The organism is Frondihabitans australicus, assembly GCF_003634555.1.
GTDB classification, from domain to species: domain Bacteria; phylum Actinomycetota; class Actinomycetes; order Actinomycetales; family Microbacteriaceae; genus Frondihabitans; species Frondihabitans australicus.
On record NZ_RBKS01000001.1, the window covers coordinates 2,547,163 to 2,773,033 of the forward strand.

214 protein-coding genes, 4 tRNA genes, 3 rRNA genes, 1 pseudogene and 1 riboswitch (2 of these 223 running past the window's edge) are annotated in these 225,871 nt (G+C 69.8%); of the genes and pseudogenes, 89 read left to right on the forward strand and 133 right to left on the reverse strand.

Annotated elements, in window-relative coordinates; all coding sequences use genetic code 11:
• The 3 genes in view from C8E83_RS11950 to C8E83_RS11960 are tightly spaced (at most 7 nt apart) and all read right to left on the reverse strand, a layout consistent with a single transcriptional unit that may run on beyond the window.
• Window positions 1-381: the start of a carbohydrate ABC transporter permease gene (locus C8E83_RS11950; protein ID WP_121370102.1), read on the reverse strand. It extends 528 nt beyond the left edge of the window; 381 of the gene's 909 nt are visible here — the first part of the coding sequence; its start codon is at window positions 379-381; the stop codon falls past the left edge of the window.
• The gene (locus C8E83_RS11955) at window positions 378-1,313 is read right to left on the reverse strand and encodes a carbohydrate ABC transporter permease (RefSeq protein ID WP_245981645.1); all 936 of its coding nucleotides are present in this window, start codon (window positions 1,311-1,313) and stop codon (window positions 378-380) included. Before C8E83_RS11955 ends, C8E83_RS11950 begins: the two co-directional genes overlap by 4 nt.
• Before the next feature lie 7 nt (window positions 1,314-1,320).
• Window positions 1,321-2,604: an ABC transporter substrate-binding protein gene (locus C8E83_RS11960; RefSeq protein ID WP_121370104.1), complete on the reverse strand. Its 1,284-nt coding sequence runs from the start codon at window positions 2,602-2,604 to the stop codon at window positions 1,321-1,323.
• A gap of 209 nt (window positions 2,605-2,813) precedes the next feature.
• On the opposite strand from C8E83_RS11960, the gene C8E83_RS11965 reads away from it, so the two are divergent.
• Window positions 2,814-3,851 (forward strand): LacI family DNA-binding transcriptional regulator, encoded by a 1,038-nt coding sequence (locus tag C8E83_RS11965; protein ID WP_147430167.1) that lies wholly within the window; start codon window positions 2,814-2,816, stop codon window positions 3,849-3,851.
• Here the strand turns inward: C8E83_RS11965 and C8E83_RS11970 are convergent.
• Window positions 3,848-5,194, reverse strand: a complete 1,347-nt coding sequence (locus C8E83_RS11970; protein WP_121370106.1) for a Gfo/Idh/MocA family protein — start codon at window positions 5,192-5,194, stop codon at window positions 3,848-3,850. The genes C8E83_RS11965 and C8E83_RS11970 overlap by 4 nt on opposite strands.
• 53 nt (window positions 5,195-5,247) lie before the next feature.
• On the opposite strand from C8E83_RS11970, the gene C8E83_RS11975 reads away from it, so the two are divergent.
• The 7 genes from C8E83_RS11975 to C8E83_RS12005 all read left to right on the forward strand — a co-directional run bounded on the left by C8E83_RS11975 (window position 5,248) and on the right by C8E83_RS12005 (window position 12,143).
• Window positions 5,248-5,598: a YdeI/OmpD-associated family protein gene (locus C8E83_RS11975; RefSeq protein WP_121370107.1), complete on the forward strand. Its 351-nt coding sequence runs from the start codon at window positions 5,248-5,250 to the stop codon at window positions 5,596-5,598.
• Window positions 5,599-5,655: 57 nt separating this feature from the next.
• Entirely contained in the window at window positions 5,656-6,669 is a 1,014-nt protein-coding gene (locus tag C8E83_RS11980) for a LacI family DNA-binding transcriptional regulator (RefSeq protein ID WP_121370108.1), read from the forward strand.
• Window positions 6,670-6,782: 113 nt separating this feature from the next.
• Entirely contained in the window at window positions 6,783-8,138 is a 1,356-nt protein-coding gene (locus C8E83_RS11985) for an extracellular solute-binding protein (protein WP_211331693.1), read from the forward strand.
• 25 nt (window positions 8,139-8,163) lie between these two features.
• The gene (locus C8E83_RS11990; RefSeq protein ID WP_245981647.1) at window positions 8,164-9,132 is read left to right on the forward strand and encodes a carbohydrate ABC transporter permease; all 969 of its coding nucleotides are present in this window, start codon (window positions 8,164-8,166) and stop codon (window positions 9,130-9,132) included.
• Window positions 9,129-10,037: a carbohydrate ABC transporter permease gene (locus C8E83_RS11995; protein ID WP_121370110.1), complete on the forward strand. Its 909-nt coding sequence runs from the start codon at window positions 9,129-9,131 to the stop codon at window positions 10,035-10,037. Before C8E83_RS11990 ends, C8E83_RS11995 begins: the two co-directional genes overlap by 4 nt.
• Window positions 10,038-10,128: 91 nt before the next feature.
• Window positions 10,129-11,157 carry an alcohol dehydrogenase catalytic domain-containing protein gene (locus C8E83_RS12000; RefSeq protein WP_121370111.1) on the forward strand — a complete coding sequence of 343 codons (1,029 nt, stop codon included), beginning with the start codon at window positions 10,129-10,131 and terminating at the stop codon, window positions 11,155-11,157.
• Window positions 11,154-12,143, forward strand: a complete 990-nt coding sequence (locus C8E83_RS12005) for a Gfo/Idh/MocA family protein (protein WP_121370112.1) — start codon at window positions 11,154-11,156, stop codon at window positions 12,141-12,143. Before C8E83_RS12000 ends, C8E83_RS12005 begins: the two co-directional genes overlap by 4 nt.
• Window positions 12,144-12,149: 6 nt before the next feature.
• Here the strand turns inward: C8E83_RS12005 and C8E83_RS12010 are convergent, their stop codons facing one another.
• Window positions 12,150-13,127: an amidohydrolase family protein gene (locus tag C8E83_RS12010; protein ID WP_121370113.1), complete on the reverse strand. Its 978-nt coding sequence runs from the start codon at window positions 13,125-13,127 to the stop codon at window positions 12,150-12,152.
• A gap of 76 nt (window positions 13,128-13,203) precedes the next feature.
• Here C8E83_RS12010 and C8E83_RS12015 point away from each other — a divergent pair, with 76 nt between their 5' ends.
• Complete coding sequence (locus C8E83_RS12015) at window positions 13,204-13,743, forward strand: TetR/AcrR family transcriptional regulator (RefSeq protein ID WP_121370114.1); 540 nt, start codon at window positions 13,204-13,206, stop codon at window positions 13,741-13,743.
• A 24-nt stretch (window positions 13,744-13,767) separates the two neighbouring features.
• Here the strand turns inward: C8E83_RS12015 and C8E83_RS12020 are convergent.
• Window positions 13,768-13,839 (reverse strand) — tRNA-Arg (locus tag C8E83_RS12020).
• 163 nt (window positions 13,840-14,002) lie between these two features.
• Between C8E83_RS12020 and C8E83_RS12025 the strand changes: the two genes are divergently transcribed.
• Entirely contained in the window at window positions 14,003-14,986 is a 984-nt protein-coding gene (locus C8E83_RS12025) for a sugar phosphate isomerase/epimerase family protein (protein ID WP_121370115.1), read from the forward strand.
• Complete coding sequence (locus C8E83_RS12030; protein WP_121370116.1) at window positions 14,983-15,966, forward strand: 3-hydroxyacyl-CoA dehydrogenase family protein; 984 nt, start codon at window positions 14,983-14,985, stop codon at window positions 15,964-15,966. The genes C8E83_RS12025 and C8E83_RS12030 overlap by 4 nt, the downstream gene beginning before the upstream one ends.
• 12 nt (window positions 15,967-15,978) lie before the next feature.
• On the opposite strand, the gene C8E83_RS12035 is transcribed toward C8E83_RS12030, so the two are convergent.
• The 3 genes from C8E83_RS12035 to C8E83_RS12045 all read right to left on the reverse strand — a co-directional run bounded on the left by C8E83_RS12035 (window position 15,979) and on the right by C8E83_RS12045 (window position 18,624).
• Entirely contained in the window at window positions 15,979-16,476 is a 498-nt protein-coding gene (locus tag C8E83_RS12035) for an HNH endonuclease (protein WP_121370117.1), read from the reverse strand.
• A 333-nt stretch (window positions 16,477-16,809) separates the two neighbouring features.
• On the reverse strand, window positions 16,810-17,712 hold the full coding sequence (locus C8E83_RS12040) for a C40 family peptidase (RefSeq protein ID WP_121370118.1): 903 nt from the start codon (window positions 17,710-17,712) through the stop codon (window positions 16,810-16,812).
• Between the two features lie 219 nt (window positions 17,713-17,931).
• Window positions 17,932-18,624, reverse strand: a complete 693-nt coding sequence (locus tag C8E83_RS12045; RefSeq protein ID WP_121370119.1) for an iron-dependent transcriptional repressor DtxR — start codon at window positions 18,622-18,624, stop codon at window positions 17,932-17,934.
• 159 nt (window positions 18,625-18,783) lie between these two features.
• On the opposite strand from C8E83_RS12045, the gene serC reads away from it, so the two are divergent.
• Complete coding sequence (gene serC / locus C8E83_RS12050) at window positions 18,784-19,896, forward strand: phosphoserine transaminase (RefSeq protein ID WP_121370120.1); 1,113 nt, start codon at window positions 18,784-18,786, stop codon at window positions 19,894-19,896.
• A gap of 16 nt (window positions 19,897-19,912) precedes the next feature.
• Here serC and C8E83_RS12055 read toward each other — a convergent pair whose 3' ends face one another.
• Together C8E83_RS12055 and C8E83_RS12060 are read right to left on the reverse strand one after the other, a co-directional pair.
• On the reverse strand, window positions 19,913-20,536 hold the full coding sequence (locus C8E83_RS12055; protein WP_121370121.1) for a DUF3027 domain-containing protein: 624 nt from the start codon (window positions 20,534-20,536) through the stop codon (window positions 19,913-19,915).
• On the reverse strand, window positions 20,529-20,906 hold the full coding sequence (locus tag C8E83_RS12060) for a cold-shock protein (protein ID WP_121370122.1): 378 nt from the start codon (window positions 20,904-20,906) through the stop codon (window positions 20,529-20,531). The genes C8E83_RS12055 and C8E83_RS12060 overlap by 8 nt, the downstream gene beginning before the upstream one ends.
• Before the next feature lie 77 nt (window positions 20,907-20,983).
• Here C8E83_RS12060 and C8E83_RS12065 point away from each other — a divergent pair, with 77 nt between their 5' ends.
• The 5 genes from C8E83_RS12065 to C8E83_RS12085 all read left to right on the forward strand — a co-directional run bounded on the left by C8E83_RS12065 (window position 20,984) and on the right by C8E83_RS12085 (window position 27,431).
• Window positions 20,984-21,283 carry a hypothetical protein gene (locus tag C8E83_RS12065; protein WP_147430168.1) on the forward strand — a complete coding sequence of 100 codons (300 nt, stop codon included), beginning with the start codon at window positions 20,984-20,986 and terminating at the stop codon, window positions 21,281-21,283.
• A gap of 33 nt (window positions 21,284-21,316) precedes the next feature.
• Complete coding sequence (locus C8E83_RS12070) at window positions 21,317-23,206, forward strand: helicase-associated domain-containing protein (protein WP_121370124.1); 1,890 nt, start codon at window positions 21,317-21,319, stop codon at window positions 23,204-23,206.
• Between the two features lie 35 nt (window positions 23,207-23,241).
• Window positions 23,242-24,876 carry a DNA repair helicase XPB gene (locus tag C8E83_RS12075; protein ID WP_121370125.1) on the forward strand — a complete coding sequence of 545 codons (1,635 nt, stop codon included), beginning with the start codon at window positions 23,242-23,244 and terminating at the stop codon, window positions 24,874-24,876.
• 81 nt (window positions 24,877-24,957) lie between these two features.
• Entirely contained in the window at window positions 24,958-25,650 is a 693-nt protein-coding gene (locus C8E83_RS12080; protein ID WP_066277534.1) for a response regulator transcription factor, read from the forward strand.
• Between the two features lie 83 nt (window positions 25,651-25,733).
• Window positions 25,734-27,431 (forward strand): sensor histidine kinase, encoded by a 1,698-nt coding sequence (locus C8E83_RS12085; RefSeq protein WP_121370126.1) that lies wholly within the window; start codon window positions 25,734-25,736, stop codon window positions 27,429-27,431.
• Window positions 27,432-27,616: 185 nt separating this feature from the next.
• Here the strand turns inward: C8E83_RS12085 and groL are convergent, their stop codons facing one another.
• The 5 genes from groL to C8E83_RS12110 all read right to left on the reverse strand — a co-directional run bounded on the left by groL (window position 27,617) and on the right by C8E83_RS12110 (window position 31,813).
• Window positions 27,617-29,233, reverse strand: a complete 1,617-nt coding sequence (groL, locus tag C8E83_RS12090) for a chaperonin GroEL (protein WP_121370127.1) — start codon at window positions 29,231-29,233, stop codon at window positions 27,617-27,619.
• Between the two features lie 202 nt (window positions 29,234-29,435).
• Window positions 29,436-29,639, reverse strand: a complete 204-nt coding sequence (locus C8E83_RS12095) for a cold-shock protein (protein WP_121370128.1) — start codon at window positions 29,637-29,639, stop codon at window positions 29,436-29,438.
• Window positions 29,640-29,836: 197 nt separating this feature from the next.
• Window positions 29,837-30,448, reverse strand: a complete 612-nt coding sequence (locus tag C8E83_RS12100) for a LytR C-terminal domain-containing protein (RefSeq protein ID WP_121370129.1) — start codon at window positions 30,446-30,448, stop codon at window positions 29,837-29,839.
• A 30-nt stretch (window positions 30,449-30,478) separates the two neighbouring features.
• Complete coding sequence (locus C8E83_RS12105) at window positions 30,479-30,742, reverse strand: DUF3263 domain-containing protein (RefSeq protein ID WP_121370130.1); 264 nt, start codon at window positions 30,740-30,742, stop codon at window positions 30,479-30,481.
• A 45-nt stretch (window positions 30,743-30,787) separates the two neighbouring features.
• Window positions 30,788-31,813 carry a DUF2332 domain-containing protein gene (locus C8E83_RS12110; RefSeq protein WP_121370131.1) on the reverse strand — a complete coding sequence of 342 codons (1,026 nt, stop codon included), beginning with the start codon at window positions 31,811-31,813 and terminating at the stop codon, window positions 30,788-30,790.
• Between the two features lie 126 nt (window positions 31,814-31,939).
• On the opposite strand from C8E83_RS12110, the gene msrB reads away from it, so the two are divergent.
• Together msrB and C8E83_RS12120 are read left to right on the forward strand one after the other, a co-directional pair.
• Entirely contained in the window at window positions 31,940-32,344 is a 405-nt protein-coding gene (gene msrB, locus C8E83_RS12115) for a peptide-methionine (R)-S-oxide reductase MsrB (protein ID WP_121370132.1), read from the forward strand.
• A 41-nt stretch (window positions 32,345-32,385) separates the two neighbouring features.
• A complete protein-coding gene (locus C8E83_RS12120; protein WP_121370133.1) occupies window positions 32,386-32,937 on the forward strand; it encodes a nitroreductase family protein in 552 nt (183 codons plus the stop codon).
• A 12-nt stretch (window positions 32,938-32,949) separates the two neighbouring features.
• On the opposite strand, the gene C8E83_RS12125 is transcribed toward C8E83_RS12120, so the two are convergent.
• Both C8E83_RS12125 and C8E83_RS12130 read right to left on the reverse strand, forming a co-directional pair.
• Window positions 32,950-33,135 carry a hypothetical protein gene (locus C8E83_RS12125; protein ID WP_121370134.1) on the reverse strand — a complete coding sequence of 62 codons (186 nt, stop codon included), beginning with the start codon at window positions 33,133-33,135 and terminating at the stop codon, window positions 32,950-32,952.
• Window positions 33,136-33,242: 107 nt separating this feature from the next.
• Window positions 33,243-33,315: transfer RNA gene (locus tag C8E83_RS12130), tRNA-Thr, on the reverse strand.
• 114 nt (window positions 33,316-33,429) lie between these two features.
• On the opposite strand from C8E83_RS12130, the gene C8E83_RS12135 reads away from it, so the two are divergent.
• The 12 genes from C8E83_RS12135 to C8E83_RS12190 all read left to right on the forward strand — a co-directional run bounded on the left by C8E83_RS12135 (window position 33,430) and on the right by C8E83_RS12190 (window position 48,742).
• A complete protein-coding gene (locus C8E83_RS12135; RefSeq protein WP_121370135.1) occupies window positions 33,430-34,062 on the forward strand; it encodes a M15 family metallopeptidase in 633 nt (210 codons plus the stop codon).
• A 123-nt stretch (window positions 34,063-34,185) separates the two neighbouring features.
• On the forward strand, window positions 34,186-35,208 hold the full coding sequence (locus tag C8E83_RS12140) for a 3-oxoacyl-ACP synthase III (RefSeq protein ID WP_121370136.1): 1,023 nt from the start codon (window positions 34,186-34,188) through the stop codon (window positions 35,206-35,208).
• Complete coding sequence (locus C8E83_RS12145; protein ID WP_245981648.1) at window positions 35,205-37,910, forward strand: alpha/beta fold hydrolase; 2,706 nt, start codon at window positions 35,205-35,207, stop codon at window positions 37,908-37,910. The genes C8E83_RS12140 and C8E83_RS12145 overlap by 4 nt, the downstream gene beginning before the upstream one ends.
• Window positions 37,907-38,911, forward strand: coding sequence for an NAD-dependent epimerase/dehydratase family protein (locus C8E83_RS12150; protein ID WP_121370137.1), 1,005 nt, complete (start codon window positions 37,907-37,909; stop codon window positions 38,909-38,911). Before C8E83_RS12145 ends, C8E83_RS12150 begins: the two co-directional genes overlap by 4 nt.
• Window positions 38,912-38,955: 44 nt before the next feature.
• Window positions 38,956-39,984: a LacI family DNA-binding transcriptional regulator gene (locus C8E83_RS12155; RefSeq protein ID WP_121370138.1), complete on the forward strand. Its 1,029-nt coding sequence runs from the start codon at window positions 38,956-38,958 to the stop codon at window positions 39,982-39,984.
• A 101-nt stretch (window positions 39,985-40,085) separates the two neighbouring features.
• Entirely contained in the window at window positions 40,086-41,411 is a 1,326-nt protein-coding gene (locus tag C8E83_RS12160; protein ID WP_170159931.1) for an ABC transporter substrate-binding protein, read from the forward strand.
• A 91-nt stretch (window positions 41,412-41,502) separates the two neighbouring features.
• Window positions 41,503-42,492 carry a carbohydrate ABC transporter permease gene (locus tag C8E83_RS12165; protein ID WP_121370139.1) on the forward strand — a complete coding sequence of 330 codons (990 nt, stop codon included), beginning with the start codon at window positions 41,503-41,505 and terminating at the stop codon, window positions 42,490-42,492.
• Window positions 42,489-43,436, forward strand: coding sequence for a carbohydrate ABC transporter permease (locus C8E83_RS12170; protein WP_121370140.1), 948 nt, complete (start codon window positions 42,489-42,491; stop codon window positions 43,434-43,436). Before C8E83_RS12165 ends, C8E83_RS12170 begins: the two co-directional genes overlap by 4 nt.
• A complete protein-coding gene (locus C8E83_RS12175; protein WP_121370141.1) occupies window positions 43,437-45,590 on the forward strand; it encodes an alpha-galactosidase in 2,154 nt (717 codons plus the stop codon).
• Window positions 45,587-47,431 carry an alpha-amylase family protein gene (locus C8E83_RS12180; protein WP_245981650.1) on the forward strand — a complete coding sequence of 615 codons (1,845 nt, stop codon included), beginning with the start codon at window positions 45,587-45,589 and terminating at the stop codon, window positions 47,429-47,431. Before C8E83_RS12175 ends, C8E83_RS12180 begins: the two co-directional genes overlap by 4 nt.
• A gap of 11 nt (window positions 47,432-47,442) precedes the next feature.
• A complete protein-coding gene (locus C8E83_RS12185; protein WP_121370142.1) occupies window positions 47,443-48,039 on the forward strand; it encodes a hypothetical protein in 597 nt (198 codons plus the stop codon).
• A 13-nt stretch (window positions 48,040-48,052) separates the two neighbouring features.
• Window positions 48,053-48,742 (forward strand): SDR family NAD(P)-dependent oxidoreductase, encoded by a 690-nt coding sequence (locus C8E83_RS12190; RefSeq protein ID WP_121370143.1) that lies wholly within the window; start codon window positions 48,053-48,055, stop codon window positions 48,740-48,742.
• Between the two features lie 4 nt (window positions 48,743-48,746).
• On the opposite strand, the gene C8E83_RS12195 is transcribed toward C8E83_RS12190, so the two are convergent.
• From C8E83_RS12195 to C8E83_RS12255, 13 genes are all read right to left on the reverse strand, one after another.
• Entirely contained in the window at window positions 48,747-49,790 is a 1,044-nt protein-coding gene (locus C8E83_RS12195) for a phosphotransferase family protein (protein ID WP_121370144.1), read from the reverse strand.
• Complete coding sequence (locus C8E83_RS12200) at window positions 49,787-50,377, reverse strand: GDSL-type esterase/lipase family protein (RefSeq protein WP_121370145.1); 591 nt, start codon at window positions 50,375-50,377, stop codon at window positions 49,787-49,789. The genes C8E83_RS12195 and C8E83_RS12200 overlap by 4 nt, the downstream gene beginning before the upstream one ends.
• Window positions 50,378-50,611: 234 nt before the next feature.
• Window positions 50,612-50,686 (reverse strand) — tRNA-Gln (locus tag C8E83_RS12205).
• A gap of 68 nt (window positions 50,687-50,754) precedes the next feature.
• Window positions 50,755-51,699 (reverse strand): NAD(P)/FAD-dependent oxidoreductase, encoded by a 945-nt coding sequence (locus C8E83_RS12210; RefSeq protein ID WP_121370146.1) that lies wholly within the window; start codon window positions 51,697-51,699, stop codon window positions 50,755-50,757.
• Window positions 51,696-53,186: a glutamate--tRNA ligase gene (gene gltX, locus C8E83_RS12215; RefSeq protein WP_121370147.1), complete on the reverse strand. Its 1,491-nt coding sequence runs from the start codon at window positions 53,184-53,186 to the stop codon at window positions 51,696-51,698. Before gltX ends, C8E83_RS12210 begins: the two co-directional genes overlap by 4 nt.
• Before the next feature lie 98 nt (window positions 53,187-53,284).
• Window positions 53,285-53,401 (reverse strand): 5S ribosomal RNA (rrf, locus tag C8E83_RS12220).
• Window positions 53,402-53,603: 202 nt separating this feature from the next.
• Window positions 53,604-56,732: ribosomal RNA gene (locus C8E83_RS12225) — 23S ribosomal RNA — on the reverse strand.
• Window positions 56,733-57,214: 482 nt separating this feature from the next.
• A 16S ribosomal RNA gene (locus C8E83_RS12230) occupies window positions 57,215-58,735 on the reverse strand.
• Together the 16S, 23S and 5S rRNA genes form the textbook arrangement of a ribosomal RNA operon.
• Window positions 58,736-59,311: 576 nt before the next feature.
• Window positions 59,312-60,082: a fumarylacetoacetate hydrolase family protein gene (locus C8E83_RS12235; RefSeq protein ID WP_121370148.1), complete on the reverse strand. Its 771-nt coding sequence runs from the start codon at window positions 60,080-60,082 to the stop codon at window positions 59,312-59,314.
• Between the two features lie 49 nt (window positions 60,083-60,131).
• Window positions 60,132-63,593 carry a proline dehydrogenase family protein gene (locus tag C8E83_RS12240; RefSeq protein WP_121370149.1) on the reverse strand — a complete coding sequence of 1,154 codons (3,462 nt, stop codon included), beginning with the start codon at window positions 63,591-63,593 and terminating at the stop codon, window positions 60,132-60,134.
• 81 nt (window positions 63,594-63,674) lie between these two features.
• Complete coding sequence (locus tag C8E83_RS12245; RefSeq protein WP_170159932.1) at window positions 63,675-64,343, reverse strand: TetR/AcrR family transcriptional regulator; 669 nt, start codon at window positions 64,341-64,343, stop codon at window positions 63,675-63,677.
• Window positions 64,344-64,392: 49 nt separating this feature from the next.
• Window positions 64,393-64,833 (reverse strand): YdeI/OmpD-associated family protein, encoded by a 441-nt coding sequence (locus C8E83_RS12250; protein WP_121370151.1) that lies wholly within the window; start codon window positions 64,831-64,833, stop codon window positions 64,393-64,395.
• Between the two features lie 33 nt (window positions 64,834-64,866).
• On the reverse strand, window positions 64,867-65,568 hold the full coding sequence (locus C8E83_RS12255) for a LysR family transcriptional regulator substrate-binding protein (protein WP_211331694.1): 702 nt from the start codon (window positions 65,566-65,568) through the stop codon (window positions 64,867-64,869).
• Window positions 65,569-65,740: 172 nt separating this feature from the next.
• Between C8E83_RS12255 and C8E83_RS12260 the strand changes: the two genes are divergently transcribed.
• Both C8E83_RS12260 and C8E83_RS12265 read left to right on the forward strand, forming a co-directional pair.
• On the forward strand, window positions 65,741-66,118 hold the full coding sequence (locus C8E83_RS12260) for a DUF5997 family protein (protein WP_121371890.1): 378 nt from the start codon (window positions 65,741-65,743) through the stop codon (window positions 66,116-66,118).
• Between the two features lie 115 nt (window positions 66,119-66,233).
• Window positions 66,234-67,319 carry an NADP-dependent oxidoreductase gene (locus tag C8E83_RS12265; RefSeq protein ID WP_121370153.1) on the forward strand — a complete coding sequence of 362 codons (1,086 nt, stop codon included), beginning with the start codon at window positions 66,234-66,236 and terminating at the stop codon, window positions 67,317-67,319.
• 49 nt (window positions 67,320-67,368) lie between these two features.
• Here C8E83_RS12265 and C8E83_RS12270 read toward each other — a convergent pair whose 3' ends face one another.
• The 3 genes from C8E83_RS12270 to C8E83_RS12280 form a co-directional block, all read right to left on the reverse strand.
• The gene (locus C8E83_RS12270) at window positions 67,369-68,310 is read right to left on the reverse strand and encodes an ROK family protein (protein ID WP_121370154.1); all 942 of its coding nucleotides are present in this window, start codon (window positions 68,308-68,310) and stop codon (window positions 67,369-67,371) included.
• Between the two features lie 66 nt (window positions 68,311-68,376).
• Window positions 68,377-69,543 (reverse strand): AI-2E family transporter, encoded by a 1,167-nt coding sequence (locus C8E83_RS12275; protein ID WP_121370155.1) that lies wholly within the window; start codon window positions 69,541-69,543, stop codon window positions 68,377-68,379.
• Window positions 69,544-69,573: 30 nt separating this feature from the next.
• Window positions 69,574-70,521 carry a DsbA family protein gene (locus tag C8E83_RS12280; RefSeq protein WP_121370156.1) on the reverse strand — a complete coding sequence of 316 codons (948 nt, stop codon included), beginning with the start codon at window positions 70,519-70,521 and terminating at the stop codon, window positions 69,574-69,576.
• A 201-nt stretch (window positions 70,522-70,722) separates the two neighbouring features.
• Between C8E83_RS12280 and C8E83_RS12285 the strand changes: the two genes are divergently transcribed.
• Together C8E83_RS12285 and C8E83_RS12290 are read left to right on the forward strand one after the other, a co-directional pair.
• Window positions 70,723-71,823, forward strand: coding sequence for an ABC transporter ATP-binding protein (locus tag C8E83_RS12285; RefSeq protein WP_121370157.1), 1,101 nt, complete (start codon window positions 70,723-70,725; stop codon window positions 71,821-71,823).
• A gap of 122 nt (window positions 71,824-71,945) precedes the next feature.
• Window positions 71,946-73,235 carry a DUF4032 domain-containing protein gene (locus tag C8E83_RS12290; protein WP_121370158.1) on the forward strand — a complete coding sequence of 430 codons (1,290 nt, stop codon included), beginning with the start codon at window positions 71,946-71,948 and terminating at the stop codon, window positions 73,233-73,235.
• Between the two features lie 27 nt (window positions 73,236-73,262).
• On the opposite strand, the gene rlmB is transcribed toward C8E83_RS12290, so the two are convergent.
• Genes rlmB through C8E83_RS12310 form a run of 4 tightly spaced genes read right to left on the reverse strand, consistent with a single transcriptional unit; the run spans window position 73,263 to window position 77,502 of the window.
• On the reverse strand, window positions 73,263-74,303 hold the full coding sequence (gene rlmB, locus C8E83_RS12295) for a 23S rRNA (guanosine(2251)-2'-O)-methyltransferase RlmB (protein WP_121370159.1): 1,041 nt from the start codon (window positions 74,301-74,303) through the stop codon (window positions 73,263-73,265).
• Window positions 74,300-75,718 carry a cysteine--tRNA ligase gene (gene cysS, locus C8E83_RS12300; RefSeq protein WP_121370160.1) on the reverse strand — a complete coding sequence of 473 codons (1,419 nt, stop codon included), beginning with the start codon at window positions 75,716-75,718 and terminating at the stop codon, window positions 74,300-74,302. Before cysS ends, rlmB begins: the two co-directional genes overlap by 4 nt.
• A gap of 54 nt (window positions 75,719-75,772) precedes the next feature.
• The gene (ispD, locus tag C8E83_RS12305) at window positions 75,773-77,017 is read right to left on the reverse strand and encodes a 2-C-methyl-D-erythritol 4-phosphate cytidylyltransferase (RefSeq protein ID WP_425454778.1); all 1,245 of its coding nucleotides are present in this window, start codon (window positions 77,015-77,017) and stop codon (window positions 75,773-75,775) included.
• 2 nt (window positions 77,018-77,019) lie between these two features.
• On the reverse strand, window positions 77,020-77,502 hold the full coding sequence (locus C8E83_RS12310) for a CarD family transcriptional regulator (RefSeq protein WP_121370162.1): 483 nt from the start codon (window positions 77,500-77,502) through the stop codon (window positions 77,020-77,022).
• Window positions 77,503-77,627: 125 nt separating this feature from the next.
• Between C8E83_RS12310 and C8E83_RS12315 the strand changes: the two genes are divergently transcribed.
• A complete protein-coding gene (locus C8E83_RS12315) occupies window positions 77,628-78,179 on the forward strand; it encodes a hypothetical protein (protein ID WP_147430169.1) in 552 nt (183 codons plus the stop codon).
• Window positions 78,180-78,269: 90 nt separating this feature from the next.
• Here the strand turns inward: C8E83_RS12315 and C8E83_RS12320 are convergent, their stop codons facing one another.
• Entirely contained in the window at window positions 78,270-78,950 is a 681-nt protein-coding gene (locus tag C8E83_RS12320) for a response regulator transcription factor (protein WP_121370164.1), read from the reverse strand.
• Window positions 78,947-80,107, reverse strand: coding sequence for a sensor histidine kinase (locus tag C8E83_RS12325; RefSeq protein ID WP_121370165.1), 1,161 nt, complete (start codon window positions 80,105-80,107; stop codon window positions 78,947-78,949). Before C8E83_RS12325 ends, C8E83_RS12320 begins: the two co-directional genes overlap by 4 nt.
• A gap of 189 nt (window positions 80,108-80,296) precedes the next feature.
• On the opposite strand from C8E83_RS12325, the gene phoU reads away from it, so the two are divergent.
• From phoU to C8E83_RS12350, 5 genes are all read left to right on the forward strand, one after another.
• On the forward strand, window positions 80,297-80,950 hold the full coding sequence (gene phoU / locus C8E83_RS12330) for a phosphate signaling complex protein PhoU (RefSeq protein ID WP_121370166.1): 654 nt from the start codon (window positions 80,297-80,299) through the stop codon (window positions 80,948-80,950).
• A 130-nt stretch (window positions 80,951-81,080) separates the two neighbouring features.
• Window positions 81,081-82,310, forward strand: coding sequence for an ROK family transcriptional regulator (locus C8E83_RS12335; RefSeq protein ID WP_342768924.1), 1,230 nt, complete (start codon window positions 81,081-81,083; stop codon window positions 82,308-82,310).
• A 220-nt stretch (window positions 82,311-82,530) separates the two neighbouring features.
• Entirely contained in the window at window positions 82,531-84,048 is a 1,518-nt protein-coding gene (gene mmsA, locus C8E83_RS12340) for a multiple monosaccharide ABC transporter ATP-binding protein (protein ID WP_281270813.1), read from the forward strand.
• The gene (gene mmsB / locus C8E83_RS12345; protein ID WP_121370169.1) at window positions 84,045-85,358 is read left to right on the forward strand and encodes a multiple monosaccharide ABC transporter permease; all 1,314 of its coding nucleotides are present in this window, start codon (window positions 84,045-84,047) and stop codon (window positions 85,356-85,358) included. Before mmsA ends, mmsB begins: the two co-directional genes overlap by 4 nt.
• A 126-nt stretch (window positions 85,359-85,484) precedes the next feature.
• Window positions 85,485-86,591, forward strand: coding sequence for a substrate-binding domain-containing protein (locus C8E83_RS12350; RefSeq protein WP_121370170.1), 1,107 nt, complete (start codon window positions 85,485-85,487; stop codon window positions 86,589-86,591).
• 86 nt (window positions 86,592-86,677) lie between these two features.
• Here C8E83_RS12350 and C8E83_RS12355 read toward each other — a convergent pair whose 3' ends face one another.
• Entirely contained in the window at window positions 86,678-87,394 is a 717-nt protein-coding gene (locus tag C8E83_RS12355; protein ID WP_245981652.1) for a TetR/AcrR family transcriptional regulator, read from the reverse strand.
• Window positions 87,395-87,480: 86 nt separating this feature from the next.
• Here C8E83_RS12355 and C8E83_RS12360 point away from each other — a divergent pair, with 86 nt between their 5' ends.
• A complete protein-coding gene (locus C8E83_RS12360) occupies window positions 87,481-88,350 on the forward strand; it encodes an NmrA family NAD(P)-binding protein (protein ID WP_121370172.1) in 870 nt (289 codons plus the stop codon).
• 26 nt (window positions 88,351-88,376) lie between these two features.
• Here the strand turns inward: C8E83_RS12360 and C8E83_RS12365 are convergent, their stop codons facing one another.
• Together C8E83_RS12365 and C8E83_RS12370 are read right to left on the reverse strand one after the other, a co-directional pair.
• Entirely contained in the window at window positions 88,377-89,696 is a 1,320-nt protein-coding gene (locus tag C8E83_RS12365; RefSeq protein ID WP_121370173.1) for an LLM class flavin-dependent oxidoreductase, read from the reverse strand.
• A gap of 276 nt (window positions 89,697-89,972) precedes the next feature.
• Window positions 89,973-91,526 (reverse strand): glycosyltransferase family 39 protein, encoded by a 1,554-nt coding sequence (locus tag C8E83_RS12370; RefSeq protein WP_121370174.1) that lies wholly within the window; start codon window positions 91,524-91,526, stop codon window positions 89,973-89,975.
• A 180-nt stretch (window positions 91,527-91,706) separates the two neighbouring features.
• Between C8E83_RS12370 and C8E83_RS12375 the strand changes: the two genes are divergently transcribed.
• The 6 genes from C8E83_RS12375 (at window position 91,707) to C8E83_RS12400 (ending at window position 97,428) form a co-directional block, all read left to right on the forward strand.
• The gene (locus C8E83_RS12375) at window positions 91,707-92,438 is read left to right on the forward strand and encodes a VIT1/CCC1 transporter family protein (RefSeq protein WP_121370175.1); all 732 of its coding nucleotides are present in this window, start codon (window positions 91,707-91,709) and stop codon (window positions 92,436-92,438) included.
• Between the two features lie 13 nt (window positions 92,439-92,451).
• On the forward strand, window positions 92,452-93,135 hold the full coding sequence (locus tag C8E83_RS12380; RefSeq protein ID WP_121370176.1) for a response regulator transcription factor: 684 nt from the start codon (window positions 92,452-92,454) through the stop codon (window positions 93,133-93,135).
• Entirely contained in the window at window positions 93,132-94,586 is a 1,455-nt protein-coding gene (locus C8E83_RS12385; protein WP_121370177.1) for a sensor histidine kinase, read from the forward strand. The genes C8E83_RS12380 and C8E83_RS12385 overlap by 4 nt, the downstream gene beginning before the upstream one ends.
• A 99-nt stretch (window positions 94,587-94,685) precedes the next feature.
• On the forward strand, window positions 94,686-96,137 hold the full coding sequence (locus C8E83_RS12390; protein WP_121370178.1) for a ferredoxin reductase family protein: 1,452 nt from the start codon (window positions 94,686-94,688) through the stop codon (window positions 96,135-96,137).
• Window positions 96,134-96,667, forward strand: a complete 534-nt coding sequence (locus C8E83_RS12395; RefSeq protein WP_121370179.1) for an FMN-binding protein — start codon at window positions 96,134-96,136, stop codon at window positions 96,665-96,667. Before C8E83_RS12390 ends, C8E83_RS12395 begins: the two co-directional genes overlap by 4 nt.
• Window positions 96,664-97,428: an FAD:protein FMN transferase gene (locus C8E83_RS12400; RefSeq protein ID WP_245981657.1), complete on the forward strand. Its 765-nt coding sequence runs from the start codon at window positions 96,664-96,666 to the stop codon at window positions 97,426-97,428. The genes C8E83_RS12395 and C8E83_RS12400 overlap by 4 nt, the downstream gene beginning before the upstream one ends.
• On the opposite strand, the gene C8E83_RS12405 is transcribed toward C8E83_RS12400, so the two are convergent.
• Together C8E83_RS12405 and C8E83_RS12410 are read right to left on the reverse strand one after the other, a co-directional pair.
• Complete coding sequence (locus C8E83_RS12405) at window positions 97,425-97,898, reverse strand: SRPBCC family protein (RefSeq protein ID WP_121370180.1); 474 nt, start codon at window positions 97,896-97,898, stop codon at window positions 97,425-97,427. The two genes, C8E83_RS12400 and C8E83_RS12405, sit on opposite strands and share 4 nt — an antisense overlap.
• A gap of 90 nt (window positions 97,899-97,988) precedes the next feature.
• The gene (locus C8E83_RS12410; RefSeq protein WP_245981658.1) at window positions 97,989-99,956 is read right to left on the reverse strand and encodes a potassium transporter Kup; all 1,968 of its coding nucleotides are present in this window, start codon (window positions 99,954-99,956) and stop codon (window positions 97,989-97,991) included.
• Window positions 99,957-100,167: 211 nt separating this feature from the next.
• Here C8E83_RS12410 and C8E83_RS12415 point away from each other — a divergent pair, with 211 nt between their 5' ends.
• Both C8E83_RS12415 and C8E83_RS12420 read left to right on the forward strand, forming a co-directional pair.
• Entirely contained in the window at window positions 100,168-100,500 is a 333-nt protein-coding gene (locus C8E83_RS12415) for a hypothetical protein (protein WP_211331695.1), read from the forward strand.
• Window positions 100,501-100,619: 119 nt separating this feature from the next.
• Entirely contained in the window at window positions 100,620-101,522 is a 903-nt protein-coding gene (locus C8E83_RS12420) for an NAD(P)-dependent oxidoreductase (RefSeq protein ID WP_121370183.1), read from the forward strand.
• A gap of 3 nt (window positions 101,523-101,525) precedes the next feature.
• On the opposite strand, the gene C8E83_RS12425 is transcribed toward C8E83_RS12420, so the two are convergent.
• A complete protein-coding gene (locus C8E83_RS12425; protein ID WP_121370184.1) occupies window positions 101,526-102,038 on the reverse strand; it encodes a hypothetical protein in 513 nt (170 codons plus the stop codon).
• Window positions 102,039-102,203: 165 nt separating this feature from the next.
• Between C8E83_RS12425 and C8E83_RS12430 the strand changes: the two genes are divergently transcribed.
• Together C8E83_RS12430 and C8E83_RS12435 are read left to right on the forward strand one after the other, a co-directional pair.
• Window positions 102,204-102,896: a hypothetical protein gene (locus C8E83_RS12430; protein ID WP_121370185.1), complete on the forward strand. Its 693-nt coding sequence runs from the start codon at window positions 102,204-102,206 to the stop codon at window positions 102,894-102,896.
• 134 nt (window positions 102,897-103,030) lie between these two features.
• Window positions 103,031-103,474 (forward strand): hypothetical protein, encoded by a 444-nt coding sequence (locus tag C8E83_RS12435; protein WP_121370186.1) that lies wholly within the window; start codon window positions 103,031-103,033, stop codon window positions 103,472-103,474.
• A gap of 51 nt (window positions 103,475-103,525) precedes the next feature.
• On the opposite strand, the gene C8E83_RS12440 is transcribed toward C8E83_RS12435, so the two are convergent.
• From C8E83_RS12440 to C8E83_RS12450, 3 genes are all read right to left on the reverse strand, one after another.
• On the reverse strand, window positions 103,526-103,879 hold the full coding sequence (locus tag C8E83_RS12440; protein ID WP_121370187.1) for a GntR family transcriptional regulator: 354 nt from the start codon (window positions 103,877-103,879) through the stop codon (window positions 103,526-103,528).
• Window positions 103,876-104,829 (reverse strand): hypothetical protein, encoded by a 954-nt coding sequence (locus tag C8E83_RS12445; RefSeq protein ID WP_121370188.1) that lies wholly within the window; start codon window positions 104,827-104,829, stop codon window positions 103,876-103,878. The genes C8E83_RS12440 and C8E83_RS12445 overlap by 4 nt, the downstream gene beginning before the upstream one ends.
• Before the next feature lie 62 nt (window positions 104,830-104,891).
• A complete protein-coding gene (locus C8E83_RS12450; RefSeq protein WP_121370189.1) occupies window positions 104,892-105,635 on the reverse strand; it encodes a phosphoglyceromutase in 744 nt (247 codons plus the stop codon).
• 40 nt (window positions 105,636-105,675) lie between these two features.
• Between C8E83_RS12450 and C8E83_RS12455 the strand changes: the two genes are divergently transcribed.
• The gene (locus tag C8E83_RS12455) at window positions 105,676-106,464 is read left to right on the forward strand and encodes a class I SAM-dependent methyltransferase (RefSeq protein WP_121370190.1); all 789 of its coding nucleotides are present in this window, start codon (window positions 105,676-105,678) and stop codon (window positions 106,462-106,464) included.
• Window positions 106,465-106,470: 6 nt separating this feature from the next.
• Here C8E83_RS12455 and ygfZ read toward each other — a convergent pair whose 3' ends face one another.
• From ygfZ to C8E83_RS12470, 3 genes are all read right to left on the reverse strand, one after another.
• Window positions 106,471-107,613: a CAF17-like 4Fe-4S cluster assembly/insertion protein YgfZ gene (ygfZ, locus tag C8E83_RS12460; RefSeq protein ID WP_121370191.1), complete on the reverse strand. Its 1,143-nt coding sequence runs from the start codon at window positions 107,611-107,613 to the stop codon at window positions 106,471-106,473.
• Entirely contained in the window at window positions 107,603-108,208 is a 606-nt protein-coding gene (locus C8E83_RS12465) for a heme-binding beta-barrel domain-containing protein (RefSeq protein ID WP_121370192.1), read from the reverse strand. Before C8E83_RS12465 ends, ygfZ begins: the two co-directional genes overlap by 11 nt.
• A gap of 190 nt (window positions 108,209-108,398) precedes the next feature.
• Window positions 108,399-108,680 carry a hypothetical protein gene (locus C8E83_RS12470; RefSeq protein ID WP_121370193.1) on the reverse strand — a complete coding sequence of 94 codons (282 nt, stop codon included), beginning with the start codon at window positions 108,678-108,680 and terminating at the stop codon, window positions 108,399-108,401.
• Between the two features lie 53 nt (window positions 108,681-108,733).
• On the opposite strand from C8E83_RS12470, the gene C8E83_RS12475 reads away from it, so the two are divergent.
• From C8E83_RS12475 to pstB, 8 genes are all read left to right on the forward strand, one after another.
• A complete protein-coding gene (locus C8E83_RS12475) occupies window positions 108,734-109,423 on the forward strand; it encodes a winged helix-turn-helix domain-containing protein (RefSeq protein ID WP_121370194.1) in 690 nt (229 codons plus the stop codon).
• A gap of 1 nt (window position 109,424) precedes the next feature.
• Window positions 109,425-110,255, forward strand: a complete 831-nt coding sequence (mshD, locus tag C8E83_RS12480; protein WP_121370195.1) for a mycothiol synthase — start codon at window positions 109,425-109,427, stop codon at window positions 110,253-110,255.
• A 110-nt stretch (window positions 110,256-110,365) separates the two neighbouring features.
• Window positions 110,366-112,540, forward strand: coding sequence for an RNA degradosome polyphosphate kinase (locus C8E83_RS12485; protein WP_121370196.1), 2,175 nt, complete (start codon window positions 110,366-110,368; stop codon window positions 112,538-112,540).
• Window positions 112,537-113,511 (forward strand): NUDIX hydrolase, encoded by a 975-nt coding sequence (locus C8E83_RS12490; RefSeq protein WP_121370197.1) that lies wholly within the window; start codon window positions 112,537-112,539, stop codon window positions 113,509-113,511. Before C8E83_RS12485 ends, C8E83_RS12490 begins: the two co-directional genes overlap by 4 nt.
• Before the next feature lie 198 nt (window positions 113,512-113,709).
• On the forward strand, window positions 113,710-114,807 hold the full coding sequence (gene pstS / locus C8E83_RS12495; RefSeq protein ID WP_121370198.1) for a phosphate ABC transporter substrate-binding protein PstS: 1,098 nt from the start codon (window positions 113,710-113,712) through the stop codon (window positions 114,805-114,807).
• Between the two features lie 168 nt (window positions 114,808-114,975).
• On the forward strand, window positions 114,976-115,935 hold the full coding sequence (pstC, locus tag C8E83_RS12500) for a phosphate ABC transporter permease subunit PstC (protein ID WP_121370199.1): 960 nt from the start codon (window positions 114,976-114,978) through the stop codon (window positions 115,933-115,935).
• Window positions 115,935-117,011 carry a phosphate ABC transporter permease PstA gene (gene pstA, locus C8E83_RS12505; protein WP_121370200.1) on the forward strand — a complete coding sequence of 359 codons (1,077 nt, stop codon included), beginning with the start codon at window positions 115,935-115,937 and terminating at the stop codon, window positions 117,009-117,011. The genes pstC and pstA overlap by 1 nt, the downstream gene beginning before the upstream one ends.
• Window positions 117,012-117,060: 49 nt before the next feature.
• Entirely contained in the window at window positions 117,061-117,840 is a 780-nt protein-coding gene (gene pstB / locus C8E83_RS12510; protein ID WP_121370201.1) for a phosphate ABC transporter ATP-binding protein PstB, read from the forward strand.
• Window positions 117,841-118,159: 319 nt separating this feature from the next.
• On the opposite strand, the gene C8E83_RS12515 is transcribed toward pstB, so the two are convergent.
• The 3 genes from C8E83_RS12515 to C8E83_RS12525 all read right to left on the reverse strand — a co-directional run bounded on the left by C8E83_RS12515 (window position 118,160) and on the right by C8E83_RS12525 (window position 120,819).
• On the reverse strand, window positions 118,160-119,059 hold the full coding sequence (locus C8E83_RS12515; RefSeq protein ID WP_121370202.1) for an anti-sigma factor: 900 nt from the start codon (window positions 119,057-119,059) through the stop codon (window positions 118,160-118,162).
• Window positions 119,056-119,655 carry a sigma-70 family RNA polymerase sigma factor gene (locus tag C8E83_RS12520; RefSeq protein WP_121370203.1) on the reverse strand — a complete coding sequence of 200 codons (600 nt, stop codon included), beginning with the start codon at window positions 119,653-119,655 and terminating at the stop codon, window positions 119,056-119,058. The genes C8E83_RS12515 and C8E83_RS12520 overlap by 4 nt, the downstream gene beginning before the upstream one ends.
• 531 nt (window positions 119,656-120,186) lie before the next feature.
• Window positions 120,187-120,819 carry a DNA-directed RNA polymerase subunit beta gene (locus tag C8E83_RS12525; protein WP_121370204.1) on the reverse strand — a complete coding sequence of 211 codons (633 nt, stop codon included), beginning with the start codon at window positions 120,817-120,819 and terminating at the stop codon, window positions 120,187-120,189.
• A gap of 46 nt (window positions 120,820-120,865) precedes the next feature.
• On the opposite strand from C8E83_RS12525, the gene C8E83_RS12530 reads away from it, so the two are divergent.
• Window positions 120,866-120,938 (forward strand) — tRNA-Lys (locus C8E83_RS12530).
• A gap of 520 nt (window positions 120,939-121,458) precedes the next feature.
• Here the strand turns inward: C8E83_RS12530 and C8E83_RS12535 are convergent.
• Complete coding sequence (locus tag C8E83_RS12535; protein ID WP_121370205.1) at window positions 121,459-122,355, reverse strand: alpha/beta hydrolase; 897 nt, start codon at window positions 122,353-122,355, stop codon at window positions 121,459-121,461.
• 44 nt (window positions 122,356-122,399) lie between these two features.
• Here C8E83_RS12535 and C8E83_RS12540 point away from each other — a divergent pair, with 44 nt between their 5' ends.
• Window positions 122,400-122,873 carry a MarR family winged helix-turn-helix transcriptional regulator gene (locus C8E83_RS12540; protein WP_121370206.1) on the forward strand — a complete coding sequence of 158 codons (474 nt, stop codon included), beginning with the start codon at window positions 122,400-122,402 and terminating at the stop codon, window positions 122,871-122,873.
• Here C8E83_RS12540 and C8E83_RS12545 read toward each other — a convergent pair whose 3' ends face one another.
• Window positions 122,874-123,815: an aldose 1-epimerase family protein gene (locus C8E83_RS12545; RefSeq protein ID WP_121370207.1), complete on the reverse strand. Its 942-nt coding sequence runs from the start codon at window positions 123,813-123,815 to the stop codon at window positions 122,874-122,876. It lies immediately after the preceding gene.
• Complete coding sequence (locus C8E83_RS12550; RefSeq protein WP_245981661.1) at window positions 123,812-124,630, reverse strand: DeoR/GlpR family DNA-binding transcription regulator; 819 nt, start codon at window positions 124,628-124,630, stop codon at window positions 123,812-123,814. Before C8E83_RS12550 ends, C8E83_RS12545 begins: the two co-directional genes overlap by 4 nt.
• Window positions 124,631-124,700: 70 nt before the next feature.
• On the opposite strand from C8E83_RS12550, the gene galT reads away from it, so the two are divergent.
• Window positions 124,701-125,807 (forward strand): galactose-1-phosphate uridylyltransferase, encoded by a 1,107-nt coding sequence (gene galT / locus C8E83_RS12555; RefSeq protein ID WP_121370209.1) that lies wholly within the window; start codon window positions 124,701-124,703, stop codon window positions 125,805-125,807.
• A complete protein-coding gene (galK, locus tag C8E83_RS12560) occupies window positions 125,804-127,000 on the forward strand; it encodes a galactokinase (RefSeq protein ID WP_121370210.1) in 1,197 nt (398 codons plus the stop codon). The genes galT and galK overlap by 4 nt, the downstream gene beginning before the upstream one ends.
• A gap of 280 nt (window positions 127,001-127,280) precedes the next feature.
• On the opposite strand, the gene C8E83_RS12565 is transcribed toward galK, so the two are convergent.
• Both C8E83_RS12565 and glyA read right to left on the reverse strand, forming a co-directional pair.
• Window positions 127,281-128,201: a bifunctional methylenetetrahydrofolate dehydrogenase/methenyltetrahydrofolate cyclohydrolase gene (locus tag C8E83_RS12565; RefSeq protein WP_121370211.1), complete on the reverse strand. Its 921-nt coding sequence runs from the start codon at window positions 128,199-128,201 to the stop codon at window positions 127,281-127,283.
• Window positions 128,202-128,211: 10 nt separating this feature from the next.
• Window positions 128,212-129,495: a serine hydroxymethyltransferase gene (glyA, locus tag C8E83_RS12570; protein WP_121370212.1), complete on the reverse strand. Its 1,284-nt coding sequence runs from the start codon at window positions 129,493-129,495 to the stop codon at window positions 128,212-128,214.
• A gap of 52 nt (window positions 129,496-129,547) precedes the next feature.
• Window positions 129,548-129,631: riboswitch (ZMP/ZTP riboswitch) on the reverse strand.
• A 51-nt stretch (window positions 129,632-129,682) separates the two neighbouring features.
• Here glyA and clpS point away from each other — a divergent pair.
• Entirely contained in the window at window positions 129,683-129,967 is a 285-nt protein-coding gene (clpS, locus tag C8E83_RS12575; RefSeq protein ID WP_425454764.1) for an ATP-dependent Clp protease adapter ClpS, read from the forward strand.
• On the forward strand, window positions 129,967-130,443 hold the full coding sequence (locus C8E83_RS12580; RefSeq protein WP_121370213.1) for a DUF2017 family protein: 477 nt from the start codon (window positions 129,967-129,969) through the stop codon (window positions 130,441-130,443). Before clpS ends, C8E83_RS12580 begins: the two co-directional genes overlap by 1 nt.
• Before the next feature lie 7 nt (window positions 130,444-130,450).
• Here C8E83_RS12580 and C8E83_RS12585 read toward each other — a convergent pair whose 3' ends face one another.
• Entirely contained in the window at window positions 130,451-131,782 is a 1,332-nt protein-coding gene (locus C8E83_RS12585; protein WP_170159933.1) for an MFS transporter, read from the reverse strand.
• 104 nt (window positions 131,783-131,886) lie between these two features.
• Here C8E83_RS12585 and C8E83_RS12590 point away from each other — a divergent pair, with 104 nt between their 5' ends.
• Both C8E83_RS12590 and C8E83_RS12595 read left to right on the forward strand, forming a co-directional pair.
• Window positions 131,887-132,264, forward strand: coding sequence for a DUF3253 domain-containing protein (locus C8E83_RS12590; protein ID WP_121370215.1), 378 nt, complete (start codon window positions 131,887-131,889; stop codon window positions 132,262-132,264).
• 38 nt (window positions 132,265-132,302) lie between these two features.
• Window positions 132,303-133,517: a hypothetical protein gene (locus C8E83_RS12595; protein ID WP_245981663.1), complete on the forward strand. Its 1,215-nt coding sequence runs from the start codon at window positions 132,303-132,305 to the stop codon at window positions 133,515-133,517.
• A 197-nt stretch (window positions 133,518-133,714) separates the two neighbouring features.
• Here C8E83_RS12595 and C8E83_RS20105 read toward each other — a convergent pair.
• Window positions 133,715-134,086 (reverse strand): annotated as a pseudogene (locus C8E83_RS20105) (hypothetical protein); the annotation flags it as partial.
• 59 nt (window positions 134,087-134,145) lie between these two features.
• Here C8E83_RS20105 and C8E83_RS12605 point away from each other — a divergent pair.
• Window positions 134,146-135,477, forward strand: coding sequence for an MFS transporter (locus tag C8E83_RS12605; protein WP_281270841.1), 1,332 nt, complete (start codon window positions 134,146-134,148; stop codon window positions 135,475-135,477).
• Here C8E83_RS12605 and C8E83_RS12610 read toward each other — a convergent pair.
• Window positions 135,474-136,115, reverse strand: coding sequence for an HAD family hydrolase (locus tag C8E83_RS12610; RefSeq protein ID WP_121370219.1), 642 nt, complete (start codon window positions 136,113-136,115; stop codon window positions 135,474-135,476). The two genes, C8E83_RS12605 and C8E83_RS12610, sit on opposite strands and share 4 nt — an antisense overlap.
• 69 nt (window positions 136,116-136,184) lie before the next feature.
• On the opposite strand from C8E83_RS12610, the gene purU reads away from it, so the two are divergent.
• The 5 genes from purU to C8E83_RS12635 all read left to right on the forward strand — a co-directional run bounded on the left by purU (window position 136,185) and on the right by C8E83_RS12635 (window position 140,079).
• A complete protein-coding gene (gene purU / locus C8E83_RS12615; RefSeq protein ID WP_121370220.1) occupies window positions 136,185-137,078 on the forward strand; it encodes a formyltetrahydrofolate deformylase in 894 nt (297 codons plus the stop codon).
• 31 nt (window positions 137,079-137,109) lie between these two features.
• On the forward strand, window positions 137,110-137,499 hold the full coding sequence (locus C8E83_RS12620) for a YrdB family protein (protein WP_121370221.1): 390 nt from the start codon (window positions 137,110-137,112) through the stop codon (window positions 137,497-137,499).
• Window positions 137,496-138,692: an N-acetylglucosamine-6-phosphate deacetylase gene (gene nagA, locus C8E83_RS12625; protein WP_245981665.1), complete on the forward strand. Its 1,197-nt coding sequence runs from the start codon at window positions 137,496-137,498 to the stop codon at window positions 138,690-138,692. The genes C8E83_RS12620 and nagA overlap by 4 nt, the downstream gene beginning before the upstream one ends.
• Window positions 138,693-138,770: 78 nt before the next feature.
• Entirely contained in the window at window positions 138,771-139,751 is a 981-nt protein-coding gene (locus C8E83_RS12630) for an NAD-dependent epimerase/dehydratase family protein (protein WP_121370223.1), read from the forward strand.
• An 88-nt stretch (window positions 139,752-139,839) separates the two neighbouring features.
• Window positions 139,840-140,079 (forward strand): hypothetical protein, encoded by a 240-nt coding sequence (locus tag C8E83_RS12635; protein WP_147430171.1) that lies wholly within the window; start codon window positions 139,840-139,842, stop codon window positions 140,077-140,079.
• Between the two features lie 85 nt (window positions 140,080-140,164).
• Here C8E83_RS12635 and C8E83_RS12640 read toward each other — a convergent pair whose 3' ends face one another.
• Together C8E83_RS12640 and C8E83_RS12645 are read right to left on the reverse strand one after the other, a co-directional pair.
• Window positions 140,165-141,427: an alanine racemase gene (locus C8E83_RS12640; RefSeq protein ID WP_121370225.1), complete on the reverse strand. Its 1,263-nt coding sequence runs from the start codon at window positions 141,425-141,427 to the stop codon at window positions 140,165-140,167.
• Between the two features lie 167 nt (window positions 141,428-141,594).
• Window positions 141,595-142,470 (reverse strand): HAD hydrolase family protein, encoded by an 876-nt coding sequence (locus tag C8E83_RS12645; protein ID WP_121370226.1) that lies wholly within the window; start codon window positions 142,468-142,470, stop codon window positions 141,595-141,597.
• 177 nt (window positions 142,471-142,647) lie between these two features.
• On the opposite strand from C8E83_RS12645, the gene C8E83_RS12650 reads away from it, so the two are divergent.
• From C8E83_RS12650 to C8E83_RS12665, 4 genes are all read left to right on the forward strand, one after another.
• Window positions 142,648-143,910, forward strand: coding sequence for an MFS transporter (locus C8E83_RS12650; protein ID WP_170159934.1), 1,263 nt, complete (start codon window positions 142,648-142,650; stop codon window positions 143,908-143,910).
• A gap of 41 nt (window positions 143,911-143,951) precedes the next feature.
• Entirely contained in the window at window positions 143,952-144,728 is a 777-nt protein-coding gene (locus tag C8E83_RS12655) for an SDR family NAD(P)-dependent oxidoreductase (protein ID WP_121370228.1), read from the forward strand.
• Between the two features lie 109 nt (window positions 144,729-144,837).
• Window positions 144,838-146,322, forward strand: coding sequence for an FAD-binding oxidoreductase (locus tag C8E83_RS12660; protein ID WP_121370229.1), 1,485 nt, complete (start codon window positions 144,838-144,840; stop codon window positions 146,320-146,322).
• Between the two features lie 13 nt (window positions 146,323-146,335).
• Window positions 146,336-147,772, forward strand: coding sequence for an FGGY-family carbohydrate kinase (locus C8E83_RS12665; RefSeq protein WP_121370230.1), 1,437 nt, complete (start codon window positions 146,336-146,338; stop codon window positions 147,770-147,772).
• Window positions 147,773-147,891: 119 nt separating this feature from the next.
• Here the strand turns inward: C8E83_RS12665 and nagB are convergent, their stop codons facing one another.
• From nagB to C8E83_RS12695, 6 genes are all read right to left on the reverse strand, one after another.
• Window positions 147,892-148,677 (reverse strand): glucosamine-6-phosphate deaminase, encoded by a 786-nt coding sequence (nagB, locus tag C8E83_RS12670; protein ID WP_121370231.1) that lies wholly within the window; start codon window positions 148,675-148,677, stop codon window positions 147,892-147,894.
• Between the two features lie 48 nt (window positions 148,678-148,725).
• On the reverse strand, window positions 148,726-150,375 hold the full coding sequence (locus tag C8E83_RS12675) for a beta-N-acetylhexosaminidase (RefSeq protein ID WP_211331696.1): 1,650 nt from the start codon (window positions 150,373-150,375) through the stop codon (window positions 148,726-148,728).
• Between the two features lie 2 nt (window positions 150,376-150,377).
• Window positions 150,378-151,325: a carbohydrate ABC transporter permease gene (locus C8E83_RS12680; protein ID WP_211331697.1), complete on the reverse strand. Its 948-nt coding sequence runs from the start codon at window positions 151,323-151,325 to the stop codon at window positions 150,378-150,380.
• A complete protein-coding gene (locus C8E83_RS12685) occupies window positions 151,322-152,257 on the reverse strand; it encodes a carbohydrate ABC transporter permease (protein ID WP_121370232.1) in 936 nt (311 codons plus the stop codon). The genes C8E83_RS12680 and C8E83_RS12685 overlap by 4 nt, the downstream gene beginning before the upstream one ends.
• A 29-nt stretch (window positions 152,258-152,286) precedes the next feature.
• Window positions 152,287-153,648, reverse strand: coding sequence for an extracellular solute-binding protein (locus C8E83_RS12690; RefSeq protein WP_211331698.1), 1,362 nt, complete (start codon window positions 153,646-153,648; stop codon window positions 152,287-152,289).
• A gap of 83 nt (window positions 153,649-153,731) precedes the next feature.
• Window positions 153,732-154,895 carry an ROK family transcriptional regulator gene (locus C8E83_RS12695; protein ID WP_121370234.1) on the reverse strand — a complete coding sequence of 388 codons (1,164 nt, stop codon included), beginning with the start codon at window positions 154,893-154,895 and terminating at the stop codon, window positions 153,732-153,734.
• 196 nt (window positions 154,896-155,091) lie between these two features.
• Between C8E83_RS12695 and C8E83_RS12700 the strand changes: the two genes are divergently transcribed.
• Window positions 155,092-156,012 carry an ROK family protein gene (locus tag C8E83_RS12700; protein WP_121370235.1) on the forward strand — a complete coding sequence of 307 codons (921 nt, stop codon included), beginning with the start codon at window positions 155,092-155,094 and terminating at the stop codon, window positions 156,010-156,012.
• 115 nt (window positions 156,013-156,127) lie between these two features.
• On the opposite strand, the gene C8E83_RS12705 is transcribed toward C8E83_RS12700, so the two are convergent.
• The 5 genes from C8E83_RS12705 to C8E83_RS12725 form a co-directional block, all read right to left on the reverse strand.
• Window positions 156,128-158,338 (reverse strand): NADP-dependent isocitrate dehydrogenase, encoded by a 2,211-nt coding sequence (locus C8E83_RS12705; RefSeq protein WP_121370236.1) that lies wholly within the window; start codon window positions 158,336-158,338, stop codon window positions 156,128-156,130.
• A gap of 125 nt (window positions 158,339-158,463) precedes the next feature.
• The gene (locus tag C8E83_RS12710) at window positions 158,464-159,561 is read right to left on the reverse strand and encodes an ABC transporter ATP-binding protein (RefSeq protein WP_121370237.1); all 1,098 of its coding nucleotides are present in this window, start codon (window positions 159,559-159,561) and stop codon (window positions 158,464-158,466) included.
• Window positions 159,558-160,553 (reverse strand): ABC transporter permease, encoded by a 996-nt coding sequence (locus tag C8E83_RS12715; protein WP_121370238.1) that lies wholly within the window; start codon window positions 160,551-160,553, stop codon window positions 159,558-159,560. The genes C8E83_RS12710 and C8E83_RS12715 overlap by 4 nt, the downstream gene beginning before the upstream one ends.
• On the reverse strand, window positions 160,550-161,488 hold the full coding sequence (locus C8E83_RS12720) for an ABC transporter permease (protein ID WP_121370239.1): 939 nt from the start codon (window positions 161,486-161,488) through the stop codon (window positions 160,550-160,552). Before C8E83_RS12720 ends, C8E83_RS12715 begins: the two co-directional genes overlap by 4 nt.
• 36 nt (window positions 161,489-161,524) lie before the next feature.
• Window positions 161,525-162,679 carry an ABC transporter substrate-binding protein gene (locus tag C8E83_RS12725; protein ID WP_121370240.1) on the reverse strand — a complete coding sequence of 385 codons (1,155 nt, stop codon included), beginning with the start codon at window positions 162,677-162,679 and terminating at the stop codon, window positions 161,525-161,527.
• 199 nt (window positions 162,680-162,878) lie between these two features.
• Between C8E83_RS12725 and C8E83_RS12730 the strand changes: the two genes are divergently transcribed.
• Window positions 162,879-163,580, forward strand: coding sequence for a phosphonatase-like hydrolase (locus C8E83_RS12730; protein WP_121370241.1), 702 nt, complete (start codon window positions 162,879-162,881; stop codon window positions 163,578-163,580).
• Window positions 163,581-163,593: 13 nt separating this feature from the next.
• Here C8E83_RS12730 and C8E83_RS12735 read toward each other — a convergent pair whose 3' ends face one another.
• The gene (locus tag C8E83_RS12735) at window positions 163,594-163,947 is read right to left on the reverse strand and encodes an MGMT family protein (protein WP_245981667.1); all 354 of its coding nucleotides are present in this window, start codon (window positions 163,945-163,947) and stop codon (window positions 163,594-163,596) included.
• Window positions 163,940-164,443: a GNAT family N-acetyltransferase gene (locus tag C8E83_RS12740; protein WP_121370242.1), complete on the reverse strand. Its 504-nt coding sequence runs from the start codon at window positions 164,441-164,443 to the stop codon at window positions 163,940-163,942. The genes C8E83_RS12735 and C8E83_RS12740 overlap by 8 nt, the downstream gene beginning before the upstream one ends.
• Window positions 164,444-164,586: 143 nt before the next feature.
• Here C8E83_RS12740 and C8E83_RS12745 point away from each other — a divergent pair, with 143 nt between their 5' ends.
• From C8E83_RS12745 to C8E83_RS12755, 3 genes are all read left to right on the forward strand, one after another.
• Window positions 164,587-165,828: an ROK family transcriptional regulator gene (locus C8E83_RS12745; protein ID WP_121371896.1), complete on the forward strand. Its 1,242-nt coding sequence runs from the start codon at window positions 164,587-164,589 to the stop codon at window positions 165,826-165,828.
• Window positions 165,829-165,893: 65 nt separating this feature from the next.
• Window positions 165,894-168,899, forward strand: coding sequence for an alpha-mannosidase (locus C8E83_RS12750; protein ID WP_121370243.1), 3,006 nt, complete (start codon window positions 165,894-165,896; stop codon window positions 168,897-168,899).
• A gap of 318 nt (window positions 168,900-169,217) precedes the next feature.
• Window positions 169,218-169,706 carry an ArsR/SmtB family transcription factor gene (locus C8E83_RS12755; RefSeq protein WP_121370244.1) on the forward strand — a complete coding sequence of 163 codons (489 nt, stop codon included), beginning with the start codon at window positions 169,218-169,220 and terminating at the stop codon, window positions 169,704-169,706.
• A 56-nt stretch (window positions 169,707-169,762) separates the two neighbouring features.
• Here the strand turns inward: C8E83_RS12755 and C8E83_RS12760 are convergent, their stop codons facing one another.
• The 7 genes from C8E83_RS12760 to sucC all read right to left on the reverse strand — a co-directional run bounded on the left by C8E83_RS12760 (window position 169,763) and on the right by sucC (window position 179,623).
• On the reverse strand, window positions 169,763-171,610 hold the full coding sequence (locus C8E83_RS12760; RefSeq protein ID WP_121371897.1) for an ABC transporter ATP-binding protein: 1,848 nt from the start codon (window positions 171,608-171,610) through the stop codon (window positions 169,763-169,765).
• Window positions 171,611-171,639: 29 nt separating this feature from the next.
• On the reverse strand, window positions 171,640-173,463 hold the full coding sequence (locus tag C8E83_RS12765; protein ID WP_121370245.1) for an ABC transporter ATP-binding protein: 1,824 nt from the start codon (window positions 173,461-173,463) through the stop codon (window positions 171,640-171,642).
• 388 nt (window positions 173,464-173,851) lie between these two features.
• Complete coding sequence (gene purH, locus C8E83_RS12770; RefSeq protein ID WP_121370246.1) at window positions 173,852-175,477, reverse strand: bifunctional phosphoribosylaminoimidazolecarboxamide formyltransferase/IMP cyclohydrolase; 1,626 nt, start codon at window positions 175,475-175,477, stop codon at window positions 173,852-173,854.
• A complete protein-coding gene (gene purN, locus C8E83_RS12775; RefSeq protein ID WP_121370247.1) occupies window positions 175,474-176,067 on the reverse strand; it encodes a phosphoribosylglycinamide formyltransferase in 594 nt (197 codons plus the stop codon). The genes purH and purN overlap by 4 nt, the downstream gene beginning before the upstream one ends.
• Window positions 176,068-176,089: 22 nt before the next feature.
• Complete coding sequence (locus tag C8E83_RS12780) at window positions 176,090-177,442, reverse strand: cell division protein PerM (protein WP_121370248.1); 1,353 nt, start codon at window positions 177,440-177,442, stop codon at window positions 176,090-176,092.
• Window positions 177,443-177,551: 109 nt separating this feature from the next.
• Window positions 177,552-178,445, reverse strand: coding sequence for a succinate--CoA ligase subunit alpha (gene sucD / locus C8E83_RS12785; RefSeq protein WP_121370249.1), 894 nt, complete (start codon window positions 178,443-178,445; stop codon window positions 177,552-177,554).
• 14 nt (window positions 178,446-178,459) lie between these two features.
• On the reverse strand, window positions 178,460-179,623 hold the full coding sequence (gene sucC, locus C8E83_RS12790; protein WP_121370250.1) for an ADP-forming succinate--CoA ligase subunit beta: 1,164 nt from the start codon (window positions 179,621-179,623) through the stop codon (window positions 178,460-178,462).
• A gap of 405 nt (window positions 179,624-180,028) precedes the next feature.
• On the opposite strand from sucC, the gene C8E83_RS12795 reads away from it, so the two are divergent.
• Window positions 180,029-182,080 carry a thioester domain-containing protein gene (locus C8E83_RS12795; RefSeq protein ID WP_147430172.1) on the forward strand — a complete coding sequence of 684 codons (2,052 nt, stop codon included), beginning with the start codon at window positions 180,029-180,031 and terminating at the stop codon, window positions 182,078-182,080.
• Here C8E83_RS12795 and C8E83_RS12800 read toward each other — a convergent pair.
• Window positions 182,052-184,523, reverse strand: a complete 2,472-nt coding sequence (locus C8E83_RS12800) for an ATP-dependent helicase (RefSeq protein WP_121370252.1) — start codon at window positions 184,521-184,523, stop codon at window positions 182,052-182,054. The two genes, C8E83_RS12795 and C8E83_RS12800, sit on opposite strands and share 29 nt — an antisense overlap.
• 100 nt (window positions 184,524-184,623) lie before the next feature.
• Window positions 184,624-185,658 carry a glycerophosphodiester phosphodiesterase family protein gene (locus C8E83_RS12805; protein ID WP_425454765.1) on the reverse strand — a complete coding sequence of 345 codons (1,035 nt, stop codon included), beginning with the start codon at window positions 185,656-185,658 and terminating at the stop codon, window positions 184,624-184,626.
• A 185-nt stretch (window positions 185,659-185,843) separates the two neighbouring features.
• On the opposite strand from C8E83_RS12805, the gene C8E83_RS12810 reads away from it, so the two are divergent.
• The gene (locus tag C8E83_RS12810) at window positions 185,844-186,677 is read left to right on the forward strand and encodes a Bax inhibitor-1/YccA family protein (RefSeq protein WP_121370253.1); all 834 of its coding nucleotides are present in this window, start codon (window positions 185,844-185,846) and stop codon (window positions 186,675-186,677) included.
• 74 nt (window positions 186,678-186,751) lie between these two features.
• Here the strand turns inward: C8E83_RS12810 and guaA are convergent, their stop codons facing one another.
• The 11 genes from guaA to groES form a co-directional block, all read right to left on the reverse strand.
• Entirely contained in the window at window positions 186,752-188,335 is a 1,584-nt protein-coding gene (guaA, locus tag C8E83_RS12815) for a glutamine-hydrolyzing GMP synthase (RefSeq protein ID WP_121370254.1), read from the reverse strand.
• Window positions 188,332-188,790 carry a DUF3817 domain-containing protein gene (locus tag C8E83_RS12820; RefSeq protein ID WP_121370255.1) on the reverse strand — a complete coding sequence of 153 codons (459 nt, stop codon included), beginning with the start codon at window positions 188,788-188,790 and terminating at the stop codon, window positions 188,332-188,334. The genes guaA and C8E83_RS12820 overlap by 4 nt, the downstream gene beginning before the upstream one ends.
• 51 nt (window positions 188,791-188,841) lie before the next feature.
• Window positions 188,842-189,651: an SURF1 family protein gene (locus tag C8E83_RS12825; protein WP_121370256.1), complete on the reverse strand. Its 810-nt coding sequence runs from the start codon at window positions 189,649-189,651 to the stop codon at window positions 188,842-188,844.
• Window positions 189,652-189,654: 3 nt separating this feature from the next.
• Entirely contained in the window at window positions 189,655-191,157 is a 1,503-nt protein-coding gene (locus tag C8E83_RS12830) for a cation:proton antiporter domain-containing protein (protein ID WP_121370257.1), read from the reverse strand.
• Window positions 191,158-191,160: 3 nt separating this feature from the next.
• Complete coding sequence (locus C8E83_RS12835) at window positions 191,161-191,718, reverse strand: cation:proton antiporter regulatory subunit (protein ID WP_121370258.1); 558 nt, start codon at window positions 191,716-191,718, stop codon at window positions 191,161-191,163.
• A 121-nt stretch (window positions 191,719-191,839) separates the two neighbouring features.
• On the reverse strand, window positions 191,840-193,675 hold the full coding sequence (locus tag C8E83_RS12840; RefSeq protein ID WP_121370259.1) for a glycerol-3-phosphate dehydrogenase/oxidase: 1,836 nt from the start codon (window positions 193,673-193,675) through the stop codon (window positions 191,840-191,842).
• A 79-nt stretch (window positions 193,676-193,754) separates the two neighbouring features.
• Window positions 193,755-194,876 carry a GuaB3 family IMP dehydrogenase-related protein gene (locus tag C8E83_RS12845; protein WP_121370260.1) on the reverse strand — a complete coding sequence of 374 codons (1,122 nt, stop codon included), beginning with the start codon at window positions 194,874-194,876 and terminating at the stop codon, window positions 193,755-193,757.
• Between the two features lie 33 nt (window positions 194,877-194,909).
• Entirely contained in the window at window positions 194,910-196,412 is a 1,503-nt protein-coding gene (gene guaB / locus C8E83_RS12850) for an IMP dehydrogenase (protein ID WP_121370261.1), read from the reverse strand.
• Between the two features lie 86 nt (window positions 196,413-196,498).
• Complete coding sequence (locus C8E83_RS12855; protein ID WP_121370262.1) at window positions 196,499-197,050, reverse strand: GNAT family N-acetyltransferase; 552 nt, start codon at window positions 197,048-197,050, stop codon at window positions 196,499-196,501.
• A 95-nt stretch (window positions 197,051-197,145) separates the two neighbouring features.
• Complete coding sequence (locus C8E83_RS12860) at window positions 197,146-197,898, reverse strand: GDSL-type esterase/lipase family protein (RefSeq protein WP_121370263.1); 753 nt, start codon at window positions 197,896-197,898, stop codon at window positions 197,146-197,148.
• Between the two features lie 161 nt (window positions 197,899-198,059).
• Window positions 198,060-198,356, reverse strand: a complete 297-nt coding sequence (groES, locus tag C8E83_RS12865; RefSeq protein ID WP_121370264.1) for a co-chaperone GroES — start codon at window positions 198,354-198,356, stop codon at window positions 198,060-198,062.
• A gap of 144 nt (window positions 198,357-198,500) precedes the next feature.
• On the opposite strand from groES, the gene C8E83_RS12870 reads away from it, so the two are divergent.
• Window positions 198,501-199,688, forward strand: a complete 1,188-nt coding sequence (locus C8E83_RS12870; RefSeq protein ID WP_121370265.1) for a class I SAM-dependent methyltransferase — start codon at window positions 198,501-198,503, stop codon at window positions 199,686-199,688.
• A 51-nt stretch (window positions 199,689-199,739) separates the two neighbouring features.
• Here the strand turns inward: C8E83_RS12870 and C8E83_RS12875 are convergent, their stop codons facing one another.
• Genes C8E83_RS12875 through glmS form a run of 9 tightly spaced genes read right to left on the reverse strand, consistent with a single transcriptional unit; the run spans window position 199,740 to window position 207,945 of the window.
• Entirely contained in the window at window positions 199,740-200,501 is a 762-nt protein-coding gene (locus C8E83_RS12875; protein WP_121370266.1) for a DUF4190 domain-containing protein, read from the reverse strand.
• A 15-nt stretch (window positions 200,502-200,516) separates the two neighbouring features.
• Window positions 200,517-201,572: a tRNA (adenosine(37)-N6)-threonylcarbamoyltransferase complex transferase subunit TsaD gene (gene tsaD / locus C8E83_RS12880; protein WP_121370267.1), complete on the reverse strand. Its 1,056-nt coding sequence runs from the start codon at window positions 201,570-201,572 to the stop codon at window positions 200,517-200,519.
• Window positions 201,569-202,075 carry a ribosomal protein S18-alanine N-acetyltransferase gene (gene rimI, locus C8E83_RS12885; protein ID WP_342768925.1) on the reverse strand — a complete coding sequence of 169 codons (507 nt, stop codon included), beginning with the start codon at window positions 202,073-202,075 and terminating at the stop codon, window positions 201,569-201,571. Before rimI ends, tsaD begins: the two co-directional genes overlap by 4 nt.
• The gene (gene tsaB / locus C8E83_RS12890) at window positions 202,072-202,761 is read right to left on the reverse strand and encodes a tRNA (adenosine(37)-N6)-threonylcarbamoyltransferase complex dimerization subunit type 1 TsaB (RefSeq protein ID WP_121370268.1); all 690 of its coding nucleotides are present in this window, start codon (window positions 202,759-202,761) and stop codon (window positions 202,072-202,074) included. Before tsaB ends, rimI begins: the two co-directional genes overlap by 4 nt.
• A 2-nt stretch (window positions 202,762-202,763) precedes the next feature.
• Window positions 202,764-203,288 carry a tRNA (adenosine(37)-N6)-threonylcarbamoyltransferase complex ATPase subunit type 1 TsaE gene (tsaE, locus tag C8E83_RS12895; protein WP_425454766.1) on the reverse strand — a complete coding sequence of 175 codons (525 nt, stop codon included), beginning with the start codon at window positions 203,286-203,288 and terminating at the stop codon, window positions 202,764-202,766.
• Window positions 203,285-204,571 (reverse strand): alanine racemase, encoded by a 1,287-nt coding sequence (gene alr, locus C8E83_RS12900; protein ID WP_121370269.1) that lies wholly within the window; start codon window positions 204,569-204,571, stop codon window positions 203,285-203,287. Before alr (C8E83_RS12900) ends, tsaE begins: the two co-directional genes overlap by 4 nt.
• Window positions 204,568-205,662 (reverse strand): alanine racemase, encoded by a 1,095-nt coding sequence (gene alr / locus C8E83_RS12905; protein ID WP_121370270.1) that lies wholly within the window; start codon window positions 205,660-205,662, stop codon window positions 204,568-204,570. The genes alr (C8E83_RS12900) and alr (C8E83_RS12905) overlap by 4 nt, the downstream gene beginning before the upstream one ends.
• Entirely contained in the window at window positions 205,659-206,087 is a 429-nt protein-coding gene (locus tag C8E83_RS12910; protein ID WP_121371901.1) for a holo-ACP synthase, read from the reverse strand. Before C8E83_RS12910 ends, alr (C8E83_RS12905) begins: the two co-directional genes overlap by 4 nt.
• Before the next feature lie 10 nt (window positions 206,088-206,097).
• Entirely contained in the window at window positions 206,098-207,945 is a 1,848-nt protein-coding gene (glmS, locus tag C8E83_RS12915) for a glutamine--fructose-6-phosphate transaminase (isomerizing) (protein ID WP_121370271.1), read from the reverse strand.
• 64 nt (window positions 207,946-208,009) lie between these two features.
• On the opposite strand from glmS, the gene coaA reads away from it, so the two are divergent.
• On the forward strand, window positions 208,010-208,972 hold the full coding sequence (coaA, locus tag C8E83_RS12920; protein ID WP_121370272.1) for a type I pantothenate kinase: 963 nt from the start codon (window positions 208,010-208,012) through the stop codon (window positions 208,970-208,972).
• A gap of 74 nt (window positions 208,973-209,046) precedes the next feature.
• On the opposite strand, the gene glmM is transcribed toward coaA, so the two are convergent.
• The 10 genes from glmM to infA form a co-directional block, all read right to left on the reverse strand.
• A complete protein-coding gene (gene glmM, locus C8E83_RS12925; protein ID WP_121370273.1) occupies window positions 209,047-210,417 on the reverse strand; it encodes a phosphoglucosamine mutase in 1,371 nt (456 codons plus the stop codon).
• A gap of 19 nt (window positions 210,418-210,436) precedes the next feature.
• The gene (rpsI, locus tag C8E83_RS12930) at window positions 210,437-210,922 is read right to left on the reverse strand and encodes a 30S ribosomal protein S9 (protein ID WP_121370274.1); all 486 of its coding nucleotides are present in this window, start codon (window positions 210,920-210,922) and stop codon (window positions 210,437-210,439) included.
• Window positions 210,923-210,951: 29 nt separating this feature from the next.
• Complete coding sequence (gene rplM / locus C8E83_RS12935; protein ID WP_121370275.1) at window positions 210,952-211,398, reverse strand: 50S ribosomal protein L13; 447 nt, start codon at window positions 211,396-211,398, stop codon at window positions 210,952-210,954.
• Window positions 211,399-211,538: 140 nt separating this feature from the next.
• A complete protein-coding gene (gene truA, locus C8E83_RS12940) occupies window positions 211,539-212,417 on the reverse strand; it encodes a tRNA pseudouridine(38-40) synthase TruA (protein WP_121370276.1) in 879 nt (292 codons plus the stop codon).
• An 83-nt stretch (window positions 212,418-212,500) separates the two neighbouring features.
• The gene (gene rplQ, locus C8E83_RS12945; protein ID WP_121370277.1) at window positions 212,501-213,133 is read right to left on the reverse strand and encodes a 50S ribosomal protein L17; all 633 of its coding nucleotides are present in this window, start codon (window positions 213,131-213,133) and stop codon (window positions 212,501-212,503) included.
• Between the two features lie 48 nt (window positions 213,134-213,181).
• The gene (locus C8E83_RS12950) at window positions 213,182-214,174 is read right to left on the reverse strand and encodes a DNA-directed RNA polymerase subunit alpha (protein WP_121370278.1); all 993 of its coding nucleotides are present in this window, start codon (window positions 214,172-214,174) and stop codon (window positions 213,182-213,184) included.
• 184 nt (window positions 214,175-214,358) lie between these two features.
• Window positions 214,359-214,757 carry a 30S ribosomal protein S11 gene (gene rpsK, locus C8E83_RS12955; protein WP_043593323.1) on the reverse strand — a complete coding sequence of 133 codons (399 nt, stop codon included), beginning with the start codon at window positions 214,755-214,757 and terminating at the stop codon, window positions 214,359-214,361.
• Between the two features lie 39 nt (window positions 214,758-214,796).
• Window positions 214,797-215,171, reverse strand: a complete 375-nt coding sequence (gene rpsM / locus C8E83_RS12960) for a 30S ribosomal protein S13 (protein ID WP_121370279.1) — start codon at window positions 215,169-215,171, stop codon at window positions 214,797-214,799.
• 157 nt (window positions 215,172-215,328) lie between these two features.
• A complete protein-coding gene (gene rpmJ / locus C8E83_RS12965; protein ID WP_121370280.1) occupies window positions 215,329-215,445 on the reverse strand; it encodes a 50S ribosomal protein L36 in 117 nt (38 codons plus the stop codon).
• Window positions 215,446-215,534: 89 nt separating this feature from the next.
• Window positions 215,535-215,756, reverse strand: a complete 222-nt coding sequence (gene infA, locus C8E83_RS12970) for a translation initiation factor IF-1 (protein ID WP_066056559.1) — start codon at window positions 215,754-215,756, stop codon at window positions 215,535-215,537.
• Window positions 215,757-216,019: 263 nt separating this feature from the next.
• Here infA and C8E83_RS12975 point away from each other — a divergent pair, with 263 nt between their 5' ends.
• Window positions 216,020-217,387 carry an LCP family protein gene (locus tag C8E83_RS12975; RefSeq protein ID WP_245981668.1) on the forward strand — a complete coding sequence of 456 codons (1,368 nt, stop codon included), beginning with the start codon at window positions 216,020-216,022 and terminating at the stop codon, window positions 217,385-217,387.
• A 50-nt stretch (window positions 217,388-217,437) separates the two neighbouring features.
• Here the strand turns inward: C8E83_RS12975 and map are convergent, their stop codons facing one another.
• From map to rpsC, 16 genes are all read right to left on the reverse strand, one after another.
• Complete coding sequence (gene map / locus C8E83_RS12980; protein ID WP_121370282.1) at window positions 217,438-218,271, reverse strand: type I methionyl aminopeptidase; 834 nt, start codon at window positions 218,269-218,271, stop codon at window positions 217,438-217,440.
• A gap of 17 nt (window positions 218,272-218,288) precedes the next feature.
• Entirely contained in the window at window positions 218,289-218,897 is a 609-nt protein-coding gene (locus C8E83_RS12985) for an adenylate kinase (protein WP_211331699.1), read from the reverse strand.
• Window positions 218,894-220,216, reverse strand: a complete 1,323-nt coding sequence (gene secY, locus C8E83_RS12990; RefSeq protein WP_121370283.1) for a preprotein translocase subunit SecY — start codon at window positions 220,214-220,216, stop codon at window positions 218,894-218,896. Before secY ends, C8E83_RS12985 begins: the two co-directional genes overlap by 4 nt.
• Window positions 220,217-220,285: 69 nt before the next feature.
• Window positions 220,286-220,936: a 50S ribosomal protein L15 gene (rplO, locus tag C8E83_RS12995; RefSeq protein WP_121370284.1), complete on the reverse strand. Its 651-nt coding sequence runs from the start codon at window positions 220,934-220,936 to the stop codon at window positions 220,286-220,288.
• Window positions 220,936-221,118, reverse strand: coding sequence for a 50S ribosomal protein L30 (gene rpmD / locus C8E83_RS13000; RefSeq protein WP_173795167.1), 183 nt, complete (start codon window positions 221,116-221,118; stop codon window positions 220,936-220,938). Before rpmD ends, rplO begins: the two co-directional genes overlap by 1 nt.
• Entirely contained in the window at window positions 221,118-221,831 is a 714-nt protein-coding gene (gene rpsE, locus C8E83_RS13005) for a 30S ribosomal protein S5 (RefSeq protein WP_121370285.1), read from the reverse strand. The genes rpmD and rpsE overlap by 1 nt, the downstream gene beginning before the upstream one ends.
• Window positions 221,828-222,199, reverse strand: coding sequence for a 50S ribosomal protein L18 (rplR, locus tag C8E83_RS13010; RefSeq protein ID WP_121370286.1), 372 nt, complete (start codon window positions 222,197-222,199; stop codon window positions 221,828-221,830). Before rplR ends, rpsE begins: the two co-directional genes overlap by 4 nt.
• Before the next feature lie 2 nt (window positions 222,200-222,201).
• Window positions 222,202-222,738 carry a 50S ribosomal protein L6 gene (gene rplF / locus C8E83_RS13015; protein ID WP_121370287.1) on the reverse strand — a complete coding sequence of 179 codons (537 nt, stop codon included), beginning with the start codon at window positions 222,736-222,738 and terminating at the stop codon, window positions 222,202-222,204.
• A 6-nt stretch (window positions 222,739-222,744) separates the two neighbouring features.
• Complete coding sequence (rpsH, locus tag C8E83_RS13020; protein WP_121370288.1) at window positions 222,745-223,143, reverse strand: 30S ribosomal protein S8; 399 nt, start codon at window positions 223,141-223,143, stop codon at window positions 222,745-222,747.
• 141 nt (window positions 223,144-223,284) lie between these two features.
• A complete protein-coding gene (gene rplE, locus C8E83_RS13025) occupies window positions 223,285-223,878 on the reverse strand; it encodes a 50S ribosomal protein L5 (RefSeq protein WP_121370289.1) in 594 nt (197 codons plus the stop codon).
• Window positions 223,878-224,237, reverse strand: a complete 360-nt coding sequence (gene rplX, locus C8E83_RS13030; RefSeq protein WP_121370290.1) for a 50S ribosomal protein L24 — start codon at window positions 224,235-224,237, stop codon at window positions 223,878-223,880. Before rplX ends, rplE begins: the two co-directional genes overlap by 1 nt.
• A gap of 3 nt (window positions 224,238-224,240) precedes the next feature.
• A complete protein-coding gene (rplN, locus tag C8E83_RS13035) occupies window positions 224,241-224,609 on the reverse strand; it encodes a 50S ribosomal protein L14 (protein ID WP_121370291.1) in 369 nt (122 codons plus the stop codon).
• Window positions 224,610-224,637: 28 nt separating this feature from the next.
• The gene (rpsQ, locus tag C8E83_RS13040) at window positions 224,638-224,934 is read right to left on the reverse strand and encodes a 30S ribosomal protein S17 (RefSeq protein WP_121370292.1); all 297 of its coding nucleotides are present in this window, start codon (window positions 224,932-224,934) and stop codon (window positions 224,638-224,640) included.
• On the reverse strand, window positions 224,934-225,272 hold the full coding sequence (gene rpmC, locus C8E83_RS13045; protein ID WP_121370293.1) for a 50S ribosomal protein L29: 339 nt from the start codon (window positions 225,270-225,272) through the stop codon (window positions 224,934-224,936). Before rpmC ends, rpsQ begins: the two co-directional genes overlap by 1 nt.
• Window positions 225,272-225,691 carry a 50S ribosomal protein L16 gene (gene rplP, locus C8E83_RS13050; protein ID WP_121370294.1) on the reverse strand — a complete coding sequence of 140 codons (420 nt, stop codon included), beginning with the start codon at window positions 225,689-225,691 and terminating at the stop codon, window positions 225,272-225,274. Before rplP ends, rpmC begins: the two co-directional genes overlap by 1 nt.
• Window positions 225,692-225,693: 2 nt before the next feature.
• On the reverse strand, window positions 225,694-225,871 hold the 3' portion of the coding sequence (gene rpsC / locus C8E83_RS13055; protein WP_121370295.1) for a 30S ribosomal protein S3. Its footprint extends 599 nt past the window's final position; only the last 178 of its 777 coding nucleotides appear in the window; its start codon lies beyond the right edge, outside the window — the gene reads right to left on this strand; the stop codon is at window positions 225,694-225,696.

Below are 225,871 nucleotides of genomic sequence, written 5' to 3' on the forward strand. Positions count from 1 at the left end.
CCGGAACTTCAACCGGGACATCGAGAACGCGGCAAGCGCGGCGATGAACAGGCCCAGCGGCACCTTGATGACGGAGATGATGAGGCTGTTCAGCCCGGACTGCCAGATGTTGCCGGTCGCGGCGGCCGCGGCGTAGTTACCCCACTCCCAGTGCGACGGCAGCGCCCACGGGGCGAGGTTGGAGACGTCCGCCTGGCTCTTCACACTGGTGAGGAACATGAACAGGAACGGGATGATCCAGATGATCGCCGCGATCACCAGGCCGATCCACAGGCCCACGAGGCCCCACTGCGTCTTCCGCCGGTTCGGCGTGGCGACGGTGGCCGTGGTGTGCGGGCGCTGATCGGTGATGACGGGCACGGACTCGAGAGCGGAGCTCATTGTTTGTCTCCCTTGAAGGTCCAGAGCATGTAGGGCACGACGAGGACCAGGCTGACGGCGAACAGGACGGTCGCGATCGCGTTGCCGAGCCCGAACTCGTGGTTCGAGAACGACTGCTGATACGACCACAGCGCCAGCACCTGGGTGGACTGAGCGGGGCCGCCGCCGGTGGTGCCGACGATGAGGTCGAACACCTTCAGCGACGAGATCATCGTCAACACCACGACGATGATCGTCGTCGGGCGCAGCGCCGGCCAGGTCACGGCGCGGAAGATCTGGAACTTCCCCGCACCGTCGAGTTTCGCGGCCTCGACCAACTCGTCGGGGACGTTCTGCAGGCCCGCCATGTAGAGCACCATGTTGAACCCGGCGGTCTGCCACACGAACGCGACGAAGATCGCATACAGGGCCACGTGCGCGTCGCCGAGCCAGTCGTGGGCGAGGGAACCCAGGCCGACCTGGTGCAGGACCCCGTCGATGAGGCCGGACTGCGGGTTGTACAGCCACACCCACATCGTCGCGACCGCGATCGACGCGAGCACGGCGGGGATGTAGAACGCGCTGCGGAGCAGGTTCCGGCCGAACAGCTTCTGGTTCAAGCCCAGCGCGAGCAGGAGACCGAGGGTCGTCGGGACGAGCAGCGAGAGCACGACCCAGATGACGGTGTTGCGGAACGCGGGCCAGAACACCGGATCCTGCGTGAAGATCCTGACGTAGTTCGAGATGCCGACGAAGACGGGGGAGGTGGTGATGAACCCGTTCCAGGAGAAGAAGCTCATCACCACGGTGTCGACCATCGGATAGACGAGGAACACCAGGAACAGCAGCAGCGCGGGCACCACGAACAGGAACGCGGCCCACCCGGGGGCGAGGCGCCCCCCGCGCCGCGGCGTGGTGCCGCGACGCGGAGAGCTCGACTTCAGAACAGTCACGACAGGCTCAGTTCGACGACGAACGGTTCTTGATGAACGTCTGCATCTGCTTACCCGCATCCGCCGGCGCGATCGACCCCGTCGCCACCCCGTTCATGATCCGCCAGTACTCCGTCGTCACATCCAGAGGCAACGTCTGATCGTTGTTCTGGAACTGACCGGTCGCCTTGCCTGCGAGCGCCACGAAGTCCTTCGTGATGCCGACGCCGTTGTCGCCGACCTTCGCACCGTTCACCACGGGGATCTGCGAGAAGTCGCCGGCGTACTTGTTCTGCACGCTCACGCTCATCCAGTAGTTGAGGAACTTCGCGGCGGCGTCGGGGTTCTTCGACGTCTTCGAGATGTAGTTCGCCTGCTGGAGGCCGTAGATGCGGCCGGTGCCGGTCGGGAACGGGAACACCCCGAGGTCAGAGGTCGGGCTGAAGTTCGCCTGCTTGAGGAAGCCGCCGAACCAGTCGCCCTCGAGCGCCATGGCCGCCTTCTTCTGGTAGAAGACCGTCTGGCCCTGGGCGTCGGTGTCGCTCACCCAGCCGGGGTTGAAGTAGTTCGTCGCCCAGGTCTTGAGCTGCGCGAACGACTCGGTCACGCACGACTCGGTGCCCCAGTTGCCCTTGAGCGCGGTCAGCTTGTCGAACGTCGCCGACCCGCACTTCGTCTCCAGCAGGTTGTCCAGCAGACGCATCACGTACCAGTTCACACTGCCGCCGAACTCGATCGGAGTGATCCCGGCCGACTTCAGCTTCGCCGCATCCGCTACCAACTCGTCATAGGTCGTCGGCGTCGACGTGATGCCCGCCTTGGCGAAGAGCGCCTTGTTGTAGACGATCGCCTCGACGTCGGCCGTGTACGGCACCCCGTGGTAGTCGCCGTACTGCGTGACGCTGGCGAGTGCGGTCTTCGTGAAGCGAGAGGTCCAGCCGTACTGCTTGTAGTACTTGGTGAGGTCGAGGTCGACGCCCTGCTTCACGTAGGTGCCGCCGAGGCCGAGGCCAGACCACTGGAAGTAGATGTCCGGCATCGCAGGCGTGCCGGCCGCCTGGCGCAGGGCGGTCTTGAGGTTGTCGGTGCTCTTCTCGGTGACGTTGACGGTGATGTTCGGGTACTTCTTCTCGAACCCGGCAACCATCGACTTGAGCCCGGTCTCGGCCGGCCCCTGCTGCGTCGTGGTCCAGTAGCTCAGCTCGACCTTGCCGTTGCTGCCGCCGCCGCTCGAACCCGAGCAGCCGCTGAGCACGAGAGCGATGGCCGCCGCGGTGGCGGCGATCGCCACGCCTGCGCGCTTGCGAATCATGTCATCTCCTTTGATGGGGGCGGGGAATGGACCCCGGAAGTGTGTGCTGTGTGTTACGCATAACAGAACTGCGTTATGGATAACATAGAGCGCGGCTAACCGGTTGACAAGTAGTCGCCGAAAAAATTCCGACGGGTATGCGCAGGATCCGAGTGCCTGCGCCTCCTGCGTTATGATCGCGAAAATCGACCCCCGCCGAAGGAGGCCCCGTGGCGACCGAACGCCCCAGACGGCGGCCCAGCATGGCCGATGTCGGCCGCGCCAGCGGCGTCTCCGCGCAGACCGTGTCGCGCTACTACACCGGCGGCTACGTCTCCCCCGCGACCCGCGACCTCATCGAGCGCGCCGTCGGCGAGCTGGGCTACCAGCACAACAAGCTGCCGAGCATCCTCCGCGCCCAGCACACCGACGCGATCGGCTTCCTGTCGATGGGGCCGCTGAACTACGGCAACTCGGGCATCCTCACCGGCATCAGCCGGGCGGCGAGGGCCGAGGGCCAGACCCTTCTCACGACGCAGCTCGACCTCGATCCTGAGTCCCCTTCGTCGCAGCGCGAGTTCACGCGCACCCTCGAGAGCTTCCTCTCCGTGCGGGTCGACGGCATCGTCGTCGGCACCCCCTACGTCGGCCTCGAGAAGCTGCTCGAGGCGGTCGGCCGCACGGTGCCGATCGTGTCGCTCTCGGAGGTGACGTACGAGGGCATCGACACCGTGCACGCCGACTCGTACGGGGCGGCTCGCCTGGCGGTGCGGCACCTGATCGAGCTGGGGCACCGCCGGATCCTGCATCTGGCCGGCCCCGGCAACCGCAACGAGTCGGGCGAGCGCGTGCGCGGCTACCGCGACGAGCTTTCGGCGGCGGGCATCGCCGAGCTGCCGATCGTCCGGTGCGACGAGTGGGACGCCGTCTCGGGCGCGAGCGGGGCCGAGCGGGCCGACCCGTCGACGTTCACGGCCGTCTTCTCGGCGAACGACGAGCTCGCCCTCGGCTTCATGAGCGTCATGCGCTCGCGCGGGCTCGTCGCGCCGCGCGACTACTCCATCGCAGGAGTCGACGACATGCCCGAGGCGCGCTTCTTCGCCCCGTCTCTGACCTCCGCCCGCCTCGACTTCGAGGAGCTCGGCGAGACCGCTCTGCGGATGATCCTCGGCCGGATCCACGACGTCGAGCAGACGCCGCGCGAGGTGATCCCGGCCGTGCTCTCGGTCCGCGAGTCGACTGGCGCTCCCGCGGCCGCGACGACCTAGAGGCGCACGCCGAGGCCGAGCTCGTCGACTGTGACGGCCCGGCCGTCCTGCAGCGAACGGTTACCCGCGATGCCGACGGCGACCGACCGCACGCCGTCCGCCCACGTCGCCGCGCGCCCGAGCGGATCGCCGCCGGGCCCACGGAACACGTCGTTCATGAGCAGCGCGTCTCCCCCGCCGTGGCCGCCGGCACCCGACTCGATCGGCACCTCGCGCGCCGCCTCCCACAGCCGCTGCACGACCAGCCGCTCGCCGACTCGGCGCGCCGCCGCCGCCGCAACTCCCCCGTCGTCGGCGACGGCACTGGGGTCGATGGCGCGCTCCCCGTCGAGCAGCACCGCCGCCCGCTCGACCACGTCGAGCTCGGCCCGGCCCTCCGTGCCCGTGATCGCGACGCGGTAGCCCTCCCAGGGCGCATACGTCGTCAGCGAGTACGACATGCTCGCGCCACCCGTGTAGTCGACCACCGCAGACAGGGTGTCCTCGACGTCGATGCCGGCCGAGAACACGTCGCGATCGCGGAGGTACCCGTCGAGCGGCTCGGCGTCGAGATAGAGGGCTCGGAGGCGCGGATCCTGCCGCAGATCCAGCTGGAACGGGTCGGTCGGGCCGTCGTGGGTGCCCCGGGCCGGCCTCTCGCCGAGCCCCCGGCGCGCGGCGTTCGCGTCGCCGTAGAACCGCAGCCCGCCCGAGAGGAAGACGCGGCGGGGCGAGTCGCCGAGCCACCAGTTCACGAGGTCGAAGTGGTGCGACGCCTTGTGCAGCTGCAGGCCGCCGGAGTGCTCCCGCTCGCGATGCCAGCGCCGGAAGTAGTCGGCGCCGTGCATCGAGTCGAGCACCCACTCGAAGTGCACGGCCGTCGGGGTGCCGATCGCGCCCGACGCGACGACGCTCTTGAGCGCGGCATTGCGCGGCGAGTAGCGGTAGTTGAACGTCACGACGACTTCGCGACCGGTCTCCGCCACGGCTCGCGCGATCGTGCGCACTCCCTCGGCGTCGATGGTGAGGGGCTTCTCGACGACCACGTCGGCTCCGGCCCGCAGGGCCAGGTCGATGTAGTGCGCGTGCCGGAAGTCGGGCGTCGTGGCGATCACACGGTCGATCGCCTCGCGCTCGATCACCCCGGCCAGATCGTCGGGCCTGACGAATCGGGCCGCAGGAGCCGCGTCACCCAGCCTCGCCAGATGCCACCGGGCGCGCGCCTCGTTGCAGTCCGACACCGCCACGAGCTCTGCCACATCGGACTGCGACCCCGTGATCGCGTCGAGCCAGGTCTGCGCCCGACTCCCGGCTCCGACGAGGGCGTAGCGGCGGCGGGGCGGGGTCTGAGCGGCGGCGGTCATGCCTCCGGTCTACTCGCCGGGCGCGGCGACCCGTCAGGGCGCAGGATCGGCGCATGCCCCTCCCGCAAGGCCCCGACGGCCTCGACATCGTCGCCTTCGCCTCCGTCGGCGAGCTGCGATCGTGGCTGACGCAGGCGGGGCCCACTCACGCCGCCGTGTGGGTGAGGGTGTTCACGGGGAGGGCGGACGTGCCCAGCGTCACGTTCGCCGAGCTCCTGGAGGAGGGCATCGCGTTCGGCTGGAGCGAGAGCACGCGCAAGTCGTACGACGAGGTCTCGTACCTGCAGCGCTTCGGTCCGCGCCGGTCGCGCGGCACGGCGTCGCCGCGCAATGTGGCCATCGCAGAACGGCTGGACGTCGAGGGGCGCCTCACCGACCAGGGGCGACGTGCGCTGGGGTGGTGACGCGCCAGAGTCGCCGACGAGTCGGCGGAGCGACCATGATGGTCACGGGAGGTCTTCGTGGCGGTCAGCATGGGCGACGTGGCGGCGCACGCCGGCGTCTCGCAGCGCACCGTGTCGAACGTCGTGAACCGCTCCGCGAACGTCGCGCCCGCAACTCGAGCCCGCGTCGAAGCGAGTCTCGCGGCTCTCGGCTACCGGCCGAACGCCGCCGCTCGCAAGCTCCGCAGCGGCCGGACGGGTGCGATCACGCTCGCCCTCCCCGGCTTCGACGAGCGGTACTTCGCCGACCTCGCCGAGGCGGTGATCCGGCACGCGCGCGACCTCGGGGTGGACGTGCTGGTCGAGACCACGGGCGGTGACCACGAGCGCGAGTTGGCGATCCTGCGAGGCCGTCAGGGGCTTCTCACCGACGGCGTGATCATGTCGGCGGTGACCATCGGCTCGGCCGACGAGAGCGTGCAGCGCGCACCGTATCCGCTCGTGCTCGTCGGCGACCACGAGTTCGAGGGGCCGGTCGACCACGTCGGGATCCCGAACCGCAAGGCCGCGCGTGCCGCCGTCGAGCATCTCTTCGCCACGGGCAGGAGGCGCGTCGCCCTCGTCGGCGAGAACGACGAGTCGCTCGACTCGGCGTCGCTCCGCAAGCAGGGGTACTTCGCGGCGCTCGAGCATCGTGGCGTCCCCGCGAGCGAGGCTATCGTCGTTGCGGCGCCCTGGCAGTACGAGGCCGGGGAGGCCGTCGTGGCCGCACTCCTCGCCCGCGACGAGATGCCCGACGGCATCTTCGCGATGAACGACTCCCTGGCGCTCGGCGTGATATCAGCGCTGCTACGCGCAGGCGTCCGGGTGCCGCAGGACTGCGCCGTCGTCGGCTTCGACGACACCCTCGAGGCCCGCCACGGGTTCCCCACGCTGACGTCCGTCGCCCCGTCGCTCGACGAGATCGCGGCCAATGCGCTGGACATGCTCCGCGCCCAGTTCATCGACGCCGGCGCCGAGCGGGCGAGCGTCGAGCGTCGCCACGTGGCGTTCGAGCTCCGCGTGCGGGAGTCGAGCGCCCCCGCCGAATAACCCCTTGCGCGTGCGCGCGAGCGTCTCTACACTCCCAATTGCTACGTCGCATTGCTACGTGGCAATTTCGCACACCGACGGCTCCGCCGCCGTGATCCACGAAGGAGTGGACGATGCAACGAACCCCCTCACCACCCGCCGGCGGCCTCGGCCGTCGCACGTTCCTGCTCGGCGCACTGGGTGCGCTCGGTGCCGCAGGAGCCACGGTCGGCGTCGTCGCCGATCCTCTCGCCGGCCCCGCCGATGCCGCCACCCGCCGAATGCAGCTCCAGTTCTGGCACCTGCTCGGCGGCGCCGACGGCGAGAACATGAACACGATCCTGGGCCGCGTCAACCGGATCGACCCGAAGGCGACCGTCCGGCAGACGGTGCTCGCCTGGGGCACGCCGTATTACACCAAGCTCGCCATGGCCGCGGCGGGAGGCCGTCCACCGGACCTCGCGATCTCCCACCTGTCGCGCCTCGAGGGCTACGCCCCCGGCGGCCTCTTCGACGAGTGGGACATCTCGCGCTTCGCGAAGTACGGCATCAGCGCCGACGACTTCACGAAGCCGACGTTCAAGCGGATGCACGTGAACGGCAAGCTCTACGCGATCGCCCTCGACTCCCACTCGTTCGTCCGCTTCTTCAACCACGACATCGCGAAGAAGGCCGGAGTCCTCGCCGCCGACGGCACCCTCCAGCCCACGACGACCGTGGCCGAGTTCCTCGACCAGGCGAAGGCGATGAAGTCGGTGACCGGCAAGCTCGGTCTGTCGTACGGGTATCTCGGCGATCCTGCGAACATGTGGCGGCTGTTCTGGACCTTCTACAGCCAGCTCGGCGCGACCATGTCGGCGACGAAGTCGAAGCTCGTGTTCGATCGCTCGGCGTTCAGCGAGGCGCTCGGGACGATGAAGAAGCTGCTCTCCTCGAGCGTCTCCGAGCAGCAGGCGAGCGACGGATTCTCGTTCTCGACCTTCACCGCGAAGCAGTCGGGCGAGATGTTCACCGGCGTCTGGGACCTCTCGGGCCTCAAGGCCTCCGGGATCGCACTCGACGCCTCGCCGATCCCGAACCTGTTCGGCACCGGCATCGACGCCGTCTGGGGCGACTCGCACTCGTTCGTGCTGCCGCATCAGGACGACCTCGACGAGGCTCGTCGCGAGGCCAGCTACCAGGCCGTCGCCCTCGTGCTCAAGAACTCGCTCACCTGGGCCAAGGGCGGCCACACGCCCGCCTACCAGCCGGTCGTCCACTCGTCGGCGTTCTCGAAGCTCGAGCCGAACGGCCACTACGCGAAGACCGCCACGTTCCTGCACTACGACCCGCAGCTCGCCTTCGCCGGCTCGGGCTCGAACTGGCAGAACGACTTCGGCCAGACCGTCCAGTCGGCACTCATGGGCGCCGGATCCGTGAAGGCCGCCCGCGACGAGTTCACCTCGATGAGCAACCAGTACGTCCAGCACGCGGTGCCGACCGATGACTAGTCCGTCCACTTCGAAGGGGTCACCGATGACCACGCGAAAGAGCCGATCGACCTCGGCGAACCTGCTCTACGTCCTCCCGTTCTTCGTCCTGTTCGCCGTGTTCTTCGCGTGGCCGACGGTCTACGGCCTCTACCTGAGCTTCACCGACCGCAACCTGGCCGCGGCGAAGGGCCCGAGCCTCGTCGGCTTCGCGAACTACCTGGAGGCGTTCAGCGACCCGTCGATGTGGAGCTCGCTGGCGAACACGCTCTGGTTCACCGTGATCACGACGATCCCGCTCGTGATCCTGGCGCTGGTCGTCGCGCTCCTCATCAACATGAACCTGCGCGGCACCTGGTTCTGGCGCCTCTCGGTGTTCATGCCCTACCTGTTCGCGTCGACCGTCGTCAGCCTGATCTGGGTGTGGCTGTTCGATCCGAACCTCGGTCTCGTGAACACCCTGCTGAGCCACCTCGGCATCACCGGGCCGGCCTGGCTGCAGGATCCCGGCACGGCCATGTCAGGCGTCGCGGTCGCCACGGTCTGGTGGACGATCGGGTTCAACTTCCTGCTCTACCTCTCGGCGCTGCAGAACATCCCGCAGCAGCTCTACGAGGCGGCTGCGGTCGACGGGGCGACGAAGTGGCGCCAGGTGAGGTCCATCACGCTGCCGCTCCTCGGCCGGACGACGGGGCTCGTGGTGGCGCTCCAGATCCTGGCGTCCCTCAAGGTCTTCGACCAGATCTACCAGATGACCGGCGGCGGCCCGAACGGGGCGACGCGATCGATCCTCGAGTACGTCTACGACACCGGGTTCTCGAACTACCGACTCGGCTACGCCTCCGCCATCTCGTACGTGTTCTTCGCGATCATCCTCATCCTGAGCATCGCGCAGTTCTCGATCTTCAACCGTCGCGGCTCGGCCGGCGCAGACGCGTCGCGGGTCGCGGTCCCCGAACCCGCAGAAGCGCCGACGCCCGCGCTTCGCCCCCTCACCCCGGAGGCAGCACGATGAGCGCCGTTCTCGTCCCCTCGCACACCGAACCCCAGCGGCGATCCGCTCAGGGCGCAGGATCGCCGACACCTCACCGGAGACACGTCACCGCCGGCACCGTGCTGTCGTACGTGGCCGTCGCCGTCCTCGCCGTGATCTGGCTGGTCCCGCTCTTCTGGGCGGTCAACACCGCCTTCAAGTCCGAGACCGACGCCTCCGCGAGCCCCGTCCACGTGTTGCCGGCGCACGGCTACACGGTCGACGCCTTCCGGCTCATCTTCCAGTCGGGCCGGGTGCAGGTGTGGCTCGGCAACAGCGTGATCGTCGCCGTCGCCGTCACGGCGATCACGCTCGTCGTCTCGACGCTCTGCGCCTACGCGTTCGCGCGGCTGGACTTCCCGTTCCGCCGCGTGCTCTACACGATCACGGTGGGGTCGATCCTGGTGCCGACCCAGATCTTCATCGTGCCGCTGTACGACGAGCTGCGGAGCCTTCACATGATCGACACGTACTGGGCGATCATCCTGCCCCAGACCATCGCGCCCGTGATGGTGTTCGTGCTCAAGCGGTTCTTCGACGAGATCCCGCGCGAGCTCGAGGAGGCGGCGCTCGTCGACGGAGCCTCGCGCCTGCGGATCTTCGGTCAGATCGTCCTGCCGCTGAGCCGGCCGATCATCGCGGCGGTGTCGATCTTCGTGTTCATCGGCGCCTGGAACAACTTCCTCCTGCCGTTCATCGTCACGAACAACCCGAACCTGATGACGCTGCCGGTCGGCCTGCAGACGGTGACGCCCGGCTACGGCGTGACCTACGCCCTGCAGATGGCCGAGGCGGTGTTCGCGGCGCTCCCCCTGATCGTCGTGTTCGTGCTGTTCCAGCGGCAGATCATCCGCGGCATCGCGACCACCGGCATCGCCGGTCAATGACCGCTCGGGGCGCGGACCACCTCCTCAGCTCGGCCCGCGCCCCGGGCACTCCCCTTCTCCTCGCTCCATCCCACGCCAGAAAGAGACGCCGATGCACACCCTCACCACCGCTCGAGCACCGTTCTTCCGCCCGGGCGGCCGCATCGAGTTCCGCGACCACGAGTACCCTGAGCCCGGGCCCGGCGAGCTGCTGCTGCGCCCGCGCGCGAACGCGGTGTGCGGCACCGATCGCGCGTTCTGGAACGCGGGCGCCGATCACGTGCCAGGTCACGAGACCTCGGGCGTCGTCATCGAGGCAGGATCCGACACGACCACGGCGATCGGAACCCGCGGCGTCGTGTTCCTCATGGACTACTGCGGCCGCTGCCGCAGCTGCCTCCTCGGGGCGACGAACCAGTGCCTCGACAAGCGCGCCGACCGGGGCATCGCACAGGACGGCGGGTACGGGCCCCTCGAGATCGTCTCGGAGAGCCAGTTCTTCCCGATCCCCGACGACGTCGGCTTCGTCACCGCCACGATGCTGCTCGACGTCATGGGCACGTCCGGCCACGCGATCGGCCGGGCCCGTCTCGTGCGGCCCGACATCGAGTCGGTCTACATCGCCGGAGCCGGCCCGATCGGCCTGGGCCTCTTGGTCATGTCGCGCCTCGTGCTCGGCACGGACATCCCGGTGCACATCAGCGACGTGTCCGCTTGGCGCCGGGACTTCGCGGCGACGCTCGGCGGGATCCCCGTCGACGCCTCGGATCCTGCCGCCATGGGGTCGGTGGGCACGCCCGACGTCGCCTTCGACTCGTCGGGCAAGGAGGTCGCGCGCAGGGCAGCCCTCGACGTGCTCGGGCAGCGCGGCGCTCTCGTCTGCGTGGGGCACGGCGAGACCGTGACGCTCGACGTCTCGCGCGACCTGCTCGCGCCGGAGCACGCCGTGCTCGGCTCGGAGTACTTCCGCTTCGACGAGCTGCCCGGCAACCTCGAGCTGCTCCGGGCGAATCTCGACTACGTGGGCAGCGTCGTCACGGACGTCGTGCCGGTCGAGGAGATCGACCGCGCCTTCGAGCTCTTCCTGGGCGGCGAGACGGGTAAGGTCGTCGTCGTCCAGGGCGACGAGGAGGCAGCGTGAGCGATGGCCCGCCTCCGCTTCGCGTCGTCGTCGTCGGCCCGGGCGGTTGGGGGCAGCAGCACACGCGCGTCTTCGCCGGGCGGCCCGACACGTCGCTCGCCGGCATCGTCGGGCGCGACGCCTCACGGACGACGGCACGGGCGGCGGACCTCGGCACGACCGGCTACACCGACCTCGACCGCATGCTCGACGAGGCGCGGCCCGATCTCATCACGGTGTCGCTGCCGAACGAGGAGCACTTCGAGCCGACCCTGCGCCTGCTCGAGACCGGGATCCCCCTTCTCGTCGAGAAGCCGCTCGTGTTCGACCTCGACGAGGCGGACGCGCTTCTCGCCGCTGCCGCCGCTTCCGCGTCGTTCTTTGCGATCGACTTCAACCACCGGTACGCCGAGCCGGTCCAGCGCACCCGGCGGGCTCTGGACGAGGGCAGGATCGGCGATCCTGTGTTCGCCACCTGGCGATTCGGCGGCGAGCCGAACCTCGGCGCCACGCCCCACAAGAACCTCATCGAGACGCAGTGCCACGCGTTCGACATGCTCGAGCACCTGCTCGGCCCGATCTCGTCGGTGGTGTCGCAGTCGGCGTCGTTCTCCGGCACGGGGTCGACCGTCGCACTGGCCCTCTCGTTCGCGAACGGCGCCGTCGGCACGCTGCTCGGATCGTACGACTCGTCCTATGCCTACCCGGGCACGCATCTTCTCGAGGTGAACGGCACCTCGGGGAGAGCCGTCGTCGTCGACACCGTGCAGCGGTTCGAGCTGTCGCGAGTCGGCGACACCGACACGACCGTCTGGCAGGCGGGGTACTTCGACGACTCGGCTCGGTCGTTCGCAGCGACGTTCGATCGCTACGTCGACGACCTGCTGCGAGCGCTCCGGGCAGGATCGCCGCCGCCCGTCCCCGCGACCGCCGGGCGCCGGGCGCTGTTCCTGGCGCGGTGCGCGATCGAGTCGGCGGAGTCCGGTCGGCGCGTCGCGACGACGTGACCCGCGTCAGGAGATCGCGAAGAGACGCGCCGCGTTGCCCCCGAGGAACGCCGCGCGGCTGTCGTCGTCGGGGAACCCGGTGAGGAACTCGTCGATCTCGCCGGAGGTGGGCCGCTGGAACGGGAAGTCCGTCGAGAACATCAGGCGGTCGACGCTCGTCGCCGCGAGCGCGTGCTGGAGGAGCGCCGGCGACAGCATGCCCGAACTGGTGATGTGCATGTTCGACCGGACGTAGTCGGAGGCCCGGCGTTCGAGGCCTGCGACCCGTGACAGGCCGTCGATCCGGTCGAGCCAGAAGAGCAGGAGCTCGCCCCAGTGCCCGAGAACCACCTGCAGGTCGGGGTGGCGATCGAACGCGCCCGAGACGATGAGCCGAAGCGCTGCGGTCGCCGCCTCGACGTGCCACCCCCAGCCGAAGGTCGACAGCGCCAGCGAGGTGAGGTCGTCGAAGCCCGAGTACGCGGCCTCGCGGAGGGCGCGTGAGGGGATCTGCGGGTGGATGAACACCGGGGTGCCGAGCGCCGCTGCGGCGCCGAGGACGTCGTAGTACGCCGGGTCGTCGAGCGGCCGGTCGCCGGTGCGGCCGTAGACCATGACTCCGACGGCACCGAGGCCCCGCGCCCGTTCGAGCTCGCTCGCGGCCGCTCCCGGCTCGCTGAGGGGAAGGGTGGCGAAGGCACGGAAGCGGTCGGGGTGCCGGGCGACGGCCGCGAAGGCCTGGTCGTTCAGGTCGCGGCTGAAGGCCACGGCGTCGGGCCCCGAGAGCGGCCCGGTGGCGGGAGGGGCCAGCGACAGGATCTGCACGTCGACGCCCTGGGCGTCCATCATCGCCAGGCGGGTCTCGCCGAGGTCGTGCAGCAGGTCGAGGTTGTCTCCCATGTCGTTGAGGGGGAGGCTGTCGTCGCGGCGATCGGCGGGGAGGGCGCGCAGGGCGTCTGCCAGCTCCTGCGTCGTCCAGTGCTCTTCGATGGCGATGGTCGTCATGGTGGTCTCCGGTTTCACTAAACACATGTTCATCGAGCACGCTAGCACCTTCGGTGAACGCTTGTAGAGTGAACTCATGGCCGGGACGATGCGAGACGCGAAGCGCGCCGAGTCGTCGCGTCGCATTCTCGAGGCGGCTCGGGCGGAGTTCGCCGAGGCCGGGTTCGAGGCGGCGACGATCCGCTCGATCGCCGGGCGCGCAGGAGTGACGGCCGGGCTGGTCATGCAGCACTACGGCTCGAAGGAGGCGCTGTTCCGATCGGCGGCGCGCCTGCCGGCCGACGACCGCGACACGGCGTCCGAGCACGTGCGGGACGTCCTCGACGCGCGGCTCGGCGATCTGCCGCCCGAGACTCTCGCGCTCCTGCGGTCGATGCTGACCGTGCCCGAGGCGGCCGACGCCATTCGGGCGCATCTCGACGAGCGCATCGACAACCTCACCGCCTCGCTGGGCGGCGAGGATGCGCGCGCCCGCGCGACGGTCGCCGTGACCGGCATTCTCGGGCTCACGATCGCGCGGCAACTCCTGCGCCTCCGGGCCTTCGACGAGGTGTCGCGCGAGGCGATCGTCGACGCGGCGGAGCGGGGCCTCGGCGCGGTCGGCGGCGGCGAGTAGTCGGGCGGCGGGTCTGCCGCGTCGTGCCCCTGGAGGGACTCGAACCCCCAACCCTTTCCTTAGGACGGAACTGCTCTTCCATTGAGCTACAGAGGCTGACCCGGCAAGCCTACCGAACCCTCGGGCGGCGCACCGCTTCGCGAAATCAGCAAGGCTTCGCGAGATCGCGCGAAGCAACACCGAATCCGCGAAGCGACCCTCGCGGCAAGCCCGCGACAAACCTAGGTGAGCGCTCACAACGAGGGCTATCGTGAGAGTCATGCCTCTCACCGCCGAGACCTGGCCCATCGCCGCGGCACTCCTCCCCTTCCCCGCGACCACCCGCACCGGACAAAGCGTCCAAGACGCCGACCCCGACGTCTGGCGCGCGACGCTGCAGGAGGTGAAAGACGCTGGCTTCCGCGACGTCGACCTCACCGACGGCTACCTGCGCGTCGGCGACCTCGACGACGCCCGCCTGCGCGACCTCCAAGACACAGCGCAGGATGTCGGCATCGGCACCCCGGCGATCTCGCTCATCCGCCGCAGCGTCATCGACGCCCGGCACGGCGACGACAACCTCGCCTACAGCCACCGCGCCCTCGACGCGGCCGCGGCCCTCGGGGCGAACACGGTGAGCGTCGGCCTCCACCAAGCCCTCACGGAGGCCCAGAAAGAGCAGCTCTGGTTCTGGACGGTCGAGGGCTACAAAGACCCTGACGACGCCGACGTGCGAAAGACCGCCACCGCACGGCTGCGCGAGCTGGGCGATCACGCGGCAAGCCTCGGAATCCTGCTCTCCCTCGAGATGTACGAGGACACCTATCTCGGCACCGGCGACTCGGCGGTGCAGCTGGTCACCGACATCGACCGGCCGAACGTCGGTCTGAACCCCGACATCGGCAATCTCGTGCGCCTGCACCGCCCGATCGAGAGCTGGCAGGAGCTTCTCGTGAAGACGCTCCCCTACGCCAACTACTGGCACGTCAAGAACTACCTGCGCGACGAGCACCGCGCGACGAACTCGTACTTCGCCGCGCCCGCACCGCTCGAGACCGGCGTCATCAGCTACCGGGAGGCCGTCGCGGTCGCGATCGAGAACGGCTACCAGGGCGCCTTCTGCTGCGAGCACTACGGCGGCGACGGCCTGAGCGTCTCGGCGACCAACGAGCGCTTCCTCCGCGAGCGCCTCCTGCCGAAGACCGAGACTTACGACCTCGGCACCAGCCGCGTCACCCAACCGAGCAGAGAGGCTCACTCATGACCGCAGGATCCGACACCCCTCGTTCCTATGCTGTGATCGGCAGCGGATACATGGGCGGCGGCATCGCCCAGGTCCTGGCGCTGAGCGGGGCGAGCGTGGCCATTGCCGACGTCTCCGCCGACGTCGCCGCGGCCAGCTACGAGCGCCTGCTGAAGGAGTCCGACGACTTCGTGCGGGACGACCTCTTCCCGGCGGGAGCCACGGCCGTCCTGGAGGCGAACCTTCGGCCCGCGAAGTCCATCGAGGAGGCCGTCGAGGGGGCGACGTTCGTCGAGGAGGCCGTGCCCGAGGTGGTCGACATCAAGGGGCCGACGCTCGCTCGCGTGTCGGCGGCCGCCTCCCCCGAGGCGGTGATCGGCAGCAACACCTCGACGATCTCGATCGGGCTGCTCGCCGGGTACGTGACCGAGCCGTCGCGGTTTCTCGGGGTGCACTTCTCGAATCCTGCGCCCTTCATCCCCGGCGTCGAGCTGATCGCGCACGCGCACGAGAACGGCGCGACGTCGCCCGCGACCATCGACACGGCCGAACGGATCGTTCGCGCGACGGGCAAGCAGACGGCCCGCGTCGGCGACCGGACGGGCTTCGTGCTCAACCGCCTCCAGTACGCGCTGTTCGCCGAGGCGACGCAGCTCGTTGACGAGGGCGTCGCCACCGTCGAGGACATCGACACGGTCGTGCGCACGACCTTCGGGTTCCGCCTGCCGTTCTTCGGGCCGTTCGCGATCGCCGACATGGCCGGCCTCGACGTCTACAAGTTCTGCTATGAGTCGATGCAGGGCACGTTCCCGGAGCGCTTCGCGACGCCCGCCAGCCTCACGGCGCTCGTCGACGCCGGGCACCTCGGCACGAAGTCGGGCGGCGGCTACCTCGACGTGCCCGCCGAGCGCACGCCCGAGCTCGTCGCCTACCGGAACCGCGCCTACGTCGCGATGCAGAAGCTGCTCGACGAACTGGGGCCGGCACCGCTCGACTACTGAGCCCCTACGGCGTCAGGCGGCAGGAGCCAGGTACTCGTCCCACACGGGCTGCGGCTGCTCGACGCCACGCACAACCCACCCGACGCCGTGAGGCGCCTTCGGGGCGAAGCGCAGGGTCCAGTTCATCTCGGCCGGTGTGCGGTCGCTCTTGATGTTGTTGCACTTGAGGCAGCACGCCACGAGGTTCTCCCACGTGTCCATGCCGCCGCGGGAGCGCGGCTGCACGTGGTCGATCGTCGACGCCGCCTTGCCGCAGTACGCGCACCGGTGCGAGTCGCGACGCAGCACGCCCCGGCGCGACACCGGGATCTGACGTTGGTGCGGCAGCCTCACGTAGCGCGTCAGCACGATGACGCTCGGCCGATCGAACGCCGCCGTGGCGGCGAGCACGGGGTGCTCGGCGTCGGCCGCGAGAACCGTCGCCTTCTGCGTCATCACGAGCACCAGGGCTCGCCTGAACGACACCACGGCGAGCGGCTCGTAGCCGGCGTTGAGAACAAGAGTGCGCATTGCTTCCCTTTCGAAACGGCCTAGACGGCTTCCAGGCATTCGAGTCCTCGGGCCTCGCACTCGAGGGAGGTTGCTCCGCGAAACGAAAGAAGCACCGTCACGACGTGACGGTGCTTCAGGCGTTCGAGGGGCCTTGCTGTATGGCACAGCTCAGCAGTGCACCCATGGTGCGGGTGACTCCTGTGCGTGACATGCGGCTCTCCCAGGTGTGGTCGGCTCCGAGAACATCAGATTAACCCACGAACCGCCCTGCACCTAGCAGGGCGGCTCATGGTTTACAGAGCGTTCACGCGCTTCCGGGCCTCGCGAGGGGCGCAGGAGCCGCGGCAGGGCCTACTTGCTGATGCCGAGCCGCACGAAGTGGTGAGCCTGGTTCCAGATCGGGCGGACGCTCACGACGCCGCCGGGCTTCGGCGCATCGAGGATCATCCCGTTGCCGGCGTAGAAGCCGTCGTGCGCCTCGTTGTCGAAGACGACGAGGTCGCCGGGCTCCGCGTCGGCCTGCGAGATGGTCACGCCGGCGGCGTCCTCGAGCGGCACGGAGTGCTGCAGCGAGATGCCGAACTGAGCGTAGACGTACATGACGAAGCCGGAGCAGTCGAAGCCGGCCGGCGTCGCGCCGCCGAAGACGTACGGGGTGCCCTGGTACTTGAGCGCCGTCTGGTAGACCGCGGCGAGGCTGAACGCCGGGTGGGACGGGTTGGCGAGGTAGTCGGCCGCCGTCTCGCCCGAGTAGGCGGTGCTGGCGCTGAAGGCGGCACGCTGGGCGGCGGCCTGGGTGGCCTGCGCCGCGGTGAGGGTCGTCGACACGGTCTTGGTGACGGGGACGCTCGCGGTGTAGTTGTCGCGCGACACGTCGGTCGCCGCGGCGTTGTTCGCGACCTGGACGTTCTGGGCGCCGTTGGCGCGCTCCGAGGCGATCTGCGCCGCGGACTGCGAGCCGGCGGCGGTGGTCTGGCTGTGCGCGAACGCCGGGAGGGCCATGGTGCCGAAGAGGCCCGCGATGATTCCCATCACGGCGACCGAGACGGCGGTCTTCTTCACGCCGCGGCGCTTCGACTTCGCACTGGCGGCGCGCTGCTCGGCGACGACGGCCTCGCGGGCGGCCCGGCGGGTGGCAGGTGCGGCGGCGGTCTTGACCGTGTCGATCGGGCCGGTGCGGATGGGGTCGGTGCGCATCGTGCGACGCGTGATGCCCCGGGGCGCGTTCGACGAGGGAATGATGCCAGTGGTCAAGAGTGGGTCTCTCCTGCGTCTCGACAGTCTGCGGACTGCCCTCGCCCCGTTCGTCGGATCAACGACTCACGGCAGGAGACGAGGGAAGAGACGTCCTGCCACGGGCCCGACGACCGGCCTTCCTGGTCGAACGGACCCTGCGAGCGTACCGGAGGAGGACCGCGATGTCATCCTTCAGGCTGATCTTTGTAACGAAAAGGTAAAGAACCGGCCAGAAAATCAGATCGAGAGGTAGATGTGCGACGCGACGTCGGGAGCGAGCTCGATCGCCTCGTCGTACCCCTCGACGTGGATCGAGATGTACGATCCTGCCGCCGACACGGTGGCGGTCCGCCCCGGCTGTACCCCGGAATCGTGCAGCTGCTGCAGGAATTCGGGCTCGAACTGCACGGGCTCGGCGAGGCGGCGAATCGTTCCTGACTTTCCGCTGGGATTCTTCGACGCGACCTCGACGATCGACACGACACCGTCGAGGAAGCGCCCCGCGGGCGAGTCGCCGAGCTCGTCGAGACCCGGGATCGGGTTGCCGTAGGGCGACTCGGTCGGGTGGTCGAGCATGTCGAGCAGGCGCCGCTCGACCTGCTCGCTCATCACGTGCTCCCACCGGCAGGCCTCGTCGTGCACGTAGGCCCAGTCCAGTCCGATCACGTCGGCCAGCAGGCGCTCGGCGAGACGGTGCTTGCGGATCACGTGCGTCGCCTTGGTCCGGCCGGCCTCGGTCAGCTCGAGGTGACGGTCGCCCGAGACGATCACGAGGCCGTCACGCTCCATACGCGCCACGGTCTGCGACACCGTCGGCCCCGAATGCCCGAGACGCTCGGAGATACGAGCGCGCAGAGGCACGATGTTCTCCTCCTCGAGGTCGAGGATCGTGCGCAGGTACATCTCTGTGGTGTCGACGAGATCGGTCAACTGTTCCTCCCGGTGAGCGCTCGAAAACCGCACGGCGCGTCACGGATCAGCCTACTGGCTGACTCCTTACGGCACCCCTTAGGGCCGCTTCACCTGCGCGTCTTCTGAACGAGCCGTCACACGCCGAATCGGGCCCTCGAGCCTCGATACCATCAACGCATGGCCGACATCACCATTCCCGCAGACCTCCTTCCCGAAGACGGCCGGTTCGGCTGCGGCCCGTCGAAGATCCGGGCCGAGCAGCTGTCGCACCTTGCCGGCGCAGCGTCGTCGATCCTGGGCACGTCCCATCGGCAGGCGCCCGTGAAAGACCTCGTGGGCCGCGTGCGCGCGGGGCTCGGCGAGCTCTTCACGCTTCCCGACGGCTACGAGGTCGTGCTCGGCGACGGCGGCTCGACCGCGTTCTGGGACGCCGCATCGTTCGGACTCATCGAGAAGAAGGCCGAGAACCTCTCGTTCGGCGAGTTCGGCTCGAAGTTCGCCGCCGCGGCCGGTGCTCCGTGGCTCGAGAAGCCGCACGTCATCACGGCGCCGGGCGGCTCGCGCGCCGAGGTCGAGATCCTGGACGACGTCGACGTGTACGCCTGGCCGCACAACGAGACCTCCACGGGCGTCATGGCGCCGGTGAAGCGGGTCGCAGGAGCCGACGGAGCCCTCACCGTGATCGACGCCACGAGCGCCGCCGGCGGTGCCCTGTTCGACGCCCGCGAGACCGACGTCTACTACTTCGCGCCGCAGAAGAACTTCGCATCGGACGGCGGCCTCTGGTTCGCCCTCCTGTCTCCTGCGGCGATCGAGCGGGTCGAGCGGATCGCCGCGTCGGGCCGCTACATCCCCGAGTTCCTGAGCCTCAAGAACGCCGTCGACAACTCGCGTCTCAACCAGACGCTGAACACTCCGGCCCTCGCGACGCTGCTGCTCATGGAGAACCAGATCGACTGGATCAACGGCAACGGCGGCCTGGCCTGGGCCGACGCCCGCACGAAGGAGTCGTCGGGTGCGCTCTACGACTGGGCGAGCGCGTCGGAGTACGCGACGCCGTTCGTCGTCGACCCGGAGCACCGCTCGCAGGTCGTCGCCACCATCGACTTCGCCGACTCGATCGACGCCGCGGCCGTCGCGAAGACTCTGCGCGCCAACGGCATCGTCGACACCGAGCCCTACCGCAAGCTCGGCCGCAACCAGCTGCGCATCGCCACGTTCACGGCCATCGAGCCCGACGACGTGCGCCAGCTGATCCGGTCGGTCGAGTTCGTGGTCGGCGCTCTCTAGTCGTCGCGCCTACGCGCTACTCCTCGTCGTCGGCGTCGCCGTCGAGCGCGGCTTCGGCCTCCTCGACGTCGACGCCGTCGTACTCCTCGTCGTCGTCGAAATCGTCGTCGTCTTCGTCGTCGTCGATGTCGTCATCGTCGTCCGACTCGTCGTCGATGTCGTCATCGTCGTCCGACTCGTCGTCGTCATCGTCGTCGTCCGACTCGTCGTCGTCATCGTCGTCGTCCGACTCGTCATCATCGTCGTCCGACTCGTCATCGTCGTCGTCGTCCGACTCGTCGTCGTCCGACTCGTCGTCACCGTCGTGCTCGCCCTCGGCGGCGTGCAGTGCCTCCTGCGACGCCTCGTACTCGGCCAGGCGCTCCGCCCACGGCACCCAGTCGGGCGCGAGGAGGGATCCGTCGCCGGGCACGAGCTCGGTCTCGAGCACGGTGGGGTCCTCGCCGTCTACCTCGGCGACGCTGACGGTCCACTTCCAGCCGGGGTAGCCCGGCAGCGTGTTGGCGAATCGGACGGTCGCGGTGCCGTCGGCCTCGTCGACGACCTCGAGCGGCTCGCCCAGGGTGTCGTCGCGAGTGATCTCGAGCAGCGCCTCGCGGGCGAGGGCGAAGTAGATCTCGTCGCGCGACGCGTCAGGCATCGAGCTGGTCCGCGATCCGGCGGAGCACTGCCGCGACCTGGGCGCCGTTCTCGGGGTAGCGGCCACGGCGGAGCTTGTTGCCGACGCCGTCGAGCATCTTCACGAGGTCCTCGACGATGACCGCCATGTCCTCCGCGGAGCGGCGGTTGCGCTCGACGAGGCTCGGCGCCTTCTCGAGCACGCGAACGGACAGCGCCTGGGCGCCCTTCTTGCCGTCGGCGATGCCGAACTCGAGCCGCGTACCCGGCTTGATCCCGGTGGTACCCGCGGGCAGGGCCGACGCGTGGAGGAAGACCTGCTGGCCGTCATCGCTCGAGATGAAGCCGAAGCCCTTCTCGTCGTCGTAGAACTTGACCTTGCCGGTGGGCATGACTGAACTCCTTGGTTGTGGGGCGGGTCAAGCATATGGCCCCGCACCGTCACGGGCCCACCCGGTACGCTGTGCTCGTGGCCAACTCTCGCGGTACTTCGCCGACCTCCGACTCGGCGCCGGCGCGCACGCCGATCCGGCGCGTCGAGCGAGCCCTCCTGTTCGCGTTCCCGACCGTCATCGCCCTCGGCGTCGTCTGCATCGTCATCGTCATCGTGGTCGGCGTCTCCGGCGGCCAGATCACGTCGACCGGCATCGGGCCGACCATCGTCCTACTTCCCGAGATCGCGTTCCCCATCGCCATCCTCCTCGTCATCGCCTACGTGGTCGTCAGCGCGATCCGTCGCAGCCGCGAGGCCCGAGGCGGCGCACGCTAGCCCGGGCATGGCGAGTCGGTCAGGGGCGCACCCGTGGCTAGCACCCTCGACCTCGCCGGCCTGCTGCGCTCCCTGAGTCGCGACGACCTGGCGGTCCGCGTCGGCGAGCGGGTCGTGTCCCGTCCGGCGCAGGTCCGCGACGCGTTCGACCTCGCCGAGGCGCTCCTCGAGCCCGCCTCCGTCCGAGAGGCGCTGAGCCGGCTCGACCGCGTCGGCCTGCTCCTCGTGCAGGCGGCTCGCGAGCCCGGAGACGCCGCCGCCCTGCTCGAGCGCGCGGCTCCTGCGTTCTCGGTCGGCGCCGAGCAGGCGACTGCAGCCCTCGAGCGCGCCGCCGAGCGACTCGTCTTGCGTCTCGATCCCGCGACCGGCGAGGCGTCGACCTTCGACGCGGTCGGTGCCGTGCTCGACGACGATCCCGCCCTCTCGCTCGCCACCCTTGCCGGCGTCCTCCCGCCGGCGGTCCTCGAAGCCGTCGCCCCGATCGGCCACGGGTCGCAGGAGCAGCGGGGCACCGAGCGCCTCTACGCTCTCGTCGTCGAGATGGCCGAGATCGTCCGCGCCCTCGAGGCGTCGCCGGCGCGCGAGCTCGCCAAGGGCGGCCTCGCCCTGCCGGAGAGCCGTCGTCTGGCGGAAGCCGCCCGGATCGACGTCGACGACGTGATGGTGCTGCTCGGCGCTGCGCAGAACGCCGGCCTGGCCCGTCAGGGGCGCGACGGCTGGGAGCCCGGGCCCTCGGCGGACGACTGGCTGGCGCTCTCCTGGGCGGATCGCTGGTCGTCGATCGTCGACGCGTGGCTCGCGAGCGTCAGACCCGAGGTCCGGACCGTGCTCGACGAGCGCGCCGAGACGTCCTGGCGCGAGCCGCTCCGCGCGTTCACGGACTGGTTCTTCCCGGCCGGCTCCGCCTGGGTGCCCGAGCGTCTGGCCGTCTTCGCGCACACCGCCGACCTCTTCGGCCTCACGGTCGAGGGGCGGCCGACGGGCGTGGCCGCCGCACTACTGCGGGGCGGTCGCGAAGCCGCGCGCGACCTGGTGGCCGAGCTGATGCCGTCGCCGATCACGACGGTCTACCTGCAGCACGATCTGACGGCTGTCGCGCCGGGGCCGCTGGCTCCTGCGCTCGATGCCCGGCTGCGGTCGATCGCCGACGTCGAGAGCGCCGGTCTCGCCGCCACGTACCGCATCAGCGAGGCGAAGCTGCAGAGCGCCCTGATCGAGGGTGAAACCGCCGAGAGTCTGCGCGACTTCCTCACCGGGCTGTCGTCGACGGGCATCCCCCAGCCCGTCGACTATCTGCTGCGCGAGACCGCTCAGCGTCACGGGCGCTACCGGGTCGCGCCGTTCGCCCCCGGCTCGAGCCCGCGCACGGGCGACGACGAGGCGGTGCGCTTCGGCGCGGTCAGCCGCCTGCGAGCCGACGACCCGGCGTACCTCGACATGGTGGAGGTCGACCAGTCGCTCGGGCCGCTGGGCCTGCGCCGACTCGGCCCGACGACGATGGTGAGCCGCTTCGACCCCGAGACCGTCTACTGGGCGCTCAGCGAGGCCCGGTACCCGATCGTCGTCGAGGGTGCGGACGGCTCGCCGCTGCGGCCGCCGGCCCGCCGGGTTCCGCGTCGTTCCGCCCAGCCCTCCACCGCGCCGGATGCACGTGCCGACATGCTCGACCGGGTCGCCGAGGCCTCGGGCGCAGGATCCGACGACACCGACCGTGCCTGGATCGCGCGTCAGCTCGACGCCGCCGTCAAGGCCCGGCTGACCGTCGTCGTGACGGTCGCGATGCCCGACGGAACGACGACCGAGCTCCAGATGGAGCCGACGGGCGTCGGCGGAGGCCGTGTGCGCGGCCGCGACCGGAAGTCCGACATCGAGCGCACCCTGCCCCTGTCGAGCATCGTCGCCGTCGAGACGCCGCCGCGCTAGCCCGGCGCCCAGCCCCGCCGCCTAGAGTGGGCAGGATGAACGGACCCCTGATCGTGCAGAGCGACCGCACGGTGCTCCTCGAGGTCGCGCACCCCGACGCCGAAGACGCTCGCCACGATCTGTCCGTGTTCGCCGAGCTCGAGCGCGCCCCCGAGCACGTCCACACGTACCGCATCACGCGCCTCGGCCTCTGGAACGCCCGTGCCGCCGGCCACTCGGCCGACGACATGCTGGCCACGCTCGAGAAGTACTCGAAGTTCCCGGTGCCGCAGAGCGTGAGCGTCGACATCGCCGAGACGGTCGGGCGCTACGGGCGCATCTCGATCGAGCGCGACGGCGATCAGCTGCTCCTGCGCGGTGCCGACTCGGCCGTGCTGCGCGAGGTGACGCGCGCGAAGAAGGTGGGCGAGCTCCTCGGCGTGAAGCTCCGCGACGACCTGTGGGAGCTCCAGCCGTGGGCCCGCGGCGAGGTCAAGCAGCAGCTCATCAAGCTGGGCTGGCCCGCCGAGGACCACGCCGGCTACACGCCGGGCACCCCGCACGAGATCGACCTCGACACCGCCGAGTGGCACCTCCGCGACTACCAGCGGAAGGCTGTCGACAACTTCTTCGAGGGCGGGTCCGGTGTCGTCGTGCTCCCCTGCGGGGCGGGGAAGACCCTCGTCGGGGCCGGGGCGATGGCCCAGGCCAAGACGAACACCCTGATCCTGGTCACCAACACGGTGAGCGCCCGCCAGTGGCGCGACGAGCTGCTGCGGCGGACGACGCTGACCGAGGACGAGATCGGCGAGTACTCCGGCCAGGTCAAGGAGATCAAGCCGGTCACCATCGCCACGTACCAGATCCTCACGGCACGCCGGGCCGGCAAGTACACCCACCTGTCGCTCCTCGACGCGCTCGACTGGGGGCTCGTGGTCTACGACGAGGTGCACCTGCTGCCCGCGCCGGTCTTCAAGCTCACCGCCGAACTGCAGGCCCGTCGCCGCCTCGGCCTCACCGCGACCCTCGTCCGCGAGGACGGCCGCGAGGGCGACGTCTTCAGCCTCATCGGCCCGAAGCGCTTCGACGCCCCCTGGAAGGAGATCGAGGCCCAGGGCTTCATCTCCCCCGCGTCGTGCTTCGAGGTGCGCGTCGACCTCCCGCAGGAGGAACGCCTGGAGTACGCCGCCTCGCCCGATGACGAGCGGTACCGGCTGGCGGCGACGGCCCCGATCAAGCTGAACGTGGTGAGAGAGCTCGTCGCGAAGCACGAGGGCGAGCAGATCCTGGTGATCGGCCAGTACCTCGACCAGATCGACGAGCTGGCCGATGCCCTGAAAGCGCCGAAGCTCACCGGCGCCACTCCGGTCGACGAGCGCGAACGCCTCTACCAGGCGTTCCGCGACGGCGAGGTGAAAGTGCTCGTGGTCTCGAAGGTGGCGAACTTTTCGGTCGACCTGCCCGAGGCGACTGTGGCGATCCAGGTCTCAGGATCCTACGGTTCCCGGCAAGAAGAGGCTCAGCGACTGGGCCGCCTCCTGCGCCCGAAGAAGAGCGGGATCCCGGCGTCGTTCTACACGCTCGTGACCCGCGACACCGTCGACCAGGACTTCGCGCAGAACCGCCAGAGGTTCCTCGCCGAGCAGGGGTACAGCTACACGATCCTCGATTCCGACGCTCTCGCCGCGTGATCGTGCCGCGGCCAGGCCGCTGACGGGCCGCGCACCAGATGCTCCCAGGAAACGCTTAGACCGCGCGCAGATACTGGGACCATGAGCGATGGCCCCAAGATCCTGATCGTCGACGACGAGCCCAACATCCGCGATCTCCTCACGACGAGCCTCCGGTTCGCCGGATTCGCCGTCCGCGCGGTCGGCAACGGCGCGCAGGCGATCTCCGCCGTTCTCGAGGAGGAGCCCGACCTCATTATCCTCGACGTCATGCTCCCCGACATGAACGGCTTCGGCGTGACCAAGCGCCTCCGCTCGTCGGGCTACACCTCGCCGATCCTCTTCCTCACGGCGAAGGACGACACCGAAGACAAGATCACCGGCCTGACCGTCGGCGGCGACGACTACGTCACCAAGCCCTTCAGCCTCGACGAGATCGTCGCCCGCATCAAGGCGATCCTCCGTCGCACCATGAACGAGGACGAAGACGCGGTCATCCGCACCGGCGAGCTCACGATGGACCAGGACACCCACGAGGTCACCATCGGCGACACCGCGATCGAGCTGAGCCCGACCGAGTTCAAGCTGCTCCGCTACCTCATGCTCAACCCCAACCGCGTGCTGTCGAAGGCCCAGATCCTCGACCACGTGTGGGAGTACGACTTCAACGGCGACGCCGGCATCGTCGAGAGCTACATCTCGTACCTGCGCCGCAAGCTCGACCAGTTCTCGGCCGAGCCGATCATCCAGACCAAGCGTGGCTTCGGCTACATGCTCAAGGCCGCCAAGGCCTGACACCGGGCACAGCACTGACCCCATCCCGCTCCCCGGCCGGGCCGACGCCGTCGCCCAGCCGGGCCCGGTAGTCTCGGCGACCTATGCACAAGCGTCTCTCGCAGTGGTGGAACGAGATCTCCATCCGCACCAAGATCACCGGCATCACGGTGGCCCTCGTGACGCTCGGGCTGCTGGTCGCCGGCCTCGGCACGATGACCGTGCTGAGCACCTACCTGTACGCGCAGGTGAACTCGAACCTCGAGACGGCGGCGACCAGCACGACGAACATCCAGAAGTCGGGCGACTACTGCATCGCGCAGTTCGGCTACGAGTCGTCGAGCTACCTCGCCATCATCGCTCCCGACGGAACGCTCTACTGCGACAACCGTCGCGACCTCGACGACGGCACCTACCCCTACCTCCCCGGATTCACGAGCACCGTGGCCGCAACGCACAAGGTCGCCTTCACGTCCTACAACAAGGCTCACACGCAGGAGTGGCGGCTCTTCGCCACCGAGCGCAACGTCTTCGACCAGACGACCGGCACGTCGGGCACCTACACCGTGGTCGCGGGCACCAACCTTGCGCAGACCAACAACACGATCGCGCGCTTCACCTACATCTTCCTGGGGTTCGGCCTGTCGGTGGTGGTCCTCGGTGCGGCGATCACGCGGCTCCTGGTCTCCTCCACCTTCGCCCCGCTGCGCGACGTCGAAGACACCGCGGCGCGCTTCGCCGACGGCGACTACAGCCAGCGCCTCGACGCGACGTCGCCCAACACCGAGGTCGGCCGGCTCAACCGATCGCTCAACTCGATGCTCTCGCGCATCGACTCGGCGTTCGACGACCGCGCGAAGACCATCGACCAGATGCGTCGGTTCGTGGGCGACGCCAGCCACGAGCTCCGCACGCCGCTGGTCTCGCTGCGCGGCTACGCCGAGCTCTACCGCATGGGCGCGCTGACGAAGCCCGAAGACGTCGCCCAGGCGATGGACCGCATCGAGAAAGAGGCCATCCGCATGGGCGGCCTCGTCCAAGACCTCCTGGCGCTCGCACGCCTCGACGAGTCGAAGCCGCTCGAGGTCGGGCCCGTCGACCTCGTGCAGATCGCGCGTGACTCGGCCCTCGACACGATGGCGTCGAACACCGACCGCGAGATCCGCGTGATCGTGCGCGAGCCCGTCGACCCGGGCGACGAGCGCATCGAAGAGTACGTCGTGCCGAGTCCTCAGGGCGCAGGAGCAGCGGCGAACGTCACCGGCCCGATCCGCTTCGCCGGCGCGACCCTCGCCCGGCTGCGCCAGCGCCGCGCGCGGGCGAGTGCTGCGGGCATGACCCCGCCCGGCGACCTCCCCCGCCTCGACGCCGCCACCGAGCGCAAGATCAGCCCTGTGGTGCTCGGCGAGGAGAACAAGATTCGCCAGGTCGTGACCAACCTCATGGGCAACGCGATGCGGTTCACCGACTTCGACGCCCCCATCGAGCTCGCCGTGCAGGCCGACCCGGGGCGCGGCATGGCCACGCTCGACGTGATCGACCACGGCGAGGGCATCCCGCCGCAGATCCGCGAGAAGATCTTCCAGCGCTTCTGGCGAGCCGACACGTCCCGCACGCGCGACACCGGCGGCTCCGGCCTGGGGCTCGCGATCGTCTCGGGGATCGTCGCGGCCCACCGCGGTGAGGTCGACGTGTTCGACACCCCGGGCGGCGGCGCGACCTTCCGGGTGTCGCTGCCCCTCATGCCCGAGCCCGCCGCGCCGACGGGCGCCCCCGTGCCCCTCCCCGCCCCCTCCGCCTAGGCGTAGGCCGGGGAGTTCACACGCCGCCAGGCCACCCGGGTCGAGCAGTCCCGCACGGCCGGCGGCGCATCGCCGTCAGATGTTGGCGCCGGAGGCAGCGCCGCAGGGGCGGCGGCGCAGCCCCCGGACACGGCAAGAGCCGACCACCCGAAGGGCGGCCGGCTCTTGGCGCGTCTGGCAGAGACTCAGAAGTCCATGCCACCCGTCGGGTCGCCGGCCGGAGCCGCGACCTTCTCGGGCTTGTCGGCGACGACGGCCTCGGTCGTGAGGAACAGACCGGCGATCGACGCGGCGTTCTGCAGCGCCGAGCGGGTCACCTTGGCCGGGTCGATGATGCCCGCGGCGAGCATGTCGACGTACTCGCCGGTGGCGGCGTTGAGGCCGTGGCCGACGGGCAGCTCGCGCACCTTTGCGGCGACGACGCCGGGCTCCATGCCGGCGTTGAAGGCGATCTGCTTGAGCGGAGCGTCGATGGCGACCTTGACGATGTTCGCACCGGTGGCCTCGTCACCCGTGAGCTCGAGGCCCTCGAGGACGCTGCCAGCCTGGATGAGGGCGACGCCACCACCGGCGACGATGCCCTCCTCGACGGCGGCCTTCGCGTTGCGGACTGCGTCTTCGATGCGGTGCTTGCGCTCCTTCAGCTCGACCTCGGTCGCGGCGCCCGCCTTGATGACGGCGACGCCGCCGGCCAGCTTCGCGAGGCGCTCCTGGAGCTTCTCGCGGTCGTAGTCGGAGTCGGTGTTCTCGATCTCGGCGCGGATCTGCTTGACGCGACCGGCGATCATCTCCTCGTCGCCGGCACCCTCGACGATGGTCGTCTCGTCCTTGGTGATGATGACCTTGCGGGCACGGCCGAGCAGGTCGAGGGTGGCGTTCTCGAGCTTGAGTCCGACCTCCTCCGAGATGACCTGGCCGCCGGTGAGGATGGCGATGTCCTGCAGCTGGGCCTTGCGGCGGTCGCCGAAGCCGGGGGCCTTGACGGCGACCGACTTGAAGATGCCGCGGATCTTGTTGACGACCAGCGTGGCCAGAGCCTCGCCGTCGACGTCCTCGGCGATGATCAGGAGCTGCTTGCCCGACTGGATCACCTTGTCGACGATCGGCAGGAGGTCCTTGATGTTCGAGATCTTCGAGTTGGCGATCAGGATGTAGGCGTCCTCGAAGACGGCCTCCTGGCGCTCCGGGTCGGTGACGAAGTACTGCGACAGGTAGCCCTTGTCGAAGCGCATGCCCTCGGTGAGCTCGAGCTCGGTGCCGAAGGTGTTCGACTCCTCGACGGTGACGACGCCCTCCTTGCCGACCTTGTCGATGGCCTCGGCGATGAGCTCGCCGATCGTGGTGTCGGCGGCCGAGATCGACGCGGTGGCGGCGATCTCGTCCTTCGTCTCGATCTCCTTGGCGTTCTCGAGCAGCTGCGCGGAGACGGCCGCGACGGCCTTCTCGATGCCGCGCTTGAGGCTGATCGGGTCGGCACCGGCGGCGACGTTGCGGAGGCCCTCACGGACCAGGGCCTGGGCGAGGACGGTGGCCGTCGTCGTGCCGTCACCGGCGACGTCGTCGGTCTTCTTCGCGACCTCCTTGACCAGCTCGGCGCCGATCTTCTCGTACGGGTCGTCGAGCTCGATCTCCTTGGCGATCGAGACACCGTCGTTCGTGATCGTGGGGGCGCCCCACTTCTTCTCGAGGACGACGTTGCGGCCGCGCGGGCCGAGGGTCACCTTCACGGCGTCGGCCAGGATGTTCAGGCCGCGCTCCAGGCCACGACGGGCCTCTTCGTCAAAAGCAATGATCTTTGCCATGTGGTTTTTCGTCCCTCCCGGACGCTATGAAGCAGTAGCTTTGGCACTCCCTATTGGGGAGTGCCAGTCGATTCTGGCACTCTGAGGAAGCGAGTGCAAGCGGCGTCGGGGCACTCGCAGGGGACCCTTCGCCTGCTCCTGCGCCCGACGGAAAAAGGCGCCGCCCCCACGAGGGGAGCGGCGCCTTCTCGAGCTTCGAGGCTCAGGCGAGACGGACCGCCTCGGCCTGCGGCCCCTTGTTGCCGGTGCCGACCTCGAACGTCACGGCCTGGCCCTCCTCGAGGACCTTGTAGCCGGACATGTCGATCGCCGAGTAGTGAACGAAGACGTCCTGCCCGCCCCCCTCGACGGTGATGAAACCGTAGCCCTTTTCGGCATTGAACCATTTGACGGTTCCGTTGGCCATTTCGTACTCCTAGCTGTGTTCCGCTCGCCACCAGCCCTAGTGCTCAGACGACGACTGAATCCAGATAGTAATGAAGAAAGAGGACGAAAAGTGTACCCCGACGGCAGAAAACCCGCTGTTATGGCGCCCTGCGCGCGAGTGTTAACACGGCCGTAACGTAAGCCGTCATCGCCCGTTACGTAGCGGGCGCCGTGACGCTATTTCTTGACGTAGTCCGGGCCGAGCACGACGGTGATCGTGGAGTTCGGGAAGGCGCTCGATTGGGCGACGTTCGAGATGCCGAGCTTCTGCGCGATGCCGAGGGCGATCGCGGCGTTGTCGGTCGCCGAGTTCGTGTAATAGACGGTCGACGAGCTCGCCGCGCTGGTCGTGTCGCCCGTTCCTTTGACCACGTAGCCGGCGCTGGTGAGCGCGCTCGAGGCGTTCGCGGCGAGGCCTGCGGTCTGCGTCGAGTTCAGGACGGTGATCGACGTCACCGACGAGTCGATCTGCGACGGGCCGATCGTCGTGGGCGTCTGCGTCGCCGTCGGGGCCTGCGTCGTGGTCTTGGACGGCGAGGCGCTGCTGCTGGCCGTGCCGGTGGCCGTCGCGGGCGCAGTGGCCGCCGACGTCGAGGTGTCGTGGAACTGGTTGCTCTGGTCGACGTACTTCAGCACGCCGATGCCCGCCGCGACGAGAACGCCGCAGGCCAGCGCCGCCCAGGCGAACACGACCCAGCCGGTGTGGCGCTTCGTGCCCGATCGGTGCGCGCCGACGCGCAGGGGCGATTCGGGGACCCCGTCGAAACGGTCGGGCGGGAACTTGGGCATGGAGTGAGGGCTTCCGTCGGGGTCGGCGAGTCAGCGACCGAAGGTCCGGGCGCTGCGCGCGGCTTCACGCGAGTCGCGCAGGCGGAGGAGCCTCGCGACCAGCATCGGCGCGTAGGCCAGTGCACCGGGTTTTTCTATGAGAGAGCCGAGCAGTTGCTGGTACCGGGCGCCGGACAGGCCGAATTCGGCGCGCACGGCGGCCTCCTTGCGAGCGCCCACGGTCGGCGCGTGCTGCTCGAAGTCGAGGATCATCCGATCCCGCTCCGTCAGCCCGCTCACCAGGTCGTCGTGCATGCCCCGTCCTTACAGTCCCTGGCATCCTAGGGCGGCGCGGCGGGCCTACGACGGCGACTCGCCCGGCTCTCGATCGATCACGCGCAGGCGGGTGCCGTGGGCGTCGCCGAGGGCGATCGCGCGGCCGTCGAGAGCGAGCGTCGCGAACCACCCCGAGGCGAGCGCAGGATCGGGGATCGTCGCGTGCACTCCCGTGAGAATGCCCGTCTTCTCGTACGAGATCCACCGCACGCCGAGCTCCCGCACCCGGTCGACGAAGGCCTGGCGACGGGCTCCCGGCAGGTAGACGAGGGTCCCCGAGGTCACCACGACGGGCCGCGTGCCGGGCGGAGCCAGGCCGACGAGAGCATCCAGCCCGTCGACGGCGTCGCCGGTCAGCAGGGTGGGCGGGTCGGCGGCGGCGACGGCGCACGCGGCGCGCAGCAGGGCGACCCGGTCGTCCTGGCCCGGCCAGAGCAGCGTCTCGAGCCAGAGCCGGTCGTCCGCCCGCGTGACGTCGACGGGTGCCAGGTCGAGGCCGCCGCGGTACGCGATCGGCGGCAGGGCGGCCGGGGTGGCCGAGTGGTCGTCCGGCGCATCGACGGCGACCGACACCGCCACCCCGCTCGCGCTGTCGCCGAGCCGGGCGGGCCCGATCGCTAGGTCGTATCGGTCGGGGTAGAGGCCGAGCCCCGCGGAGGCGCCGACCTCGAGCAGGGCGACCGGCCTCGGCTCCTGCGACCCCTGCGAGCCATCGGTCGACGAGCGCAGGAGCCTCGTCAGGGCCACGGCGACCGGCCCCACCCTGCGCACGTCGTTCGTCTGCGTGAACCGGCGGTCGAGCTCGGTCACGAAGCCGTCGGCGTGGCTGGTGAGCCACGCGCGAAGCCCCTCGAACGACCCCGTCTCGGCACCGAGCCACCGTGCGACCGCGAAGACGAGCACGGGCTGCCGCTGGGTCGGCCACGCGCGGTCGACGATCGCGAGGAGGTCGGGCGATGCGGCCATGCCGGCCGCCCACTCGGCGTAGACGGGCGAGCCACCGTCGGCGGCAGCGCGGGCGAAGTCGGCGAAGCGCTGGGCGGTGTCCACACGGCGAGACTACGGCCCGCTCTCGGGCGACGCACCGCCGCCTCACGGAATGGCGACAGGGCGGAGAGTGTTGAATGCAGTGGATCGCGAATCCACGCGAGTCCAGCCCGAACGAAGGAGAACCCCGTGGAGTACAAGGTCGAGAAGTCCGACGCCGAGTGGCGCGAGCAGCTCAGCGCCGAGGAGTTCGCCGTGCTGCGCCAGGCCGCCACCGAGCGCCCGTGGACGGGCGAGCTGCTGGACGAGTCGCGCGCCGGTCTCTACACGTGTGCCGCGTGTAACGCCGAGCTGTTCAAGAGCGGCACCAAGTTCGACTCGGGCTGCGGTTGGCCGTCGTTCTACGAGTCGGTCCGCCCCGAGGCGGTCGAGCTCGACGAGGACAACTCGCTGGGCATGGTCCGCACCGAGGTCCGCTGCGCGAACTGCGGTTCGCACCTGGGTCACGTGTTCCCCGACGGCTTCGGCACGCCGACCGGCGACCGCTACTGCATGAACAGCCTGTCGCTGAACTTCGAGCCCGCAGCGGAGTGAGTTCATCCGCTGAACATCGAGTCGGGGCGCAGACGAGCCGAGTGACCGAAGCACCGGTCCGAGCGGCGGCCTCGCGCCGCCGCTCCGTCTCGAAGGTGACCGACTCCGCCCCGTCGCACGGCGAACTCGTCGAGCTCGTCGGGGCGGCGAGCTCCGTCGCCGACCACTCGGGTCTTCGCCCCTGGCGGATCATCGAGATCCGCGGCGACGCCCGGCTCGACGTCGGCCGTGCCATCGCCCGAGCCGGCGGCGCCGAGGGCGAGGCCTTCGACAAGCTGGCGCAGAAGCCCCTGCGAGCGCCGCTGCTCGTGGCGGTCGTGGTGTCGCGGCGCGAGTCGCGCAAGGTTCCCGCATGGGAGCAGGAGGCGACGGCCGCGGGTGTGGCCCACCTCCTGAGCCTGCTGCTCCACGAGGCCGGCTGGGGCGTGATGTGGCGGACGGGCGTCTGGACGCGGTCGCCGGAGGTCGCGGAGGCGCATCGCCTCGCGCCCGAGGAGGACCTGCTCGGCTGGCTCTACGTCGGCGAGCCCGCGGGCGACGACGACAGGGAGCGGAAGCCGGTCGACGCCGAGGCGCTGATCAGCTCGCTCTGACGCGGCGAGGGGCTACCAGCTGCGGTTGCTGCGCCCGATGAACGTCATCGGGATGAAGAGCGACGCGGTGCAGGCGAGGATGCCGCCGAGGAAGGTGAGGTAGCGCCATGCCTCGGGCACCTGGAAGGCGAAGCCGAAGCAGAGGAGGCCGAAGATGAACAGCGCAATGGCGAGCACGGCGATGACGATGTTGGACAACGGGACTCCTCGAGAACTTCGGTTGCTTCGTCCAGCCTAAGCCCTCGGGAGTGGTTCTCTCGCATCGCGCACGCTGGCGGCGGGGACGCCAGCGTCAACAAGCACAGGGCCGACTGCGGGACTTGAACCCGCAACCTGCTGTTTACAAGACAGCTGCGCTACCAATTGCGCCAAGTCGGCAAGTGGGCTTCATCCTACCGAAGTGCGTGCAACCCGCCACGCCGCGATCCCCCCGGACTGGGGCGACCACCTCTGGGGGCAGATCATCCTCAAGGATGATGCGAGCCTCGAAGCATGGATCAGTTCGGCACTCACTCTCACACTGCGCCCACGCCTCACCAGCCGCTGGCACTCTCTCGTCGCAGCCTCCTCCTCGGTGGCGCTGCCGCCCTGTCGGGGCTCCTGATCGGAGCGGAGGCCCTCGAGGCCGCCGCCCCGGCACATGCTGCCGAAACTCTCGCCTGGGGCGGCTACACCAACGGCCGCATCCCCCTCGGCGCGATGACGCGCATGCCCGACGGCACCTACCTCCGCCGTGACGCCGCCACCGCGGCCACGCGTTTCAACTCCGCCTTCCACGCCGCCTTCGGCACCGGGGCGATCCGCACGCAGGCCTACCGCACGTTCCCCAGCCAGCTCGGCATCTTCGTGAAGCGCTACGTCCCGCACAAGGAGAAGTCGTCGGGCGGCGAGTACTGGCGCGGCAACTACTGGGTGAAGAAGCCCGACGTCGCGGTCGCAGCCATCCCCGGCACCTCCAACCACGGCTGGGGCCTGGCCATCGACTTCTCCTCCGGCATCGAGAAGGCCGGCAGCCCGCAGAAGAAGTGGGCCGACGTCAACGGGCCGAAGTTCGCCTGGTACCCGGTCGGCAACGACTTCGGTGAGCCGTGGCACTTCGAGTTCCACCCGGGCGGTCTCAAGTAGGCGACGGGGAGGGGGCGCTCGCCCCCTCCCGCCCGCTGTCCACCTGGGTCTTCCACAGGTGAACCGGTCGTAAACTCGGGTCGGCACTCAGCCGCAGACCACGACAATTCGACAGGGAGACCCTTGGACGGCAATGCGACAACGAGGCACGAGAACGTCGCCCTCCTCTCGGTGACCTCGACCCTCGCCGACCGGGTCACCACGTCCGACGAACTCGACCGACTCCTGCAGCCCGTCCTCAAGCGTCTCAAGCTCCCGAAGGGTCTCCTGCAGCGCGTCGCGGGCGTCTTCGAGCGCCGCAACTGGAGCGAGACGCAGACGTTCGAGCAGGCCGCGATCGACGCCGGCCGCCGCGCCCTGGCCGAGGCCGGAATCCGCCCCGATCAGGTGGGGCTGCTCATCAACACGTCGATCACGCGGCGCAACCTCGAGCCCAGCGTCGCGGTCCACCTCCACGACGGTCTGGGCCTCGGCTCCGCCGCCCTCAACTTCGACATCGCGAACGCCTGCCTCGGCTTCGTCAACGGCATGAACCTGGCGGCGTCGCTCATCGACGCCGGCCAGGTCGACTACGCCATCATCATCGACGGCGAGGACTTCGACGACGTGCAGGCCAACACGGTCGACCGCCTCCTGCACAGCGACATCGCGCGCAAGGACTTCATGAGCGAGTTCGCGAGCCTCACGCTCGGCTCGGGCGCCGCGGCGGCGGTGCTCGGCCGGGCAGACCTGCACCCCGAGGGCCACCGGATCCTGGGCGGCATCACCCGCTCCGCCAGCCAGTACAACGACCTGTGCGTGGGCACCGTCAACGGCATGTTCACCGACGCCAAGGGCCTGCTCAAGCACGGCATGGAGCTCGTGGTGCAGGCCTGGCGCGACGCGAAGTGCGACTGGGACTGGGCGCACATGGACCGCTACGTGATGCATCAGGTCTCCGACATCCACACGGCCGACTTCGTCAAGGCGGCCGACATCGACCGCGCTCTCGTGCCCGTGACCTACCCGACCCTCGGCAACGTCGGGTCGGCGTCGATCCCGATCACCCTGGCCGGAGAGAAGGCGACGCTGTCGAAGGGCGACCGCGTCCTGCTCATGGGGGTCGGGTCGGGCATCAACACGGCCATGACCGAGCTGGCCTGGTGACCTCCCGCCTGCCCGCCGTCGCCCTGTCGGCCCGGCCGGCCGGTCTTCCCCCCGCGGGCCTGCCCGGGCTCGATCCGCGCTGGTCGCGACTGGTCGAGGCCGCCGGCCGCACGTGGCATGTGTTGGACAACGCCGAGGTGCTCGCCGAGGCGGGCCGCGCGGCCGTGGGCACGGTCCTGTGCGTGCACGGCAACCCGACGTGGTCGTATCTCTGGCGCTCGGTCGTGACGGCGGCGACCGATCAGGCGCTGGCGGGCGGAGAGGCCTGGCGTGTCGTCGCCGTCGACCAGCTCGACATGGGCTTCTCCGAGCGCACCGGCGTCGCACGCGATCTGCCGATGCGGGTGAACGACCTCGCCGACCTCACCGACGAGCTCGCTCTCACGGGGCCCGTCGTCACCTTCGGCCACGACTGGGGCGGCATCGTCTCGCTCGGCTGGGCGGTCGCGCACCGCGAGCAGCTCGCCGGCGTGATGCTGCTGAACACAGCCGTCCATCAGCCGTCGTCGTCGGCGATCCCCGCACCGCTGCGGCTCGCCCTCGGCCGTGGCGTGCTCGGCCGGGCGACGGTGTCGACGCCGGCCTTCCTCGAGACCACTCTCGCCCTGGCGCACCCGTCGCTCGAGCCACGCGTGGCCGACGCCTACCGCGCCCCCTACCGCGGCGCAGCGCGACGGGGAGGGATCGGCGCGTTCGTCGCCGACATCCCCACCGGCCCGGGCCATCCGTCCGAGCCCGAGCGGCGTCGCATCGCCGAGGCCGTGCGCGAGCTCGACGTCCCGGCGCTCCTGCTCTGGGGTCCTCGCGACCCGATCTTCAGCGACCGCTACCTCGACGACCTCCTCGGCCGCCTTCCGCACGCGGACGTGCACCGCTTCGAGGGCTCTGGCCACCTGCTCGCCGACGACGTCGACGTCGCGACCCCTGCCCTCACGTGGCTCGGCGACCGGGTATCCGGAGGCGTCTCGAGCCCCATCGGCGAGGGCATCGGGGCGCAGGATCCCGACGCCGCCCGTCCCAACACCTCCTCGCCGCGCCTGTGGTCGCACCTCGACGACCGCCGCGACTCGACCGAGACGGCGCTGGTCGAGATGGCTCCCCGGGGCGGCGACGGCCCGCGCGTGGTGACGTGGCGGGCGCTCGCTCGTCGCGTCGACCGGCTCGCCGCGGGGCTCTCGGCGGTCGGGGTCCGCCGCGGCGACCGGGTCTCGCTCCTCATCCCGCCCGGCGCCGACCTCACCGCCGTGCTCTACGCCTGCCTCCGCATCGGCGCGATCGTGGTGGTGGCCGACGCGGGGCTCGGAGTGCGCGGGCTCACGAGGGCGGTCCGCGGCTCCTGGCCCCATCACCTGATCGGCGAGGTGCCGGGGCTGAGCGCCGCACGTGCGCTCGGCTGGCCGGGGCGGCGCATCTCCGCGCGCACTCTGGCGCCCGCCCTGCAGCGCGCTCTCGGTGTGTCGCACTCGCTGCCCGAGCTCGCCTCGCTCGGGGCGGCATCGCGGCATCGACTTCCCGAGCCGCCGTCGCGCGACGACCTCGCGGCGATCCTGTTCACCTCGGGTTCGACAGGGCCCGCGAAGGGCGTCGCGTACCGGCACGCGCAGCTCGAGGCCGTGCGTGACGCCCTCGCGTCGCAGTTCCGGGTGGGCCCCGACACCGGTCTCGTCGCGGGCTTCGCGCCGTTCGCGCTGCTCGGCCCGGCTCTGGGCGCCCGCTCGGCGACGCCCGACATGGACATCACGCACCCGTCCACGCTGACCGCGCGCGCCGTGGCCGACGCCCTGCGCGCGGTCGACGCCACCGTCGTGTTCCTCTCTCCCGCGGCCGTCGCCAACGTGGTGAAGACGCAGGGCGCTCTCACGACCGACGATCACGCCGCGCTCGGGCGCGTGCAGGCCTTCCTCTCGGCCGGTGCACCCGTCTCGCCGCACTTGCTGGAGCGCATCTCGGCTCTTATGCCGCAGGCGGAATCCCATACCCCGTACGGCATGACCGAGTGCCTGATCGTCGCGGACATCGCGCTCGACGGCGTCCGCGAGGCCGCGCTCGACTCCGAAGCCCGGGGCGCCGGCGGTGTCTGCGTCGGGCGCCCCGGGCCCGGGGTCCGCATCCGGATCAGCGCGCTCGATGCGGACGGCTCAGCGACCGGCTCCATCGCGCAGGAGCCCGCGCCAGGCGTCGTCGGCGAGATCGTCATCGGCGCCCCGCACCTCTTCGACCACTACGACCGCCTCCGGCTGACCGATCGGGCCGCCCGCACGGTCGACGGAGCCTCCGCCGGCGAGCGCTGGCACCGCACCGGCGACGTCGGCCACGTCGACGCCTCCGGCAGGCTCTGGGTCGAGGGCAGGCTCCCCCACGTGATTGTCACCGCGGAGGGCGTGGTGACACCGGTGGGCGTCGAGCTCGAGGCCGAGGCGGTGCCCCCGATCCTGCGAGCGGCAGCCGTCGGGATCGGCCCGCGCGGCGCCCAGGTCGTCGCCGTCGTCGCCGAGACAGAGCCCGCTGCCACGAAAGTCCGGCTCGCCGATGCGGGCCTCACCGCGACCGTGCGCAGCGCCGTCGGCACGAGCGTCGCCGCGGTGATCGTCGTGCCCGCGCTGCCGACCGACATCCGGCACGACTCCAAGATCGACCGGAGCGCGCTCTCCGACTGGGCCTCGAAGCTGCTCGCCGGCGAGCGGGTCGGGCGGCCGGCGTGACCACGCTCGTCACCGGCGCCAGCGGCCTCCTCGGGCGCGCCGTCGCCGCCGAGCTGGTGCGCCGGGGCCGCGAAGTCCGGACGTTCCAGCGGCGACCGTCGGGCGTGCCCGGTGTGCAGGACGTCACCGGCGACGTCACGCGCGCGTCGGACGTCGCTCGTGCACTCGACGGTGTCGCCGAGATCGTGCACCTGGCGGCCAAGGTGTCGCTGGCCGGCGATCCCCGGGACTTCGACCGGGTCAACGTCGGCGGCACGCGCGCACTGGTGGCTTCCGCTCGAGAAGTCGGCGCCTCGCGCTTCGTCGTCGTGTCGTCTCCGTCGGTGGCCCACGCGGGCGACTCGCTGGCGGGCACGGGTGCGGGTCCCGCCGATCCGGAGAGGGCCCGCGGCGAGTACGCGCGATCGAAGGCGGCGGCGGAGCTCCTGGCTCTGGCGGCCGACGAACCGGGATTCGCCGTGGTCGCCGTGCGCCCGCACCTGGTCTGGGGACCGGGCGACACCCAGCTCGTCGAGCGCATCGTCGACCGTGCTCGCGCCGGTCGGCTCCCGCTGCTCGACCACGGCCGGGCGCTCATCGACACGCTCTTCGTCGACAACGCGGCGACCGGCATCGCGCAGGCTCTCGAGCGCGCAGACGCCCCGGAGGTGCACGGGAACTCCTACGTGCTCACGAACGGCGAGCCGCGCACGGTGGCCGAGATCCTGACCTCGGTCTGCCTCGCCGCCGGCGTCGCACCTCCCTCGCGATCCGTGCCTGCGGGGCTGGCGCGAGCCGCCGGCGCGCTGATCGAGCGGGCCTGGCGCGTGCGGCCCGGCGTCGACGAGCCGCCGATGACGCGCTTCCTGGCCGAGCAGCTCTCCACCGCGCACTGGTTCGACCAGCGGCGGACGCGAGCCGACCTGCAGTGGCGGCCCGACGTCTCGCTCGACGAGGGCTTCCGTCGGCTCGCGGCCTGGTACGCCGCCCGCGGGAGCGTGACGGAGCCCTCTCGGCGCTGAACCGGTTCAGCCGCTCATGGCCCGATGGCGTATCCTCTGCGACCATGGCCCAGGAGCAGATCGGCATCCGCACGGTCGCCGAGGCGGCCGGGGTCTCGGTCACCACCGTGTCGCACGCCCTCTCGGGTCGCGGCAAGGTCAGCCCCGAGACGCGCGTCCGCGTGCAGCAGATCGCGGCCGAGCTGGGCTACGCGCCGAATCGCATCGCGAGGGCGCTCCGCTCGCGCCGCTCGAACCTCCTCGGCTTCGTGAGCGAGGAGATCGCGACGACCCCGTACGCCGGCCAGATCCTCGTCGGGGCGCAGGAGGCCGCGACCGAGCTCGGGCTCATGCTGCTCATCGTCAACGTGAACCGCGACACCTACGACGATCCCCAGATCGACGCTCTGCTCGCGCAGCAGGTCGACGGACTCATCTTCGCGTCGTCGTCGCACCGGGTGATCTCGACCCCGGCCAAGCTCGACCTCGACCGGACGATCCTCGTCGACGCCTACGACCCCCGGTCGACGAACCCGACCGTCGTGCCGGACGAGGTCGGCATCGGACGACTGGCCACGCAGCACCTCGTCGACGCCGGGCACCGCCACATCCTGCACCTGACCGTCGACGAGGACGTCCCGGCGGCGCACGGCCGCGAGCGCGGCTACCGCGACGTCATGCGCGACCACGACCTCGACGCGCGGGTGGTGCGGGTGCCGGGGCCTGCCGATGCGGTCGCAGGAGGCGCCGCGACGCGTGTCGCCGATCCTGCGAACTCGGGCGCCACGGCCGTCTTCACCTTCAACGACCAGATGGCGATGGGCGTGTACCAGGAGCTGACCTACACCGACCACGTGGCGATCCCCGCGGGTATCTCGGTGGTCGGCGTGGACGACCTGCGGCTCGTCGCCGCGGCCCTCCGCCCGGGGCTCACGACGGTCGCGCTGCCCCACGCCGCGATGGGCCGGCGCGCGGTCGAACTCGCCGTCCGCGCCGCGGAGGACCGCGGATCCGGGCCGCTGGTCGAGCGCCTGCCCGGCACCCTGATCTCGCGCGGCTCGGTGGCGCCGCCGAGCATCGTTACCGTTCCGTAACGCATTCGGGGGTGGCGGAAACGATTTTCCCGGCGTACTGTCACGCCCAGCGAAAACGTTTTGGTTTCGCATTCTCTTTCAGCGTCGAAAGGAATAACGCAGTGAAACTCTCACGGAAGATCACGGCGGCGATCGCCGTCGCCGCCGGTGCCGCCATCGCCCTCTCAGGGTGCTCGGGCAGCTCGGGGGGCAACTCCGGCAGCACCACCGTCACCATCTCGGGCGCCTTCACCGGCGCTCAGGCCACGGCCTTCCAGGCCGACGTCTCCGCCTGGGCTAAGACCCAGGGCCTCACGGTCAAGTACAACGGCAGCAACAGCTTCCAGACCGGCATCGTCACGCAGGTGAAGGGCGGTCAGGCACCCGATGTCGCGATCTTCCCGCAGCCGGGCGTGCTGAAGTCGCTGATCTCGAACAACATGGTGCCGCTGGACGACCTCATCAACGTCAAGTCGGTCACCTCCGACGAGGCGCAGGGCATCCCCGACATCGCGAAGGTCAACGGCAAGACGTACGGTCTGCCGTACTCGATCAACGTGAAGTCGCTGGTCTGGTACGACCCGGCGGCGTTCAAGGCGGCCGGCTACACCGTGCCGACCACCGACGCCGAGCTCATGGCTCTGCAGAACAAGATCATCTCGTCGGGCTCCGGCTACCCGTGGTGCGTCGGCATCGCCTCGCAGGGCTCGAACGGCTGGCCGATGACCGACTGGCTCGAGGAGTACGTGCTCCGCTACGGCGGCCTGACCCAGTACAACGACTGGATCACGCATAAGGTGAAGTTCGACTCGCCGCTCGTCAAGAAGGCCGCGGCCAAGGTCGAGTCGATGATCTTCGCCAACGGCGCGGTCGACGGCGGCGGCAAGGCGATGGCCTCCACCGACTTCGGTGCGGCGGGCAACAACCTGTTCATCACCGGCGGCAAGGCCAAGGGCCAGTGCTTCATGATGCGCCAGGGCACGTTCATCACGGGCTTCTTCCCGAAGGACATCCAGGCGCAGATCGCGAAGAACGACACCACGAACGTGAACGCGTTCACGCTGCCGACCCCGTCTGACGCGACCACGTCGGGCACCCTCGGTGGTGGCGACCTGGTGGCGGCCTTCCACAACACGCCCGCCGTCAAGAAGGTCGTCAACTACCTGGTCGGCAAGGAGTTCGGCACGCACGGCTACGCCAAGCAGTGGACGGCGTACCTGTCGGCCCACAACACCTTCCCCGAGGCGCAGTACGCGAGCCCCTTCCAGAAGGTCGCTCAGAACGCCGTGAAGCAGTCGAAGGTGTTCGGCTTCGACGCGTCCGACCAGATGCCGGGTGCCGTCGGCGCCGGTACCGAGTGGACGAACCTCACCCAGTGGACAGCAGGCCAAGAGAGTCTCGACGACGCGCTGAAAGCCATCGACGCGTCCTGGCCCGCTACGAACTGATCCGCACCAGGCTGCCGGCGACCGTGCCCGAACACGGTCGCCGGCAGCCCCTTCCCCTCCCCCTCCTCACAACGTCGTCAGGTGGTTCGAAATGCAGATCCTCAGTGTCTTCATCTCCGTCGTAGGCGGCCTCGCCGTCTCGTTCCTCATCTACCTGGGCCTCAACTTCATCGTCTCCAAGACGAACACGAGGTGGAACGCGCGGCTGCTGCCGTACGTGTTCCTCGGCCCGGTCCTGCTCCTCATCGCCGTCTTCCTCATCGTGCCGACGGTGCTCACCGTGTACCAGAGCCTGCTGAAGACCGACCAGTACGGTCTCCAGTCGTTCGGCGGTCTCACGAACTACGTCTCGCTCTTCACGACCGGTTCGTTCCTCCAGACGCTGCTCAACAACCTGCTCTGGATCATCGTCGTGCCGGCTCTGACGGTCATCGTCGGCCTGGCCGTCGCGACGCTCGCCGACCGCATGGGCCCGAAGCGCGAGAAGACGTTCAAGTCGATCATCTTCCTGCCGATGGCCATCAGCGCCATCGCGGCCTCGTCGATCTGGAAGTTCGTCTACTACTACAGCGCCCCGGGGCAGCCGCAGGTCGGCCTCCTCAACGGCATCTGGACCGGCCTGACGCACGCCCAGCCGGTGTCGTGGCTCCTGAACGACACGGCCCACCTCAACAGCTTCCTGCTCATGGTGGTCGTGATCTGGCTGAACGCCGGATACGCGATGGTGCTGCTGTCGGCCGCGATCAAGGCGGTGCCGGAAGAGACCATCGAGGCCGCCAGGATCGACGGAGCGAACGAGCGGCAGGCGTTCTTCCGCGTCATCGCGCCGCAGATCCGCACCACCATCGTCGCCGTCTTCATCACCGTGCTCATCACGGTCATGAAGCTCTTCGACATCGTCTTCGCGATGACGAACGGGCAGTTCAACACGAACGTGCTCGGCATGGAGTTCTACAACCAGTTCTTCTCGTTCAACAACCCCGGGAAGGCGTCCGCCGTGGTCGTCATCCTGATCCTCGCGGTCGTCCCGGTCATCGTGTACCAGGTCCGCACCTATCGTGAGCAGGAGGCTCTCCGATGACCGAGATCGTTCCCACCATCGCCAAGACGAAGGGCGCTGTCTCGACCAAGGCCGAGACCATCACCAAGACGACCGTCCCGAAGAAGCGGCCGACCCTCACGATCATCCTCGGCCTCGTGGCCGTGCTCTGGATGGTGCCGGCGATCGGCCTGTTCGTCACGAGCTTCCGCTCGACGACGGACGCGCAGACGACGGGCTGGTGGGTCGCGCTGCTCCACCCGTTCCAGGCCGCGTGGACGTTCTCCAACTACACCAACGCGTTCACGGGCGCCGGCGGAGCCGGGACGGGCACGAGCCTGGGCAGCGAGTTCCTGAACAGCATCGCCGTGGCGATCCCCGCCACGGTCCTGCCGATCATGTTCGCCGCGTTCGCCGCCTACGCGTTCACGTTCCTGGAGTTCAAGGGCAAGGAGTTCTTCTTCGCCGTGATCGTCGGCCTCCTCGTGGTCCCCGTGCAGATCGCGCTGATCCCGGTTCTTCAGGTCTACAAGGCGGTCACGGCCGCGACCGGCATCCAGATCACGGGCACGTACCCGGCGGCCTGGATCGTCCACTCGGCCTTCGCCCTGCCGCTGTGCATCTTCATCCTGCGCAACTACATGTCGACCCTGCCGAACGCCCTGATCGAAGCGGCCCGCGTCGACGGCGCGAGCCACTTCCAGATCTTCTGGCGGCTCGTCATGCCGATGTCGGTGCCGGCGCTCGCCTCGTTCGCGATCTTCCAGTTCCTCTGGGTGTGGAACGACTTCCTGGTCGCCTACATCTTCCTGGGCAACGGAGCGCCCGTGCTGCAACAGGGCCTGCTCAGCCTCCTGGGCCAGTACGGCCAGGGCTGGAACCTCGTGGCGGCCGGCGCGTTCATCGTGCTGGTGGTCCCGCTCATCGTGTTCCTGTCGCTCCAGCGCTTCTTCGTGCGCGGCCTCACGGCCGGCTCCGTGAAGTAGGTGGCGCAGCAGAACACCCTGCATCTCCGAGGCGGCGGCACCAGTGTGCTCGTCGACCGCACGACACCGGGCGTCCCGGCGATCGTGCACTGGGGCCCCGACCTCGGAGACCTGGCCGACGACGTCCTCGACGACATCGCCCGCGGCGTCCGCCCTCAGCGGGTCTCGGGCGGACTCGACGAGACGGGGCGACTGACCCTCCTCCCGCAGGAGGCGTTCGGCTGGCAGGGCACTCCCGCGCTCCTGGGCTCCAGGCTGTCGGGCGGCACGGCGGGGTCCGACTTCTCGTCGGCGCTCGTCATGACGGCTCTCGAGGCGACCGCGTCCGCTCTGCGGCTGACGGCTCAGGACCCCGCCACCCGGCTCCGCCTCGACCTGGAGGTCGACGTGACACCCACCGGCCTGGTCGCCGTTCGCGCCACCCTCACCAACGAGGGCGACGCCGACTACGAGGTGCAGGATCTGGGGCTCACCCTGCCCCTCCCCGCCTCGGCCCGCGAGGTCGCCGACACCACCGGGCGACACCTCCGCGAGCGACACCCGCAGCGCCACCCCCTCTCCGTCGGCCGGTACGTCCGCGAGTCCCGTCGCGGACGTCCCGGCTCCGACGCCACGCTCCTCCTGCTGGCCGGCGAACCCGGCTTCGGGTTCGAGCGCGGGCTCGTGCACGGCGTCCACCTCGCCTGGAGCGGCAACCACTCGCTGAGCGTCGAGCGGAGCCAGAACGCGCCGAGCGCCCTGCGTGCCGCCGAGCTGCTCGCGCCGGGTGAGGTCGTGCTGCGGCCCGGGGCGAGCTACTCGACTCCTGTGGCATTCGGATCCTGGGGCCGCGGCCTGAACGAGCTCTCGTCGCGCTTTCACGAGCACCTGCGCCGTCGGCCGCAGCACCCGAGCGCCGACCGGCCGGTGACCCTCAACACGTGGGAAGCCGTCTACTTCGAGCAGGATCTCGCGCACCTCACCCGGCTGGCCGACCTGGCCGCCCGCGTCGGCGTCGAGCGCTTCGTCCTCGACGACGGCTGGTTCTCGTCACGGCGCGACGACACGGCGGGCCTCGGCGACTGGACGGTGTCGCCGGAGGTCTGGCCGGACGGCCTGGCTCCGCTCGTCGACCACGTCACCGGGCTCGGCATGCAGTTCGGCCTCTGGGTGGAGCCCGAGATGGTGAACCCCGACTCCGACCTGGCCCGAGCCCACCCGGACTGGATCCTGCAGGCCCGAGGGGTCTGGCCCGCGAGCGCGCGGCAGCAGCAGGTGCTCGACCTCTCGAACGAGGAGGCGTTCGACCACATCCTGCGAGCGCTGGACGCCCTGCTGGGCGAGTACGCGATCTCGTACCTCAAGTGGGATCACAACCGCGATCTCGTCGAGGGCGGGTCGACCGTCACCGGGCGGAGCGCCGTGCACGAGAACACCCTCGCGGTGTACCGGCTCATGGACGAGCTGAAGCGCCGCCACCCCGGGCTCGAGATCGAGAGCTGCGCCTCGGGCGGCTCGCGCGTCGACCTCGGTGTCATCGAGCACACCGACCGGGTGTGGGCGAGCGACACGAACGACCCGCTGGAACGTCTCACGATCCAGAAGTACACGGGCCTGCTGCTGCCGCCCGAGCTGATCGGAGCCCACATCGGTGCACCGCACGCGCACACGACGGGACGGCACCACACGCTGCCGTTCCGCGCGGGCGTGGCGCTCTTCGGGCACCTCGGCGTCGAGTGGGACCTCGCGTCGGCGAGCGCCGACGAGCTCGGCGACCTGACGGCCTGGATCTCGCTCTACAGGGAGTGGCGCGACGACATCGCGACGGGCGCGCTCGTGCACGCGGACCTCGCCGACGACACGATGGACCTCCGGGGCGTCGTCGCGCGGGACGGCTCCCGTGCCCTCTTCGTCTACGCCCAGACGGCGTCCGCGCAGTCGCACCCCACCGGCCGCCTGACCTTCCCCGGTCTCGACGCGGCCGCGACCTACCGCGTCGAGCCGCTCGCGCACCCGGCGAGCGCCACGGGCGTCGGGCAGTCACCGCTCGGGTGGCGCGACGGCGTGGTCTCGACCGGCGCGGCGCTGCACGAGATCGGGCTGCAGGCTCCCGTGCTCCTGCCCGAGACGCTCGCTGTCATCACCGTGACCCGGGTCGGCGAGGCGACACCGTGACCGCCCTCCACCGCGCCACCGCCACCGACCGTCACCGCTTCGACGAGCGGGTGAGGGTGCAGGAGCCGCGCCTCGTCGACCTCCTCCACCGCCTGTACGGCGACGACCCCCGCCTGGCCGGGGTGCTGGAGTGCCTGCGCCGCGACATCGAGCACGCCTGGGAGACCCGCCCCCACGACCTCCGCATGCTCGACGATCGGCGCGACGTCGACCCGGCGTGGTTCCAGTCGAACCGGATGCTCGCCGGCGTCTGCTACGTCGACCGCTACGCCGGCACCTTCGCGCAGCTCGCCGAGCACATCCCGTACTTCCAGGAGCTCGGGCTCACGGTGCTGCACCTCATGCCGGTCTACGACTGCCCCGAGCCGAATTCCGACGGCGGCTACGCGGTGTCGAGCTACCGGCGCACGAAGGCGGCCCTCGGCACGATGAACGACCTGCAGCACCTCGCGGCGAAGCTACGCGCGGCCGGGATCTCGCTCACCCTCGACTTCGTCTTCAACCACACGTCGAACGAGCACGAGTGGGCGCGCCGAGCCCTCGCCGGCGAGCGCGAGTTCGTCGACTACTACTGGATCTCCGACGACCGCGAGCTGCCCGACGCGTTCGAGGCGACGACGCGAGAGATCTTCCCCGACGACCATCCGGGGTCCTTCACGCGGCTGCCGGACGGGCGCTGGATCTGGACGACGTTCCACACCTTCCAGTGGGACCTCAACTACGCGAACCCCGAGGTGTTCCGCGCGATGGCGGGCGAGATGCTGTTCCTCGCGAACCAGGGCGTCGAGATCCTGCGGATGGACGCCGTCGCCTTCATCTGGAAGCAGCTCGGCACGTCGTCCGAGAACCTGCCGCAGGCGCACCTCCTGCTACAGGCGTTCAACGCGGTGCTCAGGATGGCGGCCCCGGCGGTCCTCTTCCTCTCGGAGGCGATCGTCCACCCGGACGACGTGGTGAGCTACATCTCGCCCGAAGAGTGCGAGCTCAGCTACAACCCGCTGCAGATGGCGCTCGTCTGGTCGACGCTCGCGACCCGCGACGTCGGGCTCCTGTCGCAGGCGCTGGAGACGAGGCACGCGCTGCCGAAAGGGACCGCCTGGGTCGACTACATCCGCAGCCACGACGACATCGGCTGGACCTTCGCCGACGAGGACGCCCGCGCGCTCGGCATCGACCCCGAGGCGCACCGCCGATTCCTCAACCGCTTCTTCGTCGGCGACCACCCCGGCAGCTTCGCGCGCGGCGCGCCGTTCCAGACGAACCCGAAGACGGGCGACAGCCGGGTGGCGGGAGCGACCGCGTCGTTGGCGGGGCTCACGGCGGGCGACGACCGGGCGGTCCGCCGGATCCTGCTCGCGCAGTCCCTCAGCCTGTCGACCGGGGGCATCCCCCTGCTGTACCTGGGCGACGAGGTGGGGCAGCAGAACGACGACGGCTACCTCGACGACGAGGGCAAGCGCGGCGATGCCCGGTGGGCCGGGAGGCCGCCGTACCCGGCGGGGCTCTACGCGTCACGGCACGACCCCGCGACATCGGCGGGCGCGCTCTACGAGGGGCTGCGCGACCTCCTGCGGGTGCGGGCGACCCTGCCCGCGTTCAGCGGGGGCGACCTGATCCCGTTCCACACCCACGACCGGCACGTGCTCGGCTTCCAGCGGCCGGCCGGGAGCGGCGCGACGGTGCTCGTGCTGGCGAACTTCGGCGATCTCCCCGCCACGATCGACCCGCTGACCCTCTCGGGGCTGCCGCCGATCGCCGTCGACGCCGTCACCGAGGGGTTCGTCGATCTGCGCGAACCCCTGACGCTCGAGGCGCTGGGATTCGTCTGGCTGCTGGTCTAGCCTGACTCGCCATGACCTGGTCTCCGACGCCGCCGCCCCGCGCGACGAGACCCGGTGACGTCCCGCCGGCGCACGCCGCACCGTCGGCCACCGCCCCGTCGGTGCCGATCCGGCGGCGCAGGATCCGACTCGCCCTCGTGGCCCTCGCTCTCGTCGCCGCCCTCGCCCTCGCCTTCACCGCCGGCGGCCAATTCGAGCGGCAGACCTCCGCGCGCTCGGGAGCCGCGACGCTCACCGCCCGCGAGCGGGCCTCCGACATCGGCACGGCCCTCGACCGTCCGCGCCGCGCGGCAGACCTCCCGGTCGGATACCAGGCCGGCCCCGACCTGCCCTACCCCGGCGACTCGTACCGGCTGCTCTACGACGAGTCGCCCCACGCCGCCGCCGACGCCCCGCGCTGGCGGGTGTGGGTGGGCGAGGGCGTCGACGCCTCGCAGCTGTGCGTCGTCGCCGCCTACACCGAGGTGCAGGAGCTCGTGGACTGCTACCCGGCGGCCCAGCTCTACACCGGCACGTTCACCGTGGCGAGCCCCGTCGGCAGTGCCCCGCTCGCGATCAACGTCGTGTCCGGCGACGTGATCGTGAACGGTCACGCCGTCCGCCGGTGATAGCGTCGCGACCATGACCTCGACCTTCGTCATCGTCGGGTACGGTCCCGGCATCTCGCACGCGGTCGCCGAGCGCGCTGGCGCCGACGGCCACCGGCTCGCTCTGGTCGGCCGCACCGAGTCCCGTCTCGGGGAGGGCGTCGCGGCCCTCGCGCAGGCGGGCATCGACGCGGCCGCCTACCCCGCCGACGCCTCCGACCCCGCGTCGCTCGGCGAGGCGCTGGCCCGCATCACCGCCGACGCCGAGAGCGTCGCCGGCGTGCTGTGGACGGCGTTCCGGGGTGGGAACGTCACCGACGTGCTGGCTGCCGATCCTGCGACCCTCGGCGACGTGTTCGGCGTGGGGGTGCGCGGGCTGCTCACGACCGTGCAGGCTCTGCGCGAGCCCCTCGTCGCGAGCGGAGGCGTGGTGCTCGTCGCCAACGGCGCGCTCGGCGAGGCGAGCGAGCAGATGGACGCGGTCTCGCAGATGCTGGGCGCCGACGGCACCGCCCTCGAGTGCGCGGCGAAGTCGAAGCTCGTGGGCCTTCTCGCCGAGCGTCTGCGAGGCGACGGCGTCTACGTGGGGCAGATCACGGTCGCAGGATCAGTGAGCGGCACGGCGACGGCGTCTCCGACCGCGATCTCCGCCGCCTCCATCGCGGAGCAGTTCTGGTCGATGGCGTCCGAGCGCTCCGAGACCCGCACCCGCATCGCCGAGTAGCCCGTCACCCGAGCAGCGCGAACGCCTCGTCCGCCCAGCCCACGCGATGGGCGAGCGCCAGGCCCCGCTGCCGGAAGAGATGCTCGGGCTCGGCCGGGCGGTGATAGGCCGAGTGGTTCGCGCCGCCCGCCGCACCGAGCAGGAGCGGAAGCAGCCAGATGTACTTCACGCACGACGCGACGAGGCCGAGCCGGGCGTCGCGCTCGCTGCCCGTCCAGCCCGCCTCGCGGAGGCCTCCGAGGTAGGCGGGCCAGCAGGCGGCCTCGAGCTCGGCGAGCCGTTCGGCCGGCCAGAAGAGGTCGAAGACCGCGTCGGGGAGGTAGTTGCCGAGGTCCTCTCCGACGGCCCCGTCGCCGGCGAACGCCCAGTCGACGAGCACGACCTCGCCCGACGGCCGCCGGATCACGTTGGCCACCCAGGCGTCGAGGTGGCACAGGGTCCGCGGTAGGCGCTCCATCACGGCGAAGAGGTCGTCCTGCCGCTGCAGGAGCCGCTGCCAGCCGTCACGCAGACCGCTCGGCCAGGTGTCGCGGATCAGCGGCTGATCCCAGGCCGCGTCGTCGTCGACAAGTGTGTAGTCGGCAGGCCGGCTCGTCGCGTAGGCGCGGAGGAACCCGCGCGAGGCCCACTCCGGCATCGGCTCGAGGGGTCGGGCCGGCCAACGGCCGAGACCGCTCGCGACGGCGACGTGGTCGTCGAGCGAGAAGTCGGGGCCGGCTGTGCCGTCGACGTCCTCGAGCCGCAGGTCGATCGTGTCGCCGTGCCGGACGACGTCGGCGCCCGGGAGCCCGAGACCCGTTCCGCGCAGCGATGCGCTAAATCGGGTGTCGCCGTAGACGTCCGCCTCGCGGATCCAGGAGTTCCAGTCGCTCGGCTCGGCGGACGACCGCCAGTGGGCGAGCGACTCGGTCACGGTGCCCGCCCGGCGCAGCCGCTTGACGACCCGCGTGGTGCCATCGGTGGCGCGGACGCGCTCGACGGTGGCGGTCGTGGCGTTGTTCGGGTTGAAGCGCAGGGTCTCGACGGTCTCGACAGTCTCGTCGCTCATGACCGGAGCCAGTCGAGGAGGGAGCGCTCGACGAGGGCCGCCAGCCGGGCGTAGCCGGCGGCGTCCGGGTGGAAGCCGTCGCCGTCGCGAGTCTCTCCTCGCCAGACCTCGTCGGCCGCCGTCGCGGCGTAGACGCCGACGAAGGGCACGCCACGCTCGTCGCACCGGCGTGCGAACGCGCGGCTCAGCTCGTCGATCCGCTCGTTCTGCTCATCGTCGTCGACGGCCGGCGGCCCGACGACCAGCAGTCCGGCAGGCGCGATCGCGGCGATGATCCCCTCGAGCGCGATCAGCGATTCGTCGAGACTCGCGCGCCGCAGGCCGTCGACCTCGACGGTGTCGTTCACTCCGACGGAGAGCACGACTCGGGCGTCGGTGGCAGCTGCGAGTCGCGGCTCGATCTCGCGCAGGATCCGATCGCCGACCATGGCGGTCGTGTCCCCGCGCACGCCCAGGTTGTACGTGGTGAACGGAATGCCTGCGGCTGTCGCTGCGTCTCCGATGCGCCCGACCCACCCCAGTCCGCTGGAGTCCCCCACGCCCACCACGAGCGAGTCCCCCACGAAGCAGCAGCGAGTGTCCTTCATCGACTCACCGTACTGTGCCCTCCCCCTCTGGCGAGCGCAGCGATGCCCCCACCTCGGGCGAGCGCAGCGATGCCCGGCGACGAGCGAAGCGATGTCGCACCCCTCCCGAGTAACAGCAGCGGCGGGTGAAAGTGTCACCGGAGAAGATTCGCCGCACGCCCGCGGAGCGGGCTAAACCAGCACGAACAGCCATTGAAGTCGAGTCGCGAAGCGACTCGACAGAGATCACCCAAATGGCTGGGGTACCTGGACTCGAACCAAGAACAACTGAACCAGAATCAGCCGTGTTGCCAATTACACCATACCCCAAAGATATATCGCTGAAGGCGTGAGCCGGGGCGCTACATCAGTGTCGGCCCGGAAACCGAACCGAGAAACTACTGTACAGCATCGGCGAGGTCGCGAATGCCGCCCACCAGGTCGCGGTTGATGGTGGCGGCGGTTCGCGCGCCGGATCCTGCGGCCACGATGAGCTGCTGAGGGCCGGGCGCCGCCGACTCGCCGGCGACGTAGAGCCCCGCTATGGTCGTGCGACCGTGGCCGTCGTCGACGAGCAGGCCGTCTGCGTCGACGTCGGGATCGAGGTCGTCGAGGTAGTGGAGCTCGCTGGACCAGCCGGGGCGCACGAAGCCGCCGACGCGGTCGACGACGTCGCCGTCGGTCATCCTGATGCCGGTCACTCCGTCGCGGTCGCCGACGATGCCGGAGATGGTTCGCCGATCGACGGCGATGCCGCGAGCGTCGAGGGCGTCCTCTTCGACCATGGTGACGACGTCGGCGCCGTTCGTGAACACGACGAGATCGTCGCTCCACTGCGACAGGAGCAGCGCGCGCTCGGCGAGGTCGGGGAACTCGCCGATCACGGCGAGGGCCTGGTCGCGCTTGTCGTAGCCGTCGCACTCGATGCAGCTGTGGAAGGAGGTCCCGTAGAACGCCCGGAGGTTGTCGATCACGGGCAGCGTCTCGGTCAGACCCGTGGCGACCAGGACGGTGCGAGCCGTGGCCTCGCTGGCCTTGCCGCGCATCTCGCAGGCGATGTGGAAGCCGCCGTCGACGCGGGAGATGCGCTGCGCCAGCGTCATTCGGTGCTCGGCGCCCTCGTACGCGAGGAACTCGTCGCGGCCGAGCTTCCGTAGCTCCAGCGGCGAGATGCCGTCGCGAGTGAGGAATCCGTGCGCCACGAGCGTCGCCGAGTTGCGCGGGCGGTTGCTGTCGATCAGCAGGACCCGACGGCGCGCTCGCACGAGGTTCAGCGCAGCGCTGAGGCCGGCGGGCCCGCCGCCGACGACGGCGACGTCGTAGACAGCGGCGGCGTCGCTCACGCCCGCGCTGCCAGCTTCTCGAGCCGAGCCATTGTCGAGTCTCGGCCCAGGATCTCCATCGACTCGAACAGCGGCGGGCTCACTCGGCGGCCCGACACGGCCACTCGCAGCGGTCCGAACGCGAGCCGGGGCTTGAGCCCGAGACCGTCGACGAGTGCTGCGCGGAGGTACTCCTCGAGCGTGGCGTGAGACCACTCCTCCACCTGCGCGAGCGCGTCGATCGACGCACGCAGCACCTCGCCCGACGTGTCGCCGAGCGTGGCGAGGGCGTCGTCGTCGTAGACGAGGTCGTCATCGCCGGTGAACAGGAAGCCCAGCATGCCGGGCGCCTCGCCGAGCAGCTGCATGCGCTCCTGCACCAGTGGCGCCGCGGCATCGAGCACGGACTGCTGGGCGGCCGTCGGCGGGTTCTCGACCAGCCCCCCGAGATACGGCACGAGCCGAGCGCTGAAATCAGCCGGCAGGAGCCGACGGATGTGGTCGCCGTTGATCGACTCAGCCTTCTTCTCATCGAAGCGCGCCGGGTTGGGGTTGACATCGCTCACGTCGAACGCCGCTGTCATCTCGTCCATCGAGAACACGTCGCGGTCGTGGCTCAGCGACCAGCCGAGCAGCGCCAGGTAGTTGCCGAGACCCTCGGGCAGCATTCCGTGCTCGCGGTGGAGGAAGAGGTTCGACTCGGGGTCGCGCTTCGACAGCTTCTTGTTCTTGTCGCCCATGACGTAGGGCAGGTGACCGAAGCGCGGGATGTGCGTCGCGATGCCGATCTCGACCAGCGCCTCGTACAGGGCGATCTGTCGGGGCGTGGAGGACAGGATGTCCTCCCCCCGCAGCACGTGCGTGATGCCCATGATCGCGTCATCGACCGGGTTGACGAACGTGTACAGCGGGATGCCGTTGGGGCGCACGACGACGAAGTCGGTGAAGGAGCCCTCGGGGAACGTGATGGGGCCGCGCACGAGGTCGTCGAAGCTCAGGTCGCGGTCCGGGACGCGGAGGCGAAGAGCCGGGAGACGGCCCTCGGCGCGGAAGGCGTCCCGCTGCTCCTGCGACAGCTCGCGCTCGAAGTTGTCGTAGCCCTGCTTCGCGTCGCGACCGTTCGCGACGTTGCGGGCCTCCATCTCCTCCGGGGTGACGAACGACTCGTATAGGAGCCCGCGCTCCTTCAGCTGCTCGATCACGCCCTGGTAGATGTCGTGTCGCTGCGACTGGCGGTACGGAGCGTGCGGCCCGCCGACCTCGACGCCTTCGTCCCAGTCGAGGTTCATCCAGCGCAGAGCCTCGATGATCTGCTCGTAGCTCTCCTCGCTGTCGCGGGCGGCATCGGTGTCTTCGATGCGGAAGATCAGCTTGCCGCCGGTGTGGCGCGCGTAGGCCCAGTTGAACAGGGCCGTGCGGATCAGGCCGACGTGAGGCGTGCCGGTGGGCGACGGACAGAAGCGAACGCGCACATCGGCGCCGGTCGCTGTGGTGAATGAGGCTGACATCGACGTCGATCCTACCGGTCGAACGTGCCGCTGACCTGGGCCTTAAACGCAGAAAAGCCACCCCGTGAGGGGTGGCTTTCCTGGTGTTGCGAAGTTGAGTCCGGCGGTGTCCTACTCTCCCACAAGGTCCCCCTTGCAGTACCATCGGCGCTGAGAGTCTTAGCTTCCGGGTTCGGAATGTGTCCGGGCGTTTCCCTCTCGCTATGGCCGCCGAAACACTAGGTCAAGCTGTACACACGGTGCCCATCAGTGATGGGGTGTGCCGGCTTGAAGATCATGTTTCAACCAAAGCTGGTTGTTCAATTATGTGTTTCCACGGTCCAGCAGGTGTGCTGGTCGACCGTTTTTTGGGAACCACAGAGTGGACGCGAGCATTCACTGCCACCCTTCATCCACACGATCGTGTGGGGGTGGTGTGTTGTCAAGTTGTCGGCTTATTAGTACCGGTCAGCTCCACGAGTCGTTAGTCCTCGCTTCCACATCCGGCCTATCAACCCAGTAGTCTAGCTGGGAGCCTCTCCCCCCGAAGGGGATGGAAATCTCATCTCGAAGCCGGCTTCCCGCTTAGATGCTTTCAGCGGTTATCCGTTCCGAACGTAGCTAATCAGCGGTGCTCTTGGCAGAACAACTGACACACCAGAGGTTCGTCCATCCCGGTCCTCTCGTACTAGGGATAGATCTTCTCAAATTTCCTACGCGCGCAGCGGATAGGGACCGAACTGTCTCACGACGTTCTAAACCCAGCTCGCGTACCGCTTTAATGGGCGAACAGCCCAACCCTTGGGACCTACTCCAGCCCCAGGATGCGACGAGCCGACATCGAGGTGCCAAACCATGCCGTCGATATGGACTCTTGGGCAAGATCAGCCTGTTATCCCCGAGGTACCTTTTATCCGTTGAGCGACAGCGCTTCCACAAGCCACTGCCGGATCACTAGTCCCGACTTTCGTCCCTGCTCGACTTGTCAGTCTCACAGTCAAGCTCCCTTGTGCACTTACACTCGACACCTGATTGCCAACCAGGTTGAGGGAACCTTTGGGCGCCTCCGTTACTTTTTGGGAGGCAACCGCCCCAGTTAAACTACCCACCAGGCACTGTCCCTGAACCGGATCACGGTTCGAAGTTAGATATCCAGAGTGACCAGAGTGGTATTTCAACAATGACTCCACCCGAACTAGCGTCCGAGCTTCACCGTCTCCCACCTATCCTACACAAGCCACACCGAACACCAATACCAAGCTGTAGTAAAGGTCACGGGGTCTTTCCGTCCTGCTGCGCGTAACGAGCATCTTTACTCGTAGTGCAATTTCGCCGAGTTCGCGGTTGAGACAGCTGGGAAGTCGTTACGCCATTCGTGCAGGTCGGAACTTACCCGACAAGGAATTTCGCTACCTTAGGATGGTTATAGTTACCACCGCCGTTTACTGGGGCTTAAATTCTGAGCTTCGCTTGCGCTAACCCTTCCTCTTAACCTTCCAGCACCGGGCAGGCGTCAGTCCGTATACATCGTCTTGCGACTTGGCACGGACCTGTGTTTTTAGTAAACAGTCGCTTCCCACTGGTCTCTGCGGCCTTTCCCGCTCCCGGAGTAAATCCGTTCACGAGTCCGGCCCCCCTTCTCCCGAAGTTACGGGGGCATTTTGCCGAGTTCCTTAACCACGATTCTCTCGATCTCCTCGGTATTCTCTACCTGACCACCTGAGTCGGTTTGGGGTACGGGCAGCTAGAACCTCGCGTCGATGCTTTTCTCGGCAACATAGGATCACTGAATTCCCCCGATCGGGGTACGCATCGGATCTCAGGCGCGTTGACGACGGATTTGCCTATCGTCAGCCCTACATCCTTACACCAGGTTCACCTTACGGATACCATCGCCTGGCTCAGCTACCTTCCTGCGTCACACCTGTTAATACGCTAGCCGCACCAGCATGGGGTCGAGCGTTAGACCGGCCGGCATCACCCCGAAGGGATCCACTCAGCCGGGTTAGGACTCTTAGCACCACTGGATTGACTGGGGCGGTTCTTCGCCGGTACGGGAATATCAACCCGTTGTCCATCGACTACGCCTGTCGGCCTCGCCTTAGGTCCCGACTTACCCAGGGCGGATTAGCCTGGCCCTGGAACCCTTGGTCTTCCGGAGGACGGGTTTCTCACCCGTCTTTCGCTACTCATGCCTGCATTCTCACTCGTGTGGCATCCACGGCTGGATTCCTCCGCCGCTTCACTCGCCACACGACGCTCTCCTACCAATCCGTACGACTGAACCACGAAGGCTTATCAAAAAGTACGAATTCTACAACTTCGGTGGTGTGCTTGAGCCCCGTTACATTGTCGGCGCGGAATCACTTGACCAGTGAGCTATTACGCACTCTTTCAAGGGTGGCTGCTTCTAAGCCAACCTCCTGGTTGTCTATGCAACTCCACATCCTTTCCCACTTAGCACACGCTTAGGGACCTTAGTTGGTAGTCTGGGTTGTTTCCCTCTCGACGATGAAGCTTATCCCCCACCGTCTCACTGCTGCGCTCTCACTTACCGGCATTCGGAGTTTGGCTGACGTCAGTAAGCTTTTGGGCCCCATCGGCCATCCAGTAGCTCTACCTCCGGCAAGAAACACGCAACGCTGCACCTAAATGCATTTCGGAGAGAACCAGCTATCACGAAGTTTGATTGGCCTTTCACCCCTATCCACAGCTCATCCCCTCCATTTTCAACTGAAGTGGGTTCGGTCCTCCACGACGTCTTACCGTCGCTTCAACCTGGCCATGGATAGATCACTTCGCTTCGGGTCTAGGACATGCGACTTAATCGCCCTATTCAGACTCGCTTTCGCTACGGCTACCCCACACGGGTTAACCTCGCCACATATCGCTAACTCGCAGGCTCATTCTTCAAAAGGCACGCTGTCACCCCTACTAAGGAGGCTCCAACGGTTTGTAAGCAAACGGTTTCAGGTACTATTTCACTCCCCTCCCGGGGTACTTTTCACCTTTCCCTCACGGTACTTGTCCGCTATCGGTCATCTGGGAGTATTTAGGCTTATCAGGTGGTCCTGACAGATTCACACGGGATTTCTCGGGCCCCGTGCTACTTGGGATACCCATCCAGCCAACACACGCATTTCGGCTACGGGGCTCGCACCCACTATGGCCCGGCTTTCAATCCGGTTCGCCTATACGCTGCTGTCACTGTTCCAGTCCGGCAGAACTGAACGATGAGTCCCACAACCCCGACCATGCAACGACCGCCGTCTATCACACATGACCGGTTTAGCCTCATCCGCTTTCGCTCGCCACTACTCACGGAATCACTGTTGTTTTCTCTTCCTGTGGGTACTGAGATGTTTCACTTCCCCACGTTCCCTCTACCCGCCCTATATATTCAGGCGGGAGTCACCAGGTCGGCACGCCGCCTGGCGGGGTTTCCCCATTCGGACACCCTCGGATCACAGCTCGATTATCAGCTCCCCGAGGCTTATCGCAGATTTCTACGTCCTTCTTCGGCTCCAGATGCCAAGGCATCCACCGTTTGCTCTTAGAAACTTGACCACAAAGACACGACCGCAACCCGAAGGCCGCGATCGATAAATCAGTGTTATCTCGTATCAACACCCCAAAGGGTGTCAACTAAGAAATTGCACTAATGCACCTGTTCAGACCTCACGCTAGAGCGCGTGTCGTCAACAAGCACATTAGATGCTCGCGTCCACTATGTAGTTCTCAAAAAACGGGCGAACCCAAGATCCACCAGCACTAAAGCCGGCTTCTCAAGGTCCGTCGAGGAAAAAACCACCACCACTCGCAAACGAGCAGCAACCGGCTTGGTCCCTCAGGACCCAACAACGTGCACACCCCCAACCAGCCACCAGGACCCGTTCCCAACTCCCGAAGAAGCCGTACTGAGACCCCGATCTCGACCAGAGGTACTTGTCAAACGTTCCACCCATGAGCGCCACCCGACCACATTCGGGCCGGCGTGACTTGACCAGTCACTCCCCGTGTAAACAGCGGGGCTGGTGCATGCTCCTTAGAAAGGAGGTGATCCAGCCGCACCTTCCGGTACGGCTACCTTGTTACGACTTAGTCCTAATCACCGATCCCACCTTCGACGGCTCCCTCCACAAGGGTTGGGCCACCGGCTTCGGGTGTTACCGACTTTCATGACTTGACGGGCGGTGTGTACAAGGCCCGGGAACGTATTCACCGCAGCGTTGCTGATCTGCGATTACTAGCGACTCCGACTTCATGAGGTCGAGTTGCAGACCTCAATCCGAACTGAGACCGACTTTTTGGGATTCGCTCCACCTTACGGTATCGCAGCCCTTTGTATCGGCCATTGTAGCATGCGTGAAGCCCAAGACATAAGGGGCATGATGATTTGACGTCATCCCCACCTTCCTCCGAGTTGACCCCGGCAGTCTCCTATGAGTTCCCACCATAACGTGCTGGCAACATAGAACGAGGGTTGCGCTCGTTGCGGGACTTAACCCAACATCTCACGACACGAGCTGACGACAACCATGCACCACCTGTATACCGACCTTGCGGGGCGACCATCTCTGGACGTTTCCGGTATATGTCAAGCCTTGGTAAGGTTCTTCGCGTTGCATCGAATTAATCCGCATGCTCCGCCGCTTGTGCGGGCCCCCGTCAATTCCTTTGAGTTTTAGCCTTGCGGCCGTACTCCCCAGGCGGGGAACTTAATGCGTTAGCTGCGACACAGAAACCGTGGAATGGCCCCTACATCTAGTTCCCAACGTTTACGGCATGGACTACCAGGGTATCTAATCCTGTTCGCTCCCCATGCTTTCGCTCCTCAGCGTCAGTTACGGCCCAGAGATCTGCCTTCGCCATCGGTGTTCCTCCTGATATCTGCGCATTCCACCGCTACACCAGGAATTCCAATCTCCCCTACCGCACTCTAGTCTGCCCGTACCCACTGCAGGCTGGGGGTTGAGCCCCCAGATTTCACAGCAGACGCGACAAACCGCCTACGAGCTCTTTACGCCCAATAATTCCGGACAACGCTTGCACCCTACGTATTACCGCGGCTGCTGGCACGTAGTTAGCCGGTGCTTTTTCTGCAGGTACCGTCACTTTCGCTTCTTCCCTACTAAAAGAGGTTTACAACCCGAAGGCCGTCGTCCCTCACGCGGCGTTGCTGCATCAGGCTTGCGCCCATTGTGCAATATTCCCCACTGCTGCCTCCCGTAGGAGTCTGGGCCGTGTCTCAGTCCCAGTGTGGCCGGTCACCCTCTCAGGCCGGCTACCCGTCGTCGGCTTGGTGAGCCATTACCTCACCAACAACCTGATAGGCCGCGAGTCCATCCTTGACCAAAAAATCTTTCCACCCCCAGACCATGCGGCCAGGAGTCCTATCCGGTATTAGACGTCGTTTCCAACGCTTATCCCAGAGTCAAGGGCAGGTTACTCACGTGTTACTCACCCGTTCGCCACTAATCCCACCAGCAAGCTGGTGTTCATCGTTCGACTTGCATGTGTTAAGCACGCCGCCAGCGTTCGTCCTGAGCCAGGATCAAACTCTCCGTAAAAGAAAAACACAGAACGCATCGGAATAGACACGAACTGCAAGTTTGATGCTGACCAAACGACAACAATCTGACGATTAAGTTGTCCATTCAATCTCAAAGAAACCGTACATCCCAAAGGTCTGACCACCTGCGGTGGCCACCCCTCCGAAACGACGAGTTATTTGGCATTTGACAATGTGCACGCTGTTGAGTTCTCAAGGACCAAACACACCCCGGCTCGGCGCTATCTTGTAGCGTTTCGCCGGAGGCAACTTTGATACCGTAGCCACCTCGGCGGGCCGTGTCAATTTCGGTCAGAGACCGGAACTCACTCGACTTCGGCGACCTTCGAGAGGTGCCGCGTGTGGACGATGTCCACGAGGTGACGGACTTGCAATCCTAACCGCATTCCGCTCGACCTACAAGAGGGAGTCGGAGGGAGGATGTCCCCGCTTGAGGCCGGCCGCTTCAGAAGCTTTCCGAACCTTTGGGGTGACAAGAGAAAACAATACGTGTCGATCGGGCTTCTGCCAAATCAAGGGCGAATCCCGGGCGTGTCGCTCTACACGTGTTGCTTTGCGCCTGCTCCTGCGACCGTCAGTCGCGGTTGCGAACGGGGTTGATGAGCGACCCCAGCCCGTCGATCGAGATCTCGACGGTCTGACCCGCGGTGAACGGGCCGACGCCGGCCGGGGTGCCGGTGAGGATGATGTCGCCGGGCAGGAGGGTGAAGATCTGGCTGACGTACGCGACGAGGTCGGGGATCTTGTGGATCATGTGCTGCGTCGTCTCGCGCTGGAGCAGCTCGCCGTCGACGCGCGACTGGATGGTGACGTCGGTCCAGTCCAGCTCGGTCTCGATGTACGGGCCGATCGGGCAGAACGTGTCGTAGCTCTTGGCGCGGGTCCACTGCCCGTCGCTCTGCTGCACGGTGCGGGCGGTGACGTCGTTCGCGATCGTGTAGCCGAAGACGACGTCGGCGTAGTCCTCGGGCCTCACCTTCTTCGCGATGCTGCCGATGACGATGGCGAGCTCGCCCTCCAGGTCGACCTGGCCCTCGACCGGCGGGAGCTGGATCGCGTCGCCCGGGCCGATGACGGTCGTGTTCGGCTTGAGGAAGACCACCGGGAACTCCGGAGCCTCCTGCCCCATCTCGTCGGCGTGGTCGTAGTAGTTGAGGCCGATGCCGACCACCTTCGACCGCGGGATCACGGGCGCCAGGATCTTCACGCCGCTCATCGGGACGCGCTCGCCCGTGGTCTCGTACCCGGCGTACATGGGATCGCCGGCGAGGACGACGAGGTCGTCTCCGTCGACGACGCCGAAGCGGGGGTCTTCGTCAGGGCTGGCAAAACGCGCGATCTTCACCCGTCGAGCCTATCCGCCGCGCTCGGCCGCCGTCGGTGCCGGGTGCGGGTCAGAGGACGGACTCGCTCCAGGGGTCGGGATTGCCGAAGCGGTGGGCCGTGATCGCGACGGCCTGCTCGCGCAGGAACGGGAGGACCTCCAGCCGAGGCGAGGGGGTGACTCTCGCCGCAAAGACAGCGACGGACGGATCTCCCCTCAGCGCGATCGCCAGCCGCCCCTGGGCACTCGGCGGGCCGACGAGACGGATGCGGGAGGTCGCGAGGTCGCCGCGAGACAGGAGGGCGTCGAACCCCGCGTCATCGACGATCGAGACGGTCTCCGGGCGCAGGGCGGCGACGAGCGCGGGCGGCAGGGCGATCGCCGAGCTGACCGTGAGCCGGGCTCCTGCCCGCGTTCCCGCCACGAGCACCCGGGCGAGATCGGCCGGGTCGCCGCCCTCGGCCAGGCGGACCGTCACCGGCAGTGGCCGATAGCGGAACACGTTGCGCTCGAGCCCCACCTGCGACACGTCGACGGCGGCGCCGTAGGTCGTCGCCCACGCCACGTCGTCGGCGATCGCCGCGGCCCGAAGACCCTCGGCGTGCGTCGGAGTCGATTTCTCGACGGCGCCGACGATCGCCTCGACCGAGGCCGTGAGCGGCCGGCCGGCCGGCGTGGTCAGAGGGGCCGGGGTCCAGGAGCCGAGGTGCACCAGGTAGTTGGGGCCACCCGCCTTGCCGCCCGCCCCGACGGCCGAGCGCTTCCATCCGCCGAACGGCTGACGCCGCACGATCGCGCCCGTGATGCCGCGGTTCACGTAGAGGTTTCCGGCCTCGACCCGGTCGAGCCAGGTGGCCAGCTCTCGGGCGTCGAGGGTGTGGAGCCCCGCGGTGAGGCCGTAGTCGGTGGCGTTCTGGAGCCGGATCGCCTCGTCGAGTGTCGTGGCGGCCATGATGCCGAGGACCGGCCCGAAGAACTCGGTGCGGTGGAAGTCGCTGCCCGGTGCGACTCCGGTGCGGATGCCGGGCGACCAGAGCCGGCCGGTCTCATCAAGGCGGCGAGGTTGGACGAGCCAGGACTCCCCTGCCCCGAGCTCGGTGAGGCCGCGCAGCAGCTTCCCGGCGGCCGGCTCGACGATCGGGCCCATCTGCGTGGTCGGGTCGGAGGGGAGCCCCACCCGCATCGACGCCGCGGCGTCGACGAGCTGTCGACGGAAGCGCTCGGAGCGAGCGACGGAGCCGACGAGGATCACCAGGCTCGACGCCGAGCACTTCTGCCCCGCGTGCCCGAAGGCCGACTTGATGACGTCGGAGGCGGCGAGGTCGAGGTCGGCGCTCGGAGTGACGATGATCGCGTTCTTGCCGCTCGTCTCGGCGAGCAGCGGGAGGTCTGGCCGCCACGACCGGAACAGCTCGGCGGTCTCGTAGGCGCCGGTGAGGATGACGCGGTCGACGGCCGGGTGCGACACGAGCCTGCGGCCGAGGTCGCCCTCGTCGACGTCGACCAGCCGGAGCACGTCGCGCGGCACACCGGCGGCCCAGAGCGCCTCGACCAGGACGGCGCCGCAGCGCTTCGCCTGCCCGGCGGGCTTGAGGACGACGCCCGCTCCCGCGGCGAGCGCGGCCAGAGTGCCACCTGTCGGGATCGCCACGGGGAAGTTCCACGGCGGCGTGACGACGATGAGCCGCGGCGCCTCGTAGACGGCACCGTCGACCCGGTCGAGTTCCTCCGCGAGAGTCGCGTAGTAGTTCGCGAAGTCGATCGCCTCGCTCACCTCGACGTCGCCCTCGGCGATCGTCTTGCCCGTCTCGGCCGCGGCCACCTCGATGAGGTCGGCGCGGCGCCGCCCGAGCTCGACCGCGGCCCGGCGGAGCACGGCCGCGCGGCCGGCGCCGCGGAGCGCCGCCCAGGACGGCGCGGCGGCGAGGGCGCCGTCGACGACCTGGTCGACGGCGATCGCGGTGTCGGCGCGGGCCGCGGCGATGGTGTCGCTGCCGAGGGTGGAGGTGGGGACGGACGAGAGGATCCTGCGCCCCCAGTCGCGATTCGCGGCGAGCGCGGGGTCGGTGTCGGGTGTGTTCGAGAAGCCTCCCGTGCTCGGCTCGAGCTGCTCGGTGAGGCGCGACTGCTGACGGTGCGGCGCGGGCACCGCGTCGTCGAGGTCGGCGATGGCGTCGAGGAACCGCTGCTTCTCGCGCTCGAAGAGCGTCGGGGTCGAGGCGAGCTCGAAGACGGCCGACATGAAGTTGTCGTGCGACGCGTTCTCCTCGAGCCGCCTGATGAGGTAGCTGATCGCGACGTCGAACTCGCGCGGGTGCACGACGGGCGTGTAGAGCAGGAGCCCGCCCACCGCCTGCCGCACGAGGTCCGCCTGGCCCTCCGCCATACCCAGCAGCATCTCGAACTCGACGTCGGCCGAGACGCCCCGCTGCTCGGCGAGGAGGTGCGCGAACGCGATGTCGAAGAGGTTGTGGCCCGCGACGCCGAGCCGGACGGCCCGCGTGCGCGAGGGCGTCATCGCCCAGGAGAGCACGCGCTTGTAGTTCGTGTCGCTCTGCCGCTTCGTGTCGTAGGTCGCCAGGGGCCAGTCGTGCACGGCCGCGTCGACGTGCTCCATCGCGAGGTTCGCTCCCTTGACCACGCGGACCTTCACCGGGGCGCCGCCGGCGTCGACACGGGCGGTCGACCAGGCGCTCAGGCGCTGCATCGCGGAGAGGGCGTCGGGCAGGTAGGTCTGCAGCACGATGCCGGCCTCGAGGTGCTTCAGCTGCGGCTGGTCGAGGAGGGTCGTGAAGACGGTGAGGGTGAGGTCGAGGTCGCGATACTCCTCCATGTCGAGGTTGATGAACTTCGCCTGCCGGGAGGTCGCGGCGATCTCGTAGAGGGGAGTCAGCTTCTCGACGACCCGGGCGACGGTCTCGTCGAAGGCCCACATCGACAGCTGGCTCACGATCGACGAGACCTTGATCGAGACGTAGTCGACGTCGTCGCGCTCGAGAAGCGCGCGCGTGCCGGCCAGGCGGTGGTCGGCCTCGGCGTCGCCGAGCACGGCCTCGCCGAGGAGGTTCAGGTTGAGGCGCGTGCCGTCTTTGCGCAGGGCGGCGATGGCGGCGCCGAGTCGGTCGTCGCGGGAGTCGACGATGAGGTGGCCGACCATGCGGCGGAGCACGCGGCGGGCGAGCGGCACGACGAGGCCCGGCATGACCGGCGCGAGCACGCCGCCGATGCGGACTGCCGCGCGCAGGTGCCACGGCAGGAAGGCCGGGGCCGACGCCGAGAGCGTCCGCAGGTTGCGCGCCGCCACACCGAGGTCTTCGGGCCGGACGACCCGGTCGACGAAGCCGATCGTGAACGCGAGACCCGACTCGTCTTTGAGCACCTGGCTCAGGAGCTCGGCCGACCCCGTGCTCGGCGCCGACCCCGCGCGCCTCGCCCAGTCGCCCGCCAGGGCCACGGCGGCGTCGGCCAGTCCCTCGGGGATCGCTGTCGCCAGGGGTGCGTCGCCGACGACGTCATCGTGCATCTTTGCCATGCGGCAAGGATACGACCGGAGTTTGCCGCGCGGCAAGGTTTGCACGGCACGCGTGCGCGGTCGGGTCGAGAGGTGCCGGCGTCAGGCCTCGGCGGGCGGCTGCTCGGTGGCGACGAGCGCGTCGAGCTCCTCGAGCGGCACCGACACGACGGTCGCGATCACCAGCCGCATCAGCTCGGCGACCCGGACCGCCGCGCGATCGTAGAGCCACTGCAGCTGCAGGCCGTCCTGCACCGCCAGCACGACGCGCGCGGCTGACGCGGCCGTGAAGCCGGGAGCGAGAAGGTGGTGGCGCTCGGCCGTCTCGAGGTAGTCGGTGGTCGACTCGATGATCCGGTCGTAGAAGTCGGCGTAGTAGTCGTGGGCCGGGTGCTCGGGCGACGTCGCCTCGGCGGACGCCGTGTTGAAGAGCTGGATGACTCCCGGCACGTCGACGTTGTACTCGGCCAGGTCGACCAGGCGGCCGAGGCTCATTCCGCCGGCGTCGCCGAAGTGCGTGCGGAGCCGCTCGTCGCGCTTGCGGACGACGGCGAGGAGCAGCTCCTCCTTCGTCGGGAAGTAGTGCATGAGCGACTGGTGCGACACCCCGCACTGGCGCGCGATCTCGCGCAGCGACGCTCCGTGGAAGCCGGACTGCCCGAACACCGGCAGCGCGGCGTCGAGGATCGCCTCGCGCTTCGCGAGCCCCTTGGCGTAGTGCCCGGGGGTCGCCGGGCGCCGAGCGGCGCCGGATCCGGTCGAGGTGCTCACGCCGCCCAACGATACCTGGGCGACGCTCGGGTTACGCGGGGGTGAACGCTCAGCCCCGCAGCGACTCGAGGGCTTTCTCGATGCGGCGCTGACGCGTCTCGGCGGTCTTGGCCTGATCGATCGGCTCGACCAGGGCGCGCTGGCGGCTGTACGAGAGGGCCTCGTAGGCGGCTGTGGCCGCAGGATCCGAGTCGAGCAGCCCCTGGAGATCGCTCGGCACGGCGACCACCCGCGGCGCCTCGTCGAGCGTGAGCGTCACCTCGACCTCGTCGCCCGCGGAGAGACCCGACGCCTTGCGGTGCTCGGACGACAGCGGGATGAGCGACTTGCCGCCCATGACGCCGACGGTGCTGCGATACGTGTAGCCACCGACCTCGACGACGACGGCGGGCTTCTTGCCGGCGCCCAGCTCGTCGATGATCTCGGGCGGCACTTCGATGCCGGCGACCGTGGGCCGGGGCGCGTAGATGGCGGTGCGGAAGGTGGCCATGAGCAGATCGTAGAGGCGCGACGGCCCGTCGGGCTAGCGCCGACCGCGCCTGCGGGAGGAGCCGGATCCGGCAGCCGGACGACGGCCTCTGGCTCCGGCGGCACCCCGGGTCTTCGGCGCGGCCGCCTGCGGCTTCTGCGACGGCCTCGCGGGGGCGGCGCCGCCGCCGGCATCGGCGTCGGCCGACCGCCCGCGGGAGCTGTTCGCCGTGCGTCCGCGGACGATGCCGATGAAGTCCTGGATGTCGTCCGAATCGCGCCCCTCGGGCCAGACGAGAGCGATGGTCGTCGGAGGCACGCCCGAGAGCGGCCTCGACACGACGTCCTTGCGGCTGTGGAGGCGGGCGAGGGATTGCGGGAGGACGGTCACGCCGGCTCCTGCGCCCACCACCTCGATCTGGACGGCGGGGCCGAGGGTCGCGTCGAGGTCGTGGCGGGTCTCGCCCTCGAGGTCTTCGACGTCGAGCGCGTCGAGGTCGGCCAGCACGTGCCCCTTCGGCAGGACCACGAAGGGCTGCTCGTCGTAGAGGCGGATCGCGTGGAAACCCTCCGCGGGGATCGGGAGGCGGGCGAGGAGGACGTCGAGGTCGTCTCGCAGGGCGGCCGTGGGATCCTGAGCCTCCAGAACACTGACCGCGAGGGGGCGGGACGGGTGGCGCTCGGACCAGACGCGAGACCACTTCGTGAGCGTCACGCCGGGCACGATCCCGACGCGGAACGGCGGCTCGTCGGGCACGGCGGCCTCCTCCCCGCGCCGACGCGGGGCTGCCGGGCGATGCCGCCAGGGTACCCTGAAGCCCATGAGCAACGAGAACAGCGACCAGCCGGGCGCCGCCGCGGGCGAGCACCTGACCGAGACGTCGCGTCCCGACACCCGCCAGCAGCCCAAGCCGCCGAAGACCCAGACGATGAAGGCGACGACGGCCGCCAAGAAGCTGGGCGTCTATCTGCCGGCGACGCCGGCCGAGTTCCAGGAGGGCCCCGTCACTCGCGACGAGCTCGACTCCCTCGTCGCGAACCCGCCGGAGTGGCTTGCGACGCTGCGCCGCGAGGGGCCGCATCCCCGCCCGGAGGTCGCGCGCAAGCTCGGCATCACCATCTCGGGCCTCGCCCGGGCCGGCGTCGACGACGTGCTGACCACCGCCGAGATCCAGGACCTCCTGACCGAGATGCCGACGTGGCTGTCGCAGGAGCGCCACAACCTCGCCGTCGTGCGGGAAGAGGAGCAGCGGGTGCGCGAGCGCGACGCCGAGCGCGCCGCCCGCCGGGAGGCCGAGGGCCGCTAACCGGTCGCCGGCCCCTTCTCGGATTCACCGGGCGCTTTGTCGCGCCCGGGCGCAGACTGCGCGCAAGGGCTGGTCGTACGGACGTCGCGGCAGGCCCGGGACGAGGAGGTCCGCCATGGATCGCACGTGCAAGGCCCTGGAATACGACCGCTACGGTGACGTCGACGTGCTCACGCTCGTCGAGGGCCCCATGCCCGAGCCGACGGCGGACGAGGTGCTCGTCGAGGTCGTCGCGGCGGGCCTCAACCACATCGAGAACTCGATCCGGCGGGGCGACTTCACCGAGCGCCTGCCGCAGGACCTCCCGGCGCGGCAGGGCTCCTGCTTCGCCGGGATCGTCATCAAGCGCGGGGCCGACGTGCACGACCTCCACCTCGGCCAGGCCGTCATCGGCCACGCGGTCGGCGGCGGCGCCCACGCCACCCACCTCACCGTCCCGCGCAGCCAGGTCGTGAAGAAGCCCGACACCGTGGACTGGGAGGTCGCGGGCGGCCTCTACCTCGCCGGGTGCACCGCCGTGACCATCGCCGAGTCGGTCGGCATCGAGGTGGGCCGCACCACCTCCGTCGACCCGCGACCCGTGCTCGTCGTGTCGGCGGCCGCCGGCGGCGTCGGCAGCATCGAGTGCCAGCTCGCCCTGGGCGCCGGATGGAAGGTCATCGGCACCTGCAGCCCGCACAACCACGACTATCTGAGGTCGATCGGCGTGATCCCGGTCACCTACGGCGAAGGGCTCGAAGGCAGGATCCGAGACGCCGCCGCACGAGACGTCACCGCGTTCATCGACAACTTCGGCGGAGACAACCCCGCCCTCGCCCGAGCTCTCGGCGTCGCCGACGACCGCTTCTCGTCGAGCGAGGACCGCCTCGACGTCGAGCTGCGCTTCATCACCGCCGACGCCGACGACCGCGCCCCCGCTCACCTGCTCGGCATGCTCGCGCAGATGATCGCCGAGATGAGGCTGCGGGTGCTCGTCTCGGGTTTCTACCCGTTCGAGTACATCGACCAGGCGTTCGCCGACATGGCCGAGATGCACTCGCGCGGCAAGGTCGTCGTCGGCATGAAGCCGGTCGAGTCGGGCTCGCGCTCCGACTGGTACCTGTCGGGCAAGGCCCGCACCCTGCACGAGGTGCTCCAGCCGGCCGGGCCGGGCGAGTGGAAGGGCCGCACGAAGCAGCACGTGCGCCGTCTCGGCGCGTAGGGCCGCACGTCGATGCGCGCCTGGTCGCGCAGGTGACGCGCCAGCGGCGTCAGCCGAGCAGGTGCGCCTGGTGCACGAGTGCGGCCGCACCCACGAGCGGGCCCTCGTCGGACAGCCCCGAGGCCACCACGCGGATGCGCGTCGCGTAGCGGTTGTAGGCGGCCTCGTCGATCGTGGCTCGCACGAGGTCGAGGTAGTCGGCGCTGACGCGCGAGAAGCCGCCGCCGACCGCCACCACGTCGAGGTCGAGCAGCGTGGTCACGGACGTGATGGCCTCGCCGAGCGCCGTCGCGGAGCGGCGCACCGCTGCGACCGCCACCGCGTCGCCGGCGGCGTAGTCGCGAGCGAGGTCTTCGCCGCGCTCGCCGTGCCAGCCCTGCATCTTCGCCCAGGTGACGGTGTGCGGCCCTGAGGCGAGCACCTCGACCGTGACGTTCTGCGAGGTCTCTCCCGGCGTGCGCGTCGCGATCTGCACCTGGCCGATGTGCCCGGCGTTGCCGGTGCCGCCCGCGAGCAGCCGCCCGTTGACGATGAGCCCGCCGCCGATGCCGGTCGACACGGTGACCGCGAGGGCGTTGTCGACGCCCTGCGTCGCGCCGACCCAGTGCTCGGCCATGGCGAGGCTGACGCCGTCGAGGCGCAGGATCACCGGAACGCCCTCGGCGAGGGCCTCCCCCGCCGCCTCGATCACCAGCGCACGCAGCCCGAAGCCGCGCCAGGCCGGCAGGTTGATGGGCGACACCGTGCCCTCGGTGAGGTCGACCGGGCCCGCGCTGCCGATGCCGACGCCCACGAGCGCCGCGCCGTCGGGCAGTGCGCCGAGCGCTGACCGGACGACCTCGCGGACCGAGCCTGCCAGCTGCTCGCTCGACGACTCGGCACCGGTCGGGCGGCGGTCGCGGCTGCCCGGGAGGACCGCGCCGTCGTCGGCGACCAGGGCCGCCTCGACCTTGGTGCCGCCGAGGTCGACGGCGAGGGCGTAGGTAGTCACGACGTCAGAGTACCCGACTCGATGACAACGAGAGACAATCGGTGCTCCTGCGCTCTGGCACGCACCTCACGCCTTCGGCTCGGGACGCTTGCGGCGGGCGAACTCGGCCGGGTGCTCGGGGCCGTTCCAGACCGTGACGACGCCCCAGGCGACGGCCGCGACGGGTACCGAGAGGATCGCCCCGATGATGCCACCGAGCAGGGTCCCGGCGGTCAGCGCGAGCAGCACCACCAGAGGGTGCAGCTTGAGCGACCGCGCCATGACGACGGGCTGCAGGAAGTTGCCCTCGAGCTGGTTCACGGCGACGACGATCGCCACCACGACGATCGCCGCGACCGGGCCGTTCGCGACAAGGGCGACGAGGGCGGCCAGGATCCCGGCGACGGTCGCACCGACGAGAGGCACGAAGGCCGAGATGAACACGATCACGGCGAGCGGGATCGCCAGGGGCACGCCGATGACGAAGAGGCCGATGCCGATGCCGAGAGCGTCGACGAGGGCCACCGTCGCCGTTCCGCGGACGTAGCCGCCGAGGGTCGAGACGGTCTTGGCGCCGATCCGGGTCGCGCGCTGGTAGTGCTCGCCGGTAAACGGGCGCAGCAGGAAGCGCCAGATGACCGGGCCGTCCTTCATGAAGAAGAACAGCACCACGACGAAGAGGGCGAGGCCGGTGACGAAGCTCGTGGCGGCCGAGAGGCCGGCCAGGGCGCCGGAGGAGAACTGGCTCGACTGGAGGAACTTCACCGCCGTATCGATGACGCTCTGGATCTGCTTGTCGCTGACCTGGAAGGGCCCGTCCTTGAGGAAGCTCTGCAGCTGGTCGAGGCCCTTCGTCGCCTGGTGCACGAGCGTGTCGAACTGGCTCTGGACGGCCTCGACGACGAGCCAGACGATCAGCCCCAGGACCACGATGACGGCGACCAGGGCGATCCAGGTCGCCAGCATGGACGGCATGCCGCGGCGCCGCATGAGCTCGAGCAGCGGATACATCGCCGACGCGATGATGAGCGCGAGGACGACCGGGATCACGACGAGGCTCAGCTGCGTCATCGCGAAGACGAGCGCGGCGGCGACCAGGACCACGAGGATCACCTGCAGGCACCTCGTCGCGAGGCGGCCGAAGGGGTCGCTCCACAGGGTCCGCTGCGCCGACCAGGCGGCTCCCTCGCGGCGCTGGACAGGCTCGGTCGTCGGGGTGGGCGGGGTCGGTCTGCTGCGGCTGAAGAGGCCCATCGGCTGCTTTCGTCGGTCGGTCGGCTCGGCCTACTTCGGGGCCGGGGTGCCGATCTTGGTGTTGCCCGGCCGCGGCGTCGAGCTCGGAGTCGGGGTGGGCGTGGGCGTGGCGGTCGCGCTGTCGTTGTAGCTGTTGCCCGCGGCCGTCACGACGAAGTTGCGGAACTCGGAGGTCGTGAACGGCGTCGAGAACTTGTACGGCGCGCCATCGACCAGGATCGTGGGCGTCGACTTCACCTTCGCCAGCGTCGATCCGGGCAGCGGGCCCGTGACGGCCCTGGTCGTGGCGTCGGTCACCCAGGACGAGAACGTGCCCGCGTCGACGCACTTCTCGATCCGCGACGTGTTCGTGACGCCGTTCACGCCCTCGATCAGCGAGACGAGCTGGGCGTTCGTGAGGCCCGGTGTGCCCTCGGCCGGCTGACGGCGGAACATCGCCGCGTTGAAGTCGAAGAACGCGTCGGGCGAGTAGGTGGCCACGCACGCCGCCGCGTTCGCGGCGCGCTGCGAGTACTTCGTCGACTGCGACTGGGCGTTGAGGATCGCGATCGGGTGGAACGTGATCGTCGCCGCGCCGGAGTCGACGAGCTGGCGGATGTACGAGTCGTTCGTCTTCTCGAACGACGCGCAGAACGGGCAGAGGTAGTCGCTGTAGACGGTGATCTGGACGGTGTCGGCCTTGGCGGTCGACGTGGGGGCGGGCGACCGGGTGACCGCGCCGGCTCCTGCCCTCACGGCCTTGAAGCCCTGCCCGATGGTGATGCCGTCGCCCGCCATGTTCTGCGGGGTGCGGTCGCTCGGTTGCGACGAGCCGCGGACGACCACGATCACGACGACCACCACCGCGACGACCACGAGGGCGATGGCGCCCTGGATCGCCCAGCGCGCGCCCCGGGCCCGTCGCTTCTGCCGTCGCCGAGCGAGCTGCGCCTTCTCGCGGGCCGCCTCTCGGCGGCGATTGCGGCCGGTGTCGCTCATGGCTGTCAAGAGTATGAGGGGCCGCTGGGAAAAGTCCACGCGCGTTCGATGCGCTCACATCGAACTCGTCGCCGGAGGGGATGTGCCCCACTCCCGGGGGTGCTATACATGACTCGGCGGTCGCCGTTGACCGCCGTGGCTTGAGAGCCATCCATCACTACGGATCGTCCGGCACGTACCTGCCGGTGAAGGAGAAACATCATGGCGTCAGTGACGTTCGACAAGGCAACCCGTCTCTACCCGGGTTCCACCCGCCCCGCAGTCGACGCGATCGACCTCCAGGTCGCCGACGGCGAGTTCCTGGTTCTCGTCGGCCCCTCGGGCTGCGGCAAGTCGACCACCCTCCGCATGCTCGCCGGCCTCGAAGAGGTCAACTCGGGCGACATCCTCATCGGCGACCGCAACGTCACCGACGTGCCGCCGAAGGACCGCGACATCGCGATGGTGTTCCAGAACTACGCGCTGTACCCGCACATGACCGTCGCCGAGAACATGGGCTTCGCGCTCAAGATCGCCGGCGTCGGCAAGGACGAGCGCGCCACCCGCGTCCTCGAGGCGGCCAAGCTCCTCGACCTCGAGCCCTACCTGAGCCGCAAGCCGAAGGCCCTCTCGGGTGGCCAGCGTCAGCGCGTCGCCATGGGTCGCGCCATCGTGCGTCAGCCCCAGGTGTTCCTCATGGACGAGCCGCTGTCGAACCTCGACGCCAAGCTGCGCGTCCAGACGCGCACCCAGATCGCCTCGCTGCAGCGCCGCCTCGGTGTCACCACGGTCTACGTCACCCACGACCAGACCGAGGCGCTCACCATGGGCGACCGCATCGCGGTCCTCAAGGACGGCGTCCTCCAGCAGGTCGGCACCCCGCGCGACCTGTACGAGAAGCCCGACAACGTGTTCGTCGCCGGATTCATCGGCTCGCCCGCCATGAACCTGCTCCCCGCCGACATCGTCGACGGCGGCATCCAGTTCGGCACCTCGGTCGCCGCGGTCGAGCGCGACATCACGTCGCAGGCCACGCAGAAGTCGGTCACCATCGGTGTCCGCCCCGAGGACGTCGTCGTGTCGACCTCGGGCGAGGGCCTCAAGGTCGCGGTCGACGTCGTCGAAGAGCTCGGCGCCGACGGCTACCTCTACGGTCACGCCGACGTGAACGGCCAGCGCGCCGACATCGTCGCCCGCGTCGACGGCCGATCGCACGCCTCGGCCGGCGACACCGTGTTCATCACGCCGCAGGCGCACCACGTCCACGTCTTCGACACCGAGAGCGGCCAGCGTCTCGGCGACAAGGCTGTGGTCTCGGCTTAGCCTGCACACTGCGAGGACGGCCCGTCTTGGTCACCCGGCGTCACGCCGGGGGCGAAGGCGGGCCGTCGTCGTGAGGCGGCCGCCTCGGCTCCTGCGCCCTGCTCTTTTTCGATCGGATCACCGTGACCTCGCTCAACATCACCTCCGCCACCGCCGACCCGGCCCTGCTCGACCTCCCCTGGAACCTGCCGCTCGACGTCTGGCCCGAGGACTCGATCGCCACCCTGCCGAAGGGCATCTCGCGGCACCTGGTGCGCTTCGCCTACCTCTCGGGCTACGTCATCGCCATCAAGGAGACCTCGGGCGAGATGGCGCGGAGCGAGTACGAGATGCTGCGGACGCTGCAGCGCATGGACATCCCCTGCGTCGACCCGCTCGCCGTCATCACGAACCGCCGCGACTCGGAGGGTCACGAGCTGAACCCCGTGCTCGTGACGCGGCACCTCAAGTTCTCGCTGCCGTACCGCGCCCTCTACTCGCAGACCCTGCGGCCCGACACCGCGACGCGCCTGGTCGACGCCCTCGCGCTCCTGCTGGTGCGACTGCACGTCATCGGCTTCTACTGGGGCGACGTCTCGCTCTCGAACACGCTGTTCAGGCGTGACGCAGGAGCCTTCGCCGCCTACCTGGTCGACGCCGAGACGGGAAAGCTCTACCCCGGCGGGCTGTCGAACGGCCAGCGCGAGAACGACCTCGAGGTCGCCCGCGTGAACATCGCCGGCGAGCTCCTCGACCTCGAGGCCGGGGGCCGCCTCGACGAGGAGATGGACCCGGTCGACATCTCGAACGGCATCGTGGCGAAGTACCGCAGCCTCTGGACGGAGCTCACCGGCACCGAGACGTTCAGCGACAAGGAGCGCTGGCGCATCAACGACCGCGTCGAACGCCTCAACGACCTCGGATTCGACATCGAGGAGCTCGCGATCAAGACGACCGACGGGGGGAGCCAGGTCAGGATCCAGCCGAAGGTCGTCGACGCCGGGCACCATTCACGGCGGCTCCTGCGCCTCACCGGCCTCGACGCCCAGGAGAACCAGGCCAGGCGGCTGCTCAACGACCTCGACGCCTACGCCATGCGGCCCGACAAACAGGGCCTCGACGAGGAGCGCATCGCGCACGAGTGGGCGGCGCGCGTCTTCGAGCCCGTGGTGCGGGCGATCCCCCGCGAGCTGCGGGGGCGGCTGGAGCCGGCCGAGGTGTTCCACCAGATGCTCGAGCACCGGTGGTACCAGTCGCAGCGCGAAGGGCGCGACGTGCCGATCGCCGAGGCGCTCACCTCGTACATCAACGACGTGTTGCGCCACCGCCGCGACGAGCAGATGGTGATCGCGCCGGTGACGGAGTCGATCACGCTGCCCGTGGCGATCCAGGAGGAGGCCGACGCCGACGAGGACTGGCGGTCGAAGGTCTAGCGGCGCTCGCTCCGCAGCCGGCGCCTGTCAGGCGCTGCGTTCCGACCGCAGCTTCGAGATCTCATAGAGGGCGACGCTCGCCGCGATGCCCGCGTTGAGGCTCTCGGCGGCGGCCGTGATCGGCACCGACACGATGGCGTCGCTGGTCTCCGTCACGAGCCGTGACAGGCCCTTGCCCTCGCTGCCGATGACGAGCACGAGCGGCTGGTCGGCCAGCTCGAGGCCCGGCAGCTGCACGTCGCCGCCGCCGTCGAGGCCCAGCACGAACACGCCGCGCTCTTTGAACGCCTTGAGCGTCTGCGTCAGGTTGCTCGCCATGGCGACGGGCACCCGGGCGGCCGCCCCGGCCGAGGTCTTCCACGCCGACGCGGTCATGCCGACCGAGCGACGCTGCGGGATGATGACGCCCTGGCCGCCGAACGCCGCGACCGACCGGATGATCGCCCCGAGGTTGCGCGGGTCGGTGATGCCGTCGAGCGCGACGAACAGGGGGGTCTGACCGCGGCGCTCGGCCTGGTCGAGGAGGTCGGTGGGGTGCGCGTAGTCGTACGGCGGCACCTTGAGCGCGAGGCCCTGGTGCACGGAGTCGGGGCCGGTGAGCCGGTCGAGCTCGGGGCGCATGACCTCGAGCACGGGGATTCCGCGACGGGTGGCGAGCGTGAGGACCTCTTTGACGCGGTCGTCCATCTCGAGACGGGCGGCCATGTACAGGGTCGACGCGGGGATCCTGGCGCGAAGGGCCTCGAGCACCGAGTTGCGGCCGGTGACGAGCTCGGAGTCGTCGGCGGCCTTCTTGGTGCGCGGCGGCACGGTGCGGTCGACGGCCGTGCGCGGGTTGCGGATCGGGCGCTCGGCGTTCTTGCCGGCGCGACCGCGGGCGGCCTCGAGTCGCTCCTGCGCCGCCTTGCGCTTGCCGGCGGGGTGGTACGGCCGGTCTTCGGCCTTCGGCGTGGGCTTCTTGCCCTCGAGGGCCTGGCGACCCTGCCCGCCGGAGCCGACCTGCTTGCCCTTGCTGCCCTGGCGGACGGCGCCGGGCCTGCCCTTGCGGGCGCCTGAGGTGTTCTTCATGAGTCGAGGCTCCAATGGGGTCCGGTCGAGGTGTCTTCGATGGTGATGCCGGCGGTGGCCAGATCGGCCCGGATGCGATCGGCGTTCGCGAAGTCCTTCGCCTCGCGCGCGGACTGCCGCGCGTCGAGAAGCGAAGTGACCAGAGTAGCCAGTGCGGCGTGAGCCGACGAATCGTCGCTGCCGCGCCACTGGGCGTCATGCGGGTCGATGCCGAGCACCTGCACCATCGCGAGCACGTGCTGCCACTCGCGCGCGGCGGTCTCGAGGTCGTCGTCGTCGAGCCCGGCGTTGCCCCGGCGCACCGAGTCGTGCAGCGCGGCGAGCGCCTGCGGCACGTTGAGGTCGTCGTCCATCGCCTCGGCGAACGCCTGCGGCACCTCGCGCAAGCCCACGCCGGCGAAGCGCGTGTCGGCCAGGCGGCGCTGGGCGCGCGCGAGGAAGGTCTCGATCCGGTCGAGAGCGGCCTCGGCCTCCTCCAGCGATCCGTCGTGGTAGTCGATCGTCGAGCGGTAGTGCGCGGCGCCGAGGAAGTAGCGAACCACGATCGGGCGGGCGAGCGCGAGGAACTCGGAGGCGAAGATCGAGTTGCCGAGCGACTTCGACATCTTCTGGCCCTCGACGTTCACGAGGCCGTTGTGCACCCAGTGGTGCGCGAAGGCATCGCCGGCCGCGGTCGACTGCGCGAGCTCGTTCTCGTGGTGGGGGAACCGCAGGTCGAGGCCGCCGCCGTGGATGTCGAAGGCGCCCCCGAGGTACCGCTTCGACATCGCCGAGCACTCGATGTGCCACCCTGGTCGGCCCTCGCCCCAGGGCGACGGCCACGACGCCGACGCCGGCTCGCCCTCCTTGGCGCCCTTCCACAGGGCGAAGTCTCGCGGGTCGCGCTTGCCGCGCGGGTCGGCGTCGGTGGCGCTGGCCATGTCGTCGAGCCGCTGGCGGGTGAGCGCGCCGTAGTCGGGCCAGGTCGCCGTGTCGAAGTAGACGTCGCCCGAGTCGTCGGGCGCAGGATACGCATGCCCTCGTTCGATCAGCTTCTCGATGATGGCCTGCATCTCGGTGATGCTCGCCGTCGCCCGAGGCTCGTACGTCGGCGGGAGGATGCCCAGCGCGTTGTAGCCGCTGGTGAACTCCAGCTCGTAGCGGTAGGCGCGCGCCCACCACTCCTCGCTCGTCTCGCTCGCGAGGTTCAGGATCTTGTCGTCGATGTCGGTCACGTTGCGCACGAGCGTGACGTGCAGCCCGCGGTAGGTGAACCAGCGCCGCCACAGGTCGTAGACGAGCGCCGACCGCAGGTGGCCGATGTGCGGCGACGACTGCACCGTCGGACCGCAGACGTACAGCCCCACCCTGCCGGCTTCCAGAGGGACGAAGTCGACGATCGACTGCTCGCGGGAGTCGTAGAGGCGAATGGTCACCGCCCCAGGCTACTTGGCTGGCGCCGAGTGGTTACGCTGCCGCCTCGGTGGCGCTCACGCCGACGCGACCGGCATGGTCACCACCGCGGTGGCGATGGCTGCGAGGCCTTCCCCGCGACCCGTGAACCCCAGGCCGTCGGTGGTCGTCGCCGAGACCGACACCGGGGCCCGCAGGATCCGCGACAGCGCCGCCTCCATCTCGCCGCGGCGCTTCGCCAGCCTCGGCCGGTTGCCGACGACCTGCACGCCGACCGACCCGATGCTCGCGCCGCGGCCCTCGAGGATCTCGAGCGTGGCCTCCAGGAAGACTCGACCCGCGGCCCCGGCGTACCGGGGGTCGTCCGTGCCGAAGCGCGACCCGATGTCGCCCTCCCCGGCGGCCGAGAGCAGGGCGTCGACGATGGCGTGCGCGACCGCGTCGCCGTCGCTGTGCCCCTTCAGCCCGGGCTCGCCGGGGAAGTCGAGGGTTCCGAGCCGCAGCGGAGAAGCCGGGTCGAAGGCGTGCACGTCGACACCCAGCCCGACGCGGGGCAGTGCGGGCGAAGGCACCGAGGCCGCAGGATCGGCGACGGCCCGACGGGCAAGGGCCTCGGCTCGCTCGAGATCCCACGGCGTCGTGACCTTGAACGCCTCGGCCGACCCATCGACGACGGTGACCCGGTGGCCGGCCGCGGCGAACAGCGCCGCGTCGTCGGTGTGGTCGACGTCAGCCTCGGCGTAGACGGCGTCGAGCTCGGCGCGCGGGAAGCCCTGCGGCGTCTGCATCGCGACGAGCTCGGACCGGTCGACCGTCTCGAGCACGGCGCCCGACGGGTCGACGCGCTTGATGGTGTCGCTGACGGCGAGGCCCGGGACGACGCCGTGGCCCAGCGTCTCGACCGCGGTCGCCACGAGGTCGAACTGCGCGCTCGGCGTGAAGCACCGCGCGGTGTCGTGGACGAGCACCGTCCGCACGCCGGGTGCCACGGCCGCAAGGCCTCGGGCGACGGACCGCTGGCGCGTTTCGGCTCCTGCGACCACCGTGATGTAGCCAGCGGCATGCCCTGCGGTGCCCTCGGACAGCTCGCGGGCGGCGGCGAGCTCGGCCTCGGGCGCGACGACGACGATCTGCCACGGCGTCGCGGAGCGCAGGATCCCGCGAAGCGACCACTCGAGGATCGTCGCCCCGCCGACCTCGACGAACGCCTTCGGCCGCCCCTGCGCGAGGCGCGTGCCGCTGCCCGCGGCGACGACCACGACGGCGCGCGTGACCTCGGCCAGGACGCCGCCCGCGGCCGCTGAGCCGTCGGCGCCCGGCAGACCTACGATGCGAGGACCTCGTCGAGGACGCTCTCGGCCTTCTCTTCGTCGGTGTGCTCGGCCAGGGCCAGCTCGGACACCAGGATCTGGCGCGCCTTCGCGAGCATGCGCTTCTCGCCCGCCGACAGCCCCTTGTCTTGATCGCGCCGCCAGAGGTCGCGCACGACCTCGGAGACCTTGATGACGTCGCCCGACGCGAGCTTCTCGAGGTTGGCCTTGTAGCGGCGCGACCAGTTGGTGGGCTCTTCGGTGAACGGCGCACGGAGCACCTCGAACACCCGCTCGACGCCGTCGTGGCCGATGACGTCGCGGACGCCGACCAGGTCGACGTTGTCGGCCGGGACCTCGATGACGAGGTCGCCCTGCGTGACCTTCAGAGTGAGGTAGAGCCTCTCGTTGCCCTTGATGACCCGCGTCTTCATGGCGGTGATCTCAGCCGCACCGTGATGCGGGTAGACGACGGTCTGACCGACCTCGAAGCTCATGCGCAGACTCCGTTCTGGGGCCACCAGATTACCACGGGGCGTCTCGTCGCCGCCCGGCCGTGGCACGTACCACTGCCTCTCTAGGCTACGCTTGGAGCAGCTACGAACCGCTACTGGAGGACCCTGTGAAGCTACGCACCACGGCATCGATCGCCCTTGCCGGGGCTGTGATCGCTCTCACAGCCGGGTGCAACTTCATCAGCCCCCAGACCACCACCGAGCAGTACGACGCGAGCGACGGCTTCTCCACCAACGTGGGCTCGCTCGACGTCCGCAACGCCATCGTCTTCACCGACGACGCCGGCAAGCTCGCAAGCCTCTCGGTCACCCTCATCAACAACTCGTCCAGCGCCAAGAACGTCGTCTTCCAGTACGACGCCAAGGGCGGGGTCAAGAAGACCGTCGACGTCGTCGTCCCGGCCGACGGCACCATCAGCCGCGGCACCTCCGAGAGCGACCCGCAGCTCCTGCTCACCAACGCCAAGGCCAAGCCCGGCGCGCTCCTCAAGGTCTTCATCCAGTACGGCAACCAGTCCGGCAAGAACCTCGACGTGCCCGTGCTCAACGGCGCGTTCAAGGAGTACGCGACGCTGCAGCCGACCCCCACGACGACCACGGTGCCCACGGCCCCGTCGACGATCTCGCCGACCGACTCGGCGAACGCTCCGCTCGGCTGACCGCCGCTCGGCTGAAAGCCCCCAGACGCCCGTAGGGCCCCGACCACCGGTCGGGGCCCTTCGTCGTCGCGGGGCGACGACCCGCGAGGGTCAGGCCTCGATGCGGTAGCCGAGACCGCGCACCGTGACGAGCGCGACCGGCTCCGACGGCACGGCCTCGATCTTCGAGCGGATGCGCTTGATGTGCACGTCGAGCGTCTTCGTGTCGCCGAAGTAGTCGGAGCCCCAGACGCGGTCGATCAGCTGGCCGCGCGTGAGCACGCGACCGGCATTGCGCATCAGGAGCTCGAGAAGCTCGAACTCCTTGAGCGGCATGGCGATGTCCTTGCCGCGCACGGTGACCACGTGCCGCTCGACGTCCATCGAGATCTCGCCGGCCGTGAGGATCGCGTCGCCCAGGTCGTCGAGGTCGACGCGGCGGCGGAGCACGGCGCGGATGCGGGCCAGGAGCTCGCGGGTCGAGTAGGGCTTCGTGACGTAGTCGTCGGCACCGAGCTCGAGCCCCACGACGATGTCGACCTCGGAGTCCTTCGCCGTGAGCATGACGATCGGCACCTGCGAACGGGTGCGGATCTCCCGGCACACCTCGGTGCCGGGCAGCCCCGGGAGCATGAGGTCGAGCAGGACCAGGTCGGCGCCGTCCCGGTCGAACGCGGCCAGGGCCTTGGGCCCGTCGTCGGCCACGGTGACCTGGTAGCCCTCGCGCTCGAGGATGAAGGCGAGCGGCTCCGAGAGCGACTCTTCGTCTTCGACGATCAGGATGCGGGTCATACGATGTGTTCTCCTCGTGCGGGAACCGTGGCCTGGGAGGCCTCGGGGAGACGGATGGTGAAGGTCGAACCAGAGCCGAGCTGCGACCAGAGCCGGATGTCGCCGCCGTGATTCTGCACGATGTGCTTCACGATGGCGAGCCCCAGCCCGGTGCCGCCCGTGCGCCGTGAGCGTGCGGGGTCGACGCGGTAGAAGCGCTCGAAGATGCGCTCGCGGTCGACTTCGGCGATGCCGTCCCCCTGGTCGGTGACGGCGATCTCGACGACGCCGGCGTCGGTGACGGTCGCGCCGATGCCGATGCGGGAGCCGTCGGGCGAGTAGTGGACGGCGTTGGCGACGAGGTTGTGGACGGCGACGGAGAGCAGGTCGGCGTCGCCGACGACGGTCGCGTGCTTTCCGCCCCGCGTGACGATCTCGATGCCCCGGGCCTCGGCCTCGACGCGGTCGCGCTCCACCGCGCTGCGGATCACCTGCCGCACGTCGACGATCTCGGGATCGTCGAGAGGGTCGGCCGACTGCAGACGCGAGAGCTCGATGATGTCCTGGGTGAGTCGCCCGAGCCGCAGCGACTCGCGCTGGAGACTGGCGGCGAAGTAGCGCACCTGCTCGGGGTCGTCCGCGGCCGACTCGAGCGCCTCGGCCAGCAGTCCGACCGCCCCGATCGGCGTCTTCAGCTCGTGACTGATGTTGGCCACGAAGTCGCGGCGCACCTCCTCGAGGCGGTGCTGCTCGGTGTGGTCCTCGGCGAGCACGAGCACGTACCTCGAGCCGAGTCGCGACGCCCGCACGAGCATCCTGAGGCTGGTCTCCTCCCGCAGCGAGCGGGCCAGCAGGAGCTGACGCTCGACCGGGTGCTCCTCGTCGCGGGCCTTCTCGATCAGCTCGACGAGCTCGTGGTGGGCCACCTGCTGCCCCAGCACCAGGCCGGTCGCGATGGCCATCGCCGACGCCTTCTGCACGTTGTTCGACGGATCGACGACGAAGCCCGCCGAGTCGAGAGTGTCGAGCACGGCCCCCACGCCGTCGGGAAGCGCGACCTCGCTGAGCCGACGCGCGCGGCGCCCGCGGTCTGCGGCGAACACGACGAGAAGGACGAGTCCTGCGCCGATGACGAGGCCGACCGCCAGAGAGATCGGCACCAGCCAGGGGTTGTGCATGCAATCAGGTTAGTGAACGGTTGGTGGCGCGACTGTGCCGATCCTGATTCCCGAGGCCCTGGCGGCAGAGAGTTCTCCTCTCCATCACCGGACGTTAACCTTTGCAGTGGAGGCTCGTCGGGTCTGCGTGATCGCAGATTCAGTAGAGTGCAGACACGTTTTTCCAGGCCGGGAGGGTCGACCACACCAATGCGCGAGGTATTCCAGCAGGAGCTCCAAGAGGTTCAGGAGCGTCTCGTCGAGATCTCGACTCTCGTGGCGACGTCGATCGCGAACGCCACCGAGGCGTTCGGCGACTCGAACATCAGCCTCGCCGAGCAGGTCATCGCCGACGACGACAAGATCGACGCGCTCGCCGCGAGCCTCGACGAGCTCGCCATCGACATCCTGGCCCGCCAGCAGCCGGTCGCACGCGACCTCCGCATCGTCGTCTCCGCCCTGCGGATCTCGGCGTCGCTCGAGCGCATGGGCGACATGTCCGAGCACATCGCGCAGCTGGCCCGCTACCGGTTCCCCGAGAAGGTCGTGCCGAAGTCGCTTCGCCCGACGTTCGTCGAGCTCGGCCAGCTCGACGTCGCGATCGCCAAGAAGCTCACCGAGCTCCTGCAGACCGAGGACGTCAGCCTCGCCGAAGAGATCCGCAACGACGACGACCGCATCGACGAGCTGCACCTCAGCGTCTTCGACAAGGTGCTCGGCGAGACCTGGAAGGGCGCGCCGGCCGACACCGTCGACGCCACGCTCGCCAGCCGCTACCACGAGCGCTTCGCCGACCACGCGGTCTCCATCGCGAAGAAGGTCGCGTACCTGGCGACCGGCGACTGGGTCGGCGCCGACCTCTAGAACCACTAGCGTGAGAAGGGCCCGGAGCACTGCTCCGGGCCCTTTTCGGTTCCATCACGGTTTGCGTTAACCTCTTGACGACAATCATCAAGGCGACAATGATTCCAGCGTGCCAAATCCCCCTGACCCAATGACGGGTCGCACCGATCCGGCGACGGGTCGACGCCCCACCCCCGAGGCTCGGCCCGCGCCGCTGATGAACAACAGCCCGGGTTCGCAGACGTCGCTCCGGAAGCGCAACCAGCAGCGCGTCATCGAGGCGCTCGTCAGCGTCGGCGCCTCCACGCAGGCCGAACTGGCGCGTCGCACGGGGCTCAGCACGGCCACGATCTCGAACATCGTCACCCTCATGGCGAAGAACGGCCTCGTCAGCCTGACGCCGACCACGAGCTCGGGCCGGCGGGCCGTGTCGGTCAAACTGCTCACGTCGAACGGCACCGTCGCCGCGGGGATCGGCTTCGGGCGGCGCCACCTGCGGGTCGTGCTGGTCTACCCCGACTTCACGATCGCCGCCGAGGAGAACGTGATCCTCGAGCAGAAATACGACCCTCGCGACGGCTTCGACCTGGCGAAGGAGGTGCTGACGCGACTCCTGGAGCAGACCGGCATCTCGTGGGAGGCGCTGAGCGGCGTCGGCGTCGGGATCCCCGGCTCGATCGACCGTCGCGACCTCATGCCAGTCATCGGCACCGTCTGGGCGGAGTGGGCCTTCGTCGACGTCGTCGTCGAGCTGGAGGACCGACTCGGCGTCCCGGTCGTCCTCGACAACGACGCGAACCTCGGCAGCGTCGCCGAGACCATCTGGGGGCTCCACGGCGGCGCGACCAACCTCGTCTACCTCAAGGTCGGGTCGGGCGTCGGAGCAGGCCTGATCCTCAACGGGAAGCCGTTCAACGGCGCGACCGGCGTCACGGGCGAGGTCGGGCACGTGCAGGTGGTGCCGGACGGCCAGGCCTGCCGGTGCGGCAACCGCGGCTGCCTCGAGGCGGAGGCGTCGGTGCAGGCGATGCTCGACCGTCTCAGCTCGGTCACGCCGATCCAGTCGACCGAAGACCTCGTCCGGGCCGTGCAGGCCGGCGACGTCGCGGCCCTTCGCGTGATCGAGGACGCCGCGCGGCTGATCGGCCGGGTCGTCGGCGATCTCGCGAGCATCCTGAGCCCCGAGGTGATCGTGCTGGGCGGGCCTCTGGCGGTCCTGGGCGACACGATCCTCGACCCGATCTCCCGCTCGTTCGCCCGCCACGTGCTCCCGCTCGTCCGCGACGCGACCGACATCGTGGCGTCGACGCTCGACGACCGAGGCGAGGCCCTGGGGGCTGCGGCGCTCGTCTTCCACCAGGCCGCCGTCCGTGTGATATGACGGGCGTGGAGACAGAACGGGATGTGAGCGCTCTCGCGCGGTCACGTCCTGAAGCCGTTACAAATTCGTTGCGTTAACCTTTTGACGCCAGCGCCGCGCGGGCCTACTGTAATCGAGGGCCCCGCGGGGCCGACCGGGCGGCAACGAAGACCCAACCCGACAACGATGTCTGATTTACAAATGGCGGTGCACAATGGCTGGTGACCCAACCATCCTCGAGATGCGCTCGATCACCAAGGAATTCCCCGGTGTGAAGGCCCTCTCCGACGTGAACCTGACCGTGAAGGCCGGCGAGATCCATGCGATCTGCGGCGAGAACGGTGCGGGCAAGTCGACTCTCATGAAGGTCCTCTCGGGCGTCTACCCCTTCGGCACCTACTCGGGCGACATCGTCTACGAGAACGAGGTCGTGGAGTTCTCGAACATCCGGCAGTCCGAGGCCGCCGGCATCGTGATCATCCACCAGGAGCTCGCGCTGATCCCCGAGCTCTCGATCACCGAGAACATCTTCCTCGGCAACGAGCCCGGCCGTGGCGGCATCATCAACTGGATCGAAGCCCAGCGTCGCGCCAACGACCTGCTCGCGCGCGTGGGCCTCACCGAGGACCCCGACACGAAGATCAAGTCCATCGGCGTCGGCAAGCAGCAGCTCGTCGAGATCGCCAAGGCGCTCAACAAGAACGTGAAGCTGCTCATCCTCGACGAGCCCACGGCGGCGCTCAACGAGCAGGAGTCGCAGCACCTCCTCGACCTGATCGTGGGCCTCAAGGGTCGCGGCGTCACGAGCATCATGATCAGCCACAAGCTGAACGAGATCGAGCAGATCTCCGACACGATCACGATCCTGCGCGACGGCAAGACCATCGAGAGCCTCGATGTCAAAGCCGACGGCGTGAACGAGGACCGCATCATCCGCGGCATGGTCGGCCGCTCGCTCGAGAGCCGCTTCCCCGACCGCACGCCGAACATCGGCGAGACCTTCTTCGAGGTCCGCAACTGGACCGTGCGCCACCCGCTCGACCCCGAGCGACTCGTGTGCAAGAACGAGAACTTCTTCGTGCGTCGCGGTGAGATCGTCGGCTTCGCCGGCCTCATGGGCGCCGGCCGCACCGAGCTCGCGATGAGCATCTTCGGCCACTCCTACGGCACCTACGTCTCGGGCGAGGTCTTCAAGGACGGCAAGGAGATCCGCACCGACACGGTCGACCGCGCCATCAAGAACGGCATCGGCTACGTGTCGGAGGACCGCAAGGCCCTCGGCCTGAACCTGCTCGACACGATCAAGCGCTCGACCGTGGCCGCCGGCCTGCCGAAGATCACGCACCACGGCGTCGTCTCGAACGTCGAGGAGTACGAGGTCTCCGAGCGCTACCGCCGGAGCCTCCGCACCAAGGCGAACTCGGTCGACGAGGGCGTCTCCAAGCTGTCGGGCGGCAACCAGCAGAAGGTCGTCCTCGCCAAGTGGATGTTCACCGATCCCGACCTGCTGATCCTCGACGAGCCCACCCGCGGCATCGACGTGGGCGCCAAGTTCGAGATCTACGGAATCATCCAGGACCTCGCCGCACAGGGCAAGGGCGTGATCCTCATCTCCTCCGAACTGCCCGAACTCCTGGGCCTCTCGGATCGCATCTACACGATCTTCGAGGGCTCGATCACCAACTCCCTGACCGCAGCCGAAGCGAACCCCGAGTCGCTGATGGTGAGCATGACCTCGAAAAGGACCTCGGTTCGATGAAGAACTTCAGAAAGAATCTGGATGCCATCCTGGGCGGCAAGGGGGGTGGACTCAGCCAGTACAGCATGATCATCGCGCTCATCGTGATCCTGATCGTCTTCCAGATCTGGACCGGCGGCGTCACCCTCGACCCGGGCAACGTGATCAACGTCTTCCAGCAGTACTCCTACATCCTGATCCTCGCGATCGGCATGGTCATGGTGATCGTCGCCGGGCACATCGACCTCTCGGTCGGCTCGGTCGCGGCGTTCGTCGGCATCATCGTGGCGCAGTCGATGGCGGTCTGGCATCTGGCGTGGCCTCTCGCCGTGCTCCTGGGCCTCGTGATCGGCGCCCTCGTCGGCATCTGGCAGGGCTTCTGGGTCGCCTACGTGCGAGTGCCCGCGTTCATCGTGACGCTGGCCGGCCAGCTGATCTTCCGCGGTGCGAACCAGCTCATCGGCTCGTCGACCTCCGTGCCGGTGAACGCCTCCTTCCAGAACATCGGCGGCGGCTTCATCCCCGACTTCGGCGGCGGCGACTTCAGCAACGGCACGCTGATCCTGGGCGCCATCTCGATCGCGGCGATCGTCTACTTCGAGTTCCGCGGCCGCAAGAACCGCGTCCGCATGGGCGCCGAGCCGGCACCGCTGTGGACCAGCTGGGTCAGGATCATCGTGCTCAGCGCGATCACCGCCTACGCCACGTACCTCTTCGCGAGCTACCGCGCCGGCACCAGCGTGCCGCTGGTCGCGATCATCCTCGGCGTGATCATGATCGCCTTCACGTTCGTCTTCAACAACACGACCTTCGGCCGCCACGTCTACGCGGTCGGCGGCAACGCCAACGCGGCCGTGCTGTCGGGTGTGAACTCGCGCCGGGTGAACTTCCTGGTGATCATGAACATGTCGATCCTCGCCGCCGTCGCCGGCATCGTGTACACCTCGTACGCCGGCGCCTCGGGCCCCTCCGACGGAACCGGCTGGGAGCTCGACGCGATCGCCGCCGTCTTCGTCGGTGGCGCCGCGGTCGCCGGTGGTATCGGCACGATCCCCGCCTCCATCGTCGGTGGCCTCGTCCTCTCGTTCCTCGCCAACGGCCTCTCGCTCGTCGGCATCGACACGAACACGACGCAGATCATCCGCGGCCTCGTGCTGCTCCTCGCCGTTGCCTTCGACGTCTACAACAAGACGCAGGGACGCCCGTCGCTCACCGGCCGGCTCTTCAAGAGCCGCAACCAGAAGAGCGAGGGCCCGACCGACGGCGGCATCAAGGGGGACGGCTCGCAGCCCGAGTCGATCTCCGACCAACCGCAGGTTTTGCTGCCCTGACGCGCAGGCCCTCGGGCCGCATGCTCACCGCAGCGAAGTAATGGGCGCGAGCCTCGCTCGTCCCGAAGCACCACGGGTGCGCCCCACGCACCCTTTCTCCCCACCACAGAGGAAAGAAGCATTTCAATGAAGAAAAAGCTGATCATCGGCGTTTCCGTCGCCGCGATCACGGCCATGGCGCTGACCGGCTGCTCGTCCAGCCGCTCCGGCGGGTCGTCGAGCTCCGACTCGATCCCCAAGGGCTCGACCATCGGCGTCTCGCTCCCGGCCAAGACCTCGCAGAACTGGGTTCTCGCGAAGGCCGCCTTCGAGTCGGCTCTCAAGGCCGACGGCTTCAAGGCCGACGTCCAGTACGCCGCCGCCACGAACACCGTGCCCGACCAGCAGAGCCAGATCTCGGCCATGATCCAGAAGGGCGACAAGGCCCTGATCATCGCGGCTCAGGACGGCGCTCAGCTCGGCACGCAGGTCAAGCAGGCCAAGGCCGCCGGCATCCCCGTCATCGCCTGGGACCGCAACATCACCGGCACCAAGAACGTCGACTACTACGTCGCGTTCAACAACTACAAGGTCGGCCAGCTCCAGGGCCAGGCCCTCCTCGACGGCATGAAGGCCCGCAAGTCGAGCGGCCCGTACGACATCGAGCTGTTCGCCGGTGCGTCGACCGACGCCAACGCCCCCGTCTTCTTCGACGGCGCCATGAGCGTCCTCGAGCCGAAGATCAAGGACGGCACGCTGAAGGTCCTCTCGGGCCAGACCACGTTCGCGCAGGTCAACACGGCGGGCTGGCTCGCCCAGAACGCCCAGACCCGCATGAGCAACCTGCTCCAGAAGACCTACTCGGGCAACGAGGAGCTCGACGGCGTCCTGTCGCCGAACGACACCCTCGGTCGCGCGATCATCCAGGCCATCCAGCAGGACCACAAGACGGTCCCGATCGTCACCGGTCAGGACTCCGAGACCGCGTCGATCCCGCTCATCATGAACGGCACGCAGTACTCGACCATCTACAAGAACACCAACGAAGAGGCCAACGCGGCTGTGAAGCTCGTCAAGACCCTGTCGGACGGCAAGAAGCCGGCCACGGTCATCGACAAGAAGAACAACTACAACGGCGTCAAGACGGTCCCCGCGATCGAGCTCACCCCCGTCCTCATCACCAAGGAGAACGCGGTGAAGGAGTACGCGAACAACCCGACCCTCGAGGCTCTCGCCAAGGCGGGCGCCAAGTAGGCAGCACTCCGCATCATCGGAACCCCCGCTCGGCGTCTCGCCGGGCGGGGGTTCCTGCGTTCGGCGCAGGGTTCGTGCTGTGGACGTCAGGCCTGGGCGTGCTCGATGGCGCGGTCGAGCCACTCCCCCATGAGGTCGCGTTCGGCGGCGCTGAGCCCGTCGAGGCGACCGGCCATCGCCCGCAGAGCCACGGCGGTCGCGATGGCCTCGCCCGGCGACTCGAACCCCTCCGAGCGCAGGATCCGCGACAGCACCGCGTCGAGGAGCGCCCCCGCGAGCCCCTCGTCGCGCGCGGCGGGGTCGACGGACAGCAGAGTCGTGATGGCGCCGACGCCGGCCGCGGAGATCATCGCCACGGCGCGCTCCTCGCTCACGCGGAGCCGGCCGGTCTCGGCGACGCGACGCACACGCTCCTCCAGAACCGCGCGGCCGCTCCTCGCGGCCGCCGAGGTGCGCACGCGGTCGGGGTCGCTCAGCAGGCGGAACAGCGTCGGGTTCGCGAGGCCAAATGCGATCTGCGCGTCCCACCCCGCTCGGAGGTCGTCGAGCGGTTCGACGCCCTCGCTCGTGGCGTGCTCGACGACGGCGGCCTTGGCGGCGACGTAGCCCGCCATGACGTGCTCGGCGACGGCCTCGAGCAGGCCGTCCTTGTCGCCGAAGAGCCGGTAGATCGCAGGAGCCTGCACCCCCGCGTCGTGCGCGACCCGTCGCGTCGTGAGCGCGGCCGGCCCCTCGTCGCGGAGGAGCGTCGCCGCGGCGTCGACGATGCGGTCGCGGGTGTCGTGCATGGTCTCCGAAGTCACGGAACAACGATAACAACATCTTGCTATCGCCGTGATTCCGGTGTTATCGTTCTTCTGTTTCCAAAGTTATCGCGAAAGGCGAAACCATGTTCATCGTCACCGGCGCCACGGGCGTACTCAACGGCACCACCGTCGAGCACCTGCTCGAACGCGTGCACCCCTCCGAGATCGTCGTCGTGGCGCGAGACACGGCCGCGCCCGCCGCCGCCCGCTTCGCGGAGCGCGGCGTCGCCGTGCGGTACGGCGACTACGCCGAGCCCTCCTCTCTTCCCGCCGCCTTCGAGGGGGCGGACCAACTGCTGCTCGTGTCATCGAGCGACCCGAAGGCCGACGCCGTGGCCCTCCACGGGGCGGCGATCGACGCGGCGCGAGCCGTCGGTGTGGGCCGCGTCCTGTACACGAGTCATCAGGGGGCGGCCGCCGACACCCCGTTCGGCCCCGGCCGCGACCACTTCGCCACCGAGCGGCTTCTCGCCGACTCAGGGCTCGCCTGGACCTCGCTGCGCAACGGCTTCTACCTGCACAGTCTCGCCTGGCTCCTGGGGCCGTGGCGCGAGACCGGGACCATCGCGGTGCCGGCCGACGGCCCCGTGTCCTGGACCTCGCGGGGCGACGCGGCCGAGGCCGCGGCGGCGATCGTCGCCTCCGACGGCGCGTTCGACGGCCCGGTGACCATCACTGCCGGCGAGGCGCCGACCTTCGCCGAGATCGCGGCGACAGCCACCGAGGTCGCCGGTCGCGAGATCCGCTTCGAGCTGCTCGACACCGACGACTGGATCGCCCGCCAGATCGCGGGCGGGCAGCCGGAGTTCATGGCGCGCTTCATGCTCGGCATGTACGAGGCCGCGGCCGGGGGCTTCTTCGCGGGCACCGATCCGCTCGCCGGGCGGCTGCTCGGGCGGCCGATGGAGTCGGTGGGCGACTTTCTCGCTGCTCCTGCGCCCGCCGGTCACTGACCTCGGCCGGCGGGGCGGAGCAGGCCTCAGTACTTCTCGAGGCCGAGGTGGTCGCGGAGGTGGTCGCCCTCGTACTCGGTGCGGAACAGGCCGCGGCGCTGCAGCTCGGGGACGAGCTTGAGGGTGAAGTCCTCGACGCCGGTCGGGAAGTGCGTCGGCACGGCCAGGAATCCGTCGGTCGCGCCCATCTCGAGCCACTCCTGCATGGTGCCGGCGATCGTCGACGGCGAGCCGACCATCTTCTTGTACGAGCCCTCGGCGAAGTACTTCGCCGTCTCGAGGGCCGAGAGCCCTCGCGACTGCGACACGTCGATGATGGCCTGACGGTGCGACTGGCCGGCGTTCGACGGCGGCAGGTCGGCGATCGGCGCATGGATGTCGGTCTTGGTGAAGTCGACGCCGCCGGCGAGCGCCCGAAGGTCGCTCAGCGCGAGATCGTCGGGGATCAACCCCATCATCTCGGCGGCCTTGCGCTGCGCCTCATCGTCGGTGTCGGCCACGATCGGCGTCATGCCGACGAGGATCTTGACGTGGTCGGGGTTGCGACCGAAGGCCTGGGCACGCGCACGGATGTCGTCGCGGAAGTCCTTCGCCTTCGCCGGGTCGGACTGCAGGGTGAACACGACGTCGGCGGTTCGCGCCGCGAGAGCCCGCCCGGGCTCCGACGCCCCGGCCTGGAAGATCACCGGCCGCACCTGCGGCGAGCGCCCGTGCGTGAGGGGTCCGCGCACCTCGAAGTGCTTGCCCTTGTGGGCGAGGAAGTGCATCTTGTCGACGTCGAAGTAGACGCCGTTCTCCTTGTCGCGGACGACGGCTCCGTCGTCCCACGACTCCCAGAGGCCGGTGACGACTTCGACGAACTCGGCAGCGCGCTCGTAGCGATCGGCATGGGCGAGGTGCGAGTCGTGGCCGAAGTTCTGGGCTTCGTCCTCGTTGAACGAGGTGACGAGGTTCCAGCCGGCTCGGCCCTTCGAGATGAAGTCGAGCGTCGCGAAGCGCCGAGCGATGTTGTAGGGCTCGTTGTAGCTGGTGGTCGCGGTCGCGGCGAGGCCGAGCTTGCTCGTCGCCATCGCCAGCGCGGGCAGGAGCATCGACGGGTCGAGGTGGATCGACCGGGGGCTGGCGACGCCGTAGTGGTCGCCGTTCATGATGTCCTGGCTGCGGCGGACAGCCGCCTGGTCTTCGAAGAACAGGGCGTCGAGCTTGGCGCCCTCGGCGAGCTGCGCGGCGCGGACGTACTGGTCGATGTCGACGTCGAACTCCGGCAGGGCGTCGGGCAGGCGCCAGGCGCCGAGGTGATAGCCGGGGAAGAGGAACATGGCGAGGGCGAGCTGCTTCTGAGGCATGGGGGATCCTTAAATGAGAGGTCGGAGCGAGGGGGACGAGCGGGCGGAGGCCTGCTAGTTCCCGTGCGCGATCTGACCCGGAGCCCAGGCGACGACGCGCGCGCGACGCAGTGCGCGTCGCGGTGCCGGTGTCGTCGCGGTCATGAGGGCGCCTCTCGGGCTCTGAGGATCGTTCGTGACGCCAGAGTACGAGGCGGGTGTTACGCGGGCGTTTCGAGCCCGTCTCGATTTCCACGCGCTGGTTTCGGCGGCTCCTGCGCCCGGAGCCGCCGCGGGTCAGCGGACGTAGTGGACGACGTTCGTCCGCGAGAAGTGCCACTGGCCGTCGATGTGGAAGCCGGCGGCAGCGAGCTCCTTCGTGACGAGGGGGCGCTGGTCGGCACTCGTGCCGGTGACGAGCCATACGTCGCGCGCGGCCACGGTCTTGCCGACGACGGCAGAGAGCGGGTACTGGGTGGACCACATGTGGTCGGTCCGGTCGCCCGGCGTCTTCAGCGTGATGTCGTCGAGACCGACGAACGCGGTCGGATACGTCTGCGCGATGACGCGCGACGAGGTGAGCGGGTGGCGGTCGACGGGCCCGTAGACGACGTCCGAGACGACGCCGGCCGGCTCCAGCGACCGCTGCGTGGCGATGAGGGCGGCGACCTGATTCCACGCTGACGAGTCCTTCGCGGTCACCTGGCGCTGGGCGACGTAGGTGGGCGCCGAGAGCACCACGAGCACGGCCAGGGCGGCAGCCGCCAGGCGCCGACGGGGCAGCGCCGCGAGGGCGTACCCGACGAGGAGTGCTGCGCCGGGCGCGGCGAACGTGAGGTACCGCGGCGAGTACATCGGCGAGTGCACGACCGACTCCGCGACCAGCAGCACCGTCGGCACGAGCATCCAGGGCAGCGCGACCCCGAGAAGCTCGAGACCGGCGGGGCGACGAGAGCGCAGGATCAGCGCGACGGCCACCACGACGGCGGTCCAGGCCGCCACGGCGAACCCCGGCGACCCGATGAACCACTGCGTCTGCAGCACCTCGGCGACCGTGTGGACGCTCGGCCGGGGAATCCAGTGGATCTGCCCGGACTGCCGTGACGCTTCCGCGGCGAGAGGGACGACGGCCACGAGAGCGATGCCGGCAGAGACCGCCGACCGCAGCAGCCGGATCCTGCCGCCCTTCGCCTCACCGGCGAGGCGATCGCGGCGAGCACAGGCGAGCGCGGTCACGGCGTGCGCCACCACGAGCAGCGCGAGGTAGAGGAAGACGGCGGTGCCCAGGATCGCGAGCGCCGCGTAGACGACCCACCCTCGTCGGCTCCGGGTCGGCGCGCGCCACGCGCGAAGGTAGGCGATGGTCATGGCGACGGCGAGCAGGGTCCCGACCGCGAACGACCGCCCCTCGGTTCCCATCCAGGTCACGCGCGGGAACAGGCAGAACGCCACGCCCGCCAGGAAGCCCACGCGGCGACCGGCGAGCATGCGCCCGAGCACGACGATCAGTGCGGCGGCCGCACCGGTGGCGAGAGCACTCGGCAGGCGGAGTGTGGTCGGGGTGTAGCCCACGAGGTCGAACCAGACGTGCATGCCGGCGTAGTAGGTGGCGTGCACGATGTCGACGGTGGTGAGCATGCGGGCGAGGGCGCTCCACGAGCGGGTCGCCGAGACGACGGTCGCGGACTCGTCGTACCAGAGCGACGGAACCCACGAGAAGGCGAACGCGAGGGCAGCGCCGACGACGCCGACGATCAGTGCGTCGAGCGTGCGGCGGGCCGGACGGGCCCCGGGCGCGCGGACGGCCGCGAGCGGGCTGCCGGTCGCGGTCGCGGCTGCGGTCGTCGTCATGACGCGGGTCTCGTGTGGTCGATCATCGTGGGCAACCCTCTCGGGAACACCGCAAGATTCGCGCAAGAATGCGCGGTCGATCGCCCGTGATCGTTCGAGTCCTCACATGTTCGAGGCGGACACCGGCCAGACCGGGGAGCCGTGGTGGCATGCCGGTCGCCGACGCGCGATGCTGACTCCATGACGGATTCGACCGCGTCGTACGTCGCCCACGACGGCGAAGAGCACGACGGCAACCTCGCCGGCCGACTGAACTGGCTGCGCGCCGGGGTCCTCGGAGCGAACGACGGGATCGTGTCGGTGGCCGCGATCGTCGTCGGCGTGGCCGGCGCGACGCCCGCCACGGCGCCGATCGCGACCGCCGGCGTCGCCGCCCTGGTCGGCGGCGCCATCTCGATGGCCCTCGGCGAGTACGTCTCCGTGAGCAGCCAGCGCGACACGCAGCGCGCGCTCATCGAGAAGGAGCGCCGAGAGCTCGCCGACGATCCCGACGTGGAGCTCGAGGAGCTGACCGGCCTCTACGAGGAGCGCGGGCTCAGCCGTTCCACGGCCGAGCTCGTCGCCCGCGAGCTCACGGAGCACGACGCCCTCCGTGCACATCTCTCGATCGAGCTCGGCATCGACGAGGACGACGTGGTGAGCCCCTGGCGTGCGGCCGGTGCCTCGGCGCTGGCGTTCACCATCGGCGCCCTGCTGCCCCTCCTGGCGATCCTGCTGCCACCCGCGGCCGCGCGCGTGCCCGTCACCTTCGCCGCCGTCCTCGTCGCGCTGGCCCTGACCGGCCGGATCTCCGCCCGCCTGGGCGGCGGCTCGGCCCTCCGAGCGGTCGTCCGCGTCGTCGCGGGAGGCGTGCTCGCCCTGGCGGCGACGTTCGCGATCGGCACGCTGCTGCACACGGGCGGTCTCGCGTGACGGGCGGTCCGGCATGAGCAGGATCCTCGTCGTCGACGACGATCCCGAGATGCGCGAGCTCGTCGCCGCGAGCCTCGCCGACGAGGGCCACGACGTCACAGCCGTCGGCGACGGGGTCGCCGCCCTCATCGAGGCGGGCCGACGGACGTTCGACGCCGCGGCCGTCGACGTGATGCTGCCCGAGATGACCGGGTTCGAGATCTGCCGGAGGCTGCGGGAGAGCGGGCGGACGTTCCCGGTGATCCTGGTGACGGCCCGCGACGCGGTCGACGACCGCATCTTCGGGCTCGACTCGGGGGCCGACGACTACCTCACGAAGCCGTTCTCGCTGGCCGAGCTGAACGCGCGGATCCGCGCCCAGCTGCGACGGCAGGCGACCGTCCCGACGGCGCCCGCCATGGTCGAGGCGGGCGACGTGCAGCTCGACACGACCGCAGTTCGGGCGCGCATCGGCGGGCGGACCGTCGCGTTCAGCGTGAAGGAGTTCTCGCTCCTCCGCTTCCTGCTCGTCGAAGCGCCCGAGCCGGTCACCCGAGCCGCGATCCTCACCGAGGTCTGGGGCTCGGCCGAGCACTTCGACCCGACCATCGTCGACCAGTACGTCAGCTACGTCCGCCGGAAGCTCGCCGGCGCGGCATCGACCGTCACCATCGCGACGGTCCGGGGCGTGGGCTACCGGGCCGAGGCTCCGGAGTGACGCCGTCGGCCTGGCCGATCCGCGTGAGGATCACCCTCGGCAGCCTTCTCGTAGCGGGGATCGTCCTCGCGGGCGTCGCCGGTCTCATGGCGTTCCAGATCCGCTCCACGACGAACCAGAGCGAGACGACTCTCGCGAACAGCGACATCGCCCCATACATCGCCGATCTCCGCAACAATCCGGGTGAGAAGCCCGACACGCCGTCGTCCGGAATCCTCGTCGCGATTCGCGCCGAGTCGGGCGCCTTCCTCCTGAACACCCTGCCGACCGGCCTCCAGCGGAATCTCGACGACCGCGACCTGCACGACCGCGACTTCGTGCGGCTTCCCGGTGCGGCGAGCGACGCCCAGGCCCCGACCCGGCGCGTGTCGAGCGGCGGAACGACCTACGTCGTCGTCGAGCGGCACCTGGCGACCTCGCACGGCGACTACACGCTGTGGGGCGCTCGCAGCACCGCGTCGGGCGATCTCACGATCGCGGCCCTCGACCGGTCGCTCGCTCTCGGACTCGTTCTGGCGCTGGCGGGATTCGGCGCGGCCGCGTGGCTGCTGACCACGCTCTCGCTGCGGCCCGTGCGCCGGATGGCGCAGTCGGCCGAACGCCTCAGCCGCGACGACACCGGGCAGTCGCTGCCGGTCCCTCCCGGGCGCGACGAGCTGGCCACCCTGGGGCGGACCCTCAACGCCTTCATCGACCGGCTCCGCAGAAGCGCCGACCACGAACGGCAGATGGTGTCCGACGCCAGCCACGAGCTGCGCACGCCGCTCGCCGCCCTCACGGCGCGACTCGAGCGCGCCCACCGGTCGGCGGGCGACGCCGCCGCACTCGAACGCGAGATCGACGCGGCGCAGACGTCGGTCGCCCGCCTCACCGAGCTGACGACCGTGCTGCTCGAGCTGTCGCGCCTCGACGCACCCGGCGAGGCGTCGACGGTGGGGACGAGGGCGCAGGAGCAGGCGGAGACCGCCCCGCCCGAGAGTCTCGTGGCCGAGCTCCTGGAGTCCGTCGATCGCGCCCGCGTCAGCGACGGCCACGGGTCGGTGACGATCGACTTCGAGGTGCCCGACTCGACCGACGACGGGATGCGGTACGACATCGCCCCGGCGGCGTTCGGACGGATCGCCGACAACCTGCTGTCGAACGCGGTGACCTTCAGCCCGGAGCAGGGGACCGTGACCGTGGTGCTCGATCAGCGGGACGACGGCGCCCTGCACCTGGTCGTCCGCGACGAGGGCCCGGGCGTTCCGGGCGACTTCCTGCCGATCGCCTTCGACCGATTCACTCGGGCGGACGAGTCGCGTCGCCGGATCCGCGGCGGGAGCGGCCTCGGCCTGGCGCTCGTGCGCGGTCTGGCCGTGCGCGCCGGTGGCGAGGCTCGTCTCGCGAACGCCGCCGGCGGTGGCGCGGAGGCGATCGTGATTCTTCCCGCGACGACCTCGAACAACATGTGAGTTCTCGAACGCCGCCGACACCCGCTCCCGGGCATTCGCATAGATATCGAACTCACGATGGTCTCCACCACGACGCACAGAGCGCCCCCAGGAGACCCCATGACGACCACCGCCGCCGCCACGCCGGCCGAGCGAACGGCCACCGGCCGTCGCCGACCTCCCGCGCAGCAGATCGCCGTCGACGCGCTGCGGCACCGGCGTGAGCATCGGCGTCGGAGCACCGCGGTGGATCTGCTCGCGATCCTGGTCTGGGTCTCCGTCGCGGTCGCCGTCGCGCTGTACCTGGCCTCGACCGGGGCCCACGACCTGACGAGCGCCTCGGCCGTCGTCACGGCTCTCGGCATCGTCGCCGGGCTCGCCGCCACCGACCTCGTGCTCGTCATGCTGCTGCTGGCCGCGCGAGTCCCGCTCGTCGACCGGGTCTTCGGGCAGGATCGGGCGATCGCCGTCCACCGGTCGCTCGGCAAGCCCGTGCTGTACCTCATCCTCGTGCACGCCCTGCTGATCACCGTCGGCTACGGACTGGCGGATCGGACCAGCCCGATCGGCGAGACCGTGTCGCTCTTCACGACGATGCACGACATGCCGCTGGCCTATCTGGCGCTCGCGCTGTTCGTCGCCGTGGTCGTCACGTCGCTCGTGGCCGTGCGGCGGAAGCTGCCGTACGAGGCCTGGCACGTGATCCACCTGCTGAGCTACGCGGCGGTCGCGGTGGCGCTCCCCCACCAGCTCAGCGTCGGCAGCGTGTTCGCGAGCGACACCTGGCAGCGCGTCTACTGGATCACGCTCTACGTCGTCGTCCTCACGGCCGTCGCTGTCTATCGCTTCGCACTGCCCCTCTACCTCAGCTTCCATCACCGGCTGCGGGTCGTCTCGGTCGAGGCGATCGCTCCCGGCGTGTGGTCGATCCACCTCTCGGGAGTCGACCTCCACCGCCTCGGAGTCCAGGGAGGCCAGTACGGCATCTGGCGATTCTGGACCGCCCGCACCTGGTGGCACGCGCACCCCGTCTCGTTCTCGGCCGTTCCCGGCACCGACCGCGCACGCATCACCGTCCGCGATCTGGGCGCAGGATCTCGGCGACTCGGCTCCATCCGCCCGGGCGCCCGCGTCTCCCTCGAGGGCCCCTACGGCCTCTTCACCCGACGAGCCCGGACCGCGCCGTACCTCACCCTCATCGCCGCCGGCATCGGCATCACGCCGGTGCGGGCCCTGCTCGAGGACTCGCCGCTGCGACCGGGCGAGGCGACCGTGCTGCTCCGGGGTTCGGATGCCGCCCAGCAGTACCTCTGGCGGGAGGTCGCCGACCTCGCGGCAAGGAACGGCGCCGAGGTGTTCGCCATGGTCGGGCCGCGGCCGAGCGGGTTCGACGTGTGGCAGTCCGCCGACGACCACCGGCGCGGTGTGACGCTCGCGTCGACGTTCCCGCACCTGCTGGAATCCGACGTCTACATCTGCGGCCCGCAGGCCTGGGCAGACCTCGTCGCGCGCGACGCGCGGCTCGCCGGGGTGCCCGAGCACCAGATCCACCAGGAGAGGTTCACGTCATGAGAGCACGAGCGGTTGCAGGTGGAGTCGTGGCGTCGGCCGCGGTCCTGGCCGTCGGCTGGCAGATCGGCGCGGGGCAGGTCGCGGCCACGAGCGGCACCGCCTCGGGGGCGGGGTCGTCCACGGCGACCGGGACGTCGGGCTCGAGCGGATCGACGGGAGCGACGGGCTCGAGCGGCTCGTCCTCGCCGTCGGCGACCGCGGCCCCCTCCCCGTCCTCGTCGGCGTCGTCCGGCACCTCCTCGAAGTCCTCGGTGTCGGGCACCTACGAGGGCACGACCGCCGAGACCCAGTTCGGCCCCGTGCAGGTCGAGATCGTCGTGCAGGCGGGCACCATCACGGACGTCAAGGCGCTGCAGCTCACGGATCAGGGCGGCCGCTCGGTCGAGATCAGCGCCTACGCCGCGCCGATCCTGCGCCAGGAGGCCCTGAAGGCGCAGTCCGCGAACATCCAGTCCGTCAGCGGCGCGACCTACACCAGCGAGGGCTACGTCACCTCGCTCCAGGCGGCGATCGACAAGGCGGGGCTGTGACCGACGCGGCGACCCACGTCTTCGCGACCATGGGCACGACAGTGAGCATCCGCTTCGCCAACGGCGGCCCCGAACGTCAGGCGCTCGAACGGGTCGAGCAGGTCTTCGCCTCGTTCGACCGGGAGTTCAGTCTCTACGACCCGATGTCGCCCCTCAGCGCGGTGGCGCGCGGCGAGCTGACGCTGGCGGAGTCCGGCGACAGAGTCCTCGACGCCTACGCCACCGCGATCGACTGGCGCAACGCGACCGCGGGCGCCTTCACTCCGCACCGCCCCGACGGTGTCGTCGACCTCTCCGGCGTGGTCAAGGCCCTGGCGATCGCGGAGGCCGGCGTCGAGCTCGACCGGCTCTCGGGCTCCTGGCTGCTCAACGTCGGCGGGGACGTGCTCGCTCGCGGCAGCACCGCGAAGGGCCAGCCGTGGCGCGTCGGCATCGTCGACCCCGAGCACCGCGACCGTCTGGCCGGCGTCGCCGAGCTGACCGGCGCCCGTCGCGCCCTCGCGACCTCCGGCGTCGCCGAGCGCGGCGAGCACGTCTGGCGGCACGGCGACGACTCGCTGGTGCAGGTGACGATCGCGGCCGACGACATCGTCACGGCCGACGTGCTCGCCACCGCGATCCTCTCCGGAGGGCTGTCCGAGCTGGATCGTCTCACGGCGGCCCACGCCGTCGACGTGCTCGTGTTCGACCGCGAGGGCGAGGCGCGGGCGACGCCGGGTGCGCGCGAGTGGGTGTCGCCGGATCCTGCGACCCGACCCTAGGTGGGGTCGCCCTCGACGACCGCCTTGAGCCGCCAGAGCTGGCCCACCTCGTCGCGCATCGTGCGCGAGACCAGGGGGCGCAGGAGCCGCGCCATCCCGCGCGGCTCCACCTCGAGGGCGAACGAGAGCACGCACGTCCCTCCCGGCCGGGCCGTGATCGAGTAGCGCCCGCGAGGCCGGACGGGGCCTGCGAGCACACGGAACCGCAGCTCCTGCGGCCTGGTCGCCTCCGTGATCTCGTAGTCGCCGGCGATGTCGCGTCGACCCGGGCCGATCAGGATCTGACGGTAGATCGCCCCGACCTGCCCGTCGCCGCCGCGTTCCAGCGCGATCGAGCGCACGGCGGGACGCCAGAGGGCGTTGTTCATGCCGTCGGCGACGAAGTCGAACACCGCGTCGGCATCGCGGTCGATGATGACGTGGTTCTCGGCGCGCAGGAGCTGCCCGATGGTCTCGACGGTGGCGGTCATGGGGGCAGGCTCTCGCCCGCGCTCCCAGAATCGCCGGAGATTGTGTGGGCGTGCTCCTGCGGCCCGGCTTCGCCTCGCCAGCGTCGGGCGCTAGATGACGACGTCGCTGCCCATCGTGACCGTGCGGTTCGGCGGCAGCATGAAGCGGGCGGCGGGGTCGGCGGCGTTGTGCGCCAGGCCGACGAACAGCCGCTTGCGCCAGCCGACCATCGCCATCTTCTTGCCCTTCTTCTTCGCCCCGACGCGCAGGCCGCCCCGCGAGATGAAGTAGGAGGCGTTCTCCATGTCGTCGGGGTCGATGTCGAGCACGTCGGCGAGGCAGGCGGCGTGGAGGGCCTTCGGCAGGTCTTGGTCGTCCGAGAAGCCGAACTTCACCGTGATGTGGTCGATGCCGTCGTCGGTGTAGCCGAGGTCGTCGCGGAAGAACGCCTTCGAGTGCGGCACGTGAGGCACGTTCGCCGTGAGCACCGACACGAGAAGCACGTGCTCGTGGATGATGTGGTTGTGCTCGAGGTTCGCCCGGAGCGCCAGCGGAGTCGTGTCTTTGCTGGGGTGCGGGAAGATCGCGACGCCCTCGACGCGCGGGATCTTCTCGGTGTTGACCTGCTCGATGAAGTCGGCGAGGGACCCCTCGAGCCATTGGCGCTTCTGCTGCACGAGCTGACGGCCTCGCCGCCACGTCGTCATGACGGTGATCACGGCGAGCGCGATGAGCAGCGGCACCCAGCCGCCGTGGATGATCTTCGACAGGTTGCCGGCGAGGAAGGTCAGCTCGAGGCCGCCGAAGACCACGGCCGCCGCGATGAGCTTCCAGAGCTTCCACTGCCAGAGCTGTCTCGCGACGAGCAGCAGGAGCAGCGTGTCAACCACGAGCGCGCCGGTCACCGAGACGCCGTACGCCGTGGTCAGGGCGGCCGACGAGCGGAACGCCAGCATGATCGCCATCACGCCGATGAACAGCAGCATGTTCACGGCCGGCAGGTAGATCTGGCCGCCCTCGTTCTTCGAGGTCTGGCGGATCGTGATCGGAGGCAGCAGGCCGAGCTGCACCGCCTGCCGCGTGAGCGAGAACGCACCCGAGATGACCGCCTGGCTGGCGATCACGGTCGCCGCGGTCGCGAGGATCACGACGGGCAGCTGCAGCGCGTTCGGGAACAGCATGAAGAACGGGTCCTTGGTGGCCGACGGCGTGTTGAGCACCAGCGCGGCCTGGCCGAGGTAGTTGAGCACGAGGGCCGGGAACACCACGAAGAACCAGGATCGACGAATCGGCACACGACCGAAGTGGCCCATGTCGGCGTAGAGCGCCTCGGCTCCGGTGATGGTCAGCACCACGGCGCCGATGGCGACGAAGGTGACCACGGGGTGCGCGAAGACGAACGCGATGGCCCACGTGGGCGAGATGCCCTGCAGGACGCCGGGGTGGCGGATGATGTGCGGGATGCCCGCCGCGGCGATGACGACGAACCAGAGCAGCATGATCGGGCCGAAGAGGGCGCCCACGCGGCCGGTGCCGAACCGCTGCAGCAGGAACAGGAGCACGAGGATCACCGCGGCGATCGGCACGACGAGGTGCGAGATCGACGGCGCGGCCGTCCCGAGGCCCTCCACCGCCGACAGGACCGAGACCGCGGGGGTGATGACCGAGTCGCCGTAGAAGAGGGAGACGCCGACGATGCCGATCACGAGGAAGATGACCGCGCCGCCACGCCGTTTCGAGTACAGACGTCTCGCCAGGGCCGCGAGCGCCATGACGCCGCCCTCGCCGTTGTTGTCGGCGCGCATGAGCACGAGCACGTACTTGAACGACACGACGATGGTCATCGACCAGAACATCATCGAGATGACGCCGTAGACGTCCTCCGGCTTCGGCTGGACGACGCCGCCGTCGATCGTGAAGACGGTCCGCAGCGCGTAGAGGGGACTGGTGCCGATGTCGCCGAAGACGACGCCGAGTGCGGCGAGCGCCAGTGCGGTGATGCTGGCGCCGTGGCCGTGTCCTCCACCGCCGGTATCGGTCGCCTCAGCGCTGGGGGCGGGAGTGCGAGTCTGGGTCACGCGTGAACTCTCCATGGTTCGGCCGTCATGGCGGCGGCTGGCCTCATCCTGCCACCGCTGGGAGAGAATACCCGGATCATGCGGCGCGTTCGCAGACAGTGCCTCGCGCCGTCTGCCGTTTCGGCACGGTGCGGGTGTGCCCCGGGCGCGGAGCCCCGGGTGCTGGGCCCGGGCGCTGCGCCGCACCGGCTGCCGACGGTAGGGTCGCGGCATGGAGTGGAGAGCGCTGGCGCGACGCGTGATGCGGTCGGGGCTGTGGTCGGTCGAGTCGCCGGGGTCGATCGGCAGCGTCCGGTCGCTCGGCAGCGCGTGGTCTCTGCGGTCGCTCGGCAGCGCGGGCTCGATCGCGTCGATCGGGAGCGCCGGGAGCCTCGCCTCCATCGGCTCCGCCGGGAGCATCGCGTCAATCGGGAGCGCCGGCTCGATTCTGTCGATCGGATCCGTCGGCTGCATTCTGTCGATCGGCAGCCACGGGCGGAGCTTGGCGGTGTTCGATCGGCCGGTCGCCGGGCTCCTGCGCCGTCGCCGAGCCGACCCCGAGTAGCCCGCTCCGCGCCCAAGCGCGACAAAACGCGACATCTGCGACACGGCTGAGCGTCGCAGGTGTCGCGTTTTGTCGCGGGATGACGCGGGGAGGGGTAGGGCGAGCCCTACGATCTCTCTGTGCAGACGATCGGCGTGCTCGGGCTGGGGCGCATGGGCCTCCCCGTGGCGCGCCGTCTCGCCGACTCCGGGTGGCGCGTGCTCGGCCACGATCCCGACCCCGAGCGGTTGGCCGCAGCCACGCAGCACGGCATCGAGCCGGCGGAGTCCGCCCGTGCCGTCGCCGCCGCGAGCGACCTGCTCGTCACAGTGCTTCCCGGGCCGCAGGAGCTCCGCGAGGCTCTGCTCGGGCCGAAGGGTGTGGGGCGTGACCTGTCACCCGGCTCCTGCTGGCTCGACCTCACCAGCAACGACCCGCGCGTCGCCGACGAGGTGGCCGCCTCGCTCGCTTCGCGCGGCGTCGACAGCGTCGCCGCGCCGATGGGCGGCGGGCCGACGGCGGCGTGGGCGGGCACTCTGCGGTTCACGGTCGGGGGTGCGGAGGCTGCGGTCGAGCGGGTGCTGCCGATCCTGCGCCTGTTGGGCGACCCCGACGGCGTGACCCGCGCCGGCGAGACCGTCGGCAGCGCGCACGTGACCAAGCTCATGTCGAACGCGCTGTGGTTCGGGCAGGTCGTCGCGGTCACCGAGATGCTGCTGCTCGGCCAGTCGCTCGGGCTCACGGTCGCCGGCATGCGCGACGCCCTCGCCGCCGGGCCGGGGTCGAGCCGGTTCATCGCCGAGCACCTCGACTCTCTGCTCGCGGGCGACGACCTAACCACGTTCAACCTGTCGCGGGTCGTCGAAGAGCTCGACACGCTCGACTCCCTGGCGCAGGAGCACGGCCTCACCCTCGACCTGCACACCCTCGTCGGCCGCCTGCACCGCGACGCTCTCGCCCACTTCGGCCCCGTCGACGGCGAGCTGATGGCCGCGCGGCTGCTCGAGGCGCGGGCCGGGCGGACGGTGCGGCTGCCCGGCTGAGCGTCACTCGTGTGGCGCGCCGTCCCGAGCGATCGCGAATCCGCCTCGGCGCACGATCCTCGCGTCCGGTCGACCGGCGCGGCGACGCCCTCCGAGTCGACGATCGTCGTCGAGCTCGCCTTCGCGCAGCGTGCGCTGCAGCTGTTGCTCGACCCACGTCGCGGCGATCCGCGCCAGCGAGGCCGCGGGGAGTCGCACGCCGCTGACGCGCAGATCGTGGACGGGATCCTCTCCGGAAGCATCGTCGACGTATCCCGCCTCGCCCCACGAGCCCCGCAGCCACTGCGGCTGGGCCGGATCGAGTCGGGCCCCGATCCACAGGGTGTCGAGGGCACCCTCGAGTCCCGGTACCCGCACGCTGGCGTACACGGGCTCCGGTGCGGACAACGTCTCGACCGAGGTCGCCTTCGGCACCACGTCGCTGTGCCACGACGCGGCGTATGAGCGGAGCGCCCCGAGGAACTCCGCCTCGTCGCCGTGCCGCTCCAGCAGGTCGTCGAAGAAGTCGTCGGTCATCCCGCCATCATGCCGCGTCGGTGGTCACGCGCCGCAGCTCAGGGTCGACGCCGCGACGTCGCACGAGGTTTCGGCCATGCTGCCAGCGAAAGTCCGCTGGCACCATGGCCGAAATCTCGTGCGACATGAAGGTGAACTCGGCACGAGCCGCGCTAGGGTGCGGCGATGGAGACGCGGAGCATGGGGGCGGACGGCTCTCAGGCCGCGCCTCGCGATGACGAGCCCGGCGTCTTCGCCGACGCGAGCCTGGTCGCGTTCGCCCCGACGCGGTGGATCCAGGTCGCAGGATCCGCAGCCCTCCTCGTGGCCATCGGTCTCGCCGCGATCGTCTTCACGCCCACCGTCGTGAAGGTCGATCGCGAGTACCTCCGCGCCGTCATCCCCGCCCTCGGCGCCTGCGCCGTCGTGCTCGGGATCGTCTGGCTCGTCTTCGGCCTGCGGGCATACCGCACGTTCGCCGAGCACGACGTCGCCCGATTCACCCAGATGCAGCTGGTCGGCCTGTGGATCATGACGACGCTCTTCGTGGCCACGGGCATCGCGGGCGGCGTGTGGGGGCTCGTCGTCTTCGGGAGCGGCCAGGTGTCGGTCTTCACCATCACGTTCAGCCGCCCGCCGACGTCCGACCGGGGCTCGACGATCGCGCGGCTTCGTAGACGCCTACGGCCCTGCTTCATGGGTGAGGCCGCCGTCATGCTCGCAGCGGCTGTCGCGCTCGGCGTCGTGTCCCTGTTTGTGCCACTCCCCCGGCACCTCGCCGCCGACTACCAGACGAACGCGATCGTGCTGCTCTTCTTCTCGATCGTCGGTGCGGTGTGGTTGGTCGTGCGGCGGCGGCGCGGCGCGCAGTCCGCCTGATCGTTCGCCGTCGAGCAAGGAGCGGCGTCTCACGCGAGGAGTGCCGTCACGGCGCCACTCCTCGCGTGACCCGCCACTCCTTGCGGCGGCGACGACGGCGCGGACCATGAGCGCGGGTCTGGGAGGATGGGGGCATGGCCCAGGTCGCGATCATCGTCAATGGCCCCGCGACGTCGTCCGGGGCGGCGAACGCCGGCAAAGCCGAGATCGCGCAGGCGCTGGGGATCCTTCTGGGGTGCCCCGTCCTGGATCCTGCGCTCGTCGCCCAGGCCTTAAAGCAGCAGACCGGGCCGGTCGCACCCGTCGACGGGCTGCGCGCGCTGTCGATCGAGACGGTCTTGCGCACGGCCGGGCTGGTCAAGGCAGGTGTGATCGTCGACGCGGCGTTCGAGGCGGCCGACCGCGAGACCGTCGAGAGTGGGCTCGCGCTGGCGGGCACACCTACCCCGCGCGTCGTCGAGGTGTGGTGCGGCGAGGCCGGCGGGGCGCTCGCGCTGACGCCCGTGGTCGAGGTCGCCGACGTGGCCACGGTCGACATGGACGCCCTCGTCCAGGAGATCAGCGCGCTCTTCGTCTGAGACCCCGAGCGCGGCCGGGAAGCGGCAGACCAGCTCTCACGAGCCCAGCGCTCAGGAGCCGAGAGCCCTCGCCACGTATCCCAGCGCGACGTCGGCCGAGACGCCGAGTTTCGCCGCGCGATCCGCGTACGCCCGCGCCGCCTCCTGCACCTGCTGCAGAGCGGCCGACCCCTGCGCCCGGACGAGCGTGCCGTTGCGTCCGCGCGTCTCGACGAACCCGTCCGACTCCAGCTCGCGGTAGGCGCGAGCCACGGTGTTCGGCGCGATGCCCAGGTCGTCGGCGAGGCGCCGCACGGTCGGCAGCTTCGACCCGGCGGCGAGCTCGCCCGACTCCACCTGCGCCGCGATCTGCACCCGCAGCTGCTCGTACGGCGGGGTCGCCGAGCGCGGGTCGAGCGTGATCACCGGTGCGACGCCGACGGGTCGGGCCAGGGCGCGGTCGCAGGATCGGCTGCCGCGAGCCGCGCGGCCTCCTCGTCGTCGGTGCGCCGGCGTGCTCCCGGCCACAGCCGCAAGAGGAACCAGTCGGTGTTGTTGCGCGTGGCGATGTTGAAGACGGCTACCAGGACGAGCGACGCGAACGCGGTGATCAACGCCAAGGCGCCCGGGCCGTTGAGCGTGCCGAGCACCCCGTAGAACGCGCCGAAACACAGCGCCTGCAAAGGGCCCGAAAGGATGTCGCGGAGAGCCAACCACCGCAGCGCGTCGTCCCAGACCATCTCGTCGGTGTCGCGGGTCGGGCGCCCCTGCGCGACGATCCGACGAGCCGCGACGGCGAAAGCGATCTGCCCGGCGATCGCGAGTGCGACGAGCACGATGCCGGGCACGATGAGGTGCACGCGCGACGTGCCGCCAAGGGCGATCGCCAGGCCCACCGTGACGACGGCGCAGACCGAGGCGGCGAGAGCGAGACGGCGCAGGATCGGCGCGATGTAGTCGCCCACGGAGGTCACGGTCAGCCGCGCCACCCGAGCCGCATCGTCGCCCGGACGGGGTGCGGAGGCCAGCGACACGACGATGACCCCGACGGCCGACCCGACCGCGCCGAAAGCGATCACGCCGTAGTACGCGAGGAGGATCGGGCGATGCGAGTAGGGGAGGCCCCAGCCCGGGACCGTCGAGGCGAGGAGCAGGCCGAGCGCGAGACCCGCGAGGGCACCCAGGGCGCTGGCGCGGATCCTGCGCCCCATGCGGCGGCGGAAAGCAGGGTCGAGGTCGGCGGGCACACCGATGCCGATGCGCCTGCCGGCCCGTTCGAGCGCCCACACCTGCACGGCGGGCACGAAGGACAGCCCCGCGGTCACGGCGAGGCCGACCACCGCGATGGCCAGCAGTACGAGCAGATAGACGTCCATGAGCACCCCTTTGTGGCACCCATTGTCGCAATGTACTGCGACAAACGCAAGAGCGGGAAGAGCTACTTCTTGCCCTGCGCGGCGACGGCCGCGGCACCGGCGGCGGCGGCCTCGGGGTCGAGGTACTCGCCCGGCTTGACCGGCGCGAACGAGTCGTCGAGCTCGTAGACCAGCGGGATGCCGGTGGGGATGTTCAGCTCGGCGATGTCGGCGTCGCTGATGCCGTCGAGGTGCTTGACCAGGGCGCGCAGCGAGTTGCCGTGGGCGGTGACGAGCACGGTCTTGCCGGCCGCGAGGTCGACGGTGATGTCGCTCTCCCAGTAGGGCAGCATGCGGTCGATCACGAGCTTCAGCGACTCGGTGCGCGGGGCGTCGGCGCCGAGGTCGGCGTATCGCTCGTCGTGCGCCTGCGAGAACTCGGAGTCGTCGTCGAGGGGCGGCGGCGGCACGTCGAACGAGCGGCGCCAGGTCTGGAACTGCTCGGGGCCGTACTGCTCGAGCGTCTGCGCCTTGTCCTTGCCCTGGAGCGCACCGTAGTGGCGCTCGTTGAGACGCCACGAGCGCTTCACCGGGATCCAGAGGCGGTCGGCCTCCTCGAGGGCGAGGTTCGCGGTCTGGATCGCGCGAGTGAGCACCGACGTGTAGAGGATGTCGGGCTTGAGGCCCGAGGCGGCGAGGAGCTCGCCGGCGCGCTTCGCCTCGGCGGTGCCCTGCTCGCTCAGGCGGACGTCGACCCACCCGGTGAAGAGGTTCTTCTGGTTCCACTCGCTGTTGCCGTGACGGAGGAGGATGAGCGTCGAAGTCATGCCCTGATCCTATCGCCGCCGGGTTTCCTAGACTGGTCTCATGCCCATCGGCCAGGTGACGCGCGGCACCACCGGCACCAACCGCCTCCGCCGCGTCGACCGCTGGATCGCCGCCCTCCCGGCGTTCCGCAGGGCGCACGATCCCCTCGTCGTCGACCTCGGCTACGGCGCCAGCGCGACGACCCCACTGGAGCTCTTCGACCGCCTCGCGAAGGTGCGGCCCGACGTCGAGGTGATCGGCATCGAGATCGAGCCATCACGCGTCGCCGAGGCGTCGAAGAGCGCGAAGCCGGGGGTCTCGTTCCGGCTCGGCGGCTTCGAGGTGCCGCTCGACGTAGCCGACGAGGCACGGGGTCGACGCCCGGCCGTGATCCGCGCGTTCAACGTGCTGCGTCAGTACGACGAGTCCGAGGTCGCGGCCGCGTGGGCGCTCATGACGGGGCGGCTCGCCGACGGCGGCGTCCTCGTCGAGGGCACCTGCAACGAGGTCGGCCGCGTCGCCAGCTGGATCGACGTCGCGAAAGGCGGCCCGCAGACCTTCACGGCGTCGCTGCGGCTCGCGTCGCTCGAGTCGCCGTCGGTGATCGCCGAGCGCCTCCCGAAGGCGCTGATCCACCGCAACGTCGACGGCGAGCGCATCCACGACTTCCTGCAGGAGCTCGAGAGACTCTGGCGCTACAACGCCGCCCTCGCCGTGTACTCCCCCGTGCAGCGGTGGGTCGCCGCCGTCGAGGGCATGCGCGACGCCGGGTGGCCGGTGCTGCACGGGCGCACACGGTGGCGGCTCGGCGAGATCACCGTGCCGTGGTCGGCGGTGGAACCTCTCTAGGGCGAGCTACCGGCGGACGGCGCCGAGGCGCGGCATCCGCGGGACTCCGGCGGCGGCGCCGGCGGACGGCGGCACGATCGTCTCCTGTGCGGCCGCGACGGCGGTGTCCTGCGCATCGACGACCAGCCCGGCGTCGACCGGAGTGGAGCGCTTGACCACGGCGAGCGCGATGGGTCCGAGCTCGTAGTGGACGGCGGCGGAGGTGACCTGGCCGACCTCGCGAGCCGGTGCTCCTGCGCCCTCGTCGCCCGCCTCGGCAACGGTGCCAGCGATCGACACCGTGTCACCGTGGGCGGGCAGAACGTTGTCGGAGCCGTCGAGGTGCAGCATCACGAGGCGGCGAGGCGGGTGGCCGAGGTTGTGGACCTTCGCCACGGTCTCTTGCCCGCGGTAGCAGCCCTTGTCGAGGTGCACGGCGCTGCGGAGCCAGTCGAGCTCGTGCGGAATCGAGCGCTCGTCGACCTCGAGGGCCAGCCGGGGCCGCCAGGCCGCGATCCGCAGGGCCTCGAGCGCCAGGAGGCCGGCTGCGGGCACGGGCGACGACGCCAGCTCGGCGAGGGCATCGCGCGAGACGAGGGTCTCGCGGTAGGTCCAGTCGCGCGCAGGATGCGACGGCTCGTCGGCGTACGCGACGCCCCCCTCGGCGACCTCACCCCACCCGTCCTCCCACACGAGCGGAAGCCCGTTCGGGGCCAGCGCCTCGACGCCCTGCAGACCGGCGAACGCGCCCACGACCGCGACGTCGGGGCGCTCGGCGACCTCGACCCGCAGCAGGAAGCGCATGCGGTCGAGCCACTGCGCGAACGCCTCGGCCTCGGTCGCCTCGACGATCAGCCACGTGGTCACGCCGTCGTCGAGGACGGCGGCGGCGTGCTCGACGCGGCCGGACGGGTCGAGGAGGAGCGTCTCGCTCGACTGCCCGGGGGCCAGACCTTTGAGGCTCTGGCTGGTGAGCGAGTCGAGCCACGACAGGCGGTCGGGCCCGGTGACCGTGATGACCGCGCGGTGCCCGGCCTCGACGAGAGCACGGCCGGCGGCGAGGTCGCGCTGCTCGCTCAGCGGGTTGCCGTAGTGGGCGGCGACGCCGGTGGCCTCGTCGGCGACGAAGCCGGGGCGCGCGGCGAAGGGGGTCGGAGTCTCAGTCGACATGGGCGAGCCGCCCCGACGCGTGCGTGCGCAGCTCGTTGCCGAGGGCGGCGATGTCCCACGCCCAGAGCAGGTGGTTGTCGACAAGGCCGTACATGCGGGTCGCCGCCGAGTACTCCTTGGCGTTCGACGATCGCAGCACGGCGTCGGTCGCGAGGTCGATCCGCGGCCCCTTGACCCGGCCCAGGTAGAGCTCGTTGACGCCCGACGGGTGCACGAGCGACACCTCGATGTCGAAGCCGTCGTCGGGGGTGCGCAGGATCTCGACGGCCCTCGCCGTCGTGAACGGCTGGATGCCGACGCCCGGCAGCATCGCCGGGCCGCGGTCGCCCTCCTCGGCGGGCCGGTCGAGACGCCAGAAGCCGACCTCGCTCACGAGGGGCGTGTGCTCGTCGTCGAGCAGCCACGTATAGGACGAGTAGTTGAGGAACGGGAGCCCGTCGTGGCTGAAGCTGACCCGCTGGCCGAACTCGTGGGTGCGGCGCGACTCGGGCTCGTCGCCGGTCTTGTAGTCGACGACGCCGGTGCCCTCCCAGACGCCGAGGAGCCACGACAGCGGGACGAGCTCGGCGGGAAGATCGGTGGGGAGTTCTCTCATGGCGCGCAAGGCAGCAGGGTCAGCGCTGACCCTTGAAGAGCTTGACGAAGACCGTCACCGCGGTGAAGACGATGCACGCCGACGCCAGCACGAGCAGGCCGATGTAGAACATCTCGAGGGGAAGCAGGGAGTCCATACCGAAAGACTACCCGCGCACACCGCCCGGATCGCTTCAGATCGCCCGGTCTCTTCAGATCGAGAGAAGGGCGAGGATCGCCGTCGCGATCGCGAGCACCACGAAGCTCCCGGCGAGGCTGAGCATGGCGCGGTCGACCAGGCCGTCCTTCTCGCGGGTCGCGAGCTGGAGGCAGAAGGTGAGGATCACCGTCGCTCCGAGCACCATCGGAAGCCACACCAGGAAGCGGTCGCCGTGGACCGTCGCGCCCACCACGACGGCGCCGATGATCGCCACGACCCAGACCGGGATGGTGGTGGCGAGACGGAGGCGTGCGCGTCGGGTGATGGTTTCCACGGGCTCATCATCCCCCATTAGACTCGACGCAGTCCGTATCTACTGGAGGTCGTGTGGCGCAGCTCTTGGTCCTCACCTCTGCGTCGTCCGGCGATGTCCTTCCGTCGCTGGCTCTGCTCAGCCACCGCACTCGGCAGATCCCCGCCGAGCCGTCGCACCTGGTGAACGCCCCCTCGAGCGACCTCATCTTCGTCGATGCGCGCGGCGACCTCGCCAGCGCGAAGGCCCTCTGCAAGATCCTGCGCACCACCGGCGTCACCGTGCCGCTCGTGCTCGTCCTCACCGAGGGCGGCCTCACCGCCGTCAACTCCGAGTGGGGCGTCGACGACGTGATCCTCGAGTCCGCCGGCCCGGCCGAGGTCGACGCGCGCATCCGCCTGGTCACCGGCCGTCTCGCGCAGTCGCAGTCCGGCAGCAAGATCCAGGCCTCGGGCGTCGTCATCGACGAGGCCAGCTACTCCGCCAAGGTCCACGGCCGCCCGCTCGACCTCACCTTCAAGGAGTTCGAGCTCCTCCGCTTCTTCGCCACGCACCCGTCGCGCGTCTTCACCCGCGAGCAGCTGCTGAGCGAGGTGTGGGGCTACGACTACTTCGGCGGCACCCGCACCGTCGACGTCCACGTGCGGCGCCTCCGCGCGAAGCTCGGCGACCTCGAGTCGCTCATCGGCACCGTGCGCAACGTCGGCTACCGCTTCAACGTCTACGACGAGGACTCCCGCGAGCTCCCGCAGGCCTCGAGCTGACGTGAGCGGCGGCTCGACCCCCGACATCGCGATCGTCCGCGCCCTCGCCGCAGAGGCGCAGGCCGCCGACGGCGCTCCCCCGTTCTCCGATCAGGCGCTGGTGGAAGCGGCGGCGAGGACGGCCGAGGTGCTCGGGGGCCGAGAGGCTCTCGCGATCCTGCGGCCGGGCGAGGCCGAGCTGGTCGTGTCGCCGACGCACCGCCGCCACGGGCTCGGGCGGGCGCTCCTGGCCGAGGTGCTCGACGCGTCGACGGGCGATTTGGCGGTGTGGTCTCACGGCGATCACCCGGGCGGGCGGGCACTGGCGGGCGAGTTCGGGTTCGATGCGGTGCGCCGGCTCCTGCAGCAGCGGGCCCCGGTGGCGTCGCACCCGAGCGCACCGCGACTGCCCGACGGGGTCGTCGTCTCGGCGTTCCGCCCGGGGGTCGACGACGCGGCCTGGCTCGACCTCAACGCGCGCGCCTTCGCCGACCACCCCGAGCAGGGCTCGCTCACCCAGGGCGACCTCGACGCCCGCAAGGCCGAGTCGTGGTTCGACCCTGACGACCTGCTGATGCTCTGGGCCGGCACAGAGCTCGTCGCCTTCTGCTGGCTGAAGATCGAGGGCGCGCAGGAGCCCGGCGAGTTCTACGCCGTGGCCGTCTCGCCGTCGCGCCAGGGGCAGCACCTCGGGGGCGCCGCAGTCGACGCCGGGCTCGAGCGCCTGGCGGCCCGCGGCGTCAGCACGGCCTCCCTGTACGTCGAGGGTGACAACCTGGCCGCGCTGCGCCTGTACGCCGCTCGCGGTTTCGTCGACCACGCCGTCGACGTGCAGTACCTCCTGCACCGCTGAGGCGCGGCGTCCGCACCGCCTCTCCTCCACAGCGCGGTCGCCTCGCGGGAGTTACCAACAGTTCACGCAGGGCGACCCCCGGCGTTCATTCGCGGTGGCAGGATTGAGCAATGGACAGCGAACCCTACGTCGACGGTGCGGCCGTCTCGAACGACCTCCTCGACGACTTCGACGACATCGTCTCGTTCGACGACGACGGCACGCTGCCCGGCGACCGCTACCTCGACCGTGAGATCAGCTGGCTCGCCTTCAACCAGCGCGTCCTCGAGCTCGCCGAAGACCCTGCCACCCCGCTGCTCGAGCGCGTCAACTTCCTCGCGATCTTCGCGTCGAACCTCGACGAGTTCTTCATGGTGCGCGTCGCCGGCCTCAAGCGCCGCATCGCCACCGGCCTCGCGGTGCCGACCAACGTCGGCACCGCGCCGAGCGACGTGCTCGCCGCCATCAACACCCGCGCGTACGAGCTCCAGCTGCGCCACGCCCGCGCCTTCGCCGACCACGTGAAGCCCGACCTCGACGCCGCCGGCATCCACGTCGAGATGTGGTCCGACCTCAACGAGGCCGATCGCGTGATGATGCACGACGTCTTCTCGACGCAGATCTTCCCGGTCCTCATGCCGCTCGCGGTCGACCCGGCGCACCCGTTCCCCTACATCTCGGGCCTCTCGCTGAACCTCGCCGTCCGGGTGCGCAACCCCAAGACGAACAAGGAGGAGTTCGCGCGCCTCAAGGTGCCGCAGGTGATCCCCCGCTTCGTGCAGCTGCCCGACGACGACAGCGGCCGCCTCCGCTTCATCCCGCTCGAAGACCTCATCGCGAACCACCTCCAGGACCTGTTCCCCGGCATGGAGGTCGTCGAGCACCACGTCTTCCGCGTCACCCGCAACGAAGACGTCGAGATCGACGAGGACGAGTCCGAGAACCTCATCCAGGCCCTCGAGAAAGAGCTGCTGCGCCGCCGCTTCGGTCCGCCGATCCGCCTCGAGATCACGGAAGACATGGACGCCGTGACCCTCGAGCTCCTCGTCCGCGAGCTCGACATCACCGACCAGGAGGTCTACCGGCTCCCGGCCCCGCTCGACCTCGCCGGCCTGTTCGAGATCGCGAAGATCTCCAACCCCGAGCTGCACTACGCCAAGCACCTGCCGACGACGGCCGTGCAGCTGCTGCCGACCGAGCCCAACATGAAGCCCGACTTCTTCGCCAGCATCTCGCGCCGCGACGTCCTCGTGCACCACCCCTACGAGTCGTTCGCGACGAGCGTGCAGGCGTTCCTCGAGCAGGCCGCCGCCGACCCGAACGTGCTCGCCATCAAGCAGACGCTCTACCGCACCTCCGGCGACAGCCCGATCATCGAGGCTCTCATCGACGCGGCCGAGGCCGGCAAGCAGGTGCTCGCCCTGGTCGAGATCAAGGCGCGCTTCGACGAGCAGAACAACATCACCTGGGCCCGCAAGCTCGAGAAGGCCGGCGTCCACGTCGTCTACGGCCTGGTCGGCCTGAAGACCCACTGCAAGCTCGCGCTCGTGATCCGCCAGGAGAAGGGCGGGCGCCTGCGCCACTACACGCACATCGGCACGGGCAACTACAACCCCAAGACCAGCCGCATCTACGAAGACATGGGCCTGTTCACCGCCGACGACCAGGTCGGCAAGGACGTCACGCGCCTGTTCAACGAGCTCTCCGGCTACGCCATCGAGAAGAAGTTCAAGCGCCTGCTCGTGGCGCCGCTCCACCTCCGCAAGGGGCTCGTGAAGCGGATCGCCGTCGAGGCCGAGAACGCCCGCGCCGGCAAGCCCTCGGGCATCCGCATCAAGATCAACTCGATGGTCGACGAGGAGGTCATCGACGCGCTGTACCACGCCTCGAACGCCGGGGTGCCGATCGACATCTGGGTGCGCGGCATCTGCTCGCTGAAGGCCGGCGTGCCCGGCCTGAGCGAGAACATCCGGGTCCGCTCGATCCTCGGCCGCTACCTCGAGCACTCGCGCCTGTTCGCGTTCCACAACGACGGCGACCCGCAGGTGTTCATCGGCTCGGCCGACATGATGCACCGCAACCTCGACCGCCGCGTCGAGGTCCTCGTGCGACTCGTCCAGCCCGATCACCTCGACGAGGTGAGCCACCTGTTCGACCTGGCCATGTCGCCCGAGACGGCGTCGTGGCACCTCACCGAAGACCAGTCGTGGGAGCGCGTCTCGCGCAGCGATTCGGGTGAACCCCTGAACGACATGCAAGATGGACTCATGCGCGAGATCAGCAGAAGAAGGCGCTCGGCGCGGTGAGCCGCGACTACGGCACGCTCACGCGCACCGGCTCCGCCACGGCCTCGACCGTCGTGGCCGCTGGCGCAGTGTGCTGGCGCCTGGTCGACGGCAAGGTGCGCGTGCTCCTCATCCACCGCGAACACCACCACGACGTCTCGCTGCCCAAGGGCAAGGTCGACTCCGGCGAGGCGACGCCCGAGACCGCAGTCCGCGAGATCCGCGAGGAGACGGGTTACCGCGTGGCGCTCGGCGCGCCGCTCGGCACGGCCGAGTACCTCCTGCCCGGCGGCCGCGACAAGGTCGTGCACTACTGGGCAGCCGAGGTCGACGACGAGGCCTTCGCCGCCGCGGGCCCGTTCGTTCCGAACGACGAGGTGCAGCTGATCGAGTGGGTCCCGCTCGCCAAGGCCCGGGCCCAGCTGACCTACGAGCGCGACGCAGAGGTGCTCGACCGCTTCGCCGACCGCGTGGCCACCGACCAGGCGCGCACCTTCGCGATCGTGGCCCTGCGTCACGCGAAGGCGCTGTCTCCGGGCGAGTGGTCGGGTGCGGATGCGACCCGGCCGCTGGCTCCTGCGGGCCGCCGCCAGGCGAAGAGCATCGCGCCGGCCATCGCGGCCTGGGCCCCGCAGCGCATCGTGTCGTCGACGGCGGCACGCTGCCTCGCGACGGTCGAGCCACTGTCGACCCGCACGCACGTCGGCGTGAAGAACACCGACGACGTGAGCCAGGACGCCTACGAGACGGGCACCGACGACGTCGCCGGCGTGGTCCGCAAGCGCCTCAAGAAGCGCGTCAGCGCCGTGGTGTGCAGCCACGGGCCGGTCCTGCCCGAGGTGATCCGGCAGGTCTCCGCGCAGACGAAGGGGGGCCACCGGCTCGACCTGCGGCGGTTCTCCTCGCTCGGCACCGGTGACTACACGGTGCTGCACGTCTCCGTCGGCGACGGCACTCTCGTGGCCGTCGAGACGCACGGGCCGACCGTCTAGAGGGGCCGGTTTTCCGGGCTCCTGCGCCCCCTACTCCCTCGCCGGGCACTCCTCAGAGTGCCCGGCGCTTGTTCTCCGGCCGTTCACCATCCGTTCACCAGTACGGGCGACCCTCGTTAACGCGTCACCGTAGCGTCGCTCGCGGGTCAGCACCGGCCCAGTCCTGCAACGTGACTTCACTCCCGAAAAGGAACCCCTGTGAACAAGAAGCGAATCGGCAGCATCGCCGCCATCGCCGCTGTGGCCGCGATCGCCCTCAGCTCCTGCGCCGCGAACGAGTCGTCGACTCCCGCCGCCTCGTCGACCTCGACCGCCAAGCCTGTCTCGGGCACCATCAACGGCATCGGCTCGTCCGCTCAGGGCACCGCTGAGACCACCTGGATCGCGGGCTTCCAGCAGGCCAACCCCGACGCCACCGTCAACTACGACCCCCAGGGCTCGGGCGCCGGCCGCACCAGCTTCGCCTCGGGCGCCGCCAACTTCGCCGGATCCGACGCCGCTCTCGCCGACGCCGACCTCGCCGGCTCGTTCGCCGCGTGCGCCGCCGGCACCAAGGGCATCGACATCCCCGTCTACATCTCGCCCATCGCGATCGCGTACAACGTCTCCGGCGTGACCGACCTCACCCTCGACGCCTCCACCATCGCGAAGATCTTCTCGGGCAAGATCACCAAGTGGAACGACCCGGCGATCAAGGCCCTCAACTCGAGCGCCACGCTCCCCGACGCCTCGATCACCGTCGTGCACCGCTCGGACGACTCGGGCACCACGCAGAACTTCACCGAGTACCTCTCGAGCCAGGCGTCCAGCGTCTGGACCGCTCCGGCCTCGCAGACGTTCCCCTACAAGGTCGGTGACGCCGCCAAGGGCACCCCGGGTGTCGCCTCGGCCGTGAAGAACTCGACCAACTCGATCGCCTACATCGACGACTCCGGCGCGACCGGCCTGTCGAAGGCGAAGCTCATGGTCGGCAGCACCGCCACCGACATCAGCGCCAAGGGTGCTGCCGCCGTCGTCGCAAAGTCGCCGCTCGTCTCGGGCCGCGCCAAGAACGACATCGCCGTCAACATCGACCGCTCGCTGACCGCCAAGGGCGACTGGCCGATCGTCCTGGTCTCGTACCTCATCGCGTGCCAGAACTACAAGGACGCCGCTGTCGGCAAGGAGGTCAAGGCGTACGCCCAGTACGTGACCACCCCTGCCGCTCAGACCGCTGCCGCCGGCCAGGCCGGCTCGGCGCCGCTCTCCGGCTCGCTGTCGACGAAGGCTCAGGCCGCCGCCGCCACCATCAAGTAACACCCCGATGAAGGCCTGGGTCGCGGATCTACCGCGACCCAGGCCCCGTCTGGTTCACTCGTCTGAACCGCGCACCACCCGGCTCCACCAGCACCTCCGCACCACCGGCAACACGCTCCATCACCCGACAGTCATGCGGCCACAGGGCCAGAGCAGGAATTCGACTTCATGACCGCATCCGCGGAATCCCCCGCCCGCACCGACCGCCGGCCCAAGGCCACGGTCCGGCTCGGCGACAGGGTCTTCTCCCTCTCGACAGTCGTCGCGGGAACCCTGATCCTGGTCGTCCTCGCGGCCGTGGCCCTGTTCCTCATCGTCCAGTCGATCCCGGCCCTCACGGCCAAGGTCGGCACCCTGCCCGACCAGGCGACGAACTTCTGGTCGTACGTCGGGCCCCTCGTCTTCGGCACCGTCTGGGCCGCGTTCCTCGCCCTCCTGATGGCGACGCCGCTCTCGATCGGCATCGCGCTCTTCATCTCGCACTACGCGCCGCGCCGGATCAGCCAGGTGCTCGGCTACATCATCGACCTGCTGGCCGCGGTGCCCTCGGTCGTGTTCGGCCTCTGGGGCGTCCTGATCCTGGCGCCGTTCGTCCAGCCCTTCTACAACACGCTGGTCAACCACGTCGGCTGGTTCCCGCTCTTCGCCGGCCCCGTCTCGGGCACCGGCAAGACGATCCTCACCGCCGCCATCGTGCTGGCCGTGATGTGCATCCCGATCATGACGGCCGTCATGCGCGAGATCTTCCTCCAGGCACCGCGCCTCCACGAGGAGGCCGCACTGGCCCTCGGCGCGACGCGCTGGGAGATGATCCGCATGGCGGTCCTGCCGTTCGCCCGCTCGGGCATCGTGTCGGCAATCATGCTCGGCCTCGGCCGCGCCCTCGGTGAGACCCTCGCCATCGCGATCGTGCTCTCGCCCGCCACCGTGATCAGCTTCGCGGTGCTCGGCAGCCAGAACCCCAACACGATCGCCGCGAACATCGCGCTCCAGTTCGCCGAGGCCCAGGGCGTCGGCCTGAACGCCCTCATCGCCTCCGGCCTCGTCCTCTTCGTCATCACGCTGCTGATCAACATGGCAGCACGCTTCATCGTCAACCGCCGCAAGGCCTTCTCGGGAGCCAACTGATGTCGGTCGCCGTCCGCAACACCCGCGCCAACACGCTGACCGCCGGCAAGCTGCCGAAGTTCGCGCCCTGGGGCCTGCTCGCGATCAGCTGGGCCATCTTCGTCGCCGTCTTCCTCCTGCTCAAGGCATCGGGGTCGACGAAGGACTTCAACATCGTCGGCGCCCTCTTCTTCGGCACGATCCTGTTCGACGTCCTCATCGTCGTCATCTCGATGGTCGTCGAGGGGGGCCGCAAGGCGAAGGACCGCCTCGTCACGTCGCTCGTGATGTCGGCCTTCATCGTCGTGCTCCTGCCGCTCGTGTCGCTCGTCTACACGGTGATCTCGCGCGGTGTCGCCCGCTTCGACGTCCAGTACTTCACCTACTCGATGCGCAACGTCATCAGCGTGGGCGGCGGCGCCCTCCACGCGATCGTGGGCACACTCGAGATCACCGCGTTCGCGACCCTGATCAGCGTGCCGGTCGGCATCCTGACGTCGATCTACCTGGTCGAGTACGGCCGCGGCCGCCTCGCTCGCGCGATCACCTTCTTCGTCGACGTCATGACCGGCATCCCCTCGATCGTCGCCGGCCTCTTCGCCTACGCGCTCTTCGCCCTCATCGCGGGCCCCGCGATCCGCAACGGCGCCATGGGCTCCATCGCCCTGAGCGTGCTGATGATCCCCATCGTGGTGCGGTCGAGCGAGGAGATCCTCAAGATCGTGCCGAACGAGCTCCGCGAGGCGAGCTACGCGCTCGGCGTGCCCCGCTGGCTCACGATCGTCAAGATCGTGCTGCCGACGTCGTTCGCCGGCCTCGCCACCGGCGTCGTTCTCGCCATCTCGCGAGTCATCGGCGAGACCGCGCCGCTGCTGCTCACGACCGGCTTCACGACCGACATGAACTACGACCTCTTCAGCGACAGGATGATGACGCTCCCGGTCTTCGTGTACACGCAGTACGCGCAGCAGGGGCCCGACGCGACCCCGTACCTGGAGCGGGCCTGGACCGGCGCACTCGTGCTGATCCTGATCGTCATGGCCCTGAACCTGATCGCACGCATCATCGGCCGCTTCTTCGCCCCGCGCGGACGCTAGCCGCCACCCCAGACCCAGCCCGACGCAGCAACCCCGAAAAAGGAACCACGTGTCCAAGCGCATCGAAGTCAAAGACCTCAACGTCTACTACAGCAAGTTCCGTGCCGTCGAAGACGTCAACATCACCATCGAGCCCCGCACGGTGACGGCGTTCATCGGGCCGTCGGGCTGCGGCAAGTCGACGTTCCTCCGCACGCTCAACCGCATGCACGAGGTCATCCCCGGCGCCTACGTCGAGGGCGAGGTCCTCATCGACGGCAACGACCTCTACGCACCGGGCGTCGACCCGGTGCTCGTCCGCCGTCAGGTCGGCATGGTGTTCCAGCGCCCGAACCCGTTCCCGACGATGTCGATCCGCGAGAACGTCCTGGCGGGCGTGAAGCTCAACAACCGCCGCATGGGCAAGAGCGAGTCCGACGACCTCGTCGAGAAGTCGCTCACCGGCGCGAACCTCTGGAACGAGGTCAAGGACCGCCTCGACAAGCCGGGCTCGGGCCTCTCCGGCGGACAGCAGCAGCGCCTCTGCATCGCGCGCGCCGTCGCGGTCTCCCCCGACGTGATCCTCATGGACGAGCCCTGCTCGGCTCTCGACCCGATCTCGACCCTCGCGATCGAGGACCTCATCGAGGAGCTCAAGCAGGAGTACACGATCGTCATCGTGACCCACAACATGCAGCAGGCGTCGCGCGTCTCCGACAAGACGGCGTTCTTCAACATCGCCGGCACCGGCAAGCCCGGCAAGCTCATCGAGTACAACGACACCGCGACGATGTTCTCGAACCCGACCGTGCAGGCCACCGAGGACTACGTCTCGGGCCGCTTCGGTTGATCGGCGCTCCCGTCTGACGGCGACGGCCCCGCTCCCCTCGTGGGGGCGGGGCCGTCGGCGTTCGTGGGTGTGTCGTGCGTTCGGGAGGAGATGCCGGCCGACGGTCCTCCTGAGCGGCGGGAGGGCGCACAGTTTCCTCCCGGGGCGTCGCTCGCCGAGCCGATTTCCTTCCGGACGCCGCCGAGTTCCTCCCGAAGCGAGAGCCCACCGGGCGGCAATGGCACCGGTGCGCGTTCGGGAGGAAGAACATCCTCCCGGGCGCAGGGTGCGAGTGGTGCCGCTGACAACGCGTGCGGCCCACCCGAGCCGCGAGGCAGACCTAGACCGGGATCGCGGCGATCGGCGTCGTGGTCGGCTGCTTCGAGCCGCCCTTCGGCTCGACCGTGATGCCGACCGTGGCGCCTGAGGTCAGGTCGCCCTTCAGCACCTGAGTCAGGGTGCCCGACTTCGTCGAGACGAGCCCGGCCGACTTGATCACGGCGCCGTTGATGTACCAGAGCTGATAGGTCTTCGACGTCGGCAGCGTAGCGACGCCGTCGAGCACGACGGCGGACTGCCCGAGCGCGGCCGACCAGTAGACGGTGGCGGTGCCGCCGGCGGCGATCTTCGCCGAGGCGTGCTGGACGTCGCTCGCCGCGAGGATCCGCGACGCGTCGGTCGAGCTGTTCGCGGTGGGTCCGGCGATCTGCGACACGACGGGTGCCGGCTGATGCTGGTTGAGGATCGCACCGCCGCCGAAGAACAGCGCGGCAGCGGCGGCCGCACCGGCCAGCAGAGCGGCGGGCCGCAGGAACCAGCGCTGGTGGGCGAGGGGTGTGGGCCGCAGGAGCTCGCCGGAGGCGACCTCGCCGACGGTGACCACGGCGGGCCCCGTCGCCCGGGGGGAGGTCTCGGGCGGAAGGACTGCTGCATCCTGCGCCCTGTCGGCCACGGGAGGGACGAGCGTGAGTGCCGGAAGCTGCGGCGTCGAGTCGAGCAGGTCGAGGATGCTCGAGCGGAGGCCTGCGGAGGGTGTGACCGGCGGGACGGCGCGGCCGAGAAGGAGTGCTGTCTCGTTCAGCTCGGCCACCTCTCTCTGCAGGTCGGGGTTGTCGTGGAGTCGCTCTTCGAAGAGCGTTCGTTCGGGGTCGGTGAGGGCGTTCAGCGCGTAGGCGGCCGACATCGCGTCGATCTCGTCCATGCCGTCGCCTCCGAAGGTGTTGTCGTCGTCGTTGCTCATGACGCCACCCCCAGTTCGTCGCGGAGACGGATCATTCCGTCTCGAAGTCGGGTCTTGACCGTGCCGATCGGCACGTTCAGCATCGACGACACCTCGCTGTGCGAGTAGCCGCCGTAGTAGGCCAGCGTCACTGCCTGACGTTGGAGTTCGGTGAGCCTGTCGAGCGCTCGCTCGACTCGTTCGTGCTCGATGCGGATCTCGACCTGCTCGGTCACCGAGTCGAACTCGGTGTCGAAGTCGCGGATTCCGATCTTGGTGTCCCGATCGCGGCTGGACTGGCTGGCCCTGACGCGATCGACCGCCCTGCGGTGGGCCATGGTGAGCATCCAGCTCGCGGCATTGCCTCTCGACGAGTCGAAGCGCGATGCCTGCTGCCAGATCTCGAGGAATACCTCCTGGGTCACTTCTTCCGACTGTGAATGGTCTTTCAGCAGCCGCTTGATGAGCCCCAGGATTCTCGGAGCGGTCTGGTCGTACAGCGAGGCGAAGGCGACCCGATCGCCGGTGGCGACCCGCGCGAGGAGCTGCTCGGGCGTGGCGGAATCGCTCACACCCGCATCAGGCTCGTCGATGTCGCGGCTCACGAGTACCAGCATGTCAGGTCGTACCTGCATCTGCACACGACATGCGGCGGGTGGCTACCGCGGAGGGCCTCTCGTGCGATGGCCGTCTGGGATGGCAAGAAGCCCGGGTCGCACGAGAGGTCCGCCGCAGTGAACCGATCGGATGAGCGGTTCGCATGTCGATGAAGACGCGGTCTTTCTCTCGCAAGGGTGTTCGGCGCACCCGCCCGGGTGGTTTGCTCCGATCGCAGAAAATCTTTGCGAACGAGCGAGTTCGTCTCTCGACACCCTGTATCGGCAGAATCGACGGGTCGCCAGAGCACGGGATGCAGGAGGCACAGGGCGCAGGAGCAGCCGGAAGGCCTGCACACACGAGGGCCAGCAGACACAGAGGCGCCGGGCCGCAGAACGCCTCTCGGCGCGAGGCCGCTCGAAGCGGCTAAATTTGGAGCCCGGGGTTACTGCGGCCCGGCGTCCTCTACTGTAGCGACCTCGTGCCGTGCGGTGGCCCGCTTCCGCACTCGGCGAACACGTGCAACGCGGGTGTGTCGGGCGGGGCGGCCCCTAGGTCAGGCTGCCGTCGCGCCACAGGCCGGCGCAGGCCGACAGGTCGGCGGCGAGCTCGGAGAACCGCAGGCCCCGCCGGGTGAACTCGCTCGAGCGGTCCGGCTCGACCACGTCGACGTCGTCGGCCACGCTCGTGGCGCCCGCCGCCGCGATCCGGCAGAACGAGGCGCCGCGGTCGAGGGCGAGGCCGAAGTCGCCGTCGAACACGCCGCGCAGGATCGTGTCGGCCAGCTCGACGATCTCCTCCGGGCTCGCCGGCGCCGGAGCCCCCACGACCACGGGGTCGATCGTCGAGAGCTCGCGCACGCCGCGCTCGAACAGGTACGTGATGTCGTCCGGGTTCGCACGGATCACCGCGCGGGTGAGGTAGATGCGCCACAGGGCGCCGGGAAGCGAGTGGGGCGTTGCTCCTGCCCAGAGCTCGGCCAGCGCGTCGATGCCGTGCGAATCGGTGAACGCGACGAGGCGGTCGAGGATCTCGGGCGTGGGATCCTGCCGCACCCGGGCCAGCAGCGCCGCCGCCGACTCGTGCGCCACACGGTGCATGACCGCAGGATCGTCGCCACCCTGGAACGCCTCGAACTCTCGGCCGCCGAACTGGGCGGGGCGGTGGAAGTCGCGAGAAGTCATCGGAGCAAGGGTACTCGCCCGCTTGCTAGGCTTGTTCGGCTAGCTAGGGCCTCTAGCTCAGTCGGTAGAGCATCGGACTTTTAATCCGTTGGTCGTGGGTTCGAGCCCCACGGGGCCCACGAAATCCTGGATCGATCCTGCGGGGGCGCCAGGATCTCGTCGTGCTCGTCTGGCTCGCTGCGCTCGCGTCGCGGCGGAGCCGCTCAGCCTGCCGGGTGTCTCATCCCCCGTGAAGGTTGCCGCTCGCGTCGCGGCTTCGCCGCTCGGTGTCCCGGGTGTCTGCCGGCCCGTGCGAGTGCCTTTCGGGAGGATATTTTTCCTCCCGAACGAGCGTCGGTGACATTGCCGCCCGGTGGGCTCTCGCTTCGGGAGGAACTCGGCGGCGCTCGGGAGGAAATCGGCTCGGCGAGCGACGCCCCGGGAGGAAACTGCGCGACCTCCCACCGCTCAGGAGGACCGTCGGCCGGCATCTCCTCCCTGCCGCGCCTCGCGCTCCCTGTCGAGCGTGCGATTCGAGCTTCGGGAGGATAGTTCTCCTCCTCAGCGTGCGCACCGCGCGATCGGCACACCCTGCCGCGCCTACGGGAGGAACTATCTTCCTCCCGAACGCGCGCCGGCGGCGCGGCGCGGCCCGGCCACTCAGGCGGGCACACGCTCCGCGACGAACGCAGCGGCACGCGCGAGCGCCGCGTCGGCCTCGTCGAGCCGCCCGGCGAACATCTGGAATACGTGCGGCACGTCGGCCGTCACGTCGAGCACGACGTCGACCGACGCGTCGATCGCCCGCTGGGCCAGCCGCACCGTGTCGTCGAGCAGCACCTCGTTCGTGCCGACCTGCAGCAGCAGCGGCGGGAACCCCTCGAGCGAGGCCAGCGTCGCCGGCGACAGGAGCTCCTGCGCGGGGTCGGCCCCGTCGAGGTACAGCGGCGTGGTCGCAGCGAACGACGCGCGCGAGAAGATCGGATCGACGCCGTCCTTCGTGTCCATGCTGCGGCCCGTCCGCGTCGCGTCGAGCCCCGCCGAGAAGGTCACGACGGCTCCTGGCATCGGAAGCCCCTCGCGCCGCGCCGCGAGGAGGGTCGTGATCGACAGCCCTCCCCCGGCCGAGTCGCCGGCGACGACGATGCGCGACGGGTCGACCCCCTGCTGCAGGAGCTCGCGGTACGCCGCCACACCGTCGTCGATCCCCGCCGGGAAAGGGTGCTCGGGCGCGAGCCGATAGTCGACCGACACGGCCTCCATTCCGGTGCGGGAGACGAGCTGCCCGGTGAGGCCGAGGGCGGTCTGCGGCGAGCCCACGATCCAGGCCCCGCCGTGGAAGTACAGGATGACGCCGGGCCGCGTGGCTCCGCCGACCGGCTCCACTCGGAGCGCTGGCCGCCCGCCCAGCGTCGTGTCAGACGACACGACGTCGCCGGGCACGACGCACTGCTCCATGAAGGAGGCGAACGCCTCGCGACGATCGGTCATGGTGTCGCCGCCGAGGGTGAAAGCACGCAGCTCGGCGTCGAGGTCCTGTCGCTGTTCGAGAGTCATGGAAGTCCTTCCGTTCCGATGTAGATGCCGCTACAGTATATGCCGTGGCAACTAAATGGGAAGACCCATCCGCGGCGAGAGCGTTCTTCGACGACCTGCTCATCGCCGAGATCCGGCTCTACAACGCGCTCGAGGCGAGGCTGCGCGAGGGCGAGGCCGCGTCGGTGGCGCAGCTCGGCTTCCTGCGCTACGTGCGCGACCACGAGGGCGCGCGCGTCGCCGACATCGCCGCCTGGCTGGCGCTCGGGGTGGGCGCGACGAGCAAGGGCGTCGACCGCCTCGAGAAGCTCGGGTGGCTCGAGCGGCGGCCGAATCCGGAAGACCGGCGATCGTCGCTGCTGGCACTCACCGACGAGGGGGCGGCGGCGCTGGCGAGGGCCGAGCCTGTCGCCGATGAGGCCCTCGCCGGGCTCCTGCGCCCTGTCGACGACGAGGCCGATCTCGGGGCCGCGGCGGACGCCCTCACCGCATTGCGGGTGTCGCTCGAGGCGCGCGGGCTCGGCCTGCCGACCGGTTGATCAGGCGGTCGGCCCGGCGTAGGTGACGCCCCAGGTGCCGCTCCAGGTCTCGCCCTCGTCGAGCCAGCGCAGCCCCTCGCCCGAGGCGAGCGCGTTGGCCGGCGCGGTCATCGGCTCGGCGGCGAACGCCAGGCCCTTCACGCCGTCGCGAGGGAAGTTCCGCGGCGTGAAGACCTGCACGTACGGGAAGTTCGCGTCCTGCCACATCGTGGTCGACGAGCCGTCGGGCGCGGTCAGCCGCGTGTGGCGCCGCCCCTGGTCGTCGGTCGCGATGTCGCGGTAGCAGGCGTCGATGTCGAGGTCGCCGAGCACGGGCGAGCCGCTGAGGTCGAACGGCGTGCCGGCCACCGGCGACGTGCCCACGGGGATGCTGCGCACGTTCGTCTCGAATCGCGTCGCGGCGTCGAGCGTGACGGTCAGGGTCGCAGGATCGTGGTCACCCACCCGGAAGAACGGGTGCGACCCCACGGCGAACGGCGCCCGGCCGGGCCCGCGGTTGGTGATCGTGTGCGTGACGACGAGGCCGTCGGCGACGAGCTCGTGCCGCACGGTCGTGTCGAGGCGGAACGGCCAGCCGTGCTGCGGGAAGACGCTCGCCGACTGGGTCACCGCGTGCGGCTCGACCGACACCGGGCGGTAGGGCGTGTAGCGCAGGAGCCCGTGGCTCGCGTTGCCCTTCGCCACCTCCGTGATGTCGAGCTGCTGCGTCTGCCCGTCCAGAGTCCACGTGCCCCCGTCGACGCGGTTCGGCCACGGCACGAGCGTGATGCCGCATGCGGACGGCGGCGTCTCGTGCTCGGCGAACGTCTCGGCGATCGCGACGCCGCCGACCTCCAGCGCGCGGAGCCCGCCCGCGACCTCGGTGACGATGGCCGTGACGGTGGTGCCTGCGGCGTCGAGGGTGAGGTGGTACTGCTCGCCGGTCGGGGCGGTGTCGGTCACGTGGGTTCCTTCTCGTCGGGGGTGTCCGCCTCGATCACCGCGAGGCCCGCGGCCCGCAGCTCGTCGATCGACGACGCGTCGGCACCGGCGGTGATGAGCCCGTCGAACGAGGCGAGCGGCCCGATCACACCGAGGTGCGCCGTACCTATCTTGCTCCCGTCGGCGACGACGTACGACCGGCGGGCGACGCGAACCATGACCCGCTTGAGGTCCGTCTCGGGCAGGTTGACGTTCGTCACGCCGTGCGAGGCGTCGACGCCGGTGCAGCCGAGGAAGGCGAGGTCGGCCGTGACCGTCTCGAACACGGACTGCGCGAGCGGGTTCACGAGCGAGTGCTGCAACGGCCGCAGGGTGCCGCCGGTGACGATCACGGTGAAGCGCGGGACGGCCCGTTCCAGGGCGAGGGCGATGGTGAGTCCGTTGGTGACGACGGTCACGTCGGTGAGGTCGGTCCGCTCGAGGAGGGCTTCCGCGATCCTGGTGGTCGTGGTGCCGACGTCGAGGACGACGCACTGGCCGCTTCGCACGAGGCTCGCGGCCCGGACGCCGATCGCCCGCTTCGCCTCGGCGCCGGTCGCCTGCACCTCTTCGAAGGGGCGCTCGACCGGCGCGCCGGTCGACGGCAGCGCGCCGCCGTGCACACGGGTGAGGCGGCCGTCGGCCTCGAGCGCGGCGAAGTCGCTGCGCACCGTGACCTCCGACGTGCCGAGCTGCCGTGCGAGGTCGGCCGTGCGGGCGAAGCCGTGCGTCTCGACGATCGCGAGGATGCGATCGCGGCGTCTGCGGGCGTCGAGGCCGGACGGGGTGGATTCCACGGTCCCACCTTCGTATACTTTCGTTGTCTTTCGCAAGACAAAGCCGTCAGCTGCGCATCCGAGGAGGGGCATGCCCATCGCCATCAGGCCGACCGTTCTGGCCGACGGTCGAGAACTCATCTACTTCGACGACGCCGACACCGCGCTGTCGCCCGAGCGGAAGCCCGACACGCGGCCCCTCGAGGCGCGGCCCGAGACCGCGACGATGCGGCAGGACGTCCTCACCGGCGAGTGGGTGTCGATCGCCGCCGCCCGGCAGAACCGCGCGCAGCTCCCCCCTGCCGAGTTCGACCCGCTCGCGCCGCAGAGCCCGACGAACCCCAGCGAGATCCCCGACGTGTACGACGTCGCCGTCTTCGAGAACCGCTCGCCGTCGTTCGGGCCGCTGCTCGCCCCGGCGGCGCCCGACGCACCCCACGACCTCGACGACCTGGCCCAGCTCGGCCTGAACCGCACCCGTACCTCGGTCGGCCGCTGCGAGGTCGTCTGCTTCAGCCCCGAGACGAACGGCTCGCTGTCGCAGCTGCCCGAGTCGCGCATGCGCACCGTCGTCGAGGCGTGGAGCCAGCGCACGGCGGCGCTCTCCGAGCTGCCCGGCGTGCAGGAGGTGTTCCCCTTCGAGAACCGCGGCGAGGCCATCGGCGTCACGCTCCACCACCCGCACGGGCAGATCTACGCCTACCCGTACGTCACCCCGCGCACGACGTCGCTGCTGCGCAGCATCGACCAGTACGGCCCGACCCTCTTCGCCGACGTCCTCGAGCACGAGCGCACCGGCCCCCGGGTCGTGCTCGCGAGCGAGAGCTTCACCGCGTTCGTGCCGTTCGCCGCGCGCTGGCCGGTCGAGATCCACCTCCTGCCCCATCGGCAGGTGCCCGACTTCGCCGCCCTCACCGACGACGAGCGCGACGAGCTCGCCGGGGTGTACCGCCGGCTCCTGCGCGGCGTCGACGCTCTCTACGACGACCCCACGCCGTACATCGCCGCCTGGCACCAGGCGCCGGTGAACGTCGGGCGCGACACCGTGCGGCTCAACCTGCAGATCACGTCGCCTCGCAGGGCGGCGACGAAGCTGAAATACCTCGCAGGATCCGAGGCCGCCATGGGCGCCTGGATCGGCGACCTCGTGCCCGAGCAGTCCGCCGCCGCCATCCGGGAGGCGGTGGAGCGCGCATGAGCACCTCGACCTCCTCGTCTGCCGGCTCCCGCTCGTTCGCCGACGTCTTCGACACCGACGTCGTCGGCCGCTGGGCCGCCCCCGGCCGCGTGAACCTCATCGGCGAGCACACCGACTACAACGACGGCTTCGTGTTCCCGATGGCGATCGACCGCGCCACCACGATCACCGTGGGCCGACGCGGCGACCGGCTCCTGCGCGTGGCCTCGACGTTCGAGGAAGGCGTGCACGAGGCGTCGCTGGACGACCTGGACCCTGGCGAGATGGACGGCTGGTCGGCCTACGTCTTCGGCATCGCCTGGGCACTCGGGCGTCGCCTGCCGTCCGTCGAGGGGCTCGATGACGCCACCGCGTCGCTCGATGCCGCGTTCGGCCTCGACATCTTCGTCGAGTCGACGGTGCCGGTCGGGGCCGGGCTGTCGTCGTCGGCCGCCATCGAGTGCGCCGTCGCCGTCTGCCTCGCCGACCTGTGGCAGCTCGACGTGACGCGGCCGTTCCTCGCCTCGGTGGGGCAGCTCGCCGAGAACGACGCCGTGGGTGCGCCCACCGGCATCATGGACCAGTCGGCGTCTCTGCTCGGCCGGGCTGACGCCGCCGTCTTCCTCGACTGTCGCAGCCTCGACGCCGAGGTGATCGACCTCGGGTTCGATGCGGCCTCGCTCGAACTCCTCGTCATCGACACGCACGTGGCCCACGCCCACGCGACGGGCGGGTACAAGGCTCGCCGCGCCTCCTGCGAGAAGGGCGCAGCCCTCATGGGCGTGCCCGCGCTGCGCGACGTCTCGGTCGACGACCTGCCCCGAGCTGCGGAGGTGATGGACGACGAGACGTTCCGCCGGGTGCGGCACATCGTCACCGAGAACCAGCGGGTGCTCGACACCGTCCGCACGCTGCGCACGTCGGGCCCCGCGGCGATCGGGCCGCTGCTCGACGCCTCGCACGTCTCGATGCGCGACGACTTCGAGATCTCCGTGCCCGAGCTCGACCTGGCCGTGTCGACGGCCCAGGCCACGGGGGCGGTCGGCGCCCGGATGACGGGCGGCGGCTTCGGCGGCTCGGCGATCGCCCTCGTGCCGACCGAAGCGCGTGACGCCGTGGCCTCTGCCGTGGCAGCCGCCTTCGCCGACGCCGGCTACGCGGCGCCGACGATCTTCGCCGTGCACGCCGCCGACGGGGCTCGCCGCCTGGACTGACGGGGCTCGCCCCCTCTCCCGACGGGGCGCGCCGCGCCGCCGGCCGCGCCGCGCCGCCTGGCGGGTCGCGCCGGCGTGCGGGTCGCGCCGACGTGCGGACGCTCGCTCGACCGGGCGATGCATTCCATTTTCCCCTCCTCAACTACGAAGTTGAGGAGGGGAAAACGCGAGGCAACGAGAAGAGGGCCGAGCTCCTGAGGCGGCGACAGGCGACGCGCCGGGCACGCTACGCCGCGCACACCGCACGCCAAGCGCCGAGCCGGCCCACATCCGCCAGGCGTCAGCGACGCTCGGCGGCCTCGACCACGTTCTTCAGCAGCATCGCCCGAGTCATCGGGCCCACGCCGCCGGGCACGGGCGAGAGGTAGCCGGCCACCGACGCCGCGGCAGGGTCGACGTCGCCGCGCAGCCGAGCCTTGCCCGTCTCGGGATCGATGACGCGCGTGATGCCGACGTCGATCACCGCAGCGCCGGGCTTCAGCCAGTCGGCCTTCACGAGCCCCGCGACGCCGGCCGCTGCCACGACGATGTCGGCACGGCGCACCTCGGCCGCGACGTCGGCCGTGCGCGAGTGGGTGAGCGTGGCCGTCGCCTCGAGGCGGGTGAGCAGGAGCCCGAGAGGCCGCCCGACCGTCAAGCCCTGGCCGATGATCGTGACGTGCTGCCCCGCGATGGGGATGTCGTACTCCTGCAGCATCTCGACGATGCCGCGCGGCGTGCACGAAAGCGGAGTGTCGATCGTGCCCTGCCCGCCCGGCACGGCGAGCACGAGCTCGCCGAGGTTGAGCGGGTGGAGACCGTCTGCGTCTTTGTGCGGGTCCATCAGCTCGAGCATCGCCGTGGGGTCGATGCCCTCCGGCAGGGGCAGCTGGATGATGAAGGCGGTGACGAGCGGGTTCTGGTTCATGAACCGGATCGCGTCGCGCACCTCCTGCTCGCTCGCCGACTCGGGCAGGTCGAGCCGGATCGACTCGATGCCGACCTCGGCGCAGTCCCGGTGCTTCCCCGCGATGTACGACAGCGACGCCGGGTTCGTCCCGACGAGGATCGTGCCGAGACCCGGGTGGATGCCGCGTTCTTTCAGCGTGGCGACGCGGGCGCGGAGGTCGTCCTTCACCTTGCCGGCGAGGGCGGTGCCGTCGACGCGCACGGCGACGTGCCCTTGCTCCTGCGCCTCGCTCGTCGTGTTCTCGAGAGCCATGCCGGCCGGCCTAGGCGTAGAGAGGGAACGCGTCGGTCAGCACCTTCACGCGAGCCGCAAGCGCCGCCAGGTCGGGGTTCGGCATCAGCGCGTTCGCGATGATGTCGGCGACCTCGGTGAACTCGGCGTCGCCGAAACCGCGGGTCGCGAGCGCCGGGGTGCCGATGCGGACGCCCGACGTGGTCATCGGCGGGCGGGGGTCCCACGGCACGGAGTTGCGGTTGACCGTGATGCCGACCTCGTGGAGGAGGTTCTCGGCCTGCTTGCCGTCGACCTCGCTCGCGCGGAGGTCGACGAGCACGAGGTGCACGTCGGTGCCGCCGGTGAGCACGTCGATTCCGGCCGCCTTCGCGTCGGGCTGCGTGAGCCGCGACGCGAGGATCGACGCGCCGCGGAGGGTGCGCTCCTGGCGGTCCTTGAACTCGGGCTGCGCGGCGAGGAGGAACGCGGTCGCCTTGGCGGCGATCACGTGCATGAGCGGGCCGCCCTGCTGGCCGGGGAAGACGGCCGAGTTGAGCTTCTTGAACAGCGACTCGTCGTTGGAGAGGATCACGCCCGAGCGAGGCCCGGCGAGCGTCTTGTGCACGGTCGACGAGACAACGTGGGCGTGCGGCAGGGGCGACGGGTGCAGGCCAGCGGCGACCAGACCGGCGAAGTGCGCCATGTCGACCCAGAGGTACGCGCCGACCTCGTCGGCGATCGCGCGGAAGGCGGCGAAGTCGAGCTGGCGGGGGTACGCCGACCAGCCGGCGATGATGACCTTGGGCTTGTGCTCGAGCGCCTGGGCGCGCACGGTCTCCATGTTGACGAGGTACGTCTCGGGGTCGACCTCGTAGGCCACGGCGTTGTAGAGCTTGCCCGAGAAGTTGAGCTTCATGCCGTGAGTGAGGTGGCCGCCGTGCGAGAGCTCGAGGCCGAGGATCGTGTCGCCGGGGGTGGCGAGCGCCGCCAGGACGGCGGCGTTGGCCTGCGCGCCCGAGTGCGGCTGGACGTTCGCGAACTCGGCGCCGAAGAGCTTCTTCGCGCGCTCGATGGCGAGGTTCTCCGCGATGTCGACGAACTCGCAGCCGCCGTAGTAGCGGCGGCCCGGGTAGCCCTCGGCGTACTTGTTGGTGAGCACGGAGCCCTGCGACTCGAGGACGGCGCGGGGAACGAAGTTCTCGCTGGCGATCATCTCGAGGTAGTCGCGCTGTCGGCCGAGCTCCTGCTCGAGGACGGCCGCGATCTCGGGGTCGACCTCGGCGAGCGGGGCGTTGAAGGTGGAGGGAAGGCGGTCGGTGGGCGTTGTCGTCATGACGGGGCTCCTCAAAGAATCACACGGACGCGGGGCAAGCCGATTCGAAGTCGACGGCAGCCCAGGCGTACGGCCACCAACCGTGTGAGTCGCTCCCCGGTGGTAGACCACCCGAACGCCAGTCGCGACGGGTCGAGCATAACAACCGGCCGTGCCGCCTCACAAGGAAACATGACACCCTAGAAGCGTGAGCCTGACTCTCGACGAGACCGACACGCGGCGGTTGGTCGCACCCGACGTGCCGTGGGTCACCCTGGTCTGGGACGACCCCGTGAACCTCATGTCGTACGTCTCGTACGTCTTCCGCACCTACTTCGGTTTCGAGGCTCAGGAGGCCGAGCGGCTCATGCTCCAGGTGCACACGAAAGGCAAGGCGGTCGTCGCGACGGGCGCCCGCGAGCGCATGGAGATGCACGTCGAGGCCCTGCACGGCTACGGGCTCTGGGCGACCGTGACGAGGGCCGACGAGTGATGCCGTTCCAGCGCAAGCGCGACGGGATCCACCTCGCGCTGGCCGACCACGAGCGGGCGCTCGTGGGCGACCTGACGAGGCAGTTGGTGGAGCTTCTCGACGAGGGAGATTCGCAGGATCCTGCGCTCGCCCGGTTGATCCCCGACGGCTACTCGGGCGACGACGACGAGATGCGGTCCGCCGCCGCCGAGTTCCGCCGCCTGACGGCCGACGACCTCACCGCCGCGAAGGCCCGGAACGCCGAGCGGGTGATCGAGACCCTTGTGCAGGATCGGCGACAGCCCCTCGGGCTCGAGTCCGAGCAGGCCTGGCTCCGCACCCTCACCGACCTCCGCCTCACCCTCGCGTCGCGTCTCGGCGTGACGGCCGACGGCTACGAGGCACAGACCGGCGATCCGCAGACGCTGCTCATGCGCGACATCTACGAGTGGCTCGGCTACGTGCAGGAGTCGCTCGTGCGAGCGCTCGACCGGTAGCGTCGCGCTACCGCGCCGGCAGATGCCGCCGACGGTGCCGCTGCACCAGGACGCGGTCGGACACGAGCGTCGCGACCAGCATCACCGCCGCGATCGACGCGTCGACGACCGGCAGCGCGCCGAGCCCGACCCCGCTCAGGACGATGCCGCCGACGAGCGCGCCCGCACCGATACCGGCGTTGAACGACGCCGTGTAGAACGAGCTCGCCAGGTCGCGGATGCGCGCAGGAGCCCGCTCGAGCAGCCGGATCTGCAGCAGCGGCGGCAGCACGCCGAAGGTGATGCCGAGGATCACGAACACGGCGAACGACGGCGCCGCCCGCCCCTCGAGGAGCAGGAGCGCGACGACCGTGAGGATCGAGAGGACCATCGCGACGGGGATCGTGAGGCCCGTGCGCCGGCCGAGGACCCAGCCCACGAGGAGGAGTCCGGCTGCTCCTGCGATCCCGTAGGCGAACAGCGCGATGCTGAGCGCCTGGTCGGACAGCCCGGAGGTCTGGGTGAGGAACGGCGCGACATAGGTGTAGAGCGCGTAGTGGCCGACCATGAAGATGCCGGTGGTCACGCAGCTGAAGACGACGCCGAGCGTCGACGGGTCGGGAGTCTCTCGCCGCACGGCGTCGGCACGGGCCTGGGCGTCGCGGATGATCGGGATCGAGCCCGTCGCGAGGGCACCAGGGCCGATCGGGGTCGCGCCGGTGGCGGCGTCGCTGTACTCCTGCCGGAGGGTCTCGGCGTCGTCGGCACCCGAGCCGACGTCGGGCAGGAGGCGCCAGACGAGCAGAGCGCCGCCGACCATGAGGACGGCGAGGATCCCGAACGCCCAGCGCCAGCCGACGGCCTGGCCGAGCGCCGTGCCGAGCGGCACGCCGAGCACGAACGCGAGCGTGCCGCCCGACGACGACACGGCGAGCGCCTTCCCGACCTGCTCGCGCGGCACGAGGTGGGCGGCGTACGCGCCGCAGATCGCCCAGAAGACGCCGTGGGCCAGGCCGCCGAGGATCCGCGCGGCGACGAGCACGCCGTAGCTGGGCGCGAGGGCGGTGCCGATCGCGCCGATCGCGATCACGACGATGAGGCCGACGAGCAGGCGGTGGCGCGGGATCCGCGAGAGCAGGTGCGTGAGGATCGTCGAGGTGAAGACGACGGTGAACGCGAACACCGAGACGAGCAGGCCCACCGACGACTCGCTCACGTGCAGGTCGGCGCCCATCTGAGGCAGCAGGCCGGTCGGGAGCATCTCGCCCGAGATGGAGAAGAACGAGGCGACGGCGAGGGCGATCAGGCCGCCCCACGGGAAGCGGTCGGCGGCGGACGAGGAGTGCGGAGAGGAAGACATCGCGAACCTGGAACGAGTGCGCATCGACGCGCGCGCTGCGGGGCCGAACGAGGTGTCTCGGCCACCTCGAGCCTAGGGCATGCCATGCGGAGTAGACCGGTCGGGTGACCACCGCCGAGAAGACCTGCCGCTCGTGCGGGCGGCGCATCGAATGGCGTTCGAAGTGGGCCGAGACGTGGGACGACATCGCCTACTGCAGCGACGCGTGCCGCCGCCGGAAGGTCCGCCCGATCGACCACCGCCTCGAGGCCAGCATCCGGGGCCTGCTCGACTCCCGGGCCGCCACCGCGACGATCTGCCCGTCGGATGCGGCGCGCGACGTGTATGACGGAGACGACGACGGCTGGCGCGAGCTCATGGAGCCGGCCCGCCGGGCGGCCCGGCGCCTCGTCGCACAGGGCGTGGTCGACATCACGCAGAAGGGGCGGGTCGTCGACCCGTCGACCGCGAAGGGGCCGATCCGCATCCGACGGCACCGCTGAGCGCCGCCGGCCTCGCCGGGCACCGCTAGGTTGGCGTGGTGCACCGACTCTCCCGCCTCCCGCCGTGGGGCGGCGCGCTGGTCGTGTACGCCCTGTCGAGAGTCGTGTCGACGATCCTGCTGGCCGCGATGTTCTGGATCGCGACGGCGAACGGCTGGCGGTTCGCGAGCCACCGGGCGCACGCGACGTTCTTCTCCTTCTCGGGCTCCTGGGACGCCTCGTCGTACCGCTCGATCGCCGAGCACGGCTACCCGTCGACGCTGCCGGTGGATGCCGCCGGGCACGTGCTGCAGAACACCTGGGCGTTCCTTCCCGTCTACCCGTACGTCGTCCACGCCCTGACGACGGTGCTCGGCGTGAACGGCACCCCGAACGGCTTCTACGCGGTGGGGGCGATCGTCTCTCTCGTCGCGGGAGGAGTGGCGGCCGTGCTGCTCTCCGCGATCCTGCGCCGCTCGATCCCGGCCCCGCGCGCTCTCTTCGCCGTCGCGCTGTTCAGCCTGGGGCCCCTCGGGTTCCTGCTGCAGACCGCCTACGCCGAGAGCCTTTTCCTCGCGCTGCTCTTCGCGTCCCTGTGGTGCCTCGTGGCGCGGCGCTACTGGCTGCTGATCCCGTTCGGCGTCGTCGCGGCGTTCACGCGACCGGGTGTCCTCGCCCTGTCGCTGGCGCTCGGCATCCACTTCGTCGTGAGGCTTCGGGGGCGCAGGATCACCGGGTCCGCCTTCCCCTGGCGCGACCGCCTGGCCATCGTCGTCGCGGCGGGCCTCACCGCCGCCGCGGGGCTCGCCTGGCCCGTGATCGCCTCCGCCGCCACCCGCCGCCCGGACGCCTACCTCGACACCGAGCTGGCGTTCTGGACCGGCTTCGTCGGGCGGCGCCACTTCGCGCCGCTCACGCCCTGGTTCGCGATGGCGACGACCTATCTGGGCGTCGTCGCCGGCGTCGTCCTGGTGCTGCTCGTGATCGCGGCCGGGGTCTTCTGGCTGACGCGGCGCGGAACCCGCGCCCTCGGAGCCGACGTGGTGGGCCTCACGGCGTCGTACTGGCTGTATCTCGTCGCGGTGTTCCTGCCGCAGCAGAGCCTGCCGCGGCTCCTGCTGCCCACCGCGCCGATGCTGGGCAGCCCGGTGTTCTGGGGGCCCGTGTCGGCCGGCGAGGCGGGGTCGCGCCGGCGGCGGGTCGCGCTGCTCGTCGGGTGCGTGGTGCTGCAGGCGGTCGCGATCGTGTTCCTGTGGTTCGTCGGGTACCCGTGAGCGCGCCGCGGCGTGGCCTGCCCCTGCCGCAATTCGCGACCGGAACCGCGCTCCGACCTCACCCGTGACCGGCGTGCCGCGACTCCCGGCCGAGGCCGGTCGCGAAATGCGTCTAACCGGTCAGCGTGTGACGTCGTCCGCGCCGCCGCGCACGCGGTGACGTACGACAGGAGGCGATGACCCAGCCCGCGATTCCGCAGCGACGGGATCACGTACACCGACTGGATGTCGCCGCCGAGCCGCTCGATGTCGCGCGGCGAGGGGACTCGCGTGCCGATGGCGAGCCAGGCCATGCCGACGATCTGTTCGTCCGCGGGCGCCGAGCCTCTCCGCACCACGACGAAGCAGTGATGGTCAGGATGGGCGCGCGCCCAGGCGGCGAAGGCCGCGAGGTACTCGTCGCGATCGCCGGCCGCGCGGTCCGGCTTGCCGGAGCAGGTATACAGGCGTACTGTATAAATCGATCCGCTCCTCCCGGCGTCGTGATGGGCAGCGACCCGCAGCCACCGCACCCGAGAAGGCGATCCCCACGACCACCACAGCACCGACCCGCGCAGGAGCAGGCTCACGCCCCCACGGCGAGACCGGCTTCGGCCCGCGCTTCGTCATCCCCATCCTGTTCGGCCCCCTGCTGAACCCGATCAACACGACGATGATCGCCGTCGCACTCGCGCCGATCCAGAAGAGCCTCGGGATCGGCAGCGACCAGGCGATCTGGCTCGTCTCGTCGCTCTACCTCGCCAGCGCGATCGCCCAGCCGACCATGGGCAAGCTCGCCGACCGGTTCGGGCCGAAGAAGATCTTCCTGCTCGGCATGGTCGTGGTGATCGTCGCCGGTGTGCTGCCCGACGTCCTGCCGTCGTTCGGCGCCGCGCTCACGAGCCGCGTGCTGATCGGCATCGGCACGTCGAGTGCGTATCCGGCGGCGATGAGCGCGATCCGCAACCAGTCCGACCGGCTGGGCGTCGCGACTCCCCCGCTCGTCCTCGGCGGCCTCTCGGTGTCGTCGCTCGTCTCCGCCGCCGCCGGGCCGCCGCTCGCCGGCGTCCTCATCGGCGCGTTCGGCTGGCACTCGATCTTCCTCGTGAACGTTCCCCTCGCCGGCGCGGGCCTGGTGCTCGCGGCGCTCTGGCTGCCGAGCGACCGCATCCGCCCGATCCGCGCCGCCGCACTGCCGGTCACCCAGGCGATCGACCTGCCCGGCCTCGCCCTGTTCGCGGTCACCGTGTCGAGCCTGCTCGTCTTCCTGCTCGACCTCTCGGCCGGCCTGTACTGGCTGCTCGCGATCACCGTCGCGGCTCTCGTCGCGCTGGTCCTCTGGGAGCGCCGCGCGGTCGCCCCGTTCATCGACGTGCGCATGCTCGCGTCGAACGGGGCGCTGAGCCGCACCTACATCCGCCTCTTCCTGCTCTACGGCATCGCCTACACGATGACCTACGGCTTCTCGCAGTGGGTGCAGGACTCCGCGGGGCTGTCGTCGCAGACCGCCGGCCTCGTGCAGCTGCCGGGCGCGATCCTCGCCGGTGTCGCCTCGTTCTGGTTCGCGCGCCGGACGGGGGTGCGGGCACCACTCATCGCCGCGGCGCTGATCCCCCTGGGCGGCGGCGTTCTGATCCTGGCCCTCACCGGGGCCTCGCCCGTGTGGCTGTTCGTCGGCGTGACCCTGTTCTTCACCATTCCGCAGGGGCTGGCGTCGGTGTCGAACCAGGCCGCCCTGTACCGCCAGGTGCCGACCGGCGGCATCGGCTCGGCCGCCGGGCTCTCGCGCACGTCGATCTACATCGGTGCGATCGCGTCGACGTCGCTCATCGGCGTCGCCTACGGGCAGCGGCCGACCACGGCGGCGCTGCACGAGCTGGGCTGGGTGATCCTCGGCATCGCGGTCGTGCTGTCGGCGCTCACGATCCTCGACCGGGCGCTGCGGGCGCGCGCCGCTGCAGACGACGTCGCCCGAGGCTAGAGCCGCGTCAGGTCGAGCACCTCGGCGGTCGTCGGCGCCTGGACGGTCGGGGGCTCGCCGCCGGGCCAGCCGCGGCCGAGCGACACCCAGCCCGTGCGGAGTCCCGCATCCTGCGCCCCTCGAATGTCGGCGCGAGCGCTGTCGCCGACCATCCAGGTGTCGTCCGGCGTCGCACCGGCCCGCTCCATCGCGCGCCGGAAGATCTCGGGGTCCGGCTTCGCCACCCCCGCGCCCTCCGAGATCATCGCCCGGTCGACGAGGCCCGACAGCCCCACCCGTCGCAGCTTCATCGTCTGCTGCCGCACGGGCCCGTTCGTGACGACGCCGAGATGCACGCCCCGGTCGGCGATCGCCTCGATCCGCTCCCGGACTCCCTCGGCGAGCGCGACCAACTCGACGTGCTCGTGCCTGATGCGGTCGACCAGCGTCTCGGGGTCGTCCTCGAGCCGCAGGAGCCGACGCATCGCCTCCGCGACGTCGTCACGGTCGCCGTACCCCGAGTCGTCGACCGCGAGCACCTCGTCGACCGCCGAGACGGGCGCTCCCGCCCCCTCGGCCACGTGGCGGACCCATGCCTCGAAAGCCGCGTCCCGGTCGATGAGGGTGTTGTCGAGGTCGAGGAGGAGCAACGGCGCCATGTCCCGAGGTTATCCACAGCAGTTCTCAGGACGCCGAGTCCGGGTGGGCCGGTGCCATATCCTGGACGGGTGACGGATACCGCCCGGCCGACGGACGTCGGACAGACTGCTGACGAGCAGACCCACTGGACCCTGACGCTGGTGTGCGAGGACCGCCCGGGCATCGTGCACGCGATCAGCGGCGCGGTCGTCGACGCCGGCGGCAACATCACCGAGTCGCAGCAGTTCTCGAGCCACGACACCGGCACGTTCTTCATGCGCCTCCAGGTGGTGTCGTCAACCGGCCGGGAGGCGTTCGAGGCCGCCCTGGCGCCCGTCGTCGCTCGGTACGGCATGGAGTGGAAGCTCGACGTGGTCGGCCGTCCGCTCCGCACGCTCGTGCTCGTGAGCACGGCGGCCCACTGCCTGAACGACCTCCTGTTCCGCCAGCGCGCCGGTCAGCTGCCGATCGAGATCCCGCTCGTCCTCGCGAACCACCCCGATCTGCAGGGCCTCGCCGAGTTCTACGGCGTCCCGTTCGAGCACCGCGCCGTCGTGGGTGCCGAGCTCAAGGCCGAGTTCGAGCGCCGCATTCTCGAGGTGGTCGACGAGCACGACGTCGAGCTGGTCGTGCTCGCGAGGTACATGCAGATCCTGAGCCCCGAGCTCTGCGCCGCCCTCGAGGGCCGGGCCATCAACATCCATCACTCGTTCCTGCCCGGGTTCAAGGGCGCGAACCCCTACCGGCAGGCGCACGCCCGCGGCGTGAAGCTGATCGGCGCCACGGCCCATTTCGTCACGAGCGACCTCGACGAGGGGCCGATCATCGAGCAGAACGTCGTGCGGGTCGACCACACCCGCGAGGCGGCGGACCTCGTCGCCATCGGGCAGGATGAAGAGTCGCGGACCCTGACGCAGGCCGTCCGCTGGTTCGCCGAAGACCGCGTGCTCCTCGACGGGGCCCGGACCATCGTGTTCCGCTAGGCGGCCCACCGAGATCAGCAGAGGGCGAGGCATGTTCGACACACCGAAGCGGCGCCCCCGCCGGGGCGGGGGAGGCGGCGGTCAGCCGTTGCGCGTCAACGACGTGCTGCGCTTCTTCCTCGAGCTGTTCGCGTTCTTCAGCCTCGCGTTCTGGGGCTACATGGCGTGGCCGTTCCCCTGGCCGGGCCTGCTCTTCCTCATCGGCCTGCCGATCCTGGCCATGGTGGTCTGGGGGCTGTTCCGCTCGCCGAAGGCGGTGGTCCAGAGCGACCCGGTCGGCAAGGCGATCGTCGAGATCGCCGTGATGGGCGCCGCGGTCTACACCTGGTTCAGCCTCGGCTACCCGATCGTATGCGCCGTCTTCGGCGTGCTCGCGCTGGTCTCGGGCATCGTCAACTTCCGACGCGAGAACGCGTCGTGAGCACGCTCTTCCGCAACCTCACCGCGATCGACGCGTCCGGCGAGCGCCGCGGCGCGTGGATCCTGGTCGACGGCGACACGATCGCTGCGACCGGCGTCGGCGACCCGCGGGCCCCGGGCTCGGCCGCCGCCGACCTTGTCCCGCACGACGCCGACACGGTCGACGTCGGGTCGCACGTGGTCACGCCCGGCTTCATCGACCTTCACGGCCACGGCGCCGGCGGCCACGCTTTCGACGACGGCGCTGCCGACATCGAGGCCGCCCTCCGGGTCCACCGGCAGCACGGCACGACCCGGTCGGTGCTCAGCCTGGTCGCGAACCCGCTTCCGGCGCTGCGAGGCTCACTCGAGACGATCGCCACGCTCATGCGGAGCGACCCGCTCGTCCTCGGGGCGCACCTGGAGGGGCCGTTCCTGTCGCCCGACAACCGGGGGGCTCACCGGCCCGACTACCTGGCCGTCCCCGATCCTGCGACCGTGGCCTCGCTGCTCGACGTGCACCCGGGCGTCGTGCGCCAGATCACCGTCGCGCCCGAGCTGCCGCACGCGCTCGACGCGATCGAGACCGTCGTCGACCGCGGCGTCGTCGCGGCCGTCGGCCACACGCAGGCCGACTACGAGACGGCACGGGCGGCCTTCGACCGCGGTGCCACGCTGCTCACGCACGCGTTCAACGCGATGCCGGGCATCCACCACCGTGCGCCCGGCCCGATCGTCGCCGCGATCGACGACGCCCGGGTGACCCTCGAGCTGATCCTCGACACCGTCCACGTGCACCCCTCCGTCGCCCGCGTCCTGTTCGAGCAGGCGCCGGACCGCGTCGCGCTCATCACCGACGCGATGGCCGCTGCCGGGGCGTCCGACGGCCCCTACCGGCTCGGCTCGCTGGACGTGACGGTGCGCGAGGGCACGGCACTCCTCACCGAACCGCTGTCGCACGGCGTCGAGACGATCGCGGGGTCGACGCTGCTGCTCGACCAGGCGCTCCGCCACGCCATCGAGACGCTGGGGCTGCCGCCGGTCGACGCGGTCACGGCGCTGACCCGCACGCCGGCGAGGGCGCTCGGGCTCGACGGGCACCTCGGTCTTCTCGCGCCGGGTCACGCGGCCGACCTCGTCGTGTGGGACGACGAGTGGAACGTGCAGAAGGTGTGGGCCGCGGGGCGTCGGGTCGAGAGCGCTCCCCGATCCTGAGCCGAGACCCGCGGTCGCCGTGCGGCGATCTCGTGCCTCGCATGGCCGGTCGACCGACCTGTCTGCCATGATCGACGGATGACAACGAAGTCACTCCTCGTCATCGGGGGCACGGGCCAGATCAGCGCGGCGGTCGTCCGCGACGCCGTCCAGCAGGGCGTCGACGTCACGGTGATCAACCGCGGCGCGACTCACACTCGCGAGACGCCCGACGGGGTGGAGGCGATCATCGCCGACGTGCGCGACGAAGACGCCGTGCGGAGCGCGCTCGGCAACCGGCGCTTCGACACGGTCGCCGACTTCATCACCTTCACGACCGACCAGCTCGCCTCAGCGATCCGCCTCTACGGCGACCGGAGCGACCAGTACGTCTTCATCAGCTCGGCGTCGGCCTACCAGAAGCCGCCGGCTCGGCTGCCGATCACCGAGACGACGCCGCTGTTCAACCCGTTCTGGCAGTACTCCCGCGACAAGATCGCCTGCGAGCGGCTGCTGCGCGACGAGCACGCCGCCGGGCGGGTCCGCGCCACGGTCGTGCGCCCCTCGCACACCTACGACCGCACGCAGGTGCCGCTCCTCGGCGGCTGGACTCTCGTCGACCGCCTCCGCCGCGGCCTCCCGATCGCGCTGCACGGCGATGGCACCTCTCCCTGGGCACTGACCCACGTCGACGACTTCTCGCCCGCGTTCCTCGCCCTGCTCGGGCGCGACGAGGCGATCGGCGAGGCGTTCAACATCATGTCGCCCGAGCTCCTGACCTGGAACATGATCGCCCTCGACCTCGCCGACGCAGCCGGCGTCGAGGTGCCCCACATCGTGCACCGCACCACCCACGACATCGTCCGTGAGGCGCCCGAGTGGGACGAACCCCTGCGCGGCGACCGCAGCCACGCGGCCGTCTTCGACTGCACGAAGATCCGCGAGCTGGCGCCCGGCTGGGAGGCCCGCGTCCCCTTCGCCGAGGGGGCCCGCAGGATCCTGAAGTGGTACGACGCCGACGCCTCCCGACGTGTGATCGATCCCCGCGTCGACGCCCTGCAGAGCGCCCTCACGGCCTGAGGTCGCGGCGCCGCGACGCGGGTGTCCCGCAGGCTGTCCCCCGAAGGTCCGACTGCGGGGGACGCCGCCGTCTCGTTAGCCTCGCACCATGAAGACCTCAGCTCGTCGGGTGTGGGAGCGGGTCGCCATCGTCTCGGGGCTGATCGGCGGCGCGTTCCTCGTCGCCTCGTTCACGCTCCTGCTGACGCCGGCTCCCGTCATCGCCACGGCCGTCACGCTGCCGATCGGCTTCGCCGGTCTCGTCTTCGGCATCCTGCTCGCCCTCTGGCTCCGCCGGGGAGTCGCAGCCGACTCCTGGCCCAGGTCGGGTCGCAGGGTGCCGCGCTAGCGGGTCCCCTACCCCGCAGCGCACGAAACCCCCCGGCGATCGTCGGGGGGTTTCGTGCGTTCAGCCGGTCGTCGGCGCCGACGGCTCAGAAGCGCGTCGTCAGGCGGCCCGTCACCGCGGGCAGACGATCCCCTCCGCGGCCGTCGTCGATGGTGGCGATCTGCGTCCACTTGTCGATCGTCGTGCACGGGTGCGAGATGCCCAGGCGCACGAGGTCGCCCACCGCGAGCGCCGAGTCGACCGGCACCCGGACGAACGCGTGCTGGTCGTTGAGCCCGGTCACGGTCGCGGCGGCCACGGCTCCCTCGATCCGGCGCGCGCCGCCGGGTCCGGGACGATAGGCCTCGAGAGCGACGGGGAAGCCCTCGTCGTCGGCGGTGTCGCGACGCCCCGCGTTGAGCAGCGCGAGGCCCGGTTCGGGCAGCGAGATGACGCTGGCCCAGAGGTCGAGAGCAGGCAGGAACGACTCCCCCGTGCTCGCCCGGGCGAACGGCGTCACGCGCCGGTAGTGATCGTGGTCGTGGGTCACGTAGGAACCGGAGCGCAGCACGACCCGCGTCGGTACCCCGCGACGCCCCTCGGGGTCATGCCGGAAGCCGAGCGACTCGACGACGCGGTCGAAGTAGATGCTGCCGCCCGCCGTGAGGATCACCTCGCCGCCCATCGCCACCCAGTCGGCGAACGCGTCGCCGTCGAGGACGTCGCGCAGCTCGATCAGCGTGGCGAGGTAGTCGTCGACGAGGTGCAGGGCCTCCGCGTCGATCTCGTGCGAGACGGCGCCCTCGTACCCCGCGATGCCGGCCAGCACGAGGTGCTCGGCGTCGGCGACGGCCGCGGCCACCTCGAGAGCCGCGGGGATGCTGCGAGCGCCCGTGCGGGCTCCGACGGCGCCGAGCTCGACCAGGACCGCGAGGGGGTTCTCGGCTCCTGCGCGCCCCAGGGCCTCGTCGACGATCTTCACGCCCGCGACCGAGTCGAGCCACATGTGCACTCGGCTGCCGGACGACGCGAGCAGGGCGAGGGCGTCGGGCGAGAACGTCGTGCCGGCCAGCAGAATCCGCGAGACCCCGGCCTCGCGCGCGACCTCGGCCTGGTAGGCGGTCGCGACGGTGATGCCCCAGGCGCCCGCGTCGAGCTGCTGCTGCCAGATCGACGGCGCCATCGTGGTCTTGCCGTGCGGCGCGAGGTCGACGCCGGCGCGACGGCACCAGTCGGCCATCGTGTCGATGTTGTGCGCGAGCGCCCGCGTGTCGATGGTCAGGACGGGCGTCGGGAGATCCTCGAGGGCGGCCGGCCAGGCGTGCTCGGTGAAGGCGACCTTGGTCGCGGGCTCGCTGGCGATCTGCATGACGGTGCCTCCTGGTTCGGGTGAACGCGCCTCGGCGCGCGTGCGCCGGAGGAGAGCGAGACGGCCGGCGCGGTGGTTAATCCCCAGGATGGCGCTGCCCGCGCTCCGCGGCAAGTCGGGAGTCGAGAGTCTGGTGTCGCGACGGCCTGGCGCCGGGCAGGCTGCGGTCAGGCCGTCCGCTCGAGGCGCGCGTGCCCCGCCAGCCAGCGGGCGACGCCGTCGTCCGCGTTGGAGCCGATCACGCCGGTCGCCGCGGCGAGCACCTCGGGGTGCGCGTTCTCGACCGCGTAGGCCTCGTCGGCGACGGCGAACATGTCGAGGTCGTTGAGGTTGTCGCCGAAGCACACGATGCGGTCGGCGTCGTAGATCTCCGCGAGGGTGCGCACGCCGACGCCCTTGGTGGCGCCGGGCGCCGCGAGATCGAGCCAGTACATGCCTTCGAGGTAGGTCTCCTCCTGCAGCGACACCACGACGTCCGCCCCGAGATCCGAGCGCAGGATCCGCGCCACCGGCTCGAGCTCCGCGAGAGGCCCGAGCGCGACGATCGAGAACGTGCCGTAGCGCGGCAGCTCGCCCGGGTGCCCCACCGGCCGGAATCTCGGGTCCGCGCCGCGGTCGTCGAGGTACCACCGGATGCCCGGACTCTCGTCGCCCGCCACCCACGACACCGTGTCGTCCAGACCGGGTGCCGGGGCGACGCCAGGGCCTCCGGGGGTCGCCGAGTACACGAGGGCGGGAACGCCGAGTCGACCGAGGACGGCGAGGATCCCGTCGACCGCCTCGGGAGCGAGCGTCTGTTCGACGAGGTTGCGGCCGGTGCGAAGGTCGACCACGAACGCGCCGCCGTAGACGACGGCGGGGCCCGTCTGCCGCAGCGCGGGAGCGCGCTTCAGCAGCGACTGCCGCGACCTCGCCGTCGCGACCGCGAAGAGCTCGCCGTCCGCGATCAGCGCCTCGACGGTACGGCGGGTGAAGGCGCTCAGGCGGGCATCCGGGCCGAGGAGCGTGCCGTCGAGGTCGGAGACGTAGAGCGTGCGGGTCACGCGCCCATTGTGACTCGCATCCGTGGACGATCTCGCACCCGCGTTCCGGGGTCAGTCGTGTCGGGCGTCACCACCGGCTCCTGCTGAGTCAAAAGGTGATGAATACCCTGAATTGACATGTCACACGCTACGAGAATAGAGTCGTGGCCGTTCCCGCTCCCCACGATGAGGTGGTCCATGACACCCCGCTCGCTCCTGACCTTCGTCCTGCTCTCGATGACCGGCGGCGTCATCTTCCAGGTCGCCTATATCCGCTTCGTCTTCCTCGACGCCACCACTGCAGCCCTCGGCCTCACGGGGCAGGAGTACGGCACGGTCGTCTCCGTCTTCGGGGCGACGGCGACGATCATGTACTTCTTCGGCGGCTGGTTCGCCGACCGGTTCTCTCCTCGGCTCCTCATCTGCATCGCCCTCGTCGGCGTCGGGCTGTGCGACCTCTACATCGCGACGACGCCGGGCCTCGTCGGCATCATGGCCGCCCACGTCGTCATGGCGGTGCTGAGCACCGGCCTGTACTGGTCGGCTCTGGTGAAGTCGATCGGCCTGCTCGCCGAGCCGGGCAGCCAGGGGCGCTTCTTCGGCTTCCTCGAGGGCATCCGCGGCGCGACCTCCACGGTCGTCGGCCTCATCGGCACCGCCGTCGTGGCGGCGGCGATCGTCCCCTCCGCCGGCGTCCTCACGCTGATCCGCATCTACGGCGTGCTCTGCTTCGTGCTCGCCGCGGTCATCCTCCTCGCGGTCCGCGAAGACCGCGCGCGTCTCGCCGACGCCGAGTCGACGTCGGTCTCGCTCGGTCAGCTGCTCCTCGCGGCCAAGAACCCGTTCACCTGGCTCATCGGCCTCACCATCGCGATGGCGTTCACCTTCTACACCACCCTCGGCTACTTCTCGCCGCTCCTCGAGCACAGCTTCGGCGTGGGTGTCGCCGCGATCGGCGTCATCGGCGTGATCCGCAGCTACGTGTTCCAGTTCGTCGCGGGGCCCATCGGCGGCATCGTCGTCGACAAGGTCACGAAGTCGTCCACGCGGTTCCTGGGCTGGATGTTCCTCGCGTCGTCGGCGATGGCACTCGGGTTCCTCGTGCTGCCGAAGCGCCCGGGTCTCATCGTGGCGGCTCTCGGCCTGCTCCTGCTGCTCTGCCTGGCCGTGTTCATGAGCCGCGGCGTCTACTGGGCGACCGTCGGCGAGCTGGGCATCCCCGCCAGTCAGCGCGGCGGCGTCATCGGCCTCGCGTCGGGCCTGGCGTACCTCCCCGACGCGTTCCTGCCGGCCCTCTGCGCCTGGTGGATCGGCGACCCCGCCGCGGGCGTGCCCGAGCAGGGCGGCGGCTACTCCACGCTCTTCGCCGTGCTCGTCGTGGCCGGGCTCGCCGGCTTCGCCCTGACCCGCGTGACGATCCGCGTCGCCGCGCGTCGGCCCCTCGTCGCCGTGCCCGTCTGACCCCTCGTCGCCTCCTGCGACACCCCCACGAAAGGAATCCCATGGACATCCGCGACTTCTCGCTCGACCACTTCGGCCTCCACGGCCGCGTGGCGATCGTCACCGGCGGCAACACCGGCCTCGGCCAGGCGTTCTCCCTCGCCCTCGCGAAGGCCGGCGCGCACGTCTTCGTGCCCAGCGTGCTCGACGACGACGGCACGACCCGCGACCTCATCGAGGCGGAGGGGGTCCGGTACGAGTTCCTCGAGATCGACATCACGGCCGCAGGAGCACCGAGAGACGTCATCGACACCTGTCTCGACCGCCTCGGCTCCGTCGACGTCCTCGTGAACTCCGCCGGCATCTGCAAGCTCGCCACGGTCGAGGACTTCGGCCGCCCCGAGTGGGATCCCATGATCGCGGTGAACCTCACCGCCCCGTTCGAGCTCGGCCACGAGGCCTCCCGGCACATGATCGAGCAGGGCTCGGGCAAGATCATCAACATCGCCTCGCTCTTCTCGTTCCTCGGCGGGCAGTGGTCTCCCGCGTACGCCGCGACCAAGCACGGCATCGTCGGCTTCACGAAGGCCTACTGCGACGAGCTCGGGCAGCACGGGGTCCAGGTCAACGCGATCGCGCCGGGCTACTTCGCGACGAAAATCACCGAGGCCACCCGGGCCGACCCGACCACGAACCAGCGCGTGCTCGACCACATCCCCGCCGGGCGGTGGGGCGACGTCGCCGACCTCATGGGCGCCACGGTCTTCCTCGCCAGCCGGGCGTCCGACTACGTCAACGGCCACGTGCTCACCGTCGACGGCGGCTACCTCGTGCGCTGAGCGGGGTGCGCAGCTCGTCGCGCGACGCCTCGTCTCCGCCGTCCTGCGCTCCGCCGCCCCTCATCCCCGACTCCCCCACAGCCCGCCGTTCCAGAAAGGCATCACCACCATGATCGACTCCATCTCCGCCCTCGAGCGCGAGCAGATCGTCGAGGCGCTCGCGACCATCGTCCGGCCCGACCAGATCGACACCGACGAGCAGGCGCTCGACGAGGCCAGCGTCGACCGGTTCAAGAAGTACCAGGCCGTCCACGGCATCTTCGACGCGCCTCGTCCGGCCGCGATCGTCTACGCCGAGTCGACCGACGACGTCGCGCGCGTCCTGGCGTTCGCCAACGAGAACCTCGTGAACGTCGTCCCGCGCACGGGACGCACCGGCACCGAGGGCGGCCTCGAGACGAGCGTCGCCGACACCGTCGTGCTCGACGGCTCGCGGATGAAGGCGATCCTCACCGTCGACGAACGCAACATGCAGGTCACCGTTCAGGCGGGCGCACCGCTCCAGGTCGTGGAGGACACCCTCCGGAAGCTCGGCCTCACCACCGGCCACTCGCCTCAGTCCAAGCCCCTGGCGCAGTACGGCGGTCTCGTCGCCACGCGCTCGATCGGGCAGTTCTCGACCCTCTACGGCGCGATCGAAGACATGGTCGTCGGTCTGGAGGCCGTCTTCCCCGACGGGACCGTGACCCGCGTCAAGAACGTCCCCCGTCGCTCCGCCGGCCCCGACATCCGGCACGTGATCATCGGCAACGAGGGCGCCCTGTGCTTCGTGACCGAGGTGACCGTCAAGGTGTTCCGCCACTTCCCCGACAACAACGAGTTCCACGCGGCACTCGTCGACGACATGGCGACCGGCATCGAGATCCTGCGCGAGGTCGTCGTCGGCGGATTCCGCCCGTCGGTCGCCCGTCTCTACTCGCCCGAAGACGCGAACCAGCATTTCGCCCACTTCTCGAACGGCAAGTGCGTCGTCGTGTTCGTCGCCGAGGGCCCCGCGTCGATCGTCGCGGCGACCAGCGCCGAGATCCAGCGGGTCTTCGATCTGCACCCGCACGAGAAGGTCGAGCCCGCGCTCATCGAGGCGTGGTTCGACAACCTCAACTGGGGTCCCGACAAGATCGAGGCCGAGAAGGCCGCCATGCGCGAGCACCACCACCTCGGCTACACGACCGAGATCTCGGCCGACTGGTCGTCGGTCGGCGCCATCTACGACGCCGTCATGCACAGGGTCCGCACCGAGTTCCCGGCGGCCTCCGACCTCACCATGCTCGGCGGCCACTCGTCGCACAGCTATCAGACCGGCACGAACATGTACTTCGTCTACGACTACGACATCGACTGCGCGCCGGCGGAGGAGATCGAGAAGTACCACGTGCCGCTCAACGCCATCATCGTCGAGGAGGCCCTGCGCCACGGCGGCTCCATGGTCCACCACCACGGCATCGGCAAGTACCGCACCCCGTGGACCCTGGCCGAGCACGGCTCGGCGTACGCGATCCTGGCCGGGCTCAAGCAGCAGTTCGACCCGAACGGCATCATGAACAAGGGCACCATCTACCCTGTCGCCGGCGCGGGCATCGCGCCGCGCGGCTGATCCGGGGCTCCTGATGCCGCGGTATCTCGTCGGCATCGACAACGGGTCGCAGTCGTCGAAGGTGACCGTCTTCGACGAGACGGGCGAGGTCGTGGCCAGCGGCCGGTGCCCTCTCCGGCCGTACAGCACGCCGCGCCCCGGCGTCGTCGAGCATCCCGGCGACGACCTCTGGGAGTCGATCGGCACGGCGTCACGGGCGGCCCTGGCCGACTTCGTCGAGCAGGGCGGCGACCCGGGCGACATCGTCGGCGTCGGGCTGTGCACGATCCGGTTCTGCCGGGCAATGCTGCGCGCCGACGGGTCGCTCGCGGCTCCGGTGCTCAGTTGGATGGACGACCGGCTCGGTCGCGCCTACGAGCACCTCGACGAGTCGGTCGCCCGCGTGACCACGTCGTCCGGGTACATCACGCACCGCCTCACCGGCGAGTTCCGCGACACCAGTGCGAACTACCAGGGGCAGTGGCCGATCGACGTCGACACCTGGCAGTGGTCGGGCGACGACGCGGTGCTGCGGCGGTACGGTCTGAGCCGCGACCAGCTCTTCGACCTGGTGGCTCCCGGCGAGCTCCTGGGCCATGTCACTGCGTCCGCCGCCGCGACCACCGGGCTGCCGACCGGGCTGCCCGTGATCGCGACCGCCAACGACAAGGCGGTCGAAGCCCTCGGATCAGGCCTCGCCTCGCCGTCGACACTCCTGATCTCGCTCGGCACGTACATCACGAGCATGACGATCGGCGAGGCGAGCCGACCCGATGCCGTCGACTTCTGGTCGAACTTCGCGTCGGTGCCCGGCGAGTACCTGTACGAGAGCGGCGGGATCCGGCGCGGCATGTGGACGGTCAGCTGGTTCCGCGACCTCCTCGGCCCCGCCGAGCGGGCAGACGCCGAGGCCGCGGGCGAGTCGGTCGAAGAGCGTCTGGGCCGCGAGGCCGCGCTGGTGCCGCCCGGCTCGGACGGACTCCTCACCGTGCTCGACTGGCTGGCACCCGCCGAGGCGGTGTGGCGCCGCGGGTCGATCCTCGGGTTCGACGGGCGGCAGAGCAGGGCTCACCTCTATCGCAGCATCCTCGAGGCCATCGCCTACACGATGAAGCAGAAGGCCGACGCCATGGCGCAGGAGCTCGCCGTCACCTTCGACCGGGTCGTCGTCTCGGGCGGCGGCAGCGTCTCCCCGCTCCTGACGCAGATCATCAGCGACGTGTTCGGCCTGCCGGTCGACCGACCCGCGACCACGGATGGAGCAGGGTTGGGCGCGGCGATCTGCGCCGCCGTCGGGCTCGGGGTCCGCCCCGGGTTCGACGAGGCGCAGGCCGCCATGGTGCGTGTCAGCGACACGTTCCGGCCGCACCCCGACCGGCGGGAGGTGTACTCGGCCTTCGTCGAGCTGCACGCCGACGTCACGGCGGCGACCGACCCGGTCTACGAGCGGCTGGCGGCGGTGCCGGCGTGACGTGGTGCGGCTTGACGCTGCGCCGCCCTCGCATCTAGGGGCCCGCGCCTTTTCGGCGTGCCCGCGCGGCCTAGGAGGCGCGCGGACGCCGGAAAGACGCGGGTACGCCGGGCGTGCCGCTACTCGAAGCGCTGAAAGGCCGGCTTGTTGGCGTACGTGTACTTGTAGTACTCGGTGAGCGTCAGCTTCGACGCGGCCGCCTCGTCGACGATGATCGTCGCGTGCCGGTGCAACTGCAGGGCGGAACCGGGGCACATGGCCGACACGGGCCCCTCGACCGCCGCGGCGATCGCGTCGGCCTTGCCCGCCCCCTGCGCGACGAGCACGACGGCCTTCGCGTCGAGGATCGTGCCGAGCCCCTGCGTGAGGCAGTGCGTCGGCACATCGGCCGGGTCGTCGAAGAATCGGGCGTTGGCCTCGCGCGTGGACGGCGCCAGCGTCTTGATCCTGGTGCGCGAGGCGATCGACGAAGTCGGCTCGTTGAACCCGATGTGCCCGTTGGCGCCGATGCCCAGGATCTGGATGTCGACGCCGCCCGCCGCAGCGATCGCCTCGTCGTACTCACGAGTGGCGGCCTCGATGTCGTCCGCACGGCCGTCCGGCACCCGCACCTTCGCGGGATCCATGCCCAGCGGCTCGACCACGTCGCGCGCGATGACCGACGCGTACGACTCCGGGTGGTCGAGCGGGATCCCGACGTACTCGTCGAGCGCGAAGCCCGAGGCCTGCGAGACGTCGAGCTCACCGGCCTCGACGCGCGCGGCGAGCGACCGGTAGATGTCCTGGGGCGACGAGCCCGTGGCGAGGCCGAGGACGGCGGCGGGCTTCTCGTTCACCACGCGCGCGATCAGCGAGGCGGCGACGCGCCCGACGTCGGCGGGGGTGGGCAGGATGATGATCTCCACGGCGGGATGTTCCTCACTGTCGTGTGTGGTGCTGGCAGTGCAGCCTGTTCAGTCGGCGATCGCCTCGACGAGCTCGGCGAAGTAGGCGGCGCGCTCCTCGCGGGTCGCCGGCCTTCCGACGATTCCCGGCCGAGTCTGCCATGGTCGCGGCCCGTCCGAATGACGGTACTCGACGCCGATGGCATCCAGCCGTGCGAGGTGCGCCTCGAAGCGGGCGGTGAAGTCGTCGAAGTCGCGGCCTGGCCCCGACCAGAGCACTTCGGCGAGCGCGGCGAGACGCGGGAATGCGAAGTAGTCGAGGGTCCGGGGCGAGTCCATGTGCTCGCTCCAGAGGTTGCCCTGACCGCCCAGGATCCGAGTGCTCTCCTCCTGCGTCAGCTCGGCCGGCACCGGGTCGAACGAATACACGTCGCGGAGCGTCAGCGGGATCGAGACGGGGATCGGCTCGTCCGGCAACTCGGACTGCCGATAGTCGAGGTACACCTGGTCGTCGGGGCAGGAGACGACGTCGTGCCCTCGACGCGCCGCGGCGACGGCGCCCGTCATCCCGCGCCACGACGCGACGACCGTCGACGACGAGACCTCGCCCTCGAGGATCTCGTCCCACCCGAAGCTGCGGCGGCCGTGCCCCGTGATGTGCTGATCGAGTCTCGCCATGAACCAGGTCTGCAGCTCGGCTTCGTCGGTGAAGCCACGCTCGCGCATGAGCTCCTGCGTCCGCGGGTCGTCGCGCCACTGGTCGCGCGGGCACTCGTCGCCGCCGATGCCGATGAACGGCGACGGGAAGAGCGACATGACCTCGTCGAGCACGTTGCAGTAGAACTCGACCGTCGACTCCTCCATGTTGAGGACGTCCTCGATGATTCCCCAGCGGGTGTGGACCTCGCGCTTCACCGAGGCTCCGCCCACGCCGAGCTCGGGGTAGGCGGCGATAGCGGCCTGCGAGTGACCGGGAACGTCGATCTCCGGCACCACGGTGATGCGGCGTGCGGCGGCGTAGGCGACGACCTCGCGGATGTCGGCCTGCGTGTAGAAGCCGCCGTGGGGCCGACCGTCGCCCGGCGACGTCGGCGAAGCGCCGACCTGCGACTCGCGGCGCCACGAGCCGATCTCGGTGAGCTTCGGGTAGCGGAGGATCTCGATGCGCCAGCCCTGGTCTTCCGAGAGGTGCCAGTGCAGCGTGTTCAGCTTGTGCATCGCCATGAGGTCGATGAAGCGCAGGACATCATGCTTGGGCAGGAAGTGCCGCGCGACGTCGAGCATCGCGCCCCGCCATCCGAACCGCGGCTCGTCGGTGATCGAGACCGACGGCACCGACCAGTCGGCGCCGTCGATGGGCGCCCGGCGATACACCTCGGGCGGCAGGAGCTGAAGGAGCGTTTGGCACGCCGCGAAGAGACCCGCCTCGTCGCCGCCCTGCATCACGATCCCGTCGACCGTGACCTCGAGTCGGTAGGCGGCCGGGGCGAGGTCGGCGGCGAGCCCGACGACGATGGCGCGCTCTGCGGTGGGCCACTCCGGGCCGGCGGCGCGGAGCAGCAGGCCCGTGGCGGGGCGAAGTGCCGACTGCAACCAGGCGACGGTGCCTGCCAGCGCGTCGGCGGCGACGATCCGCACCTGGTCGTCGAGGACGAACGCGCCGACACCGGCCTCGATCGAGGCGGGTGCCGGCACGACGGCGAAGCGGGCTGTGGTCACTGCTATCCCTTCACGGCGCCGGCGGACATGCCCGACACCAGGTTGCGCTGGATGATCATGAAGAAGACGACGACGGGGAGCGAGAAGAGCACCGAGGCGGCCATCTGGCCGCCGAAGTCCGTGCCGCCCGTCGGCGTCGAGAACGACGCCAGCCAGAGGGGCAGCGTGTAGTGCGACTGGTCCTTCATGAAGACGTAGGCGACGAGGTAGTCGTTCCACGCGGCGATGAAGGCGAACACCCCGGTGGCGATCACGCCGGGCATCACGAGCGGGAAGAGCACACGGGTGAGCACCTGCCACGTGGTCGCTCCGTCGATCCTGGCGGCCTCCTCGACCTCCAGCGGGATGGCGAGGAAGAAGCCCCGCATGACCCAGATCGAGAACGGGAGCACGCTGCCGACGTAGGCGAGGATCAGGCCCGCGTAGGTGCCGAGCAGTCCGACCGCGTTGAACACGAGGAACAGGGGGATGAGCAGGGCCGTCGACGGAAGCATCTGAACGATCAGGATGAAGACCATGATCGACCGGCGCCCCCGGAACTGGAACCTCGAGAGGGCCGCCGACGCGAACAGGCCCAGCAGGATCGAGAAGACCACCGCGAAGACGACGACGATCACCGAGTTCTTGAGGTTGACCAGGAAGTCCGTCTGGCCGATCGCCACCACGAAGTTGCTGATGGTCGGGTGCGCGGGGAGGAAGAGCGGCGTCGGCGTCATGACCTCGCTCTGCGGCTTGAACGCGGTGTTCACCATCCAGTAGACGGGGAAGATCCAGACGAGGCTGAACACGATCGCGATGATGTTGCTGCCCCAGCGGATCCGGCGGCGGCGGCGGGGCTTCACGAGGACGCTCTCGCGGCGCTCGACGGCGGCGGCTTCGGCGACCGCCGAGGCGGCGCCGGAGTCGTCGGGCGGCGTCGTGCCGGTTCCGGTGGGGGCTGTCGTGGTCACAGGTCTTCTCCTGAGCGAAGCAGGTTGCGGACGTAGAACGAGGTCAGGATCACGAGCAGAAGCGTCGTGACGACCGAGATGGCGGCGCCCTTGCCGACGTCGAAGCTGACGAACGCCGTGATGAACGAGTAGACGCCGAGTGTCGTCGTCGAGCTGTCGGGACCGCCCTGCGACACGAGCCAGATCTGGTTGAAGACGTTGAAGTCCCAGATCACCGACAGGATCGTGACGAGCAGGAGGGTGGGCCGCAGGAACGTGACCACGATCGTCCGGTAGACGCGCCACTCGGAGGCGCCGTCGAGCCGCGCCGCCTCCTTCAGGTCGATGGGGATCTGGGTCTCGGCGGCGTAGAGCGTGAGGGCGATGAACGGCACCGCCTGCCACACGATCAGCATCCAGATCGAGAAGTACGACAGGAAGGTCGAGTTCGACCAGGCCGTGTTCGTCATGTCGCCGAAGAGGTGCGTCTGCGTGAGCAGCCAGTTCACGACGCCGTAGCCGGGCTGGAAGAGCCACTTCCAGACGATCGACGACGCCACGTTGGGCATGCCCCAGGCGAAGATGAGCACGATCGTCACGACGTACCGCATGACCGTGCCGAGCCGGGTCAGCAGGTGCGAGACGCCGGTGCCGATGGCGATGCTGCCCACCACCATGGCGGCCGTGAACAGGATCGTCCGCACCAGCGACGCCCAGAACGCCGGATCGCCCAGCAGGCTCGTGTACTGCGCGAGCCCGACCGCGTCATACGCGCCCGTGAAGAGGGAGCGCTGGTCGTAGTCGGTGAACGACGTGAAGACGAGGTAGACGATCGGTGCGACCGTCACCGCGAGGATCACGATTCCGGCGGGAGAGAGCAGCCACAGCGGCGCCCACGATCGGCGCTTGGGTGCGCGAGCACCCGTGCGGGGTCGGTCGAGCGTGATGGCCATGGCTGCTCTCTCTCGTTCGGAGGGTGATGCTACTTCGAGTTCAGCTGCGTGTTCGCGGCCGAGTCGAAGCTGTCCGCTGCGGCCTGAGGCGTCTTCGAGCCCGATGCCACGGCCTCGAAGAGGTTATTGATCGCCTCGTTGCCCTCGAGCGCCGCCCAGTTGCCGGAGGCCGGGGTGGCCTTCGAGTTCAGGGCCGCGTCGAAGAAGCCCTTCTGGAACGGGTCGACGGTCGCGTCAGCGGCCTTGATGCCCTCGGTGCTGTTCGGGATCCAGCCGTCGTTGCCGTAGACCCACTTCGACTGGATGGACGGGCTCGTGGCGAGCTTGGTCCACTCGAGCGCGAGATCGGTGTTCTTCGACTTCGCGGCGATGCCCCAGTCAGAGCCGCCGAGCATGGCCGGCTGCGTCTTCCCGGACTTTCCGGGGAAGGGGAAGGAGCCGAGGTCGCTGGTCGCGAGCTTCGGGTTCGCCTTCTGGATCAGGCCGAGCGCCCAGTTGTTGTCGAGGATCGCGCTGGTCTTGCCGTCGGCGAAGATCGTCTCCTGCGCCGGGGTGTCGGTGTCGAGGGTCTGCGACGCCTTGGTCGAGTAGGTGTTCTGGAACGTCTTGAAGTCGGCGAGGCCCTGCTGCGCCTTCGACGAGGCGAAGCCCGCCTTCCAGGTCTTGCCGCTCTGCGTGGCGATCTGGCCGCCCGCGTCCCAGACGAACTGCATGCCCGCGTACCAGTACTTGCCGGGCAGGTAGAACGGCGAGAAGTCGGCGGTCGACTTGTTGGCCGCAGCGACCTTGTCGAGGTCGGCGGTGAGCTCGTCGTAGGTCGTCGGCGCGGTCGTGATGCCCGCCTTCGACCACATCGACTTGTTGTAGATCACCGCTCGGGCGCCGGCGAAGCCGGGCACCGCGTAGAGGTGGTTCGAGATCGTCGCGGGCTCCTCCAGGCCACCGAGCCAGGTCTGGCCCTGCTGGAGGTCCTTCTTGTACGACGTGAGGTCGAGAAGGGCGCCGTTGGCCGCGTAGCTGGCGACCTGCGTGTTGCCGAGGTCGAGCACGTCCGGCGGCGTCGACGTCGCGAGCGCCGTCGAGATCTTCGTGGTGATGTTCGCCCACTGCTGGGTCTGGACGTTGACCTTCGCTCCGGTCTTGGCCGTGAACTCCTTGTTGATGGCCGCGATCGTCTTCGGCGTGTAGTCGCCGGTCATGACCCAGACGGTCAGGGTCTTGCCCTTGCCGCTGGTGGTGGGGACGGTCTTGACTCCGCTCGAGCCGGCGGCTGCGTTGCCGCCCGACGAGCAGGCGCTCAGGGCGAGCGCCGCAGCGAGGCCGAGGCCCAGCGCAGCGGCGGCGCGTCGTCGAACCGACACCGGCTTGGATGGCACTGCCTTGTATCGCACTGTGTTTCTCCTCATTCGTGGATGTAGTGGATCGGTGGTGGTGATGGGTCTGGGATGGTGGTGGTTCCGGGATGGCGACCGGTCTACGAGACGCCGAGCTCGGCCTGCAGGACGAGCGAGGCGCCGCCGAGCAGGACGAGGTCGCCGTCGCCCTGCGTGGTCCGGAGCGAGAGGCCCTCGCCGACGACCGAGAGGGTGCGCGCCTTGATCGTGTCGACCGCGGCGTCGCGGAACGGCCCGTCGAGCAGGTCGCTGGGGCCCGAGAGCACGACCTCGTTGAGGTTCAGGGCGCTGATCACAGGAGCAGCGACCACGCCGAGCGCACGACCCGCGTCGCGCAGCACCTCGCCGCGCGCCCCCTCGTCGAGGCCGGCGATGCGGTCGCTGAGGTACCGGGCGCCGATGACGGTCTCGAGGCAGCCGCGGCGACCGCAGGTGCAGAGGGCGCCTTCGCCGTCGGCGCCGACGGTCACGTGGCCGATCTCGCCCGCCGAGAACTGCTCGCCCTCGACGAGGGACCCGCCGATGATGAGGCCGACGCCGACGCCGTGCTCGATGGTGACGACCATGAGGCTCAGGCCCGGCACCTCGCGGAAGGTGTGGACGCCGAGAGCGGCCACGTTCGCGTCGTTGGCGACGAGCACGGGCAGGTGGAAGTAGTCGGCCAGGCGCTGGCGCAGCGGCAGGTCGAACCACTCGAGGTGGAGGGCCTCGCGGACGACGCCCTGGTCGTCGACGATGCCCGGCGAGCCCACCCCGATGCCGAGGATGCGCTGCGTCGTGAGGGCCGAGAGCCGCTCGGCGAGCCGGATGACCCGCGCGATCGCGTCTTCGCGGACCGCGCCGTCGATGGCCAGGTCGGCCCGGTCGACGACCTCGCCGCGGAGGTTGACGACGGCGCCGACGAATCGGTCGGCGCTCGAGAGGTCGAGGACGATCATGTGGAACGCGTCGGGGTTGATCTCGACGAGGGTCGCCGGCTTGCCCACCCGGACGTCCTCGCGCTGCCCGATCTCGGCGACGATGCCGTCGGCCTCGAGCTCGGCGACCAGCACGGACACGGTCGGGCGGGTCAGCCCGGATTCGCGGGCCAGATCGGCACGGCTCATGGCACCCTGGTGGAACAGGGCCTGAAGGACGACCGCGCGGTTGTGCACGCGGTTGTGCTGCGGAAGCGCCTTGACCGACACCCGTCGACGACGGGGCCCGCCGGTGCTCGACACAGTGGTCAACACGTCGTCGGACATGCGAGCTCGCTTTCGTTGAGAGGATCGGCCAGGGCTTGGTGGTGTTAGTAAATTGCCCTTACAAACAAAAGTCAAGAGTCAAAATCACGGCTTTACTTCAGCGAAACAATTCGCCGACCTGTTGCACGAATCTGGATTCGTAAGGTTTACTAACAAACATGATCCTCCCCTCAGTCACCGACGACTCGGCCGCCGCATGAGGGCCGGGCTCGACATCGGCGGCACCAAGATCGACGCGGTCGCCGTCGACGACGACGGCATCCGCACCGCGTCGCTTCGTCTGGCTACCGGGTTCGGGGAGGCCGCGGTGCTGGCGAGCGCACGTGACGCCGTCGAGGGTCTGCGCCGTCTGGTCGGGGAGGGGTTCGAGACGATCGGCGTGGGGATCCCGGGTCTCGTCGATCCTGCGACCGGCCGCGTCCGCCACGCGGTCAACCTGGGGCTCGACGACACCGACTTCGGCCGCGAGCTCGAAACCCTCGTGGGCGCACCCGTCACCGTCGAGAACGACGTGAACGCGGCGGCGCTCGGCGCCTACCACCTCATGGGGCTCGAAGGCCCCGTCGCGTACCTCAACCTCGGCACGGGCCTCGCCGCCGGCATCGTCCTCGACGGGCGGCTCTGGCGGGGCTCACGCGGCGTGTCCGGCGAGATCGGGCACATCCCGGCCGACCCGGCAGGCTACCCGTGTCCCTGCGGTCAGCGCGGCTGCCTCGAGACCGTCGCCTCCGGCTCGGCGATCGCCCGGCTCTGGCCCGCGACCGACGAGGTGCGCGCGGGCGATCACCCCGCCCAGGCACTGTTCCGCGAGGCGGCGGCGGGCGACACCGAGGCCGTGCGGATCCGCGACGACCTCGCCACCGGTGTCGCCGCCGCGATCAGGATCCTCGTGCTCACGGTCGACGTCGAGTCGGTCGTAATCGGCGGCGGGCTCAGCCACGTCGGCGCGCCGCTCCTGACCGAGGTGCAGCGGGTCCTGCGATCGTGGGCGGCGTCATCGACGTTCCTCGCGTCGCTCGACCTGCCCGACCGCATCGCGCTCCTGCCCGAGGGGCTCAGCGTCGCCGCCGTCGGCGCCGCCATGCTCGGGCGCCCCGAGAGCGTGCTCCACTCCTAACCCCCTCCACACACCAAATTCCGGACACAACTCCGACGATGATCGTGGAGTTTTGTCCGGAATTTGGTGTGCGGGAAGCGCGCCCCAGCCCGCAGGAGCCGAGGCGCGCCGAACGCTACAGGGCCGCGAGAGCCTCGTTCAGCGTCGCCGACGGACGCATGACCGCGCTCGCCTTCGCGTCGTCCGGGCGGTAGTACCCGCCAATGTCGACCGGGTGCCCCTGGGGTGCGATGAGCTCGGCCGTGATCGTCTCTTCTCCGTCGGACAGCGCCGCCGCGAGGGAGGCGAAGTCAGCGGCGAGCGAGGAGTCGGCCGACTGTGCCGCGAGCTCCTGCGCCCAGTAGAGCGCGAGGTAGTAGTGGCTGCCGCGGTTGTCGATCGAGCCGACCGAGCGCGACGGCGACTTGTTCTCGTCGAGGAACGTCGCGGTGGCGCGGTCGAGCGTGTCGGCGAGGATCTGCGCGCGGGCGTTGTCGGTCGAGACCGCGAGGTGCTCGAAGCTGGCCGCGAGCGCGAGGAACTCGCCTAGGCTGTCCCAGCGCAGGTAGTCCTCGTTCACGAGCTGCTGCACGTGCTTCGGGGCCGAGCCGCCGGCGCCGGTCTCGAAGAGGCCGCCGCCGTTGAGCAGGGGCACGATCGAGAGCATCTTGGCGCTCGTGCCGAGCTCCATGATCGGGAACAGGTCGGTCAGGTAGTCGCGCAGCACGTTGCCGGTGACCGAGATGGTGTCTTCGCCGCGGCGGATGCGCTCGAGCGAGTACTCGATCGCCTCGACCGGCGAGAGGATCTCGAGGGTGAGGCCGTCGGTGTCGTAGTCGCCCAGGTACTGCTTCACGAGGCCGATGAGGGTGGCGTCGTGGGCGCGCGTCTCGTCGAGCCAGAAGACGGCGGGGGCACCGGTGGCGCGGGCGCGCGTGACGGCGAGCTTGACCCAGTCGCGGATCGCGGCGTCCTTCGTCTGGCACATGCGCCAGATGTCGCCGGTCTGCACCTGGTGCTCGAGCAGCGTCGAGCCGTCGGCGGCGAGCACGCGGATCTCGCCGGTGCCGGGAGCCTGGAACGTCTTGTCGTGCGAGCCGTACTCTTCGGCCGCCTGCGCCATGAGGCCGACGTTCGGCACGGTGCCCATCGTGGTGGGGTCGAACGCACCGTTCGCCTTGCAGTCGGCGATCGTGGCCTGGTAGATGCCGGCGTAGCTGGAGTCGGGGATCACGGCGAGCGTGTCGTGCTCCTGCCCGTCGGCGCCCCACATGTGGCCCGAGGTGCGGATCATCGCGGGCATCGACGCGTCGACGATGACGTCGCTCGGCACGTGGAGGTTCGTGATGCCCTTGTCGGAGTCGACCATGGCCAGCTCGGGGCCGGTCTTCAGCCCCTCGTCGAAGGCCGCGCGGATCTCCGCGCCGTTCGGCAGCGCGTCGAGGCCCGACAGGATCGCGCCGAGACCGTCGTTCGGGTTGAGGCCCGCGGCGGCCAGATCGGCGCCGTACTTCTCGAACACGTCGTCGAAGTAGGCCCGGATGACGTGGCCGAAGATGATCGGGTCGGAGACCTTCATCATCGTCGCCTTGAGGTGCACGGAGAACAACACGCCCTTCTCCTGGGCGGCGGCCATCTGAGCCTTGAGGAACTCGCGGAGCGGACCGACGCGCATCGCGGTGGCGTCGATGACCTCGCCCTCCTTGACGGCGACCGACGGGCGGAGCACGGTGTGCGTGCCGTCGTCGCCGAAGAACTCGATCGAGACGGTGCCGTCGGAGGGGACGATGGTGCTCTTCTCGCTCGAGCGGAAGTCGTCGACGCCCATCGTCACGACCTCGGTCTTCGAGTCGGACGACCAGGCGCCCATGCGGTGCGGGTGCTTCTTCGCGTAGGCCTTGACCGAGGCGGGCGCGCGACGGTCGGAGTTGCCCTGACGGAGCACCGGGTTGACGGCGGAGCCCTTGACCCGGTCGTAGCGAGCGCGGACGTCCTTCTCGTCGTCGGTCGACGGCTCGTCCGGGTAGTCGGGCAGGTCGAAGCCCTGCGAGCGCAGCTCGGCGATCGCGGCCTTGAGCTGAGGCACGGAGGCCGAGATGTTCGGCAGCTTGATGATGTTGCCCTCGGGCTCCTCGGCCAGCTCGCCCAGTTCGGCGAGGGCGTCGGGCGTGAATTGCTCGGCCGTGAGGCGGTCGGGGAACTGCGCCAGGATCCGGCCGGCCAGCGAGATGTCGCGGGTCTCGACGTCGACCCCGGCCTTCGCCGCGTAGGCCTCGATGATCGGCAGGAACGAGTACGTCGCCAGCCTGGGTGCCTCGTCGGTCAAGGTGTAGATGATCTTGCTCATAGGCGTGACGACTCCTTCGGTCTGCGAACTTCGATGTATCTCGATATCAAGATACATTGTCTGCCCGAGAGTGGGCTCCACCAGCCGCCGATCGGCGTCGCTGGCGTCGCCCCCACCCTATTGCGTCAGGCCGGAGCAGGCGCCGACGCGACCGGCCGACCGGTCAGGCGCAGCGCCACGGTGTCGCCGAAGAGGAACTGCTGCTCGACCGAGTGCTGCACCGACACGATCGTGTCGTCGTCGGTGAGACGGACCGTCGTGCGACGGAGCGAGCCGAGGAAGCTCGTCGACGCCACGGTCCCGTGGATCGCCGTGGCGGCCTCCGGCGACGTCGGCTCGACGAAGACGATGTCCTCCGGGCGGACGTAGGCCAGCACCTCGCCATCGGGCAGCGTGGGGTCGATCGAGGGGAGCTTCGCGCCGCGCACCGTGATGGTCCCGCCCGAGAGCGTGCCGCGCATCCTGTTGCTGACACCGACGAAGTCGGCCACGAACGAGGTGGCGGGCGTGAGGTAGAGCTCTTCGGGGGTGCCGATCTGCTCGATCTCGCCGGCACGCATGACGGCGACGCGGTCGGCGACGGCGAGCGCCTCCTCCTGGTCGTGGGTGACGAACAGCGTCGTGATGCCGAGCTCGGTCTGGATGCGGCGGATCTCCTCGCGGAGCTGCACGCGCACCTTCGCGTCGAGCGCCGAGAGGGGCTCGTCGAGCAGGAGCACACGGGGCCGGGTCACGAGGGCCCTCGCCAGGGCGACGCGCTGCTGCTGTCCGCCCGAGAGCTGGTGGGCATACCGTGCCGCCAGGTGATCGAGGCTGACCATCTCGAGCGCCTCGATGGCGCGCCTGCGGCGGGTGGCGGCGTCGACCTTGCGCATCTGCAGCCCGAACTCGACGTTTTGCTGCACGGTCATGTGCGGGAAGAGCGAGTACTGCTGGAACACCATGCCGATGTCGCGGCGGTTGACCGGCACGGTCGCGACGTCGCCGCCGTCGATGCGGATCGAGCCCGAGGTGATCTGCTCGAGGCCGGCCAGCGAGCGGAGCGCCGTGGTCTTGCCGCAGCCGGACGGCCCGAGCAGGGCGACGAACTCGCCGGGCTGCAGGGTGAGGCTGAGCGAGTTCAGGGCGCGCGAGGTGCCGTACTCCTTGACGACGTCGATCAGTTCAACGGTCGCGCCCTCGCCGACGCGCTCGAGGATGGGGGCGGGGCTGGTCGAGGTCATGAGGCGCTCCTTGCGGGGGTGCTGCTGTCGCGGGACGAGGGGGTGGCGGTGCCGGTGCCGGCGCCGCGAGCGGCGGCCTTGGCGGCGCGGCGGGCGCGCGAGGCCTCGCGGGCGCCGGGGTCGATCGCGCCGAAGCGGCCGATCAGCACCAGCAGGATGAAGGCGAAGACCAGGGCGGCCAGCGCGAAGATGACGGCCACGTACGGGTCCGTCTGGCTGATGAGCAGCAGCGCCGTCTGGAACGTGTTCTGGCTGAGGAACGACGCGATCGTGTACTCGCCGAGGACCACGGCGACCGTGAGGAAGATCGCCGAGACGACACCACGGCGCATGTTCGGCAGGATCACGCGCCAGATGACGACGAGCCAGTTGCCGCCGAGCGAACGCGCGGCCTCGCTCAGGGTGACCAGGTCGAACGCGGCGATGTTCGTCGCGATCGGACGGTAGGCGTAGGGCAGCACGATGATGCCGACGGCGAAGGCGAGGGTCCACGGGTCGCTGCCGAAGATGGCGGCGACCTTCTGGTACACCGGCACGAAGCCGACGACCAGCACGATCGAGGGGATCGTGATTGGCAGGATGCAGATGAACTCGAGCACGCGACGCACGCGCGGGTACCGCAGTTCCACCAGCAGCATCGTCGGGAGCAGGATCAGCATCATGAGCGCCACCGTGATGACGCAGATGATCAGCGAGTTGACGATGCCCTGGAACAGCGGCGAGTAGTCGATTCCGGTCGCCGGGTCGGTGTGGAAGATCGAGACGTAGTGGTCGAAGTTGTAGACGCCGACCTTGCCCGAGGTGCGCAGCGAGAACTCGAACATCGCGGCCAGCGGCACGAGGAAGACCAGGCCGACGACGATGAGGATGATGTAGCGGGCGGCCCGGCTGGGCTCGGCGCCGAAGCGGGGCGTCTTGCCGCGGCGCGGGGCCGGGTTCTTCGGCTCCGAGGTGGGCTCGACCGAGACCGAGGTGACGGGGACGGCGCTCATCGCTGCCACCTCGCCGCACGCCGCTGGAGCAGCGAGTAGAAGAACATGATGATCACCATGATGACGAGCATCCCGAGGGCGAGGACGCCGGCCGTGTTGGCGACGCCGACGATCGTCTCGCTCGTGAGCTGCTGCTTGATGGCGAGCGGCACGATGCCGCCCTGGCTGAGGAGCGCCGCCGCGGTGGCGAACGACGAGAACGAGTTCGCGAAGAGCAGCAGGACGCTGCCGGCGAAAGCGGGGGTGAGGACCGGCATGGCGATCCTGGTCCAGTAGTGGAAGCGCGTGGCGCCGAGCGTGGCCGCGGCCTCGCCCCACGTGGCCTTGAGGCCCTCCATCGCGGGCATGAAGGTGAGGACCATCAGCGGCACGTCGAAGTAGGTGTAGGGGATGATCAGGCCGGGGACCTTGTACAGCAGGGCGCCGTTGGCGTTGATGTCGAAGCCGAACGTGTTCTTGAGGAACAGCGTCACGAAGCCCTGGAAGCCGATCGTGGCGATGAACGCGAAGGCGAGCATGACGCCGCCGAACTGGGCGAGCACGCTGGAGGCGGCGTCGATCGCGGTGCGGAGGAGCCCCTCGGCCTTTGTGCCCAGGAGGGCGAAGCAGACCAGGGCGCCGATGACCGCGCCGAGGATCGCGCTGATGGCGGACACCAGGAGCGATCCGGTGAAGTTGTTGATGATGGTCGAGTCCGTCAGCGCCTTCAGGTTCGCGAGCGTGAACGCCCCGCTCTCGCTGAAGAAGCCGCTCGCGACCGCGATGACCGCGGGGATCGCGAGGAACAGGACCACGTAGGCGGCGAACGGCGTGAAGCCGAGCCAGGCGGCGCTGAGGCGCCGGGGCTTCGCAGCCCCGGCGCCTCGCGACACCGTCGACGACACAGCCGCGTCCGCCGAGGCGGTGGGCGTGCCCTTGATCGTCTGTGTCGTCATGAGTGTTTTCTTCTCGGGTGACCGGTCAGGAGGGTGTTACTGAACGGCCTTGGCCCAGCCGGCGGTGAGGAGCGTCGCAGCCTTGGAGGCCTGGTCGGCGGTCAGCTGGACGAAGTCCTTCGGAGCCGCGCCCACCTTGGCGAGCGTCGCCTTGTCGACGGTGCCGTTCTTCTCCATCGCGGCGAGGGTGGCCGGGTAGGCGCCCGAGGCGAGGTAGAGGTTCTGAACGGCGGGGCTGTAGATGTACTCCTCCCAGAGGCGAGCCGCGGCCGGGTCCGGCGCGTCGGCGTTGATCGCCTGGTTGTAGTACGAGCCGAGGGCGGTTCCGGGCAGGACGACCGTCTTCCAGTTCGGGTTTCCGGCCGATCCTGCAGCCGGGCCCCACGCGAGGTTGTTGTACGACCACTGGATGACGACCGGGGTCTCACCCGAGTTCACCGTCGCCTGCGTGGGCAGGGTCGAGTTGAAGTTGCCCTTGGACTTGAGCTCCTTGAAGAAGTCGATGCCGGGCTGGATGTTGTCGGCGGAACCGCCGTTGCCGAGAGCGGCGAGGTAGACGGCCGAGGCGGCCTCGTTGGCCTGCGTCGGGTCGCCCTTGATCGAGACCTTGTTCTTGTACGAGGAGTCGAGCAGGTCGGTGATCGAGGTCGGCTTGGTCTTGATGACGCTCGAGTCGTAGCCGACCGACATGAGGCCGGTGTAGTCGTAGTACCAGGTGCCGTCGGCGTCCTTGAAGTCGGCGGGGATGTCCGACCAGTTGGAGACCTTGTACTTCGCCATCAGGTCGAGGTTCTGGTCGAGGACGGCGGTGCCGATGTCGAAGACGTCGGGAGCGGTCGACTGGCCCTTGAGCGACTTCGCTGCGGCGACCTCGTCGGCCGAGGAGCCGTTCGGGTTGGCCGAGGTGATCTTGATCTTCGGGTACTTCTTCTCGAAGCCGGCGATGATCTTGCCGTAGTTCGCCCACGACGGCGGAAGGGTGATGACGTTGAGGTGACCCTCGGCGTTGGCCGCGGCGACGAGGCCGCTCATGCCGCCGAAGTCCTTGACGCTGGTGGCCTTAGCGGCCTGGGCCTTGGTGACCGAGCTGGTGCTCGACGAGCCGGCGGTCGAGTTCGACGAGCAGCCGGTCAGCACGACGGCGACCGCCGCGGCGAACGCCAGGCCGGCGACGATGCGGTTCTTCTTCACTGTGTGTTCCTCCTGATCGCCGCCGGTGGTCCGTGGTGCCGGACAGGGGGATCCGCGGGCCGATCGGGGCCATGTTTGCCGTCCCCCGTTACGGGGACACTCGACTTCGGTGAATGGTTCGCCAACAGTCGGCGACCAGTCGTCGCAGGTTCACGCGGACGGTTCGTCGGCTCCGGCGCCCGCCTCTACGCTTCTGACCATGATCGACTTGGCAGTCTTCGACATGGCGGGAACGACGATCGACGACGGGGGCGTCGTCTACCGGGCCCTCGAGGCGGCGGTGACCGGCGCCGGCGCGACGGTCGACCCGACCGACCTGCAGACCTGGATGGGCACCGACAAGGTGTCCGCCATCACGGCCCTCCTCCCCCTCGGCGGTGTCGACGCCACGCCTTCGCTCGTTGACGACTGCTTCGACACGTTCAAGGCGTATCTGGCGCAGGCCTACGTCGACACTCCCCCGACGCCGTTCGCCGGGGTCGAGGAGGCCATCGCGACGCTGCGGTCACGCGGCATCAAGGTCGCGCTGACCACCGGATTCGACCGCGAGGTCACGTCGGGTCTGCTGACCTCGCTCGGCTGGGGCGTCGACGCAGGAGCCCGCGTGGTGCTCGACGCGGTCGTCACCACCTCCGACGTCGTGGCCGGCCGCCCCGCGCCGTACATGATCCACCACGCCATGGAGCTCACCGGGGTCGTCTCCGTGGCCGGCGTTCTCGCGGCCGGTGACACCATCGTCGACCTGCAGGCCGCGCGCAACGCGGGCGCGATCGCCGTCGGAGTGCTGACCGGGGCTCTGCCGGAGGCGGCTCTCGCCGAGGGGCCGCACGACTACATCCTGCCCGGCGTGGCCGTGATCCCGACCCTCTCGGAGTGCGCGCCGGCCGCTGCCGCCGTGTAGTCGTCCTCGCCTGCTAACCCGTCCAGGCGGCCCGGCCGAGGTCGACGCGCCACGTGCCGGCGCGCGACCAGACCAGCGGCGTGCCCTCGACCCGGTACATCTCGAGCGCGCGCTGCTCGTGGCCGGCCGCGGGGTGACCGGAGGCGCGGACGACTCGCCACCAGGCGACCTCGCCGCCCGCGTGCGCCATCACCTTGCCGACGCCGCGCGAAGACCGCGAGCCGAGTGCCGCGGCCACGCCGCCGTACGTCATGACGCGGCCCTCGGGGATCGACTCGACGACCTCGAGGACGCGCGAGAACCAGTCGTCGGGATCGGGAGACCCGCCGTCGACCTCGGGACCGGGCCGGGCCGGGCTCTCAGGCACCGACGGGGTCGCTCGCCGACTGCTCGGCGGCGGAGGCGCCGGGAGCGAGGCTGAGGGCTGCCAGGTGCTCGCCGTAGTCGGTCTCGCCGATCACCTCGAAGCCGATGTGGAGGAAGAACGCCTCGGGCCCGTCGTCGCCGGGCTCGTACATGACGGTCAGCCGCTCGAAGCCGCGCGATCTGGCCTCGTCGGCGAGAGCGTGGACGGCGAACCGGCCGATGCCGCGACCCTGCGCGTCGGCGGACACGTTGATGCGCCAGATGCAGCTGCGCAGTTCGTCCTTGTCGGTGTCGGGGTCGAAGCTGCCCATGATGAACCCGACGACCTCGTCGCCGTCGAGCACCACGCGCGGCCAGGCGGCGGACGGACTCATGTACGCCAGTGACATGGAGTACGAGACCGGCGCCAGGTACTGCTCTTGACCCGGCTTGAGGGTCAGCGAGTTGGCTGCGACGGCGGTCGACGCCGACAGCTCTTCGAGGCGGAGGTCGTTCATGTGGGCCAGGCTAGCCCCTGCGGCGGAGTCTGGGCAGGGGGCACAAAGACCTGTGGAGAACTCTTCGGAGACGCCGAGGAAACGGTGACGGATAGGGTTCGAGTGCATCGATCGACGATGCACGACACGTGATGGGAGGCCGCATGCGCACGGGCACCAATCTGCCGGCGATCGGCGGCTACAACCAGGCGGTCGTGCTCGACGCCGTCCGCCGGTCGCCCGAGGGCCTGAGCCGCACCGAGATCGCCGAGAACACGGGGCTCAGCGCCCAGACGGTCGGGAACGTGACGCGGCGCCTGCTCGACGAGCGGCTCGTCGACGAGACCGGCACGGTGTCCGTCGGGCGCGGCAAGCCCCGCACGATCCTGCAGCTGCGCGGTCAGGGCGGCTTCGCGGTCGGCGTCCACATCGACCCCGCCGTCATCACCTACGTCGTGCTCGACCTGCGCGGGTCCGTGATCGCCCACTCGCGCACGCGGACCCCGTCCGCGCAGGAGCCGGCCGCCGTCATCCGGCTCATGGCGCACGCCATCCGCTCCCTCGTCGACGACTCCGGCGTCGACCCCGGCCTGGTCATCGGCGTCGGCATCGCCTCACCGGGCCCCATCGACGCCGAGGCGGGCACCGTCCTCGACCCGCCCATGCTCGACGGCTGGCAGAGCGTTCCCCTGCGTGCAGCCCTCAGCGAGGCGACGGGCCTCCCCGTGCTCCTCGAGAAGGACGTCACCGCCGCCGCGGTCGCCGAGCTCTGGTTCGCCCGGGGCCCGAGCCGCTCCGACTTCGCATTCGTCTACTACGGGACCGGCTTCGGCATCGGTCTCGTCGTCGGTCGCGAGGTGATCCGCGGAGCCACGTCGAACGCCGGCGACGCCGGTCACATCACGGTCGACCCCGACGGCCCCGAGTGCGTCTGCGGGCGCCGGGGCTGCGTCGGCGACCTCATCACGCCGCGGTCGCTCGTGCGCGAGGCCGCGGCGGCCGGCGTCGTGTCGCCGGTACCCGGGGCGAGTGCGCACCCGCCCGACATGACAGCCGTGGGGAACGCGCTGCACGAGCTCGCGGCGAGCGCAGGAGCCGAGGACGAAGCCGCGGTCCGCATCCTGCGCTCTGCCGCCCACCGCCTCGCCCGGGCACTCGTCGTGATCGCGAACCTCCTCGACGTGGACGAGTTCGTGTTCGGCGGCCCGTTCTGGGACGACATCGGCGACGCCCTCCTCGCCGCCCTGCCGTGGGCGGTCGAGTCGTCGCCGGCACGTGTCTCGCGGCGCTCGCTGTCGTTCGAGACATCGCGCATCGGCGAGGACGTCGCCGCCGTGGGCGCCGCCTGCCTCGTGCTCGACCACGCCTTCTCGCCGCGCCCCTCGGCGATGCTCATCTCGGTCTGAACGGTTCTCCACAGCACGCCGAATTCGCTTGACACCGACTTACTCCATCGGATTGAGTTAATGCCATGCACGACACCACGCAGCACGCCGAAGTCCGCGTCGACCGCTTCGTCCGGGAGAGAATCCTCCCCGCGATCGAGCGGCGAAGCCTGCCGCTGTCGATCGAGGCGTGGGAGGTCCCCGACGAGCCGGTGCCGTTCGCCGAGGCCGTCGGGCAGGAGTTCACGCCGTTCGAGGTCGGCACGGCGTGGAGCAAGCCGTGGGGCACGACCTGGTTCCACGTCACCGGCGCGGTGCCCGCAGGCTGGGGCGGACCGGGCGTCGCGCTCGAGCTCGCCGTCGACCTCGGCTTCAGCGCCCGTCAGCCCGGCTTCCAGGCCGAGGGCCTGGTCTGGCGCCCCGACGGCTCGATCGTCAAGGCCCTCGAGCCGCTCAACTCGTCGGTGACCCTCGACGTGTCGGCCGGCGGAACGATCGACCTCTACATCGAGGCGGCATCGAACCCCGACGTCGGCGGCAACTACTTCTACGTGCCGACCCCGATGGGCGACAAGGCGACGGCCGGCAGCGAGCCGATCTACACGCTCCGTCGCGTCGATCTCGTCGAGCGCGACCTGGTCGTGGCCGAGCTCGAGCTCGACACGTGGAGTCTCGTCGGGTTGATGCGCGAGCTCGATGCCGCCCTGCCGCGCCGGGCCGAGATCCTCGCTGCCCTGGAGCGGATGTGCGACGCGGTCGATCCCGACGACGTCGCCGGTACGGCGTCCGCCGGGCGCGACGCCCTCGCCGGCGTGCTCGCCTCGCCCGCCTACGCGAGCGCCCACTCGATCACTGCCGTCGGGCACGCCCACATCGACTCCGCCTGGCTCTGGCCGACGCGCGAGACCGTGCGCAAGTGCGCCCGCACCTTCTCGAACGTGCTCGAGCTGATGGACCGCGACCCCGAGTTCGTCTTCGCCTGCTCCAGCGCCCAGCAGTTCGCCTGGATCAAGGAGTTCTACCCCGAGCTGTTCGAGCGCATCCGCGAGCGAGTGGCCGAGGGGCGCTTCGTTCCGGTCGGCGGCATGTGGGTCGAGAGCGACACGAACATGCCCGGTGGTGAGGCGCTCGTCCGCCAGTTCGTGCAGGGCCAGGGATTCTTCGAGCGCGAGTTCGGGTACCAGCCGCGCGAGGTGTGGCTGCCCGACTCGTTCGGCTACACGGCAGCGATGCCCCAGATCGCGCGAGGCGTCGGGGCCGACAGCTTCCTCACTCAGAAGATCTCGTGGAACGACACCAACCGGATGCCGCACCACACCTTCCTCTGGGAGGGGATCGACGGCACGCGCATCTTCACGCACTTCCCGCCGAACGACACGTACAACTCCGACCTCTCGGGTTCCGACCTCGCCAAGTCGCAGCGCCAGTACGCCGAGAAGGGCTCGGCGAACGTGTCGATCGGCCTGTTCGGCTACGGCGACGGCGGCGGCGGGCCCACCCGCGAGATGCTCGGTGCGGCTCACCGCACGCACGACCTCGAGGGGTCTCCTCGCGTGACGCTCGGGACTCCCAAGGCGTTCTTCGACGAGGCGAAGGCGACCCTGCCGAATCCTGCGGTCTGGTCGAACGAGATGTACCTCGAGCTGCATCGCGGCACGTACACGACGCAGGCGAACACCAAGCTCGGCAATCGGCGCAGCGAGCACCTCCTCCGCGAAGCCGAGCTCTGGAGCGCCACCGCGGCCTCGCGGGGTCTCGTCGACTACCCCTACGACCGGCTCACGTCGATCTGGCAGACGGTGCTGCTGCAGCAGTTCCACGACATCCTGCCCGGGTCGTCGATCGCCTGGGTCTACCAGCAGGCGGAGGCGAACTACGCTGCGGTCGAGGCCGAGCTCGACGAGATCATCCGGTCGGCCCAGCAGGCCCTCGCGGGCTCGGGCGACACACCGATCGTCTTCAACGGCGCGCCGGTTCCCTCCTCGGGCGTCGGTGCTCTCGCCGCTGGGCCGGCCATCCCGACCGGGCGGGTCGCTCCCGTCGCCGAATCGTCCGGCTTCTCGCTCGACAACGGGGTCGTGACGGCCCGTTTCGATGAGGCCGGCCTCCTCGTCTCGTTCGTCGACGCGACGACGGGCCGCGACCTCGTCGCCCCGGGCGAGGTGGCCGGGCTCCTGCAGGTGTTCCGCGACACCCCGAACCAGTGGGACGCGTGGGACATCGATCGCGACTACCGACGCACCGTCACCGAGCTTCGGCAGCCCGACTCGGTCGAGGTCGTCGACGACGCGCTCGTCGTGCGTCACTCGTTCGGCGACTCGACGTTCACCCAGCGGTACCGACTCGACGAGGGTGCGGACGAGCTCCGGATCGAGACCCACGTCGACTGGCACGAGCACGAGAAGCTGCTCAAGCTCGCCTTCCCGCTCGATCTGCGTTGCGACTACGCGGCCTCCGAGATCCAGTTCGGCCACCTCACCCGACCGACCTACGTGAACACGTCGTGGGATCACGCCCGGTTCGAGACCATCGCCCACCGGTGGGTGCACGTCGGCGAGCCCGGCTTCGGGGCGGCCGTCGCCAACGGATCGACCTACGGGCACGACATCTCGCGGTCGACGCGAGACGACGGCGGCACGACCACGCTGGTGCGCGAGTCACTGCTGCGCGCCCCCGAGTTCCCCGACCCGCACGCCGACCAGGGTGAGCACACGCTCCAGACCGTGCTGAGCGTCGCGCCCGACGTCCTCTCGGCCGCCGGCACCGGCTACCGGCTGAACCTCCCGGTCCGCACGGTCGCCGGAGCCCCGGGGTGCGTGGTCGAGCCCCTCGCGTCCGTCTCATCGTCGAGCGTCTTCATCGAGTCGGTGAAGCTCGCCGAAGACCGCTCCGGCGACATCGTGGTGCGGCTCTACGAGGCTCAGGGGGCTCGCGCGACGACCACCGTCGCGTTCGGCGCCGACGTGGCGTCGGTGTGGCGGACGGACCTGCTCGAGCGTGACCTCGGCGAGTCCGGCTGGCACGATGCCGATCCCGTGGCGCTGACTCTGCGCCCCTTCGAGATCGTGACCCTGCGCGCCACCCTCGCCTGACCCCGGCGCTGCCTGCCCACCCGGCGCCGTCGTACGGCGGCCCGGCGGTCAGGCGGCCCGGCGGTCAGGCGGCCCGGCGGTCAGGCGGCCCGGTGTCGCTCCCCGGGGCGATGCCTTACTTTTTTCCCTCCTCAACTACGTAGTTGAGGAGGGAAAAAAGTGAAGCAACTCTCCCGCTCCCCCCCCAAGCCGCCGTCAGGGCTCGAACACCGGTCAGCTCAGGCCCGCCGCTCCTCCACAGGCGTGGCGTGAGGGCCTGCTGTCCACAGATCAGCTGAACGACCAAGCCAAGACCGCGCCGACGGGCACGCTGAAGGCATGACCCTCACGAACGAATCGCCCAGCAAGCGCCCCATGACGGCCTTCGAGATTCTGGGCGAGCCGCTCCGCCTCTTCCTCATCGAGACGCTGTGCGTCGGCGCACAGACGTCGGGTGAACTGGCTGAACTGGCGCACGAGCGATTCGGGGTGAGCTGGTCGGCGGTGTCGCGGCAGCTCGTGACGCTGCGGCGATCCGGCTTCGTCCGGTTCGTTCCGGAGGAGACCACCCGCTGGTACATGCTCGAAGACGACTGGCTCGACCTCGTGACAGGCGAGGTGGAATCGCTGCAACGGTGTTGGCACGACCACCGGGAACACCGCGGCTACGGCTTTCCGGGGCTCGTGCGGGCCCACACCGACTGGCCGCCGGATGTCCGCGCCGATCACCGAGGTCGGCGCGGCCGAACGGCGAGGAATCGTGCAGCACGGGGCGCCGACCGCAGCATCTACGTGCACGACGCCGACGGCGAGGCCGGCCTCGAGTGAGACCGACCCCGCCGGCGACGCACCGGGGCAGCGCGACAGCGAGCCCCGCCGCCTCGCTAGACCAGCGAGTCCCTCCACGCCGCGTGCAGCTGCGCGAAGCGACCCGTGCCCGAGATGAGGTCGTCGGGCGAGCCGTCCTCCACGACACGGCCGTACTCCATCACGAGCACGCGGTCGGCGATCGCCACGGTCGAGAGGCGGTGGGCGATGATGAGCGCCGTGCGGTCGGCGAGCAGGGTCTGCAGCGCCTCCTGCACCAGACGCTCCGACGGGATGTCGAGCGAGGCCGTGGCCTCGTCGAGGATCAGCACCGCCGGGTCGGCGATGAAGGCCCGAGCGAACGACAGCAGCTGTCGCTGACCCGCCGAGACCCGCCCGCCGCGCTTGTTCACGTCGGTGTCGTAACCGTCGGGCAGCGCCATGATGAACTCGTGCGCGCCCACCGCCCTGGCCGCCCGCTCGATCTCATCGCGGGTCGCATCGGGCTTGCCCAGCGCGATGTTGTCCGCGACCGTGCCCGAGAAGAGGTACGCCTCCTGCGTGACCATGACGATCGCTCGCCGGAGGTCCTTCGGGTGCAGATCTCGAAGCGAGACCCCGTCCAGCCGGATGGTGCCGCGGGTGGGGTCGTAGAAGCGAGCGATCAGTTTCGCGAGCGTCGATTTGCCTGCTCCTGTGCTCCCGACCAGAGCGATGGTCTGACCGGCGGGAACATGCAGGTCGAACTCGGGCAGCACGACTGCGGAGGGGTTGTAGGCGAACTCGACGTCGTCGAAGTCGATGGCCCCCGAGGCGTGCCACAGGTCGACCGGGCGCGCAGGATCCGGCACACTCGGCTGTTCCTCCAGCACCCCCGAGATCTTCTCGAGCGCGGCCGACGCCGACTGGTAGCCGTTGTAGAACATCGCCAGCTCCTCCGCGGGATCGAAGAACCGCTTCGCGTACAGCGCGACCGCGAGGAGCGCGCCGATCTCGAGCGAGCCGTCGATCACCCGGAAGCCGCCCCAGAGCACGACCGCCGCGAGCGTGCAGTTGCCGATGAGCACGAGGCCCGGGTCGAAGGTCCCGAACAGCTGGAACACCTTCGAGTTCGCCGACCGGTAGTCCTCGACGTAGCCGCCGTACTCCTTCTCGTTGCGCTTCTCCTTGCGGAACGCCTGCACGGCGCGGATGCCTGTCATCGTCTCGACGAAGTGCACGATCACCCGCGCGCTGGTCACACGCGTGGCCCGGAAGCGCTGCTGCGAGCGAGTCTGGAACCAGCGCGTGAGGAAGAACAGCGGCACGAGCGCACAGGCGAGCACGAGCCCGCTCTTCGGGTCGAGCAGCACGAGGGCGCCCGCCGTGAAGAGCATGTAGAGCACGCCCTGCACGAGCTGGTTGATACCCGAGTCGAACAGCTCGCGGATCGAGTCGAGGTCGCTCGTCTGTCGCGAGATGATGCGGCCCGAGGTGTAGCTCTCGTGGAACTCGAGGCTCAGCCGCTGCGTGTGCAGGAAGAGCCGCTTCCGCAGGTCGAACAGCACGCTCTGACTGACCCGGGCGAACAGCACGGTGTACTGCGCCATCAGGATCGCGCCGACGATGCCGGCCGCGAGGTACAGGGCGACGACCACCAGGGTCGGCGTCCAGTCCGCTCGCTTGAGCAGGGCGGGCAGGGCCGAGTCGATGCCGTAGGCGATCAGCGACGGGCCGGCCACCTGGGCTCCGGTGCTGATCACCACGATGACCGCGGTCACGATGATGCGGGCGCGCAGGGGCTGCAGCAGCGACCCCAGGAGCACGCGGGAGCGCTCCCGGAGCCGACGGCTCTCGGCGCGGGTGAAGTTCTCTCGTTCCTCCCCGCGCACGCCGAGCGTGGTGACCGACGCGGTCTCCAGAGGAACCCCGTCGGTCGTGGCCATGGTGGGGTCGGGGGTGGTGGTGTCGTCGCTCACGCGTAGACCTCCTCTCGGGTGCTCTCATCGTCGTCGTCGAGCGACGAGATGACGTAGCGGTAGTGCTCGTTGGTGGCGATCAGGTCGGAGTGCCGCCCGACCGCGGTGACCCGCCCGTTCTCGAGCAGGGCGACCCGGTCGGCCAGGTTCACGGTCGAGGGCCGGTGCGCGACGATCAGCGAGGTCGTCGACGCCAGCACCCGCCGCAGCCCGGCTTCGACTCGCGCCTCGGTGTCGACGTCGAGCGCCGACAGGGGGTCGTCGAGGACCAGGACGGCAGGCCGCGCGGCGATGGCTCGCGCGAGGGCGAGACGCTGCCGCTGGCCGCCGGAGAGGCTGAGCCCCTCCTCGCCGACCTTCGTGTCGACGCCCTCGGGCAACCGCTCGACGAAGTCCGCCTGCGCGATCTCGAGCGCCTCGCGCATGACGCGGTCGGCCTCGTCGCCCGACAGGTCGGGCCGCCCGAGCAGGACGTTCTCGCGCACCGTGGTGCTGAAGAGCGTGGCGTCCTCGAAGGCCATGCCCACGTGGCGCCGGAGCTCCTCGCGGGTGAGGTCGCGCACATCGACGCCGTCGATCAGCACCTCGCCGCCGGTGACGTCGTAGAGGCGCGGCACGAGGGCCAGGAGCGTCGTCTTGCCGGATCCGGTGAGCCCGACCAGGGCCATGGTCTCGCCCGGCTCCAGCTCGAGGTCGACCCCGTCGACGAGGTCGGCGTACTGCGCCGGGCTGTCCTGGTAGCGGAAGTGGGTCGAGCGGAAGGTCAGTCGGCCGTGCGGCTCGGCGATGGTCTTCGGGTGCTCGGGATCGGTGATGGTGTTCTCGCTGTCCATGACCTCGAAGAAGCGGTCGACGGCGGTCCGGGTGTCGAAGGTCATCGACAGCAGGAAGCCGATCGACTCCACCGGGAACCGGAGGACGGTCGCCGTCGCGAAGAACGCGAAGAGCTGCCCCACGGTGAGCTGGTGCTGCGACGCCAGCCACACGCCGGCCAGCAGGCAGAACGCGAAGGCGACGTCGGGCACGAGCAGCAGCCACAGCCACAGCTGCGCGATCGCCTGCGACTTCTTGATCTCCGTGCCGCGGAGCTCGTCGGCCCGCCGCGCGAAGTCCTTCAGCGAGTGCTTGCCGCGACCGAACGCCTTGAGCACGCGGATGCCGTGCACCGACTCCTCCACGCTCGTGGCGAGGTCGCCGACCTGGTCCTGGCTGCGGCGGGCGACGGTCGAGTACTCCTTCTCGAACCGGAGGCCGACGATCCAGATCGGCACCGACGCCACGAGGAAGATCAACCCGAGCAGCCAGCTGTAGAAGAACAGCACGACGAAGCCGACGACGATCGTGATCAGGTTGACGACGAGCAGCACGATGCCGAACGCGAGCCAGCGCCGGATGAGGCTGAGGTCGCTCACCGAGCGGCTGAGCAGCTGGCCGGACTGCCAGCGGTCGTGGAAGGCGACCGGGAGATCCTGCAGCTTCTTGTAGAGGCTGTTGCGCATGCTCGTCTCGACATACGTCGACGGGGTGAGCACGAGCCAGCGCCGGGCCATGATCATGCCCGCCTCGACCACGCCGAGGGCGAGGACGATCGCGAACGCCGGCCAGACCTGGCGCGCGTCGTGGCTCGACAGCGGCCCGTCGACGAGCCTCTCGAGCACGAACGGGATGAACAGCGCCACCAGCGACGCGATCATGGCCGCGACCATCCCCGCGATGATGCGGGGAAGCGCGGGCCGGAGGTAGGGGATCAGCCGGGCGAGACTCTGGACTGTCGTCGGCCGATCGGTTGAAGGGGTTGACGGGGGATGCTGCTGAGACATGGAGGAATCCGTATCCGGGTGGAGCGGGGTCGCAGAAGCGACCCGAGACAGGAACTGCCCGCAAGCCGACCGGTGAAGCCGTCGAGCGGGTGTGCGGCGCGACGAGCGCGCGAGAGGGGCGGAGCGGGAGGCCGACCTAGGCGGCGAAGGTCTCCTGGCGGCGGCGGGAGGCGGCGACATACACGCCACCGGCGACGGTCACCGTCAGGACCGTGTTGTGGGCTGTGTTCGTCATCGTGTCCTCCGAGGCGCTCGCGTTAGTCGTGTGTGATCGTTCGACGACGGCGCCTTCTGGGCGTCGTCGGCTGCACGCAGCCTTACAGACTATGGGCGGTTTCGCCCAGAGCGCAAGACCTCAGCGCAATCCGGTCGCAGGAGCAGGCGACCCTCAGTGGAAGAAGTGCCGCTCGCCCGTGAAGTACATCGTGACGCCCGCCTTCTCGGCCGCCGCGATCACCTCGTCGTCGCGGATCGACCCGCCGGGCTGGACCACCGCGCGGACGCCCGCGGCGAGCAGCACCTCGAGGCCGTCGGCGAACGGAAAGAAGGCGTCGGAGGCCGCGACCGACCCGCTGGCGCGATCGCCCGCCCGGTCGACGGCGAGATGGCACGAGTCGACCCGGTTGACCTGGCCCATGCCGACGCCGACCGACGCGCCCTGGTGGGCGAGCAGGATCGCATTCGACTTGACCGCCCGCGAGGCGACCCAGGCGAATTCGAGGTCGGCGCGGGTCTCGTCGTCGGCCTCGTCGCCCGCGACCAGCTTCCAGTCGTCGCTGGTCCAGCCGGTGAAGCGGTCGGAGTCCTGAACGAGCAGACCGCCCGAGATCTGCTTGAACTCGGTGTCAGCGAGGGCGAAGCCCGCCGGCAGCTGCAGCACTCGGAGGTTCTTCTTCGACGAGAGGATCTCGAGCGCGGCGTCCTCGAAGCCGGGCGCCACGATCACCTCCGTGAAGATGCCCTTGACGGTCTCGGCCATCGCAGCCGTCACCGTGCGGTTCGCCGCGATGACGCCGCCGTAGGCCGACACCGGGTCGCAGGCGTGCGCGCGGGCATGAGCGTCGGCGATCGGGTCGTCGGCGAGTGGGCCGCTCACGGCGATGCCGCACGGGTTCGCGTGCTTGATGATCGCCACCGCCGGCTCGGCGAAGTCGTAGGCCGCACGGACCGCCGCGTCAGCGTCGACGTAGTTGTTGTACGACATCTCCTTGCCGTGCAGCTGCGTCGCCTGGGCGATGCCGGTGCCGCCGTCGGTCGTGTAGATCGCGGCGCGCTGGTGCGAGTTCTCGCCGTAGCGCAGGGTCGACTCGAGCGAGCCCGACACGTCGAAGGCCGAGCCGAAGGGCGCAGGATCCGACACCGCCTCGGGGTGAGCCGCCCGCACCCCGACGTTCTGCGCGAAGTACGCCGCGACGGCCGTGTCGTACGAGGCGGTATGGGCGAACGCCTCGCCGGCGAGCCGCTGCCGCTGGGCGAGAGTCGTGCCGCCCAGCGTGAGGGCCTTGATGATCTGCGGGTAGGAGGCGGGACTCACCGCGATCGCCACGTTGGCGTGGTTCTTGGCGGCGGCCCGGACGAGCGCGGGACCGCCGATGTCGATGTTCTCGATGACGACGGGAGTCGCGGCTCCTGATGCCACGGTCTCGACGAACGGATAGAGGTTGACGACGACGAGCTCGAACGGCTTGATGTCGAGGTCGCGCAGCTGAGCCTCGTGACCCTCGAGGCGGAGGTCGGCGAGGATGCCGGCGTGGATCGCCGGGTGCAGGGTCTTCACCCGGCCGTCGAGCGACTCGGGGAAGTCGGTGACGGCACTCACGTCGGTCACCTCGAAGCCGGCGTCGCGGATGGTCTGCGCCGTCGAGCCGGTCGAGACGATCTGCACCTTCGCGCTCGCCAGGGCGGTCGCGAGCTCGACGAGGCCGGTCTTGTCGCTCACCGAGATGAGCGCGCGGCGGATCTCGATCGCGTCGCGCTCGCGGTACAGGCTCGGGTCGATGGTGTGGCCGCTCATGCCGTGGTCTTCTCCGTCAGGTCGATCGCCCCGGTGGCGATGTCGTGGATGGTGCCGATCAGGAGGCGGCGCTCGACCACCTTGACCCGGTCGTGCAGGGTGTCTTCGGTGTCGCCGGGCAGCACGGGGATTCGCTCCTGCGCGAGGATCGGGCCCGAGTCGACGCCGTTGTCGACGACGATGACGCTCGCACCGGTCTGCGAGGCGCCGGCCGCGAGCGCGTCGCGGACCCCGTGGGCGCCGGGGAACTCGGGCAGGTACGCCGGGTGCGTGTTGATCATGTGCGGCGAGAGCGCGTCGACGACCTGGCGCGGGAAGAGCCGCATGAAGCCGCTCAGCACGACGAGGTCGGGCTGCCACTGACGGATCTGCGCGAGCACCTCGTCGCCCCAGCTCTCGCGGTCGGGGAAGCTCGTGAACGGAACGGAGAACGTGGGGATGCCGAACGCCTCGGCGTGCTCGAAGCCATCTGCCTCACGGTCGGCGCCGATGGCGACGACTCGAGCGGGGTACTCGTCGCTCTGCGCGGCCTCGAGGAGGGCCCGCAGGTTCGAGCCACCGCCGGAGATGAGCACGACGAGCTTCAGCACCCGAACAGCCTACCGTGGCCGGTCAGCGCTTCAGGCCGGGGATCCGCTCGGTCACCACGTCGTCCTGGTCGCGAGCGTGCGGCGACTTCGCCCTCGGCTTCGAGGAGGCGCCGCCGCTCGTGGCGGAGCCGCTGCCCCCGGCCCGCCTCTGCAGGTCGGAGACCCGCTGCGGCTGCCGCACCACCAGGGCGAGCATGGCCGGCACTCCGATCTCGAGGGCGGCGAAGGCTCCGACGACGAGACCGTTCGCGCCGACGGTGGCGAGTCGCCCGGGCCCGGCCGACCCTGACGCCGCGGCGACGAGGAGACCCACGACGAGGCCGCCGGTGACGCCGGTCGCGGCTCCTGCGACGACGCGGCCGACCATCGTGTCGTTGCGACCGAGAGCGCGCTCGATGTCGGGTCGAAGGAGGGTCGTGACGACGAAGGCCGCGACGACCGGGACGAGGATCCCGATGAAGCCGAACGTCGGCGACCCGGTCGGCAGTGCGCCGAGGAACGGGATCGCCGGCATCGGGCCGATGGTGGTGCCGAGCGGCGAGACCGCTGATCCTGTGCCCAGGGCGAAGCCGGGGCCGACCAGCCACGACGCGGCCCACGCCACCGCGTTCGGGATCAGCGCCACCTGGCCGAGCGTCAGGGCGACGCCGCCGACGACGCCCGCGTGCGCGCCCTCGTAGAGCGAGATGATCGAGGCGTAGTGCGTGACGAGGAGGAGGGCGACGATCACGCCGGCGATCGCCATGACCGCGGCGGCGATCGCTGATCCTGCGCGAAGGGACACCAGGGCGACCTCGCGACCCAGCACGGGCACCCGGTCGATCAGGCTCAGGATCCGAAACGTGACGGGGTCGGCCGGTGCTCCCCGGCGTCGCCGCGTCACCTCGGCGGCGGCCAGAAGCGGCACGCCGTAGACGATCGTGGGCCAGGCGACGCCCTGCGCCACCGACACGTGCGCGCCGGGCGCCTCGGCCGTGAGCGTGACGACGGCGGCCAGGACGGCGAAGACGGCGATGGCGGAGACGCTGCCGATCGCGCGATGCCGCGTCTCGGCGAGGCGACGGCCCGTGCGGGCGCCGAGCACGACGGTGAGGAGCGCGAACCCGAGGGCTGCGATCGAGATGAGCATCGGTGCCCCGGCGCCCGTGATGCCGGTGGCCGCGGCCGACTTCGCCGAGAGTGTGAGCGTGAGGTCGACGCCGTGGCCGACCAGCCAGATGTCGGCGCCGGCCCGCCAGAAGACGCTCCAGTCGACCTGCAGCCCGTACTGGAACGCCCAGAGGAAGGTGAGCGCGACGACCGGGATGCCCACGCCGATGCCCGCGACGAGAAGGGACTCGAGCGCGGCGAAGACGGCGGTGACGGGGCGGTTCATACGGCGACGACTGTACCGGCGGGCACCGACGACGAAGGGCCGCCCCGCCGAGGCGGAGCGACCCTTCAGAAACTGCCTTGTCTAGCTGGCAGTTGCCGTGCCCTTCGGTTCACTTCGCAAGCGAAGTGAACACCTCGCGGAGCAGCGCGGCGGTCTCGCTCGGCGTCTTGCCGACCTTGACGCCGGCGGCCTCGAGGGCCTCCTTCTTCGCCTGCGCGGTGCCGGCGGAGCCCGACACGATCGCACCGGCGTGGCCCATCGTCTTGCCCTCGGGGGCGGTGAAGCCCGCGACGTAGCCGACGACCGGCTTGGTGACGTTCGCCTTGATGAAGTCGGCCGCGCGCTCCTCGGCGTCGCCGCCGATCTCGCCGATCATGACGATCGCCTTGGTCTCGGGGTCGGCCTCGAACGCGGCGAGCGCGTCGATGTGCGTCGTGCCGATGACGGGGTCGCCGCCGATTCCGATGGCGGTCGAGAAGCCGAGGTCGCGCAGCTCGTACATCATCTGGTAGGTCAGGGTGCCCGATTTCGACACGAGACCGATGGGGCCCTTGCCGGTGATGTTGTTCGGGGTGATGCCCACGAGCGACTCGCCCGGCGTGATGATGCCGGGGCAGTTCGGGCCGATGATGCGCGTCGCGCCGCCCTTGGACTTCGCGAGCGCCCAGAACTCCGCCGCGTCCTGCGCGGGGATGCCCTCGGTGATCACGACGACCAGCGGGATGCCCGCCTCGATGGCCTCGACGACCGCGTCTTTCGCGAAGGCCGGCGGGACGAAGACGATCGACACGTCGGCGCCGGTCTCGCTCATCGCCTCGGCGACCGTGCCGAAGACGGGCAGTGTGACGTCGCCGTGCGTGACGGTGGTGCCGGCCTTGCGAGCGTTGACACCGCCGACGACCTGCGTGCCGGCCTTCAGCATGAGCGCCGTGTGCTTCGTGCCCTCGCCGCCGGTGATGCCCTGGACGATGACCTTGTTGTCTTTGTTGAGGAAGATCGACATTGCTCTTTCAGCCCTTACTTCGAAGCCAGCTCGGCGGCCTTGTCGGCCGCTTCGTCCATGGTCGGCACGACGGTCACGAGGGGGTGGTTCGCCTCCGCCAGGATGCGGCGGCCCTCCTCGACGTTGTTGCCGTCGAGGCGCACCACGAGGGGCTTGGTCGCGGCGTCGCCCAGGATTCCGAGGGCGGCCACGATGCCATTGGCCACGGCGTCGCACGCCGTGATGCCGCCGAAGACGTTGACGAACACGCTCTTCACCTGCGAGTCGCCGAGGATCACGTCGAGGCCGTTCGCCATGACCTCGGCGCTGGCGCCGCCGCCGATGTCGAGGAAGTTGGCGGGCTTCACGCCGTTGTGCTTCTCGCCGGCGTAGGCGACGACGTCGAGCGTCGACATGACGAGGCCCGCGCCGTTGCCGATGATGCCGACCTCGCCGTCGAGCTTCACGTAGTTGAGCCCGGCGGCCTTGGCCTTCGCCTCGAGCGGGTCGGCCGCGGCCGCGTCTTCGAGCTCTGCGTGGTTCGGGTGACGGAAGTCGGCGTTCTCGTCGATCGACACCTTGCCGTCGAGCGCGACGATGTCGCCCTGCTCGGTGAGGACCAGCGGGTTCACCTCGACGAGGCTGGCGTCCTCGCCGGTGTAGACCTCGTAGAGCTTCACGAGCACGGGGGCGACCTTGTCGACGAGCTCGTCGGGGAATCCGCCCTGCTTCGCGATCGCCTTCGCCTTGTCGAGGTCGATGCCGGTCAGCGGGTCGACCTCGACGCGCGCGAGCGCCTCGGGACGCTCGACGGCCAGCTCTTCGATCTCCATGCCGCCCTCGTAGCTGCACAGCGAGAGGTACGAGCGGTTCGCCCGGTCGAGCAGCACCGAGAAGTAGAACTCCTGCTTGATCTGCGCACCCGCGGCGACCATGACGCGCTTGACGACGTGGCCCTTGATGTCGAGACCGAGGATCGCGTTCGCGGCCGCCTCGGCGTCGTCCGGGGTCTTCGCGACCTTGACGCCGCCCGCCTTGCCGCGGCCGCCGACCTTCACCTGCGCCTTGACGACGGTGACGCCGCCCAGCTTCTCAGCCGCCGCCCGCACCTCGGCGGGGGTGTCGGCGATGATGCCCGGCAGGACCGGGACGCCGTAGGCCTCGAAGAGGTCTCTGGCCTGGTACTCGAAAAGATCCACGCTGTTCTTCCTATCCGCATGCGGAGCCCTCGCCGTTGTTCGGCTCGGACGTTGTTCGGCTGCCGACCCCATTCTTTCGACGGGGCCACGACATGTCTCGAGACTCTCTCGACATCGAGACAACCACCGGAAATCAGCCTAGCGCCTGCGCCTCGGGCGACGGTGTACCCGACGTGAACGACAGCGCCGCGAGCAGGGGCACGACCATTCCTCCACAGACGCAGGATCCGGCGGACTCTCCACGCCCTGAGGTTCTCACGCCTCCCAGACCCGCTGGCCTCCCCCATCGTCGTCCGCATGAAACCGTACTCAGTCGCACCGCAGCCCCCCGGCCCGCCCGCCGGGACGGGCGCGCGGGTCACGTCCACGTCCCCCCTCTCCCCCTCGGCGCACCTGCGCTCGCCCGTGCAATCCCCGGGGGTGGGCGGCGAGCAGAGGGTGCGAGGCAGGGGGCGGAAGGGCCTCCCGATCCTGCTCGCCCTGATCGTCGCCCTCATCGCCGCCGTGGCCCTGCCGGGATCAGCGCAGGCCCTCGCCGCCACCGGGCACGGGGTCGGGTACCTCGCCAGCGACGGCGTGAACTGGATCGGCACCTACCGTCTGGCCGACGGCCGCCTCGCGTTCTGTCTCGAGGCCGGCAAGGCGTCGCCCGTGGGGCACGACTACGTCGTGTCGAACAGCTCGTCGGCACTCGGGCTGTCGAAGTCCGACCTCGGCGAGCTCGCCTACATCGCACGGAAGTGGTCGGGCACGAACGACGCCACGACCGCGGCCGCCGGCCAGCTCGCCGTCTGGACAATCGCGGGCCTGCACGGGCATCCGCAGAGCTGGTACGCCGATCGCGCCGGAGCGCAGAGCGCAGCCGTGGTGTCGCAGGCGAACGCGATGCTCGCGCAGGCGAAAGCGAACGCCACCGTGGGCGGCTCGGCGTCGCTCTCCCTCCGGCTCGAGGCGGACGGCACCGGGTGGGCGAAAGCGGACCTGACGACCCAGCTCGCCTCGGGCGGCACACGTCCGGCCAATCCGTCGTCGCAGTCGGGCACGATGACCCTCACCGGCGGCGTGTTCGACGACGGATCCACGTCGACGACCGTCAAGAACGCCGAGTACGTCCACGTGAAAGCGACCGGTGACGGCGTCTCGCTCACGGTGCGAGCCTCGGTCACGTTCGCCGGCCTCCCGTTCGACTCGGCCGTCACGGTCGGGTCGGCCGGCGCGGGCACGCAGATGCTCCTGTTCACGCCGGCGTCGACCTCCACGGCCACGGCATCGAGCACGCAGAGCGAGCTGTCGCCGCTGCCCTTCCAGCCGCGGGTCGAGACGCGGACCAGCCAGACCGAAGCCCGTGCCGGCGCCGCGATCAGCGATTCCCTGCGCCTCGACGCCGCCCCGGGCGACGGGCTGATGAGCGACTGGGGCGTGTACGGCGACAGTCTGTCGTCGACGCTGCCGATCCCCGTCACGGTGCGCAGCACGCTGCTCGGCCCGTTCGACGCGGCGCCGACCCCGGCGACGGAGTGGCCCGCCGATGCTCCGACGGTGTGCTCCGTCGAGGTCGTCGCGAACACCGGCCCCGGCGACTACCGGACTCCCGAGTGCACGCTGCCGAGCGACGGGTTCTTCGTGTGGGTCGAGACCATCGACCCGGCCGACACACCGGCCGAGAAGGGCGGCGGTCGCGTCCGGCCGTGGAAGTCGGGCTTCGGCACGGCGACCGAGGTGACGCACGCGACGACGGGCGCACGGGTGCCGAGCATCCGGACCACGGCTGCGACGGGGTCCCATGACGGCGGGGCGTTCGCCCCGGGCGACTGCGTGGCCGACGGGCTCAGCGTGACAGGGCTCGGCGACGATGCGTCGGCTCCTGCGGCCGAGGTCGAGAGCCTGCTGCTCGGGCCGTTCGACGAGGAGCCGGCCGACGGGCACGACTTCGGCCTCGACGACCTCACGAGCCTGCCGGTCGCGGGCAGCGTGACGACCTCCGTCTCGCACGACGGCGACTACACCACGCCGTGCGTCACCGTGACGAAGACAGGCCACTACGTCTTCGTGCTGCGGTCTCCGGGCTCGGCCGACGGCGACGGCGACGGCGAGGGTGCTCAGGGCGCGGGATCCGACGGCATCCCGGCGTTCTCCGACCTCGTCGCGCACACCGCCGAGGCCCTCGAAGTAGCGGCCCCCGACGTGCCGGTGACTCCGGTCACGCCCGAGACACCCGACCAGCCCTCGACCCCCGCGAAGCCGCACCGACCGGCGACCCCTGCGAAGCCGACGCCGGCGGCGGCGCGCGTGCTCGCGTACACCGGCGCCGAGTCGATGGCCCCGGAGGCCCTCGCCGGGGCGGGAGCGATCGCGCTCGGGCTCGCCGTGCTGCTCGTCCTCGCGATCACACGACGTGCGCGACGTCGAGGCGCCGACCCGGACGCCGTCAGAGCTTCTCGATCGGAGCGACCTTGATGAGCAGCTTCTTGCGACCGGCCGTGTCGAACTGCACCTCGGCGATCCGGCGCGGGCCGACGCCCGTGACCGCCAGCACCGAGCCCTCGCCGAAGTCGACGTGCGAGATGCGGTCGCCCGCATCGAGCTCGAGGTCACCGTTGTCGCGGACCGTCCCGGTGACGCGATTGGCCCACTCGGTCTTCGGTCGGGTCTTCGCTGCGGCCGTCGCCCGGTCGTAGCTGCCTGACCCGTAGCCGCCGCCGGCTCGGGGGCGATTTCCGTATGCACCGGAGTCGCCCCCGAAGCCGCCGTCGCGCCGTGCGTTCAGCGCCCGGGGCTGCGTGCCGCCCCGGCTGTTGGCCATGCCGGGCGACTGCTTCCAGTCGATGAGCTCGGCGGGGATCTCCTGCAGATAGCGCGACGGCATGGCGACGTTGACCTCGCCGAACTGGGCACGGGTCATGGCCAGCGACAGGAACAGCTTCTTCTTCGCCCGCGTGATGCCGACGTAGAACAGCCGGCGCTCCTCCGACGGGCCGCCGGGTTCGGAGGCCGACATGCGGTGGGGCAGGAGGTCCTCCTCCACTCCCGTGAGGAAGACAGCGTCGTACTCCAGGCCCTTCGCGGTGTGAAGCGTCATCAGCGAGACCGTACCGCTCGAGTCGTCGAGCTCGTCGGCCGCGGCGACCAGCGACACCTCGGTGAGGAAGTCGAGGAGCGTGCCGTCGGGGTTGTTCTTCTGGAACTCCTTGGTCACGGCGACGAGTTCGTCGATGTTCTCGGCCCGCGCTTCGTCCTGCGGATCACGGGAGGCGCGCAGCGCAGCGACGAGGCCGGAGCCCTCGAGCAGCGCCACGAGGATGTCGCTCACGGGGTCGGTGGCCGCGGTCTGCTGGACGCCGTCGAGGAGGGTGGCGAGCCCGGTGATCGCGCCGGTGACCTTCGGGCCGAGGCCGAGCGAGGCGGCATCGCGCATGGCGTCGCGGAGGCCCACCTCGTTCTGGTCGGCGTAGCGCTGCAGCGCCGTCTCGGTCGCCGGGCCGATGCCGCGCTTCGGGACGTTCATGATGCGGCGGAGCGCCAGCGGGTCGGCGGGGTTCGCCACGGAGATGAGGTACGCCATCGCGTCTTTGATCTCGGCCCGCTCGTAGAACTTCGTGCCGCCCAGCACGCGGTAGGGAATCGCCGACCGGATGAAGATCTCCTCCAGCGCACGGGTCTGCGAGTTCGTGCGGTAGAACACCGCCATGTCTTTGTAGGCGGTGCCGGAGTCGTGCAGCGCCGCGATCTCGTCGGCGACGAACTGCGCCTCGTCGTGGCCGGTGTACCCGGTGAAGCCGACGATCTTGTCGCCCGAGCCGACGGTCGTGAAGAGGTTCTTCGCCTGGCGGTCGAAGTTGTTCGCGATGACGGCGTTGGCAGCGTCGAGGATGTTCTGCGTCGACCGGTAGTTCTGCTCGAGGAGGATCACCTTCGAGTGTGGGAAGTCGTGCTCGAACTCGGTGATGTTGCGAATGTCCGCACCGCGGAAGGCGTAGATGGACTGGTCGGAGTCGCCGACCACCGTGAGCGAGGCGCCGGGGATCCGCCCGCTGCCGTCGCGCAGGGACTGCACGAACTGGCCGCCGCGCTCGAGCTCGTCGACGACGTCGGGGTCGACCGGGCGGGTGAGCTCGCGGATGAGGGCGTACTGGGCGTGGTTGGTGTCCTGGTACTCGTCGACCAGGATGTGACGGAACCGCCGCTGGTAGACGGCCGCCACCTTCGGGAAAGCGCGGAAGAGGTAGACCGTCTGGGCGATGAGGTCGTCGAAGTCGAAGGCGTTCGCGCGCTGCAGCTCGCGCGTGTACTGGCGGAAGATCTCGAGGAACATGACGTCCTGCGGGTCGCCGGCGTTGATCTGCCGCGAGTAGCTCTCGACGTCGGAGAGCTCGTTCTTCAGCTTCGAGATCTTGCCCGAGGCCTGGCTCACGGTGAAGCCGAGGGAGTCGGCGTCCAGCTCTTTCAGGATCCGCTTGAGAAGCGCCCGCGAGTCGGCCGAGTCGTAGATCGTGAAGCTCTTCGTGAAGCCGAACTGCTCCGCCTCGCGGCGCAGGATCCGCACGCACGCCGAGTGGAACGTCGAGATCCACATGCCCTCGGACGACTGGCCGACGAGGGCGGCGACGCGCTCGCGCATCTCGGCCGCGGCCTTGTTCGTGAAGGTGATCGCGAGGATCTGGCTCGGCCACGCCTCGCGCGAGTCGATCAGCCCGGCGATGCGACGGGTCAGCACGCTGGTCTTGCCCGAGCCCGCGCCCGCCACGATGAGGAGTGACTGCCCGCGGTACTCGACCGCCTCCTTCTGCTGCGGGTTGAGCCCCGCCGTGAGCCGATCGTCGGTCGCCGAGGCGCGCGGCCCGGAGCCGGAAGACACCGGCCCGCCGTCGGAGTTGTCGAAGGGCTCGAGAACGATCGTCATGGTCCCACCAGCCTAAGCGTCCCGACCGACATCGCCAGGCGGTCGGGGGGGACCTCCGACCGACCTCCGAGGTGGTTCGCGGTCGAAGCGAGACCCAGCGTCAGACGACGGCGGGCGCCCGGTCGACCAGCTCGCGCACGAGGTCGGGGAAGTCGGCGAACACGCCGTCGACCCCGGTGCCGATGATGCGCGCGAACTCGGTCCGCCAGCGACCGAACTCGGCCTTGCCACCGCCGCTCCGAAGCGCCTTCGAGAGGAACCTGTTCTCGGGCCGGAGCGTCCAGGTGAACACGTCGAGCCCGACGGCATGGGCGTCCTCGACGAGGCCCGGCTGCGCGACGCCCTTCGACGTCACGAGCATCTTCTTCGCGACGCTGATCCCGTCGACGGCGCCGGCGAGCGCGGCGAGGCCCTCCGGCGACACCTGCTCGCCGTAGAGGAGTGCGGCGCTGCCGTCGCGGGCCACCAGGTCGGCGGCGGCGCCCTCCGCTTCGATCAGATAGACGAGCCGCCCGCCGACACCGAGCCCCCGGAGTCGACCGAGCACTGTCTGCTCGAAGCTCTCGATCGTGAGGCGGGAGTCGTTCGTCCAGCCGGCCTCGCTCAGCTCCTGCGCGAAGAGCTGGTCGAGGGGCAGACCGATCGACTTGAAGTAGGTGGCGTGCTTGATCTCGGCGACGAGACCGACCGGCGCGGGGCTCCCGTCGGCGGCGAGCCGGCCCCGGGCGGCGTCGGTGTCGAGGAGTGACAGCAGGTCGGCGAGCCTCTGGATCCTGCCCTCGCCGTCGTGCGCGGCACTCAGCGGGCGCAGCTTGGGCAGGCGCTCGCGGATCCGCAGGGTCGACAGCTCGGCCCAGGTGAAGTCCTCGGTGAACCAGCCGGTGACCTCGACGCCGTCGATCGTCTTGGTGGTGCGACGGTCGGCGAACGAGACGTGGTCGGCCACGTCGGTGGTGCCGCCGATCTCGTTCTCATGGCGCAGGATCAGCACCCCGTCGCGCGTGGCGACGATGTCGGGCTCGATGGCGTCCGCCCCCAGCTCGAGCGCGAGGCGGTAGGCGTCGGCGCCGTGTTCGGGCCGGTGGCCGCAGGCGCCGCGGTGGGCGATGACGAGGGGTCGCGGATTCACCCGCACACGGTAGCGGCATCGACCCTCGCGGAGGCGGCGATCCAGGTGAACAAACGGTGTGCATCCCCTGCAAACGTGCGCGCCCCGCAACCACGCCGTGAGCGAAACGGGGTCTCACCAGGTGAATTCCCAGCGCCACCCCGATGACGCGCCGGTACGCTGAAGCCTCCAGGAAATCCACGGAGGGCTCCATGGCACGACGATCAAACCCCGGCTTCGGTCAGTCGCCGGCATTCTCGAACGACCCCCGCGACCTCGACCGCTGGCGCGCGTCGCAGGCCGGCGGCACGACCGCGACGATGAGCGCCGTCGAGCTGCAGGAGCTCTACAACCAGCCGAGCGCGACCCCGCGCGACACCGACCGCATGACCTACGAAGACACGATCGCGAAGACGTTCGGCGTCTTCGCCGTCCTCCTCGCGGGCGCCGTCGTCGGCTGGGTGGTGCCCGGCATCTGGATCGTGGGCGGCATCGCGGGCTTCGTCCTCGCGATGGTGAACATCTTCAAGAAGCGCCCCTCGGCTGCCCTGGTGCTGCTGTACGGCGCGGCCGAGGGCCTCTTCGTCGGTGGCCTCTCGCGCGTCTTCGACGGCATCTGGCCCGGCATCGTGCCTCAGGCCGTGTTCGGCACGCTGGGCGTCTTCGCGATCACGCTGGCGCTGTTCGCGAGCGGCAAGGTGAGGGCGTCGCGTCGCGCGACCCAGATCTTCCTCGTGGCGATGGTCGGCTACGCCGCGTTCTCGCTGGTGAACTTCATCCTCATGCTGACCGGTGTCACCAACAGCCCGTTCGGGCTTCGCAGCGCCGAGATCTACGGCATCCCGATCGGCTTCCTGCTCGGCATCTTCGTCGTCATCATGGCCGCGTACTCGCTCGTGCTCGACTTCACGCAGATCAAGGTCGGCGTCGAGCGCGGCGCTCCGCGAGTCTTCGGGTGGCAGGCGGCGTTCGGTCTGGTCGTCACCATCGTGTGGCTGTACACCGAGATCCTGCGCATGCTCGCGCTGCTCCGCGGCAACAACTGACGCACGACACACGAAAGCGGGCCGCCCCACCGGGGCGGCCCGCTTCTTTGTCTCACGGGAGCGGGGCTACGCCCCTACTCCCACTCGATCGTTCCCGGTGGCTTCGACGTGACGTCGAGGACGACGCGGTTGACGCCGGCGACCTCGTTCGTGATCCGGTTCGAGATGCGCGCGAGCACGTCGTAGGGCAGGCGGGTCCAGTCGGCGGTCATCGCGTCTTCCGACGAGACGGGGCGCAGGACGATGGGGTGGCCGTAGGTGCGGCCGTCGCCCTGGACGCCGACCGAACGCACGTCGGCCAGCAGCACGACCGGGCACTGCCAGATCTCACCGTCGAGCCCGGCTGCGGTCAGCTCGGTGCGGGCGATCTTGTCGGCGGCGCGCAGCAGCTCGAGTCGCTCGTGCGTGACCTCGCCGACGATGCGGATGCCGAGGCCGGGCCCCGGGAACGGCTGGCGGCCCACGATGACCTCGGGCAGGCCGAGCTCGCGGCCGATGGCCCGCACCTCGTCTTTGAAGAGGGTGCGGAGCGGCTCGACGAGCTCGAACTGCAGGTCTTCGGGCAGGCCGCCGACGTTGTGGTGGCTCTTGATGTTGGCGGTGCCGGTGCCGCCGCCCGACTCGACGACGTCGGGGTAGAGCGTGCCCTGCACCAGGAACTTCACGGGCTCGGAGTCGTCGGAGCCTGAGGCCTCGAGGACGAGGGCGGCCGCTGCTTCCTCGAAGGAGCGGATGAACTCGCGCCCGATGATCTTGCGCTTCTGCTCGGGGTCGGTGACGCCGGCGAGAGCGTCGAGGAACTGCTTCTCTGCGTCGACGGTGACGAGGCGGATGCCGGTGGCCGCCACGTAGTCCTTCTCGACCTGAGCGCGCTCGTCGGCGCGGAGGAGGCCGTGGTCGACGAAGATGCAGGTGAGCTGGTCGCCGACGGCGCGGTGGACGATGGCCGCGGCGACCGCCGAGTCGACGCCGCCGGAGAGACCGCAGATGACGCGGCCGGAGCCGACCTGCGCCTGGATCCTGGCGACCTGCTCGGCGATGACGCTGCCCGAGTTCCAGTCGGCGGGGATGCCCGCGGCGCGGTGGAGGAAGTTCTCGAGCACGGCCTGGCCGAAGTCGGAGTGCTTGACCTCGGGGTGCCACTGCACACCGTAGAGACGACGCTCGTCGGAGGCGAAGGCCGCCACCGGCGTGGAGGCGCTCGAGGCGAGCACGTCGAAGCCCGCGGGCGCCTTCGAGACGGAATCGCCGTGGCTCATCCAGGTCGTCTGCGATCCTGGCTGACCGGCGAGGAGCGTCGACTCGACCTCGGCGAGAGTGACGTCGGTCGCGCCGTACTCGCGCAGGCCGGTCTGGGCGACCTCGCCGCCGAGCGCGACGGCCATCGACTGGAAGCCGTAGCAGATGCCGAGGACGGGGATCCCGAGGTCGAGGATCGCCGGGTCGAGCCGCGGAGCCCCCTCCTCGTAGACGCTCGACGGGCCGCCCGACAGGACGATGCCCACGGGCTCCTTCGCGGCCACCTCGTCGGCCGTGATCGTGTGCGGGACGATCTCGCTGTAGACGTTCGCCTCGCGCACGCGCCGGGCGATGAGCTGGGCGTACTGGGCGCCGAAATCGACGACGAGGACGGGCTTCTGGCTGGTCTCGTCGCTCACGCGGCGGCCTCCTGCGACTGGGCGGCGAGCGCGCGTTCGCGCTCGATGGTCAGGGTCTCGTACTCGGCCATGGCAGTGCGGGCCATCCGGTGCTCGACGAAGAACGACATGAGCGGGATGACACCGCCGAGGGCGATCAGGACGAAGCGGGTGAAGTTCCAGCGCATGATGCTCCACAGCCGGAAGTCCATGAACAGGTAGACCACGTAGAGCCAGCCGTGCACGATGAGGATGCCGAGCGACAGATCGAGCGCGGGGTGGCGGATCGTGCCGGCCGGGACGAAGAAGCCCCGGGGATCGCCGATCGCGAGCTCCGTGTGCAGCGGCGTGTACTTGAGCACCATCTCCATGCACAGCAGGAGCAGCATCACGCCCGTCACGTAGGCGGAGATCTTGTACAGGCGCACGGCCCCCGGGATCTTGGGGATGTTGCGCGGCCGGGGCTTGAGGGGCATGGCGTCCAGTCTAAATGGCGGAAATGGGAGCGCGCGGCGAGCCGATCGCCGCTACGGGGTGGCCGAGGCCGCGGCGAGAGCGGCCTCGTCGGCCTCCTCGTGGATGCGCTCGAAGTCGTCCTTCACGAGCCGGTACCAGAGGAAGATCGCGAAGCCCGCGAAGACGACCCACTCGACGGCGTAGAAGATGTTGAGCCAGTTCAGCGTGGCCTTGTCGATCGGCTTCGGCGAGTAGATCGCGGTCATCCCGCCCCAGGTGCGGTCGGCGACGACGTAGCCGTTGTAGACGTCGCCCGACACGTCGGACCACCGGTTGATGAGCTGCGGCACGGAGATCACGGTCAGGAGCCCCTGCTGGAACTTGCCGTCGTCAGCCGCCTCGGTCGGGAGGTAGCGGCCGCCGATGCTGATCGTGGTGGGCGAGGTCGGAACGGACGAGATCGCGGCCTTCGCCTCGGCCCGCGTCTTCGACCAGCCGAGCGCGACGACGACGGAGGCGTTCGTCCGGTCGTACTGGAATCGGTCGACCAGCCAGTAGCCCGACTCGCTGTGCTGGAGACGATCGCTCAGGATCGTGAAGTCCGACGCTGAGAAGCTGCCCGACAGGCTGACCTTCTGCCCCGTGAACTTGTCGAGGAACTCGGTCTGCGGCTTCTGCACGTCGGCGAGCGGCACGCGCGTCTCGGTGGCGGTGTGCGCGGGCTTGAGGCTCTCGACGGAGCGGTCGAGCTGCCAGTGCCCGAGGTAGGCGAAGAGCGCGGCGACGAGGAGGGCGAAGACGAGCATCGCGATCCACTTCGGTCGCCGAGCGACCTCCCACATGGTCTCGGGAAGCAGGTCGCTCGGGCGCGTCTCGGTCATCGGCTAGTACTCAGGGTCTCTCTGACGTGTCTCAGGTGGTGCCTCGGTGGTGCGTGTGGCCCGCTGGTCCGACTGCAGCCCGGCCTGCTCGGCCGCCGGGTCGTAGACGAACGGGTCGTCGTCGAGGTCGAACGACTCGGGTGCGTCGTCGTCGGGCCTGTCGCCGACAGCCACCACGGCGGGAGCGTCGTCGTCGGTCTCGAAGTCGAACGACAGGTCGTCGTCCGGCTCGTCGGCCCGACCCGGCGAGCCCTCACCGGCGAGGGCCGCCTCCATGAGCGCGATCTCCTCGCTGCCGCGGGAGGGCGTGCCCGGAGGTCGGTCGCCCTGTTCGACGACCTTCTTCCGCGAAAAGAGTACGCCACCGATTCTTTCGGAATTGCTGGCAAGGAGCGGACCGACGATCGCCATGACGAGCACGTAGAGCCCGGCGAACGGCGTGATCCTGTCGTCGAGGCCCGCGCTGGCTGACAGCGTCGCGAGGATGAGCGCGAACTCGCCGCGGTTGTGCAGGATGAACGAGGTGTTGAGCCCGGCACGGGGCCCCAGCCGGTTGAGCCACGCGACAAACTGCCCGGCGCCGAGGTTGATGAGCATGGTCATCAGCACCGCCCCGAGCGCCGGCCAGAGCACCTCGGGGAAGAGCGACGGGTTGAGCCCGAGCCCGAAGTTGAGGAAGAAGAACGCGGCGAAGACGTCGCGCATCGGCAGGGCGAACCCCTCGATCCTGGACCGGAATCTCGTCGCCCCGCAGACGAGGCCGATGAGGAATGCGCCGATCGCATCGGTCACGCCCAGGATCTCGCCGATGCCGGCGAACATGACGGCGAGACCGAAGAAGAGCACCGTGAACAGCTCGTCGTCGCGCGTGCGCATGAGCCGCGACACCACGCGGCCGCCCCAGCGCGCGATGGTGAACATGACGATGAGGAACAGGAAGGCGACGAGCAGCTTGCCGATCACGGGGATCGGGTCGGTCTCGCCGCTCAACACGACCGACACGATCGCGAGGTAGATCGCGATGAAGATGTCTTCGACCACGGTGACGCCGAGGATCATCGGCGTCTCGGAGTTCGCGAGCCGCCCGAGTTCGATGAGGAGCTTCGTGACGATGGCGCTCGACGACGTCGCCGTGATGCCGGCGATGATGAGCGCTTCGCGGGTGCCCCAGCCGAGCCAGAAGCCGAAGGCCAGGCCGAGCGCCATGTTGAAGAAGATGTAGCTGCCGCCGGACAGCACGAGCTTGCCGATGTTGCCGAAGAACTCGTCTTGGTCGAACTCGAGGCCGAGATTGAACAGCAGCAGGATCAGACCGAAGATCGCGATGAGCTCGATCTTCGACTGACCGAAGCTCAGGGGGAAGAACCCCACGTGCGGGCTCGCGATGAGCCCGACCACCATGTAGACGGGGATCGTGGGCAGGCCGATGAGCTTGGCGAGCCGGCCGAGCACATAGGCGATCAGGAACAGGACGCCGAGGACGAGGAGCTCTTCGCCCAGGTGCATCCGCTAGGCCCCCGGCGGGGAGTCGACGCCTGCCGACTCGAGCGTCGAGGACGCGCCGGCAGGAGCGTGGACCTTGCCGTTGCGGTACCACCCGAACACCTTGGCCACCTTCTCGGGCGAGCCCGCGACGACCAGGGTGTCGCCGGGGAACACGCGGAAGTCGGGTGACGGCGCGGGGTTCGCGACCTCGCCGCGGACGACCGCGACGACGGTCACGCCGACGACGCCCTTCGCCGCGAGGTTGCCGAGGGGCTGGCCGGCGATGTGGTCGTCGTAGTCGACGGTGAACCAGTCGATGCTGAGGCCAGGAAGGGTCTCGAGGGCCGAGAGCGACTCGGTGATGCGCGTGCCGCCCAGGAGCTCGGCGAGGGTGTGCGCCTCGTCCTCGCTGAGGCGCAGCGAGACCTTCGTGGCGTCCTTGCCCTCGGTGTCGTCGCTGAACGTGATGAGGTCGCTGTGGCCGGAGCGGTGCGTGATGACACCGCACTTGCCACCGTCGTCGGTGTGGAAGGTGTGCAGCACCCCGACGCCGGGAAGCTTCACGCGACGAACGTCAACCATGGTGTGTTCTCCAAGAGGATCACGGGCAGTCGTCTCAGTTTACCGTCGCACGGGCGCGACGAAGCCGGGCTGGAACCCTGCTGTGGATAACGTTCGCCGGGCTCCTGCAATTCCCGCCGGTTCACTCGGGCGTGCGCGGCGTCCGCTTGGCCCTCGGCGCGCGGGGCGCGGCCTTCACCGGTGCCGCTGAAGGCGCTCCGGTCGCAGGAGCAGCGGACGCCTTCACGTCGTCCTCGTCGAACCCGAACGCGATGTCCGGCGCCTCGAGCCGCACCCGGTCGGCCGACGCGTCGTCCGGCTCCAGCTGGCTCGCTCGCTCGGCGGCCACACGGGTCAGGTAGTTGCTCACCTCGCGCTCGGTCTCGGCCTCGCTCCAGCCGAGGACGCCGGCCATGAGCCTGGCCGCCACGGGGGCCGCCGAGTCGCCTCGGTCCCAGGCCTCGATCGAGATGCGGGTGCGCCGGGCGAGGACGTCCTCGAGGTGCAGGGCGCCCTCGTGCGAGGCGGCATAGACGACCTCGGCACCGAGATAGTCGTCGGCGCCGGGCAGCGGCTCGGCGAGCGAGGGGTCGTCGCGGATCAGGTCGAGGAGCTCGTCGGTGAGGGTGCCGTAGCGGTTGAGGAGGTGCTGGATCCTGACCTCGTGGAGGCCGAAGGCGCGACCGATCTTGGCGGCCTTGTTCATCGCGGCCCAGTAGCCCTCGGCGCCGAGCAGGGGGATCTCGTGGGTGATGCTCTCCGCGATCCTGCCGTCCATCGCGGCCACGGCCTCGTCGATCGCGTCCTTGGCCATGACGCGGTACGTGGTCCACTTGCCGCCGGCGACGACCACGAGGCCCGGCACGGTGTGCGCGACGACGTGCTCGCGCGACAGCTTGGAGGTCTGGTCGGACTCGCCCGCGAGCAGCGGCCGCAGGCCCGCGTAGACGCCCTCGACGTCGTCGCGCGTGAGCGGCACGGCGAGCACCCGGTTCACGTGCTCGAGCAGATAGTCGATGTCGGCGGCGGTCGCGGCCGGGTGCCCCGTGTCGAGGTTCCAGTCGGTGTCGGTGGTGCCGACGAGCCAGTGGCGACCCCACGGGATCACGAAGAGCACGCTCTTCTCGGTGCGCAGGATCATGCCCATCTTCGACTGGAACCGATCGCGCGGGATCACGAGGTGGACGCCCTTCGACGCCCGCACCTTGAACTGCCCGCGCGAGCCGACCATTGCCTGCGTGTCGTCGGTCCAGACGCCGGTGGCGTTGACGACCTGCTTGGCCCGGATGTCGAACCGCTCGCCGGTCTGGATGTCATGCGCGTGCACGCCGACGACCCGCTCCCCCTCCTTGAGGAACCCCTCGACGCGCACGCGGCTCATCGCGTGGGCGCCGTAGCTCGACGCGGTGCGGGCGAGCGACGCGACATAGCGGGCGTCGTCGACCTGCGCGTCGTAGTAGGTCATGCCGCCGACGAGGGCGTCCTTCGACAGGCTCGGGATCGACCGCAGCACCTGCCCCTTGGTGAGGTGACGGTGGTGCGGCACACCGGGCGGGCGGCCGCCCGACCAGCTGAAGAGGTCGTACAGCAGCATGCCGGCGCCGATGTAGAGGCGCTCGATCACGCGCTTGTTGAGCGGGTAGAGGAACCGCACCGGCTTCACCAGGTGCGGGGCGATGCGCTGCAGCAGGAGCCCGCGCTCGATCAGCGCCTCCCGCACGAGCGCGAAGTTCAGCTGCTCGAGGTACCGAATGCCGCCGTGCACCAGCTTCGACGAGCGGCTCGACGTGCCCGACCCCCAGTCGCGTGCCTCGACGATGCCGACGCTCAGACCGCGCGTCACCGCGTCGAGGGCGCAGCCCGTGCCGACGATGCCCCCGCCGATCACGAGCACGTCGAGTTCTTTTGACTTCAGGGCCTCGAGGGCGGCCTCGCGTTCCGCCGGGCCGATCTTGGTCGAGATGGACGATGATGCCATGGCGCGCTCCCTGGACGAAGGCGGGTCGACGGCTCCTGTGCCGTCGCGCCCCATTCAACGCCTGGTTCGCGCGGTGCGCCTAGTGCGGGTGGTACGGGGCGACGACGACCTCGACCTTCTGGAACTCCTTGAGGTCGCTGTAACCGGTGGTCGCCATCGAGCGGCGGAGCGCGCCCATGAGGTTTGCGGTGCCGTTCGTCGTCGGAGCGGGGCCGTAGAGGATGTTCTCGAGGGTGCCCGTCGAGCCGACGTGCACCCGACGACCGCGGGGAAGCTCGGGGTGGTGCGCCTCGGCGCCCCAGTGGAAGCCGCCGCCGGGCACGTCGGTCGCTCGCGCCAGGGCCGCGCCGAGCATGACCGCGTCGGCGCCCGTCGCGATGGCCTTGACCATGTCGCCGGAGGTGCCGAGGCCGCCGTCGGCGATGACGTGCACGTAGCGCCCGCCCGACTCGTCGAGGTAGTCGCGCCGGGCTCCTGCGACATCGGCGACCGCCGTGGCCATCGGCGCGTGGATGCCGAGCGACGCCCGCGTGGTTGACGCCGCGCCGCCGCCGAAGCCGACGAGCACGCCGGCCGCGCCGGTGCGCATGAGGTGGAGGGCCGCGGTGTAGGTCGAGGCGCCGCCGACGATGACCGGCACGTCGAGCTCGTAGATGAACTTCTTGAGGTTGAGCGGCTCGGTGTTCTTGGAGACGTGCTCGGCCGACACCGTGGTGCCGCGGATGACGAAGACGTCGACGCCGGCGTCGACGACCGTCTGGTAGAGGTCTTGCGTGCGCTGCGGGCTGAGCGCGCCGGCCACGACCACGCCGGCGGCGCGGATCTCGGCCAGGCGGGCGGTCACGAGGTCGGGGCGGATCGGCGCCTTGTAGATCTCCTGCATGCGGGTCGTGGCGACGTCGTCGGGCAGGCCGCGGATCTCGGCGAGGACCGACTCGGCGTCTTCGTAGCGAGTCCAGACGCCCTCGAGGTCGAGCACGCCGAGGCCGCCGAGCTGACCGAAGCGGATGGCCGTGGCCGGGCTCATCACGGAGTCCATGGGAGCTGCGATGATCGGCGTCTCGAACTGGAACGCGTCGATCGACCACCCGACGTGGACGTCGTGGGGATCGCGAGTGCGGCGCGACGGGACGATCGCGATGTCGTCGAATGCGTACGCTCTGCGGGCGCGCTTGCCGACGCCGATCTCTACCTCAGTCACGCACCAACCCTACCGGCTCGGCCGGAGGCGGACTCAGCCGCGGTAGTTGGGCGCCTCCACGACCATCTGCAGATCGTGCGGGTGGCTCTCCTTCAGGCCGGCCGCGGTGATGCGCACGAACTTGCCGCGCATCTTCAGCTCGGGGATCGTGCGGCCGCCGACGTAGAACATCGACTGACGCAGACCGCCGGCGAGCTGGTAGACGACGTTGGCGAGCGCGCCGCGGTAGGGCACCTGACCCTCGACGCCCTCGGCGATCAGCTTGTCGTCGGAGGGCACGTCGGCCTGGAAGTAGCGGTCTTTCGAGTACGACGTGTTCTTGCCGCGGGTCTGCATGGCACCCAGCGAGCCCATGCCGCGGTAGTTCTTGAATTGCTTGCCGTTCACGAAGACGAGGTCGCCGGGGCTCTCGTCGCAACCCGCGAGGAGCGAGCCGAGCATGACGCTGTCGGCGCCCGCGACGAGGGCCTTCGCGATGTCGCCGGAGTACTGGAGGCCGCCGTCGGCGATGACCGGCACGCCGGCCTCGCGCGCCGCGAGCGACGCCTCGTAGACGGCGGTGACCTGCGGCACGCCGACGCCGGAGACGACGCGGGTGGTGCAGATCGAGCCCGGGCCCACGCCGACCTTGATGGCGTCGGCGCCGGCGTCGATGAGGGCCTGCGCGCCCGAGCGGGTCGCGACGTTGCCGCCGATGACGTCGATGTGCGCGAACGTCGGGTCGGACTTGATGCGCTTGATCATGTCGATCTCGCCCTGGCTCTCGCCGTTCGCGGTGTCGACCACGAGCACGTCGACGCCCGCGTCGCGGAGCGCCTGCGCGCGCTGCCAGGCGTCGCCGAAGAAGCCGATCGCCGCGCCGACGCGGAGGCGACCCTGGTCGTCCTTCGTGGCGTCGGGGTACTTCTCGGTCTTGTCGAAGTCCTTGACCGTGATGAGACCGCGGAGCTTGCCGTCGGCGTCGACGAGCGGGAGCTTCTCGATCTTGTGCTGGGCGAAGATCGCCACCGCGGAGTCGGGGTCGATGCCCTCGGGCGCCGTGATGAGGTTCTCGCTCGTCATGACGTCGCGCACGAGGGTGGTGGCCATCTCGAACTTCGAGACGAAGCGCATGTCGCGGTTGGTGATGATGCCGACGAGGGTGCCGTCGCGCTCGACCACGGGGAGGCCCGAGACGCGGAACTGGCCGCAGAGGGCGTCGACGTCGGCGACCGTGGAGTCGGGCGACGTGGTGACCGGGTTCGTGATCATGCCGGACTCGGAGCGCTTCACCTTGTCGACGTGCGCGGCCTGGTCTTCGATGGAGAGGTTGCGGTGGATGATGCCTATGCCGCCCTGGCGCGCCATGGCGATCGCCATGCGCGACTCGGTCACGGTGTCCATCGCCGCCGACAGCAGCGGCACCGCCACGCGGATCCGCTTCGTGAGGCGCGACGAGGTGTCGGCCTCGGAGGGGATGACGTCGGTCGCCGCCGGAAGCAGCATGACGTCGTCGTACGTGAGTCCGATGAAACCGAAGGGGTCCGGCTGATCCATGTGCCACCTTGTGCGCGAGAGGTTGGAGGGGGAACCGGAGTCGCCGTCGAGAACCGGTGGTCCATATTAACTCAGACGCGTGGAAACTATTCCCCCTCGTCGGGCTCCAGAATCCGCTGGAACAGCACGTGGTCCTGCCACCGCCCGGCGATCTTCACGTAGGCCTGAGCTACGCCGATCGGCGTGAAGCCGTTGCGACGCAGGACGCCCTGCGACGCGGCGTTGTGCAGCAGCGTCGCGGCCTGGACGCGATGGAGGCCCAGTTCATCGCGGGCGACGACGAGCGCGGCCCCGACCGCCGCCGACATCACGCCCGACCCGGCGAGCTCGCCGTCGATCCAGTACCCCAGGGTGGCGCTCTGCGAGACGCCGCGGGCGATCCCCGTGAGGTTCACGCGGCCGACGATTCGTTCGTGCTGCTCGAGGACGAGCGGCAGAGACGATCCTGCGTCACGATCGAACAGCGCGCGTTCGATCTCGACGCCCTGCTGGGCCTCGGTGAAGAACTCGATCGGCCGGGCCGGCTCCCACGGCGCCAGGCGCTCGCGGTTGCGCGTGTACGCGTCGGCGAGCGGGCCAGCGTCGTCGAGGTCGAGAGGGCGGAGGGTCACCCCGCGGGGCAGGTCGAAGGTGCTCACGGAGCGACCCTAATCGCTGCGGCCAGGCGCGTGAGATGCAAGGCGGAGGAGCCGGTCAATGGCGGAGCCATGACCGGCGACGACAACGCCGCAGGTCACGTGCCTGGTCGCAGCGAGGCGGCGAGGGTCTCCCCCCACGCGTCGTGCATCGTCTTCCACGAGAACATCTCCTTGATGAACATGTCGCCGATGCGCCAGGTGGGGAAGGGCACGTAGCTGAGGCCCGGCAGGTGGTCGGCGACGTCGGCGCTGGCGGCGTTGAGCCTGTCGACGCGCTGGTTGATGATGCGGCGGGCCGTGGGGTTGATCGGGCGGAAGTCGGAGAGCGGCGGGATGCCCGAGACCACGACGCGCGGGGCGCGGAGACCGGACTCGGCCTGAATCCTGCGCACCACCGTCTCGAGCTGGGCCGCCCAGCGCTCGGGGCTCGTCGACAGCAGCACGTCGGGGATGCCCAGCAGGAGGAAGGCGACCTCGGCGCCCTGGGCGCCGTACGAGGTGCGGTGCGCCAGCTTCTTCATGGTGAGGTCGGGCTCGGCCACGATCGACCACTCCGCGCCGCGGCCGGAGTCGACGGCGATGTGCTCGGCGGCCCGCGTGACGACGGTGAGGCCGTGGCTCAGGACCCCGTGGCCCGACGCGGCGACGTCGCCGACGAAGAGCATGCGCAGGGGGTCGACGCCGTCGATGTGCGAGACCAGGGCGTCTCGCGGGTAGAGATTGCGGCGCACCTCGAGCTGGTAGAGGGCGAACGAGATGAGCAGCAGGGGTCGACCGAGCGTCAGGAGAGCGGCGGTCAGGCGTCGACGTGCCGGGGGCGTCGGCCGCGCTTCGGGAGGCGTTGACATCGTGACCATCGTGGCAGAGACGACACCTGCCGCACAGCATTGATTGTCCGCAAAACGGGGGACATGCCGCGACGGGCCCCGTGAGACGCCGAAAGGCCCCGTCTCACGAGGAGACGGGGCCTTCGAGGTGCCGGTCGAGACCGGCGCCGGAGAGCCTGTGGCTACTTGACGACGACCGCGAGGACGTCGCGGGCCGAGAGCACGAGCAGGTCTTCACCGGCGTACTTGACCTCGGTGCCGCCGTACTTCGAGTAGATCACCTTGTCGCCGACGGCGACGTCGAGCGGGATGCGGTTGCCGTTGTCGTCGACGCGGCCGGGGCCCACCGCCACGACCTCGCCCTCCTGGGGCTTCTCCTTGGCGGTGTCGGGGATCACGAGGCCCGACGCAGTGGTCTGCTCGGCCTCGACCTGACGGATGACGATGCGATCTTCGAGCGGCTTGATGTTGACCGACACGGTTGACCTCTTCTTTCTCACAAAGCGGCGACAGTATGTCTGTGGTTGGCACTGCACGTGTGCGAGTGCCAGGTCAACTGTAGGGCCCCGTTGGCACTCGGTCAATCCGAGTGCCAGGACCGTCACGGGTGTCACCATGGAGGCATGGACACCGCAGAGCTCCGCGAGCTCCTCACGCCCGACGGCCTCCGGCTGCTCGACTCCCTGCCGCCCTTCGACGAACGGGCCGACGTCGTCGCCGAGGTGTCGAGGCTGCGCAAGCAGGGCCACGCGCCGGAGCTCGTCGCGGCCGTCCTCACGCAGGCCAGGCTGAGGGCCCGCGGCGTCGCGAAGTTCGGCGAGTTCGCGTCGCGCATGCTCTTCACCGAGGCCGGGCTGGAGCAGGCGACGCGTCTGCCGGTCGCCTCGTCGCACGCCGGCCGCTACCGCCGCGCCGGCGTCTCCCGCGTGGCCGACCTCGGCTGCGGCATCGGCGGCGACGCGATGGCCTTCGCAGCCCTCGAGCTCGGCGTGCTCGCGGTCGATCGCGACGAGGTCACCGCCGCCATCGCGACGTACAACCTCGCACCCTGGCCGGCCGCCTCGGTCGAGCTCGGCGACGCGAGCGAGGTGCCGCTCGACGGCGTGGACGCGGTGTTCCTCGACCCGGCGCGTCGCACGGCCGGGCATCAGGCCACGAGCAGGCTGCAGGATCCTGCGCAGTGGTCGCCCTCCCTCGACGTGGCGTTCGGGTTCGCCGAGCGGATGCCGACCGGCGTGAAGCTCGGCCCCGGAGTCGACCGCGACCTGCTGCCCGACGACGCGGAGTGCCAGTGGATCTCGGTCGACCGCTCGGTGGTCGAGGTCGGCGTGTGGTTCGGCGACCTCGCCAGGCCGGGCGTGCGGCGCTCGGCGCTCGTGTTCGGGCCGTCGGGCCCGGCGGAGATGAGCGCGGCCGGAGACACCGAGGACGTCGAGGTCGGCGACCTCGACGAGTACCTCTACGAGCCCGACGGCTCCGTGATCCGCGCCAGGCTGATCGGCGACCTGGCCCGGCAGCTCGAGGCGACCACGATCAGTCGCGACATCGCCTATCTGACGGCGCCGACGGCCGAGCAGACGCCGTTCGCGCAGTGCTTCCGAGTCGTCGAGACGTTCCCCCTCGACGAGAAGCGACTGCGGCAGGAGCTGCGGGCTCGCGGCATCGGGCGGGTCGAGATCAAGAAGCGCGGCGTCGACATCGATCCCGCCGTCTTCCGGAAGAGACTGCAACTCGCCGGCAGCAACGAGGCGACGCTGGTGCTCACCCGGGTCGCCGGGCGGCACACGGCGCTGCTCTGCGAGCGGGTCTGACCCGAGGCCCCGGCGGCCGCGTGCTTCGCGTGCGCGCCGGGGCGGCCGGGGTCAGTTGCCGTAGGTGCTGTTCTGGAAGCTCTGCGAGTGCGTCACCAGCACGGCGATGAAGATGATGTAGATGATGATGAACACGATCGACACGATGCCGAGGATGATGCCGGCGAGCGCCATGCCCTTGCCCGACTGACCGCTCGTCTTGATCCGGTTGCGCGCCATCACGCCGGTGATGATCGCGGCGATACCGGCCAGGCCGCCGGTGAAGAATCCTGCGATGCCGCAGATCAGGGCTGCGATGGCGAGGCCCGAGGTCGAGCCGGGCTGCGGGCCGTAGTTGTAGCCCTGCGCGCCGTAGGGGTTCGGCTGGCCGTAGGCGGGCTGCTGACCGTAGGCGGGCTGCTGGCCGCCGGGCTGCTGACCGTAGGCGGGCGGCTGCTGCCCGTAGCCCGACTGCCCCTGCCCGTACGACGGCGTCTGCTGCCCGTACGATGGCGCCTGCTCGCCGTACGACGGCGTCTGCTGGCCGTACGACGGAGGCTGCTGCGCCGACGACGGCTGCGAGTAGTCGGGCGTCGCCGGGTAGCTCGGCTGACCGTACGACGGAGCCTCGGGAGCCGAGGGCTCGCCGGGCGCGGAGGGCACCTCGGGGCCGGTCGGCGCGGAGGGAGCCGCAGGCGCACCGGGCGCAGGTGTCGAGTCAGGCTGCGGGGTCGAACTCGACCACGACTGCCCGAACTGGGGCGACGACTCGGGCGTACCGGAAGCGGCGTCGCTCGACGGGTTCTGGTCTTCGGGGGTCTTCTCGTCCGACATGGCCACAGCCTACTCTCAGACAGCTTGCGCGCTCGTGACCGGGAGGGTCGAGTCCGCGCCGAACGACAGCGGCGACGCCGGTCGGCCACGCGCGACGAGCTCCGCCCCCAGCGCGGCGATCATGGCGCCGTTGTCGGTGCAGAGCGACAGCGGCGGGATCCGCAGCGCGATGCCCGCCTCGGCGCAGCGCGACGCCGCGACCTCGCGCACGCGGGCGTTCGCGACCACGCCGCCGCCGAGCAGCAGTCGCGGCACCCCGAGGTCGCGGCACGCCGCCACGGCCTTCGTCAGCAGCACGTCGACGACCGCCTCGCGGAAGCTGGCGGCGACGTCGGCGGTGGGCACCTCTGCTCCTGCCGCCTCGAGCTTCTCGACATGGCGTGCGACGGCCGTCTTGAGGCCCGAGAACGAGAAGTCGTAGCGGTGCCTCTCGAGGTCTTTCGGCAGCGTGAGGCCCCGGGCGAACCTGATGGCCGCAGGATCGCCCGACGCCGCGACGCGATCGATCTGGGGGCCGCCCGGGTACGGCAGCCCCAGCAGCCGCGCGACCTTGTCGAAGGCCTCGCCGGCGGCGTCGTCGATGGTCTCGCCGAGCAGCTCGACGTCGTCGAGGAGGTCGCGCACGTGCAGCAGCGAGGTGTGCCCGCCGCTGACGAGCAGGGCGATGGTCGGCAGCTCGATGGCCGACCCGTCGTCTCGCAGCACGTCGGCGCCGACGTGCCCGACGAGGTGATTCACGGCGTAGAGCGGCTTGCCCGCACCGAGGGCGAGCGCCTTGGCGGCACCCACGCCGACCATGAGCGCGCCGGCGAGGCCCGGCCCCGAGGTGACGGCGATCGCGTCGACGTCGTCGAGCGCGAGCCCGGCCTCGGCGAGCGCCGCGTCGAGCGTCGGCTGCAGCGCTTCGAGGTGGGCGCGCGCGGCGATCTCGGGCACGACGCCGCCGTAGCGGGCGTGCTCGTCCATCGACGACGCGATGACGTTGGCCAGCAGGGTGCGGCCGCGGACGATGCCGACCCCGGTCTCGTCGCAGCTCGTCTCGATGCCGAGCACCACGGGTTCGCCGCTCATGCCGCGCCTCCTTCGGGTCGATCCGGGGCGGGGTGGCGCAGCCGCATGACGAGCGCGTCGACCCCCTCGGGCATGTAGTAGCGGGGCCTCGTGGCGATGCCCTCGAAGCCGAGCTGCTCGTAGAGCGTCTGCGCGCCGGGGTTGTCGACGCGCACCTCGAGGAACGTCTCGCGCGCCCCGCGGTCGACGGCCTCGGCGAGCAGGCGCACCATCAGGTCGCGGGCTATGCCTCGGCGGCGCGCGGCGGGCGCGACCGCAATGGTCTGGATGTCCGAGTCGGGCGAGCCGACGGGCGCGAGCATGCCGGCGTAGGCGATCACGAGCCCGGCGTCGTCGACGGCGACGAGGTAGTACGCGGTCGAGTTGGCGAGCTCGCCCGCCATGGTCTCCGGACTCCAGGCGTCGCTCACGAACACGCTCGTCTCGAGCGCCATGATCGCGTCGAGGTCCTGCGGATGCGCCCGCCTCACCGAGTAACCGGCCGTGCCGGTGTCGGCACTCACGAAACCCGCTTCGGCGCCCCGGGCACCGTCACGTCGGGCGAGCGGAGGTACAGCGGCACGTCGGCGGCGAACGGGCGAGCATGCGCGTACAGCGTCTCGCCCAGCATGCCGAGAGCGGCCGCCGAGACGACGGTCTCGGCCGGGTCGGTGCGGGTCGCGCTCGCGACGAACTCAGGGCCGCAGGAGCCGCGAAGGGCCTCGTCGAGATCCCCCGGCCGCACGAGACCCGGCTCGCCGAGACGCACGGGCAGACCTTCGGCATCCAGCCCCGTGTACGCACTCCAGTACACCTCGCGACGGCGTGCGTCGGTGACGACGAGCAGGGGCCCGGGCACGGATCCCTCGGCGGCGGCCCCCGTGGCACGAGCGAGCCCGCCGAGCCGCTCGAAGGCGACCGCGTCGTGGCTGACGAGCGGCAGGCAGGGCTTCCCGGCCCCGAAGGCGAACGCGCGGGCGGCGGCGATCCCCACCCGCAGACCGGTGAACGGCCCTGGGCCCATGCCGGCGATCACGGCACTGAGGTCGCGCGGCGCGACGCCCGCGGTGTCGAGGCAGGAGGCGATGGACTCGCCGATGACCTCGGCGTGGCGGCGGGTGTCGGTCTCCGTGACCTCGGCGAGCACTCCCCCGTCACGGTCCACGACGGCGACGGACGTGCCCGACGAGGTGTCGATCGCGAGAAGCATCCCTATATCGTAGGCGGCGCCGGCTGCAGCGAGACGCCTTCCCACCGGGGGCCGAAGCCGTCGATGCGCACGTGACGCGGCTCGTCGAGGGTGTCGCGCGGCTCCTGCGCCCCCGCGTCGTCGTCGGTGTCGCCGGTGGGCCGCGCGATGGTGACCTCGAGCCACGACTCGGCGACGCCGTCGAGGAGGCCGGAACCCCACTCGACCACCACGACCGACGACGCGTAGTCGAGGTCGAGGTCGTCGAGCTCGGCAGCCGAGCCGAGCCGGTAGGCGTCGACGTGGACGAGCGGTGCTCCGCCGGCCGTCAGCGACGGGTGGGTACGCGCGAGGACGAAGGTCGGCGACGCCACCTGGCCGCGGACGCCGAGGCCGCGGCCGATGCCCCGCGTGAGCGTCGTCTTGCCCGCGCCGAGCGGGCCGGTCAGGATCACGAGGTCGCCCGCGCGGAGCGAGGCGGCGAGGTGCTCGCCGAACGCGTCCATGGCGTCGGAGTCGGCGATGTCGCCGTCGAAGAGCGTCGTCACGACACGTACACGCGCTCGACGCGCGGCCCCATCGAGCAGGTGATCTCCTCGCCGATCGTGCCGATCAGGTCGGCCCACTCGCCGACGGTCAGCTCGCCGTGGTCGCCGGTGCCGAAGAGGGTCACCTCGTCGCCGACCGCGACCTCGTCGTCGCCGACGTCGACGAGGAACTGGTCCATGGCGACCCGCCCGACGATCGGGTAGCGCTTGCCGCCGAGCGCGACCGACGCCCCGCCGGCACCTTCGCCGGGCGTGCCGTCCGGGCCGACGCCGAGCTGAGAGCGCCGCGAGATGCCGTCGGCGTACCCGATCGGCACGAGCGCGACCGTCGTGTCGCGGGGCGCCCGCCAGGTGTAGTCGTACGAGACGCCCGTGCCCGCGGCGATCCGCTTGACCCGCGCGACGCGGGCGCTCAGCGTCATCACCGGCACCAGCCCGCGATCGGCGGCCGTGAGGCCGTCGGTCACGGGGATGCCGTACGTGTTCGCGCCCATCCGCACCATGTCGAGCCGCAGCTCGGGCCGCTCGAGGCCCGCGCTCGACGCGGTGAGGTGGCGACGCTCGAAGACGGCGCCGAGGGCGGCGGCGCGCTCGACCGCCTCGGTGAGCGCGACGGCCGAGTCTGTGTCTTCGTCGTCGGAGGCCTCGGCCAGGTGCGAGTAGACGCCGCGCAGCCGGACGACGCCGGCAGCGGCCAGCGCGACGGCGCGCTCGACGAGAGCGTCCCAGTCCTCGGGAGCCGCGCCGTCCCGGTGGAGGCCGGTGTCGACGTTGAGATGCACGAGCGCCTGCAGCTCGACCGGCACCTGGGCGTCGGGCCCCGCGTCGGGGGCTGCGGCGCGCGTCGACGACTCCACCGCCGCGGCCACCGCCTCCAGCTGCCCGAGGGTCGAGATGCCGAGATCGACGCGCTCCGAGATCGCGCGCTCGAACGTCTCGGTCGGGGCGAACTGCCAGGCGAACAGGGCCACGCCGTCGTCGCCGGGCTCGCGGTCGGGCGAGAGGCCGGCGGCGCGGAGCTCGTGGGCGTTCGCCAGCTCCAGCACGCCCAGCCACCGGACGCCGGCCGTCACCGCGGCACGTGCCATCGGCACGGCGCCGTGACCGTACGCGTTCGCCTTGACGACGGCCATGAGGGCGGCAGGAGCCACGACCTCCTGCAGGTGCGCAAGGTTCGCCCGGTAGGCGCCCAGGTCGATCGTGGCCCGACGCAGCCAGGCCGTCTCCGTCGTCGAGGCCGCCGCGGCCGCCGCGGCGGCCGGCGTCTCCGCGGACGCGTTCACACGTACCTCCTCGGCAGACGCGGTGAGAGCCGCGCCACGACCTCGTAGTTGATGGTGCCCGTCGCCCGCGCCCAGTCGTCCACCGACGGGTGCCCGGCGGCCGGGTCTCCGAAGAGCACGGCCTCGTCGCCGATCGCGACACCGTCGGCGTCGGCACCGAGGTCGACGGTCAGAGCGTTCATCGCGATGCGGCCGACCACCGGTCGAAGGCGCCCGCCCACCAGCACCGAGGCCCGGTTGCTGGCGAAGCGCTCGACGCCGTCGGCGTACCCGATCGGAAGCAGCGCGAGCGTGGTGTCGTGCGGGGCCCGCCAGGTGTAGCCGTACGAGGTGCCCTCGCCCGCCTTCACGCTCTTGACCCCGACCACCGGCACCGTGAGGGTCAGCGCCGGCCGCAGGCCGAGGTCGGCCGACGAACGGTCGTCGAAGGGGCTGAGCCCGTAGCCGGCGAGGCCGAAGCGCACCATCGTGATCCGCGAGGCTCCGTAGGTCAGCGCCGCCGCGGAGGCCGCGAGATGCTGCAGCGGCGGCGTGATGCCTCGCTCGATCAGCATGCCGACGGCGCGCACGAACGCGGCCATCTGGAGGCCGTCCTCGTGCGGCGACGTGTTCGACAGGTGGCTCATGATCCCCTCGACGCGCACCCGGTCGGCGAGCGCGGCCGCCCGGTCGAAGAGCGCCTCCCACTCCGACTCGACCGCGCCATTGCGGCTGAGGCCGGTGTCGACGCAGAGGTGCACGACCGGGACCCCCGCCGCAGCGCAGGCCTCGAGCTGCGCGAGGTCCGAGATCGCCGGCGTGATGTCGTGCCGCACCGCCAGCTCGAAGGTCTCCCCCGGCGCGTGCAGCCACGCGAGGATCGGCACGCTGATCCCGCTCTCGCGGAGCGCCGCGGCCTCGCCGAGGTCGACGACCCCCAGCCAGTCGACCCCGGCGTCCTCGAACGCCCGCGCGCCGCCGGCGGCGCCGTGGCCGTAGCCGTTCGCCTTCACGACGGCCAGGACGCCCGCGGGCTCGACGGCCTTCCGCAGCACCCCGATGTTGTGTCGCAGGGCCGCGGTGTCGATCGTGAGGAGGGCTTCGGCCGTCATCCTGCGACCCGGCCTTCGTGACCTCCGGTCGAGGGCGCAGGATCCGAGACCCCGCCCGCCGACACCCTCTCGGCCACCACGAACGCCGTGGCCACCCCCGCGTCGTGGCTCAGCGAGAGGTGCACCGCGGTGACCCCCCGCGAGTCGGCGAGTGCCCGCGCACCGCCGGTCATCGTCAGCGACGGCGCCCGCTGATCGTCGGCCCCGACGACCATGTCGTGCCAGAAGACCCCGGTGGAGCCGCCGAGCGCCTTGATCAGCGCCTCCTTCGCGGCGAAACGGGCCGCGAGGGACTCGATGCGGCGGGGTTCGCCGTCGCGCTGCAGCTCGGCCTCGGTGAAGAGGCGTTGGCGCAGGGCCGGAGTGCGGGCCAGGGAGCGACCGAATCGCTGCACGTCGACGACGTCGACGCCGATACCGACGATGCTCACGGGACTACTCGACGGTGACCGACTTGGCCAGATTGCGCGGCTGGTCGACGTCGAGGCCCTTGGCGCTCGCGAGCTCCATGCCGAAGATGTGCAGCGGCACGACGGCCAGCAGCGGCTCGAACAGGGGCGCGGCGAGCGGGATGTGGATCACCTCGTCGGCGAACGGCAGCACGGCCGCGTCGCCGTCCTCGGCGATCGCGATGACCCGGGCGCCGCGGGCGCGGATCTCCTGGATGTTCGAGACCACCTTCGGGTGCAGCGAGCGCGGGTCGCGCGGCGACGGCACGATCACGAAGACGATCTGCCCGGGCTCGATCAGGGCGATCGGACCGTGCTTGAGTTCGCCGGCCGCGAAGCCCTCGGCGTGGATGTAAGCCAGCTCTTTGAGCTTGAGCGCGCCCTCGAGCGCGATCGGGTAGCCGACGTGGCGGCCGAGGAAGAGCACCGAGTGCGTGTCGGCCATCCAGCCCGCCAGCGTCTTGATGCGCTCGCCCGACTCGAGCACGCGCGAGATCTTCTCGGGGATCGCCTTCAGGTCGTCGATCTGCTGCGCGATCTCGTCGGCGCTGAGCGTGCCGCGGATCGTCGCGAGATGCAGGCCCAGCAGGAACAGCGCCGTGCCCTGCGCCACGAACGCCTTCGTCGACGCGACGGCGACCTCCGGGCCGGCGTGCGTGTAGATGACCGCGTCGCTCTCGCGCGGGATCGTCGCGCCCTGCGTGTTGCAGATCGACAGCACCTGGGCGCCCTGCTCGCGCGCGAACTTGACGGCCATGAGGGTGTCCATGGTCTCGCCCGACTGGCTGATCGACACGACGAGCGTGTGCTGATCGAGCACGGGATCGCGGTAACGGAACTCGTGGGCGAGCTCGACCTCGACGGGAAGCCGCGACCACTGCTCGATGGCGTACTTGCCCAGGATCCCCGCATACGCCGCCGTGCCGCACGCGATGACGATCACCCTGTTCACCGTGAGGAGGCGGTCGCGGATCGCGTCGAGGTCCTCCAGGTGCACCATGCCGTCGACCACGCGGCCGAGGAGCGTGTTGGCGACGGCCTCGGGCTCTTCGGAGATCTCCTTCGCCATGAAGCTCGACCAGCCGCCCTTCTCCGCCGCGGAGGCGTCCCAGGTGACCTCGAACTCCTGCGCTTCGACGGGGGTGCCGGCGAAGTCGATGACGGCGACGTGCGACGGGGTGATGGTGACGATCTGATCCTGCCCGATGGCCATCGCACGCTGGGTGAACTCGACGAACGCGGCGACGTCGGAGCCGAGGAAGTTCTCGCCGTCGCCGAGGCCGATCACCAGCGGCGAGTTGCGGCGGGCGCCGACGACGACGCCGGGTTGGTCGGCGTGGACGACGAGGAGCGTGAAGGCGCCCTCGAGGCGGTTCACGACGGCGCGGAGGGCCTCGGTGAGGTCGCCCGTCTCGCGGTAGGCCCGGGCGACGAGGTGCGCTGCGACCTCGGAGTCGGTCTCGCTGGCGAACTGCACGCCCTCGAGCAGGAGCTCTTCTTTCAGCTCGGCGAAGTTCTCGATGATGCCGTTGTGGATGAGCGCGAGACGGCCGCCGTCGGAGAGGTGCGGGTGGGCGTTTCCGTCGGTCGGGCCGCCGTGCGTCGCCCAGCGCGTGTGGCCGATGCCGGTCGCGCCGTTCGCCAGCGGGTGTTCGGCGAGGTCGTCGACCAGCACCTGCAGCTTGCCGGCCTTCTTCCGCATGCCGAGCGTGCCGTCGGGGCCGACGACGGCCACGCCGGCCGAGTCGTACCCGCGGTACTCGAGCCGCTTCAGCCCGCCCAGGAGCACCTCGATGCTCTTGTCCGAACCGACGTAACCCACGATGCCACACATGCGTGTCAGCCTATTCGGTCCCGTCTGAGCGGTCGTCCGCCACCGGGCGGATACCCTCATCCTCATGGCTTACGACGCTGCCGCCACGACCGCGACCGCCGCTCCGGCGCATCCGACCCCGTTCGTCGAGATCGACCGCGCCGCGTGGGCCGCCCTCGCGCCCGTCGCGAAGAACCCGCTCACCGAGACGGAGCTGGTCCAGCTGCGGGGACTCGGCGACCGGCTCGACCTGCAGGAGGTCAGCGACGTCTACGTGCCGCTCAGCCGCCTCATCAACCTCTACGCCTCGGGCGCGAGCGAGCTGCACCGCCGCACCAGCGCGTTCCTCGGCGAGCGCGCGCAGCGCACCCCCTTCGTGATCGGGGTCGCGGGGTCGGTTGCGGTGGGGAAGTCGACGGTCTCCCGGCTCCTGCGCGAACTTCTCAGCCGCTGGAGCGACACGCCCCGCGTCGAGCTGGTCACCACCGACGGGTTCCTCTACCCGAACGCCGAGCTCGAGCGCCGCGGCATCATGGACCGCAAGGGCTTCCCGGAGTCGTACGACCGGCGCGGGCTGCTGAAGTTCGTGTCGCAGGTGAAGAGCGGAGCGCGCGAGGTGCGGGCGCCGTTCTACTCGCACATCGAGTACGACATCGTGCCGGGCACCGAGGTGGTCGTGAGGCAGCCCGACATCCTCATCGTCGAGGGGCTCAACGTGCTGCAGCCGGCGGTCGGCGGGCGCCTCGCGCTGAGTGACCTCTTCGACTTCACGATCTACGTCGACGCGCGCACCGGCGACATCGAGAACTGGTTCGTCGAGCGGTTCCGCAAGCTGCGCGAGGGGGCGTTCAGCCAGGAGGAGTCGTTCTTCCACCGCTTCGCGTCGATCCCGGAGGACGAGGCGCTCGGCTTCGCCCGCGAGGTGTGGCGCACGGTCAACGAGCCCAACCTGCGCGACAACGTGATCCCGACCCGGTCGCGCGCCACCCTCGTGCTGCGCAAGGGCGCCGATCACAAGGTCGCTTCGGTGCTCCTCCGCAAGATCTAGCCCCCGGCGACGAAACGCGACACCTGCGACGCACGGGAACGTCGCAGGTGTCGCGTTGTGTCGCAGAGAGAGGACTAGGCGGCGTCGACCGCCAGCTGCTCGCGCACGACGTCGGCGAGGCGATGCGCGACGCGGTCGGCGTCCTCCTGCGAGGCCGCTTCCACCATCACGCGCACGAGGGCTTCGGTGCCCGAGGGGCGCAGGAGCACACGGCCCGAGTCCCCGAGTTCGGCCTCGGCCTCGGCCACCGCGGCGTCGATCACGGCGTGACCCGCGAGCGCGGCCCGGTCGACGCCCTTGACGTTGATGAGCACCTGCGGGAAGACCGTCATGACCGCCGCGAGCTCGGCGAGAGTCTTGCCCGTGCGAGCCATCTCCGCCACGAGGGAGAGCCCGGTGAGGACCCCGTCGCCGGTGGTGGCGTGCTTCGTGAAGACCACGTGGCCGGACTGCTCGCCGCCGAGGCTGTAGCCGTGGGCGTTCATCTCCTCCAGCACGTAGCGGTCGCCGACGCCGGTCTCGACGACGGTGATGCCGTGCTCCTGCATGGCCCGCTTGAGGCCGAGGTTCGACATGACCGTGACGACGAGGGTGTCGTCGTTGAGGTCTCCGCGCTCTTTGAGGGCGACGGCGAGGATGGCCATGATCTGATCGCCGTCGACGACGTTGCCGGACGCGTCGACCGCGAGGCAGCGATCGGCGTCGCCGTCGTGGGCGATGCCGACGTCGGCACCGTGCTCGAGGACGGCCGCGGCGAGCTTGTCGAGGTGCGTGGAACCCACGCCATCGTTGATGTTGAGCCCGTCGGGGTCGGCGCCGATGAGAGTCACGGTCGCGCCCAGGTCGGTGAAGACCTCGGGGCTGACCGCCGACGCCGCGCCGTTGGCGCAGTCGAGCACCACGTGGATGCCGTCGAGGCGGTTGCGGATCGCGCCGAGCAGGTGCACGACGTAGCGGTCTTCCGCGTCGGCGAAGCGCCGGATCCGGCCGACCTCGCCGCCGATGGGCATGAGGCGCTCGGAGTCCATCATCGCCTCGATGCGGTCTTCCACCGCGTCGGGCAGCTTCTTGCCGCCGAAGGCGAAGAACTTGATGCCGTTGTCGGGAGCCGGGTTGTGCGACGCCGAGATCATGACGCCGAAGTCGGCACCCGAGTCGTCGACGAGGAAGGCGGCGGCAGGGGTCGAGATCACGCCGGCGTCGAGGACGTCGACGCCCGACGAGGCGAGCCCGGCGGCCACGGCCGCACCGAGGAACTCGCCCGAGATCCGGGGGTCGCGCGCGAGGACCGCCGTGGGGCGGCGCCCCTCGCGGCGGCGCGCGTCAGCGTGACGCCCCTGAGTGAGCACGACCGCACTCGCCTGGGCGAGGCCCAGGGCGAGTGCGGCCGTCAACTCGCGGTTGGCAAGGCCCCGAACGCCGTCGGTACCGAAGAGTCGCGTCATCGCGAAGCCTCGCCGGAGATTAGCGCTTCGAGAACTGAGGAGCCTTGCGGGCCTTCTTGAGGCCGGCCTTCTTGCGCTCCTTGACGCGAGCGTCGCGGCTCAGGAAGCCCGCCTTCTTCAGCTCGGCGCGGTTGTTCTCGACGTCGATCTCGTTCAGCGAACGGCTGATGCCGAGGCGGAGGGCACCGGCCTGGCCCGAGGGGCCACCACCCGTGATCTTCGCGACGACGTCGTAGGAGCCGAGGAGGTCGAGCACCTTGAACGGGTCGTTGATGAGCTGCTGGTGCAGCTTGTTCGGGAAGTACTCCTCGAGCGTGCGGCCGTTCACCGTGAAGGTGCCGGTGCCGGGCGTGAGGCGCACGCGGGCGATGGCCTGCTTGCGACGACCGACGGCACCGCCGGAGACGGTGAGGACGGGACGGGGAGCCGAGGCCTCGACCGGAGCGGTGCTCTCGGTCGTGTAGCTCTCGGGAGTGTTTTCGATGGAATCGGCGATGCTGGCCACTGTAGGAATCCTTTTGCTCTGAGCGGGCGCTACTGGGCGACCTGGTCGAGGGTGTACGGGGTCGGCTTCTGAGCCGCGTGGGGGTGCTCCGGGCCCGCGTAGACCTTCAGCTTCGAGATCTGAGCGCGACCGAGCGAGTTCTTCGGCAGCATGCCCCGGATCGCCTTCTCGACGGCGCGGGTCGGGTGCTTCTCGAGCAGCTCGGTGTAGCTGGTGGCGGTGAGGCCGCCCGGGTAGCCCGAGTGGCGGTACGCCTTCTTCTGCGCGAGCTTGGAGCCGGTGAGGGCGACCTTCTCGGCGTTGACGATGATGACGAAGTCGCCCATGTCCATGTGCGGAGCGAAGGTCGGCTTGTGCTTGCCGCGCAGGAGGGCGGCGGCGTGGCTGGCGAGGCGGCCGAGGACGACGTCGTTGGCGTCGATGATCAGCCACTGCGGCTGAACGTCAGCCGGCTTGGGAGAGAAAGTGCGCGTCACAGTAGTGCTGCTTTCTGGTCGAGGTGAGAGGTTCGTGAATCCCGCTCCGTTGGGGTTGTCGCACGATGTGCGGCAACGCGTCAGGTGGAGGGCTCAACTTCGGGTGCAGCGCGCAGTAGCGCAGACACCAAGGGGATACGTTACACGGTCTCCGGGCCGTCGGCAAACGACGGGCGTCGGGCGCGGGTGACGGCGGCCCGCGCCTCGAGCTCGTCGTCGGGCGGGTATTCGACGTGCACGAGGGTCAGGCCGTGCGCCGGCGCCGTCTTGAAGCGCGAGCCGCGCCTCCTCTCGTCCCGGATGCCGGCCAGGTCGCCGGGCTCGATGCGCCCGTCCCCCACGGCCAGCGTGGCGCCCACGAGCGATCTCACCATGCTGTGGCAGAAGGCGTCGGCCCGCACGTGCGCCAGCAGCACGCCCTCGTCGTCGCGACGCCAGGCGAACTCCTGAAGCGTCCGGATCGTCGTCGCACCCTCGCGCGGCTTGCAGAAGGTCGCCCAGTCGTGCAGGCCGAGCAGCGACAGCGCCGCACCGTTCATCCGGTCGACGTCGAGCCGCGAGGCGTGCCAGAGCGTGTCCCCGCGACGCGTGGGCGCCCACAGGGCCCCGAGGTCGGCCACGCGGTACTCGTAGTCGCGCCACAGGGCCCCGTACCGCGCGTCGAACGTCTCGGGCACCGGGTGACCACCCAGGATCCTGAGGTCCGCCGAGCGCCCCGCCAGCCCGTTCACGCGACGCACGAGGCTCTCGGCAGGGCCGCGCCCCTCGTCGCCGCGGCGGCCGCGCAGGGCCGCGACCTGCTCGTCGGAGAGGTCGAGGTGGACGACCTGGCCGGTCGCGTGCACGCCGGCGTCCGTCCGGCCGGCGACCGTGAGCTGCGGCGCCGGTGCGTGGTGGTGGAAGATCGTCGCGAGCGCGCCCTCGATCTCGCCCTGCACCGTGCGCAGACCGGGCTGCCTGGACCAGCCCGTGAAGCCCGACCCGTCGTAGGCGACGTCGAGCCGGATCCTGGTGTTCACGACGCAAAAGTCTACGTGCCCCTCGCAACGGCGGAAGGCCCGCTCCCCCAGGGGAACGGGCCTTCGCGCAGGAGCTGGCGAGACTACTTGGTCTCGTCGTCCTTGGGCGCCTCGGTGGTCGCCTCGATGATCGTCTCGTCCGACGCGGTGAGGTCGTCAGCCGACTCCGACTCGAGCTCGGCGGTCGTCTCGGGGGTCTCGTCGCTGTCGACGGGAGCCTCGGTCGTGGCCTCGATGATCGCCTCGTCGGAGGTGGTCAGCTCGTCGGCGGGCTCCTCCAGGAGGGCCTCGGTGGTCGCGGGGACCTCGGCCTTGGCGGCCTTGGTCGACGTCGACGACTTCTTCGCCTTCGGGGTGACGGGCTCGAGCACGAGCTCGATCTGCACCATGGAGGCGTTGTCGCCCTTGCGGAAGCCGAGCTTGGTGATGCGTGTGTAGCCGCCCTCACGGAGCTCGAGCAGCGGCGCGACCTCCGAGAACAGGATGTGGGTGGTCTCCTTGTTGCGGAGGATGCTCATCACGCGACGGCGCGAGTGCAGGTCGCCGCGCTTGGCGAACGTCACGAGGCGCTCGGCGACGGGACGAAGGCGCTTGGCCTTCGTCTCGGTCGTCTTGATGCTCTTGTGCGTGAACAGCTGGCCCGCCATGTTGGCGAGGAGAAGGCGCTCGTGGGCCGGACCGCCGCCGAGGCGGGGACCCTTCGTGGGCTTGGGCATTGTCGTTTCCTAAGGTGTTGAGAAGTGTCGGACGGGGTGGGCGATCGCCTAGTTGGCGTCGTCCTCCTCGTAGCCGGAGTAGAAGTGGGCGCCGTCGAAGCCGGGCACGGTGTCCTTGAGGGAGAGGCCGAGCTCGACGAGCTTGTCCTTCACCTCGTCGACCGACTTCTGACCGAAGTTGCGGATGTTCATCAGCTGGGTCTCGCTCAGAGCGACGAGCTCGGAGACCGTGTTGATGCCTTCGCGCTTGAGGCAGTTGTACGAGCGGACCGACAGGTCGAGGTCCTCGATCGGGGTCTGCAGCTCGCTCGAGAGGACGGCGTCGACCGGCGCGGGGCCGATCTCGATGCCCTCGGCCGCGGTGTTCAGCTCGCGGGCGAGACCGAACAGCTCGGTGAGCGTGCGGCCCGCCGAGGCGATCGCGTCGCGCGGCGAGATGGCCGGCTTCGTCTCGACGTCGACGACGAGGCGGTCGAAGTCGGTGCGCTCGCCGGCACGGGTGGCCTCGACGCGGTAGGTGACCTTGAGCACGGGCGAGTAGATCGAGTCGATCGGGATCTGCCCGGCCTCGGAGAACTCCGAGCGGTTCTGCACTGCCGAGACGTAGCCGCGGCCACGCTCGATGGTGAGCTCGAGCTCGAACTTCGCCTTGTCGTTGAGGGTCGCGATGACCAGCTCGGGGTTGTGCACCTCGACGCCGGCGGGGACCGAGATGTCGGCGGCGGTGACCTGACCGGCGCCCTGCTTGCGCAGATAGGCGGTGATCGGCTCGTCGTGCTCGCTCGAGACCACGAGGCTCTTGATGTTCAGGATGACCTCGGTGACGTCCTCCTTGACACCGGGGACCGTCGTGAATTCGTGGAGGACACCGTCGATGCGGATGCTGGTGACAGCGGCGCCGGGAATCGAGGAGAGGAGGGTGCGACGCATCGAGTTGCCGAGCGTGTAGCCGAAGCCGGGCTCGAGGGGCTCGATCACGAAGCGGGAGCGGAACTCCGAGATGTTCTCCTCGGTGAGAGTGGGGCGCTGTGCAATGAGCACTGTGGATTCCTTTCGGCGAAGAGTCCGCTATATGACTCTTGGCGGTACGACTGGTGGCTGGCAGTCGGTCTGTTGAGTTGTGCCTGGGGGCCGAGACGGAGTCGTCGCGACGTGCGGAAAACGCGCTGAACGCCGCGACCCCCGGACGGCCTCTCGGCAGTCCGGGGACGCGGCGATGTGCGAACTAGACGCGGCGACGCTTCGGCGGGCGGCACCCGTTGTGCGCCTGCGGGGTGACGTCGTTGATCGAGCCCACCTCGAGGCCGGCGGCCTGGAGCGAGCGGATCGCGGTCTCGCGGCCCGAGCCCGGGCCCTTCACGAACACGTCGACCTTCTTCACGCCGTGCTCCTGCGCCTGGCGGGCGGCCGACTCGGCGGCGAGCTGCGCGGCGAACGGGGTCGACTTGCGCGAGCCCTTGAAGCCGACGGCGCCGGACGAAGCCCAGCTGAGCACGGCACCCGAGGGGTCCGTGATCGAGACGATCGTGTTGTTGAACGTCGACTTGATGTGGGCCTGGCCCACGGCGACGTTCTTCTTCTCTTTGCGGCGGGGCTTGCGCGCGGCCGTCTTCGGTGCTGCCATTTTCTTCTCCTACAACCTGAGCTGGTCGGGGGGCCCGGCCTAGCGAGCCTTCTTCTTGCCGGCGACCGTGCGCTTCGGGCCCTTGCGGGTGCGAGCGTTGGTCTTGGTGCGCTGGCCGCGGACGGGCAGGCCACGACGGTGGCGGATGCCCTCGTAGGAGCCGATCTCGACCTTGCGGCGGATGTCGGCGGCCACCTCGCGGCGGAGGTCGCCCTCGACCTTGAAGTTGCCTTCGATGTAGTCGCGGAGGGCAACGAGCTGGTCGTCGGTGAGGTCCTTGACGCGGATGTTGCCGTCGATCGAGGTCTCTTTGAGGGTGGTCAGGGCGCGGGTGCGGCCGACTCCGTAGATGTAGGTCAGTGCGACCTCCACGCGCTTGTCGCGCGGGATGTCAACGCCTGCTAGACGTGCCATGGTGGCTTCTCCTTGAGAGATGGTGGAGGTGTGTCACAGCATCGGTGCCGGGGCCTCCGCCCCGGGTGTCCCCGCAGGATCCGAGCCCACTCGTGGTCTCGGCTCCTGCGGTTCTGATGCTGCTTGGAGGTGTTGCTGGTGGTGCTGGGCTCTGCGACTAACCCTGGCGCTGCTTGTGGCGCGGGTTGCTGTTGCAGATGACCATGACGCGACCGTTGCGGCGAATCACCTTGCAGTGCTCGCAGATGCGCTTGACGCTGGGCTGAACCTTCATGTTGTTTCTTTCTGACTCGCTGGCCTCGTGCCCCACGGGTGCGTGGGGCCGTTCCTTTCCAGCACGGGGACTCCGCTTGCGCGAAGGACCTACTTGTATCGGTAGACGATCCGGCCGCGGGTCAGGTCGTAGGGGCTGAGTTCGACGATCACCCGGTCTTCGGGCAGGATGCGGATGTAGTGCTGACGCATCTTGCCGGAGATGTGGGCGAGAACCTTGTGACCGTTGCTCAGCTCAACGCGAAACATCGCGTTGGGCAGTGCTTCGACCACCGACCCTTCGATTTCGATGACACCGTCTTTTTTGGCCATAGCCTCACTGTCGCTTGGTTTGTCGTTCTACCGGCACAGAGTGAACGTGCTGGTCTTGCGGGGAGCGGTGCCGCGACGATCAGTGCCTTCCCGGAAAAGGGAGGGTGCCGATCGGCCGACGCGCGCACGCTGAAAAGCGGCGCAGAACACCAAGGGTCGATCTTATGCGATTGCGCTATGGTTTGCCAACCCGCCAGGTCAACCCGACACGCCGCGATCCCTCCGAGTCGTGTCCAGGGTCACCACGACGAAAAGGGAGCCCCGTGCCCGGAGAACGTTCGAGCCGTCGCCGCGACGCCGCATCCACCCTCGCCCGCCACGGCCGACTGCGCCGCCGCGGCCCCGTCCGCTTCGCCGCGCTCATCGCCGGCGTGGCCGTCGCGTGCCTCGTGGTCAGCGGCGCGAGCGTCGCCGCGTACGCCGTCGTGAACGTGAAATCCCAGGTCAAGACCGTGTCGATCGGGGCGAAGGACGACAAGATCGCCCAGAAGACCTCGATCACGGCCATCAAGGGCGGCGCCAACATCCTGCTGGTCGGCAGCGACACCCGGCAGGGCCAGACGCAGGCCGAGGCGGGGCAGGATTCGGGCAGTCGCAACGACGTGACGATCCTCATCCACATCTCCGCCGACCACACGCAGATGACCGCCGTCAGCATCCCCCGCGACACCATGGTCGACATCCCGTCGTGCACCGGAAACGGGGGCGCGACATACCCTGCAGAGACCTACCAGCAATTTAACACCACTCTCGGAGAGGGCCTCGGCTGCACCGTCGCGACCGTCGAGTCGATGACCGGTCTGACCATCCCCTACGCCGCCGAGATCACGTTCGACGGCGTCATCGAGATGTCGAACGCCCTAGGGGGCGTCAGCGTCTGCATCGCCTCCCCCATCGACGACACCGACTCCGGCCTCGTCCTCTCGGCCGGCACGCACACGCTCCAGGGCCTCCAGGCCTTGCAGTTCCTCCGCACGCGCCACGGCGTCGGCGACGGCTCCGACCTGGCGCGCATCTCGTCGCAGCAGGTGTTCCTCTCCGCCATGATGCGGAAGATCGTGTCGGCCGGCACACTGTCGAGCCCGCTCAAGCTCTACGGGCTCGCCTCCGCGGCCACGAAGAACATGACGCTGTCCACCAGCCTCGCGAATACGACGACCATGGTCGAGCTCGGCCTGGCCCTGAAGGACATCAACCTGTCGAACGTGCTCTTCGTGCAGTATCCGACGACGACGGACCCGCAGAACACCAACCGCGTGATCCCTGACGAGGCCGACGCCACGATCCTCAACACCGACCTCAAGAACGACATCAAGTTCACGCTCGGCGCCGACAGTCTCGGTCGGGCGTCGGAGGCGGAGGGCGGCTCGTCGTCGACGGGCTCGTCGTCAACGGGCTCGACGTCGACGGGTTCGACCTCGACGGGATCCTCCACGTCGACCGGCTCGTCGTCGACCTCGACCGGCTCGTCGTCGACCTCCACCGGCTCGTCGTCGACCTCCACCGGCAGCACGGGCACGAGCGGCGGCACGGCCACCTCGACGCCCACGTCGAGCAGCACGTCGACCCTGCCGTCGACGATCACCGGTCAGGCTGCGAGCCAGCAGACCTGCTCAGCCGGCAACGGATGACCGGGTCGGTCGTCGTCGTGACCGGGCGGTCTTCGTGACCGGGCGGGCGGTCAGCCCAGCGGCACCGGCGTGATGCCGAGGGGTGCGAGCCCCGAGGCTCCGCCGTCGGCCGCGGTGAGCACCCAGATCCCGCCCGCGTGCACCGCGACCGAGTGCTCCCAGTGCGCGGAGTCCGAGCCGTCGGTCGTCGTGACCGTCCACTCGTCGTCCTGCGTGAAGGTCTCGATGCCGCCGGCGGTGATCATCGGCTCGATGGCGACGACGAGGCCCGGCTTCACGGCGGGGCCGTTGCCGCGGACGCGGTAGTTGAAGACGGGGGGCTCCTCGTGCATGTCGCGGCCGATGCCGTGACCGACGTAGTCCTCGAGGATCCCGTAGTCGCCCTGCGACTCGATGTACTCCTCGATCGCCTCACCCACCTGGTTCAGGTGGCGAGCCGACGCCAGGGCCGCGATCCCGTGCCAGAGCGACTGCTCGGTCACCTCGTTCAGGCGGGTGCGCGACGCGACGAGCGCAGGATCCTGCGAACCGGGCACCACGAACGTGCGCGCGCTGTCGCCGTTCCACCCCTGGTACTGCGCGCCGGAGTCGATCGACACGATGTCGCCGGCGACGAGCACTCGGTCGCCGGGGATCCCGTGCACGACGTCGCTGTTCACCGAGGCGCACACGGTGTGGCGGTAGCCCGGCACCAGCTTGAAGTTGGGCTCGCCCCCGCCCTCGACGATGGCGCGCTCGGCGAGAGCGTCGAGCTCGCCCGTCGTGACGCCCGGACGGATGGCCGCTGCGGCCGCATCGAGCGAGGCGGCCGTGAGCAGCCCGGGCGCGACCATGCGCCGCATCTCGTCGGCGGTCTTGTAGATCCCTGGCTTCCGGAACGCCATGGCGCGCGTTCCGCGCGTCAGGCCGCGGCCGTCGGGCGGATGTCGCGCGACGCCAGAGCGGCGTCGATGCGGTCGCCGACCTCGTCGATCGAGCCGAGGCCGTCGACCTCGAGCACGAGACCGCGCGAGGCGTACTCGTCGATCAGCGGGCCGGTCTCGCGCAGGTAGACGTCCTGGCGGTGGCGGATCGCGTCTTCGGTGTCGTCGCTGCGACCCTGCTCGACGGCGCGCTTCCGCAGTCTCTCCACGATCTCGTCGCGGTCGGCGACGAGCTGCACCACGGCGGTGAGCGCCAGCCCGTGCGAATCGAGCAGTGTGTCGAGGAACGCCACCTGGTCGGCCGTACGCGGGTAGCCGTCGAGGAGGAACCCGCCCTGGGCGTCGGGCTGCGCCAGGCGGTCCTGGATCAGCTCGTTCGTCAGGGAGTCGGGCACGTAGTCGCCGGCGTCGAGGATGGCCTTCACGCGAACGCCGAGGGGCGTCTCGTCGCGCACGTTGGCGCGGAAGATGTCGCCGGTGGAGATCGCGGGGATGCCGTAGGTCTCGGCGATCCGGACCGCCTGGGTGCCCTTGCCGGCACCGGGAGGACCGACGATGAGCAGGCGGGCGCCGTCGGGGTTGGTCATCGGAGGAGTCCTTCGTAGTGACGCTGCTGCAGCTGCGAATCGACCTGCTTCACGGTCTCGAGGCCGACGCCGACGATGATCAGGATGCTGGCACCGCCGAAGGGGAAGTTCTGGTTCGCACCAACGGTCGCGAGAGCCACGAGCGGGATCAGGGCGATCAGGCCCAGGTAGAGCGAACCCGGCAGGGTGACGCGGGTCAGCACGTAGTCGAGGTAGTCGGCGGTCGGCCGGCCGGCACGGATGCCGGGGATGAAGCCGCCGTACTTCTTCATGTTGTCGGCGACCTCTTCGGGGTTGAAGGTGATCGCGACGTAGAAGTACGTGAAGCCGATGATGAGCAGGAAGTACAGGACCATGTAGAACGGCTCGTCGCCGGAGGTCAGGTTCGCCTGGATCCAGGTCACCCAGCTGGGCGGGGCCGAGCCGTTCGAGGGCGTGTTGAACTGCGCGACGAGGGCCGGCAGGTACAGGAGCGACGACGCGAAGATGACGGGCACGACGCCGGCCATGTTGACCTTGATCGGGATGTACGTGTTGTTGCCGCCGTAGGTTCGCCTGCCGACCATGCGCTTGGCGTACTGGACGGGGATGCGTCTCTGCGACTGCTCGACGAACACCACCAGCCCCATGATCACGACACCGAGCAGGATCACGCCCACGAAGATCTCGAAGTTCTTTGCCTGCTTGATGGCCCAGAGGGCGGTGGGGAACTTGGCCGCGATCGACGTGAAGATCAGCAGCGACATGCCGTTGCCGATGCCGCGCTCGGTGATGAGCTCGCCCATCCACATGATGAGGCCGGTGCCCGCGGTCATGGTGATGACCATGAGCAGGATCGCGTACCACGCGTTGTTCGAGATGAGCGACGAGCACTCCGACACCGTCGACGACCCGAAGAGCGCACCCGAGCGGGCGACCGTGATCAGGGTGGTGGACTGCAGGATGCCGAGCGCGATGGTGAGGTAGCGCGTGTACTGCGTCAGCGTGGCCTGGCCCGCCTGGCCCTCTTTGTAGAGGTTGTCGAAGTGCGGGATGACGACGCGGAGGAGCTGCACGATGATCGACGACGTGATGTAGGGCATGATGCCCAGCGCGAAGATCGAGAGCTGGAGGAGCGCGCCGCCCGAGAAGAGGTTGACGAGCTGGTAGAGGCCCGAGGTCGACTGGTTGCCGGCGAGGCACGCCTGGACGTTGCTGTAGTCGACGAAGGGAGCGGGGATGAAGCTCCCGAGGCGGAAGAGCGCGATGATGCCGAGCGTGAACCCGATCTTTCGACGAAGGTCGGGTGTGCGGAAAATCCGCGCGACAGCTCTGAACACAATGGCCTCCCGGTATGAGGATAGACGACTGAAGGGGCGGCTCTGATTCCAGAGCCGCCCCAGCAGGTATTACTTGGTGACGGTCCCGCCGGCCGCGACGATCTTCTCTTCGGCCGAAGAGGAGACCTTGTCGACGACGACGTTGAGCTTGACGGCGAGGTCGCCGTTGCCCAGGACCTTGACCTTCTCGTTCTTGCGAACGGCACCCTTGGCGACGAGGTCGCTCACGGTGACGTCGCCACCGCTCGGGTAGAGGTCGGCCAGCTTGTCGAGGTTCACGACCTGGTACTCGACGCGGAACGGGTTCTTGAACCCGCGCAGCTTCGGGGTGCGCATGTGCAGCGGCATCTGCCCACCCTCGAAGCCCACCTTGACCTGGTAGCGCGCCTTGGTGCCCTTGGTACCACGGCCCGCGGTCTTACCCTTCGAGCCCTCACCACGACCCACGCGGGTCTTCGCCGTCTTGGCACCGGGAGCCGGACGGAGGTGGTGGACCTTCAGGACCTGCGGACGCGCGACGTCGTCGGACGAAGCGGACTTCGCCTTCGGAGCGGCCTTGGTGCTGGACGTGCTCGAAGCAGCGGCCTTCTCGGCAGCCGGCTTCTTGGCGGCGGCAGCCTTGGGGGCTGCGGCCTTGTCGGCGGCGGCCTTGGGGGCAGCAGCCTTCTTGGGAGCGGCCTTCGCGGGCTTCTCCTCGGGGGCGGCGTTCTCTTCAGCCATTAGTCAATCTCCTCGACTTTGACGAGGTGAGCAACCGTCGAGACGTAGCCGCGGTTCTGCTTGTCGTCGGGGCGGACGACCGTCTGGCCGATCCGCTTGAGACCCAAGCTGCGCAGCGTGTCACGCTGGTTCTGCTTCTCGCTGATTTTGGACTTGATCTGCGTCACGCGGAGCTGAGCCATCAGGCACCTGCCTTCTCGGTAGCGGCGGCACGCGCAGCTGCCTCGTCGCGGAGCAGACGCGCCGGGACGACCTGGTCGATGTCCAGGCCACGGCGAGCCGCGACGGCACGGGGCTCCTCGAGCTGCTTCAGCGCCTCGACGGTCGCGTGCACGATGTTGATCGTGTTCGACGAGCCGAGCGACTTGCTCAGGACGTCGTGGATGCCGGCGCACTCGAGCACGGCACGCACCGGGCCACCGGCGATAACACCGGTACCGGCCGCGGCCGGACGCAGCAGGACGACGCCCGCGGCGGCCTCACCCTGGACGGGGTGCGGGATCGTGTTCGCGATGCGGGGGACGCGGAAGAAGTTCTTCTTCGCCTCCTCGACACCCTTCGAGATGGCGGTCGGGACCTCGCGGGCCTTGCCGTAGCCGACGCCCACCAGACCGTTGCCGTCGCCGACGACCACGAGGGCGGTGAAGCTGAAGCGACGACCACCCTTCACGACCTTCGACACGCGGTTGATGGTCACGACGCGCTCGAGGAACTGGCTCTCGGTGCGGTTGTCGCGGCCACCGCGGCCCTGGCCGCGGTCACCACGGCCGCCGCGGCGCTCGCCACGACCGCCGCTGTTCTCGCGGTTGTTCGACTCGGAGCCGGCAGCGGTCTCCACGGGGCGCTCGACGACGGCCTCAGCCGTCTCGGGCGCCTTGTTCGTTGCATCGCTCACAGGTTCAACCCACCTTCCCGGGCGCCCTCGGCGATTGCCGCGACGCGACCGGCGTACTTGTTGCCACCGCGGTCGAAGACGACCGCGTCGATTCCGGCGGCCTTCGCGCGCTCGGCGACGAGCTCGCCGACCTTGCGGGCCTTGGCCGTCTTGTCACCGTCGAAGGTGCGGAGGTCGGCCTCGAGGGTCGACGCACTGGCAACGGTGTGGCCCTTGCTGTCGTCGACGACCTGCACGAACACGTGGCGGGCCGAACGGTTGACGACGAGACGGGGGCGCTCTTCGGTGCCCACGATCTTCTTGCGCAGGCGAGTGTGACGGCGGCTGGTAGCGGCCGACTTGCTCTTACCTCTGGTTCCGAGACCCATGATTACTTACCTGACTTTCCGGCCTTGCGACGAACGACCTCGCCGGCGTAGCGGACGCCCTTGCCCTTGTAGGGCTCGGGCTTGCGCAGCTTGCGGATGTTCGCGGCGACCTCGCCCACGGCCTGCTTGTCGATGCCGGAGACGGTGAGCTTGTTGTTGCCCTCGACCGTGAAGCTGATGCCCTGGGGCGGCTCGACGGTGATCGGGTGCGAGTAGCCGAGGGCGAACTCGACGTTCTGGCCCTTGGCCTGCACGCGGTAACCGGTGCCGACGATCTCGAGGCCCTTGGAATAGCCCTCGGTGACGCCGATGATCTGATTCGCGATCAGGGTGCGGGTGAGGCCGTGCAGCGAACGCGACTCGCGCTCGTCGTCGGGACGGGTCACCAGCACGGTACCCTCCTCGACCTTGGCCTCGATGGGGCTGGCGATGACGAGCGAGAGCTCACCCTTCGGGCCCTTGACAGAGACGGCCTGGCCGTCGATCTTCACGTCGACCCCGGCAGGGATCGAGATGGGAAGTCGTCCGATTCGTGACATTGCGGGTCACCACACGTAGGCGAGGACTTCCCCACCCACGCCCTTCTGCTCGGCCTCGCGGTCGGTGAGAAGACCGGAGGAAGTCGAAAGGATGGCCACGCCGAGCCCGCCGAGGACCTGAGGGATCTCGGTCGACTTCGCGTAGACGCGGAGGCCGGGCTTCGACACGCGCTTGATGCCCACGAAGGAGCGCTCACGTGCGGGGCCGTACTTGAGGTCGATGGTCAGGGTCTGGCCCACGCGGGCGTCCTCGACCTTCCAGGCCTCGATGAAACCCTCGCGCTTGAGGATCTCGGCGATGTGTGACTTGAGCTTCGAGCTCGGCAGCGACACGGTGTCGTGGTATGCCGAGTTCGCGTTGCGCAGTCTGGTCAGCAGGTCTGCGACCGGATCTGTCATCGTCATGCGATTGGTTCTCTTTCTCGTGCGGTTTCGACTTCCGGTCCACCGGGAGCCGACCTACTCGATCGGCGGCTCGGAGCGGTTCTCCGGGCACTCATGGTTCGGCCGGGCACCCCGCGAGGCGGAGTACCCGACCGGACGATCTTAGTTGGCCAGTTCGGCCGTGCGGAACGGGAAGCCGAGAGCCTTGAGCAGAGCCCGGCCCTCGTCGTCGTTCTTCGCGGTGGTCACGACGGTGATGTCGAAGCCACGGACACGGTCGATGCGGTCCTGGTCGATCTCGTGGAACATGCTCTGCTCGTTGAGACCGAACGTGTAGTTGCCGTTGCCGTCGAACTGGCGGTCGCTGAGGCCGCGGAAGTCGCGGATTCGCGGGAGGGCCAGCGTGAGCAGGCGGTCGAGGAACTCCCAGGCGCGGTCGCCACGGAGCGTGACGTGAGCGCCGATGGGCTGACCCTCGCGCAGCTTGAACTGCGCGATGGACTTGCGGGCCTTGGTGACCTGCGGCTTCTGACCGGTGATGGCGGTGAGGTCCTTGACCGCGCCGTCCATGACCTTCGAGTCGCGCGCGGCCTCGCCGACACCCGTGTTCACGACGATCTTCACGAGACCGGGAACCTGGTGCACGTTCGAGAAGCCGAACTCGCTCTTGAGGGCCGGCAGGATCTCCGACTGGTACTTGGCCTTGAGCCGCGGGGTGATCTTCGGCTCGGCGGTGGCGGTAGCGGTGTCGCTCATCAGAGGTCCTCTCCCGACTTCTTGGCGTAGCGGACACGGACGGTCTTGGTGACGCCGTCCTTCGTGACCTGCTCCTCACGGAAGCCGACACGGGTCGGCTTCTTGGACTTGGGGTCGACGAGCGCCACGTTCGAGACGTGGATCGGGGCCTCGTGGGTCTCGATGCCGCCCGTCTTGGTGCCGCGCTGGGTCTGGCCGACGCGGACGTGCTTGGTGACGAAGTTGACACCCTCCACGACGACGCGGTCCTGCTCGGTCAGCACCTCGATGACCTTGCCCTGCTTGCCGCGGTCGCCGCCGCGGGCCTGCGAGGGCCCGGTGATGACCTGGACCAGGTCACCCTTCTTGATGTTTGCCATGACTTAGATAACCTCCGGCGCCAGCGAGATGATCTTCATGAACTTCTTGTCGCGGAGCTCGCGACCGACCGGTCCGAAGATGCGGGTACCGCGGGGGTCTCCGTCGGCCTTCAGGATCACTGCGGCGTTCTCGTCGAACTTGATGTAGGAGCCGTCCTGACGACGGACCTCCTTCTTGGTGCGAACGATGACCGCCTTGACGACGTCACCCTTCTTCACGTTGCCGCCGGGGATGGCGTCCTTCACCGTGGCGACGATGACGTCGCCGAGGCCGGCGTAACGACGGCCGGAGCCACCGAGCACGCGGATGGTGAGGATCTCCTTGGCACCGGTGTTGTCGGCGACCTTGAGGCGGGATTCCTGCTGAATCACTTCTGTCTCCTATCGAGTAGGCGCGGGCCTACTTCGCCTTCTCGAGGATCTCGACCAGGCGCCAGCGCTTCGAGGCGCTGAGCGGACGGGTCTCGCTGATGACGACCAGGTCGCCGATGCCGGCCGTGTTGGCCTCATCGTGGACCTTGACCTTGGAGGTACGGCGGATGACCTTGCCGTACAGGGGGTGCTTCACGCGGTCCTCGACCTCGACGACGATGGTCTTCTCCATCTTGTCGCTGGTCACGTAGCCACGACGGGTCTTGCGGTAGCCGCGGACGAGAGTCTCGGTCTCGGCCGCCGCGGTCTTCTTCTCGGTAGCCATTACTTGGTCTCCTCGGCGGTGTCGGCGGCCTCGGCGGTGGTGTCGGCCTCGGCGGGCTTGGCAGCCTTCTTGGTCGACTTCTTCGCTGCGGCCTTGGGAGCCGCGACCGGGGCGGGGGTGGCACGGATCCCGAGCTCGCGCTCGCGCAGGACCGTGTAGATGCGAGCGATGTCGCGCTTCACGGCACGCACGCGGCCGTGGTTCTCGAGCTGGCCGGTGGCCGACTGGAAGCGCAGGTTGAACAGCTCTTCCTTGGACTTCTTCAGCTCGTCGACGAGACGCTCGTCTTCGAAGGTGTCGAGCTCGGTGGGACGGAGCTCCTTGGATCCGATCGCCATTACGCGTCGCCCTCCTCGCGCTTGATGATGCGTGCCTTGAGCGGCAGCTTGTGGATTGCACGAGTGAGCGCCTCGCGGGCGATCTCCTCGTTGACGCCGCTGAGCTCGAAGAGCACGCGACCCGGCTTGACGTTGGCGACCCACCACTCGGGCGAACCCTTACCGGAACCCATTCGGGTCTCGGCCGGCTTCTTGGTCAGCGGGCGGTCGGGGTAGATGTTGATCCACACCTTTCCACCGCGCTTGATGTGGCGGGTCATGGCGATACGAGCGGACTCGATCTGACGGTTGGTGACGTAGGCAGGCGTGAGGGCCTGGATTCCGTACTCACCGAAGGACACGCGAGTACCACCGGTCGCCTGGCCGCTACGGCCGGGGTGGTGCTGCTTGCGGTGCTTGACACGACGGGGAATAAGCATGGTTAGGCCTCAGCTCCTGCGGTGACCGGGGCGTCCTGCTGCGGGGCGCGGCTTCCGCCACGGCCACCGCGGTCGCCGCGGTCGTTACGACGCTCGGGGCGCGACGACTTCTGGTTCGCCTGCTCGCGCGCGAGCTCCTTGTTGGTGATGTCGCCCTTGTAGATCCACACCTTGACACCG

Excerpts from the sequence above, each read along its gene's own strand:
- rlmB (WP_121370159.1), bottom strand. The coding sequence starts at position 74,303 with ATGAAGAACACCTCAGGCGCCCGCAAGGGCAGGCCCGGCGCCGTCCGC.
- C8E83_RS12195 (WP_121370144.1), bottom strand. The coding sequence starts at position 49,790 with ATGAGCGACGAGACTGTCGAGACCGTCGAGACCCTGCGCTTCAACCCG.
- tsaD (WP_121370267.1), bottom strand. The coding sequence starts at position 201,572 with ATGAGCGGCGAACCCGTGGTGCTCGGCATCGAGACGAGCTGCGACGAG.
- C8E83_RS12465 (WP_121370192.1), bottom strand. The coding sequence starts at position 108,208 with ATGAGAGAACTCCCCACCGATCTTCCCGCCGAGCTCGTCCCGCTGTCG.
- rpsK (WP_043593323.1), bottom strand. The coding sequence starts at position 214,757 with ATGGCAGCACCGAAGACGGCCGCGCGCAAGCCCCGCCGCAAAGAGAAG.
- rplR (WP_121370286.1), bottom strand. The coding sequence starts at position 222,199 with ATGGGTCTCGGAACCAGAGGTAAGAGCAAGTCGGCCGCTACCAGCCGC.
- C8E83_RS12520 (WP_121370203.1), bottom strand. The coding sequence starts at position 119,655 with ATGCTGGTACTCGTGAGCCGCGACATCGACGAGCCTGATGCGGGTGTG.
- C8E83_RS12740 (WP_121370242.1), bottom strand. The coding sequence starts at position 164,443 with ATGAACGACCTCCGCCTCGAAGAGCTGTCGGCGTCGACCGCCGTCGCA.
- C8E83_RS12525 (WP_121370204.1), bottom strand. The coding sequence starts at position 120,819 with ATGACTTCTCGCGACTTCCACCGCCCCGCCCAGTTCGGCGGCCGAGAG.
- C8E83_RS12185 (WP_121370142.1), top strand. The coding sequence starts at position 47,443 with ATGACCTGGTCTCCGACGCCGCCGCCCCGCGCGACGAGACCCGGTGAC.
- C8E83_RS12370 (WP_121370174.1), bottom strand. The coding sequence starts at position 91,526 with ATGACGACGACCGCAGCCGCGACCGCGACCGGCAGCCCGCTCGCGGCC.
- C8E83_RS12655 (WP_121370228.1), top strand. The coding sequence starts at position 143,952 with ATGGACATCCGCGACTTCTCGCTCGACCACTTCGGCCTCCACGGCCGC.
- C8E83_RS12035 (WP_121370117.1), bottom strand. The coding sequence starts at position 16,476 with ATGCGCACTCTTGTTCTCAACGCCGGCTACGAGCCGCTCGCCGTGGTG.
- ygfZ (WP_121370191.1), bottom strand. The coding sequence starts at position 107,613 with ATGTCGACTGAGACTCCGACCCCCTTCGCCGCGCGCCCCGGCTTCGTC.
- glyA (WP_121370212.1), bottom strand. The coding sequence starts at position 129,495 with ATGACGACAACGCCCACCGACCGCCTTCCCTCCACCTTCAACGCCCCG.
- C8E83_RS12695 (WP_121370234.1), bottom strand. The coding sequence starts at position 154,895 with ATGTCCGACGACGTGTTGACCACTGTGTCGAGCACCGGCGGGCCCCGT.
- C8E83_RS12405 (WP_121370180.1), bottom strand. The coding sequence starts at position 97,898 with ATGACCGCCACCGTCGAGACCATCGGGCAGCTCCTGCGCGCCGAGAAC.
- rpmJ (WP_121370280.1), bottom strand. The coding sequence starts at position 215,445 with ATGAAGGTTCAGCCCAGCGTCAAGCGCATCTGCGAGCACTGCAAGGTG.
- sucD (WP_121370249.1), bottom strand. The coding sequence starts at position 178,445 with ATGTCGATCTTCCTCAACAAAGACAACAAGGTCATCGTCCAGGGCATC.
- C8E83_RS12170 (WP_121370140.1), top strand. The coding sequence starts at position 42,489 with ATGACCGAGATCGTTCCCACCATCGCCAAGACGAAGGGCGCTGTCTCG.
- gltX (WP_121370147.1), bottom strand. The coding sequence starts at position 53,186 with ATGTCAGCCTCATTCACCACAGCGACCGGCGCCGATGTGCGCGTTCGC.
- C8E83_RS12095 (WP_121370128.1), bottom strand. The coding sequence starts at position 29,639 with ATGGCCAACGGAACCGTCAAATGGTTCAATGCCGAAAAGGGCTACGGT.
- C8E83_RS12630 (WP_121370223.1), top strand. The coding sequence starts at position 138,771 with ATGACAACGAAGTCACTCCTCGTCATCGGGGGCACGGGCCAGATCAGC.
- C8E83_RS12755 (WP_121370244.1), top strand. The coding sequence starts at position 169,218 with ATGACCCTCACGAACGAATCGCCCAGCAAGCGCCCCATGACGGCCTTC.
- pstA (WP_121370200.1), top strand. The coding sequence starts at position 115,935 with ATGTCGGTCGCCGTCCGCAACACCCGCGCCAACACGCTGACCGCCGGC.
- C8E83_RS12350 (WP_121370170.1), top strand. The coding sequence starts at position 85,485 with ATGAAGAAAAAGCTGATCATCGGCGTTTCCGTCGCCGCGATCACGGCC.
- C8E83_RS12610 (WP_121370219.1), bottom strand. The coding sequence starts at position 136,115 with ATGGCGCCGTTGCTCCTCCTCGACCTCGACAACACCCTCATCGACCGG.
- C8E83_RS12310 (WP_121370162.1), bottom strand. The coding sequence starts at position 77,502 with ATGAGCTTCGAGGTCGGTCAGACCGTCGTCTACCCGCATCACGGTGCG.
- C8E83_RS12875 (WP_121370266.1), bottom strand. The coding sequence starts at position 200,501 with ATGTCGGACGAGAAGACCCCCGAAGACCAGAACCCGTCGAGCGACGCC.
- C8E83_RS12075 (WP_121370125.1), top strand. The coding sequence starts at position 23,242 with ATGAACGGACCCCTGATCGTGCAGAGCGACCGCACGGTGCTCCTCGAG.
- C8E83_RS12275 (WP_121370155.1), bottom strand. The coding sequence starts at position 69,543 with ATGGGCCTCTTCAGCCGCAGCAGACCGACCCCGCCCACCCCGACGACC.
- rplE (WP_121370289.1), bottom strand. The coding sequence starts at position 223,878 with ATGAGCGACACCGCTACCGCCACCGCCGAGCCGAAGATCACCCCGCGG.
- C8E83_RS12250 (WP_121370151.1), bottom strand. The coding sequence starts at position 64,833 with ATGGCCACCTTCCGCACCGCCATCTACGCGCCCCGGCCCACGGTCGCC.
- C8E83_RS12285 (WP_121370157.1), top strand. The coding sequence starts at position 70,723 with ATGGCGTCAGTGACGTTCGACAAGGCAACCCGTCTCTACCCGGGTTCC.
- glmM (WP_121370273.1), bottom strand. The coding sequence starts at position 210,417 with ATGACGCGACTCTTCGGTACCGACGGCGTTCGGGGCCTTGCCAACCGC.
- C8E83_RS11985 (WP_211331693.1), top strand. The coding sequence starts at position 6,783 with ATGCAACGAACCCCCTCACCACCCGCCGGCGGCCTCGGCCGTCGCACG.
- C8E83_RS12025 (WP_121370115.1), top strand. The coding sequence starts at position 14,003 with ATGCCTCTCACCGCCGAGACCTGGCCCATCGCCGCGGCACTCCTCCCC.
- mmsB (WP_121370169.1), top strand. The coding sequence starts at position 84,045 with ATGAAGAACTTCAGAAAGAATCTGGATGCCATCCTGGGCGGCAAGGGG.
- C8E83_RS12765 (WP_121370245.1), bottom strand. The coding sequence starts at position 173,463 with ATGTCTCAGCAGCATCCCCCGTCAACCCCTTCAACCGATCGGCCGACG.
- C8E83_RS12380 (WP_121370176.1), top strand. The coding sequence starts at position 92,452 with ATGAGCAGGATCCTCGTCGTCGACGACGATCCCGAGATGCGCGAGCTC.
- C8E83_RS12390 (WP_121370178.1), top strand. The coding sequence starts at position 94,686 with ATGACGACCACCGCCGCCGCCACGCCGGCCGAGCGAACGGCCACCGGC.
- C8E83_RS12360 (WP_121370172.1), top strand. The coding sequence starts at position 87,481 with ATGTTCATCGTCACCGGCGCCACGGGCGTACTCAACGGCACCACCGTC.
- C8E83_RS12650 (WP_170159934.1), top strand. The coding sequence starts at position 142,648 with ATGACACCCCGCTCGCTCCTGACCTTCGTCCTGCTCTCGATGACCGGC.
- galT (WP_121370209.1), top strand. The coding sequence starts at position 124,701 with ATGCCCATCGCCATCAGGCCGACCGTTCTGGCCGACGGTCGAGAACTC.
- rplO (WP_121370284.1), bottom strand. The coding sequence starts at position 220,936 with ATGGCTGAAGAGAACGCCGCCCCCGAGGAGAAGCCCGCGAAGGCCGCT.
- C8E83_RS12620 (WP_121370221.1), top strand. The coding sequence starts at position 137,110 with ATGTTCGACACACCGAAGCGGCGCCCCCGCCGGGGCGGGGGAGGCGGC.
- C8E83_RS12580 (WP_121370213.1), top strand. The coding sequence starts at position 129,967 with ATGCCGTTCCAGCGCAAGCGCGACGGGATCCACCTCGCGCTGGCCGAC.
- C8E83_RS12835 (WP_121370258.1), bottom strand. The coding sequence starts at position 191,718 with ATGGTTGACGTTCGTCGCGTGAAGCTTCCCGGCGTCGGGGTGCTGCAC.
- C8E83_RS12515 (WP_121370202.1), bottom strand. The coding sequence starts at position 119,059 with ATGAGCAACGACGACGACAACACCTTCGGAGGCGACGGCATGGACGAG.
- C8E83_RS12010 (WP_121370113.1), bottom strand. The coding sequence starts at position 13,127 with ATGACGACCATCGCCATCGAAGAGCACTGGACGACGCAGGAGCTGGCA.
- C8E83_RS12280 (WP_121370156.1), bottom strand. The coding sequence starts at position 70,521 with ATGAGCGACACCGGCCGCAATCGCCGCCGAGAGGCGGCCCGCGAGAAG.
- serC (WP_121370120.1), top strand. The coding sequence starts at position 18,784 with ATGGCCGACATCACCATTCCCGCAGACCTCCTTCCCGAAGACGGCCGG.
- C8E83_RS12200 (WP_121370145.1), bottom strand. The coding sequence starts at position 50,377 with ATGAAGGACACTCGCTGCTGCTTCGTGGGGGACTCGCTCGTGGTGGGC.
- C8E83_RS12455 (WP_121370190.1), top strand. The coding sequence starts at position 105,676 with ATGCCCATCGGCCAGGTGACGCGCGGCACCACCGGCACCAACCGCCTC.
- C8E83_RS12660 (WP_121370229.1), top strand. The coding sequence starts at position 144,838 with ATGATCGACTCCATCTCCGCCCTCGAGCGCGAGCAGATCGTCGAGGCG.
- phoU (WP_121370166.1), top strand. The coding sequence starts at position 80,297 with ATGCGCGAGGTATTCCAGCAGGAGCTCCAAGAGGTTCAGGAGCGTCTC.
- C8E83_RS12860 (WP_121370263.1), bottom strand. The coding sequence starts at position 197,898 with ATGTCAACGCCTCCCGAAGCGCGGCCGACGCCCCCGGCACGTCGACGC.
- C8E83_RS12825 (WP_121370256.1), bottom strand. The coding sequence starts at position 189,651 with ATGACCGAGACGCGCCCGAGCGACCTGCTTCCCGAGACCATGTGGGAG.
- rplF (WP_121370287.1), bottom strand. The coding sequence starts at position 222,738 with ATGTCACGAATCGGACGACTTCCCATCTCGATCCCTGCCGGGGTCGAC.
- C8E83_RS12585 (WP_170159933.1), bottom strand. The coding sequence starts at position 131,782 with ATGTCTTCCTCTCCGCACTCCTCGTCCGCCGCCGACCGCTTCCCGTGG.
- mmsA (WP_281270813.1), top strand. The coding sequence starts at position 82,531 with ATGCGCTCGATCACCAAGGAATTCCCCGGTGTGAAGGCCCTCTCCGAC.
- tsaB (WP_121370268.1), bottom strand. The coding sequence starts at position 202,761 with ATGCTTCTCGCGATCGACACCTCGTCGGGCACGTCCGTCGCCGTCGTG.
- C8E83_RS12085 (WP_121370126.1), top strand. The coding sequence starts at position 25,734 with ATGCACAAGCGTCTCTCGCAGTGGTGGAACGAGATCTCCATCCGCACC.
- C8E83_RS12710 (WP_121370237.1), bottom strand. The coding sequence starts at position 159,561 with ATGACCTCGACCAGCCCCGCCCCCATCCTCGAGCGCGTCGGCGAGGGC.
- rpsH (WP_121370288.1), bottom strand. The coding sequence starts at position 223,143 with ATGACGATGACAGATCCGGTCGCAGACCTGCTGACCAGACTGCGCAAC.
- C8E83_RS12055 (WP_121370121.1), bottom strand. The coding sequence starts at position 20,536 with ATGCCTGACGCGTCGCGCGACGAGATCTACTTCGCCCTCGCCCGCGAG.
- C8E83_RS11990 (WP_245981647.1), top strand. The coding sequence starts at position 8,164 with ATGACCACGCGAAAGAGCCGATCGACCTCGGCGAACCTGCTCTACGTC.
- C8E83_RS12165 (WP_121370139.1), top strand. The coding sequence starts at position 41,503 with ATGCAGATCCTCAGTGTCTTCATCTCCGTCGTAGGCGGCCTCGCCGTC.
- C8E83_RS12375 (WP_121370175.1), top strand. The coding sequence starts at position 91,707 with ATGACGGATTCGACCGCGTCGTACGTCGCCCACGACGGCGAAGAGCAC.
- C8E83_RS12425 (WP_121370184.1), bottom strand. The coding sequence starts at position 102,038 with ATGACCGACGACTTCTTCGACGACCTGCTGGAGCGGCACGGCGACGAG.
- C8E83_RS12260 (WP_121371890.1), top strand. The coding sequence starts at position 65,741 with ATGAAGGCGACGACGGCCGCCAAGAAGCTGGGCGTCTATCTGCCGGCG.
- C8E83_RS12445 (WP_121370188.1), bottom strand. The coding sequence starts at position 104,829 with ATGGACGTCTATCTGCTCGTACTGCTGGCCATCGCGGTGGTCGGCCTC.
- C8E83_RS11995 (WP_121370110.1), top strand. The coding sequence starts at position 9,129 with ATGAGCGCCGTTCTCGTCCCCTCGCACACCGAACCCCAGCGGCGATCC.
- C8E83_RS12325 (WP_121370165.1), bottom strand. The coding sequence starts at position 80,107 with ATGCACAACCCCTGGCTGGTGCCGATCTCTCTGGCGGTCGGCCTCGTC.
- C8E83_RS12640 (WP_121370225.1), bottom strand. The coding sequence starts at position 141,427 with ATGCAGATCGCCAGCGAGCCCGCGACCAAGGTCGCCTTCACCGAGCAC.
- guaB (WP_121370261.1), bottom strand. The coding sequence starts at position 196,412 with ATGGATCAGCCGGACCCCTTCGGTTTCATCGGACTCACGTACGACGAC.
- rpsQ (WP_121370292.1), bottom strand. The coding sequence starts at position 224,934 with ATGGCTACCGAGAAGAAGACCGCGGCGGCCGAGACCGAGACTCTCGTC.
- rpsM (WP_121370279.1), bottom strand. The coding sequence starts at position 215,171 with ATGGCACGTCTAGCAGGCGTTGACATCCCGCGCGACAAGCGCGTGGAG.
- C8E83_RS12000 (WP_121370111.1), top strand. The coding sequence starts at position 10,129 with ATGCACACCCTCACCACCGCTCGAGCACCGTTCTTCCGCCCGGGCGGC.
- C8E83_RS12565 (WP_121370211.1), bottom strand. The coding sequence starts at position 128,201 with ATGGCTCTCGAGAACACGACGAGCGAGGCGCAGGAGCAAGGGCACGTC.
- rplQ (WP_121370277.1), bottom strand. The coding sequence starts at position 213,133 with ATGCCCAAGCCCACGAAGGGTCCCCGCCTCGGCGGCGGTCCGGCCCAC.
- C8E83_RS12685 (WP_121370232.1), bottom strand. The coding sequence starts at position 152,257 with ATGGCCATCACGCTCGACCGACCCCGCACGGGTGCTCGCGCACCCAAG.
- C8E83_RS12320 (WP_121370164.1), bottom strand. The coding sequence starts at position 78,950 with ATGACCCGCATCCTGATCGTCGAAGACGAAGAGTCGCTCTCGGAGCCG.
- rplP (WP_121370294.1), bottom strand. The coding sequence starts at position 225,691 with ATGCTTATTCCCCGTCGTGTCAAGCACCGCAAGCAGCACCACCCCGGC.
- infA (WP_066056559.1), bottom strand. The coding sequence starts at position 215,756 with ATGGCCAAAAAAGACGGTGTCATCGAAATCGAAGGGTCGGTGGTCGAA.
- C8E83_RS12665 (WP_121370230.1), top strand. The coding sequence starts at position 146,336 with ATGCCGCGGTATCTCGTCGGCATCGACAACGGGTCGCAGTCGTCGAAG.
- coaA (WP_121370272.1), top strand. The coding sequence starts at position 208,010 with ATGGCTTACGACGCTGCCGCCACGACCGCGACCGCCGCTCCGGCGCAT.
- C8E83_RS12760 (WP_121371897.1), bottom strand. The coding sequence starts at position 171,610 with ATGGCCACGACCGACGGGGTTCCTCTGGAGACCGCGTCGGTCACCACG.
- C8E83_RS12155 (WP_121370138.1), top strand. The coding sequence starts at position 38,956 with ATGGCCCAGGAGCAGATCGGCATCCGCACGGTCGCCGAGGCGGCCGGG.
- C8E83_RS12450 (WP_121370189.1), bottom strand. The coding sequence starts at position 105,635 with ATGACTTCGACGCTCATCCTCCTCCGTCACGGCAACAGCGAGTGGAAC.
- C8E83_RS12800 (WP_121370252.1), bottom strand. The coding sequence starts at position 184,523 with ATGACGATCGTTCTCGAGCCCTTCGACAACTCCGACGGCGGGCCGGTG.
- C8E83_RS12265 (WP_121370153.1), top strand. The coding sequence starts at position 66,234 with ATGGATCGCACGTGCAAGGCCCTGGAATACGACCGCTACGGTGACGTC.
- rplX (WP_121370290.1), bottom strand. The coding sequence starts at position 224,237 with ATGGCAAACATCAAGAAGGGTGACCTGGTCCAGGTCATCACCGGGCCC.
- C8E83_RS11970 (WP_121370106.1), bottom strand. The coding sequence starts at position 5,194 with ATGACCGCCGCCGCTCAGACCCCGCCCCGCCGCCGCTACGCCCTCGTC.
- map (WP_121370282.1), bottom strand. The coding sequence starts at position 218,271 with ATGGCGTTCCGGAAGCCAGGGATCTACAAGACCGCCGACGAGATGCGG.
- C8E83_RS12485 (WP_121370196.1), top strand. The coding sequence starts at position 110,366 with ATGGACAGCGAACCCTACGTCGACGGTGCGGCCGTCTCGAACGACCTC.
- C8E83_RS12335 (WP_342768924.1), top strand. The coding sequence starts at position 81,081 with ATGACGGGTCGCACCGATCCGGCGACGGGTCGACGCCCCACCCCCGAG.
- alr (WP_121370270.1), bottom strand. The coding sequence starts at position 205,662 with ATGACGGCCGAAGCCCTCCTCACGATCGACACCGCGGCCCTGCGACAC.
- C8E83_RS12365 (WP_121370173.1), bottom strand. The coding sequence starts at position 89,696 with ATGCCTCAGAAGCAGCTCGCCCTCGCCATGTTCCTCTTCCCCGGCTAT.
- C8E83_RS12415 (WP_211331695.1), top strand. The coding sequence starts at position 100,168 with ATGGAGTGGAGAGCGCTGGCGCGACGCGTGATGCGGTCGGGGCTGTGG.
- C8E83_RS12705 (WP_121370236.1), bottom strand. The coding sequence starts at position 158,338 with ATGAGCAAGATCATCTACACCTTGACCGACGAGGCACCCAGGCTGGCG.
- C8E83_RS12135 (WP_121370135.1), top strand. The coding sequence starts at position 33,430 with ATGGATCAGTTCGGCACTCACTCTCACACTGCGCCCACGCCTCACCAG.
- C8E83_RS12745 (WP_121371896.1), top strand. The coding sequence starts at position 164,587 with ATGCGCACGGGCACCAATCTGCCGGCGATCGGCGGCTACAACCAGGCG.
- C8E83_RS12435 (WP_121370186.1), top strand. The coding sequence starts at position 103,031 with ATGGCCCAGGTCGCGATCATCGTCAATGGCCCCGCGACGTCGTCCGGG.
- C8E83_RS12030 (WP_121370116.1), top strand. The coding sequence starts at position 14,983 with ATGACCGCAGGATCCGACACCCCTCGTTCCTATGCTGTGATCGGCAGC.
- C8E83_RS12810 (WP_121370253.1), top strand. The coding sequence starts at position 185,844 with ATGGCACGACGATCAAACCCCGGCTTCGGTCAGTCGCCGGCATTCTCG.
- C8E83_RS12635 (WP_147430171.1), top strand. The coding sequence starts at position 139,840 with ATGAAGACCTCAGCTCGTCGGGTGTGGGAGCGGGTCGCCATCGTCTCG.
- C8E83_RS12715 (WP_121370238.1), bottom strand. The coding sequence starts at position 160,553 with ATGAGCGCCGTCCCCGTCACCTCGGTCTCGGTCGAGCCCACCTCGGAG.
- C8E83_RS12840 (WP_121370259.1), bottom strand. The coding sequence starts at position 193,675 with ATGGCATCATCGTCCATCTCGACCAAGATCGGCCCGGCGGAACGCGAG.
- C8E83_RS12080 (WP_066277534.1), top strand. The coding sequence starts at position 24,958 with ATGAGCGATGGCCCCAAGATCCTGATCGTCGACGACGAGCCCAACATC.
- C8E83_RS11960 (WP_121370104.1), bottom strand. The coding sequence starts at position 2,604 with ATGATTCGCAAGCGCGCAGGCGTGGCGATCGCCGCCACCGCGGCGGCC.
- C8E83_RS12105 (WP_121370130.1), bottom strand. The coding sequence starts at position 30,742 with ATGCACGACGACCTGGTGAGCGGGCTGACGGAGCGGGATCGGATGATC.
- C8E83_RS11975 (WP_121370107.1), top strand. The coding sequence starts at position 5,248 with ATGCCCCTCCCGCAAGGCCCCGACGGCCTCGACATCGTCGCCTTCGCC.
- C8E83_RS12750 (WP_121370243.1), top strand. The coding sequence starts at position 165,894 with ATGCACGACACCACGCAGCACGCCGAAGTCCGCGTCGACCGCTTCGTC.
- C8E83_RS12720 (WP_121370239.1), bottom strand. The coding sequence starts at position 161,488 with ATGACGACACAGACGATCAAGGGCACGCCCACCGCCTCGGCGGACGCG.
- C8E83_RS12870 (WP_121370265.1), top strand. The coding sequence starts at position 198,501 with ATGGACACCGCAGAGCTCCGCGAGCTCCTCACGCCCGACGGCCTCCGG.
- C8E83_RS12780 (WP_121370248.1), bottom strand. The coding sequence starts at position 177,442 with ATGAACCGCCCCGTCACCGCCGTCTTCGCCGCGCTCGAGTCCCTTCTC.
- groL (WP_121370127.1), bottom strand. The coding sequence starts at position 29,233 with ATGGCAAAGATCATTGCTTTTGACGAAGAGGCCCGTCGTGGCCTGGAG.
- C8E83_RS12100 (WP_121370129.1), bottom strand. The coding sequence starts at position 30,448 with ATGCCCAAGTTCCCGCCCGACCGTTTCGACGGGGTCCCCGAATCGCCC.
- C8E83_RS12535 (WP_121370205.1), bottom strand. The coding sequence starts at position 122,355 with ATGACTCTCGAACAGCGACAGGACCTCGACGCCGAGCTGCGTGCTTTC.
- rpmD (WP_173795167.1), bottom strand. The coding sequence starts at position 221,118 with ATGGCTCAGCTCCGCGTGACGCAGATCAAGTCCAAAATCAGCGAGAAG.
- glmS (WP_121370271.1), bottom strand. The coding sequence starts at position 207,945 with ATGTGTGGCATCGTGGGTTACGTCGGTTCGGACAAGAGCATCGAGGTG.
- C8E83_RS12700 (WP_121370235.1), top strand. The coding sequence starts at position 155,092 with ATGAGGGCCGGGCTCGACATCGGCGGCACCAAGATCGACGCGGTCGCC.
- C8E83_RS12430 (WP_121370185.1), top strand. The coding sequence starts at position 102,204 with ATGGAGACGCGGAGCATGGGGGCGGACGGCTCTCAGGCCGCGCCTCGC.
- galK (WP_121370210.1), top strand. The coding sequence starts at position 125,804 with ATGAGCACCTCGACCTCCTCGTCTGCCGGCTCCCGCTCGTTCGCCGAC.
- C8E83_RS12190 (WP_121370143.1), top strand. The coding sequence starts at position 48,053 with ATGACCTCGACCTTCGTCATCGTCGGGTACGGTCCCGGCATCTCGCAC.
- pstC (WP_121370199.1), top strand. The coding sequence starts at position 114,976 with ATGACCGCATCCGCGGAATCCCCCGCCCGCACCGACCGCCGGCCCAAG.
- C8E83_RS12015 (WP_121370114.1), top strand. The coding sequence starts at position 13,204 with ATGGCCGGGACGATGCGAGACGCGAAGCGCGCCGAGTCGTCGCGTCGC.
- C8E83_RS12820 (WP_121370255.1), bottom strand. The coding sequence starts at position 188,790 with ATGCCCCTCAAGCCCCGGCCGCGCAACATCCCCAAGATCCCGGGGGCC.
- C8E83_RS12060 (WP_121370122.1), bottom strand. The coding sequence starts at position 20,906 with ATGCCCACCGGCAAGGTCAAGTTCTACGACGACGAGAAGGGCTTCGGC.
- C8E83_RS12730 (WP_121370241.1), top strand. The coding sequence starts at position 162,879 with ATGATCGACTTGGCAGTCTTCGACATGGCGGGAACGACGATCGACGAC.
- C8E83_RS12830 (WP_121370257.1), bottom strand. The coding sequence starts at position 191,157 with ATGCACCTGGGCGAAGAGCTCCTCGTCCTCGGCGTCCTGTTCCTGATC.
- C8E83_RS12985 (WP_211331699.1), bottom strand. The coding sequence starts at position 218,897 with ATGACCAACCCCGACGGCGCCCGCCTGCTCATCGTCGGTCCTCCCGGT.
- C8E83_RS12395 (WP_121370179.1), top strand. The coding sequence starts at position 96,134 with ATGAGAGCACGAGCGGTTGCAGGTGGAGTCGTGGCGTCGGCCGCGGTC.
- purH (WP_121370246.1), bottom strand. The coding sequence starts at position 175,477 with ATGAGCGGCCACACCATCGACCCGAGCCTGTACCGCGAGCGCGACGCG.
- rpmC (WP_121370293.1), bottom strand. The coding sequence starts at position 225,272 with ATGGCGATCGGATCCAAGGAGCTCCGTCCCACCGAGCTCGACACCTTC.
- C8E83_RS12240 (WP_121370149.1), bottom strand. The coding sequence starts at position 63,593 with ATGGCAAAGATGCACGATGACGTCGTCGGCGACGCACCCCTGGCGACA.